The sequence below is a fragment of the Sagittula salina genome (assembly GCF_017813235.1).
Lineage (GTDB): Bacteria > Pseudomonadota > Alphaproteobacteria > Rhodobacterales > Rhodobacteraceae > Sagittula > Sagittula salina.
On the sequence record NZ_JAGISH010000003.1, the window covers coordinates 167,242 to 392,324 of the forward strand.

A 225,083-nucleotide genomic window follows, 5' to 3' on the forward strand; every position below is an offset into this window, starting at 1 on the left:
GGTCTGGTTCTGGCCCCACCGGTTCGGCCCCCGCAGCCTCAATCAGCCATCGCCCGAGCCGCTTGAGCTTCTTCTTCACAACGTCATGGTAATCGCGGCCCTGCGCGTAGACGCTGACCGCGCCGCGCTCCCGTTCGGACAGAACCGCCAGCGGATCGGCCTCCGGGCCGTAGTTCTCCGCCAGCATCACCACCGACCGTGCTTCAGGCCAGAGCGCCTGCGGATCGCCGCGCCACCCCATGCGCTCCGCCATCCACGCCATCTGCCCGTGACGCCCAGCCTCGACAAAGGCCGCGAGCCGCGCCGCCACCTGCGGCACATCGGAGGGGCGGCACACCCGCGCCTCCGAGAACCCCGTGACCTCCGCCTGGCGTTTCAACGCTGTGGTCAAATCCGTCAAACCGCGCCCCTGCTTCTGCCTGGGTCAAATATCTCCGGGGGTGAATTGGCCGCAGCCACGGAGGGGGCAGCGCCCCCATCGATTTTTCGCAGGAAAATCATCCGCGCGCCACCAGGCGGGCGCCCCGGCTCAGAAGTCGAGATCCGCATAATGCGCTGGCGGCGGGAAACCCGGCACCTGATCAGCCAGGATCGACCGGAATGCCGGGCGCGACTTGATCTTCGCGTACCAGTCCTTGACCGTTTCGGAGCGGTTCCAGTCCACATCCGAGATATAATCCAGCGCCGACAGATGCGCGGCGGCGGCGAAATCCGCCAGTGTCATGGCGTCACCTGCCAGCCAGCGGCGGTGCTCCAGCAGCCAGGCCAGGTAATCGAGGTGATACTTGATCGCCTTCGCGCCCGCCTTCACGTTGCCGGAATCCGGGAACCCGGCCTTCATGACCTTCTTGTTGACCCGCTCGTACAGCAGCTTTGAGGTCACCTCATGATGGAACTTGTCGTCGAACCAGCTGACCAGTCGGCGCACCTCGTAGCGCCCGTCGGCTGACCGCGGCAGCAGGGCGGGTTCGGGATACTTCTCCTCGATCCACTCGCAGATGGCCGCTGATTCTGCCATGGTCTTGCCGTCCATGCGCAGCACCGGCACCTTGGCCGCGGGGTTGCGGCGCAGGAAGTCCGGATCCTGCTCCCAGTACCGCTCCTCCACCAATTCGCATTCGATCCGCTTCTCCCCGAGGCTCAGACGCACCTTGCGGCAGAACGGAGAGAGCGGCACGTGATACAGCTTTGCCATGAAAATCCCGATGCGTGACGATGCCCCGTCCTACCTCCGATCACACACCGGGTTCAAGCCACCGCACCATGCCCGCGTGTCCCGATTGCGCCCTGATAGCACTGTGAACACAAGCGGTCCCCGGCCGAAGGGGGGCTCAGCCGGCCTTCCCGGTCTCGAAACAGGCGGCGCGCCCGTCCGCGGCGATGGTAGCCGCGCCGTCCTGAATCGCCCTTGCACGGCGGTTCAGGGCCTTGTCCGGATGCGCGGCGTCCCGCGTCTTGGGGGAGGGCAGCACGGCAGCCAGAAGCGCCGCCTGCCGTGCGCTCAGATCGCCCGGCGCCACGCCGAAGTAGTGCCAGCTGGCCGCGTCGATGCCGAACACACCCTCGTCGAATTCCGCAACGTTGAGATAGACTTCGAGGATCCGGCGCTTCGACCACATGGCCTCCACCAGCGGGGTCAGCCCCGCCTCCAGCGCCTTCCTGACCCAGGACCGATCCTGCCAGAGGTAGACGTTTTTCACCACCTGCTGGCTGATCGTCGACCCGCCGCGTTCCGAACCATCGGCAATCGCCGCGCGGATCGCATCCATGTCGAACCCCCAGTGTTCGCAGAAATTGGCGTCCTCCGCCGCGACGACGGACCGTGCCATGGCCGGGGCCACGGCCTCGATATCGACCCATGTCCGGGCGAGATGCCCCAGCCGCTGTTTCTCGGACCATATCGTGTGGGTGCTGGGCGGGTTCACCACCGAAAAAAGCGCCACTGCCAGAACGACGAAGCCCGCCACCCCCAAAACTCCCTTCAGGGCCAGCCGCCGCAACCGCTTGCGCGGAGACGGTCCTGCATTGCCCTTGCCTGCCTTGCGCGCGGTCTTGCGCGCCGGTTTCGCCCTAGATCCAGCCATGGCCCCTCTCTCACATGATGTGCGCCGGGACGCGAGTACAAATCGAGGCGGCACGGTCCGTCATCGAACAGAGCCGCCTCGTCACGTGAGACTGAGAGATCATTGTCAAGTTCTTCGTGGCCCTTGGTATACCGTCCGAATTGCGAACAATCTCTTTATGACCGGGCAATCGGATGCTGGGCGGATGCAATCGGAGCGGAATTGCGGTGCACGGTGCAAAGGCAGGCACAGCCGACAAGTCACGCCTGAATCGCGCCCCGTTCACATGGCCGGGTCAGGTGGCGGTTCGTGGACATGCTCGGGCATCGGCTGCTCCTCCGGCGGTGGCTCCACTTCACGCACATCGTATCGTCGCAGAATGCCCGCCGTCGCCTGCCCCCAAGGGCTGGCTTGCGTCCGTGCCTGATGCGCCTCGAAGGTGGCCCTGTCCTCGAACTGTTCGTGCACCGTCCAGATGCCGCCCCCCACGGGCTGCACGTCGAACAGGATGCAGCCCGACTCTGCCCGCGTCAGGGCCACATGATCGGGCAGGTATTGCCGAACCGTGTCCGCCTCCGGGCCGTAACAGATCAATTCCCCGGTCAATTCGATCATCTCAAATCCTCCAAAAGAAAAATGCGCGCCCCAAGCATCCCCGGAGCGCGCAACCATTTCAAGCCTTGAGGTCCTTACCTCGCATCAGACACCGCGCGGCGCCGGAACGGTGGCCTTACTCTGCCGGAACTGCCAGCGCGTCCTCGATGCCCAGCGGATGCGGGATCTTGTTCAGCATCTCCTTCGGGCAGATCTGCAGGAAGTTGGCCTTTTCCAGATCCCAGTGCTGCAGAAGCTCCGCGCCCTTGACGGAACGGGTCTCCTCCACGTGACGTTCGATCAGCGCCTTCAGCTGGTCTTCCCAGGCCGAGACGGTGACCGGGCAGGTCACGATGCTTTCGAGGTTCATCAACTCGGTCGCCACGCCCTTCGGATCGTAAAGGTAGGCCATGCCACCGGTCATGCCCGCGCCGAAGTTCGCGCCGATTCCACCAAGAATCACCGCTACGCCGCCGGTCATGTATTCACAGCCGTTCGACCCGCAGCCCTCGACCACGACGCTCGCGCCGGAGTTCCGGACCGCGAAACGCTCGCCCGCGCGACCCGCGGCAAAGAGATAGCCGCCGGTCGCCCCGTAAAGCACGGTGTTGCCGATGATCGTGTTCTCCGATGCAACCAGCGGCGAGACCAGCGGCGGACGCACCACGATGGTCCCCCCCGACAGACCCTTGCCTACGTAGTCGTTGGCGTCGCCCGAGACCTCAAGCTTCAGCCCCGGCGCGGCGAAGGCACCGAGCGACTGGCCGGCGGAACCGGTCAGCTTCACATGGAGGTGGTCGGGCTGCAGCGCGTTGCGCATCCCGAACTTCGAAACGATATGCGAGGAAACCCGCGTACCCACAGACCGGTGCGTGTTCATCACCGAATATGACAGCTGCATCTTCTCACCGTCCTGGAGGAAGCGCGCGGCATCCCGGACAATCTCCGAATCCAGCGTTTCCGGTACGGCGTTGCGCGCCTTGTCACGGTTGTACTCGATCTTGTCCGAGCCATCGACGCGGATCAGCAGCGGGTTCAGGTCGAGATCGTCGAGGTGCTCCGCACCGCGGCTCACCTGCGTCAGCAGGTCGGCGCGGCCGATCACCTCGTCGAGGCTGCGCGCACCGATCTCTGCAAGGATTTCCCGCACTTCCGTCGCGTAGAAGGAAATCAGGTTCACCACCTTGTCGGCCGTGCCGGTGAACTTTGCCCGCAGGCTTTCGTCCTGTGTGCAGACGCCCACCGGGCAGGTGTTCGACTGGCACTGGCGCACCATGATGCAACCCATGGCGATCAGCGCGGCAGTGCCGATGCCGTATTCCTCGGCCCCCATCATCGCCGCCATGACGATGTCACGACCCGTGCGCAACCCGCCATCCGTGCGCAACGTCACGCGGCTGCGCAGGTTGTTCATCGCCAGAACCTGATGCGCTTCCGACAGGCCCATCTCCCACGGCAGGCCCGCGAACTTGATCGAGGTGCCCGGAGATGCGCCCGTGCCGCCGTTGTGACCCGAAATCAGGATCACGTCGGCCTTCGCCTTTGCCACGCCCGCCGCGATGGTGCCAACGCCGGAGGAGGCCACCAGCTTCACCGTCACCTTGCAGCGCGGGTTGATCTGCTTGAGATCGTAGATCAGCTGGGCGAGGTCTTCGATGGAATAGATATCGTGGTGCGGCGGCGGAGAGATCAGTGTGACCCCTTCCGTCGAGTGCCGCAGCCGTGCGATCAGCTTCGTCACCTTCATGCCGGGCAGCTGGCCGCCCTCGCCGGGCTTCGCGCCCTGCGCGACCTTGATCTCCAGTTCCTCGCAGTGGTTCAGGTACTCCGCGGTGACGCCGAAGCGGCCCGATGCCACCTGCTTGATCTTCGCCGACGGGTTGTCGCCGTTCGGTTCGGGGACAAAGTGCGCCGGATCCTCGCCGCCTTCGCCGCTGTCGGACTTTGCGCCGATGCGGTTCATCGCCACGTTCAGCGTCTTGTGCGCCTCGGGCGACAGCGCGCCCAGCGACATACCCGGCGTGACAAAGCGCTTGCGGATCGAAGTGATGGATTCCACTTCCTCGATCGGGAGCGCCTTGCCCAGCGGCTTGATCGCCAGCAGATCGCGCAGGTGTATCGGCGGGTTAGACTGCATCGCATTGGAATACTGCTTCCACAGCTCATACGATGCCCGGTCGCAGGCTGCCTGCATCAGGTGCATGTTCTGCGCGCCCCATGCGTGGGTTTCACCGGACTTGCGCGCCTTGAAGAAACCGCCGATGGGCAGCACGTCGCGGCCGGACTTGAAGCCCAGGGCGTGCACTTCCTCCGCCTTCTTCTGGATGCCGTTCACCCCGATCCCCGAAATCCGGGAGATCATGCCAGGGAAGAACTCCGCGCACATGGCGCGGCTCAGGCCGACCGCCTCGAAGTTCAGGCCGCCCCGATAGGAGGAGATGACGGAAATGCCCATCTTCGACATGATCTTCAGCATGCCCTGGTCGATGGCCTCGCGGTATTGCGCCATGGCCTCTGTCAGGTTCATCTCCAAGAGACCGCGCTTGATGCGGTCTGCCAGGCTGTCCTCGGCGAGGTAGGGGTTCACGATGGTCGCGCCCGCGCCGATCAGCACGGCAAAGTAATGCGGATCGACGCATTCCGCCGAGCGCACGTTGATCGAGCAGAAGGTCCGCAGGCCCTTGCGCGTCAGGTGGCTGTGCACCGCGCTGGTGGCCAGAATCATCGGCATGGCGACGCGCGCCTCGGTAACGTTTTCGTCGGTCAGGACGATGTGGCCCGCGCCGGAGGACACGGCCTCTTCCGCCTCGATCCGGATGCGCGCAAGCCCCTCGGACAGCGCGCTCTTGCCGGGGGCAAAGGTGCAGTCGATGGTCACGCTGGGGGCGTTGAAGTGCTTCTTCACCTCATCGAACTGAGCATTGCCCACGAAGGGCGTGTCCAGCACGAGGATCTCCGTCTGCGCCGAGCTTTCATCCAGCACGTTCTTGAGATTGCCGAAACGCGTCTTCAGGCTCATCACGCGGAATTCGCGCAGGGAGTCGATGGGCGGGTTCGTCACCTGGGAGAAGTTCTGCCGGAAGTAATGCGACAGCGGGCGGTACTGCTTCGACAGCACGGCCGACGGCGTGTCGTCCCCCATGGAGGCCAGCGGTTCCTTGCCGTCCTCTGCCATGGGCGCCAACACCTCCTCGAGCTGCTCGATGGTAAAGCCCGCGGCGATCTGCCGGCGGCGCAGTTCCGCACCCTCGAACATCGGCGTTTCGGTGATCTTGGCCAGTTCGTCGTCCAGTTCGTTGATCTTGCCGACCCACTCGCCGAACGGCTGCGCGGCGGCCAGCCGGTCCTTGATCTCCACGTCGTGGTACAGCTTGCCCTCCGCCATATCGACGGCAATCATCTGGCCCGGTCCAAGCGCGCCCTTTTCGCGCACCGTGCCCTCCTCGACCGGCACCATGCCCGCCTCGGATCCTGCGATCAGCATCCCGTCGCCGGTGACCACGTAGCGCATGGGGCGCAACCCGTTGCGGTCCAGCCCCCCGCAGACCCAGCGCCCGTCGGTCATCGCCAGCGCCGCCGGCCCGTCCCACGGCTCCATCACGGAGTTGCAGTACGAATACATGTCGCGCCAGGTCTCGGGCAGTTCCACCGCCTGCTTCGACCACGATTCCGGGATCAGCATTGTCTTCGCCATCGGGGCCGACCGCCCCGCGCGCACCAGCACCTCGAACACGCCATCCAGTGCAGCCGAATCCGACGATCCGGTGGCGATGATCGGTTTGATATCCTCCGCCAGCTCGCCAAAGGTCGAAGAGGCCATGCGGATCTCGTGGCTCTTCATCCAGTTGGTGTTGCCCTTGATCGTGTTGATCTCGCCGTTGTGCGCCAGCATCCGGAAGGGCTGCGCCAGCCACCACTGCGGGAAGGTGTTGGTCGAATAGCGCTGGTGGTAAATCGCAAAGGCCGATTCAAACCGCTCGTCCTGCAGGTCCGGGTAGAATTCGGACACCTGCTCCGCCAGCATCATCCCCTTGTAGATGATCGACCGGCAAGACAGCGACGCGATGTACAGCTGGCCAACGCCCGCCGCCGCCGCCGCTTTCTCGATGCGGCGCCGGATGACGTAAAGCTCGCGCTCGAATTGCTCCTCGTCGACGCCCTTGGCGTTGGAAATCAGGATCTGCTCGATCTCGGGGCGCGTGGCGTTGGCCTTTTCGCCGAGGCAATCGACGTTCACCGGAACGTGGCGCCAGCCGTAGATATAGTAGCCCATGCGCAGGACTTCGGTTTCCACGATGGTCCGGCAGGCTTCCTGTGCGCCGAAATCCGTGCGCGGCAGGAACACCTGCCCCACCGCCAGCAGTTCGTCGCGGCGCGGCGCGTGACCGGTCCGCTCCACCTGATCATAGAAGAAAGCCACTGGAATCTGTACGTGGATTCCCGCGCCGTCGCCGGTCTTGCCGTCGGCATCCACCGCGCCCCGGTGCCAGATCGCCTTGAGCGCGGTGATCCCCGCCTCCACGACCTTGCGCGACGGCTTGCCGTCAAGGCTCACCGCAAGACCGACGCCGCAGGAAGAATGCTCCTCGCTCTCGTGGTAGAGGCCGTTCTCGGCCATCCATTTGCGCTTCGCTTCCTCGGCCCGGACCCATTCTGCATCGTACTTGGTCATGGCTTCCGCCCTCCGTTCATGGCCACGCATGGCCGTCTCAGTCGTTCAAGGGTCTTGCGACCCGATTCACCGGACCCGATCCGAAGCCCCTGCCTCTTCTCGGTCCAAATACTCCGGGGGTCCGGGGGCTTGCCCCCGGCGCAGCCCCGTCAGCGCATCGCGCTCATCAGCACGCCGCAGCCGTACTTCGGCGTCACCGTCAGGAACCCCTCCTCGCCCGGCTCCACGAACTCGCGCGGGGTCCTGTCGAAGGAGGTCGAAACGCCCTCCACCACCGAGGTCCCCTTGCCGGAGAAGAACCGGTGCCACCGCTCCGAGACGTATTCCGCTCCGGTGTAAGTTTCGATCAGAGTCCCGTCCACCTCGTCGGTGAAGGCCACCTCGAAGACGGTGCGGTGCAGGACCTCGCCCGCCACCAGCACGCCGCGCTGCACGATCCGGTCCCAGCCCGTCGCGCGCACCAGCCGCCCGTTCGGCCAGCGCTCGACGAAATCGAACGGATGCTCGCCCCTGGCCAGCAGCGCCGAAACGTCAAGCGGCGCATCCGCCGGCCTCACCGTCTCCGTTACCGCGCCATCGGGCAGGCTGACAGAGGACAGCCACTGCGCCTCCGCGTCGATCCGGCTCAGAAAGTTCGGCCCGCCCTCGGTATAGACAATACGGAAACGATCACCGCCGGTGTCGGCACAGGTATAGTGATGCTCCACCCGGCATTCGTTCAGCTGCGCGGTCAGATGCGCCTCGCAGCCCTCGGGCGGGACGAATGTCCGCTCTCCGGCCACCACGGGCATCGCGAAGCAGAGCGCGCAAAGCCCCCCTGCACCGATCCCCTGTCGCAGCCGTTCTGACATTCTTCACCTCTCCCGATCACAAGTCAGCACTGCTGACTTTCACTGCTGTCTGCAGGGTCACCCCGCGCACATCGTGTATGCATGGGTCGTGCATCCCCCCGATTCCGCCGCTGGATCGGGGGCTGCGCTCACTCCGCCGCCACGGCGGCCTTCGCGTTCAGGTCACCCAGCAGGGCCTCCGCACAGTCGCGCCCATCACGGATTGCCCAGACCACGAGGCTCGCGCCCCGCACGATGTCGCCGATGGCATAGACTCCCGGCAGCGCGGTCCGGCCGGAGGTGAACTCCGCCTTTACAGTACCCCAGCGCGTCACTTCCAGATCCTCGGCCCCCCAGAGCGTCGGCAGTGCCTCCGGCTCGAAGCCGAGGGCTTTCACCACCAGATCGGCGGGCTCGTCGTAATCCGACCCCTCGATGATCTCGGGACGCTGGCGCCCGGAGGCATCCGGCGCGCCAAGCCGCATCTTCTGGACTGTGACACCCGTCACGACATCGCCGCCCTTGAACCCCACCGGCGCGGTCAGCCATTCAAAGACCACGCCCTCCTCCTCGGCGTTCTGCACCTCGCGCTGCGATCCGGGCATGTTGGCCCGGTCGCGGCGGTAAAGGCACTTCACCGATTCAGCGCCCTGCCGGATCGCCGTACGCACGCAGTCCATCGCGGTATCGCCGCCGCCGATGACGACGACCTTTTTGCCCGCCGCGTTCAGCGTGCCGTCCTCGAAAGCTTCGACCGTGTCGCCGAAGTTCGCTGCCTTGTTGGAGGCGGTCAGGTAGTCCAGCGCCTTCACGATGCCCTTGGCGCCCGCGCCCGGACCGGCCAGGTCACGTGACTTGTAGACCCCGGTGGCGATGATGACCGCGTCATGTTGCGCCCGGATCTCGTCGAACGACAGATCCTTGCCCACGTTGCAGTTCATCACAAAACGCACGCCGCCCTGCTCCAGCTGCTCGACCCGGCGCATCACCACGTCCTTCTCCAGCTTGAAGCCGGGAATACCATAGGTCAGCAGCCCGCCGGCACGGTCGTAGCGGTCGTATACCGTCACCTGCAGGCCCGCGCGGCGCAGCATGTCCGCCGCCGCGAGACCGCCGGGACCCGCACCGATTATGCCCACCGTTTCCTGGCGCTCAAGCGCCGGGGTCGGCGGCTTCACCCAGCCTTTTTCCCACGCGGTGTCGGTAATGTACTTCTCGACCGACCCGATGGTCACCGTGCCATGGCCCGACTGTTCGATGACGCAGTTGCCTTCGCACAGCCGGTCCTGCGGGCAGATGCGGCCGCAGATCTCAGGGAAGGTATTGGTGGCCTGGCTGATCTGGTAGGCCTCTTCCAGCCGCCCGGTTGCGGTCAGGCGCAGCCAGTCAGGGATGTTGTTGTGCAGTGGGCAATGGCTCTGGCAGTAAGGTACGCCGCATTGCGAACACCGCGCCGACTGCTCCCGCGCCTTGGCGTCGGCGAACTCGGCGTAAATTTCATCGAAATCCTTGTTGCGGACAGTGGCCTCACGCTTCTCGGGCATCTCTCGCGCGGTGGTGACGAATTTCAACATCGGCTGCTTTGCCATGTGACGCGGACCTTCTTCAAAATGGGACTTCAGGTGTTTCGCGCCTCTTTATCCGAGCTCGCAGTCGAAGAAAAGTCAGAAGAGCTGACCTAAATACAGGATTTTCAGGAGCCTTCTACAGAATTCGGCACGAGCGGTGCATTTTTAGGTCCGACCCGGACCTATCATCACTCTTTTCATCACAAAACAGGTCTTTATACCTGCGCGCAAAGACCCTCCCAGGATACCCTCATGCCGCTCCTCCAGCTAATGATTCTCGCCCTGATCCAGGGAATCACGGAATTCCTCCCCGTTTCCTCTTCGGGCCACCTGATCCTTCTGCCCCAGCTGACCGGGATGCAGGACCAAGGCCAGGCCATCGACATCGCGGTGCACGTGGGCACGCTCGGCGCGGTCATGCTCTATTTCTGGGGCGACGTGCGCGTCGCAGCCATGGGTGTGCCGCGCATGATCACGGGACGCATCGATACGCCCGGATCGCGGCTTGCCTTTCTGCTGCTGATCGCCACCATTCCGGTAATCCTCCTTGGTCTGGTGCTGAAAGTGACGGGAATCGCGGACATGATGCGCTCTACCGCCGTGATCGGCTGGACAATGCTGATCTTCGGCATTGTCCTCTGGTGGGCCGACAAGACCGGCCCCGAGGAAAAGGTCGATACTGACTGGACCCGGCTCGATGCGCTGAAGATGGGCCTCTGGCAGGCCGTGGCCCTGATCCCCGGCACCTCGCGCTCGGGCATCACCATCACGGCGGGCCGCTTCATGGGGTACACCCGCCACGACGCGGCCAAGCTTTCGATGCTGATGTCGATCCCGACGATCCTCGCCTCCGGCGGCCTTCTGATGATTGACGTGATCGGCAACACGACCCCCGGTCTCTGGCGTGACGCGGCGATCGGCGCCACCTTCGCCTTTGTCGCGGCGCTTGCGGCCCTGACCCTGATGATGCGCCTTTTGCGCTCGGTCAGCTTCACGCCCTACGTGATCTATCGCGTGATCCTCGGCGTCATCCTGCTGGCCGTGGCCTACGGCTGACCCGCAGGGGACGTGCTTTTTGCCATGCAAATACTTTCGGGCGCGCGAGCGCGGGACACTCGCAGGCCGCGACGCGGCCCTCACTCCCGGTGATATGGCGCCCCACCAAGGATAGAGGCCGCGCGATAAAGCTGCTCTGCCAGCATCACCCGAACCAGCATGTGGGGCCAGACCATCTTGCCGAAACTCAGTGCGAAATCCGCCTCCCCACGCAGGACCGGGTCGATCCCGTCCGCCCCGCCGATGACAAAGGCCACATCGGAACAGCCCGTGTCGCGCCAGCGCGCCAGCTCCCCGGCAAACTCGGGCGAGGTCATCACCCGCCCCCGCTCATCAAGTGTGCAAAGCTTTGCGCCAGAGGGCAGCGCCTTGCGCAAAAGCGCTGCCTCCGCTGCCATGCCGCCACCCTTGCGGTCCTCGACTTCAATGACCGAGACCGGACCCAGCCCCATGCCGCGCCCGGTCTTGCCGAAACGATCGATATAGTCGGACACAAGGTCGCGCTCCGGGCCGGCCCGAAGCCGGCCCACGACGCATAAATGGACCCTCACCCTGCGATCAGGCCGTGGCCTGCGCGGGCATCCACATCTTCTCGAGCTGGTAGAACTCGCGGACTTCGGGACGGAACAGATGCACGACGACATCGCCTGCGTCGAGCAATACCCAGTCACCGGTGTCCTTGCCTTCCATCTTGGCAAAGATGGAAAAGCGCGCCTTCAGCTCCTCGGAAAGCTTTTCCGACATGGCCGCCACCTGCCGCGAGGAGCGACCGGAAGCGATCACCATGAAATCGCAAACAGAGGTCTTGCCGCGCAGATCGACCTGCACGACGTCATCGGCCTTGTTGTCATCGAGAATCGAGAGGACCGCATCGCGAAGCTCTTCGCTGGTGTAGTCCGTATGGGCAGCGACCGTCATCGGCTGGCCCGGTGCAGCGGCTGCGGCCGCAGAGTGCGTGGCAGACAGGACATCGTCCTCCTTGTGCATGGCGCGCCTGTGACACGCCCCGGCGCCGGGCTGTCTTTATATAGCACGCGAATCGTGAATTTCCAATGTCACCGTCAATCGGGACTGGGCCGAAACGCCCCCTATGCCGATTCCTGCCGCAGATGCAAGGGAGCCGTACCGGAACCGGCGCGATGCCCCGCCCCCCGATTACACGCCCTGCAGACCGCCGTCAGACACGCCCGTCCTCACGCGACGCCCGCCACCAGCCAGAGAACGTACCCCATCCACACAAGACCCAGGGCCCAGACGCCCTTGACGATCCAGCCTGTCCGGCGGTGAAGCCCGGCGTAAACAGCCAGCTCGTCGGTTTGCGGGTCCTTCGGCGGCGCATAGTCCGGTGCCTCGCCCAGGGCGCGCTGCGAAACCGTCGACAGATTGCGAACCGCGCGCCGGATCTTTGACCGCCGCCATCCGCTGGCCAGTGTTATCGCAAAGACAAAGACCATGGCCAGCGACCATTCCGCACTCATGCCCATTGCTTCATACCCCCTGTTTGCCTGGTTCGGCGTATTGCAGCCGCTTGCCACTGTCCCGCTCTGGCAGGATCGCGACCGCCTGCTGAAGCGCCCCATCCGGCACGGTCGCCTCCCGTACCCGGGTGCGCTTCAGCAACTTCCAGCCGTTGGTAATGTTGCGGCAATGCCAGAACCCCGCCTCGCCCCGGAACCACGAAGGGAAAGGCAGCCGTTCCAGCCGGTGCTGGCGCCACTCGAAATGCCGCAGGGGGCCGTTTGGCACCATGCACCACTTGTCCGGGCAGGCGATCTTCGGCGCATCCCGGAAACCATGCGCGCGATGCGATGGATAGCCCTCGAAGCCGGGTTCCGGATGCACCCAGTAGCCGGGAAAGGCCAGGTAGCCAAAACGACTGTCGACCGCTGTATCAAAAATGGAGCCCTCGGTCGTGACCAGTTCGTCGATATCGCAGTTCAGCACGGCGCGGGCATTCCAGAGGAAACGATGCCGCACGGCGTTCAGTACACAGAACTGCAGGAACAATTCTGCGTTCGCATAGGGTTTCTTGCCGCGTGGCCCATAGGGCGCATCGGTCACCAGCACCCGCGACATCGCTACCCCGCCGCGCTGGATGGCCGCGCGCACGACCTCCGGCCCATAGGCCGACCCGTTATCGACGAACAGCACGGCATCGGCCCCATGATGGACGACGTGATACCGCACCCAATCCTCGATCCACGCGGGATCATTGTCCTTCGACAGGGTCACCAGCACGTTGCACCCGGCAAAAGTATCCTCGGCGGCATGCACCCGTGTCTCTCCGCGCCAGCCGCCGATCTCGATCGAGACCCGCAGTGGCACCTCCCGGCTGCGCAGCGTCACCACGGAATGCCGGTCGAAATACTGCACCCGCGCCCGCACGGTCCGGCCATCTAGCGCGAACCGCGCCCCGCGCATCGCCCCCCTCAGAGAGGTCAGCCTGGGGCAGATCAGCCGTACCACCCCATCGCGCCAGACCGCGTCAAGCCAGAGCGTCTGCGCGTCGAAACGCTCAAGGTAGTCCGCCTCGTGAAACGCCTCGCGCACGCGCGACCGGCGGGCGAGCCCGCTGCCCTCCAGCGTCAATGTCGCGAAATCTCCCAAGCGGCTCTCCCTGGCAACCTGCCGCTGCCCTTCGCATGGATCGCCCGCCAGCTTCAAGCACCGCCCGCCTCCGGCTCCGTGGAGCAGGATACCGGGGCACCATGTTTCTCCGTGGTGCAAATACTCCGGGGGAGACCGCAGGCCGGGGGCTGCGCCCCCAATCAACGACTCCAAAAAGAACAAATCATGAACTATAATGCGACTCATGTTCGCCGAGCTTTGCATCACCTCCAACTTCACCTTCCTCACCGGGGCCTCGCACCCGGAGGAGTACATGGAGCGTGCGGCCTTTCTCGGGATCAAGGCCATTGCCATCGCCGACTGGAATTCCGTGGCCGGGATCGTGCGGGCGCATACACAGGCAAAGGAGATCGCCTATCAGCTGAAAGAACGCGCCGAGGTGGAGGCGCGTGACGGCCCCATCGGTCCGCCCGCCCCGCCGGACTTGCCGGCGCCACCTCCGGGCACGGTGCACAGCGCGCCGATCCACACTGTGCCCCGACTGATTCCCGCAGCGCGGCTGACCTTTGCCGAAGGGCTCGAAATGACCACGCTGGCCACCAGCCGCGTGGGTTGGGCCACGCTTTGCCGTCTCATCACCCTCGGCCGCCGCCGGGCGGAGAAGGGGGGCTGCCACCTCTCGCTCGACGACCTGCCCGAGGATATGCGGGGGCTCGTTCTCCTGCTGCACCCGCCACACAAAGCGCCCTCTCCGCGCGACGCGGATGCATGGGAGTCACGGGCGCAACGACTGGCGTGCCGCCTCCCCGGGCATGTGCACCTCGCCCTCGCCCCCCGCTACGACGGGCAGGACCTGCACCACTTCGCCCGGCTCTCCGCAGTGGCGGAACGGCTGGGCCTGCCCACCGTCGCCACCGCGCAGCCCCTGATGCACCACGGCCGCCGCCGCCGGCTGGCGGACGTGCTGACCGCCATCCGTCTGGGCCAGCGGGTGGAGGACCTCGGGGCGGGCACGCTCGCCAACGCGGAACAGCGTCTGCGTTCGGAGGCGGAGATGCGCCGGATCTTCGGCCCCTTCAGCGATGCAGTGACCCGCGCAGGTGAACTGGCGGCGCGTTGCCAGTTCGACATTGCGTCCCTGCGTTACGAATACCCCACCGAAATCACCGGCATGGAGACCGCCACCCAGCGCCTGTCGCGCCTCGCCCACGAGGGCCTGCGCTGGCGCTACCCGCAGGGCGCCCCCGAGAAGGCCCGCGCGCAACTCGGCCACGAACTCGCCCTCATCGGGAAACTGAAATACGAGCCATACTTCCTCACGGTCCGCGATATCGTCGCCTTTGCCCGCAGCCGTGGCATCCTCTGCCAGGGTCGTGGATCAGCGGCCAATTCCATCACTTGCTACTGTCTCGGCGTCACCTCCGTCTCGCCCGAGGTGGGCACCATGGTCTTCGAACGCTTCGTTTCAGAGGCGCGCGACGAGCCGCCCGATATCGACGTCGATTTCGAGCACGAGCGCCGCGAGGAGGTCATCCAGCACATCTACGAACGCTACGGTCGCCACCGCGCGGGGCTCTGTGCCACCGTGATCCATTATCGCGGCAAACGCGCCATCCGCGAGGTCGGCCGGGCCATGGGACTGTCCAGCGACACCCTCGGCGCGCTCAGTTCGCAACTCTGGGGATTCTTCTCCACTAATGGGCTGGAGGAACACCGCATGCGCGAGATCGGCCTCGATCCCTCTGACCGGCGCCTGCGCCTGACTATGGATCTGATCGAGGAAATCATCGGCTTCCCGCGTCACCTCAGCCAGCATGTTGGCGGCTTCATCGTCACCGAAGGGCGGCTGGACGAACTGGTGCCGATCGAGAACGCCGCCATGGACGGGCGCACGGTGATCTGCTGGGACAAGGACGACATCGACGCGCTGGGGATCCTGAAGATCGACGTGCTCAGCCTCGGGATGCTGACCTGCATCCGCAAGGCATTCGACCTGCTACGCCTGCATCACGGGCTGGACTACACGCTGGCCACTCTGCCGAAGGAATGCCCCGAGACTTACGACATGCTGTGCCGCGCCGACAGTCTCGGCGTCTTCCAGGTGGAATCCCGGGCGCAGATGAACTTCCTGCCCCGGATGAAGCCGCGCTGCTTCTACGATCTGGTAATCGAGGTAGCCATCATCCGCCCCGGCCCGATCCAGGGCGACATGGTCCACCCCTACATCCGCCGCCGCAACGGCGAGGAGGCGGTCACCTTCCCGTCGGACGAACTGGGCCGCGTACTGGGCAAGACGCTGGGCGTGCCGCTGTTTCAGGAACAGGCCATGCAGATCGCCATCACGGGGGCGAACTTCACCCCGACGGAGGCGGATCGCCTCCGGCGCTCCCTTGCCACCTTCAAGAGACACGGCAACGTCAGCGAATTCCGCAACCGCTTTCTGAAAGGAATGGAGGCGAACGGCTACGACGCCGATTTCGCCGACCGCTGTTTCTCCCAGATCGAAGGCTTCGGCTCCTACGGCTTCCCCGAAAGCCACGCGGCAAGCTTTGCCTTGCTGGTCTATGCCTCCGCATGGATCAAGCGGCATCACCCCGGCCTCTTCGCCTGCGCGCTGCTGAACGCGCAGCCCATGGGATTTTATGCGCCGGCGCAGATCATCCGTGACGCGCGCGAGCACGGCGTGACCGTCCTGCCCGTCGCTATCAACCGCAGCTTCTGGGACAATGTCATGGAACCGGACGAGAACGGGCGGCTCGCACTGCGGCTGGGCTTCCGTCAGATCAAGGGCCTGACGGAGGAAGAGGCGCAGTGGGTATCCGGCGCGCGGGGCAACGGCTACCACTCGGTGCGCGACGTCTGGCGGCGGGCAGGGCTGGCACCCGCGCTGCTGGCGCGGCTCGCCGAGGCGGATGCCTTCCGCGCGCTGGGGATGAACCGTCGCGATGCGCTCTGGGAGGCAAAGGCGCTGGTTAAGGGGCCGGAACTACCGCTTTTCGCGGGCGACATGGACGGCGAGGCGATCACGGAACCCGCTGCCCACCTGCCCCGGATGACGCTGGGCGAGGAAGTCGTGGAGGATTACGTCGCGCTGCGCCTTTCGCTCCGCGCACACCCGGTGGCGCTCCTGCGGCACCTGCTGACGCCGCCGACGGGGAAGGCCGCAGCGATCCCATGGGGTGCGCAGGGGGGCTCCGCCCCCGTCCCTGCGGGACTCCCCCGGAGGTATTTGGAAAGCAAAGAAGCAGGAAACCCGCGCGCCCCGGCCCCCGGCCGCGATCCCCGCGACATGCCGGGCCCGGTCACCCGCACCTGGGACGGCCGCCCCGGCAGTCAGACGCGCTCCTGATCCGCACGCCCCGCTTGCGCCCGACGCGCCGGGCGCGGAAACTGCCTCGACACGCAAGGAGACCACCCGTGATCGCCATCATCTTTGAAGTCATTCCCGCCGAGGGCAAGACCGACGCCTACCTCGACGTTGCCGCCACCATGCGCCCGCTCGTCGAACAGGTCGAAGGTTTCATCTCCGTTGAACGCTTCCAGTCCCTGACCACCCCGGGGAAGCTCCTCTCCCTCTCCTTCTTCGAGGACGAAGCGGCGGTCGAGCGCTGGCGTCAGCTGGAAAAGCATCGCGCTGCCCAATCCGCAGGCCGCAACGCACTCTTCGAGGACTACCGCCTGCGCGTGGCCCACGTTCTGCGCGACTACGGCAAACATGACCGCACAGAGGCCCCCGCCGACAGCCGCACCGCACATGAGGGATGATCCCGACTTGGGTAAGCGCTGATCTGACTCAGGTCAAATCTGGGCAGGCCTAAATCCAAGGCACAGGCCGCCCAGCTGGAACCACGACAAAAAAGCACGGGGGGGGGGGCGTGGCGCCAGCCCCCCTCCCGTTCATTCGAAACACGTCCGGGCTACGCAAGCCTGGTCTTGCGCGGACTCACGCCCCTGCGTCGACCAGAGCCTTCGCCAGCACCGGCACCGTCCTGGCATTCAGGCCCGCCACATTGATGCGCGAATCGCCTACCATGTAGATACCGTTGTCGACGCGCATCTTTTCCACCTGCTCCGGCGTCGCGCCCAGACGCGAGAACATCCCGCGATGCTGCTTCACGAAGTCGAAGCGATCGGAGTTCGTCAAACGCCGCAGTTCGTCGGCCAGCTGGACCCGCAGCGCCAGGACGCCTTCCCGGATCTCGCGAACTTCCTCTTCCCAGTCCGCGCGCAGGGCGGCGTCGTTCAGCACCATGGTCACCAGCCGTGCGCCATGGTCAGGCGGAAAGGAAAAATTCTGCCGGTTCAGGTGGTTCAGCATTCCCTGATTAACCTTCAGCCGCGCGGGGTCCTGCGCCACGGCCATCAGGAGCCCGGTACGCTCCCGATACACCCCGAAATTCTTCGAACACGAGGCCGCGACCAGGGCCTCCGGCATCTGGGAAACCACCATGCGCAGCCCTGCCGCGTCCTCCTCCAGCCCGTCGCCAAAGCCCTGATAGGCGATGTCGACCATCGGCACGAGGCCGTTCCGCGTCATCAGGTCGATCACGGCCTGCCACTGGTCCAGCGTCAGGTTGGCGCCCGTGGGGTTGTGGCAACAGCCGTGCAGCAGCACCACGTCGCCAGGCTTCGCGGTGCCGAGGTCCGCCATCATGCCCTCGAAATCGACCGAGCGGGTCTCGGAATCGAAGTAGCGGTAGGGCACCATCTCGATCCCGAGGTGCTTCAGCATGGTGATGTGGTTCGGCCAGCTCGGATCCGACACGAAAACCCGCGCCTCGCGGTTCGCCATGCGGATCATGTCAAAGCCCTGCCGCACCGCGCCGGTGCCGCCCGGCGTCGCCGCTGCGGCAACCGTTTCACGCTTTATCGTGTCGCCGTAGAGCAGCCCGAACATCGCGTCGGCAAAGCCCACGTCACCGGCCAGTCCAGTGTAGCTCTTGGTTTCCTCGATCTCCCACAGTTGCTTTTCCGCAGTCTTGATCGCACGCATGATCGGTGTCTTGCCGTCGGCGTTCTTGTAGACGCCGACACCAAGGTCGACTTTCTGCTCGCGGGGATCCTCGCGGTACGCCTGCATCAGCATCAGGATCTTGTCCGCAGGCTGTTCCTTCAGGAGTTCAAACATCACTTCTCTCCGGTAGCGCCATGTCCAGTTGAAACGGGGAGCGTGGGGAAGGCGCCCCATTCCGCCCAGGACCCGTCATAAAGTGCGTGGTCGGCCTTTCCCAAGACCGCCAACGCAAGGTTGATGATCGCGGCTGTCACGCCCGAGCCGCAGCTGGTGATGACCGGTTTCGAAAGGTCGACCTCTGCGCCCTCAAAAACCGCCCTCAGCGCGTCTGGCCCCTTGAGGCAGCCGTCGGCTGTCAGCAGGCTCCGGTAGGGCACGTTCTTCGAGCCGGGGATATGGCCCGAACGCAGTCCGGCGCGCGGTTCCGGTTCCGCCCCGCTGAACCGCCCGGCGGATCGCGCGTCGAGAATCTCGTGGTCCTTCAGCTTCGCGGCAGCCGAAACCTGTGTGACGTCCCGCACAAGGTGCGCCTGGCGGCGCACGGTCATGTGGCGGTCGCGGATCACCGGCGGCATGTCCTCCACCGGGTGGCCTTCGGCCCGCCACTTGGGGAAGCCGCCGTCGAGCACGGCGATGTCGTCCTTGCCCATGAGCTTGAACAGCCACCACACACGCGCCGCCGAAAACAGGCCGGCGCCGTCGTAGACCACCACCTGATGCCCGTCGCCCACGCCCATCGCCCGCAGGCGGGACATGAACTTCTCGGGCTCCGGCGCCATATGAGGCAGGTCCGACCGCGCATCCGAGATTTCGTCGATGTCGAAAAACCGCGCGCCGGGGATGTGCCCGGCAAGGTACTCGGCCTTCGGGTCGCGCCCCATGTCCGGCAGGTACCAGCTTGCGTCCAGAATCCGCAGATCCGGGTCGTTCAGGTGTTTCGACAGCCAGGCCGTCGAAACCAGTATCCTGGGGTCGTCTGTGACCATGTCGCACCTCCCGCATGCCTTCCGCACACGCTTAGGCAAGCGCGCGACGTCATGCAAGGTCGCCCTCTGCCGAAACGGCGCAAAAGCGCGCCCCGAACCGCGATCTATCTCGACTGCTTGAGAAGGCGCTGCTTCTGGCGCCCCCAGTCCCGCTTGGCTTCGGTCTCGCGCTTGTCATGGATCTTCTTGCCCTTGGCGATGCCGATCTTCACCTTCGCGATGCCCTTGTTGTTAAAGTACATCACCAGGGGCACCAGCGTCATGCCCTGCCGCTGGGTGGCGTTCCACAGGCGCGAAAGTTCCTTTTTCGAAACCAGAAGCTTGCGGCGGGCGCGTTCCTCATGCGGGAACATCGCACGCTCGTAGGGGGCGATGTAGCTGTTGACCAGCCACAGTTCGCCATTCTCCACCGCCGCGTAGCTTTCGGCGATCATGCCGGATTTCTCGCGCAGGGATTTCACCTCGGACCCGGTCAGAATTATGCCGCACTCGAGATCGTCCTCGATCGCGTAATCGAAGCGCGCCCGCCGGTTCTCGGCGATGATCTTGTAGTTCGGGTCGGTCTTGGGTTTCTTGGCCATGGCAGGTGTAGATAGGGGCGGGGCCCGCACTTGTCCATATCCCCAGCGGGCAAGTGGCGACCGGAGTTGCCAAATTCCACAGACGAGGGGCCAAGGCCGCACCATTGGGCCGGCGCCTGTCCAGGACCCTCCCCAGCCTGCCGACAAATGCATGTCATTCCGCGGGGGGTCACGGATTCAAATGGTTTGCCGCCGAGCGCGTCACCCCCGGTCGGCTCGAATCCGAAAACGGACAATTCGATGCATCCACGGGGCTGTATACCGATCTGAAACGCTTTCACTCCATCATCGCCCAAATGCCAACGCGCAGGCGGAAATTCTCTAGGCGTCCCCGATGCCGCCTTGGAAGGGAATGCTGAAACTGAATGTACTGACGCCCGCAGGTGGGGCCAATGTCGCGCCTGTGTGCGGGTGGAGTCTCCAATGTGACCGAAACAGAACCGACCAATCGGCCCGCCACGGCCAAGCACGACGAAAACGAGGCGCCACATGTCTTCGGCAGCATGGTCCACCGGCCCCCCTTTCACAAGGCGCGGCATCGCTCACGAACACCTCCGCCCTTTTGGGTAAATTCGCCCGGCTGGGCCACGCCCCTGCTCGAACACCCGACCTACCTTGCCGTTCACCGATCTGGACCGTGATCTCCGAATCTGTGGGGGCTATTCTACAACGCCTGTCCCGCTCACAACCGACCGGCCCAGCTATGAGAAAGCGTGACCGACGCGCCGTCCTGACACCCCGAAACCCGAGGACCCCCATGGAACACATTCGGATCAAGCCCCTGACGTCCGAGACCTTCGCCCCATTCGGCGATGTGCTGCAGGCCTCTGGCGCGCCGGACCGGCTCCTAAACTTTGGCACCTGCGGGCGGTTTCACGACCGCGCCAGGCTTGACTTCGGCGCCGGTGGACGCGCGGGGATCTCGATCTTCGACGCGGAGGCACGCGACCTGCCCTATCGGCTCGAACTCGTTGAACGCCATCCGGACGGCAGCCAGGCCTTCATGCCGATGCATTCCCACGACTGGCTGGTCATCGTGGCCGAAGCTGGAGAAACCCCCGGCCAGATACACGCGTTCCGCGCCGGGCCCGGTCGGGGCGTGAACTTCTTGCGCGGCACGTGGCACGCCGTGCTGACGCCACTGCACAACCCGGGCCTCTTCGCGGTGGTGGACCGAATCGGGGATACCAGGAATCACGAGGAATTCCCCCTGCCCCAGCCGGTCATGATCGTCGAATGAGGAAAGGGCCCCGAAGGGCCCTTCCCGAAGAGGCCCTGAGGCCCCGCGCCCCCGGGACAGGTTGGGGACGGCTCGGTGACGGGGCGCAGCGGTCGAGAGGGGGATCACCCGCGCCGCGCTCCGACCGAAATGGCTTGGCCCTTTTCAGTCAGCGACGCCCGGCCAACTGGTAGCCGCGACCGCGCAGGCACTGGTATCCATAGCCGTCACGCTCCTGCCCACGGAACCAGAACTGCGTGCGGCAGGCGCCCGGCAGCGAAGCGCCGTAGGTGCGCGACAGGCAGCGCTCACCCATCACAAGTCCCCGGCGGGTGTCGATCAGGCAGGCACGCGGCAGGGGCGCCGGGCGGCGAACCTCATCGCGGCGGTTCTTGCGCCAGTCGCGGCGACCAAGGTCGCGGTCGTGTTCGCGCCGGAAAGAGCTCTGGTCATGCACCGGCTCGACTTGCGGCTGCGGCTTGGCCTTCTGCTTCTTCTTCTGATGCTTCGACAATTCGTTGAGCAGAAGTATCGTGGCGGCGGCGCCAAGGATCACCTTTGCCTTGTCGTTTCCCCCGGCCTGCGCCGGTGCCGGTGCGACTGCAGAGAAGGCCGCAACAAAGGCCCCCATCGTCAGGATGGAGGTGATGAATTTCAGGTGCTTCAGGGCCATTGGGGCGCTCCTTTCGGATGTGGGTTGCTGAACCCGGCAAGCGCCAGTGTCCTGAACCCGTGAGACCGGCCCCCCGGTCGTCGGGAAACCTCGTGCCCCGACCCTCTCCCCACCCTCGGGATTATCGCAATATCACCCCGCCGCTATCGGATATCCGCAGCCGCAGAGCCCTGTTGTTATTGTATTTCCACGCTGCAGGAGGCACCTTCAAAGTCATGATGACCACACGCACCCTCCTCATGTCTTTGCCCCTGCTGGCGCTGCCTGCGCTCGCCTCGGCTGACTGTCTCGTCGAGTACAAGGCGAAGCAGGACGACCCGCTGCGGCTCGACCATGGCACCATCCAACTGCCGGCATGCAATTCCCCGGAACAGGTCGAGGCCGACACGCGCGCGGAACTCGCCACGCGCGGCTGGATCCTGCTGAAGGTGGTCAGCACCACCGACGCGAACTGAAGGGGCAGCAACCGCATGGCGCCCAACGACGTTTCGGTCAGCGAAAGCCGCCGCTCCGGCACCCGCATCGTGGTGGGCGGGATTGCCGCCATTGTGGCGATCCTGATCGCCGTTGGCGGGGTGCTCATGTTTACCCTGCCCGACGCCAATGCCTTCAACGCCCGGGTCGAACGCATCTTTGTCGAAAACGACCAGCTGACTGCCGACGCGGAACTGAAGCTTCTCGAAGTGCTGGCGCAATCCGGCACCGCCTTTGCGGACGTTCTGACCAGCTACCGCATCATCATCTTGATTTTGCTGCTGTTCGCCGCAGCGCTCATGGTGGCTGCACTTGTCTTTCTCGTGATGCTGGTGATGCTGAACCGCCGCATGGCGCAGATCGAGCGGTCCGGGATCGAGGTCTCCTCGCTCATCATCTCGCGCGAGGAAAACACCGTTTATCTGAACACCATGGGCTTCAAGCTGACCGACGCGATGATCGAAACGTTGTCCGTGCTTGCCGAGGCGCGGCTGGACGACGAGATGCTGACAGGCGCGCAGATCGAGGCGATGATCTCAGGCAAATCGGAGGCCGACTGCGACGAGGCCTCCGGCGCGACCCGGATCAAGCGGCTGCGCGATGGGCTGGGCAACCAGATCGTCTCGGAATTGCTGGTGAAGAACATCGCCCGCCGGGGCTATGTCCTGGCCATCGACAAGGGCGTGATCGAAATGCTCTGATCCCGCGCCCCGATCACTTGGGGCGCGGGCATCTCAACCTATCCGTGTGCGACGCTGGCTCTGGAAAAGGCCGCCTGTAGCGCGGACTGCGAAAACGGCTTCTGCACGATGACGACGCCCTCGGGATACTCGGCCACCAGATCCTCCGCAGCGCCGTAGCCCGTCGCAACCACCATGGGGACACCCGCCGCAGCCAGCCGCTCCGCCACCGGCAACGATTGTTCGTCGCCGAGGTTCACGTCCAACAGCGCGAAATCCACCGGATTTTTGTCCAGCCAAGCCATGGCGGCAGCCACCGAAGAGACGATCTTGACCTCCTGAGCGCCAAGATCCTGCAGGATGTCGGCCGCGTCCATGGCGATGATCAGCGTATCCTCAAGCACCATGCCCTTTCCCGTCAGCCCCGGGCCGGCGGTCCCCACCGGCAGCGGCATCTCTCCCGGCGGAACGGTTTCGTGATCGTCGACGATCTTGGACAGCGTCCTTGGCGGCAGCCGGAAATGCGCCTCCACCCCGGTGATCTTGTACGAGATTTCGGCATCGCCGCGCAGTTCGTGCGGAATGGAGTTCTCGATGATTGTCGAACCGAAGCCGCGCCGTTTCGGCGGCGTCACCGGCGGGCCACCTCTTTCCTTCCAGGTGATCAGCAGGCCGCCGCTGTCATCCACCCCGAGATCGACGTGGATCGCACCGCTCCCGTCACAGAGCGCGCCGTACTTGATGGAGTTGGTGGTCATCTCGTGAATAACCAGCGCCATGGTGGTAAACGCCTGTGCCGAGATCAGCGCATCGGGCCCATTCATGATCAGGCGGTTCGACTTGCGATCAGCAAAAGCCTCGAGTTCCGTCCGGATCAGGGCCCGAAGCGAGGCGGGCTCCCATTGCTCGGACGTCAGTTGGTCGTGCGCCCGCGCCAGCGCCTGAATGCGGCCGTCGAGGTTCCCGGTCAGTTCCTCCAGAGTGCGCGCGCCCGAAGACGACTGCGCCAGAAGGCCGCGCATCAGATTCAGGATGTTGCGCACACGGTGGTTCAGTTCGGAAATCAGCAGTTGCTGCTGCTCCTGCGCCCGCTTGCGTTCAAGATTCTGCGAATCCGTGACCTTCAGAAAGATTTCCAGCAGCACCGTGCGCAGAAGTTCGGCCGCGTGGACTTCCTCGCGGGACCACGGCGCGGAACGCCCGCGCACGGTCTCTCTCCAGACGTCAAAGGATTTGCGCGGCGTCAGCCGGGTCCCGTTCGGCCCGACGGTAACGGGCTTTGTCGGGTCTCCAGCCCATTCGATCGATTCCGCCACGGGTTTGCGTACCAGAACAAGGTAATCGCGCGGGCGTTTCGAAATCGGAATCGCCATCAGCCCTGCGATCCGGTCCTCGTACTCGCGCGCCGGTGCAAGATGTTGCGCCAGCCGATCAGTGGAAAAGACCTGCATCCCCATGCCCCGGTCGAGCATCCGGCAGATCTCGCGGAATTCGTCTTCGGTGGGGACGGTCCCCGCAGTGCGCAGTTCTTCGTTTTCATACAACAACAGCCCGTCGTGGGGGATGATATGGCGGATTTCTTCCGAAACGGCGAGCAGGCTTTTGTCCAGCGACGCGCCGTTTGCCATATGCGCCATCAACTGCGTCTGCAGGCGCCGGGTCGAATCCTCCACCTCCTTACGGTTGCGCTGCTCGAAGTTTGTCAGCTCGTAGCTGAACATATGCGCAAACATCTCCACTGCCGTGCGACGTTCGTAATCGATGTAGCGTGGCGTATCGTGGTGGCAGGCGAACAACCCCCAGAGGTTGCCGTCCTTCATGATCGAAACCGACATCGACGCCCCCACGCCCATGTTCCGCAGGTATTCTATGTGGATGGGCGACACGGCGCGTGTCACCGCCAGCGAAAGATCGACCGGCTGTCCGTCCAGCGTCCGGCCCGGAACGATGGTGCTGCCGGGATCGTCCACATCAGCGATCAGGCGCAGCAGGGACCGGGTATAAAGCGCCCGCGCCTGTACCGGAATATCCGAAGCCGGAAACATCATCCCGTCATAACGCGCCTTTCCATCCAGGCGCACCTCCGCGATGACTTTGCCCGCGTTGTCTGGCTGAAACTGGTAGACCATGACGCTGTCGAAGCCCGCGATCGATTGCAGGCCCCGTGCGGCGTCGCGTGCGAGCATCCTCAGATTGCCGGTCTTTCGCAGGCCCGCGATCTGTGGATAGACCTCCGTCAGGACGTCACGCTGGTGGCACGTGCCCTTGGACTCGAACTCGATGATCAGCATATGGCCGGACTGGTGGACGCAAATATCATAGCTGCGCCCCGAGGCCCGCAGCGTCACGCCGAAAAGGCGCGTCACTGCATTCGGCGCCTCCACGAGCCGCAAGCTGTCGCGGATGCGTTCGAAACCGTCCGAGACAACGATCTCATAGAGCGGGCGGCCCAGCGCCTCCTCCGCCGCGATGCCCAGGATGGCTTCGAGGTTCTCGGAGGCGTGCTGAACCAACCAGTCAGAGGAAACGGCGATGAGGGCGCCGTAGGATTGCACGCGGCCAAGTTGGTGAATGGGTTCGCGGTCGCAGTTTGTCAGGTCGACGGTGGGCGTCGCATCTGTCACGTCGGGTAGATCCTTATACTCTCATGGCCTCTCCGGCCTTCTCGAACAACCCGAACCCATGGATCGAATCATCTGTTATGCGTCTCGCCATGGAACCGTCTGGCGCGATCTCATTCAACTGCTGACAGTGACGACGCCACAGATCCTGCGCCGATGGGGCCAGAAAATAGGTAGGCATCTCGTAGTGATCGAGGAGTTTGGCCAACCGGCGGCGCACCACCTTGGTCCCGAGCCGGGAACCCAGCACTAGATAGTCCACTGCAAGCCCGGCCAGCGGTCGATCTGCCGTCACGCTCACCGCAGGCACATGTGCATGGGCCAGGTCGAAATCCAAACGCTCTATGAGGTCTTCCAGAACCACTTCGCAGATGCGGTTTTCTTCGGGTATGCGGGCTTCGGCCAATCCGATCAGAGCGGCGCGCTGCACAGAAAGAAACCACGTCATCTCCTGCAGAGGGTTATCGTGGAAGCGGGCAAACACTGCCTCTGCGCGATCGTGCGCCTCCCTGGTCTCCAGCCTCAGGGCATGGCGATATCCGCCGCCAAGCTGCGGCGCGGTCTGTATAGCTGTCATCACCCCTGTCGTCCCGAGTCTCTTTCCCTGCTGGCACAACGCGACCCGTGGCGGATTGGTTCCGCTGGGAGGGAAATAATCGACGCGGTGTCAAAGGGAGTGTTTTGCCGGATGACGTGCCTCAATCCCCGAACCCGAGGCGCAGGACATGCGCCCGCACCGCCTCCGGCCAGCCGTGTGCCTGCTGCTCGACGCCATCGCGGTCGCCCGCAAAAAGCGCCCGCATCACCTCGTCGTATCCCGGCAGGCCGCCGGGGAGAACTTCTGCCATGGTGCGCGCAAACCCATGCGCGGCCTCCCGTGCGGCAGCCGCCCGCGTGGCCGGGCTCTCGGCCTTCATCGCGTCCCCAACGAGCCGCCGCAGGGTTGCGGAGGCACCGCCCTTCTGTGTCGCCAGCCATTCCCAGTGTTTCGGCAATAGGGTGACCTCGCGCGCCACCACGCCCAACTTCGGGCGCCCGCGCGCGGGTGGTTTGTCTTCGGCCGGGGCGCGATACCGCCCCCTCGGCGCGGCCGGTGGTGCCGCGAGGCGCGCAGCAATGTCTTCGTCGGCGCCGCGAAGGTCGAGATCCACCACCCGCCCACTGGCATCATCGAAAACGAAAACCTGCCCGGTGGCCTGCCGAACCGCCAGGGCGACCTCCAGCAACGATCCCCGGCAAAGAAGCGCATCGCCCGCAAAGGCAGTCGCGGGCGCCGCGCGCCGGTCAGACAGGGAATCGCTCATGGGTCTCTCCTCGATCAGGACAGACCCCTTTTACACCCGGGTAAAATAATTTCAATAACACCCGGGTAAAACTATCACCCGAAGAGCCGCCCCCGCGCCCGTACAAGTGCGCCGAGGATCACCGCAAGGTATCCGACATCGACCAGCACCAGAAGCCACCACGGACGGGTGAAGATCAGACCGATGGCCACCACCAGCGCAAAGAACAGCACCGCCACCATCCGTCGCGGCACTTTCACCCCCTTGGGCGATGGCGTCTTCAGCTTGGAGATCATCAGCGCGGCGACGAAGGCCAGCCAAAGGCAGACCAGTAGCGGCGCCTGACCGCCGGGCAGCACGTCGATGTTCATCAGAAAAACCGGAAAGAGACCCAGAAGCGCCCCCGCCGGGGCCGGCACACCGACAAAAAAGCGGTGCGGCTCGTCATTGGGGTCCGCTTGTCCGCTCATGACGTTGAATCGCGCCAGCCGCAGGCAGGCAGAGACCGCAAAGATCAGCGCGAAGATCCAGCCGAGCCCGCCAAAGTCGTGCAGATGAACCTCGTAGACCAGAATAGCCGGGGCAACGCCGAAGCAGAGGAAATCCGACAGCGAATCAAGCTGCGCGCCCATCTCCGACTGCGCATTCAGCCGCCGCGCCAGCAGCCCGTCAAAGCCGTCCGCCAGCGCGGAGAGCATGATCAGGAAAACCGCCCAGGAGAAATGCCCCTCCATGGCAAAGCGAATCGCAGTCAGGCCGAAGCACAGGCCCATCAGCGTGACCATGTTCGGGATCAGCAGGATCAGGCTGACTTCGCGCCGGTCAACGCTCTCGGTTTCCTCGGGCAGATCGTCGGACATGGGCGGGGTCACTCCCGATCCTGGCCAGCGAGATCCGCGATGACGGTCTCGCCCGCGACCATGGTCTGGCCAATGCGAACCAGCGGGGTCACGCCCTGGGGCAGATAGATGTCCAGCCGCGAGCCGAAGCGGATCAGTCCGAAACGCTCACCGCGCCCCAGCTCGTCGCCTTCTTTTGTCCAGCACAGGATGCGCCGCGCCACGAGGCCCGCGATCTGCACCACGCCATAGCGGCGCCCGTCGTCCAGCCGCACGGTCAGGCCGTTGCGCTCGTTGTCCTCGGACGCCTTGTCCAACGACGCGTTCAGAAACTTGCCGGGGCGGTAAGCGACCTTCTCCACCACGCCAGCGGCAGGCAGGCGATTCACATGGCAGTTGAAGACCGACATGAAGACCGAAATCCGCACCATCGGCGCATCGCCCAGCCCCAGTTCCGCCGGCGGCACGGCGGGCTCGAGCAACGACACCAGGCCGTCAGCAGGCGAGACCATCACACCCTCGCGCCGCGGCACCGCCCGTTCGGGATCACGGAAGAAATAGTAGACCCAGACCGTCAGCCCGGTGCCGATCCAGCCGAGCGGCTCCCAGATCAGAAACAGGACAAGCGTGATCGCGGCGGCGATTGCCACGAACTTGCGCCCTTCGGGGTGCATCGGCTTGACGAAGGTGGACAGCATGGAAACGGACATAGGACCCCACGGAATTGATTGTCTGTGTACCTAGCCAAGCTGGCGGCAGAAGCAAATCAAACCTTCGGTCCCGCCCCCGAGGGGGAGAACGTTCGCGATCGATCCGTCCGGGGAAGCAGTGGTGAGCCGTGCAGGATTCGAACCTGCGACCCACTGATTAAAAGTCAGTTGCTCTACCAACTGAGCTAACGGCCCACTGTGTGTGGAGGGGTGTCTAAGTGGAACGGCTCAGACCGTCAACCCCGATTTCCGTTTTTTGCCGCAGGTTTTTGATTTTCACGCAAGGCGCTGACATGGTTAGCAAATTTCAATACGTCCGCCGGGATCATGAGTGATGACGCCAAACTCCTGTCGTCTTTTCCGCGCGTTCCGGGATCACGCAACGGGCCGATCCTCCGCAGCGGCCCCGGGGCGCCATCTGCGGCAAGGCGTTGTCGTTCAGGACGGTATCCTTCGCCAGAACAGGCAAAAGAACGGACGGGGCGTCATCCGGCACCATGGCATCCCCGAGGGTACCGTGTACCGCATTCCAGAACTGCACGGGCGGACCGACGCAGCGCCGCCTCTGGCGCTGGCGCTGTCGCAGGCGTATATGCGCGCCATGACCAGGATGCCTGAACAGTCCCCCGCCGCCGGTTTGCCCTTCATGAAGATGCACGGGCTGGGCAACGATTTCGTCGTGATCGACGCCCGCGCGGGCGCCGTAACGGTGACGCCTGCGCTGGCGATGCGGCTGGCGGACCGGCACAAGGGCGTAGGTTTCGACCAGCTGGCGCTGATCGAGGCGGGCGGAAATGCCGACGCGCATCTGGTGTTCCTGAACTCGGACGGCTCCAGCTCGGCCGCCTGCGGCAATGCCACCCGCTGCATTGCGCGCTATCTGATGCAGGAAACCGGCCGTGACCACCTGACCCTCACCACCAAACACGGTGCGCTTCAGGCGGTGGACGCGGGGGCGGGGCTGACCTCCGTCAACATGGGGCAGCCGGAACTGGACTGGGTGCAGATCCCGCTGGCACGCGCGGTCGACACGCTACACCTGCCGATCGCCGGCGACCCGGTGGCGACGTCCATGGGCAACCCCCATTGCACCTTCTTCGTCGATGACGCGGAGGCCGTGGATATCGGGCGCTTTGGCCCCTCGATTGAACATCACCCCCTCTACCCCCAGCGTACCAATGTGCAGGTCGCCTCCCTGCTTGGTGAAAACCATCTGCGAATGCGCGTCTGGGAACGCGGTGCGGGCCTGACGCTGGCTTCCGGCTCCTCCTCCTGCGCGACAGCCGTGGCTGCGGCGCGGCGGGGCATCACCGGCCGATCCGTGCGGATCGACCTCGACGGCGGCACGCTGCAGGTAGACTGGCGCGAGGACGGCGTCTGGATGACTGGCCCCACGGCACATGTATTCACCGGAAACCTGACCCGTGAGTGGCTTGATGACTGACGTGCCCAAGCTTTCCGCCCCAAAGTTCACCACCCTCGGGTGCCGTCTCAACGCCTATGAAACCGAGGCGATGAAGCGTCTCGCGCAAGAGGCGGGGCTGACCGACGCGATGATCGTAAACACCTGCGCCGTCACCTCCGAGGCCGTGGCAAAGGCCCGCAAGGAGATCCGCCGCCTGCGCCGGGAAAACCCCGACGCGCCGCTGATCGTCACCGGCTGCGCCGCGCAGATCGACCCGGAATCCTTCAGTGCCATGGGTGAGGTCTCTCACGTCATCGGCAACACCGAGAAACTCGACCCGCAGACCTGGCAGAAGCTCGCTCCGAATTTCATCGGCGACACCGAACGCGTCATGGTCAATGACATCATGTCAGTGCAGGAAACCGCCGCCCACCTGATCGACGGCTTCGGCACCCGCTCGCGCGCCTATGTGCAGGTGCAGAACGGCTGCGACCACCGCTGCACCTTCTGCATCATCCCCTACGGTCGCGGCAATTCGCGGTCCGTTCCGGCCGGCGTGGTGATCGACCAGATCAAGCGGCTGGTTCAGGAAGGTTTCAACGAGGTCGTTCTGACCGGGGTCGACCTCACATCCTGGGGCGCCGACCTGCCGGGGGAACCGCGGCTGGGCGACCTCGTGATGCGAATCCTGCGGCTGACGGACGTGCCACGTCTGCGCATCTCGTCGATCGATTCGATCGAGGCCGACGAAAATCTGATGCAGGCCATCGCGACGGAGCCACGCCTGATGCCGCATCTGCACCTTTCGCTGCAGCACGGCTCTGACCTGATCCTCAAGCGGATGAAGCGCCGCCACCTGCGCGACGACGCCATCCGCTTTTGCGAGGACGCGCGGCGGCTGCGCCCGGAGATGACCTTTGGCGCGGACATCATCGCGGGTTTCCCGACGGAGACGGACGCGCATTTCGCGGACAGCCTCTCGCTGGTCGACGCCTGCGACCTGACGTGGCTGCACGTCTTCCCCTATTCAGCGCGCCCCGGCACCCCCGCCGCAAAGATCCCCAACCGCGTGCCCGGCCCGCTGATCAAGGAGCGCGCCGCGCAACTGCGCGCCGCCGGGGATGCCGCCGTCGAACGACACCTGGCGGCCCAGCACGGCGCGACCCATCGCATCCTGATGGAGGCACCGGATATGGGCCGGACGGAACAGTTCACAGAAGTCGCCTTGTCCGCGCCGCAGGCCGTGGGGGAGCTGATCACCGCGCGAATCACTGGCCGGGATGGCGCACGGCTCACCGCCACGCCCTGCTGAAACCTGTTGGCCGCGGGCCATGGTTGGTTCGCAAACCGGCCCGCGCGGCTTTACGCATTGCCCGCGGCGTGCCACGCAGGAGCGGAACCTGAGGGGGACCGCCGATGCATCCGAATCCCGGCTTTCGCAAGACCGCCCGCGCCGAGGCGCTCGCCTTTGCCCGCACCCGCAGCTTTGGCATCCTCGCCAGCAGCGGTGCCGACGCGCCCGACCTCGCGCATATTCCGTTCCTGCTGAACGAGAACGGCACGGAGGCGCAGTTGCACCTTGCCCGATCCAATCCCATCGCGCGCGCCTGTACCGGCCCCCTGCCGGTCAAGCTCGCCGTATCCGGGCCCGACGGCTACATCTCGCCCGACTGGTACGCCATGGAGGATCAGGTTCCGACCTGGAACTACGTGGCCGTGCACCTGACCGGAACCCTGCACCCGCTCCCGCTCGAGGCGCTGCCCGAGATGCTCGCCGCGCAATCAGCCGGGTTCGAAACCTTTCTCCCCAAGCCGCCCTGGACGATGGACAAGTTGTCGGAGGAGACGCTCGCCCGCCTGATGCGCATGATCCAGCCTTTCCGTCTTGATGTCACGGCCGTCGACAGCACCTACAAGCTGAGCCAGAACAAGCCCGACAGCGCCCGGCTCTCTGCCGCGCGCCATGTTCCCGATGGCTTCGGCACCGAGTTGCGACAACTATCCGACCTGATGCGCACGCCGCCGCCCGAAGGGCCGGAAAAAGGATAGGGGCCGATGCTCCCATCGGCCCCCGTAGGCCGGGGTTTGCCCCGGCTCTGCCCCTCGTGATTTCGTTTCAGCTTGGACCGATCATGAAGCAGGTCACCTGACGTGCCTGCAACCGTTTGCAGGCCAGTTCCGCCGTATCCCGCGTCATGCCCATGAAATTCGCGTCGAACCCTCTGTTGCCCTGCACCACTTTGCGCAGGGTGCCGTCCAGCGTGGCGGTCTCTGCCAGAGCGGTTTTCAGCAGGATCTTCTCGGCGGCATAGCGGCTGGGATAGCGGCCGACGTTGATGCCCCAGTGGCGGCTGTCGTTGGTCGAAAGCCGCGTGACCAGTTCCGCGTCGCGGCCCGGCGTCGGTTTTTCCAACGCGGCCGCGCGGACTTCGATCACGCCCGCCGGACGGCGCATCGGCTTTACCGAGGCTTCGGGAGCCGCGGCCATCGCGACCGCCGCCGCCGACGCGACCACCACCTGCGCAGGCGCGACCGGAGCCGGGGCAGCCACTGCGGGGGCAGCCACCGCCGGCGCGGCGGCTGCAACCACGGCTGCCGCCGAAGACGTGTCCTGAACCTCTTTGAGCATGTCCTTGATCTCGTCGCCCAGACCCGCAACCAGCGGTGCTTCCGGCTCCGGCGCGGCACTGTTTCGCGACACGGGGCGCAAGCTGCGGGTTACCGCCGCGCTCGCCACGCGAATCGATTTCGCCCGCGTGCCCGGTGTCGGCTCCGAGGTCTGCGCCACGATGACCGGCGCGCCACCGACCTTCACGTGGCCCAGGTAGGGCGGCCGCCGGGGCGGGTTCAGTGCCACGCGCGACGGCGCCTGCTTGAAGCCAAGATCCAGAAGTTCCGCCACCTTGGCGTTCCGCGATGCCGTCGACCGCCCGCCAAAGACCGTCGCGATGATCCGCTCGCCGCCGCGCTCCGCCGAAGCCGTCAGGTTGAAGCCCGCAGCGGAGGTATAGCCCGTCTTGATCCCGTCCGCGCCGCGATAGCTTTGCAGCAGGCGGCGGTTGGTATGATGCACGGTTCGCACCCCGGCGTCCGCCGTCGTGCGCGAGAACAGGTTGTAGTATTGCGGGAAGTCATAGATCAGGTGACGCCCCAGTTCCGACATGTCCCGCGCCGTGGACAAGTGTCCGGACTGCGTCAGCCCGTTGGCGTTCTTGAATGTGGTCCGGGTCATGCCCATCGCCTGTGCCGTCCGGTTCATCCGCGCGGCAAAGGCCTCTTCGGACCCTTCGATCGCTTCACCGATCGCCGTCGCAGCGTCATTGGCGGATTTCACCGCCGCCGCCCGCACCAGATAGCGCAACGCGATCTTCTGCCCGGGCCGCAGTCCAAGCTTCGACGGCGGTTCGCTCGCCGCGTTGCGGGAAACCGTCACCATCGTATCCATCGAAAGCTCGCCGTTCTGCACCGCCTCGAAGGCGATGTAGAGCGTCATCATCTTGGTCAGCGACGCGGGGTGAAGCCGCGTGTCCGCGTTGCTCGCATGGAGGACCTTTCCGGTACGCGCGTCCATCACCATCGCGGCATAGGGTGCCGCATAGGCGCTCAGTGGCAAAAGCACTGCCAACCAGACAAAGGTGAAGATCCAGAGGGCCAACTGCCCTCGCTGCCTGCGACATCCAGTCACGATTTCCGCCTTTCTGCCTCGTCCCCCCGATATTTCGGTGGGGTTCTTCTTGCCCGGTGCCATTCTGGGGGCACCGTGGTTAAAGAATTCCTAACCCAACCCCTAGCATGAAAACCGAGTCGCGGGAACCCCGCAGGTTGTTGAAATTGCACGCGTTTTAAAAACACCGCACTGCTATATCTTGCGGGTTGCCAAAGCAACCAACGCTATGGAGGCGATTGCGGCAACGGCGTGGCAGATTGTGTCGAATCTGTGGCGCACCGATGGCGGCACGGTGGCGACGCCCCGGCGCCGACCCGTTGACGACCGGCCGGGACGCGCCACCGCTCTCGCCCCGCAGATCAGCCAATCTCCGCAACCAGCCCCGGCAGATTGCCCAGATGGGGAACCTCCCGGAACCTGTTCGCGCCCTCCGGGGCCTCCGCGTGCTCCAGCGCCCAAGCAAGATCATGCGGCACATGCACCCCCCAGCTGCCCGCCTCCAGCGCCGGCAGCACGTCGGATTTCATGGAGTTTCCCACCATCATCGCCGCTGCCGCGCCCCCGGGCATCGCGCCGAAGATTCGCGCGTATGTGACAGGCTGCTTGTCGGAAACGATTTCTACCGCGTCGAACAGCTCGCCCATCCCCGACCGTGCGAGCTTGCTCTCCTGATGCATCAGGTCGCCCTTTGTAATGAGTACCAGCCGGTGCGAACCCGCCACGGCCTCCACCGCGTCGCGGGCGTGCGGCAAAAGCTCCACCGGGTGCGCCAGCATGTCGCGACCGGCTTCCATCAATGCGCCGATCACCTCACCGGGCACGCGGTTCTCGGTGACCTCCAGCGCCGTCTCGATCATCGACAGAACGAATCCCTTCACGCCAAAGCCATAATGCCGGATGTTGCGACGCTCCGCCTCGACCAGACGCTCCTCAAGGTGCTCGCGTTCTGCATGATCTTTGAGCAGATCGGCGAATCTGTCCTGCGTCAGCTTGAAGAACCGCTCGTTATGCCACAGCGTATCATCCGCATCGAAACCAATTGTTAAGAGATTCTGCTTCATTCCTACCTCATGTTCCCCGGCCCTCTTTTCCCCCGGACCTGTCCAGCTATATAAAGAGGCCGTATCCGGAAACGCAAAGCACGAAGGCCCGATGACCGACGCCCCGCAGAAGTGGACCATGGCCCAGAAGAACCGCCAGACGACGCTCCGCAAGATGGCCGGAATGATGTCCGGAAACACCCCCGACGATGGCGAGGGCGATGCCGGTGTTGTCGTGGACACAAAACCGCGAACCAAGCGTCCGCCGCTTTACAAGGTATTGCTGCTGAACGACGACTACACGCCGATGGAATTCGTCGTGCACGTTCTGGAACGATTCTTCGGGATGACCCATGCCCAGGCGTTCGAGGTCATGCTGACCGTCCACAAGAAAGGCGTCGCTGTGGTCGGCGTCTTCTCCCACGAGATCGCCGAAACCAAGGTCGGGCAGGTCATGGATTTTGCCCGCCGCCACCAGCACCCCTTGCAGTGCACTATGGAAAAGGAATAGGCCCCGGGTTTTCGACCGGAGGGCCCCCTGCATGAGTTCCGAACGCCTCAGCCACGCCATCGCCCAGGGCGGCCTCGTGCTGCCTGACGGTCCGATCGCATGGGTCGGCGCCCCCGCCGACGCGGGACTGGACGGGCTCGACCCCGCGCAGTTGACCGTGATCCAGCGCGACGCCATGGCGCACGCCGCCTGGTCCGCGCGCGGTGTGAACGTGGCGACGGTGCTGGAAGGCGAGTATGCTGCCGTGATCGTCTCTCTCGCCCGGGCGCGCGATCTGTCGGAGGACCGCATCGCCCGCGCCGCGACCCACGCGCCTCTGGTCATTGTGGAGGGCGCGAAGACCGACGGTATCGAGGCCGTTCTCAAGGCTTTGAAACCCCGCGTGCAGATCGACGGCCAGGTATCGAAGGCGCACGGGAAATGCCTGTGGTTCTCCCCCGCCGGCGCTCTGACCGACTGGCTTCGCGAGACCCCCGTGCAGAACGCGCACGGTGATTGGGTTGCGCCCGGCGTGTTCTCGGCGGATGCGCCGGACGAGGCTTCTGTACAGCTGGCGCGCGCCCTGCCGCCGCTGAAGGGCCGTGTGGCCGACCTTGGCGCTGGCTGGGGCTGGCTGTCGCGCGAGATACTGACCCACGAGGGCGTGAAGTCCCTGCACATGGTCGAAAGCGACAAGACCGCGCTTGACTGTGCGCGCCTGAACGTGACCGACCCGCGCGCTCAGTTTTACTGGGCCGACGCCACGGACTGGACCCCGCCGCGCGAACCCGGTCACGCCACGGTGGCAAAGATGGACGCCGTGGTGATGAACCCGCCCTTTCATACCGGACGCAACGCCGATCCCGCGCTTGGCCGGGCTTTCATCGCCAATGCACAGGCGATCCTCGCCCCACATGGGCACCTCTGGCTGGTGGCGAACCGCCACCTGCCCTATGAAACCGCGCTGTCGGACCTCTTTCGGGAGGTCTCGGAGATTGCGGGAGACAACCGCTTCAAGGTGTTGCACGCTACGCGTCCGACGCGCCCGCGCCGCTGAGGCGGCCCGGCTCCGGTATTCGAACCAGGGACAAGACCATGAGTTTCAGCATCGAAGGCAAGACCGCCATCGTCACCGGCGCCGCCAACGGGGTCGGGCAGGCCATCGCGCGCCACTTTGCCAATCAGGGCGCAAACGTGATGCTCGCCGACATGGACGAGGCCAGCCTGACCAAGGAATGCGAACGCGTGGAGGAGGACGGCAACATCAAGTATTTCGCCGGCGATCTGCGTGAGCGACTGACCATGGCGAACCTGCTCTCGGCGACGCTGGACGCCTACGACCGGGTGGATATTCTGGTGAACGGCTCGCGGCAGGTGCTGTCGTCGGACCCGCTTGACCCAGAGGACGAGACGCTCGAAGTCATGTTGCAGCAGAACCTGACGAACGCCTTCCGTCTGTCGCAGATGGTGGCGAAGCGCATGATCAAACAGTCCGAAGGCCAGACCGAGGGGCAGGTCGGCGCGATCGTGAACCTGTCGTCGATTGCCGCGCGGCGGACGCATCCCAACCTGCTGGCCTACTCTGTCAGCTGCGCCGCGCTGGACCAGATGACCCGGTCCATGGCGGTGGCGCTGGCTCCGAACCGAATCCGTGTGAACGCGCTGGCCTTCGGGTCCGTGATGTCCGCCAGCCTGAAGGACGTGCTGAAGGATAACCGCGATTACCGTGGACTGATCGAGGCGCATACGCCGCTGGGCCGCATCGCCGCCCCGCGCGAACTGACGGAAACGGTGCAGTTTCTAGCGTCGGACGCGGCCGGGTTCATCACCGGACAGGTGATGACCGTCGATGGTGGCCGCACCCTGCTGGACCCGGTGGCAGCGCCGGTTCATTGAGGCCGCTGATTTCGCCAAGGCGCGGCGGTCCTCGTGGCCTGCGGCCGCGCGTGGAACCCTGCCCCGGACCCCGGAGTTTTTCTGCCAAAAAGAAGCGGGGCGTCGGCGCCGAGCCTCTACGCGTGCCTGACCGGGATGCCCGGTCGAGGTTCCGGTAACCAAGAGCCCCCTGAGCGGCTGCCCGCGTGCTGCGCCCCCAGCATCCGATCCCGTTGCCCCCCGCCCGCGCGCCCGCTAGGGTCCGCGCCGAAACCGACAGAGGACCGCCCCATGATGGACACCGAAAAGGCCCGCGCCAGCGCGTGGTTCCGCGAGCTTCGCGACCAGATCGTCTCTGCCTTCGAGGCGCTGGAGGACAGCCACGACACCGGGCCTTTCGCCGAAATGGCTCCGGGCCGTTTCGAGGTGACCGAAACGCGGCGGCATTCAGACGACGGGACCGACGCGGGCGGCGGGCTGATGAGCGTCATGCGCGGCGGACGTGTTTTTGAGAAGGTCGGCGTCAACGTTTCCACCGTCTACGGAACTCTGGGTGTTCCGGCACAACAGGCGATGGCGGCCCGCGGTGTACCGGGGATCGCTGAGGACCCGCGTTTCTGGGCCTCCGGCATCTCGCTTGTCGCCCATATGCAGAACCCGCATTGTCCCGCCGTACACATGAACACGCGCATGTTCTGGACGCCCGGCGCGTGGTGGTTTGGCGGCGGCTCCGACCTCAACCCCTGCATCGAGTATGAGGATGACACCACGCATTTCCACGCGACGCAGAAGGCGTACCTAGACCCGCACGGAGAGGCGCTTTACCCCGAGTTGAAGGCTTGGGCCGACGAGTACTTCTACATTCCTCACCGCAAGCGGGCGCGCGGCGTGGGCGGTATTTTCATGGACGACCGTAACACCGGCGACTGGGAGGCGGATTTTGCCCTGACGCAGGATATCGGACGTGCTTTCCTGCCCGCTTACCTGCCCTTGGTCGAAAAGCGCCGCGTCCAGCCCTGCGATGCCGCAGACAAGGACACGCAGCTGATTCACCGCGGCCTTTATGCCGAGTACAACCTGGTCTACGACCGTGGCACGAAATTCGGTCTGGCCACCGGCCACGATGCCAACGCCGTGCTCATGAGCCTGCCACCTCTGGCAAAGTGGGTCTGACGCGCCCCCACAGAGCACCGACCCCTGCTTCACCTTGGTGTAAGTACTCATTCCGGCCCAACCCGAGCGGTATGCCGGGATGGGGACACCGGCTGCCCTGCCCCCGCGGGAGTGAGTCCGCTCAGGCCTCGCGCCACTCTCCCGGCGCCAGTCCTTCCACTGTCCAGTCGCCCACCGACCATCGCACCAGCCGCAGGCAGGGCAATCCGACATGCGCTGTCATCCGCCGTACCTGCCGATTCTTGCCTTCGCGGATCGTCAGCCGCAGCCATGAGTCCGCTACGCTCTTGCGGTAGCGCACCGGCGGGTTCCGATCCCAAAGCTCCGGCGGCTCGATCGGCTCGCAGCCCGCGGGCAACGTCCTCCCGTCCTTCAGCACCACGCCCGCCCGCAGAGCCGCAAGTTGGGACTCGCCCGGCACGCCCTCGACCTGCACAAGGTAGGTTTTTTGCTGCTTGAATTTGGGCGAGGCGATCCGCGCCTGCAGCCGTCCGTTGTCCGTCAGAACCAGCAACCCCTCCGAATCCCGGTCGAGCCGCCCCGCCGGGTAAACGCCCGGCACCTTGACGTATGACGACAGCGTTTCGCGGGCAGAACCTTCGGTGCCCTTGTCGGTGAACTGCGACAGCACGCCCATGGGCTTGTTCAGAAGGATCACCCGCGTCACGTCCGCCTCTCCCTGAAAAATTCCTGCAAGAGCGCAGCCGACTCCTTTGCCGCGATGCCATCGTAGAGCTCCGGGACGTGGTGGCACTGCGGGTGACTGAAGACACGCGGGCCTTGCTCCACGCCGCCGGATTTCGGGTCCGAAGCGCCATAGTAGACCCGCGCCAGCCGCGCGAAGCTGATCGCCGCCGCGCACATCGGGCAGGGTTCAAGCGTCACGTACAGGTCATGCCCGGGCAGCCGGTCCGACCCGGCCTCCGCGCAGGCCGCGCGCAGGGCCAGGACCTCCGCGTGCGCCGTGGGATCCGATAGTTCCCGCGTGCGGTTGCCCGCGCGCGCCACGACCGCGCCCGAGGGCGACACGATCACCGCGCCCACCGGCACCTCCCCGCGTGCGCCCGCCGCCCGCGCCTCTGCCAACGCCTCGTCCATGTATGACCGGAACCTCATGCCTCCCCTTACCGCGCGACACGGCGACGGGAAAGCCGCTTCCCCCGCCCCCCTGCCCCGCGTTATGGAGACCCATGGACAAGACACCCCCTCCCGGCGACCGAATCGCCAAGGTCATCGCCCGCGCCGGCCACGCCAGCCGCCGCGAAGCCGAACGCATGATCGAGGAGGGGCGCGTCACAGTGAACGGCAAGCTCGTCACCTCGCCCGCGCTCAACGTCACCGCGCGCGACCGCATCGCCATCGACGAGGCACCAATCGCCGCGGCGGAAGAGGCACGCCTCTGGCTCTATCACAAGCCGCCAGGCCTCGTGACCACCACGAAGGACGAGAAGGGCCGCGCCACGATCTTCGACGAATTGCCGGAGGATCTGCCACGGGTGATGTCGGTCGGGCGGCTCGACCTGAACTCCGAGGGGCTGCTGCTGCTCACCAACGACGGCGAACTGAAGCGGCGGCTTGAACTGCCCTCCACCGGCTGGCTGCGCCGCTACCGCGTACGCGTCAACGGTCGCCCCACCGAGCCGCAATTGCAGCCGCTGCGCGATGGCATCACCATCGACGGCGAGCGTTTTCAGCCGATGATCGTTACGCTCGACCGCCAACAGGGCGCGAACGCGTGGCTGACCGTGGGCCTGCGCGAGGGCAAGAACCGCGAGATTCGCCGCGCCATGACCGACATCGGATTGACCGTGAACCGGCTGATCCGCATCTCCTACGGCCCGTTCCAACTGGGACAGATCGAATCCGGCGCGGTGGAGGAAGTCCGCCGCAAGGTTCTGCGCGACCAGTTGGGAATGGAAAACCCCACGGAAGACGAGGCGCCGAAGCCCCGCGTCAGTCACAGCCGCAAGCCGCGCCCCGGCGCAGCCGTGCCAGAGCGTGGTCCGCGCGGCACAGAACGTGGTTCGGAGCGTGGCAAGACTCCTGCCGCCGGTCCCGAACGCAAGGGCCGCAAGACGCGGCTGAAGCCCGGACAGGTCCGCGACATGGCCGCGCCCGAAGCCCCGAAAGGCCGCAGTACACGGTCGAAAACGGGTAGCAATCCGGCCACGAACCCTTCCGCCCGGCTGGGCGGAAAACCGATGGGCAAGACCGCCGGGAAGCCATCAGGCAAACCCTCGGGCAAGCCGATCGGCAAGGGCCCGGCCAAGCCCGCAGGCAAGGCGGGACCACAACCCGGCCGCCCCGGTTCGAGTCGCCCCACCCCGAACAATCGCACCGCCACGAACCGTAACGCACCGCGCGGCGGGCCGAAGCGCGGGCCAAAGTGATCGCCACGCCCCGGCGCCATGAACGACCCAACGTCCCGGCAACCATCCGTTAGGAAAATCAAGGTTTTTCCCGCTGCCCGCCCCGTTTTCGCCCGTTTTGGCCAACAGGGTGGGCACATGATGACAACGACACTGGCCCTTCTCATCCTCTTCGGATCGGCGCTGCTGGTTCTCGGAAACCTGCGCGTGGTCGTGCAGGATACCCTTGCAACGATCTCTTCCTGCGCTGTCCGGGCGCGGGTGAGCGGACAGATGATCCCGCGCATGGCCTTCGCGCTGCTGTGGCTCCTGATCTTCACACTCAGCTTTCTTTGAGACACCCGCACCGATGCCCCGCGCCCTGATCCACAATCGCGCCAGCGAACCGCCGCCAGACCAGGCGGCGACGGATTCCGGCCTGAACATCCTGTTCCTCGCCGCTTTCCCGCTGTTCGCATGGCTGTTTCAGGGCTCCTTCAGCGCCATTGCCACGGCAATGGTGGAACTGTGGATTCTCTCGCTCGCGCTGCGCCTGATCAACGCGGGCCAGCGCTGTCATCGTCTCTACGACGCGACGCCGGGTGCCCGCGCTCCGCGCCTGCCGCGCAAACTGCTGGGCTCGCTGCTTCTGGGAGTCATGGTAACGGTGCTGGCCGGGCACCACTTCCACAGCCTGTTCCTGCCATTGCTCATTGGCTTTCTGGGCTTCGGACTTGGCCTCGCGGCCTTCGGCATGGACCCCATTCGGGACAAGCCCGGCGTGGCCCAGCCGATCGCTGCGGAGGACGATGTCGCCGAAGAAACACTGTCCCGCGCCGACCACGCGCTGGCACAGATCGCCGACCGTGTCGCCATGCTGGAGGACCTTGAGATCACACGCCGGACAGAGGCCGCGCGCAGTCTCGTCATGCGGATGCTGCGCAGCCTTGCCCGCGACCCTCACGCGCTGTCCCGGATCGAACGCCCGGTGGCGAAGTTCATCGGCTTGCTTGATGCGGAGGCCAATCGCCTCTGCGGCGAAGACCCGGAGAAGAGCTCTGTCTTCGTCCGCCGCCGCTACCTGGCAAAGCTCGAGGTCATGACCGAGAGCTTTGAAACCTCCGCCCGCAAGACCCGCGTACGCGGCGACAAGGACGCCTTCGAGCTGGAGGCCGACCTGCTGCTGGACCGGATGCCGCGCCATAACCTCGCCTGACCCGCCCTGCGGGACACGAGCCTCTTTTTCGACCTGCGGTCTTGGTACCATGATGCTGCCATTGCACGGTTCCCCCTAGCAACCCCAGCAATAACTTCCTAAGTTTTGGACGTACGAAGAGTGCCGGAGGCCCCCTACGATGTCCGGAAACGCCCTGCAGAAGGTCAGTTATGTCTTGTTGATCGTGCTCCTGTTCGGAGCCGTCACCGGCTGGTTGGGTGGCGTCTGATGGCCAAGCGTTTTGGCGGAAAGTTCAGCCCCGACGGCAGCGCGCCCGACGCCATGCCCCATGCCGATCGGCCCACCGCGCGCAGCGACGCAGCGCCCGCCTATCGCGGGGCAAAGGTGGCGCCTGCCGGTGCGCGCTCCAATGTGATGTTCATCCCTGGCGTGATGCTGGCGTTTTTCGCATTGGGCAGTCCGCCCGTCGCCATGCTCGCCGGGCTTGCCGGTGCCGCGGCGTTGGTGCTGGGGGCTTGGCTCCTGCGCGACGGGCTGAAGGCGGAGGCGGCCTACCACGATCGCAAGGTCGCCCGCCGCCCCGCCATACCGCGCAAGATCTTTGCCGCACTGTTGTGCGGCGCGGGCGTTGGCCTCGCCGTTTGGCGCGCCCATCAGGGTATCGTGGCGCCCGTCCTCTTCGGGTTCGCCGCGACGGCGCTGCATTTCGCCGCCTTCGGCATCGACCCGATGTCGGATAAGGGCATGGAGGGCATCGACAGCTTCCAGCAGGATCGCGTCGCCCGCGTGGTCGACGAGGCGGAGGCCCATCTGACCGCCATGGCCGACGCGGTGAAGCGCGCCGACGACGCGCAGGTCGAGGCCCGCGTGGAGCGCCTTGCCGCCAAGGTCCGCGAGATGATCCGCACGGTCGAGGAAGACCCCCGTGACCTCACCGCCGCGCGCAAATTTCTGGGCGTCTACCTGATGGGTGCCCGCGACGCCGCCGCGAAGTTCGCCGATGTCTACGCCCGCAGCCGCGACCGCAGCGCAAAGTCGGACTTCATGATGCTGCTCACCGACCTTGAGGCAAGCTTTGACCAGAAGCACCGCGCGCTGTTGCTCGACGACAATGCCGATTTGAACGTCGAGATCGAAGTGCTTCGGGATCGTCTGCAGCGCGAAGGTGTGCATCTCTCACGCGAGATGCGTTAGAACGTCAGAACAACAGGAAACGGGGGATCCCATCCATGTCCGAGAACGTGCGTCAGGAAGCGGAAAAGACGCTTCAGATGGTCGATGAAGTCAATTCCGTCGTACTGCCCGAACCGGCCGACGCCAACGCAATCGTGCCGCTGAAGGAAGCCCCGGCCGAAACCTCGGAGGAAATCCGCGCCCGGATGGACGAGATCGACATGTCGGACACGAATTCCATCGTGTCCTTTGGCTCCGCCGCGCAGGCCGAATTGCAGACGATTTCGCAGGCCATGCTGACCGATGTCCGCAACAAGGACGTGGGCCCGGCCGGCGACTCGCTGCGCTCCATCGTAACCTCGATCCGCGGCTTTTCCGTCTCCGAGCTTGACGTCCGCCGCGACCGGTCGTGGTGGGAAAAGCTGATCGGCCGTGCCGCCCCCTTCGCCAAGTTCACCGCGCGTTATGAAACCGTGCAGGCGCAGATCGACAAGGTAACCGACGACCTCCTGAAGCACGAGCACGGCCTTCTGAAGGACATCAAGTCGCTCGACCTGCTCTATGAAAAGACCCTGCAGTTCTATGACGAACTCGCGCTCTATATCGCGGCGGGCGAAGAAAAGCTTGCGGAACTCGACGGCATCGTGATCCCCGCAAAGGAAAACGCTGTCCAGATCGCCGAGGAAGGCGATCAGGTGATGAAAGCGCAGGAGTTGCGCGACCTGCGCGGCGCCCGCGACGACCTCGAACGCCGGGTGCACGATCTGAAGCTGACGCGGCAGGTCACCATGCAGTCCCTGCCCTCGATCCGCCTCGTTCAGGAGAACGACAAGAGCCTCGTGACCAAGATCAATTCGACGCTGGTCAACACCGTGCCGCTTTGGGAGACCCAGCTGGCGCAGGCGGTTACCATCCAGCGTTCGAAGCAGGCCGCCGCCGCCGTGCGCGACGCCAACGACCTGACCAACGAGCTTCTGACCTCCAATGCCAGCAACCTGCGCGACAGCAACAGGGTGATCCGCGAGGAAATGGAGCGCGGCGTTTTCGACATCGAGGCGGTGAAGCAGGCCAACGCCGACCTGATCGGTACCATCGAGGATTCCCTGCGCATCGCGGACGAGGGCAAGGCGCGCCGCGCCAAGGCCGAGGAGGAACTGAAGAAGATGGAACACGAGTTGCGCGACACGCTGGCCGCGGCCAAGGCGCGCAAGACCGGCACAGGCGACGTCGCCGCCACTTCGGTGCCGTCCTGACCATGACCCGACGTTCGAAGGCTCTGGCCTTCCTCTGTTGCGTGGCCCTCACGGGCTGCGCGACCTCCCCTATCGCGCCGCGCCAAACCACGATTACGCCAGAGGCGCGCCCCGCTGGCGTCGTAGCACCCCGCCCCGCCGCGCCGGCTGGCCCTGAACAATCCGCCGCCAGCCGCGAAATGGCGGCGTACTATTCCCGCGTCCAGACCGACCTGCTGGCGCAGGGCTTGCTGCGGACCGACGGCGGCGGCCCGGACGCGCCCTTTACCGACACCATGCTGGTGCGCAACTTCATGGCCGTCGCCCTGCAGGAGGAATACGTCCGCGGGCAGGGCCTGCGCCCCTCCGGTGGCGCCGCCTCTGCGGTGAAGAAATGGACGCAGCCGGTGCGCCTGCACACCGAATTCACGCCCAACGTGCCGGTCGACCAGCGCGGCTGGGACACGGCCGAGGTCACGAAATTCGCCAATCGCCTGCGCGGGATCACCGGCCATGACATCGCAGTGACGCCGAAATCGGCCAACTTCCATGTGATATTTGCCGCGCAGGACGACCACGGCTATGTCGCCGACCGCATCCGCCAGATCGTGCCGGACGTGAACCCCTCGGCGCTGCGGCTGCTGCGCAACCTGCCGCGCGGCATCCACTGTCTCGTGGTCGCCTTTGCGACGGAGAACGGCGGCTACGATTACGGCTCCGCCGTTGCGGTGATCCGCTCCGAACACCCGGAGCTGATGCGCCGCTCCTGCATCCACGAGGAACTGAGCCAGGGCTTTGGCCTGACCAACGACAGCCCCACCGCCCGGCCCTCGATCTTCAACGACGATGACGAATTCGCCTACCTGACGACGCAGGATGCAATGATGCTGCAGATCCTCTACGATCCCCGCCTGCGCCCCGGAATGCGGGCGGAACAGGCCCTTCCCATCGTGCAGGAACGCGCCACCGCCCTCACCGGCGGCGACACGCCCACCTGACATTCCAAGACGGAGGACTACCCATGGCCATTTTCGACTTCCTCAAGGGCCAGTTCATCGACGTCATCCACTGGACAGACGACACGCGCGACACGCTGGTGTGGCGCTTTGAACGCGAAGGCCACGAAATAAAGTACGGCGCAAAGCTGACCGTGCGCGAAGGCCAGACCGCCGTCTTCATCCACGAAGGCCAGATGGCCGATATCTTCCCGCCGGGCATGTACATGCTCGAAACCAACAACATGCCGATCATGACCTCGCTGCAGCACTGGCACCACGGCTTCCAGTCGCCCTTCAAGTCCGAGATCTACTTCGTCAACACGAACCGCTTCACCAACCTGAAGTGGGGCACGAAGAACCCCATCATGCTGCGCGATCCCGAATTCGGTCCGGTGCGTATCCGCGCCTTCGGCACCTACGCCATCAAGGTCTCCGACCCCGGTGTCTTCATGCGGGAAATCGTCGGCACCGATGGCGAGTTCACCACCGACGAAGTCGCCTTCCAGATCCGCAACGTCATCGTGCAGCAGTTCAGTCAGGCGATCGCCCGATCCGGCATCCCGGTACTCGACATGGCCGCGAACACCGGCGAGGTGGGTGCGCTGATCGCCCAGGCCATCGAGCCCACGATCAAGGCTTACGGCCTGTCGCTGCCGGAGATGTATATCGAGAATATCTCCCTCCCGCCGGAGGTCGAGAAGGCGCTCGACGCGCGCACGTCGCGCGGACTGGCGGGCAACCTCGACGACCACATGAAGTGGAAGGCCGCAGAGGCCATGGGTCAGGGCGGCGCCATGGATCAGTCCATGGGCATGGGCTTCGGCGCGGGCATGGGGATGAACATGGCCCAGAACATGGCCCAGAACATGGCTCAGGGCATGGCCGGCCAGCAGCCGCCACAGACGGTCGCCTCCGCCGCGCCGCCGCCCCCTCCGCCGGTGGAACACGTCTGGCACATTGCCAGGGCAGGCCAGACCTCCGGCCCCTTCTCGAAGGCGGATCTCGGCAAGATGGTCTCCACCGGCGAATTCGACCGTGACACCCACGTCTGGACACAGGGCCAGGACGGCTGGAAGAAAGCCAGCGAGATCAACGAACTCGCCCAGCTCTTCACCGTCATGCCCCCGCCCCCGCCGCCGATGTAACCCAACACCATTCCGCGTCCGGCTCCTCGCCGGGCGGTTGTGCCACGACCGCCGCCCACGCGCCTCCCCCGGCTTCTTCGGTTCCGAAATACCGCGGGGGAGTCGCGCCTGCGCGACGGGGGCAGAGCCCCTTCTGGGCTTGACTGCCCGGGCCGCGCGGCGCGGGCAAAGTCCCCGTCAGGCCCGCCCGCTGAGCCAGACGCAAAGCACTCCCCTACTCCAGCGCGCTCATCAGGTCCGGTCCGACACAGGCGTAGGGTGGAAACCGCAGACCCGGCGCGCGCTCGGCCGGAAACGACCGGAACGGATCGATCTGGCTTTCGACGATCAGCGTTCCATCGATGCAGATATCCTGCGCCGCGTTCCCGATGTTGAAACCAAAGCCCCCCGCCCCGCAGCTCGTCCCGAAACCGTCCATGTTCCACGCCTGCGGCATGTCCACGCCCATGCCTTCCACCAGGAACGCCCCCGGCACCGGCGCGAAGTTCAGCCGCCACCATGTCTTCTCGTTCAGCATGGCGAGGCCCCAGCGGCCCACCGGACCGCCATCCTTCAGCCCCTCGATGAAAAAGCACGTCAGATCGTCGCCCCGCACGACCGCCCCGGTCACGAGCGAAGCATCGTAGGACAGGCCGCCGCGCACCGTGTAGCCGCCCCCGCCCTGCCAGAGGAATTGCCAGACGGCCTCTTCCGCCCGCACGGCACCCGCCGCCAATGCCACCATCAGACCAAGGCCAATGCACCGCATGAGATCTCCCCCGTCGTATGCTCCGACCCTAACGCCGCCCATTGCCACGACAAGGGACCTTGCGGTCCATTCGGCCCGTTTCTCGCCCCGCGAAAGCCGCCCTCCACGCGCGAATCCCTGTCGCGGACACATGATGTGGAAGCAGCGGCACCCCACCTCGGACGGCATACCCGCGTTTCCCCCTTTTCCCTGCCGTCCCAACGCATAGGATGGGGGCAAACCCACCGCAGGGACGCCTTTGATGACCGACACACCACCCGCCGCGCCCCCCAGGGGCAACGAGGAACACCGCTTCCCCTGCGACCAATGTGGCGCCGACTACCGCTTTGACCCCGAAAGGATGATGCTGATCTGCGACTTCTGCGGGTCCACCCGCGATGTCGTCGAACAGACCGGTCCCTGGGAAGGCGGCATCAAGGAACTCGACTTCGACGCGGCGATCCGCAACCTCCTGCCCTTGCAGGAGATGGAGGAAACCCGCGTCACCACCTGCCCGAACTGCGCCGCCCAGATCGAGTTGGCCGCTGATGTGCACGCCACGGAATGCCCCTTCTGCGCCACGCCGGTGGTCACCGACACCGGCATCCACCGGCATATCAAACCCCGCGGCCTCCTGCCCTTCTCGCTGGACGAAGAGGCCGCGCGGAACGCCATGACCAAATGGCTCGGCCGCCTCTGGTTCGCGCCCAACGGCCTGCAGGACTACGCCCGCAAGGGCCGCAGGATGCAGGGCATCTACGTGCCATACTGGACTTATGACGCGCGGACTGCGTCGCGCTACTCGGGTGCGCGCGGCACCGTCTACTACGAAACCCGGACCGTGATGCGTGATGGCAAGCGGACGCAGGTGCAGGTCCAAAAGGTCCGCTGGACGCCCGCCTCGGGCCGCGTCTCGCGCTTCTTCGATGACGTGCTGGTGCTGGCTTCGAAGTCGCTGCCAAAACGCTTCACCGACGCGCTCGAACCATGGGATCTGACCGCCATGGAACCCTACCGCCCTGAATTTCTCGCCGGGTTCCGCGCCGAGGGCTATCAGGTAGACCTCGACGAGGGCTTTGCCGAGGCGCGGGAAAAGATCGACCGCCAGATCGAGCGCGACGTGAAATTCGACATCGGCGGCGATCGCCAGCGCATCCACCGGATCGACACCGACGTGTCCGATGTCACCTTCAAGCACGTCCTGCTGCCGGTCTGGCTCGCCGCCTACAAATACCAAGGCAAGACCTTCCGCTTCGTGGTGAACGGCCGCACCGGCCGGGTGCAGGGCGAACGCCCGTGGTCGGCCTGGAAGATCGCCGCGGCGGTGATCCTCGGCCTTATCGTTGCTGCCGGAGTCGGTTACCTTCTTGCCCAGAACGGCCAGGCTTCTTGACGCGCGTCAAGTTTGCCCTTCCGCCAACCACCCACACCCTGCTAGATAGCGTAAAACTCCTTTACAGGACGGCTGACCATGATCCTCTGCTGCGGCGAATCCCTGATCGACATGCTCCCCCGCGAAACCACCGGGGGTGAACCCGCTTTCGCCCCCTACGCGGGCGGCGCGGTCATGAACACCGCCATCGCGCTGGGTCGACTCGGCGCGCCGGCGGGCTACTTCGGCGGGGTCTCCGATGACCTCTTCGGCAAGATCCTGACCGATACGCTGGCTGCCTCCAAGGTCGACAGCAGCTCCTGCGCCTTCTCCTCCCGGCCCACGACCCTGGCCTTCGTCACCTTGCAGGACGGCCACGCCACCTATGCCTTCTACGATGAAAACACCGCCGGGCGGATGCTGTCCGAAGAAGACATCCCCTCCCTCGACGAGGGCACGAAGGCGCTGTTCTTCGGTGGCATCTCCCTCGTGGGCGAACCCGCCGCCGATACATACGCCGCCTTCTGCGCCCGCGCGGGGGACCGCGTCGTGATGATCGACCCGAACATCCGTCCCGGCTTCATCACCGACGAGGCGCGTTACCGCGCCCGCCTGGCCGCCATGCTCGCACGCGCCGACATCGTGAAGATCTCGGACGAGGACATGGCCTGGCTCGACACCACCCCTGCCGCGCTGCTGCAGGACGGGGCGGCCCTGGTACTGGTGACCAGGGGCGCCGAGGGCGTGGATATGCACAGCCGGGAGGGCGTAAAGACCGTCCAGGCGCAAAAGGTCGATGTGGTCGACACCGTTGGCGCGGGCGACACCTTCAACGCGGGCTTCCTCGCCGGGTTGGAACGCGACGGTCTCATGTCGCGCGAGAAACTCGCCGCCGCGTGGCTCGACGACCTCGCCCCCGCCGCCGAACTGGGCGCGCAGGCGGCCGCCATCACCGTTTCCCGCGCCGGGGCCAACCCGCCGTGGGAACACGAACTGTGAGGGTTCTGATCCAGCGCGTCAGCCATGCTCGGGTGGACGTGGGCGCGGAAACCGTGGGCCAGATCGGGCCGGGCCTGCTGATCCTTGTCTGCGCCATGCAGGGCGACACGGACGCGCAGGCCGACAAGCTCGCCGCCAAGATCGCCAAACTGCGCATCTTCCAGGACGCCGAGGGGCGCATGAACCGCTCGCTTCGGGACATCGCGGGCAGAGCCCTCGTGGTCAGCCAGTTCACGCTGGCCGCCGACACCGCGCGGGGCAACCGCCCCGGCTTCTCCGCCGCAGCCCCTCCGGCAGACGGCGAACGCCTTTATGAACATTTCGCCGGGCAGTTGGCGGCGCAGGGCATCCCCGTGGCCACGGGCCGCTTTGGCGCCGATATGGCGGTGAGCCTTGTCAACGACGGCCCCGTGACGATCTGGATGGACTCCGACGGCTGACGCCGGCCGCCGCGCTCCGCGCCCCACCCAGCACCACCGATGTCCTGCCGAACCCGGGCAAACATGCCCCCCTCTTCTTCGGTTCCGCAAATACCGCCGCCGGGGGCCCCCCGAGGAGACCGCCGCAGGCGGGCGAACGAGACAACAGGCGCGCGCGTCAGCGCGCACCGCTTCACGGCTCCCGGAAGGCCTCGCGCGTCTTGTATAGCGGCTTCAGCAGGTATTGCAGGACGGTCTTCTCGCCGGTGTGCAATTCCACCTGCGCCTGCATCCCCGGGCGCACCTGGAGCACCGCCTGCCGGTCCGTCAGCGTCGCCATGTCGACCCGCACCGTCACTCTGTAATGCGGCGGTAGTTCCGGACGGCGGTCGTCCTTGTACGTATCGGCCGAGATCACGTCCACCCGTCCCTTCAGCGTGCCATAGATCGTGTAGTCATAGGCAGAAAGCTTGATCGTCGCCTCCTGGCCGGGCCGGATATTGGCGATGTCCTCCGGGCGGACCTTTGATTCGACGAACAGTTCCTCGTCGACCGGGATGATCTGCATGATCTCCTCGCCCGGCCGCACCACCCCGCCGATCGTCGTCACCGACAGCTTGTTCACCACCCCGTGCATGGGCGATGCCAGCACCGTCCGGGTCAACTGATCCATCGCCCCCTTCAGGTTCTGTTTCAGCGTCGCCAGCTCTTTCAGCGTCTCGGAATATTCCTCCGCCCGGATCAGCTCGGTCTGGGTGACGATCTCGTCGCGGGTCTTCTTCGCGTCGGCATGAGCCTTGCGCGCGCGGGTGACCTCGATCAGAGCGACGACCTTCTTTTCCAGCAGGCCCTCCAGCAGCGTCAGTTCCCTGGCCGCCTGGTCCAGCACCTTCTGCGCCCCGGCGCGGCGGGTCTGGAAATCCGACTGCCGCGCCGCCAGCAACGCCTGTTCGCTGGCCACCATGGCGGGCGACGCCTGCGCCAGCGCCGGCGGAATCGCCACCACGGCCCCTCCCGCCAGCTCTGCCTCCAGCCGCAACCGGCGGATTTCCAGCGCGGTGATCTGATCGTTCAGGTCATCCACCGAGGACCGGAACATCGTGCCATGCAGGCGCGCCAACACATCGCCCCGCAAGACCTCGTCCCCCTCCTTTACCAGCAGTTCGGCCAAAATGCCGCCTTCGAGGTTCTGGATGATCTGCGGGCGCGAGCCCGAGATGATCTCACCGTCCGCCCGCACGATTTCGTCCAGCCACGCCATCGATGCCCAGATAATGCAGACCCAAACCGAAATCGCGCACAGCCAGATCGTAAGCGACGGCCCGCGCAGCTTTGCCCCCAGCTGCGCCTGCAAATTCGTCGAGGATATCGTCATCAGGCCGCCCCCTTGCGCAGATGCGCCAGCACCTGATCGCGCGGCCCGTCCACGGCAAGCCGCCCCTGCGCGAGGATCATCGTCCGCGACGCCAGTTGCAGGATCGGCACGCGATGCGTGGCGATCACCGCCGTGCGTCCGGCCAGCCATTCGTCCAGCCGCGCGATCAGCGCCTTCTCCAAAGTCTGATCCAGCGCCGCCGTCGGTTCGTCCAGCAAACAGACCCGCGGGTCCTGCAGCCAGAGCCGCGCCCAGCCGATCGATTGCCGCTGCCCGACGGACAGGCCCTCGCCGCCGTCATGGATATCCAGATCCAGCCCCTTCGGATGCGATCGGACGTAGGGCGCCAGCCCCGCGAACTCCAGCGCCGCCATCAGGCGTTCGTCGTCGCGTTCCAGCAGGGACAGGTTCAGGTTGTCGCGCAGCGATCCCTGAAACAGCCGCACGTCCTGCCCCAGATACCCGATGCCGCGCCGCAGATCCTTCGGTTCGATCTGCGCCATTTCCGTGCCGTCGATCAGGACCTTGCCGGTCGCGGGCGTATAAAGCCCGGTCAGCAGCTTCAGCAGCGTCGACTTCCCCGAGCCATTCGCCCCCAGAACTGCCAGCACCTGCCCCGGCAGGATCTTCAGCCCCTTGAGGTCCAGCACCATGGCGCCCTCGGGGTCGTAGCGATAGCTCGCCCCGTCCAGCTCATAGCCACCCTCAAACCGTTCGCGCCGCAGGTAGGTCCGCGCCTCCGCCCGGTCCTGTGCCGCCTCCGCGATACCATCCAGCCCGTCGAGCGCGGATTTCACGTTGCTCCAGCGGGCAAGGATGCCCGAAAGCTGGGTGAGCGGCGCCAGCGCGCGCGAACACAGGATGCCGGTGGCGATGATCGACCCCACCGTGAACTCCCCCGCGAAAACGAGGTAGGTGCCGGTGATGACCGCAACGACGTAGGTCGCCTGTTGCAACCCCTGCGCCCAGAATCCCAGCGTGGCCGCCAACTTGCGCTGCTCCGAGGACTTCAGCGCCTGGACCGCCGTCAGCTCTTCCCAGAGCCTTACGAAACGGTCTTCCGCGCGCTGCGTCTTGATCGTGTCGAGCTCGACCACCGCCTCCTGAAGCAGCCGCGACATGCGGGTGGAGGCACCCTGCATTTCCTGCGTCAGACGGATCATCTTCTTTTGCAACAGCAATCCCGGCACGACCATCAGTACGCCGCCGGCGATCAGTACCCAGACAACCGACCCGGCGATGGACCAGACCATCAACAGGAAGATGAAGACAAAGGGAATGTCGGCCAGCGCCCCCGCCGTCGAGGCGGTAAAGAATTCCCGGACGGACCCGAATTCCCGCATGGCCGCGAAAAGCTGCGCGGGCGAACGGCCCGGCAGGTCCGACCGCATCCCCAGCAGTCGTTTCATCAACATGGCCTGCACGCCCAGTTCGATCTGCCGCCCCGCGCCGTCCAACAGTTGCGAGCGCGCGACCTTCAGGAACCCTTCGAGCAGCAGCGCCAACCCGGCACCCGCCGCCAGCACCCAAAGCGTGGCCTCGGATTGGTGCGGGATCACCCGATCATAGACCTGAAGGGAGAACAGCGCCACGGCCACCGCCAGCATGTTGGCCACCAGAGATCCCAGCGCGACTTCGCCGAACTGCTTGGAAAAGCGCCCGAATTCGCCCCAGAACCAGTGCCTCTTGTGCTCCACGCGCGCGTGTTTTTCCGACAGAAGCGCGACAGGCGCCTCGCCCCGGATCAATTCGCCCGAGAAGAAGCGCACGAATTCCGCCAGCGCGACCTCCGACTGGCGGGAAACGGTGGTGTCGTCGTAGAGCGTCAGCCCGTCGGCATCCTGCGACAGCACCAGAACGGCCTGCCCGTTGCGCATCAGCGCGATGGCAGGCCAGAGGCCGGGCACCAGCCTGTCGGGTTCGTCGGTGAGGGCCAGCAGGCCGGCGGCCTCCACCCCCATGCGCAGCGCGTAGGCGTCAAAGGAATCGTCGCAACCCGCGTTTTGCGACAGCGCTTCGAGGATGTCGGTCGCCTTTGCCTCGACGCCGAGGCGTCCGGCAAAGACCCGGATCAGATCGGTGCGCGCGCGGGCCTTTTCGGAAAAGCGCGGTGCGGTCTCTCGCGCGATCTCTGGCACGCGGCGCAGCACGGCCTGACGGGCACGGCCCGCAAGGTGCAGGACCTGACTCACAGGGCGCCCCCTTCGGCGAGGCCGCCACGCAGGCGCGCCAGTTCCAGCTCGGCGCGCGCCGCCTTGTATTTCAGCGCGATCTCCGTCTCCAGCGCGCGGGCGTAGGTCTCGTAGGTACCGACCACGTCCATTACCTGCCGCTGGCCGCCTTCAAACTGGCGCTGGAACAGGGTCCAGTTGTCTCGCGCCGCAGTGGTCAGGCCGCGCGCCTCCTGCGCCTGCCGTGTATAGGCCGCCAGCCGCGATTGCTGGCTGGCTACCTGCCGTCCGGCGTTCTCGCGCGCCTCGATCACCTTCCGGTCGGCGGTCTCCTTGGTGGCCTCGATGGCCTTGAACTCCGCCAGCGTACCGAGGCCAAAGAGGTTGTCCGTCGTGACCTCCAGCGCGCCGCCCACGGTCCCGGTCCGGTCGACAGAGGCGTTGGCCCCCAGCCCCGGCAGATTCGACGCCCGCGCGATCCGCGCCTCTGCCAGCGCCTGTTCGCGTTCGGCTCGCGCGCGCAGCACGCCCAGCGGCTCACCCGCGCTGGTATCGCGCAGCGCTCCGATGCCGCGCAGTTCTGTCAGCGGCCGCACCGCCATGGCGTTCAGCTCCGCCATGGCGGAGGCCGTGGCCTCCTGCGCCTCGCCCGCGCGCGCCCGGATGGTGGCCAGCTTCTGCTGCAGGATGTTGAGGTCCGACATATCCGAAACGCCGCCGTTCACGCGCTGCTGCATGACCCATTCGAACCGCGCCATATCCTCGTAGGCGCGTCCGAGGTGGTTGGCGAGGTCGCGGTTCTCTTCTGCCGTGATATAAAGCGATAGCGCGTCGTGGACCCGGCGGTTGCCGTCCTCCACCAGCTGCACGGCGGCGCGTTCGACGTCAGCCTTTGCCAGATCGCGCTCTGCCTGCCTGCGCCCGTTGTCGAACAGCACCTGATTGACGACCAGTTCCGCCACGAAATCGCCCAGTGAATTCAGCGAGATGCGCGGCCCGATCCTGGGCAGCCAGTTCTTTGCCGCCGCCTGAGCGCGCAATTCAGCCACGCGCAGCTCCGCCTCTGCCACCCGCGCATCCGAGGCGATCACCGCGTCGCTCACCTGAGCGTAAGGCGTGCCGGTGATCACGACCGACGGCCGCAATTGCAAAGCGTTGATGATCTTGGAGGCATCGGAGGGTTTGACCACGGCCTTCTGTGCGCCGCCCCTCATCGGGGCAACCGATTCCGATCCGCGGAATCGCGACACCTGCTCCCCCAGATCACTCATGCAGCCCGACAGCATGACAAAAAACGTCAATGCCCCCAGACTGCGCCTGCTCATACCCATAACCGTGCCCCCGTTTCGGCGCTTTGTTTTACAATCGGGACCCGGGGCCGGTTGTCCCGGCCTCCGGATGATGCGCCGCCCTCCCCCGCGAGGAAGGCGGATAACTTACACCACGCCGAGAACGTTGGTGATGTCGTCGTCGATCAACAGGGTCGCGTCGCCCAGCGAGAAGACGTTGTAGACCTGCGAGCCTTCCGTATGCGTGCCCTGCGCGTGCGCGCCGGTGATCGTCACGGAATCGTCCGCATTGCCGAGGATCGCCACCGTGTCGGAGGCCTCCGACAGCGCCTTTATCTGCGCCTCGGTGATGGTCAGGCTGGCGTTGTCGGCGTAGTTCAGGTCGATCAGGTCGACGTTGTACTGGCGCAGCGCGTTGGCGATGCTGTCGGACATGGGCACCTGATTGGTGGTGTCCTCGTCCGTCACCAGATACGCGCCGGAGGTGTTCCCCGCCGCGTCCGTCGTCGCCATGACCAGATGCGTGCCATCCGAAACCGGCGTTGTCAGTTCGTTGACCAGAACGGTGCCCCCCCGGATGCTGTAGCTGTCGGATACCGTCGCCTCTGTCACCACCGGGTTCGCCGCATGCCCGTCGAAGCGCCCGATAAATAGGTCGTCCGCCGTCTGCGTGATCCGCACCGTGTCCACGTCGCCATTGGCGTCGCGCCCGTCCCCGATCCACGTCAGCGTGTCGGGGGCCTGCGTGTCAAAGGCCAGCGCCTCGTGCACCGTGGCCGAATTCCCCGCCGCATCCGTCGCCGTGATCGTCACCGGCGCGGTGCCGGTGCCGCTGGGCAGATCCGCCGCAGGGATGTCGACGCTCCAGTGGCCGGATGCATCGACCACCGCCACATGCGTCGCGCCGTTCAGGACCAGTTGCACGGTCGATCCCGGCTCCACGTCGCCGGTCAGGGTCAGCCCCGCCGCGCGTTCGGCAAAGTTCACCACGTTGTCCGTGGTGACCGGCTGAGACAGATCCAGCGTGTTCACCAGCGTGTCGACGCGGAAATCCACCACGGTTTGCGCGCTGTTGCCCGCCGCGTCGGTGGTTTCCACCACAGCCTGCGCCAGGTGCTCGCCTTCCGGGATCTCTCCGGCGGCGAAATCGACCGACCAGTTGCCGGTCGCATCGACCGTGGCCGTATGCGCGTGGCCGTTGTAGCTGACGACAACCGTCGCCCCCGGTTCGGTCGTGCCGGTCAGGGTCAGCCCATCGACGCGCTCGCCGGCGTTGATGATATCATCGACCTCGACCATGCCCGCCTGCCGGGCAAAGTTCTGCACCTCCGTGTCAAAGCGCAGGCTGTCGGTCCGCGTCAGCGTGTTGCCCGCCGGATCGGTGATCGTCGCGGTGATCGCCGCATCATAGGTGCCCTGCGTCAGCTCGCTCGCCGCGAAACTCGCGGACCAGCGTCCGTTCGCCCCGGTCAGCACCTGATGCGTCACACCGTGCAGCGTGACATCCACCCACCGCCCCGGGTCGGAAGTGCCGGTGATCACCACCCCGTCAGACGCCTCGGCAAAGTTCACCACGTCGTCGCCCTCGATGGGGGTCGGGTCGATGGTCAGGTTGCCCGGATCGGTGTCCACCGCGATGCTGCGGGACAGCGTTTCGGCATTCCCGGCAAGGTCGGTGGCCGTGGCGGTGAGCGTCGCCGTCGTCTCGCCCGAGGGCAGCTGGCTCGCGGCATAGGTTGCCGTCCAGTTGCCGCTGGCGTCCACCGTGGCGTTCACCAACTGCCCGTTCAGCGACAGCACCACCGTGCTGCCCGGTTCGGTCGTGCCGGTCAGGGTCAGCCCCGTCGCGCGCTCGGTGGCGTTCAGCACGCCATCCGCCCCGCCCGGCGTCGAGGTGATGCCGTAGTCGCGGACAAGCGTGTCCACCGCCACCGTCCCCGAGGCCGTTTCCACGTTGCCCGCCGCGTCGGTCGCCCGCGCGGTGACGGTCAGCGTGCGCTCCCCCGTGGGGATCTCGGCGGCAGAGAAATTGGCGCTCCAGTTGCCGGCCGCGTCCACCGTGGCGGCGTGGCTCACGCTGCCCAGCGTGACCATGACGCTGGCCCCCGGCTCCGCCGTGCCGCGCAGGGTCACGCCATCGGCATGTTCCGCCGCGTTGATGATACCGTCACCTTCGACGCCCGCCGTGTTCACCGCCACGCGGGTCACGGTGTCGACGTCTATCACCCCGTTCACCGTGGCGCTGTTGCCGACCACGTCCGTGGAGGTGGCTGCCACCGCAAGCGTCGTTTCGCCCTGCGGAATCGCGGCGGCGGGCAAGGTCACCGACCAGCCTGTGCCGGTCACGCTGGCTGTGTAATCGGTGCCGTTCACCGTCACGATGACGCTGGCGCCGGCCTCGGTTGTGCCGGTCAGAACCACACCATCGGCGCGTTCGACGGCGTTGATGGTGCCGTCGCCCTCCACCGTTGCGGTGGTCATCGTGACGCTCGTCACCGTATCCACCGGCATGCTCAGCGTCTGCGCCGCGGTATTGCCCGCCAGATCCGTGGCGGTGAAAATGCCGGTGAGGGTGGACACCCCCTCCGGGATCAGCGCCGCCGGAACCGTCATGGTCCAGTCACCGTTTGCGGCCGCCGTGGTGGTCAGAACCGTGCCGTTGATGGTCAGTTCGATCACCGCGCCCGCCTCGGCGCTGCCGATCACCGGCAGGCCCGCCGCGCGCTCGGCCGCGTTGATGGTGCCGTCGGCATCGGCGATCAGCGGGTTGAGGCTGACGCGGGTATCCACCTGCACCGTCCCCGAGACCGACGTCGTGTTCCCGGCCGCGTCGGTGGAGGTCACCGTCAGCGTGCTGGCATAACCCAGCTCCGAATGCCCCGGAGCGCCGTCGAAAAGGCCCGGGTTCACCAGCAACGACCAGGTCCCGTCCGCCGCGACGGTGGTGGTGCCCAGCGCGCTCAAGCCCGACTCGAGCAGGATCGTCGCACCCGGTTCGCCCGTGCCGTTGACGGTTACCTGCCCGGCGAACTCCGCCGCGTTGACGGTCCCGTCGCCCGCGACCGATCCGGTGTCGATGCTGACGGCCGCCTCCGTATCCACGTCAATGACATGGCTCAGCGTCACCGCGTTGCCCGCCGCATCGGTGGAGGTGATCTCTGCCGTCGTCGCATAGGTGCCGGACGGCAGGTCCGTCGCCGCGAAGGTGGCGCTCCACGCGCCGCTGGCATCCGTCACCGCGCTTTGCGACTGCCCCTCGATCGTGACGACGACGGTCGATCCCGCCTGGCTGGTGCCAGTCAGGGTCACGCCCGCCGCGTGTTCGGCGGCGGAAATCAGGTCGTCCCCGGTCAACGGGCCGTTTGTCAGGGTCAAAGCGTTCACCGTGTCGATCTGCACGCTGTCGGTGACCACTGTGGCATTGCCGAAGGCGTCCACCGCCTCCAGGGTGAAATCGCGCGTGTACTCGCCCGCCTCGAACACCGTGTCGTCAAAGGTGAACGACCATTGGCCGCCCGCATCCACCACGCCGGTTTCCGTTACCGTGCCGATGGTGATGGTCAGCGTGGCGCCCGGTTCGCCGGTGCCACCGATGGTAACCCCGCCCGCGTGCTCTGCCGCGTTGACGATCTCGGAAACCGAAACCGTACCGTCGGTGATGTCGATGGCCGGCGGCGTCGTGTCGATGACAAAGCTCGGCCCGTCCAGCACCGTCACGGTGCCATCGGGATCGGTCACCGTCACGTCGACATCCGGGTAGCTGCCGTCCGCCGGGAAATCCGCCCCGGCAAAGATCACCTCCCACGTCCGGTCCGGCTGCGCCGTGGCCGTGACGGTCGCGCCGTCCAGCGTGATCTCCACCACCGAACCGGGGTTCGCCGTGCCGGTGACGACCACCTGCGCGGGGTCACTGCTGCTGATGTCAGATGAGGTCGCCGCCGCGTTCACCGTCGGCGCGACCCAGCCCGGGGTATTGTCGTCGCTGCCACTTCCGCCACCCACGCCCGCCAGCAGCGGCAGACCCAGCAGCGCGCCCAGCCCGCCACCGCCCACGCCGCCCAGCAGCGGCAGCGCCGCCAGCATGGTCGCGTTTTCCTCTTCGCCGTCCCAGGCGCCCGCCACCTGCGGCATCACCTTCGGTTCGTCGATAAAGATCAGCTGGTCCGAGGGACTCCACTTGCCCCAGCTTTCGGTCGGCCCGTACTGCGCAAAGAGCGCCCCGCCCTCCGCCTGCACAAAGCTTACCTCGTTCAGTTCGCCGTTGGCCGACAGGAACAGGCGGCTGTTGGCAGCGTTCGGCCCGTCGTTCGGCCCGTCGTTCGGCCCGTCGCCGCTGAAGTAGTTCTCCAGCACGATCACCCGGCCATCGGCGAGTGTGATCAGCAGGTCATTGGCCGCGCGATCATAGCCGCGCAAATCCGACTGGCTGATATTGAGGGAAATGTCGTTGCCGTAGCCCGCGTCGAGAAGGAAGCCCTGCCCATCGCCGCCCACGGATCCGCGCTCCACCGCACCCGCACTGGTCCGGATCACGAAATCAATCGCGTTCATGCCTATACCGCTCTACCACTGTGTCCGCCGGTTTTTTTGTATTTGGCAGACTTATTGCTCTGTGGATTGCTTACCGCATTGTCGCCACATTCGCTAGGATGAAATTGGATACGACAGCGCGTGACGGGGCTTTCAGCCGCGTCAACACGAGATCGGTGGCGGATTGTGGCAAAAATGTGGCGATTTTGTTAACCTTGGTTAACGCTCCGGGGGTTACCGGAAATTCACCGCTTGCCCACAGACTGCCGAAGCCTGCGCCGCAAGCCCCATCTGCACCGCTTTCATGCCGTCCGCAAGGGTTACGTCGCAGTCACCCATACCGCGCACCATGCGCAGGAACCTCTGGTGCTGGTAGAACGTCGCGCCGTTGTGGTCCCCCGCCTCAAGCAGAAGCGGGTCCACCGGGATCTCCAGCACCCGCGGCCCCCGCGGCGTGCGCGGGCTGACGATCACCTGCGGCACCGGCGGCGCGCCCAGCGCTTGCGGCCAGAACCGCCCCGGCCCCGGCACCCGCGCCTCGATCTTGCCATCCGGCCCAACGGCGGACAGCTCCTCCTGATACTCCGATCCTTCGGCGTACATGCACAGCTCCAGCATCGCCCGCGCGCCGTTCTCGAAATCGACGATCACGTAGCCACTGTCCCAGATGTCCGGCGCCTCCCCGTCGTAGCATTCGTCCAGATGGTTCACCACCTGCCCCGCACTGGCCATGAACCGCACCGGTTCCGACTTCAGGCACAGGCGCATGAGATCGAAGAAGTGGCAGCACTTCTCAACCAGCGTGCCCCCGGTGTTGCGGTTGAAACGGTTCCAGTTGCCGACCTTCGGCAGAAAGGGAAAGCGGTGTTCGCGGATCGTCAGCATCTTCACCCCGCCGGTGGCGCGCTCCAGTTCGGACAGGAACACCGCGATGGGTGGCATGTAGCGGTACTCCATCGCCACCCAGATCGGCGCCGGATACGTGTCGGCGATGCGCGCCACGCGGTCGGCGTCGGCGGGATCGGTGAACAGCGGCTTTTCCAGCAACAGCGGCAGAGGGCGCGTTCGCGCGATGCGCTCAAGCTGATCGACATGCAGGTGATTGGGGCTGGCAACCAGCAGCGCATCCAGATCCTGCCGCGCCAGCAGCGCATCCAGATCCGTCACCAGCGACGCCCCCGGCACCATCAGCCGGGCCGCGCCTGCCATCAACTCCGACGGGTCATGGATCGCCGCCACCCGCGCGCCCTCCAGCAGGGCGATGTTTCGCAGGTGCTCCTGCCCCATCATGCCGCAGCCGATCACGCCGTAACGGATCACATCGGTGCCAAGATCCTTCATGCCGGATCACTCATTTCAGGCGCGCCACGTAGGTCGCCACACTGGTATCGATCCATCCGCGCGACACCTCCGCCCGCCGCCCCTCGTGATCGAAACTGATCCGCGTCGCGCACAGCGTCGGCGTGCCGGGCGCCAGCCCGTAGACCTGTGGCGCCCAGTCGGGAACCGGGGCCACGCCCATACGGTCCTCCACCCGGTGGATCGTCAGCCCCAGCTTCTCGCGGTAATAGAGGTACAGGGACTCCGACAGGTCCTCCCGCGACAGCCGCCTGACGTAAGAGGCATCGAGCCACACCTCTTCGAGGATCGCGGGCACCTTGTTCAGCCGCCGCAGCCGACGGATGCGATGCGCCCGGTCGGAGGTCCCGAACGGAGGCAGGTCGGCGGGTTTTTCCAGCGTCGCCACGTCCAGCACCTGCGCCGTGGGCAGCCCGCCGCCCTCCAGCAGTTCCACCCGGAAGAAAGCATAGACCGCCTGCACGTCCGCCTGCGCCCGGATGTAGTTGCCCGACCCCTGCACCCGCTCCAGCAGGCCCTTCTCCACCAGCTGTTCCAGCGCCTTCCGCAACGTGCCGACAGAGATCCCCAGCCGCGCGGCGTAGTCCCGTTCGGGCGGCAGCCGCTCGCCGTCCGCCAGCCGCCCGGCGTTGATTTCCCGGATCAGCATTTCGCTGATCTGCAGGTACAGCGGCAGGGCATGGCGGTCGGTCATCGGCGCAGGTGTCCCGAAAATGCACATTGATACACCATTGATCTACCCGGTTTCCGCAGCTAAGCAATATGGAAAATGCAGTGCGAGGACCTGACATGACCGTGGTTCCCATCACCTCCCCCGATCTGGATGCCGCAGAGGTGTCATGGTTCGCGGCGCTCTGCTCGGACGATTACGAATACCTCGGAGTCCCTGAGGGCCGGTTAAGATCGTCCTGGGCGCATTGCTCCTCTCTCGTGCGGGAGGCAGAGGCGCAGGGCTTCCGCAATATCCTGTGCCCGTCCTCCTATCAGGTCGGGCAGGACACGCTGTCCTTTGTCGCGGGCTGCGCGCCGATCACCGATCGGATCAACATGCTGGCCGCCGTGCGCTGCGGCGAGATGCAGCCGATCATGCTGGCGCGCACCATCGCCACGCTGGACCACATGCTGCAGGGGCGGCTGACGGTGAATGTCATTTCCTCGGATTTTCCGGGGGAAAAGGCCGACAGCGCCTTCCGCTATCAGCGCTCGCGCGAGGTGGTGGAGATCCTGAAACAGGCCTGGACCCGCGATCAGATCGACTTCGAGGGCGAGGTCTACCAGTTCCACGGGCTGACCACCGATCCGGTCAGGCCGTATCAGACGGGTGGGCCGCTGCTCTACTTCGGTGGCTACTCTCCCGCCGCGCTGGAGCTGTGCGGCCAGCACTGCGACGTCTACCTCATGTGGCCCGAACCGAAGAACCAGATCGCGGAACGCATGAAGGCGGTGAATTCCGTGGCGGACCGTTACGGGCGCACCCTCGACTACGGGTTGCGCGTGCACGTCATCGTGCGCGACACAGAGGCCGAGGCCCGCGAGTGGGCGGAGCACATCACCTCGAAGCTCGACGACGAGATGGGCCGCCTGATCCGCGACCGTGCGCTGGATTCGGGATCGCTGGGCGTGGCGCATCAGGCCCGCGCGCGGGATCTGGCTGATCAATACGGCTACGTCGAACCCCACCTCTGGACCGGCATCGGCCGCGCACGGTCGGGCTGCGGCGCGGCCATCGTGGGATCGACCGACCAGGTGCTTTCGGAACTTCGGGCCTATCAGCGCATGGGCATCCGCGCCTTCATCCTCTCGGGCTACCCGCATCACGACGAATGCCGCCATTTCGGCCGCCGCGTCCTGCCGGAGATGAAAACCTGTTCCCTTCCGCAGGCCTATGGCAGGGTGCCGCAGGAACCACCCGCCACGCCGCTTGCCGAAGGACCCCGCCGATGACCATGGACATGGACCGCGTCCAACTGACCGATGACGTCACCCTCTCCCGCCTCGTCTACGGCATGTGGCGGCTGGGCGACGACCGGGACACCTCGCCGGAGCACGTCAGGGCAAAGATCGAAAGCTGCCTCGATCAGGGCATCACCACGCTGGACCAGGCCGACATCTACGGCGGCTACATGGCGGAGGAGATCCTCGGCAACGCCCTGACACCCGCGCTGCGGAACCAGGTCGAAATCGTCACAAAATGCGACATCGTCGCCCCCGCCGGCCGCCACGCCGCCGCCCGCGTCAAACACTACGACACCACGCGCAAGCACATCCGCCAGTCGGTCGACGCCTCGCTCAGACTGATGAAGACCGACCGCATCGACCTGCTGCTCATCCACCGCCCCGACCCGCTGATGGACCATCACGAGACCGGGCAGACGCTTGACGACCTCGTGAACGCGGGCAAGGTCCGCGCCGTGGGCGTGTCGAACTTCCGCCCCTGGGATTGGGACCTGCTGCAATCCGCCATGGACAGCGACCTCGCCACCAACCAGATCGAAATCTCGCTCTCCCACCACCAGCCGATGACCAACGGCGACCTCGCCTTTCACCAGCGCCTGAACCATGCCGTCATGGCATGGTCGCCGCTGGGCGGCGGCAGCCTCTTTGCCGAATCCTCCGCCCCGCTGCGCGATCGCCTGAACCGCATCGCACAGGAGCAGGACACCGACGCCGCCGCCGTGGCCGTCGCCTGGCTGCTGCGCCACCCGGCGACGATCCTGCCCGTGCTTGGCACCAACACCCTGTCGCGCATCGCCACCATATCGGACGCCGCCCGCGTGCAGATCGACCGCCAGACGTGGTTCGAGCTATATACCCTCGCCCTTGGGCATGAGGTGCCCTAAGTCAGGCGCATGACAGAGGCACATGTCTTCAACCCCGCCGACGCCGATCCCCGCGCCTTCCGCGACGCGCTGGGGCGCTTCGCGACGGGCGTCTGCGTGGTTACCTGCGCCACGCCGGACGGGCCGCTCGGGATCACCGCGAACAGTTTTGCCAGCGTCTCGCTCGATCCGCCGCTGGTGCTGTGGTCGCCCGCCCGGCGCTCCTACCGCTACCCGCATTTCCGCGCCGCGAAACGTTTTGCCATCCACGTCATGGGGCACGAACAATCCGCCATCTGCCAGGGCTTCGCCCGCGACGGCGCCGCCTTTGCGGGGCTGGACCTGACCCACGACGACCACGGCACCCCCCTGATCGAGGGCTGCCTGTCGCGCTTCGAATGCACGCAGGAGGCCGCGCACGAGGCCGGGGACCACACCATCCTCGTGGGCCACGTCCACCGCGTCACCACCCGCGACGGCGCCCCGCTGCTGTTCCACGCCGGTTTCTACGGACGCCTTGCGGACCCGGACTGAGACCAACCCTGACGCCACGGCATCCCGCGGCGCGACTCCTGCCGAATCGCCGGACACCCCGTTCAGATCCCGCCTTCGGAATTCCTTCCCGGAATCCGCAGGCAATTGGGCCCATTCTGTGGAGAACCTCCAAAAACGGGTAGGAAATCTAATACTTGCCAAGACCCTCCCACAGGATCACATTTCAGTCAGAAGCATTTCTCTTTACTTGATCAAAGGTCTGCCATGCCCTTGATGCGCATTTTAAAGAGCCGCTTCGCCTCGCTGCCGCCATTTGTCTGCGCGGTGGCCGTGATCTTCGGATCCGGGGCGAGTGCGGACACCATGACCGCCGGGGATTTTCTGCCGGTCGAGGCCGCACAGACCCGTCTGGGACAATTGCTGTTCTATGACAAGATCCTGTCGGGCAACCTCAACATCAGCTGCGCCACCTGCCACCATCACAGCCTGAACGGCACCGACGGCGTCAGCCTTGGCCTGGGCGAGGGTGGCTACGGGCTCGGTCCCGACCGCCTTTCCGGGCTGGTTGGCACCACCCGCGTGCAGGAACGCGTGCCTCGCAACGCGCCCGCGCTGTGGAACGTCGGGCACAAGACCCGCTCAGTCATGTTCCACGATGGCCGGGTGGAGGCCGATCCCGCGCAACCCTCCGGCTTCCGCACCCCGGCAAGGGACCAGACGCCTCTGGGGCTCAACTCCATCGTCGCGGCGCAGGCGCTGTTTCCGCCCACCTCCGCCACAGAAATGCGCGGCAGCGCGAACGACAACGAGGTGGCGCAGGCCTTCACCCGCAGCTTCACCGAAGGCTGGGAGGCACTCGCCGCCCGCGTCCGTGCCAAGCCCGCCTACGAAACCGCCTTCCGCATCGCCTTTCCGCATGTGCGCCGCGCCGAAGACATCACCATAGTCGAGATCGTCAATGCCATCGCGGCGTTCGAAATGTCGGAATGGCAAAGCTTTGACAGCCCCTACGACGACTACGTGACGGCAGGCGTGCCGCTGGACCCGCTGGCCGAACGGGGCCGTCAGCTGTTTTTCGGCGACGCGGGCTGCGCCTCCTGCCACAGCGGACCGCTGTTCACCGATCAGAACTATTACGCGGCGGGTGTGCCGCAATTCGGCCCCGGCCGCAGGTTTCCGGGCAATGATCTGCCGGTGGACATGGGCCGGATGGAAACGACGCGCAATCCCGCCGACGCCTACAAGTTCCGCGTGCCCTCGCTGCGCAACGTGGCGCTGACGGGTCCATGGGGGCACAACGGGGCCTACAGCAACCTGCGCGACATGATCCGCCATATGTGCGATCCGGTGACGACGCGGGCGAACTGGACGCCGGGCATGGCGCGACTGCCCGACGTGCCATGGCTGTCAAAGGACGATTTTACCGTGGTCTCGCTGGCGGACGAACAGGCCCGGCAGGCCGCCGTTCTGGACATCACCCCGGTGGAGATGGTGGAGGCGGACATCGACGCACTGGAGGCGTTCCTGAACAGCCTCACCGGCAAGACCGCCCTCACCCGCCCGCTGGGCCGCCCGGATCACGTCCCCTCCGGCCTGCCGGTGGACTGAGGCGCGGAACGAAAGAACGGCGCCTCGCGGGGCGCCTCTTATCGGTTCCGATTGGCCGCATCGATCCGGGGGTCCGGTTCCCCGCCGGGAGGTCGCCCCGGAAACCGGAACCGCTTCCGCCGCACCCCGCGATGGCGGCCCATGCCGCTGAAGCGCGGCCGGTACCGCACGCCCCTCCGATCTCAGTCTCCGGCCTCAGTTTCCGGCTTCAGTCTCCGGCTTCAGTCTCCGGCTTCAGTCGATGTGGTCCATCAACATCCGCACAGAGGCGTGCTTCCTCGGCTTCTTGTGCAGCATCATCAGCAGTTCCGACAGCTCCGGCTCCACGACCCGCTTGGCCGCCGCTTTGGGAGCAAACCACTTGCGGGTGCGCTGCTTGCGCTCCTTCCAGTCGCGCAGCAGCTTTGAGACGATCATCGGGTAGACACGCACCACGCAGGGCACGATACGCCCGTCCTTGAGGATCTTGGGGTAGCGATAGGTGCCCAGCACCTCCTCCGAGATGTAGCCCTTGGCCCCGGCCTCCTCCAGCGCCTCGATCTCGGCGGCGTGCCAGGGCTTCCTGCCGTCCATCTCCCATCCTTTGGGCATGACCCAGCGCCCGGTGTCCCGCGAGGTCACCATCAGGACCCTGACCTGGCCCTTGTCGTCCCACCGTAACGGCAGGGCGGCGATCTGTTCACCGACGTCCGGCACCCGTCCCCTCCCGAGGTTGCAGTAGACCATGGCCTTGGCTGAATCGCGTTCAGCCCGGTCCGATCCTCCCCGATCCGACCGTGGGCCTCCATTATGCCCTGTCCAGAAAGCCTGGACATGCGCCAAAAGCAAAACCGCGCCAGGGTGAACCTGACGCGGCCTTGAATTCTGGCGGACCGAGGAGGATTCGAACCCCCGACCCCTTGATTCGTAGTCAAGTACTCTATCCAGCTGAGCTATCGGTCCGTGAGGGCGGAAATACATATGCCGCCGGGGATGCGCAAGGGCCGAATGCAAACTTTTTACGACGCTGCCGTTACGACATGCCACCCATGGGCAGACGGATGACGAAACAGCTGCCACGCTCGTCGCTGCGCGCCAGTGTCAACGTGCCGCCATGGCCACGGATCAACTCCGCCACGATGGCCAGCCCCAGCCCGGAGCCACCCTTGCGCACGCCGCCCTGAAATGGCTGGAACAGGTGCTCCTGCGCCTTGGGCGGCAGCCCCGGTCCGGTATCCGCCACCTCGATGATCCACGCGTCGTCCTCCGCCCGCGCCGCCACGAGGATCTCCCCCGCCCGCCCGGTTGCCGCGATGGCCTGCCGCGCGTTGCGCACGAGGTTGGACAGCGCGCGGTAAATCTGCTCCGGGTCGCCGCGCACCATGAGGCTGGCGGGGATGTCCTCCGACAAGGAGATGTCGTCCTCCCCGATCGCCAGCCGCTCCGCCTCCAGCACCTCCCCGGCGAGGTTCGACAGGTTGAACAGTGTCAGCACCGGCGCAGGCTCCTCCGCCCGGCCAAAGGCCAGTGTGTTCTCGCACAGCGACACCGCCCGGCTGATCGAGTTCACAAGCTTCGGTGCCATACGCTTCACCGCCGGGTCTTCGGACATCTCGATCCGATCCGTGAACAGCTGCGCCGAGGTCAGGATGTTGCGCAGATCGTGCGACACCCGCGCCACCGCGCCGCCCAGCTGCGCCAGCCGCTCCTTCTGGCGCAGCGATTGCGTCAACTGCGTCTCCAGCGCCTGCAGGGCCACCTCCGCCTCGCGCAATTCGCGCACCCGCGCCGTGGGCGTGATGATCCGCCGCGCGTCCTCCGGCGCCTCCGCGTAGCGCCGCATGTGGCCGATCACGCCCTTGATCGGGTGCACCATCAGCGACCGCACCGCGACGAACAGCATCGCCGCCGTGATCACCGAGATCACCGCCGAGAGCACCAGCACCCGCAGCCCGTAATCCACCATCGCCATCCGCAGGTCGGCGGTGTCCATCGTCACCTCGATCTCCTGCCCGGCATCGCGCGACGGCGCGCCGATCACCCGGATGATCACCGCATCGTCCGTCAGCAGCCGCATCATCGCGTCCCGCATCAGTTCCCACGCCCCCGCGTCCCGCAGGTCAAAGGAATGATCCACCTCGCCGGGGATGGGCGAACTCAGCACCAGCTGCCGCATCGAATCGCGCCGCAGCACCACGTTGTAGACCCCCGCGTTGTCCAGAAGCTCGCGCTCCAGACCCTCCGACAGCATGTCGTCCGCCAGCAGCGCCAGTGACGCGATCTGCGCCCGCTCCAGCCGGTCCAGCAGGTAGTCCTCGCGGAACCGCGCCACCGAGGGCACAAAGATCAGAACCTCGGCCAGCATCACGAAGATGACGGTCAGGATCAGGAAACGGCCAGAGAGCGAATTCAGCATGAGGGGGTCAGCATGAGGGGGTCAGCAAAATCAGGTCAGGGCATCCAGCGCTGGATCAGGCGCACGACTGCCTTCAGGGTATCGTTTTCGAACAACTTGGGTGTGAAATAGGCACCGGCAACCCGTTTGTTAATCTCCGAAACCGTCGGATAGGGCGAAACCATCGCCGAAACCGCGCTCATCTTCAGCCCGTTCGCCATCACCAGCGACCACAGCGCCACCAGTTCCCCGGCCTGCGCGCCCACGATCGTCACCCCCACCGGGCGCCCCCGGACGACCATCGCCTTGATAAAGCCTGCGCCGTGCCGCTCTGTCAGCAGCCGGTCGTTGTGGTGGAAATCGAACCGCGCCACCGCCAGACGCGCGCCATGCGCCGCACGCGCCTCCGCCTCCGTCAGGCCGATCTGCGCCAACTCGGGGTGCGTATAGGTTGCGCGCGGAATGTGTTCCGTGCGCGCCTTCGCGGGCAGGCCCAGCACGGCGGACCGCACCACGATCCCGGCGTGATAGCCCGCCAGATGGGTGAACTGCATGCCGCCCGCCACGTCCCCGATGGCGTAGACCCGGCGGTTGCTGGTCTTCAGGCGCGCGTCCACCTTTATACCCGCTTTCGTCACGGCGATTCCCGCCGCGTCCGGGTTCAGCCAGTCCACGCTCGCCCGCCGCCCAACGGCCACCAGCAGGTGCGACCCGTCGAACACGCGCCCGTCCGCGACCGTTATCCGTGGCCCCGCGCCGACCGAAACGACCTGCGCGCCCTCGACCACCTCCACGCCCTCGGCCTTCAGCCGCGCCAGCACCAGCGCCGCCGCCTCCGGGTCGTCGCGCCCCAGCGCCCTTGCGCCTTCGATCACCGTCACACGGCAGCCCAGCCGCGCGTGCGCCTGCGCCATCTCCATTCCGATCGGTCCGCCGCCGATAATCAGCAGATGCGAAGGCCGCACCTTCAGTGACCACAGCGTTTCGTTGGTCAGGTAGGGCACCGCGTCCAGACCGGGAATCGGCGGCACAAGGGGCGAGGACCCCGTCGCCACCACCACCCGCCGCGCGGTGATGCGGTAGTCGCCCGCCTCCACCTCCGTCTCCGAAACGAACCGCCCCCAGGCGCGGATCACCCGCACGCCAAAGCTCTCGAATCGCTCCTGGCTGTCCACCGGCGCGATCTGCGCGATGACCTCCGCCACGTGATCCTTGGCCGCCGCGTAGTCGACCTGCGGCTCCACCGGCGCGATGCCGTAGGGGGCCGCGCCGCGCATCGCCTGCGCCCGCGTGGCGGCAGCGATCAGCGCCTTCGACGGCACGCAGCCGTAATTCAGGCAATCGCCGCCCATTTCGTGGCCTTCCAGCAGGATCACGTCGGCGCCCATCTGCGCCGCCCCCGCCGCCACCGACAGCCCGCCGGACCCCGCTCCGATCACCAGAATGTCGCAAGTCAACGCTTGCATCACACCATCTCCTTCTTGCCGCGCCACAGCTTTATCACGATGGGTAGCGCCGACAGCGCCGCCAGCCCCAGGATCGGCCCGATCACATGCGGCGCCCAGAGGATCGACAGATCGGGGCGCTCTCCCCGGTCAAAGACTTCGCCCAGCCCCACCCCCACGGAGGTAAAGACCAGCGCCCCCGGCACGATTCCCAGCGCCGTGGTCAGCACGAAGTTGCGCAGCTTCACCCCCACCAGCGCGGGCAGCAGGTTCGCGACAAAGAACGGCACCGCCGGCACCAGCCGCATCATGAACAGCACCGGGATCTCGTGTTCCGCCAGCCCCGCCTTGATCCGGCCCAGCGTGCCCTCCGATGCCTCCATCCGTGCCGCCATCGTCTGCCCCAGTCCGGCGCGCGCCGCGAGAAAGATCGCCACCGCGCCCACCGTCGCCGCAATGACGTTGAACAGCGTCCCGGCCCAGAGCCCGAACAGGAAGCCCCCGGTAACGGACGCCACCGCCGCGCCGGGCAGCGAAAAGGCGACGATGGTCACGTAAGTGGCGACGAACCCCAGCGCGAGCAGGATATAATGATCGTTGCGCAGTCCCAGCAGCGTCTCGCGGTGTTCCTCCAGTGCCTCGAAACTGATGTGCTCGCGCAGCGTGACGGCGCCCAGCACGGCCACGAGCCCGATCACGACCAGCGGCAGGTGGCGCAGCAGGCCCTTGCGGCCCTTGGGGGCGGTTGTCTTCGTCGCGGTCATGATCTGTCGCCCCATCTTCGCAGCGCGTCTTTGTATCGCGCCGTATCGCGCCGTTGTGCGCTGTGTTCGCGCCGCCATCATCGGACAGCGCGTCCTGACCGGCAACATGCCCCGCACGGGCGCCAAAGGCTCCCCCGGCCCGCGCCATATCACGGCGGCTTGATGACGGGGACGACTTTCGTGACCTCCGGGCGGGACATAGCCCCTGCCCTGCAACAATAGCCCCCGTGGAGGCGGCGCTCTGAAACACGCCCCCCCCCCCTTAGCGCACGTTCCGGCGGCGTCGCTATCGGCATGAATCAGAGCCTTCATCCGGGGCCCCACGCAGAAAACCGCGCGCCAAAGCCCGGCGTGGAGGGGTCGAAAACCCTTAATATCCGGTAAACGCCCCCGGTTAAGCCCTTGAAATACCTTGAGTGGCGAAACGTCCCATGCTGGGACAGCCCGACGGGTCGGCAGGTGGGGAGGGTGAAATTTCTCTCGGGCGAGACTTTTCACTTTCCTTCGAAAGGGATATTTGACATCCCATCCCGGCCCCCCTATAGGACGGGCTTCGAATATTCCTGGCGGCGACTCGCGTCGCCGGCCAATGAAACCGGAGTAGCCGCGATGAAACGCACCTTTCAACCGTCGAACCTCGTCCGCAAGCGCCGCCACGGCTTCCGTGCCCGCATGGCGACCAAGGGCGGCCGCAAGATCCTGAACGCACGCCGCGCCCGCGGCCGCAAGGTTCTCTGCGCCTGATCCCTGACGCGGCCGACATGGCAGTGACAGAGGCCGTCCCGGCAAGGTCGGAGGCGGCCTCGTTGCCGTTGCAGGTCCTTTCCAAGCGCGCCGACTTCCTTCGCGCCGCCAAGGCCCGCCGCGTCCCCTGCGAGGGTTTCCTCCTGCAGGCCCGCAAGCGCGCGCCCGGCGAGGCAGAAGGAATCCGTGTGGGTTTCACCTGCTCGAAGAAGGTCGGCAACGCCGTCGCCCGCAACCGGGCAAAGCGTCGCCTGCGCGAGATCGCCCGCCTCAATCTGCCCCAGCTCGGCCTGCCCGATCACGACTACGTCCTGATCGGCCGCGCGGAGAAGACCGCCAGCCGCGACTTCGCCGCGCTTCAGGACGATCTCCGACGCGCGATGGCCAAGCTCCACGGGAACCGCGCGTGACCCCCTCCGCTTGGCTCGTCTCGCTGCCGGTGCGGGCCTACCGCCTGATCGGCTCGCCCTGGGTCGGCCACGGCTGCCGCTACCAGCCCACCTGCTCTGCCTACGCCATGGAAGCGCTGGAGAAGCACGGCGCGCTCAAGGGCAGCTGGCTCGCTGCCCGCCGCATCGCCCGCTGCCACCCATGGGGCGGCTTTGGCATCGACAACGTACCGGATTGACGCCCATGCCCGACGAGACCGAATACGACGATATCCACCCCCTTTTCCACGGCGCGCCCAAGACCACAGAGTTCAAGAAGCTGCGCAAGCGGCTCGTGCAGACCGTCCGCGAGGCGGTGGAACACTACGGCATGGTCGAACCGGGCGACAAGCCGCAGAAATGGCTCGTCTGTCTCTCCGGCGGCAAGGACAGCTACACGCTGCTCGCGATCCTCTACGAACTGAAATGGCGTGGCCTGTTGCCGGTCGATCTGCTGGCGTGCAACCTCGACCAGGGGCAACCGGGCTTCCCCGCGACCGTGCTGCCAGAATTTCTCGAGAAAATGCAGGTCCCGCACCGGATCGAATATCAGGACACCTACTCCATCGTCATGGACAAGGTCCCCGAGGGCCGCACCTTCTGTGCGCTTTGCTCGCGCCTGCGCCGCGGCAACCTCTACCGGATTGCCCGCGAGGAGGACTGTTCGGCGGTGGTGCTTGGCCACCACCGGGATGACATCCTCGAGACCTTCTTCATGAATCTCTTCCATGGCGGCCGCCTCGCGACCATGCCGCCGAAACTGGTCAACGAAGAAGGCGACCTTTTTGTCATGCGCCCCCTGGCACATGTCGCCGAAGCCGACTGCGAGAAATTCGCGCGGGCGATGGATTATCCGATCATCCCCTGCGACCTCTGCGGCAGTCAGGACGGGCTGCAAAGGCAGCAGGTGAAGCAAATCCTAGACGGTTGGGAGAAGAACAGCCCCGGACGGCGGCAGGTCATGTTCCGATCCCTGATGAACATCCGGCCGTCGCATATGCTCGACCCGAAATTGTTCGATTTTTCCGGACTTGCCCGCACGTTTGACGAACACAATTCGAACAAAAACTGATCGCGTCGTTAAGGACCGAGTTACCCGCTCCGTCTAGTCTGGTTTCCACGTGATGGAAGGGACGGACGGATGAAAATGTCCATGGAGGCGGGTCTCGGCAGAATTCGCGCGGTGCTGAGACGGGGCATTCAAGGGCCGCAAGCGCTTGCGTTCCTCCCTGCCGTGGTGCTCGCTGCATTCTGGATGGGCGGCGAACCGCTGCTTATCCTGACCGCACTCAGCACGCCCTTCATCTATCTGTATTTCAGCGGGACGCCATCATTTGATTCCGATACCGGCGCGCAAGCTCGCCAGCAAGACTTGGCGGATATCGGGACAGCCCGGGAACTGGCGCAGCAGGCACTCGACCGCGCGCGCGTGGCCAACCTGACCACCGCCTGTATCATGGTGGAGGTGGACGGACTCGACGAGGGAGCCCAACCCACAGGGGAGGAACTGGCAGACGGGCTGCGCGACCTCTCCCTGTCCCGGCTCCGAAATACCCTGCGCCGCGATGACATCGCGCTACGGCTGGGGGACCGACGCTTCCTGATCCTGCTCGGCCCTTCGCTGCGACTCGACCTCGAATCGCTGCTGCAACTGTGCACCCGCCTGCAAAATGTCCTTGAGGAACCCGCTCCCATCGAGAACAGCACGAAATATCTTTCCGCTTGCCTCGGTTTCTGTGGCAGCAAACGGCTGTCGGAGAGCGCATCGGGATACCAGCTGATCGAGGCGGCGCAGGTCGCCTTGGCCGAGGCGGTCATAAACGGTCCCTCTGCCATTCGGGCGTGGTCGGAACACATGCGCATGGCTCACAGCGAACAGCGCAACCTTCGGGGGGAAATAGATCGCGCCCTCGCCAGCGGGCAGATCCAGCCGTGGTTCCAGCCGCAGGTCTGCACCTCGACCGGGCGCATCAGCGGCGTGGAGGCGCTGGCGCGCTGGATTCACCCCTCCCGCGGCATCGTTCCCCCCGCGCAATTTCTCCGCGTTCTGGAGGAGTCGGGCCGAATGGAGCGCCTGTCGGAGGTCATCCTGCAGCACTCCCTGACCGCGTTGCGCAGTTGGGACGCCGCTGGGCTCGACATACCCCGTGTCAGCGTGAATTTCTCCGACCCGGAGTTGCGCGACCCCCGCCTGGTCGAACGCATTCAATGGGAACTGGACCGCTTTGGCCTGACGCCGCAACGGCTTGGCATCGAGGTGCTGGAGACGGTCATCGCCGAGTCGCCCGAAGGGGTCGTCGCGCGCAATATCGTCGATCTGGGCAAGATTGGCTGCCACATCGACCTTGATGATTTCGGCACGGGACATGCCTCCATCACCTCCCTGCGCCGGTTCAAGGTGCACCGGCTGAAGATCGACCGCAGCTTTGTCACCCGCATCGACCGTGACGAAGAACAGCATCGCATGCTGGCCGCGGTCCTCGGCATGGCGGATAGGCTGGGCCTGGAGACGTTGGCCGAAGGGGTGGAAAGCGTCGGGGAACATGCTCTTCTGGCGCAACTTGGCTGCGACCACGTGCAGGGATTCGGGATCGCACGTCCCATGCCCCCCGACCAGTTGGTGGACTGGGCGAGGCAGCACTCCGACCGTATCGCCGAGGCGCAGCGCCTCGGGCGAGGCTCTGCCTGACCGGCCTGCGCCTCGGCCATTGAGACCGCCGACAAACAGGTTTTCACCGGCGATTTTCCGCATTTCCCTGCCTGAGACACCAGGAATACCGGGACACTGCGTCGCCTCAGCCATATGTGACGGAAATGTGCTTGACCTTTGAGGCCGGGAACGTTTGAACCCACCGGGACTTTCAAACGGAAAGGCAGGCTCCCCAAATGGATGAACAGAACAAGAACCTCTTCTTGGCGACAGCGCTCAGCTTTGTCGTCATTCTCGTATGGTTCATCCTGTTTCCACCACCCGAGACGGTGGAGGACCCGAACGCCCCGGCGCAGGTGACCGAAACGGTTGGCGCCACGCCCGGCGGCGAAACCGTCGCCACGGCACCCAGCGTGGCCCCGGGCACCACACCCGCCGCGGCACCGGAAACGGTCGAGGCCGTCGCGGACACACCGCGTCTGCCTCTGGATACCCCGCGTCTCGAGGGCTCCATCTCCCTCACCGGGGGGCGCATCGACGACCTGCGGCTGAAGGACTACACCGTCTCGCTCGACAGCGAGGAGATCGTGCAGATGCTCGATCCGGTGGGGCAGGACAGTGCCTATTACGTGCTTTACGGCTGGGCTCCCGGCAATGGCCTGAACAGCGCCGACGTGCCCGGCGCCAACACCGAGTGGACCGTGGAGCAGGGCGAGACCCTGACCACCCAGACGCCAGTGACCCTGCGTTGGGACAGTCCGGCGGGCCTGACTTTCCGCCGCACAGTTTCCATCGACGAGAACTACATGTTCTCTGTCAAGCAGAGCGTGGAGAACACTTCCGGCGCCACCGTCAGCCTTGCCCCTTACGGCATCGTCGCCCGCCACGGCGAACCCGACGGCAAGAAGTTCTTCGTCCTGCACGAAGGCGCCATGCAGATGTCCGACGGCATCCTCGAATTGACCACCTACGCCAACATGCCGGACCTCGACGTGAACGCCGCAGAGGGTACGCATGCTCTGGTGGAGCGCGTCAACCAGACCGGCTGGGTCGGCTTCACCGATCACTACTGGCAATCGGTGCTGATCCCCGGCAACGATCAACCGTTCAAGTCTGTCATCAAGTACGATCAGGCCGCCGATATCTATCAGTCGGAGGCCGTTCTTGCGACGCGCGAGGTAGCCGCCGGCCAGACTGTGGATGTCACCACGCAGCTCTTTGCCGGCGCAAAGGAATGGGAGGCGATCAAGGAATATCAGGCGCAGGGAGTGGACCGCTTTGTCGATTCGATCGACTGGGGCTGGTTCTTCTTCCTGACGAAGCCGATTTTTGCCGTGCTGCACTGGCTGCACGCCGTAATCGGGAACATGGGCCTTGCCATTATCGCCCTGACCGTTCTTCTGAAGGCACTGCTTTTCCCGCTGGCCTACAAATCCTACGCTTCGATGGCGAAGATGAAGGAACTCCAGCCGGAGATGGAGCAGCTGAAAGAGCGCGCGGGCGACGACCGCGAGAAGCTCCAGAAGGAGATGATGGCGCTCTACAAGGAGAAGAAGGTGAATCCCGCTGCGGGTTGCCTGCCGATCCTGCTGCAGATCCCGATCTTCTTCTCTCTCTACAAGGTGATCTTCGTCACGCTGGAACTGCGGCACGCCGACTTCTTCGGCCCGTTCCGCGACCTGTCGGCACCGGACCCGACCTCGATCTTCAACTTCTTCGGCCTGCTGCCCTGGGCATCGCCGGAACCCGGTTCGATCCTGGCGCTGATCTTCATCGGCATCCTGCCCCTGCTGCTGGGCGTGTCCATGTGGCTGCAACAAAAGCTTAACCCGGCCCCCGCCGATCCGGCGCAGCAGATGATCTTTGCGTGGATGCCATGGGTCTTCATGTTCATGCTGGGCGGCTTTGCGAGCGGTCTGGTGGTGTACTGGATCACCAATAACGTGATCACTTTCACCCAGCAGTTCCTGATCATGCGAAGCCACGGGTACAAGCCGGACATCCTTGGCAACATCAAGGGCAAGAAACCCGAGACCGCGAAGAAGTAACCCCATCCTCGCAGAACACCATGAACCGCGGTCGTGATGGTCTCACGGCCGCGGTTGCTTTATAAAGACACGGAATTCAGGAGACATCCCATGCAGATGCAATTCCCCCTGGCCGAAGAGCCCGACGACGCGGCCCGCGAGGCGGCGCGCAAACTGTTCATGGGCGAGGTCGACTTTCTCAAGGGCGTCGTGGCCATGGACGGACTGCCGCCCGACGACCGGGCGGAGGTCTGCTTTGCCGGGCGTTCGAATGTGGGCAAGTCGAGCCTCATCAATGCGCTGACGGGACGCAAGGCTTTGGCGCGCGCCTCCAACACGCCGGGCCGCACGCAGGAAATCAACTTCTTCACTCTGGGCGAGGAACGCTACCTCGTCGACTTGCCCGGCTATGGTTTCGCAAACGCCCCGGTAGCCGTGGTCGACAAATGGCAGCGCCTGTTGAAGCAGTACCTTTCCGGGCGGGCCACGCTGCGCCGCGCCTTTGTGCTTGTCGACTTCCGCCACGGGATAAAGAAAGTCGATGAGGAGATCCTGACGCTGCTCGACAAGTCCGCCGTGCCTTTTCAGGTGGTCATGACGAAGCAGGACAAGGTGAAGGCCGTGGATCAGGAGAAGGTACTGGAGCAGGTCCGCACCGCGCTCTCCCGGCATCCCGCCGCCTACCCGGAAATCGTTACCACGTCCTCGGAAAAGGGCGACGGCATCGCGACGTTGCGGGCGATCATCGCCGGGCTGACCTGAGGCAAACGGGGCCCTCTGGAACTCCGCCCCGCGACAGGGCATTGTCCATCGCATACGCCGAAGGATGATCAGATGAGACCGCGCAACATGAACAAAGACTGGAAAGCCACCGCCCGAACCCTCTCGGAAGCCCTGCCTTTCCTGCAGCGCTATTCCGGGGCCATCGTCGTGGTCAAATTCGGCGGCAACGCCATGGGTGACGCCGATGCCATGGCGGAATTCGCCCGCGATATCGTGCTGATGCGTCAGGTCGGCGTGAACCCGGTGGTGGTTCATGGCGGCGGACCGATGATCAACGAGATGCTAAAGCGGCTCGACATCAAGTCGGAGTTCGTGCGCGGCAAGCGTGTCACCGACCAGGCCACCGTCGAGGTGGTGGAAATGGTGCTGACCGGCCTCGTGAACAAGCGAATCGTTCAGGCCATCATGGACGAGGGTGGCCGCGCCGTGGGCCTTTCCGGCAAGGACGACGACCTGATGGTCTGCGAGGCGGACGATCCCGAACTGGGCTTCGTCGGTCGCCCGATCGAGATGAACGTGCAGGTGCTGCGCGATCTGTTCAGCGCCGGGATCATCCCCGTGGTGGCGCCGGTGGCCACGGGCATGGACCCGCTGGAGACCTTCAACGTCAACGGCGACACCGCCGCCGGTGCCATCGCGGGCGCGCTGAAGGCGGATCGCCTGCTGCTGCTGACCGATGTCGCTGGGGTCAAGGACCAGACCGGCGAAGTGGTGACCGAACTGGTGCCCGACGACATTCGCCGCCTGACCGCAGAAGGCGTGATCGCAGGCGGCATGATCCCCAAGACGGAGACCGCGTTGAAAGCCCTGCAGGACGGGGTGCGCGCGGTGGTCATCGTCGATGGACGCGTCTCCAACGCCTGCCTGCTGGAACTCTTTACCGAGCACGGCTCCGGTTCGATGATCCGTCAGCCGGACCTGCCTTCGTTGACGCAGCGCTCTGTGTGACGCTCTCGGCACTGGAGGCCGCCGCGCAGGGGCATGGGCTGACGATTCGCGGCGGCCTGTACCCGCAGGCCGATCCGAGCCTGCCGGACGGCACCGGCACTCTGCTGCTGATCGGCCCGGACGAACCGCGTTTCTGGCCGCTCTTCGCGGCCGCGCCGGAATATACGGACGGCGCCCCAGACCCGATGGACCGCTGGTCAAAACGCATTCTGCCCGCACTGGCGGCGCCATACGGCGGCACGGCGCTTTTCCCGTCCGACGGTCCGCCCTACCCGCCATTCCTTGACTGGGCACGCGCCTCCGGTCACGCATGGGCATCGCCGCTAGGCCTGTTGGTTCACGACCGCGCGGGGCTTTTCCTGAGCTACCGGGGCGCGCTCGCGTTGCCACAGCGCCTCCCCCTTGACCAAGGGGTTCGCCCCTGCGTCGCCTGCGCTGCGCCCTGCCTAGGCGCATGCCCGGTGGATGCCTTTGCGGGCGGGCAGTATGATATGGCGCGCTGTCAGGCGCATGTTCACCGCTCCCCGGAATGCCAGTCCGGCTGCCTCGTCCGCCGCGCCTGCCCCGTCTCGTCTCCTGCCTCGCAGGGCTTTGAGCGGCTAGCCGTTCAGTCAGCTTTCCACATGACTGCCTTCATGAGAAATTACCGGCCATGAAACGTCTCATACTCATGCGTCACGCCAAATCCGACTGGAATGCCGGGCACCCCGACAGCGAACGCCCGCTGAACGGACGCGGACGCCGTTCCGCCAAGGCAATGGGCCTCTGGCTCAAAGATATGGAGTACCTCCCGCAGGAGATACTCTGTTCAAGTGCGGTTCGCACGCGAGAGACGCTTGACGGCCTGAACGTCAGCGGACGGACGAGCTACCTGAAGGCGCTCTACCTCGCGGATGAGGCGACGCTGTTGAAACACCTGCGCAAGGCGACAGAGGACTGCGTGCTGATGCTGGGCCACAATCCGGGCATCGGCGATTTCGCCCATGCGCTGGTGACCGGCGCGCCGGATCATGCCCGCTGGGACGATTACCCGACCTGTTCCACCATGGTGGCAGATTTCGACATTCCCGACTGGGAGAGCCTCTTGCCCGGCACCGGGCACGTTGTGGATTTCGTCGTGGGGCGAGACCTGACCGACTAGGGTCTCAGGGATCAGCGAAAGGGCGGGCTGTAAAGCAGCCCTCCTTCAGTCCACTGCAAGTTCAGCCCGCGCGACAGCCCGATGGGGGTCGTTTCCCCGATGTTGCGCGCAAAGAGTTCACCGTAATTGCCGCCCGCCTTGAGCGCGCGCACAGCCCAGTCGGGGTCAAGGCCCAGTATCTCGCCCATGTGACCTTCGAGGCCCAGCAGTCGGTTGACCTCCGGCGTGTTGGTGCCCTGTGCCTTCAGCTCGTCCACGTTGGCGGAATTGACGCCCAGTTCCTCGGCGATGATCAGCGCGTTCAGCACCCAGCGCACCAGATCGGCCCAGTCATTATCGCCGTGCCGCACCACCGGACCGAGCGGCTCCTTGGAGATGATGTCCTCCAGAAGAACGTGTTCGGAGGGGGTGCCAAAGGTTGCCCGAATCGCCGCCAGTTGCGACGCGTCGGAACTGAGCACCTCGCAGGACCCTTCGAGGTAGAAGGCCTGCGCCTCCTCCGTGCCGTCGACGGGAATCGCCTCGTAGGTCATTTCGTAGCGTTTGAAGTATTCCGCCACGTTCTGCGCGCTGGTGGTGTCGGCCTGCACGCAGATGCGGCGGCCGTTCAATTCGCGCGCGGAGGACAGGCCGAGCGCCTTCGGCACCATGAAGCCCTGCCCATCGTAGTAGTTGATCCCGGCGAAATCGACCTTCAGGTCGACGTCGGTGAGAAAGCTCCAGGTGGTGTTGCGCACGAGAAGATCAGCCTCGCCCGCGTTCAGGACGCGGTATCGCGTGGCGGCACTGGTTTCGATAAAGTCGACGGCCATCGGGTCATTCAGAACGGCCGCCGCCACCGCGCGGCAGATACCGACGTCGAAGCCCTGCCAGACCTCGTTCACATCCTTGTAGGCAAAGCCGATCAGCCCGCTGTTGACGCCGCAGTTCAGCTTGCCCCGTGTCTTCACCTCGTCCAGCGTCCCGCTGCTCGCCGCCGTGGCGGCCAGCAGCATCAGACCAGTCATTACGCTGGCGCACAGAGTTTTCGACATGCCGTCCTCACCTTCGCGTCTTCGCCGCAGCGCCCACCCACGGATACAGGTCACCCGCAAAAAACCAATGTTTTCACGCTCGCGGAACGCCGCCACAATGGGCGGAATCCCGCTTAGAGGTCAAGGCGGATGACCCGCCTCGATGTCTTCGCTTCGGGGAAGCGATCAGGCGCTCGCCAGAGCGTGATAGCGCGCCGCGTGCAGGAATTCGCCCCGCTTGCGTTGTGCAATTGCGGTGGCCTCCTCATCGGCGCCCCACTGTTCTTCCTGCCATACCTCGTCGATGCGCGAAAGCTGCCATGCGGCCTCCGGTTCGACGTGGCCCCGCGTCACGGCCAGCGCGATCACGAGAGAGCCCGACATTGCCACGAGATCGTGGAAAGCCGCCAGTTGAAAGGCTGTCTGTGCGTGGACGTCCCGCGCCAGGCGCGCGACGGCTTCCGGGGCCTGCGGGACATGCACCACACCCGTCTGATGGGTCAGACGGACGCCGTAGGTGGCTTCTGTCCAGTCCAGCAGAGGGTCCCAGCCGGCCACCTGGCGGACGATCAATTCCTCGGGGTGATCGGCACGGTAGCACAGGAGGTCGCTGTCGCCGTATGCGGCCAGCATATCGGCCACCTCTGCATGCTGCGTCGCAACCTTGTCCAGCGCGGAATTCGACGTGCGGGTAAAGGGCATCAGGGCGGGATTCACCTTTTCGCCCTGCGCCTGCCATTCGTAGGCCACCGCCTCCGCCAGCGCCATGGTCGGAACGACGAGGGCGGTCTTGGCCGGTGTCTTCACTCCGCGCCCGTCAAGCTTCACGGCATAGCCGCCTTCACAGGGTTCCGCGGTCGCATCTTTCCAGAACCGCTTCAGGGCCCATTCGCTCATGTCCGGTCCTCCAGCAGATCGAAGATCGCCGTCTCCAGCGTCTTCGTGTCATCCACGACCCGGGTTGCCGCCGCCAGCGCCTCCGCCGGGTGGTAGCCCCAGGTCACGCCGATGCCGCGGATGCCCGCCGCCTCGGCCATGTCCATGTCATAACTTGTGTCACCGATCATCACGGCCTGTTCGGCCTCCACTCCAACCTCGTCGAGGCAGGCAAAGAGCATGGCGGGATGCGGTTTCGACGGGTGGTCGTCGGCCACTTGTGTCGTGACAAAACGGCGCTGCAATCCATGCGCATCCAGCAGGCGGGTCAGCCCGCGCCGCGACTTTCCGGTGGCGACGCCCAGCATGACCTCGTCCTTGCCGGCGAGTTGCATCAGCAGTTCGGGGATGCCGGGATAAAGCGGCGAGGCCGCAGCGCCGCCCGCCGCGACCAGCGACGCGTAGGCGCCCTTGTAGGCCTCGACCAGCCGCGTGCGCTGGACCGCGCCGATACCCGTGACCAACCGCTCCATCGCCTGCGGCAGCGACAGCCCGACGATGCCCAGCACCGCCTCGCGGTCAGGCGTCTCCAGTCCCTCCGCGCGAAACGCCACGCCCATGGCGCCGAGGATATCGCCCTGGCTGTCCACCAGCGTTCCGTCGACGTCGAATATGACCAGCTTCAGGCCCGTCAATGCAGCGTCTCGAAAGGGTCGTCGTCGGCAAAGCTTTCTTCCCAGCCGAGCGTATCCCACGACTGTTTCATGTGCTCCGGCAGGGGCGCCGTAACGGTCAGCATCTTTTTGGTGATCGGGTGCTGCAGCGACATGGAACGCGCGTGCAGATGCAGTTTTTTCGAGATGACGCCACCCAGCTGCGCCCCCCAGCCGTCGCCAAGGTTCTCCTGTCCCGATCCGCCGTACTTTCCGTCGCCGATGATCGGATGGCCAATCTCTGCCATATGGGCGCGCAGCTGGTGGGTACGCCCGGTCAGCGGCTCCAGCGCCACCCAGGACGCGCGGCTGGCTACGCGGTAGAGCGTGGCATAATAGCTGTGCGCGCGCTTGGCGCCCTCTGTGGCGGCCATATCGCGCGGGTGGACGCAAAGCATCTTTTCGCCCTCGCCGCCCTTGCCGTGGCCGGGTGCCTTCACGAGACCGTACTTGATCTCTCCGAGGTAGGGGACGGGCACGCCCGCAACCAGCGCCCAGTAGATCTTGCGTGTTTCGCGATGGCGCAGGGCCTCTGTCAGTCCTTTGGCCGCCTCGCGCGTGCGGGCCAGCAGCAGCACGCCCGACGTGTCCTTGTCGAGCCGGTGCACGAGACGGGGCTTTTCCTCGAGGCCGAATTTCAACGCCTCCGCCAGCCCGTCAACGTGTTTCACCTGCTTGCTGCCGCCCTGCGTGGGCAGGCCCGGCGGCTTGTTCAGGGCGATGATATGGTCGTCCTTGTAGATCACGCAGGCGCGGATCATCTCAGCGTCCTTGTCGCTGATCTTCAGCTTCGGCGCGCTCTCGACCTGCCCCGGTTCCGGCAGCGGCGGAATGCGCACCTCCTGCCCGACTTCGACGCGGGTCGATGCCTTCGCACGCCCGCCGTCGACGCGGATCTCGCCCTTGCGGCACATCTTTTCGATCCGGCCTTGCGCCACATGCGGAAAGATTCGCTTCAACCAGCGATCCAGCCGCTGGTCGCCGTCACCCGGCCCCACGGTTATTGTCTGAACCCGGCTCATGATACGAAACTCCGCGCAAGCAGCAGCCCGGCAAAGAGCGCCGCAATGGAAACGACCACCGAGACCGCGACGTATCCCGCAGCCAGTCCCACCTGCCCGCGCTCGTAGATCGTGACTGCATCCAACGAGAAGGTCGAGAAGGTGGTAAAGCCGCCGAGGATCCCCGTCGTCAGCAGCGGTGCGAAACGGTTGCCCGAAACCTGCCCCAGCACGACGACCAAGACACCCATCAGGAACGACCCCAGAATGTTCACGGTCAGCGTCCCCCAGGGGAAGCCGCGACCCATCAGGCGCACCATCGCGAGGCCGGTAAGATACCGGCCCGAGGCGCCGATGGCGCCGCCAAGAGCGACTTGCAGTAGTGGTGTCATTGCGGTGCTGTCGCGCGTGCGGCTCTGGTTGTCAAGGACGCGGCGCTCACCCGTGGTCGCAATGCCTGCTGATCCCCAAAAATTTTGAACCGTAAGGGGCACGGCACCCGCCCCGGGCCTATTCAGGCATCAGACCCGGAACTGTAGAAAGAGGCGGCGCATTCCGCGCAGGACCTCGAACCGCTGGCGCCGCCCGCCGCGTTTCAGAAGGTCGCGCACGTCGGCGGGGCGCTCGACGCTGGCTCCGTTCACACCCAACACCACGTCCCCCGTTGCCAGCCCCGCACGGGCACCCCAGCGTCCAGGGTCCAGCACCACCACGCCGTCGTCGACAGCGAGGTCGGTGCCCAGCTCGACCACCACCGCCGGGTTGATCCGCGAAAGCCTGAGACCCGGCAGCACGGCATCTTCTCCAAGGCTGACTGCCTCGCGTGCGGGTTCGTCCGGTGGAGGCATCATCGCGACGCGGGCCCGGGCAACTTCGCCTTGGCGAGCGTAAAGCACGTCCGCCACCGAACCGAGTCCCGCCACAGACATACGGAACAGCATCTCCGGCGGGGTGTTCACGGGCTGGCCGTCGACCTCCAGAACCACGTCGCCCACGCTCAGCCCGGCCTCGGCAAAGGGGCTGGCCTTATGTATCTCCGAAATCACGATCCCTCCCGGCACATCGAGGCCGAGACTGTCGGACAGATCCGCATCCACCGGCTGCCCGGTGATTCCGGCCCAGGGTCGCTGAAACCGCTCCATCCCCTGCTGCGCCTGCTTCACGAACTGCGCCACCAGTCCGGCCGGAATGGCAAAGCCGATGCCGTTCGATCCGCCGGAGCGTGTCAGGATCGAGGTATTGATTCCGATCAGGCGACCGCCCGTGTCGATCAGCGCGCCACCGGAGTTGCCCGGATTGATCGGCGCATCTGTCTGGATGAAGTAGCCCCGCGCGTTGCCCGTCGCGGTACCCGACCGCGCGAGGCCGGAAACGATGCCCGATGACACCGTCTGCCCGACGCCGAAGGGGTTGCCGATGGCCAGCACCAGTTCACCCACTTCGACGGTATCGCTGTCGCGGAGTTCGAGATGCGGCATCGCCTCCGCACCCTCGAGCTGGAGGATCGCCAGATCCGACTCCTCGTCCCCCAGAAGCACCGTCGCCGCGTATTCCTTGCGATTGTTCAGCACCACGCGGATGTCCGTCGCCTGCCCCACTACATGGTAATTCGATACCACGATCCCATCCGCCGAAAGGATCACGCCCGAACCCAGCGAATTCTGCACCCTTGACCGCCCCTGCCCCATCCGAAAGAAGTCGCGGAAGAACGGATCGGCGGCGAAGGGGCTGCGCTCCTGCACCACGCGGCGGGCGTAGATATTGACCACCGCCGGGGTGGCCTGCTTCACCAGAGGCGCGAAGCTGAGGCTGATCTCCGCCGGGCTCTCGGGAACGCGGGTTTCCGCCACGGCGACGCCGCCCCAGCCAAACCCCACCAATAGCATCAGACATACAGCCAGGTTACGCATTCCGGTCCTCCCTTGCGACGTCGTTTGGATATGCCGCCTGCGCGCCGCCGATGCAAATCGCACGGCCGTGAGCGCGCTTCGGAGGCCAGGACACGGAACGCGGGGCAGCGGTCTGGCGTTGGGCCTGCGAACAACGAAACGATGGAGGACCCGATGGTCGAGCGACACAGATCCCAGGATGGCACCAGTGAAACGCAAGAGTACGTCGACGACGTCGAGACGCCGTCTCAGCAGGGGCGCGCGCAGGGCAACCTCGAGCGCGCCGTGGGTACCCGCGACGAAGAAAAACGCGCCGAGAAGGACCGCGCCGGCGCCACTCGCGTGACGAAATCGGACGAATCGGGGCAGGGTAACCTTGGCGGCCACCATGGCACCGGCGAGGAGAAATAAAATGACTGAACTGAAACAGGGTACCTGGATCGTGGTAGCGGACAGCGAAAAGGCGCTGTTTCTGCGAAACCTGACCGACCACGAGAACCCCAACCTCGATGTCTTTGACGAGGAAGAGCAGGATAATCCTTCGGATCGGGCACAATCCGCGAACCGGCCGGGTCGCATGAGCGATGGCGGTCCCGGCCAGCGGTCAGCGTTGGACGACACGGATTGGCACGAACTGGCAAAGGACCGTTTCGCCGCGGATCTGGCCGAAAAACTCTATGACGAAGCGCATAAGGGCCATTTCGACAAGCTCGTTATCGTCGCTTCCCCGCAGGTGCTGGGTGTATTGCGGGAGGAAATGCACAAGGAAGTGGCTGACAAAGTCATTGCCGAAGTGCCGAAAACACTTACCAACCATCCAGTTCGCGAGATCGAGAAACTTGTGAAAAAGGAACTGGACGCGACTTGACCGGTCGGCCGGTATGCGGGCACTCCCGCCCCAGGCAGGAGAGCCCGCCTGGTCCGTTAGCGTGGCGCCGTGATTGTCGCGATCGGCTTCTTCGGGTCGGCAAAACCATGCAGAAGCCAGATTTTCACCACGCTGCATTCGCCGCGTGGTGATTTCTCGTCTTATCGTTGGCTTCGCCGTCGTGTCGGCGCCAAGGCCAGCAGAGCAAGGAGCGAGGCAATGCGCCCCTTGAGTCGGGAGCCCTTGAGCGAGCGATCATCGACAAGCCAAGCACAGCCCAAGGCCGCAGCGGGAACCGAAGCTTTTTCGGACCGGATATGCTATGGCCCAAAGACACAAAGGCCCCCGCCAGAATGGCAGGGGCCTATACGTCTCCGCGAGGGAGAGAATTATTCCTCGACTTCGAGCGCTTCGAGGCGTGCGCGGTCTGCAGCGCCCTTGGCGTCCACATCGCGGTCGACCAGTTCGATGATTGCCATCGGAGCCATGTCACCGTAACGGAAGCCAGCCTTGAGAACGCGGGTGTAGCCACCGCTACGCTCTGCGTAGCGCGGGCCAAGGACGTCGAACAGCTTGGCGACGTGCATGTCCTGCTTCAGCTGTGCGCGTGCCTGACGGCGGGCGTGAATGTCGCCGCGCTTGCCGAGGGTGATCAGCTTGTCAGCGATCCGCTTCAGTTCCTTGGCCTTCGGCAGGGTGGTCTTGATCTGCTCGTGTTCGATCAGCGAGCCCGCCATGTTTGCCCACAGGGCTTTGCGGTGCTCGTGGGTGCGGTTCAGGCGGCGATAGCCTTTTGCGTGACGCATTGTCTTACTCCTAATGTGCCCTCTACGGGCGGTTTTGCTTTGTCAGGCCAGCGATGCGTGTCACCGGCTCTCCTTGGGGCCCAGGTTTCGAACCCGTGCCCGGGTGGTCATGGCGAGGCGTCTCCGCCCCGCCGAAGGGTGAGGTTTCCCCCACCGATACTCAGAACGAGTCTTCCAGCTTCTTGGCCAGATCCTCGATGTTGTCCGGCGGCCAGTCCTCGACGTCCATGCCGAGGTGCAGGCCCATTCCGGACAGCACTTCCTTGATCTCGTTCAAGGACTTGCGGCCGAAGTTCGGGGTGCGAAGCATCTCCGCTTCGGTCTTCTGGATCAGGTCGCCGATGTAGACGATGTTATCGTTCTTCAGGCAGTTTGCCGAACGGACCGAGAGCTCCAGCTCGTCGACCTTCTTCAGCAGCAGCGGGTTGAACTCCAGACCGTCCTCGTCGTCCTGACGCGTGGCCGATTCCGGTTCGTCGAAGTTGACGAAGATCGACAGCTGGTCCTGCAGGATGCGCGCAGCGAAGGCAATCGCATCCTCGGGCGTCACCGAGCCGTCGGTTTCGATCTTCAGTGTCAGCTTGTCGTAATCGAGAACCTGGCCTTCGCGGGTGGGCTGAACGTCGTAGGCGACCTTCTTCACCGGCGAGTAGATGGCGTCGATCGGGATCAGACCGATGGGCGCATCTTCGGGCTTGTTCTTGTCGGCCGACACGTAACCCTTGCCGGTGTTCACGGTGAATTCCATGTACACTTCGGCACCCTCGTCAACGTGGCAAAGCACGTGATCGCGGTTCAGGATTTCGATGCCGTTGCTTTCCTGAATGTCCCCAGCGCGCACAACGCCCGGACCCTTGGCGGAAACGGACAGGCGCTTGGGCCCTTCCACTTCCATCTTCAGCGAAACCTGCTTGAGGTTCAGGATGATGTCGGTGACGTCTTCACGCACACCGGCCACCGAAGAGAACTCGTGCAGGACGTTGTCGATCTGCACCGAGGTGATGGCCGCGCCTTGAAGCGAGGACAGCAGAACACGACGCAGAGCGTTGCCCAGCGTCAGGCCGAAGCCACGCTCCAGCGGTTCGGCCACGACGGTGGCCTGCCGCGACGGATCGGCGCCCGGCTTGATCTCAAGCTGGGTCGGCTTGATCAATTCTGCCCAATTCTTGTGGATCATGCAGTTCCCTCCATACCTGCCTGTTCCCCATGTCCAGTAGGAACAGACGCCCGAGGTTGTGAAAACGACAGAACGAGGCAGGGGAATGCCCCCCGCCCCGTCCGGAATTCAGGATCGATCAGACGCGGCGGCGCTTCGGCGGGCGGCAACCGTTGTGTGCGATCGGGGTGACGTCGCGGATCGACGTGATGTTGAAGCCGACTGCAGCCAGCGCACGAAGCGCCGATTCACGACCCGAGCCCGGGCCCTGCACTTCGACTTCCAGCGTCTTCACGCCGTGTTCCTGCGCCTTCTTGCCTGCATCTTCTGCGGCGAGCTGGGCTGCGTAGGGCGTCGACTTGCGCGAGCCCTTGAAGCCCATGGTGCCAGCGGAGGACCATGCAATTGCGTTCCCCTGAACGTCGGAGATCAGGATCTTGGTGTTGTTGAAGGTCGAATTAACATGCGCAACGCCAGTTGCGATGTTCTTGGAAACCTTCTTTTTGCCAGCGCGGCGGGTATCACGTGCCATTGGTCGTATCCTCCCTTACTTCTTCTTGCCGGCGATGGCCTTTGCGGGGCCTTTGCGCGTGCGAGCGTTCGTGTGTGTCCGCTGACCGCGGACGGGGAGGTTGCGGCGATGGCGCAGGCCGCGGTAGCAACCGAGGTCCATCAGACGCTTGATGTTCATCGTGGTTTCGCGGCGCAGGTCGCCTTCGACGGTGAAGTTCGCGTCGATGTGCTCGCGGATCGCCAGCACTTCTGCGTCGGAGAGTTCGTTCACGCGGCGGGTCTGGTCGACGCCAACGGCATCGCAGATGGCCTTGGCCGAAGTGTGGCCGATTCCGGTGATATAGGTCAGCGCGATGGGAACGCGCTTTGCGGTCGGGATATTGACGCCGGCAATACGTGCCAAGTCTCTGTTCCTTTTCGTTGCGAGCCCGTAGCACCGGGCCCTTTTTTCACAACATGAGGCCCGAGGCATCTGCCATCGGGCCCAGCTGATCAGGTGATCGTCGGGACGGGAGCGACCCATCACGACCAAGCGGCTCTTTTCAGAGATGGGGGTGGGTAGAAGGATTCGCCGGGGGTGTCAAGCGGAGACCTGCCCAACCCTCGCAATTCAGGTGGCGGGCCAGTTGCCGGCCTCGATCGGTCCAGGGTCGAGCCCGGTGATCCCGGGCAAGACGGCGGTCAAACGACATTCCACGCTGACGCCCGTATACCCCCCCCGTTCAGACAATGTGACCGTTTGATCGTCGCGGCCCCGGGGCGGGGTGTCGCTGTCTACCCAGATGCGGAGCGCGTCCCGGCCAGTTTCGAAATTCTCCACCGTCACCATATCGGCTGGCCGTTGGCAAAGATTTTGTCCGTCCCTGGCGTCCCGATCACCGGGAAGGTATCGTCGCCGGTGTATTGGCCCGGAACGGTTTTGAAGTCCTCACGGGTCTCAACGCCGACAGTGACGCCGGACAGGGATTCCATCCATCCCGACGCATGTGGCGCACTACCGCAGCCGCCACGAAAAAGGCCGACCCGGAGAGGTCGGCCTTCATTCAGTGCAAGAGATCCACCTTAGCCGTCGAGTTGCTCAGCAATGGCCGCCTTGATGGCATCCATCTCGCCCAAGCCATCGACGCGGCAGTGGTTACCCGCATGGTAATAGTAGCCGATCAGGGGCGCGGTCTGTTTGTAGTAGGCCATAAGCCGTGTCCGCAGACTGTCCTCGTTGTCGTCGGAACGGCGCTTGAATTCGGTCCCGCCGCACTTCACGCATTTGCCGTCCTCAGGGATCGGCTTCGTGATGTCGTTGTAGACCTCGCCGCATTTGCCGCAGGTGGAGCGCGCCGTGATGCGCTTTACCAGCGCCTCGTCCTCGACGCGCAACTCCACGACCTTGTCCAGCGACTGGCCGACTTCCTCGAGCAGTTCACCCAGCGCGTCCGCCTGCTTCAGCGTGCGCGGGAAGCCGTCGAAGATGAAGCCCGCCGCGCCACCGGCGGTCAGCTTTTCGCGGATCAGACCGATGACGATCTCATCGGTAACCAGCTCGCCGCGCGCCATGACCTCGGCGACGCGATTGCCCATTTCCGTACCACTGTCCTTGGCTTCGCGCAGCATGTCCCCGGTGGAGAGCTGCACCATGCCGCGTTCTTCTACCAGGAAGCGTGCCTGAGTGCCTTTGCCCGCCCCCGGCGGTCCTAAAAGAATTATGTTCATCGCCGCGCCGGTCCTCCCCTTTTCTTGCGGGCCTTCCCTTTACCACGCAACTGAGATTTCTGGATGAGACCTTCGTACTGATGCGCCAGCAGGTGGCTCTGGACCTGCTGGATGGTATCCATGACAACGGAGACCACGATCAGCACCGAGGTGCCACCGAAGTAGAACGGAATCGACAACTGCGTACGCAGGATTTCCGGCAGCAGGGCGACGGCGGCAAGGTAGACCGAGCCGACGACCAGTACGCGGTTTACCACGTACTCAAGGTAGTCGGCGGTCTTCTTGCCGGGCCGGATGCCGGGAACGAAGCCGTTCTGGTTCTTGAGATTGTCCGCCACGTCGTCCGGCTTGAACGACACGTTGAACGTGTAGAAATAGGCGAAGAAGATGATCATCCCACCGAAGAACGCGAGGTACAGCGGCTGTCCGGGACCGAAGTAGGCAAGGATCGTCGACATCACCGGACCGGCCGAGTCGGAGCCCGAGAAGGTCGAAATCGTCACCGGAAGCAGCAGCAGCGAGGAGGCGAAGATCGCCGGGATCACACCAGCCGGGTTCACCTTGATGGGCAGGTGCGACTGCTGCGCCTCGGTCATCTTCATACCGACCTGACGGCGCGGGTACTGAATGGTGATCTTGCGCAGCGCGCGTTCCATGAAGACCACGAAGGCCACCAGCCCGACGAGGCCGATCACCACGCCGACCACCACGGCCGGGCTCAGCGCGCCCGACTGCCCGGAGGCGAGGAATTGCGCCAGCGCGGCGGGAAGCTCGGCCACGATGCCCACGAAAATGATGAGCGAGATACCGTTGCCGATACCACGTGCGGTGATCTGTTCGCCCAGCCACATCAGGAACATGGTGCCTCCGACCAGCGTGATCACGCAGGCGGCGCGGAAGTACCAGCCCGGATCGGTCACCATGTCGCCAGCCTCGAGCGAGGCGGCAAGCCCATAGGCCTGCAGGGTCGCCAGCAGAACGGTGCCGTAGCGGGTGTACTGGTTGATCTTCTTGCGGCCCTGCTCGCCTTCTTTCTTCAGCTGCTCCAGCGAGGGCACCATGGCCGTCAGAAGCTGCACCATGATCGAGGCCGAGATATAGGGCATGATACCGAGGGCGAAGATGCCCATCCGCCCCAGTGCGCCGCCGGTGAACATCGACACGATGCCCGCGACGCCGGTGCTTGCCTGCTCCACGAACTGTCGCAGCGCAGCGCCGTCGATGCCCGGAACCGGGATATAGGTGCCGAGGCGATAGACGATCAGCAGCCCGATGGTGAAGAAGATGCGGTTGCGCAGGTCGGTGGCTTTGCCCAGGGCCGCCCAGCTGGTGTTGGCGGCCATCTGTTCTGCTGCGGATACCATGCGGATCTCTCTTTCAGACAAACGCCGCCCGGAGCGTTTTCCAGCTCGGGCGGCGTATAGGGAAAACTTAAGGCCTACTTATGCGGAGCGGCGTCCGCTCACAAGGCGCTTTCACGGTGCCTACGGCACGCGCGCGTTTATTCCGCTGCTGCCTCGGCCGGTGCGGCGACGGTCAGGGAACCGCCCGCCTTTGCCACGGCATCGACTGCGGATGCAGATGCGCCGGTCACGGTGATGGTCAGCGCGCGGGTCACGTCACCCTTGTTGAGAACGCGGATACCGTCCAGCTTGCGGCGCACCAGGCCCGAAGCGACCAGCGTCTCTTCGGTGATGTTGGCGGCGTCCAGCTTACCGGCGTCGACGAACTTCTCGATCAGGCCGAGGTTCGTGACGGCGTAGTGCAGCTTGTTGGGCTTGTTGAAGCCGCGCTTCGGCAGGCGCTGGTACAGCGGCATCTGGCCGCCTTCGTAGCCATTGATGGCCACACCCGAACGTGATTTCTGACCCTTGATACCACGGCCAGCGGTCTTGCCCTTGCCCGAACCCGGGCCGCGCGCGACGCGCTTCTTGGTTTTGGTTGCGCCAGGATTGTCGCGCAGTTCATGCAGTTTCATGTCGCTTCTCCTTGCCGGATGTGACCCCCGAAGCGGGATTGGGCCAACCGCGGCTTTCGATGATAAAGGAATCGGACCGGGATCCTCGGACCCGAGCCACCGGGGGCGTATAGCGGCGAACCAAACGCGGTGCAAGCATCGCGTCCCGGACAGGGTTTACCGACGTTCCGGCACCAGTTGCTGCACGATCCCGACAAGGATCAGATAGACGGACGTCACGATCAGCCCCCAGTGCGCCCAGCTTTGCGGGTGGAACTCAACCCAGGCCGCCCAGCCCGCAAAGAACGTCCATGCCAGCGCCACCGGCAACGACAGGGCGCGCCACCGTTCCGTCCGCACGGGGTGGATGAATTTCAGCGGCAGGAACATGGCCACGGCCAGCACGGTGACGAGCAGAATGATCACCCAGAACCCCGGCTTTATGGCGAAGAGCACAAGCACCAGCATGTTCCAGCAACCCGGAAAGCCGTGAAAGGAGTTGTCCGAGGTCTTCATCCGGCTGTCGGCGAAATACATCGCGCTGGCGAAGGTGATAACGATAATCGCGAACCAGCCGGTCCATCCGGGCAGCAGATCGCTCTGGAACAGGGCGAAGGCCGGGATGAACACGTAGGTGAGATAGTCGATGATGAGATCCAGCAGCACCCCGTCAAAGCGCGGGGCGTTGGTTTTCACGTCGTATTTGCGCGCCAGCGGGCCATCAACGCCGTCCACGGCAAAGGCGACCACCAGCCAAAGGAACATCACCGGCCAGTTTTCCTGCACCGCCGCCAGCAGGGCGAGCATGGCAAACACCGCCCCGGTGGCGGTCAGAAGATGCACGAAAAGAGCACGGGTGCGCGGGGAACTGATGTCGGTCATCGCTCCGTCATGAAGGATTTCGGAACCAATGGCAATTGATCCATCCGGCGGGTATCAGCCGTCGCCATTGCCCAGCGTGGGCGCCGGTTTGTCCAGCGTCAGAGCCGCGTCGGAGAAGCGGAACGGCGCCCGAACGCCGGGGATGCCACCGGGCGCGATCTGCATCCCGCGCGCCGCTACCTGCGGGTCGGCAAAGACCTCGGCCATGTCGTTGATCGGTCCGGCGGGGATGCCTTCGGCCTCGCAGGCCGCCAGCAGCGCGTCCTTTGTCAATTGGCGCGTGCCGCCGGTCAAACGCTCGGTCATGTCCTCGCGGTGGCCGATGCGGGCGGCGTTGGTCAGGAACTCGGGCCGGGTTGGCAAATCTTCCATCCCCAGCACGCGGCACAGGCGCTGAAACTGCGCGTCGTTTCCGGTGGCGATGATGATGTGCCCGTCGGCGCATTCGAAGACCTGATAGGGCGTCAGGTTCGGATGGTAGTTGCCGGTCCGCGCTGGCGGAGTCCCGGTCGACAGGTAGTTCTGCGCCTGATTGGCCATGGCCGAAACCGCGCAATCGAGCAGCGCCATGTCGATATGTTGCCCCCGCCCCGTCTGATGCCGCTGGTGCAGCGCCGCGAGGATCCCTGTCACGGAGTAGAGCCCGGTAAAGAGGTCGGTAATCGCGACCCCTGCCCGCTGAGGCGCACCGTCAGGATCGCCGGTGATCGACATGAAGCCCGACATGCCCTGAATGATGTAGTCATAGCCCGCACGGTGCGCATAAGGCCCGTCCTGCCCAAAGCCGGTGATGGAACAGTAGATCAGCCGCGGATTGACCTCGGACAGGGCGGCATAATCCAGCCCGTATTTCGCCAGCCCGCCGACCTTGAAGTTCTCGATCAGGATGTCTGCGTCTTCGACCAGTTCGCGCACACGTGCCTGGCCTTCGGGCGTGGTGAAATCCACAGTGACGGAAGTCTTGCCCCGGTTGCAGCTGTGGAAATAGGCCGCCGTCTCTTCTGTGCCGCGGTCGATGAACGGGGGCCCCCAGCGGCGCGTGTCGTCGCCAGCGGGGCTTTCGACCTTTATGACCTCGGCGCCGAGGTCGGCAAGCGTCTGACCGGCGAACGGGCCCGCAAGAATGCGGGCCAGTTCGATCACTTTCAGGCCCGAAAGCGGGCCGCGTGGCGCTGCGGTCATTCCGCCAGCTTGTCGTCGAGGACCTTCGAGAAATCCGCGTAGCTCATGTTGGAATACTTCTCGCCGTCAATGATGAAAGACGGCGTGGATTCGATGTTGTCCTCGGTGGCGTTCTTCTGGAACCATGTGAGCAGCGCGCGCAGCTTCGGCTCGTCGTTCAGGCAGCTATCGAGTTCCTCGTTGGAGATTCCCGCGAGGCGGCCGATCTTGCGCAATTCCTCGATGGCGCCCTGATCGTTGCCGTCACGCGCGGGCGCGAGGATGTCGTCCTGCGCCTTGTAGATCATGTCTGTGATGCCAAAGAACTTCTCCGGACCGCCGCAACGCGCCAGCATCGATCCCCACATGCCGTACTTGTCAAAGTAGACTTCGCGGTAGATCAACTTCACCTTGCCGGTGTCGATATAGTTCTTCTTCAGCTGCGGAATCAGATTGGCCTGCGCGCTGGCACAATGCGGGCAGGTGTAGGAGGCGTATTCGATCACGGTGATCGGCGCGTCCTCCGACCCTTCGACCATCTCGATGATCTCGACCGGTTTCACGGCCTCCGCCTCGTTCGAGGGAAGCGTCTTCGACGGCTCGGATTCCTGCGCCATGGCGGCTCCGGGCAGCGTGATCGCCCCGTTGGAGGCAGTGGATGCGCCCTGCGTTATGTAAAGCGCGCCGCCCGCGATAAGGGCCAGTGCGACTGCACCGGAGGTCAGGAGCTTGTTCATGAATACATGCCTCTTGTCTGCTTGTCGGATCAGTCCGCCGAACGGGTCCGGGTCTGTCCGGTCTTGGATATGACGTTTGCACCCAGTCGTTCAAGCGCCGCGCGAAGGCCCTCGTCCGCCACCCCTTCGGACAGGGTACGGGCTTCGGTCACGGCCTCCTGCTTCGGCGCGCGCTCGTGCTGCTTTGCGGGACGGTGGTCAAAGGACACCTGCCCCTCGGAGAACCCTGTGGGGGCGGTCTGGGTCACGATGACGTGACGCACCGCGCAATAGCCGTATACCGCGTTGATCTTCTCGACGATCTCGGCCTTGCGCATCTCGAGGATGGGGGCAAAGCTGCCCTTCGTCAGCACGACCAGCTTGCCGCCGTATTCGTTGTGCACCTTGCCGTCCATGCGGACGCGGCCATATTTCACCTCGACCGGGCGGGTCACGGCGGCGAGATCCGCGCCGACGATTTCAGCCCAATGGGTCAACACGCGGCTTTCCGCGAAGCCGCGCGATTCGGATGCCTTGCGGATCTGGCCGGAGAGCAGTTTCTCCGCCCGGGCAAAGCCGTAAGTGGTGGTCTTGCGGGGGGCCATGAGGGTGCCGTTGACTCCTGTGTTCCGAGGCTATTGTAAAGGCGCGGTCGGAGGGCGCCAGCCCTCATTGCATAACAGGATGCTCACCCTTGCGTGACCTTTCTTTGTCACAGGATCTGCTGGACTGGTACGACCGCCACGCACGCGACCTGCCGTGGCGCGTGTCACCGTCCGACCGCGCGCGCGGCGTGGCACCGGATCCCTACCGGGTCTGGCTCTCGGAGGTCATGCTGCAACAGACGACCGTGGCGGCGGTGCGCGACTATTTCCGCGCTTTCACAGAACGCTGGCCCACGGTTGCGGCGTTGGCTGCGGCAGAGGATGCCGATGTCATGGCCGCCTGGGCGGGTCTTGGCTACTACGCGCGGGCGCGCAACCTGCTGAAATGCGCCCGGGCGGTAGTGTCGGAGCACGGCGGCACCTTCCCCGCCTCGCACGAGGCGCTGCTGAAGCTGCCGGGCATCGGACGCTACACCGCGGCGGCGGTCTCGGCCATCGCCTTCGACGATCCGCAGGTGGTCGTGGACGGCAACGTGGAGCGCGTCATGGCCCGACTGCACGACGAACACACGCCCCTGCCCGCGGCAAAGGGCGTACTGACGGACTATGCGGCCGTCCTGACCCCATCGGAACGGCCCGGCGACTATGCGCAGGCGGTGATGGACCTCGGTGCGACGATCTGCACGCCGAAACGACCGGCCTGCGGGTTGTGTCCGTGGCGGCGTGCCTGCCGTGGCTGGTCGGAGGGCACCGCGGCGGAGCTGCCAAAGAAGTCCCCGAAACCGAAGAAACCTGTGCGGCGCGGGACGGCCTACCTTGCCCGCCGTGTAGATGGTGCCTGGCTATTGGAAACCCGGCCGGAAACGGGGCTTCTGGGCGGAATGCTGGGCTGGCCGGGGACGGAATGGCGCGACGTGACGCAGGACGCGCCCGCCGAGGACCCGCCGATCCGCGCCGAATGGAAAACGCAGGGCGCCGAGGCGCGCCACACCTTCACCCATTTTCACCTCATCCTGACGGTTAAGACCGCGCTGGTACCGATGGAACGGGCGCCGTTACGCGGAGATTTCATCGAATTGGCAGATTTCAGCCCCGGTGATCTGCCAACCGTGATGCGAAAGGCCTATGATCTCGCAAAAGGCGGCTGACCGCTTTGCCGACAGGACGGGGCGGAGGTATAACCGCGCAAAGCCGGAGCAGACGTCATGACCCAAACCAGCCCGCCCGAAGCACAGGCCTCCATCCCCGCCGAGCGAATCGCGCGTCTGACCGCAGCACTGCCGTTCTTCCTGTCCTTCCTCCTGATACCGCTCGTCTGGACCGGCGCCCTGCTGGGCGGGGCGTGGGTCCTGCTGGCACCGCTGATCACCTGGTACCTGTTCTCTGCCATCGACGTGGCCTTCGGGCTGAACACCGACAACGCCGACCTCGAAACGACAGAGGACCAGCTCTTCTGGTATCGTTTGCTGACGCAGATCTGGGTGCCGGTGCAGTTCGTCACCCTCTTCGGCGTGATCTGGTCCGTCTCCCGCTCCGACCTGGGCGGATGGGAGACCTTCGGCGTCATGTTCGGGACAGGGGTGATGAGCGGCACGGTAGGCATTGTCTACGCCCACGAGTTGCTGCACCAGCGCAACGCGCGCGAGCGTTGGCTGGGGGACATCCTGCTGGCCATGGTGCTCTACTCGCATTTCCGTTCCGAACACCTGCTGGTGCACCACCGCTACGTCGGCACGCCGCGCGACCCGGTAACTGCGCGCTACAACGAGGGGTTTCACCGCTTCTTCGCGCGCGTTCTGTGGCAATCCCTCGTCTCCTCCTTCAAGGCGGAGAAGGCGATGCTGGCGCGCAAGGGCCTGCGCTGGACGCACCCCTCCAATCCCTTCTGGCGCTACTGGGTGCTGCAGGCGGCGATGCTGGGGATTGCCTGGCTGGTCGGCGGCTGGGCAGGCGTAGGGTTCTTCCTCGTGCAGGCGGCGGTGGCGATCTGGCAGCTGGAACTGGTGAACTACGTCGAACACTACGGGCTGACGCGCAAGCATCTGGGCGATGGCCGCTACGAGCACGTTCTGCCCCGGCATTCATGGAACGCCGCGCACCGGGCGACCAACTGGCTGATGATCAACCTCCAGCGCCACTCCGACCACCACTACAAGCCCGACCGGCGTTTCCCGCTGCTGCAGACCTACCCGGCGGAGGACGCACCCCAGTTGCCCTACGGCTACCCGCTGATGTCCTTGGCGGCACTGGTGCCACCGATCTGGCGCCGGGTGATGAACCCGAAGGTGCGTGCCTGGCGGGCAAGGCACTACCCCGAAATCAAGGACTGGACCCCGTACAACAAGGTGCGCCACCCTTTGCCACGGTGAGGAGCAGACCTTTCGGACGGAAGGTCTGCCTGCGTGATGGCTTTTCCTCCCAAAAGCCTTCCTCCCCGCCGCCATGGTCGCACCCGCCTCAGCCGGGGTGACAAGTCGGCGGCGCGGCGGTATAGCGCGCGCAAACCCATCCCACGCTTGAGGACACCCCATGACGACGCTCGTTTTCGGCCACAAGTCGCCAGACACCGATTCCACCGGCTCCCCGATCTTCTGGTCGTGGTACCTGAACACCGTGAAGGGCACCGAGGCAAAGCCCGTGCTGCTGGGCGAGCCCAACACCGAGGCCGCTTTCATGCTTCAGCACTGGGGTCTTGATAAGCCGGAGATCATTTCCGATGTGGCCGAAGGCCAGAAAGTCGTCATCGTCGACACCAACAACCCCGCCGAGCTGCCCGCCGGCATCAACGCCGCCGACATCACCGCGATCATCGACCACCACAAGCTGGTCGGCGGGCTGGAAACGAAGGGCCCGATCGACATCACCGTGCGCCCGCTGGCCTGCACCGCGACGATCATGGTCGACCTGATCGGCGCACAGGACATGGCGAAGGCCCCGACCGCCGTGAAGGGCGCCGCGCTGACCTGCATCCTGTCCGATACGCTGGAATTCCGCTCTCCCACCACGACCGACCATGACCGCGCCGTGGCGCAGGGGCTGGCAGATGACCTCGGCGTGAACATCACCGAGTTCGCGGCGCAGATGTTCGCGGCGAAATCCGATGTCTCCGCCTTCTCCGACGCGGAACTGATCCGCATGGATTCGAAGGAATATGAGGTCGATGGCACCTCCTTCCGGGTCTCCGTGCTGGAAACGACCGCGCCGGAGATCCCGCTGGGCCGCAAGGACAGCCTGATGGAGACCTTCAAGGCGGTTCAGACCGAGGACGGCGTTGATCAGGTGCTGCTCTTCGTGGTGGACATCCTGAAGGAAGAGGCGACCCTGCTGGTCCCGAACGACCTCGTGAAGCGCGTCGCGGAGAAATCCTTTGGCGCGACCGTGACCGGCGACACCGTGGTGCTGCCCGGCGTCATGTCACGCAAGAAGCAGATCATTCCGGTTCTGAAGGTCTGATCCCGCCCATCGTCATCAGAAACGCAGAACGCCGCCCCTCGGGGCGGCGTTCTTGTTTGGCAACGGCTGCACTCACATTACGAGGTCAAGCGGCGTAGGACCAAGGTTCAGACCGATGATCAGCGGATCGTGGTCCGAGGACCGGTAGGGATCAGCGTTGTAGAGATCATCCACCTGATCCGCTGGCAGGAAGTTGGTGTTGTAATCGATCACCGAAGCCTCGGTTGCATTGATTCGCCATTCGGACACGCCGGTGATCTGCGCCGCCAGGGACGCACTGGCCAGCGCATAGTCGAGCGCGCCGAAGGTCTGCGCCTGCGGCGTGGAATCGAGATCCGCCGGGAAGCCGAAGGACAGCTCGAATTCGTCCGCGCCGAGGAACTCCTCGATCATGTTGACGAAACCCTCGTCCTCCAACAGCTGGATCGGGTCTTCCATCGCGTAGGCGTTCAGGTCCCCGATGATCAGCACGTCGCTGTCGGCCGAGCCGGTCGGATCGCTGGCCAGCCAAGTGGCGATTGCCTCCGCCGCCTGCGTGCGCGCCTCGTTGTTGTTGCCGGTGCCGTCGCCGGTGCCCGCGTTGTCGCCAAACGGGCTGACGGAACCTTTCGACTTGAGGTGGTTCACCGCGACGGTGAAGGTCTCTCCGCTCGCGATCTCCTCGAAGGTGGCGGCCAGCGGTACGCGTGAGGTGCCCGGGCCTTCGAACACCGGATTGCCCGGATCGGCGCCCAGTCCCGCCAGCATGTCGTCGGTCAGGAATTCCACCGTCGTGCCAGAGGCCAGTTGCACCGTGTCGGCGTCGTAGATCATCCCCACCATGATCGCGTCGGAACCAAGGTAGTTCACCCCCGGATCAACGTACTGGTAATTCGAGCCCGTCGCGAGGTTCAGATGCTCGACGATGTAACCGATGGCATACTCGCCGTCGCCATTCTGATCGCCGATCTCGTTCTCCACCTCCAGCAATCCGATCACGTCGCTGTCGAGTGCCGACAGGGCGGCGATCAGCTTCTCGGCCTGTCGTTCGAACTCCGCGAGGTTGTCAGCACCGCGCACCGAAGCCCCGTCAGGTCCGGCGCTCAGCCCCTCGTCTCCCAGAGAGGTGAAGAAGTTCAGCACGTTGAACGAAGATACCTTGATCGACCCGCCGACGTCCGGTGGCGCGGTGTCGCGCGGCTGGGTGTCCACGAACTGCGCCGTCTCGGTCAGGTTCAGGCGGTAAATCTCGTCCCCCGAACCTCCCGACCCGCGTGAATAGCGCAACACGCCCGTCAGGTCGTTCACCGTGTCGCCAGCACTCAGCGCGTCTTCCGCGTCGAACTCGCCCGCGATACGGCCCGACTCGCCAGCGATTTCGAACGGAATAACGGACGGGTTCTGCACCGAGTTGCCGTCGTCGACGATCAGCGTGTTGGCGGCCGCCTCATCGAGGAAGGCGGCAAAGCCCGCCGCGTCGGGTTCGTTGTTCTGGGTGTAGGTCTCCACCAGCCCCTGCGCGCTCAGCCCCATTTCGCCATAGCGGCCGAGGTCATAGAGGTCCGAGACGGTCATCGTCTGCGGCACGGTGACCAGCATCCCCTCGTAGGCTTCGAGATCCGCCATGATGACACCATCGGCGTTCGTCACCAGCGAGGCTGTCGGGAAGGCGATCGTGGCCGCGGTGGGCAAGGTGACCCCGTTTTCCAGCACCTCGACGGAAGAGACGGATTGCAGCTGTGTTTCTCCGAAATACTCCGCCACCGTGGCCGTCACCCGCACCCGGTCGCCCGCCTTGACATCGACACCCGGCAGCGCACCGTCAAAGACAAAGATACCTTCGGAGGTCAGCGCCACTCCGTCGCTGTCCAGATCCTCTTCCTGCAAGTAAAAGCCGTTCAGGTCGCCATCGACGCCAAAGGACCCGTCCTGAAAATCGCCAACCACCACGGCCTCGACCGTGACCAGCTGGCCCACCATGGCAGAAGCCGCGCCAGCGCCCTGAATGGTCGAGATCAACGTGACCTCGGAGGGCGGCGGTGGGACGACGGTAGCTTCCCCGACAAAGAAATCGTCGATCTGCCAGACCGAGGACGACCCGGAGCCGGTTCCGGAGGACTGGTAACGGAAGGCGAAGGAAACCGGGCCGGAGGGCAGACCCGACAGGTCGATTTCGCCCGACGGTGTTTCAGTGTAGCCCCCGGTCGAGGGATCGAAGGGCAGCTCGGTCCATGTCGCGGCGGCGGGATCGCCGCCGGTGTAATCGGCGGACCAGAGGAAGGTCACCTCCGTGCCGATGCCGGTATCATCAAAGTTCTTCGTGTTGTCGAAGCGGGCCACCGGCGTCGCGAGACCCGAGATGTCGATCTGCGGCGAGATCAGCCAGTCGTCCGCGGCCTCCGAATCGCCATAGGCATTCACGGCGGCGAAATTATCGCCGCTGAAGCTGCTGCCGTACCATGTGTTCACCGCGTCGCCGTCGACGGAAACCGCCTGCCAGCCCACCGTGTCAAAGGGCGTCTCGAAGTCGAAGGCATAGGGCGCACTCTCCCCCGTGGGGCCGCCCGCACCGTTCGCCGCGCCGCGCGTGTCGGTTGCGACCTCGGACCAGCTGTCGCCGCCCTCGTCGCGCGCCAGCGCGCCCCCGACCGGGCCGGAGCCGTTTTCGAAGATGCCGATATCGAACGAGGTGAGGCCCAGCGCGGGGCCGCTGGTTGCCTCGATCGTACCCTCGTAGGAGAGGAATTCGACCACCGTACCGGCGTTCACCAGCGCAAAGCCGTCCGGAGAACCGTTCTGGAGGCCGTTCACCGGCAGCTCGATCAGGTAGTAGTCAAAACCGTTCGACGCGCTGGAGAGCGCGCCGGTCAGCGCCAGCGGGCTGCCATAGGTGCCGCCCCCGTTGCCGTTGTACAGCACGACCGAAGCCGCAGAGACATCCGTGCCTTCGACCACGCGGACCTCGACGAACTCCCCCACGTCGGTGCTGGCATTGTCATAGTGGAACTCGTTGATGCGGCCCGGGAAGGGCGGGACATAATCGTTCGTTGCGCCTCGCGTGTCTGCATCCGTCACCGACCACGTGTCGCCGTCCTCGGCCCGCTCCAGCGCGGACCCGATCGATGTCGAAGTTGTCTCGGCCACCCCCACGTCGGAGGAGTCCATCCCCTGCGCTGTGCCATCGGCGGCGGTGAACGTGCCCTCGTAGGACAGGAATTCCACCACTGTGCCATTGTTGACCAGCGCCAGCCCGTCAGGGGACCCGTTCTGCAATCCGTTCACTGGCAACTCGATCAGGTAATAATCGTACCCGCCCGAAGTGCTGGCAGGCGCGGCGGGCAGCGCCAGCGTGTTGTAAAGGCCGCCCCCGTTACCGTTGTAAAGCTCGATGGACGCGCCCGACACATCCGTGCCCTGCGCGACGCGGACCTCGACGAACTCCCCCACATCGGTGCTGGCATTGTCATAGTGGAACTCGTTGATGCGGCCCGGAAAGGGCGGCTCGTAATCGTTGTTCAGGCCGCGCGTGTCGCTTTCGGTCACGGACCAGCTATCGCCATCCTCGGCACGCTCCAGCGCGGCGCCGACTGGCGTCGAGGAGGTCTCGGCCTGACCGATATCGGTGGAGGTCATCCCCGCCGCAGGCCCGTCGGCGGCGGTCATCGTACCCTCGTAGGACAGGAACTCCAGAACGTCGGTTCCGCCCGAAAGGTTACTGCCTACCAGCGCGACCCCGTCCGGAGCGCCATTCTGCAGTCCGTTCGCCGGAAGCTCGATCAGGTAATAGTCATAGCCACCCGTGGTGCTGGTGGGTGCCGCAGGCAGGGACAGCGTGTTGTAGACCGCCCCGTTCGACCCGTTGTACAGCAGAACGTTCAGCACCGAGGCATCCGCCCCCGCCGCTACTCGGACCTCGACGAACTCGCCCACGTCGGTGCTGGCGTTGTCGTAGTGTATCTCGTTGATACGGGCGTCGATCTCAAGCCTGTCTGTGACCGTGACCGTCAGATCCTGCGTATCGGTGGCGCCAAGGTCGTCGGTTGCGATCACCGTGACCTCATAGTCGTTGTCACCATTCGCATCCGCCGGGGCCTCGAAATCGGGCGCCGCCACAAAGGAGAGCGCCCCAGTCGTGGCGTCGATGGCAAACAGTGCCGCGTCAGCGCCCGCCAGCGAGAAGCGCGCGATGCCGTCCACGTCCGAAGCGCTCGCTGTGGTCACGGCGGTGCCGTTCTCGGCCACGCTGACCGAGTTCGCAACACTCAGAACGGGCGCGTCGTTGGTGCCGGTGATGGTCACGGTGACGGTGCCCTCCACCGTGCTGCCCTGCCCGTCCGTGACCAGATAGGTGAAGCTGTCGGTGGCGGTCTCGCCCTCCGCCAGCGCATCGAAGAGCGCGCCCGGCGTGTAGGTCACGGCCGTTCCGTCATAGGCAACCGCCGCGCCTGCGGCCGAGGCCCCATCGACCGAGACGACGCTCAGCGCGTCGCCGTCGAAATCCCGGTCATTGGCCAGCAGATCGGCGGAGGCCACGCTCACCGGATCGTTTTCTGCGGTGGCAAGCTCGTCCGCTTCTGCCGCCACCGCGTTGTTCCGACCGTCACGATAGAACGTGTAGTCATCAAAGCGGATTTCTTCGACGCCACGAAGCACGTCACGGCCCTCGGAGGAGGTCAGCACAACCGTTTGACGCCCACGCGTCCAAACGTCGTAATCTGCGATGGAGCCGGTCACGATGGCGGAGTCGAAACCGCGCCCGCCATCGACCCGATCATTGCCGAGGCCCAGCGCGATGGTGTCGTCGCCGTGTCCGCCGTTCAGGCTGTCATTCGCCTGGCCGCCGGTGATCAGGTCGTCGCCAAACTCACCGAAGGCTGTCAGGCCGCCGTCACCCGCCGTTATGACGTCATCGCCAAAACCACCGTGTACCGTGGCCTCTCCGCCCGCCGTCACCGTGTCGTCGCCGAAAGAGGCAAAGACCCGCGCCCGCCCCGGTCCGGTCTGGATGTCATCATCCCCGAAACCGCCGAAGATCGTTTCGACCCGGTGTCCCTTTCCGAAGAGATGAGAGAGAAATTGGCTGATAAAAGGCGGCTTGTGCATTGTCGTTCCCCCGAGGTTCGCCTTAACGCTTCGCAAAGGTTTGTCACAAAGCAATGAAAAACCGTTTGGTTGACGCAACGATCCCCGGTCGCGCGGACGTCAATCGCTGTGAAAACGGACACTTCGGAAACATCCCGAAAATCGGGAAAATCGCGACCATTTTCTTCGCCAGGTGGATTGTCCGAAGTCCACGAACCGAATCACGCACGAAAAAGGGCGCACCGGGTGCGCCCTTCACGGCAACCGATGGCGCAGGGTTCAGACGAAGCGGTTGACGTAGTTTTCCAGCCGCTCCTGCCGGCCGGAGCGCGGCTGCGGCTCGATGCCCTCGTCCAGAACACGAGTTTGCAGGGATGCGAGGTCGGAGGCCAGCATCCCCTGCGCCTCTGGACGCTGCCACCCGGCGTAACGCTCCTCCAGTGCGCGCTCCAGCCCACCGTCCTCCAGCATGGCCGCCGCTGCTTTCAGCCCACGGGCGCAGACGTCCATCGCGCCCGCGTGCCCCGCCAGCAGGTCGATGGGGTCGAGGCTCTGCCGTCGCAGCTTGGCGTCGAAATTGGTCCCGCCGGTCGTGAAGCCGCCGCCCTTCAGGATATGGTAATAGGCCAGCGCCACCTCCGGCGCGGAATTGGGGAACTGGTCGGTGTCCCAGCCCGACTGGTAGTCGTTGCGGTTCATGTCGATGCTGCCCAGCATCCCCTCGGCCACCGCCACGGCGATCTCGTGCTCGAAACTATGCCCGGCGAGGATCGCGTGCCCCTGTTCGAGGTTCAGCTTCACTTCACCCTCCAGCCCGTACTTGCGCAGGAAGCCGATGCAGGTGGCGGCGTCGTAATCGTACTGATGCTTGGACGGTTCCTGCGGCTTCGGTTCCACGAGGATGGTGCCTTCGAAGCCGATCTTGTGCTTGTAATCCACGACCATGTTCAGGAAGCGGCCCATGTGGTCCAGTTCCTGCCCGAGGTCGGTGTTCAGCAGCGTCTCGTAGCCTTCGCGGCCCCCCCAGAGCACGTAGTTCGCGCCGCCAAGCTTGTGCGTCGCGTCCATGCAGCCCTTCACCGTCGCGGCGGCATAGGCAAAAACGTCGGGATCGGGGTTCGTCGAGGCGCCGGACATCCAGCGCCGATGCGAGAACATGTTGGCCGTGCCCCAGAGGCAGCGCACGCCGCTGCCCTCGGATTTTTCGCCCATGTAGTCGGTGATCTCCTCCAACGTGCGCAGGTTATCCCGGTAGGAGCCCTGCTCGGGCCGGATGTCGGCGTCGTGCCAGCAGTAGAAGGGCACACCCAGCTTCTCGAACATCTCAAAGGCGACGTCGGCCTTCAGCTTTGCCCGGCCCATGTCGTCCTGCGGGTGCCAGGGACGCTCGAAAGTCTGCCCGCCGAAGGGATCGCCACCCTCCCACGCGAGCGAATGCCACCATGCCACGGCAAAGCGCAGGTGGTCCTCCATGCGCTTGCCCATCACCACCTCGTCGGGGTTGTAATGGCGGTAACAGAGTTCGCTGTCGCTGTCGGGTCCTTCGTAGCGTAGCGCGTCGATGCCGTCGAAAAATCCGGTCATGTCAATCTCCTCCCCGGTAATGTCAGCTCAGATCGCGGATCGCGGGATAGGTCGCGCGGTAGGCCGCGAACGCCTCCGCGTAGGTCCCTGCGAGGGCGATCACCGGCTCCACCGTGGCGCGCACGCCGGGGCGGACCATGATCTCCTCGACCGTACCCGCGCCGCAACCCACCATAGCCAGTCGCGCAGCCCCCAGCGCCGCGCCGAAGTCGCCCGCCTCCGGCAGGTCCAGCGGTACACCGAGCACGGTGGCGATGGTCTCCACCCAGAAATGCGAGGCCGCGCCACCGCCGATCGCCAGCATCGAATGAAGATCTGCGCCGGTCTGGCCCAGCGCGCGGGCGCAATCGCCAAGCGCAAAGGCCACGCCCTCCATCACCGCCTGCGTCATGGCGCGGCGGTCGGTGGCCTGCTCGATGTTCAGGAATCCCCCCCGGATGCGTGCGTCGTTATGCGGCGTGCGCTCGCCGGACAGGTAGGGCAGGAACCGCAGACGCGCCGGTCCGCTGATGGTCTCACCCAACTCCTTCGACAGTTCCGCCGGCGGCGCCCCGGTGACGCGCGACAGCCAGTTCAGCGAATCGGTCGCAGCGAGGATCACCCCCATCTGGTACCATTGCCCCGGCACCGCGTGGCAAAAGGTATGCACGGCGCTCTCGGGCTTCGGCGCATAGCCGTCGCGCCCGGTCAGCAGCACGCCCGAGGTCCCGAGAGAAACGAACCCCTCCCCCTCGCGCATCGCCCCCACGCCACAGGCGGAGGCGGCATTGTCCCCGGCGCCGCCGACCACCGCCACATCGCCGCGCATCCCCCAGCGCTCCGCCAGGTTGCGTCGCAGGGTGCCACCGACTTCCGATCCTTCGATCAGGCGTGGCATCTGCTCCCGACGCATCCCCCCCGCCGACAGCAGCGGCCCCGACCAGTCGCGCGCGCCCGTGTCGAGCCATGAGGTGCCCGCCGAATCCGACATATCGGCAAAGGTCTCTCCGGTAAGATGGAAATTCATGTAGCCTGCGGGCAGGACCACCGTGGCCACGCGGGCAAAGGTCTCCGGCTCGTGCGCAGCCATCCAGACCAGTTTCGGCGCGGTGAAACCCGGGAAGACGATATTGCCCGACAACGCCCGAACCTGCGGCGCGTCGTCCAGCCGAGCGGCCTCCGCGTGGCTGCGGGTATCGTTCCACAGGATGCAGGGCCGCACCACGGTGCCCACGTCGTCCAGGCAGACCGCCCCGTGCATGTGCCCGGAAACGCCGATCCCCTTGATCTGCGCCATGTCGCCGGGTCGCTCCGCCGCCATGCGCGACAGCACCCTGTCCACGGCCGCCACCCAGACCGCCGGATCCTGCTCCGACCACCCGGGGTGCGGGTGTGTGGTGGCGTAGCTTTCGGACAGACTGGCCACAGGCGCGCCGCCGCCGTCGACCAGCAAAGCCCGCAGGCCCGAAGTGCCCAGATCCAGCCCGAGATACATGCCACGCCTCCCCGTTTGCGCTCACACAAACACCAAAGCGCGGACTCAAGTCAAATGGTATACCAGACGGGCAGCTGTTCCATCTTCTTCTTGGCAGAAATACTCCGGGGAGTTCGAGGGGCCGGCCCCTCGTCTGTCCGCCTGGGCCGCCTGTGCCGCCGGCGCAGGGCCGGTGATACGGGAAAGGCGGGCGCAACTCGTCAGAGCCGCGCCCGCCTCACATCACAGGGCCTTGCCACGCAAGGCGCAAACCTGTTCCGCTTACTTGATCTTGTCTTCCAGCGCGGCAATGCGCGCCTTCAGCGCCTCGTTCTCTTCGCGGGCCTTCTGCGCCATGCCACGCACGGCGTCGAATTCCTCGCGGGTCACGAAGTCGCGCTCCGCCAGCCAGCGGTCAATCATCCCCTTGAAGGCAGTCTCTGCCTCCTCTCGTGCTCCCTGCGCGACGCCCATGGCATTGGTCATCAGCTGCGAGAGATCGTCAAAAACCTTGTTGCGCGTTTGCATTGGTCACTCCGGCGTTGCATTCCCCCTCTATATGGGCTGCATGGCCTCAGGCCTCAAGTCGGGGCCTCAAGGTTGACCTCCCCAAGACGCAGAGGCATCAAGCCGCATGATCGCCGCTATCCCCTTCCCGAACCTCTCGCCCGAACTGTTTTCCTTCAGCCTGTTTGGCATGGAATTCGCGCTGCGCTGGTACGCGCTGGCCTATATCGGTGGCATCCTGATCGGCTGGCGCATCGCCATCATGGCGCTGAACCGCCCGAGGCTCTGGCCTGGAAATACCGCGCCCGCCAGCGCCGCGCAGATCGAAGACCTGCTGACCTGGATCATCCTCGGCGTGATCCTTGGCGGGCGGCTGGGCTACGTATTCTTCTACAATGCCAGCTACTACCTGCAGCACCCCGCCGAGATCGCGATGATCTGGCAGGGTGGCATGTCCTTCCACGGCGGGCTTCTTGGCGTGGTTGTCGCCACGTGGATCTGGTGCCTTGGAAACAAGGCCCCAGTCCTCTCCGTCGCGGACCTTCTGGCGCTGGCGACCCCGCCGGGACTTCTGCTGGGACGACTGGCGAACTTCGTCAACGCGGAACTCTGGGGCCGCCCGACAGATTTGCCCTGGGGCGTGACTTTCCCCGGTGAGGCGGCGCAGGCCTGTGGCCAGCCGCTTGGCGAACTCTGCGCGCGCCACCCCAGCCAGCTTTACGAAGCGGGTCTCGAAGGGCTGCTGCTCGGGCTTGTCCTGCTGGTTCTCGCGGCGCGCGGCGCGCTGAAAAGGCCGGGAGTGATCGCCGCGACCTTCTTTATCGGCTATGCCTGCGCGCGCATCCTCGTCGAATTCGTTCGCCAACCCGACGAACAGTTCACCTCCGCCAACGATGCGGTGGGCTATGCGATCCAGCTTGGCGGGGCGGGCATCACCCAGGGCCAGCTTCTGAGCCTTGCCATGATCCTCGCCGGGGTGATCTTCCTCTTGCGGGCGCGGCGGACATGAGCCTCAAGGACCTGATCGAACGGCAGGTATCCCGCACCGGGCCGCTGACGCTGGCGGAATACATGGGGCTTTGCCTGTCACATCCCACGCTTGGCTATTACACCACCCGCGACCCGCTGGGGGCCGAAGGCGACTTCACCACCGCGCCGGAGATCAGCCAGATGTTCGGCGAACTCGTCGGACTGGCACTGGCGCAGGCATGGCTGGATCAGGGCGCGCCCGTTCCCTTCGTTCTCGCGGAACTCGGTCCCGGTCGCGGCACGCTGATGGCCGATATCCTGCGCGCCACCGCGCGCGTTCCCGCCTTTGCCCCCGCTATCCACCTTGTCGAGACGTCCCCGGCCCTGCGCGCCGAACAGGCAAAGCGTGTTCCCGGCGCGACCTTCCACGACAGCCTCGCCACGCTGCCGGAGGCGCCGCTGTTCCTGATCGCCAACGAATTCTTCGACGCGCTGCCGGTCCGCCAGTTCCAGCGTCACGCAAATGGCTGGCAAGAGCGCGTCGTCGGCCTCCACGATGGTCGGCTCACGCGCGGCCTCACCGACCCGACCCCGGTCGAGGCGCTGGAGCACCGTCTGAGCGACACGACCCCCGGCCAGATCGTGGAAACCTGCGCTCCCGGTCAGGCCGTCGCACAGGAGATCGGTCGCCGCATCGCCGCCCACGGCGGCGTCGCGCTGGTCATCGACTATGGCGACAGGCAGAGCATCGGGGACACCTTTCAGGCCCTGCGAAGGCACGCACCGGTCGATCCCTTCGCCACGCCCGGCGAGGCCGACCTGACTGCACACGTCGACTTTGGCGCGCTGGCCTGCGCCGCCGCACCCGCGCGTCATGCCCCGATCACCCCCCAGGGCGTCTTTCTCGAACGGCTCGGCATCACGGCTCGGGCGCAGGCGCTAGCGACACAACTCGGCGGCGATGCGCTGCAAAGCCACATCGCCGCACATCGCCGGTTGACGCACCCCGGCGAAATGGGATCACTGTTCAAGGTGCTGGCGCTCTTCCCCGAAGGCGCCCCCCTGCCCCCCGGACTGGACGAGGTCACCTGCCAATGACGCTCGAAATCATCACCGCAGACAGCCTTACGCCCTTCCGCCACGGCTTCTTCACCCGGCGTGGCGGCGCGTCCTCCGGTGTTTTTGCCGGGCTGAACTGCGGACCGGGCTCATCCGACCAGTCGGAAATCGTGCGCATCAACCGCGCCCGCGTGGCGGAGGCCATGGAGGTCGACCCCGACGCACTGGCCACCGCGAATCAGGTTCATTCGCCGGCAGTCGTCACTCTTGACGCGCCTTTATCGGACCCGAAGCCCCGTGCCGACGCACTGGTTACCGCCACGCCAGGCATCGCGCTCGCCGTGCTGACGGCGGATTGCCAGCCGGTGCTTTTCGCGGACCCGGAGAACGGCGTGATCGGCGCCGCCCACGCGGGCTGGCGCGGCGCGCGCGACGGCGTTCTGGAGGCGACAGTAGAAGCAATGCTTTCGCTCGGAGCGGACCGCGAGACGATCACCGCCGTTATCGGTCCCACGATCAGCCAGCGCGCCTACGAGGTCGGGCCGGAATTCCTCGATGACTTTCTTGCCGACGACCCTGGCAATGCGCGTTTCTTCGCCGGGGGCGAGGGTGACCGCATGATGTTCGATCTGCCCGCCTACGGGCTGCACCGCCTGCGCAGCGCCGGGGTGGAGGCCGAATGGACGCGCCATTGCACATACTTTGACCCGGAGCGCTTCTATTCCTATCGCCGCGCCACCCACGCGCAGGAGGCAGACTACGGACGCCTGATTTCGGCCATCCGCCTGTGACACCGGTCCGGAACCGCACGCACCGGAAACAATCGCGACAATTTCGCATGATTGGCCGCATGGCGCCATGAGTCCGCCTCAATTGGCTGCCAGTTTCGGGGTCTGTGACGCGCGCCAGAAGGATTGCGGCGGACAGCATGCCCGGAAAGGACAAGGCGATGAAAAAGCAGACCCGCTTCCTCAAGTCGATCGTTGACACCGCCAGGGCCAATCAGACCACGCCCATGCCCTGGAGCCGCGGCACCGCCCGCGCCGGCATGATCGACCGCCGCCGCCCAGCCCCGGTACTCCGGCGCGCCTGATCCTCCGAATTCCCTCGGCCTGCCGCCTCGCGGCGGGACGTACCTTTGATGGGCGAAGCGCTGGCTTCGCCTTTTTTCTATGCCGGGCCGACCGCCCCCCCGCTCTGGCAAGGGGCGCCCGGCGATTCGGGGGATTGCGGCGAAAACGTTCACGCAGAGAGAACAATTTCGCAAAAACACCGAGATTGAACCCAGACGGACCCGCGGATCACGCATAATTTTGACCTCAGAGCAAAATTGGGGCCTTATCGTCACCAACGAAGAACGCAAACCGTCCTTCTGTCGTTGTTGGTGGGGGCCAACACGGATGTGACCCTGTTTCGAGGGCCAGTACCATGTCGACGCTCCACCGCGGCTTTTCTGCCGCCGCCTACGCCGGGAATCCGCCGGCTTCCCCCGAAGCACCCGTCCAGGATCGCCCGTGCCGCAGCACGCCGCTGATGCGCAAGTTCGAGATCGCGGTACTGAAGCCGGATCTCACCGTGGACTTCAACCAGATGGTTGCCCCGGCCTCCCCCCTGTTCGAAGAAGCGGCCTCTGCCTTTGCCCGGGGCACGCTGATCGAAACGGTGCGCGGCCCCGTCGCGGTCGAGGACCTTATCCCCGGCGACTACATCCAGACCGCCATGGGGCCGGAACCGATCACCTGGATCGGATCCACCACGTATATCCCGCACAGCTCCGACGACACCACGCTGCTCACGCATCTGACCCGCGTCACCGCCGACGCCATGAGCATGGGCCACCCGCCGATGGACCTGCTGCTTGGCCCAGCCGCGCGCATGGTCGTCCGCCACGCAAAGCTGAAGACGCTGCTGGGGCAGGACGCGGTGCTGGCGCATGTGAACCAATACATCGACGGCGACCGCTTTCTCGCGGTGACACCCGCCGGGACGGTGCAGCTTTATCATGTGATGGTGCGGCGGCACACGACGCTGAACGTCGGCGGCGTCGAGGTCGAGACCTTCCATCCCGGCAACGCAGCCAGCCAGCAACTGGGCGCCAAGACACGCGAGCTGTTCATGGCAATGTTCCCGCATCTCGACGGGCTTGGCGATTTCGGAGAGACCTGCTGCACCCGAACCACCCGCGAAGTGGTGGAGAACCTCCTGGATACGTAGGTCAGTGGCGGTCAGTGGCGCGGGGGCCTCCCCGCGCGTCACCAGTTCCTGAAACTGGCCCCGTTTCCGGCTCCGTTCAAAGCCCGGCGTCAAGCCATCCGGCTCAGCCGTTCCTCCAGCACGTCGAACGGCACGCCGGGATCGTCCTTTGCGCCACGGATCACGAGCGATGTCTTCACGCTGGCAACGTTCGGCGCCGTCAGCAAGTCGCCGGTCAGGAAGCTTTGGAACGTGGACAGGTCCGGTGCCACGCACTTGAGGATGAAATCCACTTCGCCGTTCAGCATGTGGCACTCGCGCACCAGAGGCCACGCCCTGCACCGCCCCTCGAAGGCGGACAGATCGGATTCGGCCTGGCTTTGCAGACCGACCATGACAAAGACCTGCACCTCGAACCCCAGCGCGCGGGCGTCCACGTCGGCGTGGTAGCCCTGGATGTAGCCCTGCTCCTCGAGTACGCGCACTCGGCGCAGGCAGGGCGGCGCGGAAATGCCGACACGCTTGGCCAGCTCCACGTTGGTCATGCGCCCATCGGCCTGCAGTTCGGCCAGTATCTTGCGGTCAATCGGATCGAGCCGGTGCGACGGCATGCGTGTCTCCAAATCTCATCTGCGACCCGGCGCCGCGCAGGCCGCCGTGCGGGATTGACCTTACCCACCGAAAGGGGGAAAAAGCGCCTCCCTGCGGGGCAGCGCCCGCCGTCGCGTTTTCGCGTTTGTTATACCAGCCGCACGGCTGCACGCAATATTATTTCGCGAATGTGAAATTTTCTTATCTCTCCGATAAATTCCACGCACAGTAGACGGGCACCGCACGGGCACCGCACGGGGCAAAGGCCCGACGCGCCGCATTGCACCGCGACCCGCAGCGGTTATATGCGTATCCAAATCCCCATTCCCCGAACGCGGAGGCTCCCATGTCCGACACCCGCCACACCAAGGTTCTCATCATCGGCTCCGGCCCGGCTGGCTACACCGCCGGGGTCTATGCCTCGCGCGCCATGCTGAATCCGCTGCTGGTGCAGGGGCTGGAACCCGGCGGCCAGCTGACCACCACCACCGAGGTGGAGAACTGGCCCGGCCACACGGAAATCCAGGGCCCCGAGCTGATGGTCAACATGGAGGCGCACGCGCGCGCCATGGGGACAGAGATCGTGTCGGACATCATCACGAAAATCGACTTCGACCAGCGGCCTTTCGTGGCGCATGGCGACAGCGGCACCACCTACACAGCGGACGCGATCATCCTCGCCACCGGCGCGCGGGCAAAGTGGCTGGGGCTCGAGTCGGAAGAGGCTTTCAAGGGCTTCGGGGTCTCCGCCTGCGCCACCTGTGACGGTTTCTTCTACCGTGGCAAGGAGATCGTCGTGATCGGCGGCGGCAACACAGCCGTCGAAGAGGCGCTGTTCCTGACCAACTTCGCGTCCAAGGTTACGCTGATCCACCGACGCGACGAGTTGCGCGCGGAGAAGATCCTTCAGGACCGCCTCTTCAAGCATCCGAAGATCGAAACGCTCTGGCATCACCAGCTGGAAGAAGTCGTCGGCACCGACATGCCGAAAGGCGTCACCGGCGTGAAGGCGAAGAACGTCAACACCGGCGAAATCAGGGAAATCCCCTGCGAGGGCGTCTTTGTCGCCATCGGTCACGCCCCCGCCAACGAACTGGTGAAGGACGTGCTGGAAACCCACATGGGCGGCTACGTGGTGACGAAACCCGATTCGACAGAGACCTCGATCCCCGGCATCTTTGCCGCTGGCGACCTGACCGACCACAAGTACCGGCAGGCGGTGACCTCCGCCGGGATGGGCTGCATGGCCGCACTCGAGGCCGAACGCTGGCTGGCCGAGCACGGGCTGGAGGACGACGCTACGCCCGCGAAGGACGAGTCGGAGCCGCTGGGCTACGGCGCGCCGGTCGACGCCGGTCACTGACACAGACCGCCCCGGCCCAGGCGCCGGGGCCATTCTTTCGGAAGCAGCCGGAGACATCATGTCCGACCAAGACTTTGCCGCCCACGACTTCAATGCCCAGCGCGCCGAAACCCGCGAAACCTACACCGAGTTGCGCGACGGCCCTGGCCTGCCGGAATTTGCCGACGTGGACTATTTTCTCGTGCCTGCATCGGAGGGCTCCGACTGGCTCAGTCTGGCCGACGCGCTGTCGAAGGAAGGCTACGATTGCGAGTGGATCGAGCCCGCCGCGGAGGATGGCGAGGAAGAGGACGGCAACTACCTCATCGCCACGCTGGCCGACCAGATGATTTCCGCCGACTCGATCTGGGTCGGCGAGGAACTGGCCACGCGTATCGGGCTGGAACACGGCTTCACCCCCGACGGCTGGGGCCTTCTGGGCGACAGCGAGGACTGACCTTTCCACGGACGCGCCCGGCAGTCGCGCTGCGGTGATCGCCGGGCGCGTCCTTTAATCGCCACCAGCTCATTTCATGACCCCGACCCTGCAGCTACGGGCGCAGCGCCTCATGCCGCCCCTCGCAGATCCGCGCGCCGGTACTTTCGCTCTTGCCGTTGCCGAAAGTCGTCGAAGCCCCGGACATTTGCGCCGATCACCTCCGGTAATACCCGTTTGGCGTCGGCCTCTTGGGTAAGCGCCCCCGCAGCCGATCCCGAAATCTCGCCCCGGGATTTTCGTTGGAGGTGTGGACCCGCCCCACGATCACACAGCAATCTCTGCCGCCCCGAAGCCGGTATGCATAAAAGGCATGACAGGAAATTGCCCGCTTTCGGTGATTTCTTCTTTTCCGCCTTCGCGAAAGGTGACATGTGTTCACGCATGAACACACATTGAGTCCCTTGCATGCAATACCCCGACACCCCTACGGCCACCAAGGCAGAGCAGGCTGAAGATCTTCAGCTGTTCCCGCTGCTGCGACAGCTGGAGCGTACGCCCGCCGCCAGCCAGCGCGCCACGGCCGAGGCGCTGGGGATTTCGCTCGGGCGGCTGAACGCGCTTCTGCGCGCCGCGACCGATGCCGGACTCATCACCGTCACCGAACGCCGGGGAGAGGACCGCCGCCAGCGGTTCGCCTATGCCCTGACGCCCGAAGGCACCGCCACCAAGGACCGCCTCGTGCAGTCCTTCCTCTCCCGCAAGTTCGCCGAATATGCGGCGCTTCATGCCGAACTGACGGGGTCGGTCGACGACCTCGTGCCTCTGAAATACAGGAGCAAGCTGATGCAATCCAACCTAGCCCCAATCCCGGAGCTGTTCGTCTCCTACGACAGCGCGCAGAAGCTGAAGGTCGAAGCAGGCGATCTGACTTCGCACGACCTGACGCCGCGCCAGATCTGCGATCTGGAACTGCTGATGAACGGGGGCTTCAACCCGCTGAAGGGGTTCCTGACGGAAGAGGACTACAATGGCGTGGTGGAGAACATGCGCCTTTCGAACGGCACGCTCTGGCCGATGCCGATCACGCTGGATGTGTCGGAAGAATTCGCCGACAGCATCGAGATCGGGCAGGACATCGCGCTGCGCGATCAGGAGGGCGTGATCCTCGGCACCATGACAGTCACCGACCGGTGGGTGCCCAACAAGGCGCGCGAGGCCGAGAAGGTATTCGGCGCCGACGACAGCGCGCATCCGGCGGTGAACTACCTGCACAATCAGGCGGGCAAGGTCTATCTCGGCGGCCCCGTCACCGGCATCCAGCAGCCGGTGCATTACGATTTTCGCGGCCGCCGCGACACGCCCAACGAACTGCGTGCCTACTTCCGCAAGCTCGGCTGGCGCAAGGTCGTGGCCTTCCAGACGCGCAACCCGCTGCACCGCGCGCACCAGGAACTGACCTTCCGCGCCGCCAAGGAAGCGCAGGCCAACCTCCTGCTCCACCCCGTCGTCGGCATGACGAAGCCCGGCGACGTCGATCACTTCACCCGCGTGCGCTGCTACGAAGCCGTGCTGGACAAGTACCCGCAGTCGACAACCACCATGTCGCTGCTGAACCTCGCCATGCGTATGGCCGGTCCGCGCGAGGCGGTCTGGCACGGGCTGATCCGCGCCAACCACGGCTGCTCCCACTTCATCGTCGGCCGCGACCACGCCGGCCCCGGTAAGAATTCGGCAGGTGAGGATTTCTACGGGCCGTACGACGCGCAGGATCTGTACCGACAGTACCAGTCCGAGATCGGCGCCGAAATGGTGGACTTCAAGCACATGGTCTACGTGCAGGAGCGCGCCCAGTACGAACCCGCCGACGAGATCGAGGACCGCGACAACGTCACGATCCTGAACATCTCCGGCACTGAACTGCGCCGCCGTCTGGCAGAGGGCCTTGAGATCCCGGAATGGTTCTCCTTCCCCGAGGTCGTGAAGGAACTGCGCCGCACAAAGCCGCCGCGCTCGCAGCAGGGCTTTACCGTGTTCTTCACCGGTTTCTCCGGCTCCGGCAAGTCGACCATCGCCAACGCCTTGATGGTGAAGCTGATGGAGATGGGCGGCCGCCCCGTGACGCTCCTGGACGGTGACATCGTCCGCAAGAACCTCAGCTCGGAACTGGGTTTCTCGAAGGAGCACCGCGACCTCAATATCAAGCGCATCGGATACGTCGCCTCCGAGATAACGAAGAACGGCGGCATCGCCATCTGCGCCCCAATCGCCCCCTATGGCGCCACGCGCCGCCATGTGCGTGAGGAGATCGAGCAGTACGGCGCGTTCGTCGAGGTCCACGTGGCGACGTCGCTTGAGGAATGCGAACGCCGCGACCGCAAGGGACTGTACAAGCTGGCGCGCGAGGGCAAGATCAAGGAATTCACCGGCATCTCCGACCCCTACGACGTGCCGGTCGATCCCGAACTGCGCGTCGAGACGGAAAACGTCGAAGTCGACAACTGCGCGCATCAGGTGATCCTGAAGCTGGAAAGTCTCGGTCTGATCGCCGCGCAGTAAACGCCGCGACATGCATCATCTGAAAGCCGGGCCAAGTGCCCGGCTTTTGCCGTTTTGGCCGGGACGGACAGCGCCTCCCGCGTGTCCCATCGCGGCACCGGGTCCCGCACACCCCGGGCGCGGCGGCGATCCTGACCGACTGGACCGCGCATTTCGTCACAGCACACGGCCTGCCGCGCATGATGCGACCCACAGGCGCGTAAACGCGTCTTGGCCTGTGCAAAACGTGTCCCAAGGACAACAACACTCCCAAACAAGGCGGCACCAGTCGAGTCCTGCCAAGTGAAAACTTTGATATGAGGGTCACGACATTTATTGTTGTGCGCATTCAAACGCCTCGCAACGGCGCACCTATCGGGGACAGACAGGATGACTTTTCGAAGCCTTTCACTCTTATCGACTATCGTTTTTTCCGTATCCTTAATTTCCACGCCAGCACTTGCTGCCCCGCGCAACTGCGCCCAGATCGATGGGCAGACGATCTACATGAATTCCAAGGGATCGAATGAACCTGTCGAAATGCTCGCAGGCGAAACGCTGATCCTGAACACATCCACACCCTCGACCGTTTCGATTTCCATCGAATACAACGGAAGCGGTGGCACGGATGACAGCATTTGCCTCGCCGCCCCAAGCGGCGGCTGTGACGGCCACATCCACACGGCGCAGCTAAACGGGACATATATGATCCAGGGGTTCACCGGCAATTCCGGCACAGTCAGGGTCCAGTGTGGCGCGAACCTCACTCCGCCAGCCATAGAGGCCGGCGGCACATCGGCGGGGGTTGTGACGGCACAGGGCACCGGCGCGCTGACCTCTGGCGCGGCGTCCAGCATGGCGGTCGGATCGGCCATCAGCAACGCCATCAACGGGTCCGGCCCCGCAGTGTCGACGCAGGGCATCTTTTTGACCACCGGGGGCAGCGCAGGCATGTCCAAGGGCTGGGTTTCGCTGCAAGGGCGCAGCTTTGACGGCGACGTGGACGGCCGGGCGTATGAATTCACCCTGGGCACCGATTTCCAGGTGGCTGAGGGCACCCGGCTGGGTCTGTTCGTGTCCACCGGCAAGGCCGATCTGGACGTAAGCGGAACCAGCGTCGACAGCACGGCGCTGACCTACGGCCCCTATTTCAAGACGCAGATCTCGGGCATGTACGAGATCACCGGCTACGCCGCCTTTGCCAAGCCCGAGTACACGGTGGGCGGGACGTCATACGATGCAGAACGTCGCAGCGGCGGCCTGACCGTCAACGCCAACTACGTCTGGGGCAACACGCAGGTGCAAAGCTTTCTGGGTGTGTCCGGCTTCAAGGAGGACCACCCGGCAGCGGGCGCATTGGCCGCGCGCGAGGTCAACATGGTGACAGGGTCCATCGGGACAAAGGCGACTTTCGCAAGCGGCAGCGCCTTGCAACCCTACCTGTCCATCAGCGCGGATTTCTCGCGCTTTGACGATGGCGTGAACGGTCGAAAAACGCATTCGACACCGCGTCTGGGCACCGGTTTCGACTATGCGACCGGCGCAGGCAACCTGTCGATGGACGTGAACGGCGGTCGCATCCTGGAAGGGACGCGCGATGTCGAGGTGCGGTTGAAGTACGATTTCAGCTTCTGACCTGAACGACGCGCGGCGGGTCCTCAGCCGGACCTCGCCCCCCGCAGCGCATCGACGGCCACGGGCAGATTCTGGACAGCCTGTTGCAGCAGGGGACGGCCGCGGTTGACCAGTGCCTGCCCCGCAGCTAGCGCCGCTTTGATCGACGCCTTTTCAGGCCTGTTCCGCCTCCTGCCTTGCCGGGGGCGGTACGCTCTTGTGGTCCCGGCACGACCTTGGCCCGGCAACGAAACTGCAGCCCGCACTGGACGCCTGCCCCATGCGCGCGTCACGGCTTGGGATGATGAATGCTGTACAGACCGGGCTAACTGGATGCGCTGACCCGCGCGACACCTGAACAGGCCGCCACCATCCCGGAAAGCTTCGGCTCCGGCCGGTCGTTCTGGTGTCCGTAGTCCACCGGCAGGTCGATCCCGCCGCCGTCGAAGGCGGCAGGCAGCGCCTGCGGCTTGTCCAGGACAAAGCGCCGCCCGTCGCGCGCATCGTTCCGCCCGATGTGCAGGAGCGTCACCCATTCGGGCGCGCAGGCCAGCGCGTGGTCACACGGGACGATGACAGTTTGCGTCATGGTCAGACGGCCCGTGCCGGGGCGCCGTCGACGCGCACCCAGACGCCTTCTGCCGCCAGCGCATCCACGATCCTGGCGGGGGAGCGCGCGCCGGTGCCGTCACTCGCGGCAACGGTCTGGTCCTCGACCAGCTGGCAGAGGCCGTCACCGTCCGCCGCGTCCACCGCGTCGGCCCCGTGGGTGCGTGCCAGGAACACGCCGGGACGCCAGTTGGCCGTCACCGCGCCCGCCGCGCCGCCGGTGTTGTCCACCGCCGGTTCGGCGCGGCCCACACCGGTGCAGCCGGTCGCGGTCGCACCGGGACGGAGGTTGCCCGCTGCACCGCGCATCAGGAGCGCGCCCGCGTAGATGTTGACGCCAGCCGGGACCGGCTTTGCTGGTTGTCTCCAGCGCGGGACGGGGTGTTGCGGTCGGAAGTCAGAGCCGCCGTGGATCCGGTCCTTACCGTGACGCTGCCAGGTAGGGCATGACGATCAGGTCAGCCGTGCCCGTCCACTCGTTGGTTTCGCCATCCGGGCACGGCCCGCTGCCCAGCAGCTTGAGCGCGGCGCTTTCCATCGACGGCCGCACGATGAGCCTCGTCGGCTTCGCGCACAAAACACGTCCCCCCGGAGCTGCGGAAGTTCATCATGGTGGCAGGCGCGGCGGCAGGCTGAACGGCTCCGTCGCGACGAAGCCGAGTTTCGCCGCCGGTCTGCGCTGCAGCCCCATGTCTCCATCGGGGCGGATTTCTCGCGCTCCGACGACGCCACAAACAGGCATGAAACGCACGGCGCACAGCATTTTGGGAACCGGTTTCGCCTATCGGATCGGCGCGGCGGCTTGTCCTTCGGCATATTCGGCATGAATGGCGGGCGCGCCCTGAAGGACACCCACGATGTCGAGATGACAGTGTGATGCAATTTCAGTTTCAGCACCGCCAGTGGATTTGCGGATCAGTCCGCGCGCAATCGAAGCTGTTCCACAATTTGGGAGAGCGTGCCGATGTCGCGCTCTGGCTTGCCCCCCGCCTCGGGACCTTCTCACCCCCGGCATGGAAGGACACCGTGCCGCATATCGAGTCTGCGCCCCGCCGCGCAACCGGGATCCGGCTGGCGCCGCGTCAGACCCTCGGCCCGGCGGAGAGGAACAAATATTCGGTTATCCCGCCAGCATGAAGCCAAACGAAAAACGGGTCCACCAGACGCTCTCTCGGCAGTGACCTGCTTGAGGAGAGCGCACGGCGGCCCGGCTTGAAACACGAGACCCAGGCTGCGCTTTCCCGCGAACTGCGTCCTCAATGCACCGTAACGGGCGCAAGGTCGTTCTGCCGTGCCAGCACGAAGGCCAGCTTTCGGTCCTTCACCAGAGCCAGACGCTCGCCATCGGCGCGGTGCACGGCATAAAGCGTTTCACTCCCGCCCACCTGTTCACGCACGTCGTCAGGCAGATCGGAGGCCTTCACCGACCGTACATAGACCGTGCGGCCCTCATCCATAAGTTTGGAAAAGTCGTACTTCGCATGCATCGTCTTACCCCTTTCTGATCCTGATCGTCTGCACCACGGTTTCCGGTGGCGCCTGCGTGAGGTCGACGTGCAAAAGGCCGTTCTCCATCACAGCTTCGCCCACTTCGACGTTATCCGCCAAAACAAATGTGCGTTGGAATTGACGCGCGGCAATGCCGCGATGCAGAAATACGCGTTCCGCCCCGTCGTCGCGCGACCGTCCGCGGATCACAAGCTGTCGATCCTCCACGGTGATCGACAGGTCTTCCTCGCGGAACCCGGCCACGGCGAGCGTGATTCTGTAGGATCGCTCCGAGGTCTGTTCGATGTTGAAGGGCGGATATCCCTCCGAGGATTTCGCGGTACGTTCAAGCAACCGCTCCAGCTGTTCGAACCCCAGCATATGGGGATACGACCCCAAAGTGAGTTTGGTCATGTCTTGCCTCTCAGTCCTTGCATCAAGCGACCGTGCTGCCCGCGTCCCGAAAGGCGACGTGAGCAATTCAAATATGGGAAACGGCTTTTGCAGGTGCAAGGGGCTTTGCGCGAAGCCTTCGATTCGCTATGTTGACAACTCTGTAGAGCAGCGGGAGCACTTGCATGAACGCGCCGTCTGACCTGTCGATGAAGAGCGAGGACGTCCTTCGGGTGGAACTCGAGGTCTTCCGCCGCGAACACCGCGACCTCGATGAGTCGATCCGTGCCCTCCAGGCTACCGGAACCGCCGACCAGATCACCCTTCAGCGGCTGAAGAAGAAGAAACTGTCGCTGAAGGACCGCATCGCCCAGATCGAGGACCGGCTGCTGCCCGACATCATCGCCTGATCCCCCGACCGGGGGCGGGGGCCGCTTCGCCTTGCCGCGCGCCGCCGCCGCTGTATAGTCGGGATTCCCGCGACCCGCCCGCTACCCGGAGGACGAGAATGAGCATTCAGATCGGCATCATCATGGGCAGCCAGTCCGACTGGCCGACGATGCGGGAGGCCGCCGACGTCCTTGATGAACTGGACATCCCTTACGAGTGCAGAATCGTCTCCGCCCACCGCACGCCGGACCGGCTCTGGGACTACGGCAAGACCGCCGTGACACGCGGATTGAAGGTCATCATCGCGGGCGCGGGTGGCGCGGCTCACCTCCCCGGCATGATGGCGTCGAAGACCCGTGTGCCGGTGATCGGCGTGCCGGTGCAGACCAAGGCGCTGTCCGGCGTCGATTCGCTCTACTCGATCCTGCAGATGCCGCGCGGTTTCCCCGTTGCCACCATGGCCATCGGCGCCGCCGGGGCAAAGAACGCAGGACTGATGGCCGCCGCCATTCTGGCCAACGAGGACACGTCCCTGGCCGCGCGCCTCGATGCCTGGCGCGCCGCCCTCTCCGCCTCCATACCCGACGAACCCGTCCGAGACTGACCGCGCGCTCCTCCCCCGCTTCTTCGGTTTCCAAATACCGCGGGGGTGAGGCCGCAGGCCGAGGGGGCAGCGCCCCCTTTCACCGCTGCCAACCGGCGCCAAGGCGGCTCTCGCGTTTCGGAGCATCCACGGGTCCAGATCCCACCTTGGGGATGGCCACCTTGGAAGGGCACCGCGATCATCGGTGGCTCCGGGACACCTCCAGCCCCGTCACCCACAACGGGGAGAGCCCTTGCAACGCGACTCTTCCCGCGCCAAAAGCCTGTGGACACAGGAGGCCCGACCATGACCACTCCCCTTCCCATCGGATCGACCATCGGCATTCTCGGCGGCGGCCAACTGGGCCGGATGCTTTCGGTCGCCGCCTCCCGACTTGGCTTTCGCACGGTGATCTTCGAACCCGGCGCCGACTGCCCCGCCTCCCATGTCGCGCAGGCCCATATCCAGGCGTCTTACGAGGACGCGGCGGCCTTGCGCCGGTTCGCGGAGCGCGTGGACGTCATCACCTACGAATTCGAAAACATACCGACCTCCGCCCTCGACATCCTCGAAGCTCTGCGGCCGATCCACCCGAACCGTGAGGCGCTGCGCATCAGTCAGGACCGCCTGACGGAGAAGACCTTCCTGAGCAATCTCGGCCTGACGACCGCGCCCTTCGCCGATATTCCCGATGCGGCCGCGCTGGACGGGGCCCTGCAAACCATCGGCACGCCGTCTATTCTGAAGACGCGGCGCTTTGGCTACGACGGCAAGGGACAAGCCCGCCTGTCGTCGCCGCGGGAGGCCGCGCAGGCGTTCTCCGACATGAACGGCGCACCCGCCATCCTTGAGGGATTCGTGGATTTCAGCCTCGAAGTCTCCATCATCGCGGCGCGCAGCCAGGACGGGCAGGTTTCGGCCTACGACCCCGGTGAAAACGTCCACGAGGGCGGCATCCTGCGCACCACCACCGTTCCTGCAAAGATCCCCGCGCGGCTCCAGACCGATGCCGTGCTTCTGGCGGCCAAGATCCTGAACGCGCTCGAATACGTCGGTGTCATGGGGGTGGAGCTTTTCGTCACGCCGACGGCGCTGATCGTCAACGAGATCGCGCCCCGCGTACACAATTCCGGTCACTGGACGCAGAACGGCTGCACCGTCGACCAGTTCGAACAGCACATCCGGGCCGTCGCGGGCTGGCCGCTGGGCAATGGCGAGCGGCATTCGGACGTGACGATGGCAAACCTGATCGGTGACGACATGGACCGCGTGCCCGCGCTGGCACAGGACGGCGCCTGCGCGCTGCACCTTTATGGCAAGGCAGAGGTGAAGCCGGGCCGCAAGATGGGTCACGTCAACCGCGTCACCGACTGACCGCGCCGGCCCGTGGGACGTTAACCCAGTTCCGCGCCGCCGGCAAACGAGGCACAGCCCCGCACAATCCGTGCCCACCCCATGCGCATGGCCCGCGTGGGTCATGCGTTAACCTCTGCCCTCATATCGCTCACCGAATATGTGACGCAGGCAATTAGCTGCGACCCGCATCTATCTCTTGCCTGAACCGGCCGGGTCGCTTACCTAGGCCGACGCGGCCGCACGGGCGGGCGCCCCCGATTTCCACCCGAATCCGTTTCGCCGCAGACCGAAAGCGCGCCCCCATGTCCGCCATCGAAGCCCACGGCACCCTGCCGCCCCCCGAAACCGTAACCGAGACCGACACCCGGGACAGACAAGTGATTCTGTTGCTGCTCGTCTCTGCCTTTACGGTCATTTTGAACGAAACCATCATGGGCGTGGCCCTGCCGCGCCTGATGGCCGATCTCGGCGTTACTGCCAGCGCCGGGCAATGGCTGACCACCGCCTTCCTGCTGACCATGGCCGTGGTGATCCCGATCACCGGCTTCCTGCTGCAGCGACTGGCGACACGGTCCGTCTTTCTGACCGCCATGGGGCTGTTTTCCATCGGCACCCTGATCTGCGCCACCGCGCCGGGACTGGGCCAGTTGATCGCGGGGCGCGTGGTGCAGGCGGGGGGCACGGCGATGATGATGCCGCTCCTGATGACCACCGTCATGACGCTGGTGCCGCCCGCGTCGCGGGGCAAGACGATGGGCAATATCTCCATCGTGATCTCTGTGGCACCGGCCATCGGGCCGACGATTTCCGGCATCATCCTGAACCTGCTCGACTGGCGGTGGATGTTCTGGCTGGTGCTGCCCATCGGGCTTTCCGCACTGGCGCTGGGTTACATGCGGCTGGTGAACGTCAACGAACCCAAGGCGCGCCCGCTCGACCTGCTGTCTATTCCGCTTGCTGCGGTTGGCTTTGGCGCGCTGGTCTACGGGTTGTCCACTATCGGAGAGCCGCAAGGCGACACACCGGTGCAGCCTTGGATGCCGCTCGCCCTCGGCGCCGTGGTTATCGCGCTCTTTGCGTGGCGACAGCTGGCGCTTGGCCCGCAGGGGCGCGCATTGCTGGACCTGCGCACCTTCGGAGTGCGGGTCTTTGCCGTCTCGGTCGTGATGATGGGGTTTGCCATGATGGCGCTCTTCGGGATGATCATTCTGTTGCCGATCTACATGCAGACCGTTCTGGGGATGGAACCGCTGGAAGCCGGGCTTTCCCTTCTGCCCGGCGGGCTTCTGATGGGGCTCATGGCCCCCACCGTCGGGCGGCTTTATGATCGTATAGGCGCGCGGCGGCTTGTGATCCCCGGCGCGCTGATGGTCAGCGCCGGGCTTTGGCTCATGGGTGCGCTGCACGCCGAAACCGCCGTGTGGCATGTGCTCGTCTGCCATGTCATTCTGATGGTCGGGCTGGGGCTGCTGTTCACGCCACTCTTCACCTCTGCGTTGGGGTCGCTGCCAAAGGACCTCTATGCGCATGGCTCCGCCGTCCTCGGCACCGTGCAGCAGGTGGCCGGGGCCGCCGGCATCGCGCTCTTCGTGTCGATCATGTCGCTGCGCATCGCCACCACGAGCGCCGAGGGGCTGGACCTCGTGCACGCCACGGCCGCGGGTACGCGGGCGGGGTTTCTGACCGGTGGCGCGCTCTCGCTCCTGCTGATCGCCGCGGGCTTCTTCGTCCGCCGCCCGCCGGATGCATCGTCCGATTAAGACCGGGCTGGGGCGCTCAGGCGAAGAAGCGTTCCGCCACCGGCCCGGTCATCCAGGCCACCTGCCCGCCCGCCAGCGTCGCCACGATGCGGCGGCTGCCATGCTCCATCACGATGAGGTCGGCGCGCTTGCCGGTCTCCAGCGCGCCCCGGTCCGCCAGCCCCAGCAGACGCGCCGGGCCTTCGGAAACCAGCCGCCAGGCGGCGGGTTCGTCCAGCAGGCCCAGTTCGACACAGCGCCACGCGGCCCGCGCGGGTGACGGGTAGTGGTAGTCCGAGGCCAGCGCATCGCACAGCCCCGCCGCAATCAGCGCCTGCGCCGAGGCATTGCCCGCATGCGACGCGCCACGCACCACGTTGGGCGCACCCAGCACTGTGAAATCGCCCGACGCACGGGCTGCAAGCGCCGCCTCCTCCGTCTCCGGAAATTCGCTGACCCGCGCGCCCCGGCCGCGCCATTCGGCCCGCGTCGCGGCGGTGCGGTCGTCGTGGCTTCCCAGCGTGACACCCTTTGCCGCCAGCCGCCGGCACAGCGCATCCAGTGCGGGCGCGACCTCCGGCCCCCGCGCGTGCAGGTCGAGCAGCAGCCGGAAATAGTCGTCGGGGTTGCGGCGGCTCTTCAGCGCCTGCCCGGTCAGCCGCGGCGGCTTTCGCCCCTCCGCCAGCCGATCGTGCGGCAGGTGATCGTTGAAGACGACGTAGCGGATGCCAAAGCGGTCTATGGCCGCCTCCGCCGCTTCGAACGCCTCCAGGTAATGCGTCTCAAGCCGCAGTTGCAGGCGCATGTCCACGGCGACGGATCCCCGCATGAGGGCAACTGACTCGAAAACCTCCTGCGCAAACGCAGGTCCGCGCAGCCCGCCTTCCCACGACCAGAACTGCGCGATCACGGCGGTGGTGATACCGCAGGCGGCCAGCTCCGACGAAACAGCGAGCATCCCGGCATCGCGTTCCCGCAACGCGCCCCGGCGCGGCGCCATGTGGCGTTCGAACCCGTCGCCATGCGCGTCGACGATCCCCGGCAACACGTCATGACCTGACAGATCGACGCGCCGCGCCACGGCGTCGGTCACCAGACCGCCCGCCAACGACAGCGGCGTGTCCGTCCACCCTTCGGGCCGCAGCACGCGCGCCCCTTCCAATGTGATCTCAAGGCTCATAGCCTTCGCCTTACGCCGATCCGACGCCGTGGAAAAGACATGACGACACCCCGCCTTGCCGCCCGCGCGGTGATCCTGCATGACGACCGGCTTCTGCTGGTGAACGCCTGGCCCGACCGGCGCAACACGCTGTGGTGCGCGCCCGGCGGCGGGGTAGAGAGCGGGTCCTCGATCCCCGACAACCTCGCCCGTGAGGTCCACGAGGAAACCGGCCTGACCGTCGCGGTCGGCCCGCCCTGCCTCGTGAACGAATTCCACGACCCGAAGGGCAGCTTTCATCAGGTAGAGGTGTTCTTCCGCTGCACGATCACGTCCGGGCAGATCAGCGACGACTGGCAGGACCCCGAAGGCATCGTGCACAGTCGGCGCTTCTTCGCCCGCGCGGAAATCGCCGGATTGAGCCTCAAACCAGAAAGCCTGAAACGCCTCGCGTGGGAGGAAGGCTTTGCCTACGATCCGCTGGAACCGATCCTCAGGTAGCGCGGCCCCAGCACCGACAGCGCCACGCCCCCCAGCACCACGCAGGCCGCAAGAACGAAACGCCCGGTCAGGGCCTCCCCGAGGAAAACCACACCGCCCGCCATGGCGATCACCGGCACCGTCAGTTGCGCCACCGCCGCCACCGCGCCGTCCAGCCGGGGCAGCACCGCATACCAAAGCGCGTAGCCCAGCCCGGAGGTCACCGCCCCCGAAACCACGGCCATGGCAAACCCGAAATCCGACCACCCCGACCCGGCAAGGGGCATCGCCAGCAGCATCAACGGTGCGGCCACCGCGAAATTCGCCGCCGTCGCCGCCAAAGGATCGCCCGCCCCGCGGCCAACGAGCGAATAGACGCCCCAGCCCGCGCCCGCCAATGCCATCGCCCCCCCTTGCCAGAGCGACACCGCCGGCCCCGCCCCCGGCCAGAGCAGCCAGATCAAACCGCAAAACGCCACAGCTGTACCCAGCCAGCGCAGGACCCCGGGCCGTTCCCCCGCCAGCATCGCCCCGCCAACCATCGTCACCTGCACGCAACCAAACAGGATCAGCGCCCCAAGCCCGGAATCGAGTCCGGTGTAAGCCAGCGAAAACCCCGCGACGTAGACAAGCAGACCCAGAACACCGCCGATCCTTCCCGAACCACGCCATGGCACCCGCCCGCGCGCCAGCGCAACCAGCACCACCGCCCCGGCCCAAAGCCGCACCAAGCCGAACACAACCGGGTCCAGTCCCGCCACGATCCCGGCGCGGGTCAGCACGGAATTCGCCGCAAACGCCGCCATCACCACGGCGACCCACGCAAAGGTCTTCATGCCGCCCCCTGCTTCTTTGGTTCAGAAATACCGCGATGGGGGGCCGGGGGAAGCAGTGCTTCCCCCGCTAAGCGCGCCGCCGGCGCGCGCGGGTCGCCCGGCGCCAGCCGGGGGAAACTCCTCACGCCACCAGCTTCTCGGCGCGTTTCAGATCGACCGAGACCAGCTGCGACACGCCCTGTTCCTGCATGGTCACGCCGAAAAGCCGGTCCATCCGCGCCATGGTCACGGCGTGGTGCGTGATGACAAGGAACCGCGTTTCGGTCCGGCGGCACATCTCGTCCAGCATATCGCAGAACCGTGTCACGTTGGCGTCGTCCAGCGGGGCGTCGACCTCGTCCAGGACACAGATCGGCGAGGGGTTCGCCATGAAGACGGCAAAGATCAGCGCCAGACAGGTCAGCGTCTGCTCCCCCCCCGACATCAGCGAGAGCACCGACAGCTTCTTGCCCGGCGGCTGGCACATGATTTCCAGCCCCGCTTCCAGCGGGTCGTCGGATTCCACCATCACGAGGTTCGCCTCGCCGCCACCAAAGAGATGCGTGAAGAGCATGGTGAAATTGGCGTTGACCTGTTCGAAAGCGGTCAGCAGCCGCTCCCGCCCCTCCTTGTTCAAGGAGGCAATCCCTGTGCGAAGGGCCTTCACCGCTTCCTCCAGGTCGTTCTTTTCCGCCACCAGCGTATCGTGCTCGGTCTGCACCTCGCGGGCGTCCTCCTCGGCGCGCAGGTTCACCGCGCCAAGCGCGTCCCGCGCGCGTTTCAGGCGCGCCACCTCGACCTCGATCCGCTCCGCATCACCAAGGTCTTCCGGCCCCACATCCAGCGTCTCGATCAGCTTGGCGGGGGTGGTTTCCAGGGCTTCCTCTATGCGGAGAGCGGCGGCCTGAACGGACTCGCGCGCGGCCTCGGCGCGGGCCTCGGCGCGGGCGCGGGCCTCGCGCGAATCGCCCGCCAGCCGCTCGGCCTCGCGCTCTGCGGTCACGGCATCGCGCAGCACCGTTTCCGCCTCGATCAGCTTGTCGTGGGCCCGGTCCTTGCGCTCCTGAGCCGCCTCGATCCCCTCGGTCAGTTCCTCGCGCTGGGTGGCCAGCGTCTCCGGCACCTCATGGGCGTCGGCCAGTTCGTCCTCGGCATCGGCCTTGCGCTCCGCCAGTTCCTCAGCCCGCGCGGTGGCGTTCTCCAACCGCAAGCGCCAGCCCGAAAGCTCCTTTGTCACCTGCTGCGCGCGGCCCTTGCGGGCCTCGCCCTCGCGGCGCAACTCGTCCGCTGCCGAACGCCGCGCCATCATCGTCATGCGCGCGGCCTCGACCGTCATCTTCACATCCTCGAAGCGGGCCCGCACCTCCTCGAGGTCCTCCAGATCCTCCTGCGCGCGTTCCGCCTCGCGCAGTTGCGCCCGCGCAGCACCCGCCTCTTCCTCGAAGCGCTTCACCGCCAGCGCCGCGCTCTCGGCCTTGCCCTCGGCCATATCGCGTTCCGCCTCGGCGCGCGACAACGCCCGCGCCGCGTCGGTTACGCGCTGATCCGCCATGCGGCGCGCCTCGCGGGCATCCTTGTCAGCGCGGGTCAATTCCGCCAGCCGCGCCACCAGCGCGTCATGCGCCGCCTGCGTGCCTTCCAGAACCGCCGAGGCCTCCGCCATCTCCTGCTTCAACGCCTCCAGCCGGTTCAGCTGCTCCAGCCGGAGTGCCGCCGCCGAGGGCTGATCCTCCGACCACGCCCGGAAGCCGTCCCACCGCCACAGGTCGCCTTCGAGCGAAACCAGCCGCTGGCCGGGCTTCAGAAGCCCCTGCAGGCGTGTGCCGTCCTCCGCCCCCACCAGACCGATCTGCGACAGCCGCCGCGACAGCACTTCAGGGACCGACACATGCTGCGCCAGCGAAGTCACCCCCTCCGGCAGAGATTGCGTGACATCATAGGCGGGCAACACGCGCCAGCCCGACGGGCCGTCGTCATCCACTTCCGGCGCGCGCAGGTCGTCTGCCAACGCCGCGCCAAGCGCCTTTTCAAAACCCTGCTCCACCTGCAGACGATCGAGGATCTGCCCGCCCTCGGCGGTGTCGCGATCCAGAAGCCGCGCCAGCGCAGTCACCTCGGCGCGCAGCGCGTTCATCACGCCTTCGGCCTCTGACCGTTCGCCGCGCGCCTCCGCCTCGCGGGTCTGGCACTCGGCGCGGGCGGCTTCGGCGTCGGTCAGCAGGTCTTCTGCGCGCTCGGCCATGTCCTGCGCGTCCATCTGGCGGCCCTGCGCGTCCTGGGCGGCCTCGCGCGTGGCCGACAGACGCCCCTTGGCCTCCGCCACCGCGTGCCGCGCCTTCCCGGCCTCGGCCTCCCCGCGCGCCACCGTCCGCTGGCAATCGGCAAGGTAGCGCTGCGCCGACTGGTGGCGGGCCGCCAGCCGCGCCACGTCCTCGGTCATCTGGCCAAGGTCCGCCTCGCGCGCCTGCAACACGTCCGAGGCCTCGTGCGCCGCGTCCTGCGCTTCTTCCAGCCTATCATCATGGCCCTCGGAGGCCTTCGCCAGCTCGCGCGCCTCCCAGTCCAGCCGTTCGATGGTTTCGCCCGCGTCGCGGTTCAGCACCTCCTCGCGGGCCATGTCCTGGTCCAGTTGGGCGATGCGCTTGCGCAGGGTTTCGATCCGCGCGGCGGCCTGCTTTTCCTTATCCGAAAGCGCATCGCGCTGCACCATCAACCGCTGCAGGATCGCCGCCGCGATGGCGTCCTCCTCGCGCAACGCGGGCAGGGTTTCCTCGCCTCTGGCGCGGGCCGTCGCCGCCTCGCGTGCCGTGCGCTCCGCGGTCGCAGCCGCCGTCACCAGCGCACGCAGCGCGTCCTCTGCCGATGCGCGGGACTGATCCGCCTCCTGCCAGCGGCGGTACAGCAGCATGCCTTCGGCCTGCCGCAACTCCTCGCCGATCTGGCGGTACCGCTGCGCCTGCCGGGCCTGCCGCGCCAATTGGCCGAGTTGCCCGGCCAGCTGTTCCACCACGTCATCGACGCGCAGCAGATTGGCCTCTGTGCTGCGCAGTTTCAACTCCGCCTCGTGGCGGCGCTGATACAGGCCGCCGATCCCGGCGGCGTCTTCCAGAACCTTGCGGCGGTTCTGCGGTTTGGCGTTGATCAGCTCCGCGATCTGCCCCTGTCGCACCAGCGCAGGCGAGGTCGCCCCCGTCGCCGCATCGGCAAAAAGCATCTGCACGTCGCGCGCCCGCGTGTCCTTGCTGTTCACCTTGTAGGCGGAGCCAACGTCGCGTGTGATCCGCCGCGTCACCTCGAGCGTGTCGCTGTCGTTGAAACCCGCAGGGGCCACACGGTCCTGATTGTCGATGACAAGGCTGACCTCGGCGTAGTTCCGCGCCGGCCGGGAGGCGGCGCCGGCAAAGATCACGTCCTCCATGCCCCCGCCGCGCATGGCCTTGGCACGGGTTTCGCCCATCACCCAGCGCAGCGCCTCCAGGAGGTTCGACTTGCCACAGCCATTGGGTCCGACGACGCCCGTCAGACCTGTCGAGATCATCAGGTCGGTCGGGTCGACGAAGCTCTTGAAGCCGGTCAGACGAAGCCTTGAAAACTGCACGCGCGATTCCCTTCTGAGAGGGGAAACATGCCGTGTCCGGGTCGGGGAAGTCAATCAGGCGCAGGGCGCATATGGCGGAACCCCGCGCGTTCTCCACAAGATATGGTCAACGCCTGCTGCATTCCAGGTCAATTGCACCGTGTCCGGCGTCGTACACCTCACAAAACAGCGTATGCGGGCGTTTCGGCATCCCGGGGGCGCTGCGGCCCGCGCAGGCCAGACCAACCCACATCATCGCGGGATCGCCCATGATCCACAACGCACGGCAGCCGGTTTCCTTCTGTGCGGCGATGCCGGCCTTGCGTGCCACCTCTGGAAACCGGGGCAGGACTTCGGAAGAGGTGCGAATGGCCTCCACCACATCGCCCCGACGCCGCAGGGTGAAGCGGGTTCCCTCGACCTCACGCATCACCTTTGGTGCGCCGGAGAAACCCGGCCCCGCCATGTCGCAGGCAGCGAGGACAAGGAACAGGGCAAGGAGCGGAACCAGTCGCATGGCCCCAGTGTCGACCACCGTGGTTAGCGCAAGGTTAACCCTCCAGGCCGAAATGCTATCCGCCAACCCGGTTCGCGAGTGGGTTCGGGAAGCCAGGTCACGGGCCAACCGTCAGAAGGTGACGGTGACGCCCGGCAGCTTCAGCGCCTTGATCAGTTCGCGCAGTTCCTGCCGCGCCGCAACGTTGGAAATGTTGAGCTGTTTCACGCCCACGTCCTTCAGGTCGAGCAATGTCAACCCGCGCGGGAACAGTTCGCGAAAGACCACCCGCTCCGAAAAGCCCGGCGCCACGCGAAAGCCGATCCGCTTGGACAGACGCTCCAGCGCCTTTTCGATCTTCATCTTGTTGACCATCTGCTGCGCGCCCAGCCGGTTGCGCAGAACCACCCAGTCGATCGGCGGCAGCCCGGCCTGGGCCCGCACCTGCCGCGCCGACCAGACCATTTCGGAATAGACCGACGGCCCGGTGATCTTGTCCCCCTCGGCGTCTATGTGCGCCAGCAGGTCGAAGTCGATAAAACTGTCGTTCAGTGGCGTCACCAGCGTGTCGGCCAGAGAATGCGCCACCTGGGCCAGACGCGTATGCGAGCCGGGGCAGTCGATAATGATGAAATCGCTGTCATCCTCCAGGCCGGCGACGGCCTCCTGCAGGCGGCGGTCGCTGGCGTTCTCGCCGGGGCCCAGTGTCCCCGCGCCCAGTTCCGGCAGAACGGTGTGCAGCGGCGACGGCAGGTCGAGCTCCGCCTTCGACAGATAGGCGTAACGGTTATCGAGGTACCGCCCGAGGCTCCGCTGACGCAGGTCGAGGTCAAGCGTCTGGACACGGTGGCCCAGACGGGCCAGCGCGGTGGCCAGATGCATGGAGACGGTGGACTTCCCCGCGCCCCCCTTCTCGTTGCCGATGACGATGATGTGCGCCATGCCCGATGTCCCTCAGATATACCACGTGTTGCCCGTGATGCCTTGGCGCGCACGGTATCTTGTGGCCGGAGCGAAGAAAAGCCGAATGGTCAAACAAGGTTTCCGCTTGTGTCTCCCACGCCTCGGCACGGGCGGCCGGGGCGAACCCGGCCGCAAAGACGGAAAAACCCGACCGATGGGCGGCCGGGTCAATCCTCGTTACCCTCGCAGGGGTCAGTGCAGCTTGGCACCCACTTCCGCAATGGAGGCGTCGATCATCTGGCCGGCCTTCGCCGCGTCCATCTGCTCGGCAACCACCTGCCGCGCGGCGGCGATCGCCACGGTGGCGGCACGGTCGCGCACCTCCTTGACGGCCTTTGCCTCGGCCGAGGCAATCTGGCCCTCGGCACTGGCAAGACGGCGCGCGATGGAAGCCTGTATGTCGGTCTTCGCCGCTTCGGCGGCCAGTTCGGCCTCCTGACGGGCATGGGCGACGATGCGGTCGGCCTGATCCTGCACGTCCCGCTGCTTGCGCTCGTAGGAGGCCAGCAGGGTCTGCGCTTCTTCGCGGATGCGCCGGGCTTCGTCCAGCTCGGCCTGGATGCCTTCGGCCCGCTTGTCCAGCAGATTGCCCAGCATGCCGGGCACCTTGAAGTACACCAACACCGCGAGGAACAGCAGGAAGCCCAGCAACACGATGAAGTTCGTGTTGTGCAGGCTGAAGAACGGACCGGTCGCGGCGTGGGCCGGTGCGGCGGCCAGCATGGCGGCGGGGAGAATGAAGTGTTTCATGATCTTACCCCTTCAGCTGGCTGTCGACGGCCGCGTTGACGCGCGCCTCGTCCGCGGTGACACCGAGTGCGGCCACGATGGCGGCTGCCGTATCTTTGGCCACGACCTCGACATTCGCGAGAGCGCTGTCACGGATTCCCGCGATTGCCTGCTCGGATTCGGCGGCCTTGGCGGCGATCTGAGCGTCGGCCTTGGCCATTTCCACGTCGAGATCGGCCTTGATCACGTCGCGGGTCTTCTGCGCGATGGTCTGCGCCTCGGCACGGGCATCCGCGAGCGCCTTTTCATAGGCGGCCTCGGCATCCTGCGCCTTCGCCTTCAGCTCTTCGGCTGCGGCGATGTCATTCGTGATGGTGCCCTGGCGTTCGGCCAGGACGGACGCGATCCGCGGCAGGGCGACACGCGCCAGGATAAAATAGATCACCACCAGTGTGATGATGAGCCAGAAGACCTGGTTGCCGATCCAGTCGCCGCACAGCTGCGGCATACCCACGGCACTGCCATGCGAATCGACGCAGACGCCCGCGAGCTCTTCCGTGATGGGTTCTGTCGCCATGTCGTTCTCCGTCGGAACTTGTCTCTACATCGGGCGGTCCGGGTCTGGCCCGAACCGCCCGCGCGTAAGGATCGTTACGTTCCGTGGTTCAGACGGCGAACATCAGCAGCAGGGAGACCAGGAACGAGAAGATGCCCAGTGCTTCCGCGAATGCGATGCCGATGAAGAGGGTCGCGGTCTGCGATGCGGCAGCCGACGGGTTGCGCAGTGCGCCTGCCAGGAAGTTGCCGGCCACGTTGCCCACGCCGATTGCGGCTGCGCCGGAACCGATTGCTGCCAGACCTGCGCCGATGAAGTTGAGACCTTCCATGGTGTATCTCCTTACGATTGGAAGTTTCGTATCAGTATGAAGCGGGGTTCGGCGGGCTTTCGGCCCACCGGACTTAGTGGTGCGGATGCAGCGCGTCCTTCAGGTACACGCAGGTCAGGATCGTGAACACGTAGGCCTGGATGAAGGCGACGAGCACTTCGAGACCGTACATGGCCGTGATCGCGATAACCGAGATCGGGCTGATGGCGGCGATGGCGGCGAAGCCTGCAAAGACCTTGATCACCGCGTGGCCCGCCATGACGTTACCGGCAAGACGGATGGAGTGGCTGACCGGGCGCACGAAGTACGAGATCAGTTCGATCACGGCCAGCACGGGGCGCAGCGCCAGCGGCGCGGATGCGACCCAGAACAGCCCCAGGAACGACGCGCCGTTCTTCACGAAACCCAGGATGGTAACGGTGAGGAAGACCGCCAGCGCCAGCACCACGGTCACGGCAAAATGCGACGTGGTGGTAAAGGACATCGGGATCAGCCCGAGAAAGTTGGCGAAGACGATGAACAGGAACAGCGTCATGATGTAGGGGAAATACTTCAGACCGTCCTTGCCCGCCACGTCCTCGACCATCTTGTGCACAAAGCCGTAGGCCAGTTCCGCGATCGACTGCGACCGCGACGGCACGATGGCCCGGCGCGAGGTGCCCAGCACCATCAGCAGCACGACCGACACGATGGCGAGGAACAGCCACAGCGTGACGTTGGTGATCGTGAACATGCCCACGTCGCCATTGCCGAACAGCGGCTTGACGATGAACTGGTCCATCGGGTGGAAAACCAGGGCGCTGCCCTCTGCTGCAGCCTCGGCACCATGCGTTTCAGTGGCCATCTCTGTTCCCCTCATCTGCGCCGCGCGCGGCACTCTTGTCATCCACGGGCGCGTCCGCCCCGTTCATTTCATGCCTCGCCTGCACGTCTTTCGCCGTGCGCAGCATCACGTTGATGCCGGCGGCGATGCCGAGCAGCGCGAAGACGACCATGAGCCACGGCGTGGTGCCCAGCACCATGTCCAGCCCGTAGCCGATGCCGAACCCGATGCCCAGGCCCGCCACCATCTCCGTCACCATGCGCCAGGCGATATTGGCCTGACTGTAGTGTTCTTCCTGGTGCGCCTTCACCTTTCCCGTCGCCTTCTTGTAGGCGGCAAGGCGCTCTTCGAGCTGCTGCATCTGCTGCTTTTCGTCGGGCGCGCTCATGGGCGTTTCGGCTCCACCAGAGTTCGCGGAGGGAATAGGCGGTACGCCCCCCCGAGTCAACGCCCGGTTAACCCCCGCATTTACGCCGTCAGATTATTGATTTATATGGAAAATTTTTAACGCCCGATCGCGCGCACCGGCGTACCGCCCCCCCCGCGCAGGGCAAAGCCCGCCTGAAATGCACATTCAACTGTTGAGTTGAATCTGCTTTCACGCCCCCGCCCCGGTCCCCCCCAAGACCCTGTGCAAGTCCCGCGTTTGCCGCTATCGGGGTTGGCATGACAGACCGCCTCGACGCCACCTTTGCCGCCCTTGCGGACCCCACGCGCCGCCGCATCCTCGCCATGCTGCTGGAGGACGACATGGCCGTGACCGACGTGGCCGACCCCTTCGAGATGTCGCTGGCCGCGATTTCAAAGCATCTCATGGTGCTGACCGCCGCCGGGCTTATCTCTCAGGAAAAACGCGGCCGGGTGAAGTGGTGCAAGCTCGAACCCGACGCGTTGCGCGAGGCCACGGTCTGGATGCAGGGCTTCGGTCTTTTCGAGCCGGTGAACCTCGACGATTTCGAACGGTTTCTGGAAAGCGAGTTCGTCTTCGGTCGCGAGGGCGGAGAGGACTGAAGGAGTATTTCAGAAGCAGAGAAACAGGGGGCGCGCTCGCTGCTTCTTTGCTTTGCAAATACTCCCGCCGGAGGCATCCGCCCTCACCACCGGCGCGCCCGTCAGTGGCCCTCGTCCTTCAACAGCATCAGCAGCGATAGCCCCGTCAGCGCCACGCCGGGCAGCACCATGGCGGCTGGCACGCCCTGCCCCAGTGCCAACTGCCAAAGGATGACAAAACTCGGGACGATGTAAGTATAGGCCATGACCTTGGCCGAGGGCAGGCGCAGGGTCGCGTAGCGGAGAATGAGGAACGTAACCCCCGTCGCTACCAGCGCCGTGTAGACGATCACCCACCAGACGATCGACGGCATCGCCGCCCAGTCCGTCGCCACGATGTCGCCAAAGGCGTAGACCCCGAGGATCACCGCCCCCGCCGTCAGGATCGCCGCGGTAAAGGACAGCGCCGGTTCGCCGCGGTTGAGCTTGCGCAGGAGCGGGGAGTAGAGCGCGTGGGCGATGCATCCCCAGAAATAGATGCGCTCTCCCTCGCCGACCTCGAATTTCATGGCCAGCGCCGGGTCGCCCCGGAAGATCACCCAAAGCGCACCCAACCCGCCGACCACGATGGCCAGCGCCATCCGCGCTGTCGTCACCTGCCGCACCACGAACCAGCCAAAGAGCGCCGTCAGCGCCGGGTTCAGGGTGAAAACCGCCGCCATGCTTACCGGCTCCGCCGTCTTCAGGCCCTCGAACATCGTGACGAAGTAGATCGCGAACAGCCCCGCCAACGCAAAGTAGCGCCATGGCGCGCGCCCCACGCCCACCGCCCCCTGACCGGTTATCAGGACCGCCGCCCACAAAGCGCCCGCCGCCACGGCAAAGCGCACCGCGTTCAAGACCTCCGGTTCGATATGCGGGCCCACCATGGCGCCCAGCGGAAACGACCCCGCCACGATGGAGGCGAAGCCCAGCATGGCAAGATGGCCCTTGCCGGCCTCCGAGAGACTCATCGCGCAGAACCCGTGCCCGCCAGTTCCTTCAGGTGGCTGAGGAAAGCCTGGACCTTTGCCGTGCGGTGCAGGTCCACATGCGTCACCAGCCAGAGCGGCGCGGTCCAGTCGTCGCGCGGCGCCATGACCTGCACGAGGTCCGGGTGCGACGCCGCCTCCCGCGTACCCATGAAGCCCAGACCGGCCCCAGCCATCACCGCCGTTTCCAGCACCCGGCTGTCGGCCGAGCGGAACACCACCCGTTCGAACGGCACATGCGCCCGCAGCCAGCGGTAGTAGGGCGCACGGTTGTCGGGGTCGTCGTGGCCGACGAAATCATGCTCTGTCAGGGCGGCCACATCCTCCGGCATCCCCCGGCGGGCCACATATTCGCGGTGCCCGTAAAGCGCCACGTCCTGCTGCGCGAAGGACTGCACCACATTATCCGGCTCCTGCGGGGCATTGCCCGCGCGCAGGGCCACATGCGCTTCGCCGTATTCCAGCCGGAACACGCGGTCGTCTGTCAGATACCGCACGATCACATCGGGGTATTTCTCGCGGAAGGACTTGAGCGCGGGCACCATCATCGGCGCAAAGGCCAGTAGCGAGGTCACCAGCAGTTCGCCGGACACGTCCGATCCGCGCCCGCGAATCCGCCCCTCCAGCTGTTGCAGCTGCTCGTCTGTGGTCTGCGCCACGCGCAGCAGATCCTGCCCCGCCTCCGTCGCGGTGTAGCCGCGCGCGTGGCGCTGAAACAGCTTCACGCCCAGCCGCCCCTCCAGCGCGTCGATATGGCGGATCACCGTCGCGTGGTGGACGCCCAGCACTTCCGCCGCGCCGCTCACCGTTCCCATGCGCGCCACCTGAAAGGCGGTGCGCACCTCATCCCAATTGTCCATCTCAGGGCCTGTGCATTTACAAACAGTTGCCGTCAATCTGTTCAGATTGCGTTCGCCTCCGCAAGGTCCATGTATCCGGCAGACATTCAGGGTCTCGCCCTGACCACCGGCACATCACTTGACAGACGAAGGACAGACAACATGACCCAGACCCTCTTGCGCATCGACGCCTCCGCGCGGCACGAGAACTCCACCACCCGAGCGCTCGCCGACCGCGTCGCGGCCAAACTTCAGCCGTCGAAGACCCTGACCCGCGACCTGTCAAAGGAAACGATACCGCAGCTTGACGCCGGTTGGCTTCACGCCGCCTTCACCGCCGACGAAAGCCGCACCGAGGAACAGCGCGCCCGCCTGGCCCTGTCGGAAGAACTGATCGACGAAGTGCGTGCCGCCGACACGCTGCTGATCTCCACGCCGATCTACAACTTTGCCGCCCCCGCCAGCCTGAAGGCATGGATGGACATGGTCGCGCGCGCCGGGATCACCTTCCGCTACACCGAAACCGGCCCCGAAGGCCTGCTGACCGGCAAGCGCGCCATTCTCGTGATCGCCTCCGGCGGCACGGAAGTGGACAGCGCTATCGATTTTGCCACGCCGTGGCTGCGGCACATGCTGGGCTTCATCGGGATCACCGACGTGCAGGTGGTCCGCTCCGATTTGCAAAGCCTCGATGCCGATGCCTCGCAGGCGCGGGCCGAGCAGGATCTGGCCAGGGTGGCCTGATCTGCAAACCGGCGCGGCCCTTCGAGGCCGTGCCGCTCAGAAGGCGGTGCGCCCGATCGCGGGCACATGCAGAAGCGCGCGCATGCCGGCGTCCTTCGGGTCCAGGTCCACGTAGGCCAGCGCCTCTTCGGCGTCCCGCGTGACGATCAGCGGATACGGCATCCGCGCCTTTACCGCCCGCTCATACAGCTTGCAGATCCCGAAATTGACTTTCGTCGGCGCATAGATCGCCGTCCGCGCGCGCGGGTCGCGCCCGGTGTGGTAGGGCCGCAACCGTTCCACGATGCGCTGTGTTTCTTCAAAGAACCTGTCCGGGAAACGACACTCCTCCACATCCAGAAGCATGTGGTGACCGCTGTCCGACAGCGGGTCCGCGTGATACGCCAGCAGGCACTCCATGTTCTGATCGACGGTGATGTTGCCTTCGAACCGCACGACAAAGAGGTTGCGATCGGGAAGAATGTCATAGCTGGCAGGCATGTTGGATCGGGCCGCAGTGATTTCCGGAACACGGCCCTTATGCCGCCGCGACACCTGTCTGCGCAACGTTTTTGGCTTCGCACCGGGCCTGATCTCCGGTCAGGCGGGTCTTGCCTCAGGACTGCGCAACCACATCAGTAGGGACCGCCTGCCTTCGCGCCATTCTCGCGTTCAAAGCATGCCTGTCCGCCGCGCTCGCAGCGGTGGCGGCCGCAAAAGCCCCTGCACCCGGTGGTCGGACGGATCGAGATCGACGAACCGCAGAGCATCCTCAGCGTTGCGGAAGTATTTCACCGGATTGGGCGAATTCGGGTTCACCGAGGATTTGAACATGCGCGCCGTTCCGTAGGCCACATCGCCCGGCGCGTAGATCGAGGTATGCGACCGCGGATCGCGGGATTTGAAATGAAACCCCAGCCGGGATTGCAGCATTTTCATGTCGGTAAAGAACGTCTCCGGGAAACGGCAATCCGCGAGGTCCATCAGGATGTGCAGCATCGAATCGTAGTCCGGGCGCGATCGGTACTCGAGGACCGCTTCGATGTTCTCTTCGGCACGCGCCAGGCCGGAAAAAACGCACAGCGCGATGTTCAGGTCCGGGAATGTTGTGAAGTTGACGGGCATGGGACGTGACGGGCCTCGAAAGGATACTCTGCAAAATACCTCGCTTGCTTCAACGCACGACCCGGGCAGATGTTTCACGGGTCGCCAAGAGTCGCACCGCACCTGCGGCCAGCGCAACCCTGCGTAAACCCGTATATCTGGACCACGCTCCACACGACAAGGGGGGCGCTTTCATTCCTTGGGATAGGGTGACATCCGGCACCATGAGGGCCGTAATGGCCGGGGACCTGCCCCCGGCGGCACGGGGTACGTGCCGGGCGTGACCCGGATTGACCCGGATTGACTCTGCCGGGTTGACTCGGGTTGACTTCGGGGCCGGTTTGGGGCATTCCCGGCCCATCTCCGGAAGCAGACTTGTGTCTTCCGGTCCCTTGGGCATGGCCCGGGATCGCCCCCCGTCAGCGCGTTGCGCCCACGGGGGCGTCGCCGCATTTGTCCGCCGGGAACACCGATGAATTGCGATGCCGGTCCGCCCTGCCTACGTATGGTGCGACCAACAGAGACGAAAAAGAAAGGCGTAAAGCCCATGTTCGAAAATCTCTCCGAGCGCCTGGGCGGCGTTTTCGACCGGCTGACCAAGGCGGGCGCCCTGTCCGAGGACGATGTGAAAACCGCGCTGCGCGAGGTCCGCACCGCGCTGCTGGAGGCCGACGTCTCCCTGCCGGTGGCGCGCCAATTCGTGAAGGCGGTAGAGAAAAAGGCCACCGGCGCGGCGGTGACGAAATCGGTGACGCCTGGCCAGCAGGTCGTGAAAATCGTCCACGACGAGCTGATCGCCGTTCTGGCGGGCGACGATCAGGACCCCGGCAAGCTGAAGATCGACAACCCGCCCGCGCCGATCCTGATGGTCGGCCTTCAGGGCGGCGGCAAGACGACAACCACCGCGAAGCTGGCGAAACGCCTGAAGGAGCGCGAGGGCAAGAAGGTCCTGATGGCCTCGCTCGACGTGAACCGGCCGGCGGCGATGGAACAGCTCGCTATCCTCGGCCAGCAGATCGGCGTCGATACCCTCCCCATCGTAAAGGGCGAGGACCCCGTCACCATTGCGAAACGCGCGAAGACCCAGGCCGGCCTTGGCGGCTACGACGTCTACCTGTTGGACACCGCCGGCCGCCTGTCGATCGACGAAGAGCTTATGGCCCAGGTCGAAGCTGTCCGCGACGTTGCCAACCCGCGCGAAACCCTGCTGGTGGTCGACGGCCTGACCGGTCAGGACGCGGTGCACACGGCGGAGAACTTCGACAATCGCGTCGGTATCACCGGCGTCGTGCTGACCCGGATGGACGGCGATGGCCGTGGCGGTGCCGCGCTGTCGATGCGCGCCGTCACCGGCAAGCCGATCAAGTTCGTCGGCCTCGGCGAAAAGATGGAAGCGCTCGAGACCTTCGAACCCGACCGCGTTGCTGGCCGCATCCTCGGCATGGGCGACATCGTGGCGCTGGTCGAAAAGGCGCAGGCCACGCTGGAGGTCGAACAGGCCGAACGCATGATGAAGCGCTTCCAGAAGGGTCAGTTCAACATGAACGACCTTCGGACGCAGCTCGAACAGATGATCAGGATGGGCGGCATGGCGGGCATGATGGACATGCTGCCGGGCATGGGCAAGATGGCCAAGCAGGTCGACAGCGCCGAGCTTGACGACAAGGTTCTGAAACGTCAGATCGCTCTGATCAACTCCATGACCAAGCAGGAGCGCGCCAACCCCGCCGTCCTGCAGGCCTCGCGCAAGAAACGCATCGCGGCGGGCGCGGGCATGGAGGTTTCCGACCTCAACAAGCTGCTGAAGATGCAGCGCCAGATGTCCGACATGATGAAGAAGATGGGCAAGGGCGGCATGCTGAAACAGGCCATGAAGGGCATGTTCGGCAAGGGCGGGATGCCCCCGGCCGGTATGGACCCCTCCCAGATGGACCCGAAGGCGCTGGAAGCGGCGGCCAAACAGATGGGCGGCAAGCTTCCCGGCGGACTGCCCGGCATGGGCGGCGGCATGGGCCTGCCCCCCGGCCTCTCGGGCTTCGGCAAGAAGAAGAAGTAACCCGCCAGAGCGCGCAAACGCCCCGGACCAAGACACCCGCCCCCAGACAAGGACCCCCACCGCGCCACCGGCTCCTGCGCCTTCCGAATACACCCGCCGGAGACCCGATTTTTCACAGAAAAATCACCCGCTGAAAAAACCTATGACCGATCCCGTCCTCCATACCCCCCGCCTGACGCTCAGGCCGCCGCAGGCCTCCGACTGGCCGGTGGTCTCCGGCTTCATGGCGACGTCGGAGCGGCTGGGCTTCATCGGGGGCAGGCAGGAGGACGAGTTCGTCCGCTGGCGCGGCTTCCTCGCCACCGCCGGACACTGGACCTTCAAGGGCTTTGGCTTCTTCACCGTACTCCGTGACGAAACGCCCGTCGGCCGCGTTGGGGTGATCGAACATCCTGCGTGGGAGGAGCCGGAGCTGGGCTGGCACCTTTTCGACGGCCACGAGGGTCAGGGCTACGCCACCGAGGCCGCGCTTGCCGTGCGCGACTGGGCACATACCGCGCTGGGCCTCGGGCCGCTGATCTCCTACATCGACGCGAAAAACGCGCCCTCCCTGCGCGTGGCCGAACGGCTCGGCGCCCGCTTCGAGCGCGAGACCACGCTGCTCGGACATCCCGTCCAGGCATGGCGCCACCCGGTGCCCGACGCCGATGGCAGCCCGGAGGCCTACGCATGACGCCCCTCGTCCCCTTCGCCCCCACGCTCGAAACCGACCGCCTGATCCTGCGCGGCCCGCGCCGCGAGGACGCGCCCGCCGTCATGGCCTTCCTGATGGACGAGGACCGCGCCGCTGGCTTCGGTCATATCGCCGAGCGCGGCGATGCGTGGCGCTGGTTCGCCATGAACGTCGGCCACTGGCACTGGCACGGCTACGGCTATTTCGTCATAGAGGACCGGGAAAGCGGCAAACCCGCCGGCATCTGCGGCGTCTGGAATCCCGAAACCTGGCCCGAACCGGAACTGGGCTGGGTGGTCTTCGACGGCTTCGAAGGCCGTGGCATCGCCTACGAGGCCGCCCTGCGCGCCCGCCGCTGGGCCTACGAGGACTTCGGCCTGACCACGCTGACCTCCAACATCGTGCCCGACAACGCCCGGTCAAAGGCGCTGGCCACCCGCCTCGGCGCGAAATTCGAACGCATGTACCACAACACCAACATGGGCGTGGACGAACTCTGGCGCCATCCCGGCCCGCACGCCGGGCTGAAGGCAGACCAAGCGGGCGAGGCCGCCGAATGAAGGCGCATATCTCCATCGCCACCGACCGCCTCGTGCTGCGCACCCCGGAGGAAGAAGACTTCGAACCCGTCGCCGCCTTCATGGCCTCCGAACGCGCACGCTTTGTCGGCGGGCCGCGCAGCGACCGGTTCGACACGTGGCGGGGTTTCCTGTCGCAGTTCGGGCATTGGGGCCTGCGCGGCTACGGGCTGTTCACCATCACGCTGAAAGGCCAGGCAATCGGCCGCACCGGCCTGCTGAACCACGTCATGTGGGAAGAGCCGGAGCTGACCTGCCACATCTATGACGCAAGGCTCGAAGGTGTGGGCTACGGCACGGAGGCCATGCGCGCCGCCCGTCTCTGGGCGTGGGAAGCGCATGGGCTGAACCGGCTCGCCTCCTTTGTGCACCCCGACAACGGCGCTGCCGAAGGCATGCTGCTGAAACTCGGCGCGCAGCCGGAGCGCGAAACGCAATTGCTCGACCGCCCGGTCAAGCTCTGGCGCCACCCGGAGGCCCGGCCATGACCGATCCCCGATCCGACGCCGCGCCCGCCCCGACGCCCGCCTCCATGACCGGCCCCGCTTCCGCGGCCCGCCCCCAGTTCGCGCCCTGTGAAAAGCACCGCCCCGGCCCCGCCGCCCGCACCGCCGCGCGCATCGGCGGCAAGGTGCCCGTCATCGACACCAGGCGCCTGCAACTGCGCGGTCCGCGCGTCTACGATTTCAAGGCTTACGCCGAGATCTTGACCTCCGACCGGGCGATCTTTGTCGACGGGCCGTTCACCCGCGAAGAGGCCTGGAACGGCTTTGCCCGCGCGGTGGCTTGCTGGATGCTGCACGGCCACGGGCTCTGGACCATCGACGCCGCGACCACGCCGACCGCCGGTTTCGTGGCGCTCGACTTCGACTGGAACGCGGCGGAGCCGGAGCTGAGCATCATCCTGACCGCCGGTGCCGAAGGTCAGGGCATCGCGCTGGAGGCACTGGAGGCCGCGCGCGACCACGCCTTTTCCACATTGAAGTGGGACAGTGTCGTGTCGCATGTCGCCTCTGACAACGACCGCGCCAACCGGCTGATGAAACGGTCGGGCGCACGCCGCGATGCCGCCGCCGAAGCCGCGCGCGGCGACGACCACCTGCACGTCTGGCGCCATTCGCAGGGGGACGCATGACCATCACGCAGATCCCCGTCCTGGAAACGAAGCGGCTCGTGCTGAAGGCGCCCCAGTCGCAGGATTACCCCGATTTCAAGGCGACTTTCGCCTCCTACCGCTCACGCTTCATGGGCGGGCCGCTCAACGCCTATGAAACGTGGATGCTGTATGCCGCCGAGATCGGGCATTGGGAAATCCGAGGCTTCGGCATGTGGATGGTCCACCTGAAGGATACCGGCGAGACCGTCGGCATGGCGGGCGGCTGGTTCCCGGCCAAATGGCCGGAAAAGGAAATCGCCTGGATCATCTGGCCCGACAAGGCCGGCAAGGGTTTCGCGCTGGAGGCCACCGACCGCGTGCGCCGCCACTTCCTGCACGACATGGGCTGGGACACGGCCGTTTCCTATATCGACCCGAAGAACCTCGATTCCATCCGCCTGGCCGAACGCCTGGGCTGCACGAAGGACCACGCCGCCGCCTCCGTCGACGGCTCTGACGCCGTCTACCGCCACCCGACGCTGGACCAGTTGCGCGGCCAGACCGGGCACGGCGTGGCCATGGAGATCGCGCATTACCAGGACCCTCTGTTCAAACCGAAAGGCTTTGCCATTGACTGACGCACCCGATGACGTTACCCGCGCGGCGCAAATCCTGAAGGGTCACCGCGAGTCGATCGACCGGCTCGACGCGATCCTCGTCTATACGCTGGCGGAGCGGTTCAAGCACACGCAGGCCGTGGGCGCCCTGAAGGCGCAGCACGACCTCCCGCCCTCCGACCCCGCGCGAGAGGAGAAACAGATCGCGCGGCTCGAAGCTCTTGCGCTGGAGGCCGACCTCGACCCGGTCTTCGCGCGGAAATTCCTGAATTTCGTCATTCAGGAGGTGATCCGTCACCACAAGCAACACCAGGCCGAAGCGTAACGCCGCCGCCTGTCGTCAACGCCATTCCAAAGGAGATCAAACAATGGCTGTCAAAATTCGTCTCGCCCGCGGCGGTTCCAAGAAGCGCCCGTTCTACCGCATCGTCGCCGCCGATGCGCGCATGCCGCGCGATGGCCGCTTCATCGAGAAGCTGGGCACCTACAACCCGCTGCTGGCCAAGGACAGCGAAGAGCGCGTGAAAATGGACCTCGAGCGCATCCAGTACTGGCTGGGCCAGGGCGCGCAGCCGACCGACCGCGTGTCGCGCTTCCTCGAAGCCGCCGGCGTGATCGAGAAGAAAGAGCGTTCCAACCCCAAGAAGGGCACCCCGGGCAAGAAGGCCCAGGACCGCGCCGAGGAAAAGGCCGCCAAGGCCGCAGCGGCCGCCGAAGCGACCGAGTAATCCTTCGGGACCGGGAGGGGGCAGCCCACCTGCCCCCTGCCTCGAGGCCTCGGGGCCGCACCTGTGCCGTGCGGTCCCGGGGTCTTTTTGTATCCGGGCGCTTTTCCGTCCGGTCTCTCGCCCGCCACCGCGCCTTTCCGCCGAAGCCAAGGGTCCGGTCTGCGGCGCTCTGGCGTCCCGCCACGGGGCGTGGCACAGGCGCACCCATGTTCAGCCTGTTCCGCCTCCCCATCCTTCTGCTGATCGCCTTCGTCATGGGGGTGGCCTATGAGCGTGGACAACAGCAGGTGCTTTGTGAACAATCCGGCGGGCAATGGGTGCGCGCGGGCTACTGCGTGGAGTGAAAGGGATGACCATGGAGGATCAGATCTGCGTCGGCACCATCGGGGGCGCCTTTGGCGTCCACGGCGAGGTGCGGCTGAAAAGCTTTACCGCCGATCCCGAGGCAATCGCAGACTATGCGCCGCTGACTGGCGACAACGGCCAGACCTACGAGGTGCAACTGACCCGAGAGGTCAAGCAGGGCTTCGCCGCGCGGCTGTCAGGCGTGCGCTCGAAGGAGGATGCCGACGCGCTGCGGGGCGTGCGCCTTTATGCGCCGCGCGACCGCCTGCCCTCGCTGCCCGATGACGAATACTATCACAGCGACCTGATCGGAGTTGCCGTTTATGACACCGGCGGGGTCGAGCTGGGCCGCGTGAAGGCAGTGCTGAACCACGGCGCCACCGACCTGCTTGAAATCGTCCGATCGGGCGCGTCGCAGACCGTGCTGCTGCCCTTTACCTTGACCTGCGTGCCTACCGTGGATCTGACCGCGGGGCGCATCGTGGCCGACCCGCCGGAGGGCCTGCTGGACTGAGTCGCCGTCGGACAGCCTGCGCCTCACCAGGTCGTTAATGGCGTCATTGTTCTGGCAACAATGGACAGTTGACAGATCACTATAGCGGGCAGGGGGAAAAATTAACGCCAAATCCGGTTCGAATCCATCCATATCCTGCCATAATTTCCATCCACTTTAGCCGCAATCGAGTCACATTTGATGGACGGTCGCGGTGGACAGGATCACACACAGATTACTCTTTATCAGCCTTGCGCTGATCCCGGCCTCTGCCATGTTGATGATCGTTTGGCGCGGCGGGTTTCAACTGCCCGCGATGCTGCTGACGGTAGCCTGCAGCCTGATGGCGCTCGGCGGGTCGATGACCGAACCGCGCCGCCCGTCTGCCCCTGTCTCGCGCGGTTACGCAGCGCTGCGCCGCGTCCCGCGCGACCTGCCTGACACGGCCTCCCAGCACGCCGCCATCGCCCGCGCACTGGTACCGGAGGACCGCCAGGTGACGATGCACACCCCGCTGTCGCGGGAGCAGGCTACCGCATGGGTGCTGCGCCGCGCGCTGATGGGCTGGGGCCTCACCGATCTGGACCGGATGACCGAAGAACAACGCGCGACGCTTTTCCTGCTGGCGCGGCTGATGACCACCGCCCCCGGAGAAGCCGGGCGGCTGGCGCAATATTTCCGTCGGCCCGATGCCGTTCTTGGCCTACGAGACGAAATCGACACCCTCGCCCGCGCCCGCGCCACATGGGACCGCGACCACCGCCTGTTTCTGGCGACGCAATGGCTCTGGACCCGCCAGCGTCACCATCACGAACCCGGCTCCCTGCTCGAAGCGCTTCAGGCGCTGGGGCCCTCCGACATCGACCTGTGGCACCGCGTGGTTCTGGAACATGACGGCAACCAGCCCGCCCAGCGCGACGCCGCGCTCTGGTGCCTGCGGCAGGCGGGGTGCGACCGTGCCACCGTGGCCACCTACCTCGCGCAGGTCGCGCTGGACGGGCGGCTGCTGGGGGCGGCGCACAGCGGCAACGCGGCCTACCTTGCGGCGGTCCGGGCCACCGTGGCGAACTGGAACGCCGGCCACTACCGCACGGCCGAACTGGCGCTCGACCCGCCCGACGCGCTGGTGGGCGCGGAGCTGCGCGTGGCGCAGACCTTCCACCGCCTGTCCCACCTGACCGGACAGGCCTGGCCGATGCCGATCGGCGCATTTGGCCGGCACGACGGCCGGCCCCCCCGGTTGCGCCAGTCGTGGGACCTGGCCTCCGGGCATCTGACCCGGGACCCGGAGCGCGGCGACTACCTCGACGCACCCGTGACCCTGCCGCTCCAGCCCCACATCGCATAGGCCCGCGCCTGGTCTGCCTGCGCTCGACGCTTGCCTGCGACCTGCCCCTCGGGCTAAGGCAGCGCCCATGTCCGACACGCCCCCCCTTTCGCACGGTCGCAAGACCATCCGCCCCACCCTGAAGCCACGCGAGCTGATGACCGACCGCCCGACGCTGGCGCGGGCGTGGAACGCGCAGGTCATCACGCTCTTTCCGGAGGCCTTCCCCGGCGTTCTCGGCCTGTCCCTGACCGGCAAGGCGCTGAAGGAGGAACGCTGGCAGTTGCAAGCCATCCCCCTGCGCGACTTCGGCGAGGGCAAGCACCGCAATGTCGACGACACACCCGCGGGTGGCGGCGCGGGCATGGTGCTGCGTCCCGATGTCATGGGTGCCGCCATCGAACACGCCCGCGCCGATCAGGACCCCGCCGCTCCGCTGGTCTACCTCTCGCCGCGCGGGCGCCCCTTTACGCAGGCCACAGCCCGCGCGCTGGCGGACCGCCCCGGCGTGACGCTGATCTGCGGCCGTTTCGAAGGACTCGACCAGCGGGTGATCGACCACTACGGCATCACGGAGGTCAGCCTAGGCGACTATGTGCTGACCGGCGGTGAGATCGCCGCGCAGGCGCTGCTGGATGCCACCGTGCGCCTGCTGCCCGGCGTGCTGGGCAATGCCGCCTCCACGGAGGAGGAAAGCTTTTCCGACGGTCTGCTGGAGCATCCGCAATACACCCGCCCCACCGAATGGCAGGGTCTTGGCATCCCCGACGTGTTGATGTCCGGCCACCATGGCGAAATCGCCAAATGGCGCCGCGCCCAGGCCGAAGCGCTGACCAAGGAGCGCCGCCCCGATCTCTGGGCTCTCTGGAAGGCGCGGCAGGGCTAGGCTTTACGCAGCGGAAATCGCGCGGCACACTGGGTCCACCTGTACAGGAGTCAACCCATGCGCCGCGCCCTCAGCCTGCTTTGCCTCGCCATCCCCTCCTTCGCCTCGCCCGTTCTCGGCTTTGAACACAGCGTGGAATACCGCTTTTCCGGGGTGGAACTGACCGGCTTTGCCATCACCGAAGGACCGGACGAAGACCCCGCGCTGCTGTCGCTCTCGCTGCTGACCGACAGCATGGGACCGATCACGCTCGAGATCGAATCCGACCTCGGCTTCGGCGACTGCGCGGCGGTGCTCGGGATGGCGCAGGGCGATCCGGGGACCAGTATCGTTCTGCAGGCGGACCTGAACGCGCGCACCCTGAACGGCGTCACGCTGCTGCGCTGCTCCGCGCATTGACCCGAGCACGGCATCGTTAAGCTCAGCTAACGAACCCGTGCGTTTTTCGAACAAGTCACGCCAGCCTCCCCCGTGCTACGCAATCCCCGGAACCGAGGGAGGCGGGAGATGACACAGACATTGTCCAACGTGTCGCTGGCACAGCGCGCGTGGAACATAAGGCGCAAGGCGCTCTTGATGGGCGAGGTGCAGGGGCAGGGCTACATCGGCCAGGCGCTTGGCGTCGCGGACGTGCTGGCGACGGCCTATTTCCACGCCATGGACTACCGCGCCGAGGATCCAGAATGGGAGGGGCGCGACCGTTTCTACCTGTCGATCGGGCACTATGCCATCGCACTCTATGCCGCGCTGATGGAGGCGGGCATCCTGCCCGACGACGAGCTGGCGACCTACGGCATGGACGACAGCCGGATGCCCATGTCGGGCATGGCCTCCTACACGCCGGGGATGGAGATCACCGGCGGCTCCCTCGGGCAGGGTCTGGGCATCGCCGTGGGTGCGGCACTGGGCCTGAAGCGCAAGAAGAACCCCGCCTTCATCTTCAACCTCATGTCGGACGGCGAACTGGGCGAAGGATCCACCTGGGAGGCGGTCATGTCCGCCACCCAATGGCAGCTCGACAACCTGATCTGCGTGGTCGACTTCAACAACCAGCAGGCCGACGGGCCGTCCCGGAATGCGCTGGCGGTGGGGGCCGAGGCGCCCAAATGGCAGGCCTTTGGCTGGCACGCGCAGGAGGTCGACGGCAACGACATGGACGCGCTGGTCGCCGCCTTCGATGCCGCCCGCGCGCTGAAGGACCCGAAGCCCCGCGTCATCATCTGCAACACCACCATGTGCAAAGGCGTCGATTTCCTCGAAGCGCGCGAGATCACCCATTTCGTCCGCGTCGAGGCCGACGAATGGGCCAAGGCACTGGAAAAGCTGGACGAAGGAAAACCGCAATGACCCTCGCCTCGATGAAGCGCAAATACGAACCACGCCGCGTGCCCGACCAGACGGTGGCGACCTCCGCCATGATCGCCTCGCTCTCGGCCGAAGGCTACGACACCGTCGACGCCCCGTTCGGCCACGCGCTGACCCGCGCCGCCGAAGGCGATGACCGGGTCGTCGGCCTCTCCGCCGACCTGTCGAAATACACCGACCTGCATGTCTTTGCCAAAGCCATGCCGGACCGCTTCTACCAGATGGGCATGGCCGAACAGCTTCTCATGTCGGCGGCGGCGGGCATGGCGCGCGAGGGCTTCATCCCCTTCGCCACCACCTACGCCGTCTTCGCCTCGCGCCGGGCCTACGATTTCATCGCCATGGCCATCGCAGAGGAAAACCTGCCGGTGAAGATCGCCTGCGCCCTGCCCGGCCTGACCACGGGCTACGGCCCCTCGCACCAGGCGACCGAGGACCTCGCGATCTTCCGGGGCCTGCCGAACATGGTGGTGATCGACCCCTGCGACGCCACCGACATCGCCGGCATGGTGCCGGAGATGATCGCCCACGACGGTCCGGTCTACGCCCGCCTTCTGCGCGGCAAGGTCGCCAAGGTGCTGACCCGGCACAAGCCCGACTACCGCTTCCGGCTGGGAAAGGCGCAGATGATCCGCGAGGGCCGCGACGTGCTGGTGATCGCATCGGGCATCATGACCATGCGCGCGCTCGACGCCGCCGAACGCCTCGCGCAGGACAATGTCGACGTCGCCGTGCTGCACGTCCCCACGATCAAGCCGCTCGATACGGAGACGATCCTCGCCGAGGTCGGACGCGGCGGGCGGCTGGTGGTCACGGCGGAAAATCATACAGAAAATGGCGGGCTGGGCGAGGCCGTGGCGCGCCAGATCCTGACAGCGGGGCATACCCCGTCCTTCCGCATGATCGCCCTGCCCGACGAATTTCTGGAGGCGGGGGCGCTGCCCACGCTGCACGACATGTACGGCCTCTCCGTCGACCGGGTCGCGGAGAGCATCAAGGGCTGGCTGTAGCGCCAATCGAACGCCCACAGGGAGAACACCATGGGACTACTGGACGGAAAGACCGCCATCATCACCGGCGCGGCATCCCCGCGCGGGCTGGGCAAGGCCGCGGCCATGCTCTTTGCCGAGCACGGCTGCCGCGTCGCCATCACCGACCTTGACGAAGCCGCGGCGCAGGCCGCCGCCGCCGACCTTCCGGGCACGGGGCACATCGGTCTCGCGGGCAATGTCACCGACCGGGGCGACTGCGACGCGGCGGCCCGCGCCGTGCTCGACGCCTTCGGCCGCATCGACATTCTGGTGAACAACGCAGGCATCACCCAGCCGCTGAAGCTGATGGAGATCGCGCCCGAGAACTACGAGGCCGTCACAGACGTCTCCCTGCGCGGCACGCTCTACATGAGCCAGGCCGTCATCCCGGCGATGCGGGCGCAGGGCGCGGGCTCCATCGTCAACCTGTCGTCGGTTTCCGCCCAGCGCGGCGGCGGCATCTTCGGCGGTCCGCATTACTCGGCGGCCAAGGCGGGCGTGCTGGGCCTGACAAAGGCGATGGCCCGCGAACTCGCCCCCGACGGCGTGCGCGCCAACGCGATCTGCCCCGGCTTCATCGCCACCGACATCACCGCCGGGAAACTGACGCCCGAGATGCGCGCCCAGGCGCTGGCCAGCATCCCCATGGGCCGCGCCGGGGAAGCCTCGGACGTGGCGGGCTGCGCGCTTTTTCTCGCCTCCGACCTGTCGGCCTATTGCACCGGAACGGAGGTCGATGTGAACGGCGGGTCGCTTATCCACTGAACGGGTTTTTGGCGGCTCGCGGCGACGTCCCGGCGGCTCACCGGAGCCACTCACCGGGACGAGTCGTCGCGGGGCGGACGCACGGCGTTGCGCCTGTCGGAACGATATGCGACACGCGCCCCCGGCAGATCATTGATTGATCTTTCGCCTCCCGACGCCGCGCCCCCTCTCCCATTTGGGGCGCGGCGTTTTCCGTCCCCCGATTCCGCGCCGATCCTCCAGCCGTTCAGGTCGCTTGCGCCATCTGCTCCGGGCTGGCCGCAACCAGACGACACTGCCGTTCCAGCACCGCCTGCACCCGTGCCTCGTGCGCCTGCGCCTCTGACCCGATCCAGTCGCGAAACCGCCGCACGATGCGGCGTGTCAGGTGGCGCTCCGGGGCAACGAACCAATAGGCCGGAAAGACCATCACCGGCAGCGCGGGCGCAAAGGGCACCAGTTCGCCGCGTTCCAGTTCGCCCAGGCACAGCGCCGCGCTGTCCAGCGCCACACCGCCGCCCTGCCTGGCCATCTCGATGGCCATGGAGGACCGGTCAAAGCGGAACGGATAGCCCACCTCCGGCAGTGACAGCCGCTGCGCCGCCAGCCAGACATCCCAACGATACAGCGCCTTGGCGCTGTCGATCAGCCGCGCCTGCGCCAGCTGCGCCACCGGGTCGTCGAACCGCGCGAGGTAGGCGGGGCTGCACAGCGGCAGCACATAATCCTGCATGACCGGCTCCACCACCAGCCCCTCCCAGCGGCCAAGGCCATAGCGCAGGTCGAAATCCACTGTCTCCGTCTCGAAGGCGGAGAATTCCGGCGTGGCGTCGACCCGGATGTTCCAATCCTCGTTCTGCGCCGAAAACCCCGCGATGCGCGACCCCAGCCAGCGCACCCCGAAGGACGGCGAGACCCGCAACACCAGCGACCGCATGTCCCGCTGGCGGCTGATCGCGTCGCGCGCGTTCCTCAGCGCGGCGAAGGCCTGCGTGGTGGTCTGGAACAGACGCTCGCCGTCCTGTGTCAGCACCAGCCGCCGCTTTTCGCGCCGGAACAGGCGGACGCCGAATTGCGCCTCCAGCGTCTTCAACTGCTGGCTGACGGCCGAGGGCGAAACGCCCAGCTCCGCCGCCGCCCGCGTCACGCTGCCAAGGCGGGCAACCGCCTCGAAATGTTCGGTTGCCTTCAGGTTGATGTCGCGCATGTCGTCCCCCAGCGGCGACGGTATCCCGTCCGCATCCCCGCGCGCAATGGCCTGTCCGGCCTCGAACAGGCGCGGATGGACCTGTGCGGAGCCCCCCGGAGCCGTGTCGCCCCAGCGTGTTCCTACCCGACTTTGGCCTGCCGCCTGCCCATACCCGCCCCATCGCCTGCCCGCCCGCGGAACCCCTTGCGAAACCCCTTGCGACATGGGCCTTGCGACATGGGCCTTGCGCGCGTATAGGGGCGCATCCAGTGGGCACCGGGGCGACTCGGTGCCTGTTGGTTTCGTGAGACCGGTCCCCCGACACCGCGTCGGCAAGCCGCCCCACGACAGCAAAGCAAAAGCTGACGCGCGCATATCCCCACGCCCCGGCCCCATGGGCCGCGCAGGGGATCACTGCGCCGGCAGACATTTCCGCGGGCAAACCGCGTGGTAGCAAAGGAGAGATCAGATGGACCTGATCGCACAGCTCGAAGCGGAGCAGATCGCGACGCTGGGGAAGACCATCCCCGACTTCAAGGCCGGCGACACCATTCGCGTCGGCTTCAAGGTGACCGAAGGCACCCGTACCCGTGTGCAGAACTACGAAGGCGTCTGCATCAGCCGCAAGAACGGCAAGGGCATCGCGGGTTCGTTCACCGTCCGCAAGATTTCCTTCGGTGAAGGCGTGGAACGTGTGTTCCCGCTGCACTCCACCAACATCGACTACATCGAAGTCGTGCGCCGTGGCCGCGTCCGCCGCGCGAAGATGTATTACCTGCGTTCGCGCCGTGGCAAATCGGCCCGTATCGCGGAAGTCTCCAACTACAAGGCCCCGAAGGCCGAAGCGTAAGGATCAGACGAGATGAAAAAGGATCTGCACCCCGACTACCACCTCGTCACCGTCCGCATGACCGACGGGACCGAGTTCCAGACCCGCACCACCTGGGGCAAGGAAGGCGACACGCTCGTGCTCGACATCGACCCCACCGTGCACCCGGCATGGACCGGCGGCACGGGCCGTATGCTCGACCAGGGCGGCCGCGTGTCCAAGTTCAAGAAGAAGTACGAAGGCCTCGGCTTCTGATCTCTTCCGGTCTTCGGATCGAAACGCAGCGCCGCCCCTCGGGGCGGCGTCTTGCGTTCGGGGCCATGGTTTTCCGATGCGGTCAGCGGTCCCTTCTGCACTGTCCGTCACAGGGCAAGGCAACGTCCCGCCCTTTCGCACCGCCCGCCGTGCATCAGGCGTAACACTTGTCGCGCAACCGGCGACACACCTGGCGCGTCAGGTTTCCGGGACCATCCGCACGGGCATCGGCCCGTCCGGCGACGCCGCGCTCACACTCTTCGACTGAGGGCCCCCAGAGTTGTGAGGCGCGCGCGCTGCAGGCAACAGCAGGGTCACATCGGTCCCCTGCGCAGAGCTGCGGATGCGCAGCCCGCCCCCCGCGCCCTGCACGAAGCCCGCCACCATCGACAGCCCCAGCCCGGTGCCCTTGCCCTCCGGCTTGGTGGTAAAGAACGGCTCCATCACGTGATCCAGATGCTCCGCGACGATGCCCGCACCGGTATCTGACACGGTGATCGTCACGTAGGCCCCCGGCTCCAGCCGCGCGCCGTGATGTTCCGGCGTGCCCTCCAGCACCTCGTGCCCCGTGGCTATGGTCATCGTGCCCTGGCCCTCCATGGCATCGACCGCGTTCTTCACGAGGTTCAACAGCGCCGTCGTCAGCTGCCCCTCGTCGACCTCGATATGCAGCCGCCGCTCCAGCGGAACGAAATTCCGCCTGATCCGGGATGGCACCATCGACCGCACCAGCATCATCATCTGGTCCATCGCCAGATTGGCATCCAGCACCCGCAGCCGCACCGGCGCCTTGCGCGCGTAGATCATCAGCTGCTGCACGACCTCCTCCGCCCGCAGCACCGCGATCTGCGCCTCCCGCACGGCGGCCTCCCTGTCCTCTTCGGCGTCGGACAGGTGGTACAGGTCGAGATTGCCCTTCATCACGGTCAGCATGTTGTTGAAATCATGCGCCATGCCCCCGGCGAGCCGCCCGATGGCCGACATCTTCTGGTCCTGAGCCATCTGCTCCGCCGCGTCCTCCATCGTCAGCCGCGATTTCCGGGTGTAAAGCATCGCCAAAGCCACGTAGGCAAAGGCCGCCGCCGTCACCAGCACCGCGCCAAGCTGCCCTACCAGCCCCTCGAAACGATGCACATGGCTGGCCATGACCACCGCCGACAGGGCGCCAAAGATGCTGATCTGCGCCCAGATCAGCCAGAGCATCCGGTCAGCGCGGCGGATCTGATAGGTGATCGCGGAAATCATCAGCACAGACCCGACCCAGATCAGGGTTGGATCGCTCTGCATCCCCAGCCACGCGGGCAACCACATGAAGGACAGCACCACCACGAGGTACAGCAGCCCCGCGATGGTCAGATCTTCGGTGTCGGCGCGGTCCAGATGCGCGACGATGAACAGGAAGTGGGCCATATGGCACAACAGATAGCCCAGGCACCAGACAAAGGGCATGTACATGCCGTTGTAGAGATGCATCAGAAAAGCGCTGAGGCAGACGCCGACCAGCCGCAGGACCAGCTCGCGCCGGACGCCGTATTCGACCTCGTAGAGGTGTCGCATATCGCGGCGCGCAACGCTCATCGCGGCTGTGGCCTCCCTCCCCGGCTTCCTCGCGTGGCAAACGCATTTGCCCCGGTCGGACCGACCAGTGGAAACCCCTCCCGATCACGGTAAGACAGCCCTCTCGCAGGCAGCAATGGCCCATGCGGATAGTTGCGTGGCCAAACGGAAGCACAACCAATCAGCGACATGACAGGCCTCGCGCGCCCGGCACGTCGCCCAGCGGCGGCTCCGCCCCGGCAAGGCCCGCGTGGTGAAAGGTGGTTTGCGTGACCCGCCCCGGCGCGCGCCCCGGCATCAAGGCGCCGGGGGTGTCGGGGGACGGCGGGCGCCACTTTGGCCACGACATGCAAGACGGAGGGCCCCGCCCGCAACGACCCACCCGTGCCCATCGTCATCAGTCCAAACACTACCAACTGGACCCGCACCATCTGTAACAATCCCTCACCACTCCCCCCAATCTGCGCCTTTTGGCCGAGTCTGGCCAGCAAGGAATACGCCCGCACTGGACAGGGCCCGCCCGCGCTGTCAAATTTGATCAAATCCTCTCCCTCATATCGAAGAGTCGCGCCATGAAAGACGAGAACTTTCTCAAGGAAAACAACGCCCGCCAGATGTGGCACCCGATGGCGCATCCGGGCGATCAGGCCGCGCATCCTCCAAAGATCATTACGCGCGCAGCCGGTGTGCGGATCACAGATATTGACGATCACGCCGTGATCGACGCCGTCGGCGGACTGTGGTGCGTGAACCTCGGCTATTCCAACGATGTGGTGAAGCAATCCATCGCCGACCAGCTTTTCGAACTGCCCTATTACTCCGCCTTTGCAGGATCGTCGAACCCGCCCGCGATCGAGGCGGCGCACGCCGTGCAGGCGTTCTTTGCCGAGGACGGGATCGAGCGGGTGTTCTTCACCTCCGGCGGGTCGGACAGCGTGGAAACCTGCCTGCGGCTGGCGCGCCAATATCACCGTCTGCGCGGTGAACCGACCCGGACCAAATTCATCTCCCTCAAAAAGGGCTACCACGGCACCCATTTCGGCGGGGCCAGCGTGAACGGCAACAACCGTTTCCGCATCAACTACGAACCGCTGCTGCCGGGCTGCTACCACCTGCCCGCGCCCTATCCCTACCGCAACCCGTTCAACGAAACCGATCCGGCCCGTCTGGCGCAGCTCATCGCGCAGGCCTTCGAGGACGAAATCGCCTTTCAGGGCGCCGAAACCATCGCCGCGCTGATCGTTGAACCGATCCTCGGCGCGGGCGGGGTGATCGTGCCGGATGCCAGCTTCATGCCGCTGATGCGCGAGATCTGCGACCGGCACGGCATCCTGATGATCTCCGACGAGGTCATCACCGGCTTCGGCCGCACCGGCGACTGGTCCGGCGCGCGCCACTGGGGCGTGAAGCCCGACATGATGAGCACGGCAAAGGGCATCACCTCGGGCTATTTCCCGGTGGGCGCGGCGCTCATCTCCGGCAAGGTGGCAGAGGTCTTCGAGACGTCGAAACCGGCCGAGGGCACCATCTCCCACGGCTACACCTACTCCGCTCACCCGGTGGGCGCGGCCGCGGTGGTCGCCTGCCTGTCGGAAACCCTGCGGCTGGACACAAAGGCCAACGCCGCCGCGCGGGGCACGCAGCTTTTTGACGGCGTCCGCAAGCTGGCGGAGAAGCACGGGCTGATCGGCGATGTGCGCGGCGGTCATGGCCTGATGACCGGGATCGAGCTGGTCTCCGACCGCGCGCAGAAGACCCCGCTTGACGGCACCACGGTGAAACGCATCCACGAAGCGGTCTACGAGGCGGGCGCCATGGTGCGCATGTCGGGCCACAACTTCCTGATGTCGCCGCCGCTGACCATCACCGAGGACGAGGTGAACAGCGTTCTCGGGGCACTCGACACGGGCTTCGCCTCGGTCTGATACACGGAACGAAGGGCGGGCATGGGTCCGCCCCCCTGCAATCCTCCACCTCCCGAAGCATGACCGCAAGACGCCCGCCAAAGGCTCCGGCCGGAAACAGCACCCCCGGGAAAACCTGCATTCCATCCTTTTCAAATTCTGCTTTTAGAATATATAGAGGTCCAAACGGCGAGTCGTCGCCCCTCCAATCTGCAGGACACCCAAATGAAGCTTCCACGATTGTCCGCGAAGACCTTCACCCAGTACATGCCGATTCTCCAGTGGGGCCGGCAGTACGACAGGGACCAGGCCACCTCCGACCTCGTTGCCGCCGTGATCGTCACGATCATGCTGATCCCGCAATCGCTGGCCTATGCGCTGCTCGCCGGCCTGCCCGCCGAAATGGGCCTTTATGCCTCCATCCTGCCGCTGGTGGCCTACGCCATCTTCGGCACCTCCCGCGCGCTGGCCGTCGGCCCCGTCGCCGTCGTGTCGCTGATGACCGCCGCCGCCATCGGCAACCTCGGGCTGACCGATCCGGTGGAAATCGCCATGGCCGCAGGCACGCTCGCATTCATCTCCGGCGCCTTCCTCATGGTCATGGGCGTGTTCAAGCTCGGCTTTGTGGCGAATTTCCTGTCGCACCCGGTTATCGCGGGATTCATCACCGCCTCCGGCATCCTGATCGCCACCTCGCAGCTGAAGCATATCTTCGGCATCTCCGCAGGCGGTCACAACCTCGTCGAGACGGTCGAATCCCTGCTCGCCCATCAGGATCAGGCCAACATCATCACCATGGGCATCGGCCTGACCGTGACCGGCTTCCTGTTCTGGGTCCGCAAGGGCCTGAAACCCCTGCTGATCTCCACCGGCATGAAACCGCGCCTTGCCGACATCGCGGCCAAGGCCGGGCCCGTCGCCGCCGTTGCGGCGACCATCCTCGCCACATGGGCCTTTGGCCTGCACGACAAGGGCGTGAAGATCGTCGGCGACGTGCCCATGGGCCTGCCGCCGCTGACGTTGCCGTCGCTTGACGGCACGCTCTGGGGGCAACTGGCGCTGCCCGCCATCCTGATCTCCATCATCGGCTTCGTCGAATCCGTCTCCGTGGCGCAGACGCTGGCCGCCAAGCGCCGCCAGCGCATTGTCCCGGATCAGGAACTGATCGGCCTCGGCGCGTCCAACATCGCCTCCGCCGTGACGGGGGGCTACCCGGTGACGGGCGGCTTTGCCCGCTCCGTGGTGAACTTCGACGCCGGTGCGGAAACCCCCGCCGCAGGTGCCTATACCGCCGTGGGCATCGGCCTTGCCGCGCTGCTGCTGACGCCGCTGCTGTACTTCCTCCCCATTGCCACGCTGGCCGCGACGATCATCGTCGCCGTGCTGTCGCTGGTCGACCTGTCGATCCTGACAAAGGCCTGGGGCTATTCAAAGGTCGACTTCGCCGCCGTCGCCGCGACGATCTTCCTGACCCTCGGGCTGGGCGTCGAAGTCGGCGTCTCCGCCGGTGTGCTGATCTCCATCGGTCTGCACCTCTACAAGACCTCGCGTCCGCACGTCGCCGAAATCGGCCTCGTCCCCGGCACGCAGCACTTCCGGAACATCCTGCGGCACACGGTCGAAACCCGGCCGCACCTCGTCACCCTGCGCGTCGACGAAAGCCTGTATTTCGCCAATGCGCGGTTCCTTGAGGATTACGTGCTGAACCGCGTCGCCTGCGAAGAACCGATCACCGACGTGGTTCTGAACTGCCCCGCCGTGAACGAAATCGACATGTCTGCGCTGGAAACGCTGGAGGAACTGAACCGCCGCCTGTCGGAAATGGACATCCGCCTGCACCTGTCCGAAGTCAAAGGCCCCGTGACGGACCGCCTCAAACGCTCGCACTTCCTCGATGACCTCACCGGGCAGGTCTTCCTGTCACAGTTTCAGGCATGGGAGGCGCTCAGCCCGACCCCCGCACCCGTTACGCGGCCGGAAACCGACACCGGCCCCTCAGCGGAGTCGAACGCGGCCTGACTCCCGGAGGGCGTGGATCGTCTCGCCCTCGAACACGGCCACCGTGAGAGGCTTGCCATAGCCCGCCCCGGTATCGAGGTTCAGCCGGTTGACGCGCAGATCGGGCGTCTCGACCGGCGTGTGCCCATGCACCACAAGCGCGCCGTGATCGGTTTCGTCGTGCAGGAACGCTTCGCGGATCCATACAAGGTCGTCCTCGTGCTGATCCGACAGCGCCACGCCCGGCCGCACGCCCGCATGGGCAAAGAACAGCCCCGTCTCGCGGTGGCAGATCTTCAGGCTGGCCAGAAACTCCAGATGTGCGTCGGGCACCCGCTCGCGCAGCGTTTGGGCCAGATCCTCGGAACGGATGCGCTCCGGCACGTCCACACCATAGCTTTGCATGGTTTCGCGCCCGCCGATGTTGGGATGCGTCCAGTCGTAGCCGATCAGAAGGTGCGGATCGTTGCGCGGCTTCGGCGGCAGCACGAACCATTCGAACAGGCGGTCGTGGTTGCCCTTGACGCAGGTCCAGTTGCGCCCCTTGGCAAGCCCCTCGGTCAGCGTGTCGATCACGCCCTTCGAATCCGGTCCCCGGTCGACGTAATCGCCCAGAAAGACGATGCGCGCTTCCGTGCCGCCGTCGTTTTCGATACGGGCCAGCGCCGTGTCGAGCATGGCGCTCTGGCCGTGAATGTCGCCAATGGCGTAGATCCTGTCTGTCATGCGGCAGACGTAGCACGGTCGCAGGGGGCCGACCACTGCGTGCAGCGCCGCGCGACATGGCTACGCAGATCGCCGGGGCATTCCCGGTTCCCTTCAGACCTTGTCGTTTCGCGCGGGATCATTTCACGCGGGCGATTCCTCCGTCAGGACAGATCACGAGAGGTATTTCACCCATATTCACGCTGCTTGCCTCGGTGTCCGGCAGTCTGGGAACAGGCCGGGGAATCCCGAAGTCAGCGCCGCGCGTCCATGGCGTGTCTCTCGCGCAGACACACCTGCCCCTGCCGGGATGAAGCGGCTTTTCCATCGTCGCCGCCTGCCTGATAGCGGCCCGATACTGGCCCGATACTGGCTTGGCCCATGGCGCGGGACCGGCCCGCGCTGCCGCACTTGGGGACAATATGAGCCGCACTCGCCGCCATGGTGGCCGCCATCGTACCGAGGCTCCTCACGCCGCACATCAAACAGGGCGCCTACCACCCCGTACCGGGCTACTGCCCCCCCCCGCGCGGGAACAGCAAGACACGGGGCCTGTGAAACGGGGCCTGTGAAACGCGGGACCTGTGAAACCGGCGGCGCTGGCCGCCCTGCGCCGCTTTCCACAGCTCAGGTCACGCGCTCCGCAACCCGCCCAAAATCCTCATCCGGGGCCCCAAGAGGTTCACACCCGGTAAACGCGGCCCCGTAACCTCCTGATTTCGCTTGTCCGACAAGACGTCCCAGCATGGGACATCAGGCCAGCCTTACCGGCATGTTGAGCGGCCCCCGAAATCCGAACCCGGACCAGACCACGCTCTCGGGTTCCTCCAGGCTCATGTCCGGGAATCGGTCGAACAGGAGGGGCAGCATGATCTGGGCCAGCATCATCCGCGCCACATGGGTGCCCTGGCAGAAATGCGGGCCATTACCGAAACTCTGGTGGGTCTTTCTGGGCCGGAAGAGGTCGTAGACATGGCCGTTTTCATGGACCTCCTCGTCATGCCCGGCGCTGGCCTGGCTGGTCATGACCACCTTGCCCTTCGGGATGAAATGGCCGCGAATCTCGGTATCCTCGGTGACGAGCCGCGAAGAGGTCTGGATCGGCGCCACCCATCGCACGCCCTCCTCGAAGGCCTCGGTGAACCACTTGTCATCCTCCTTCATCGCGGCCTTGAAATCCGGGTTGCCAAGCACCCCGTAAAGGATCGTACAAAGCGCGTCGCGCGGCTCGTTGATGCCGCCGCCGATGGCGATCTTGATGTTGGCCTCGATCTGGGTCAGTGGGATCGGGTCCTCGGCATTGACCATGGCCGACAGGGCGGACGGCCCCTTCTCCACCCGGTGCTGCTCCGCCTCGCGGGCAAAGAGCGCGTTCATCGCGCCATGGGCCGCGTCGGTGATCTCGAACGGCTCCGGCGCCCAGCCAAAGTTCCCCGCCCCGTCGATCAGTGCCTGCGACCAGTGAATCATCTCGGCGTCGGTGGCGGATTCGATGCCGAGCAGGTGCGTCAGGCAGCGCGCCGCGAAGGGTGCCGCCAAAGCCGGGAAGATATCGACCACCTCGCCGCGCGGCAGGCGCGCGACGTAGTCCTCGGCGACCCTCTGGTAGATCCCGCGCCAGTGGCCACGCAGGTTCTTCGGCGCAAAAGCCGGCGCCATGGCCCCCCGCTCGCGGGCGTGCTCCTCGCCATCCTTCCGCATCAGGGTATGCGCCATGAAGGCCCGCTGCATCGGCGTTTGCGGGTCATCCGAAGAGAACAGGACCGGATTATCCTTCACCGCCTTGGTGTCGGCGGCCTTGGTCAGAAGAATGCGGTTGATGGCCGGAACTTCGACCACCGGAGCCTCCGCCCGCAGGCGGCGATAGATGGTGTAGGGGTCGCGGACAAGATCCGGGATCACGATGGACGTATCCACCGGAATGGCAAGGGTCGTCATGATGTGCTCTCCTCCCAGAGATTTCGTCCACTCTTGAACAAAATCGGGAGTCGCACAAGCGAAACGGGTGGCCACGGATTCCGTGCAATGGAAAAAGTATCCCCCGGCCCTTCCAGACGGGACTCCGACTCGCGAAGCCCGCTTTCGCGGCCGGGGGAACGACTTGTCTCCGGGCGACCTGTGGGGCCGCCCATATCAGATTTCAGATGACGCGTTCAGGCCACGTCGAACGACAGCGGCTTTACCTGCTGGAACAGGCCGGTGGCCTTCAGGTCCGCGATTGCCTTCTCCGGGATCGGCTCGTCGATGTAGAGCAGCGCGATGGCCTCGCCCTTCGCCACTGCGCGGCCGAGGGTGAAGTTCGCGATGTTCACGCCGTTGGCGCCGCAGGTCTGGCCCAGTGTACCGATGATGCCCGGGACATCCTCGTTGGTGGTGTAGACCATGTGGCGGCCCACCTCCGCGTCGATGTTGATCCCCTTGATCTGGATGAAGCGCGGCTTGCCATCGGAGAACACCGTGCCCGCGATGGAACGCTCCTTGGACTCGGTCACCACGGTCACCTTGACGTAGCCCTCAAAAGCCCCGGTCTGGGCCTGGTTCGTGGTCGAGATCTTGATGCCCCGCTCGGCGGCGATCAGCGGCGCGGAGACCATGTTCACGTCCGGGTTCACCGACTTCATGATCCCGGCAATCAAAGAGCAGTTCAGCGCCTTGAGGTTCATGGTCGCGGCGTGGCCGTCGTAGAGGATGTTGATCGCCTTGATCGGCTCATCGGTCATCTGACCGATAAAGTTGCCGAGGTGCCCGGCCAGGTCGATCCACGGGCCCATGACCTTTGCCTCTTCGGCGGTGACATTGGGCATGTTCAACGCGTTGGTCACGGCGCCGGTCAGCAGGTAGTCGGACATCTGCTCCGCCACCTGAAGGGCGACGTTCTCCTGCGCCTCGGTGGTCGACGCGCCAAGGTGCGGTGTGCAGACAACGTTGGGCAGGTTGAACAGCGGGTTCTCCTTCGCGGGTTCCTCCGCAAAGACGTCAAAGGCGGCGCCTGCCACATGGCCCGACGTGACGAGTTCGGCCAGCGCGGCCTCGTCCACCAGACCACCACGGGCGCAGTTGATGATGCGCACGCCTTTCTTCGTCTTTTCGAGGTTTTCCTTCGAGAGGATGTTGCGGGTGCCGTCGGTCAGCGGAACGTGCAGGGTGATGAAGTCGGCGCGCTTGAGCAATTCCTCCAGTTCCACCTTCTCGACCTGCATCTCCTCGGCCTTCTCTTCCGACAGGAAGGGGTCGTAGGCGATGACCTTCATCTTCAGGCCGCGCGCGCGGTCGCAGACGATGCCGCCGATGTTACCCGCGCCGATCACGCCCAGCGTCTTGCCGGTCAGCTCGACGCCCATGAACTTCGACTTCTCCCACTTGCCCGCATGGGTGGAGGCGGAGGCCTCAGGGATCTGGCGGGCGACGGCAAACATCATGGCGATGGCGTGCTCGGCAGTGGTGATCATGTTGCCGAAGGGCGTGTTCATGACGATCACGCCTTTCTTCGACGCCGCTTCCTTGTCGACGTTATCGGTGCCGATGCCGGCGCGGCCGACGACCTTGAGGTTGGTGGCGTGCTCCAGCAGGGAGGGGGTCACCTTGGTCGCGGAGCGGATCGCGAGGCCATCGTATTGGCCGATGATCTCGGCCAGCTTTTCCTTGTCCTTGCCGACGTCGGGCAGATAGTCGACCTCGATTCCGCGATCGCGGAAGATCTGGACGGCGGTTTCGGAGAGCTTGTCGGAGACGAGAACTTTGGGAGCCATGTCAGGGGTCCTTCAGGATGCAATGGGGGTGTGGGGCCCCGCCGGGGGCCCCGATTTATCCGTGAAAAGGCGTGTGCGGATCAGGCCGCTTCGAGTTCGGCGACGGTTTCCTCGAAGGCCCACTTGAGCCAGAGGGTCAGTGCCTCGACATCCGCGGCCTCGACGGTGGCACCGCACCAGACACGCAGACCCGCCGGAGCATCGCGGTAGGCACCGATGTCATAGGCGACGTTCGCCGTCTCCAGCTTCTTCGCCACGGACTTGGCAAAACCCGCGCCGTCGGTGATCCGGTCGTCGGTGAACTTCAAGCAGACGGAGGTGTTTGACCGCGTCGCCGGGTCCACGGCGAGGTTCTCGATCCAGTCGTGCCGGTCGCAGAAGTCCCACAGCACCTTGGCGTTGGTGGTGGCGCGCTCGATCAGCTTCGGCAAGCCGCCGACCTTGCGGGCCCAGTCCAGCGCCACGCGGTAGTCCTCGACCGCCAGCATCGACGGCGTGTTGATCGTCTCGCCCTTGAAGATGCCGTCGATCAGCTTGCCGCCCTTGGTCAGGCGGAAGATCTTCGGCATCGGCCATGCGGGGGAGTAGCTTTCAAGCCGCTCGACAGCGCGGGGGCTCAGGATCAGCATCCCGTGCGCTGCTTCGCCGCCCATCACCTTCTGCCAGGAGAAGGTCGTCACGTCGAGCTTTTCCCAAGGCAGGTCCATGGCGAAGGCGGCAGAGGTCGCGTCGCAGATCGTCAGGCCCGCGCGATCAGCGGGGATCGCATCGCCGTTCGGCAGGCGCACGCCGGAGGTGGTGCCGTTCCAGGTGAAGACCACGTCGGTATCAAAGTCGATCTCGGCAAAGTCCACGATCTCGCCATAGCCGGCGGTCTTGACCGCCGCGTCGATCTTCAGCTGCTTGACCACATCGGTCACCCAGCCGGAGCCGAAGCTTTCCCAGGCCACCATGGTCGCCTTGCGGGCGCCCAGCAGCGACCACATGGCCATTTCCATGGCGCCGGTGTCGGAGGCGGGCACGATGCCGATCCTGTAATCGGCGGGTATATCGAGGATCTCGCGGGTTTCCTCGATCGCGGCCTTCAGCTTTTCCTTGCCGATGGCAGCGCGGTGCGAGCGGCCGAGGGCGGCATCGCTGAGCTTGTCGAGGGAGAAATCGGGGATTTTGGCGCAGGGGCCGGACGAAAAACGCGGATTCGCCGGGCGCGCGGTGGGTGCATTGCTAGCCATGATAGCCTAACCTTCCAGATAGATGCCTCTCGTTGGGGAGAGGTGTCCCACCGCCGCATCTAGATGAATCGCGTTCGCGCAGCAAGCCGCATTTCCACTCTGGAAGGTCGCATCAGAGCATTGCACGAGGCGCGTGGAGCGGATCGGAAACTTCGCGCCTGCGGCGGGCACAGTGGGGCTCTGCCCAGCCCTTCGGGCTCCCCGAAAAATTTGCACCAAGGTGAAACAAAGAACGTCCCAACAAGCGGCGGGAAGCCCCCTTCTTCCTGGGCGAAATACTCCGGAGGGGGTTCGGGGGAGGCAGAGCCTCCCCCGGTCGGCCGCCCGCACACCGGCGCGGGCGAAACCCGCAGGACCGTTCAGAGCCGCTCCAGTCCGCCCTCCGCGAAATCCGCCGCGAGTTCGGCGAACTCGGCCCGCGACAGGCCCTTTCCCGGGCGGTGCCACTGGTAGACCCAGTTTATGATGCCGAACACCGTCATGGTGGCCGCGCGCAACCGGTCCCCGCTCAGGTCGGGGCGCTGCATTTGCAGGGCGCCGGACATCAGCCGCACCAGCGTGCGCTGGTGGGCCAGCACGGGCTGCTGCAACTCCGGCGGCAGCATGTGCAAGGATTCAAGCTGCAGTTTGTGTTCCGCGTCGGCGTGCTCGAATGCCGCGAGCAGCGCGCCCATCAGCGCGCGCAGCCCGTTTGGCGCGGCCTCCTCCGCGCGGGCCGTCACGTGGTCGTAATGCGTGCTCAGGATGTCCGACAGCAGCGCCTCCTTGCTGTCGTAATAGTGGTAGATCAGCGCCTTGGAGACGCCGCAGGCCTTCGCCGCCCCGGCCATGGACGCGCGGTCAAACCCGTTTTGCGCAAAATACTGCGCCGCGCCCCGGCGCAGGGCACAGCGTTTTTCCTCATGGTCATGGGCCAAGCCGCGCGGCATCGGACATCCTTTCTTGCGACCGCTCCGTTTCAAGAACGCGTCTTGCTACCGCTCCGCCACCTGAGCGCGGTCAAACCTTTGGACGGCTGTCGACAATGCGCACCGCCTTGCCCTGGCTGCGGGCCACGCCGCCCGGTTCGGCGAGGTCCACCTTTACCGTCACGCCGACCACCTGCTTGATCTTCGCTGCCAACTCCCGGCACGCCTCCGCTCCCTGTCCGGAGGCATGGGGGAAGCACTCGACCTTCACCCGCATCTCGTCGCGGTGTTCCACCCGGCTCAGCTCAAGCTGGAAGTGCGGCGCCAGCGCCTTCACCGTCATCAGCTGTTCCTCGATCTGCGTGGGAAAGACGTTCACGCCGCGAAGGATGATCATGTCGTCCGAGCGGCCCGTGACCTTTTCCATCCGCCGCATGGTCCGCGCAGTGCCGGGCATCAGGCGCGTCAGATCGCGGGTGCGGTAGCGGACGATGGGAAAGGCCTCTTTGGTCAGCGAGGTGAACACCAGCTCGCCCAGCTCGCCATCGGGCAGGACTTCGCCGGTCTCCGGGTCGATGATCTCCGGGTAGAAGTGATCCTCCCAGATGTGCAGACCGTCCTTCGTCTCCACGCATTCGTTGGCGACGCCCGGCCCCATGACCTCCGACAAGCCGTAGATATCGACCGCGTGCATATCGAAGGCCTCCTCGATCTCGCGCCGCATGGCGTTGGTCCATGGCTCCGCGCCAAAGATGCCGACCTTCAGCGGAGACTGGCGCGGATCGCGGCCCTGTTCGGCGTATTCGTCGATGATCGAGAGCGCATAGGAAGGCGTCACGGTGATCCCTGTCGCGCCGAAGTCTTCGATCAGGCGCACCTGCCGCTGTGTCATCCCGCCGGAGATCGGCACCGTGGTCAGCCCCAGCTTGTCCGCGCCAAGGTGGATGCCGAGACCGCCGGTGAACAGCCCGTAGCCATAGGCATTGTGCAGGATGTCACCGGCACGCAGGCCGGAGGCCCGGAGCGACCGCGCCACCACCGTCGCCCAGGTATCAAGATCGCGTTCGGTGTAGCCCACCACGGTCGGCTGCCCGGTGGTGCCCGACGACGCATGGATGCGCTTCACCCGTTCGCGCGGCACGGCGAACATGCCAAAGGGGTAGTTGTCGCGCAGATCGCCCTTCACGGTGAAGGGGAACTTCGCCAGATCCTCCAGCGTGGCCAGGTCGTCGGGGTGGACGCCCGCCGCGTCGAAGCTGGTGCGATAGTGCGGCACGTTCTCGTAAGCGTGGCGCAGCGACCACTTCATGCGCTCCAGTTGCAGCGCCGCCAGTTCATCGCGCGAGGCGGTCTCGATCGGCTCGAGATCGCCGGGCTTCGGGGAAAGGTCTTCCATCGCGTCTCCTCCCTCAGGGACCGTATCTGTGCGTCAGAGCGCCTCGAGCGCCAGCGCGATCCCCTGGCCCACGCCGATGCACATGGTGCAGAGCGCGTGGCGCTCCGCCCGGTCCTGCAGCGACTGCGCCGCCGTCAGCGCCAGCCGTGCGCCGGACATGCCCAGCGGGTGCCCCAGCGCGATGGCCCCACCATGCGGGTTCACGTGCGGCGCGTCGTCGGGCAGGCCGAGGTGCCGCGTCACCGCCAGCGCCTGCGCCGCGAAGGCCTCGTTCAGCTCGATCACGTCGAAGGCGTTGATGGACATGTTCAGGAAGCCCATCAGCTTCTCTGTCGCGGGCGCGGGACCAAAGCCCATTATGCGCGGCGCGACGCCCGCCGTGGCGGCGCCAAGGATGCGGGCGACCGGCTTCAGCCCATGCTTTTCCGCCGCTTCGGGAGAGGCGACGATCAGCGCGCAGGCGCCGTCATTGACCCCCGATGCATTGCCCGCCGTGACCGATCCGCCCTGCCGGAAGGGCGTCTTCAGCGCGGCAAGCTTTTCCATCGAGGTCTGGCGCGGGTGTTCATCGGTGTCGACCACGACGGCATCGCCCCGGCGCTGCGGGATGGTGACGGGGGTGATTTCCGTCGCCATGCGCCCCGACGCGATGGCGGCGGCGGCGCGCTCCTGCGAGCGGTAGGCAAATGCGTCCTGGTCTTCGCGGCTGACGTTGAAATCCTCGGCCACGTTCTCGGCGGTCTCGGGCATCGACTCCGTACCGAATTTCGCCTGCATCCCAGGATTGACGAAGCGCCAGCCGATGGTGGTGTCATGGACCGCGTTTTCGCGGGTGAAGGCAGCGCCGGCCTTTGGCATGACAAACGGCGCCCGGGACATGCTCTCGACACCGCCCGCGACGATGATCTCCGCCTCGCCGCACTTGATCTGCCGCGCCGCCATGGCCACGGCATCCAGCCCGGAACCGCACAGGCGGTTGATCGTGGTGCCCGGCACCTGCGTGCCCAGACCCGCCAGCAGGGCGGACATGCGGGCGACGTTGCGGTTGTCCTCGCCCGCCTGATTGGCGCAGCCCGCGATGACTTCGTCCACCGGCAGGCCCTCCGGCACGATGGCGCGGATCACATGCGCCAGCAGATCGTCCGGGCGGACCGATGACAATGCGCCGCCGTAGCGGCCGATTGGGGTGCGGGTGCCCTGGCAAAGCCACGCTTCACGCATTCGAATTCTCCGTTGGATCGGCGGCCTCGTCAAAAAGGCTGCCCTTGATGGTGCGCGAAAGCCCGCGCATGAGGGCGATCTTGCGCCCGTCCTGCCCCGTCACGGTGACGTCGTAGACGCCGGAGCGCCCGGGACGTGCCTGTTCCTGTGCGGTAGCGGTCAGGCGTTCGCCGGGCTGGCCGGGCATCAGAAAGGTGATCTGGTTTTCCTGCGCCACCGTCACCTGATTGTAGCTGTTGCAGGCAAAGGCAAAGGCGCTGTCGGCGAGGGTAAAGATGAAACCGCCGTGGCAGATGCGATGCCCGTTCAGGTGATGCGGCTGAACCGCCATCGACAACACCGCGCGCCCCGGACCGATCTCGTCGAGGCTGATCCCGAGGGTCTGACTGGCAATGTCGCCCGCCCACATGGCTGCGGCGGACCGCTCGGCGCGTTCCTGTGGTGTCATCGAAACTGTCCTCCCTGGGCGTGACGATGCACAAAGCCGACCACACGGTCAAGTATGTTGCCACGGCCCGCCAATTGGGGCAGCCTGAGCCGAAGCCGGGGCCCCGCCCCGACCGATGGGAGGAACGTCGATGGCTATTCTGGAACCGGCAAGCTACGTCGCAGGCGATTGGATCGCGCCGGGGGCGGCGGCACGCGATGTCTTTGGCCCGGTGGACGGTGCACGCATCGCCCGCGTCGGCGGCGCGCCCGACACGGGGCGGATGCTGTCCCACGCCATCGACCGCGGCGGCCCCGCCCTGCGGGCCATGACCTTCCACGACCGCGCCAGGATGCTGAAGGCGCTGGCGGGCTACATCGACAGCCGCAAGGAAGAGCTCTACGCACTCAATCCGCTGACCGGGGCCACCCGGCGCGACGGCTCGGTGGACATCGAGGGCGGCATCATCACCATGACCGTCATCGCTGGCAAGGGGCGGCGCGAGATGCCCGACGGGCACGTCTACCTCGATGGCGCGGTCGAGCGGATCTCCCGCTCCGGCAGTTTCCTCGCCCAGCACATCGCGGTGCCGCGCCGGGGCGTCGCGGTGCATATCAACGCCTTCAACTTCCCGGTCTGGGGTATGCTGGAGAAGCTGGCGCCGACGCTTCTGGCGGGAATGCCCGCCATCGTCAAACCCGCGACCCAGACGTGTTTCCTGACGGAGGCGTGCTTTCGCATGATCGTCGAGTCGGAGTTGCTGCCGGAGGGCGCGGTGCAGCTGATCTGCGGCCCCACGGGGGACCTTCTGGACCGGTTGGGGCCGCAGGACGTGGTCAGTTTCACCGGCTCCGCCGACACCGCCCTGACGCTGCGCGGCAATCGCACCCTTCTGGCACAGTCGGTCCGCTTCATGGCCGAAGCCGACAGCCTGAACGCCACCATACTTGGCCCGGACGTGACGCCCGGCAGCACGGAATTCGACCATTTCGTGAAACAGGTGGTGACGGAGATGACCGTGAAGGCGGGGCAGAAATGTACCGCGATCCGCCGCATCCTAGTTCCCGACACGCAACTTGACGCGGTGACGGATGCCGTGGCCGACCGCCTGCGAGACCTGACCATCGGCGACCCCTCGGGCGACGCGCGCATGGGGGCGCTGGCCTCCGCAGAGCAGCGCGCCGACGTGCTGGGGAAGGCCGCCCGCATCGGCTGCGAGGCGGTCAACGTGCTGGACGGGCTGACCGCGCCCGACGGCCCCGGCTTCGTCGCGCCGATGCTGTTCCGCTGCGACGACCCGTCGGGCGACGCCGTGCACGACACCGAAGCCTTCGGCCCGGTTGCCACAGTCATGCCCTATGCAAACGTGACGCAGGCAGCTGCTCTCGCCAACCGGGGCAGGGGATCGCTGGTGGCCTCTCTCGTGACGGCCGATCCCGACATAGCCCGCGCCATAACGCTTGAAACCGCCGCGTGGCACGGGCGGCTCCACATCACCGATGCCACCTGCGTGAAAGAGGCCACCGGCCACGGCGCCCCCCTGCCCCACCTCGTGCATGGCGGACCCGGCCGCGCTGGCGGCGGCGAGGAACTGGGCGGCGTGCGCGGCGTCCTGCACTACATGCAGCGCACCGCCGTGCAGGGATCGCCGGATACGCTGACCGCCATCACCGGCCAGTGGATGCCCGGCGCCGGGCAGGTGAAGGGTTCGGCGCACCCCTTCCAGCGCACCTTTGACGAGATCGCCATCGGTGGGACGATCCTGACCGAAGGCCGCGAGGTGACGCTGGAGGATATCGAGCATTTCGCCAATTTCACCGGCGACACCTTCTACGCCCACATGGACGACGCGGCGGCAAAGGCGAACCCCTTCTTCCCCGGCCGCGTGGCGCATGGCTACCTGCTGCTGAGCTTTGCCGCAGGGCTTTTCGTGCAGCCCGATCCCGGCCCGGTGCTGGCCAATACCGGGCTGAACGCGCTGTCTTTTCAGAAGCCGGTTTCCCCCGGCGACCGGGTGCATGTCCGGCTGACCGCAAAGCGCAAGACCCGGCGCACCGACAGCTACGGCGAGGTGGCGTGGAACGTGACACTCTACAATCAGGACAACGATCAGGTGGCGGAATACGAATTGCTGACCATGGTCTCCTACACGCGCTGAGCTTGTGCACCGAGGCCGCCGCGTCTAATCCCGTAACATGGACCCGCTACGCCCGCTGATAGAGACCCTGAACGCCGACGGGCGCCCGCGCATCTGGTCGCTGGTGATCACTGTCTTCGGCGATTGCGTGGTGCCGCGCGGGGGGCGGATCGCCACCGCGCGGCTAAGCCGCCTGCTGGCCCGCGTGGGCGTGGAAACCGGGGCCGTGCGCACCGCGCTCTCCCGCCTGTCGCAGGACGGCTGGGTCGAAGGGCGGCGCAGCGGCCGCACCAGCAGCTACGCCCTGACCGCGCGCGGATTGCAGGAATTCGCCCCCGCGACACAGCGCATCTACGCCCCCCCGCGCGAGAGGTCGGTGGGGACGTGGGTCTTTGACAGCCCCGCCGTGGGGGGCCTGAAGGTCGCAGGCGGCGGGTTGCGCCCGGCCCCCGTCAGCGACGCACCGCAGGGAATGCGCATCACCGGGGCGCTGGCCCCCGAAAGCGCCGCCGCCGTGGCCGAGGGACTGGACCCCGCGCACCGGCTGGCGCTGCAGCGCATGGCGGTTGACCTCGTGGCGCAGGAATTGGTGGGGGATACCCCTCTGGATCACGCGGCCGCGCGACTGCTTCTGGTGCACCGCTGGCGGCGGCTGATCCTGCGCTGGCCGGAGGTGCCGACGGACCTGATGCCCGCCGATATCGCCCCGCGCGACCTGCACCGGGCGATGGCCCGTGCCTACGCGCGCCTCACCCCGGGCACCGAGGCATGGCTGGACACCGCCGAGGGCGAGATGCCCGCCATGCCCGCCGCCTCGGAAGATGTGGCGCGCCGGTTCTCCTTTACGCAAAGCTCTTGATTTGCCCCGGAGAAGGCGCAAATCTGAGTCATGAACAGCCTCACCCCCTTTCCCGGTCATGGCCAGCCGCAGGATGTCGTGGCCTTTCACCGGACAGAGCTGAACGTCATCCTGTCGCTCTATGGCCGCATGGTCGCCGCCGGGGAATGGCGTGACTACGGGATATCCAGCCTGCGCGACGTGGCGGTTTTCTCCGTCTTCCGCCGCACCGCCGAGACCCCTTTGTACCGCATAGAAAAACGTCCCAAGCTGCGCGCCCGGCAGGGCGAATATGCCCTCATCGGCACGGAGGGGCAGGTCCTGAAGCGCGGACACGATCTGAAGGCCGTGCTCCGCCTGCTGGATCGAAAGCTGATCCGCCCCGTCGACTGATCCGCGGGACGGTTCACGATTGTCCGTGGAGGACTCGGGCGCGGCTCAGGCTCAGGCTCAGGCGGCCAGCATCGCGCAGAGCAATTCGAACATGATCGACACGCCAAGGAAGGCCGTCCCGCCCGAGGCGTCGAACGGCGGCGAAACCTCGACCAGATCCGCGCCCGCGATATCCACCCCGTAGAGTTCGCGGCAGACCTGCAGCGCCTGAAAACTGTTCGGGCCGCCGACCTCCGGCGTGCCCGTGCCGGGGGCGAAAGTCGGGTCGACGAAATCGATGTCGTAGCTGACATAGGTCGGCCCGGCCCCCACGATCTCGCGCGCTTCGGCCATCACGTCCGGGATGCCGCGGGCAAACAATTCCTCGATCTCGACGATGCGGATGCCTTCGGCTTTCGCAAAGTCGCGATCCTCGCTGTCATACATCGTGCCCCGGATACCGATCTGGATGACGCGCCTTGGATCGAGCAGCCCTTCCTCCACCGCGCGGCGGAAAGGCGTGCCGTGGGTGTACATCGTGCCACCGAAATAACTGTGGAAGAGGTCCGTGTGGCTGTCGAAATGGATCATGCCCAGCGCTTCGTCCCTGGCCAGTGCGCGCAGCACCGGGAGCGAGGTCAGGTGGTCGCCGCCCGCCGTCAGGGGCCGGATGCGCTGCGCCACCAGCCGGTCGTAAAAGGCCGTGATCCGCGCCATGCTGTCCTGAATGTCAGCCGGGTTCGGCCCCACGTCGCCAAGGTCGGCGCAGTTCGCCGCCTCGAAGGGACGCAGGCCGGTGACGCTGTGCTGCGCCCGGATCATGGTGGAGGCATCGCGCAACTGGCGTGGCCCGTGGCGCGGGCCGGGCCGGTTGGTGGTCCCGCTGTCCCACGGCACCCCGACGAGGCCGATCGCCACATCCGCGAAACGCGGATGGTCGGGCGTCACGACCGGCAGGCGCATGAAACTGGGGACGCCCGCAAAGCGCGGCAGGTCAAAGCCGGAGACTGGGTGAAAGAACGGGTCGGACATCATCGTATACCTTTCTGGTGTGCCAGGTCATGTGTCGCGATCTGGTATGGCGGTAGGGGCGCTGCCCCTCGGCCTGCGGCCTCACCCCGGAGTATTTTAACCACGGAGAAACAGCAGACCCGCTTATCGGATGCGGGCGTGACGGGTGACGGGGCCTTCGCCCTGCTCCTCAATGCGGGCGATGGCTCTGCGGATCGGTTCGAAAGCCACCGACATCGTGTGCGCATTGGCGTGCAGCAATGTCTCCGGGTCGGCAACCCAGGCCACATGCCCGCGCCAGAACATCAGGTCGCCGCGTTGCGGGCGCGTGCCGGGGGGCAGCGTTTCGCCCAGATCCCGCGCCTGCATGTCGCTGTCGCCGGGGCAGTCTATCCCGAGCGCCCGGCAGCCGACCTGCGCAAGGCCCGAACAGTCGATGCCCCAGATCGAGTTGCCGCCCCAGAGGTAGGGCACCCCAAGGTAAAGCTCGGCCATGGCGACCGGGTCGGCCGGAACGGCCTGCGACAGATGGGCTGCCGGTATCCAGCCCAGTTCGGTGCGGGCGAAGCGGCCTTCGGTGCCGGAAACGGCCAGCGCGGCGCCATGCGGGAGGGCATGGGTTTCGTGCTGTTTGAAGTCCGGCGCGGGGTAGACGTGGGTCTGCCGAACCCCCACCCGGTGGGTCGGGTCGGGTCGCGGACGCACGGGAAGCAGGGCCGCTTCGCGCAGCCAGCCGGCGTACCCCCCCAGTTCCGGCGCGATGCCGAATACCCAGCCATCGCGGCGCTCCAGCACATCGAAACGCTGGCCATAGACCAGCTGCCGGTCACGTTGCCCGTCCGGCCTGCGGCAGAGGTCGGAGACGGATTCCGCGAGCCATGCGGGCCTGGGATCGACCGGGATGAGGGCGGGGTGCTCCGCCGCCCGCCAACGGGCCACGACGCGGTCGTTGGCGGGGGTGCTGCGCGGGTCTGTCACAGCCCCAGCACCTGCGGCAGCGCGGCGAGGATCGCGCGCGGCCCCTGACCGAGACCTCCCTTGGACCGGCCCGGCGCGGCGGCGGGCTGCCAGCTGTAGATGTCGAAATGCGCGTAGATGCCGGCACCTGCGGTGAAACGGCGCAGGAACAACGCCGCCGTTATGGAGCCCGCGAAGCCGCCCGAGGGTGCATTGTCCAGATCCGCGATGTCGGGTTCGATCATCGCCTCGTAGGGTTCGTGGAAGGGCATCCTCCAGACCGGATCAGCCTCGTCGCGCGCCGCCTTGGTCAGCGCCTCGATGAAACCCTCGTCGTCGCAGTAGAAGGGCGCGAGGTCGGGGCCGACCGCCACCCGCGCGGCCCCCGTCAGCGTCGCCATCGACAGCATCAGATCGGGGCTTTCCTCCGCGCCGAAGGCCAGCGCATCGGCCAGCACCAGCCGCCCCTCCGCGTCGGTGTTGTTGATCTCCACCGTTTTTCCCAGCCGCGAGGCCAGCACGTCGCCGGGGCGGAAGCTGTTGCCGGTAACGGAGTTTTCCACCGCCGGGATCAGCAGGCGCAGCCGCACCTTCAGCCCGGAGGCCATGATCATCTGCGCCAGCCCCAGCGTATTGGCCGCGCCTCCCATGTCCTTCTTCATGATCCCCATGGAAGTGCCCGGCTTCAGGTTCAGCCCCCCGGTGTCAAAGCACACGCCCTTGCCGACCAGCGTCACGCGCGGCCCTTCCGACCCCCAACGCAGGTCGATCAGGCGCGGCGCCTGCGGCCCGGCACGGCCGACGGTGTGGATCAGGGGGAAGTTCTTTTCCAGCAGTACTTCGCCGGTGGTCACCTCCATCCGGGCGTTGAACCGCTCCGCAAGTGTGCGCGCGGCCTGTTCCAGCGCCTCGGGTCCCATGTCTTCGGCAGGGATGTTGACGAGGTCGCGGGTCAGGAACTCCGCCTCTGCCAGCCGTTCGATCCGGGCGGTATCCAACCCGCCGGGTGCTGCCAGAAGGCGGTCGGCGGCGCTTGCATCCTTGTAGCGGGTGAACCGGTAGGTGGTGAGTAACCAGCCCAGCGCCTCCGTCGCCGGATTATCCAGCTGACCGGAGGCAAGCCGGTACGCCCCCGGCGCCAGCGCGGGCACCGCCCCTGCCAGCGGGAAACGCTGACGCGCCCGCTGCTCCGGCGTGCCGTAACCCGCCAGCGCCGCCACGGGGCCACCGTCATCGCCCGGGATCATCAACGCGCTGCCCAGCGCGCCGGAAAATCCGCTGCCCCGCACCCAGGCCGCCACGCGGGGCGGCTGATCCGCGATCCAGTTCTCCAGCGTCTCCGGGGTCAGGACGTGCAGGGGAATGGCCTCTGCGGCGGGGGCAAAACGGGGGGACATGCGGGCTCCTGTGCCTGGTTCGGAGCCAAGCCTAGCCCGCCCGCAGGGCGCTGCAAGCGGATTTCTCGGGTGCAGGCGCCGTGGGGCGGCGCCCGCTGCCGTACCGCGGATCAAGCCGCGGAATCAGATGGAGAATTCATTGATATCCCACAATTGCGTCAGCGACCGCTCCCCGGTGCGGGCCAGCCGCGCCAATGTCGCGGACTCCGCCACGAGGTCGCCGAATTCGAGACAGGTCATCACGTCGTGCGACACGCGGCTCAGCGACCGCATACCGATCTGTTCCGCGATCGCGGAAAGCGACCGCAGAGTCTTGTGCATGTCTTCGCGGGGGCCGGTCAGGGCCATTTCCTGCACCTGGCACAAACGTTGTGCCAACTGCTCCATGGCGCGGCAGATCACGTCCTCGGCCGTATGCGGACCAAGGTCCTGGTACAGAGTCCGGATCTGGGCCGTGTCCATATCGGGACACTCCACCGGCGACAGGTACGTCACCTCGTTCACATCTCACCCCATTCCTTGGCCCCCACAGCCATGTGCAAACTGCAACGCGGGGCCTTCCCAAATGGTTATTCCCCAACTCTGTTTTCCCTCGCATTTCGCTTGAATCCCGCCTAATCGGGGGAGCAAGAATATTTCACGTTCCCGAACGGAGGCACGAATGGAGTTTACGAAACCCCTGCCCGCCTATCTGGTCACGCGATACCACGGCTGGAAGGCGACCACCTACGCAGAGAACCGCGCATGGTACAAACGACTGGCGACAGAAGGCCAGCGCCCGCGGGCCATGGTGATCTCATGCTGCGATTCGCGGGTGCATGTGACGTCGATCTTCGGGGCGGATCAGGGCGAATTCTTCATTCACCGCAATATCGCAAACCTCGTGCCGGTCTACGAACCGGACGGCAATCACCACGGCACCTCGGCCGCGGTGGAATACGCCGTGACGGCGCTGAAGGTGGCGCATGTGATCGTGCTCGGGCATTCCAGCTGCGGCGGCGTTCAGGGATGTCTGGACATGTGTCAGGGCCGCGCGCCGGAACTGGAGGAGACGTCCTCCTTCGTCGGGCGCTGGATGGACATCCTGAAGCCCGGATACGAGGCGGTGAAGGATGACCCCGACATGCCCCGCGCGCTGGAGCACGAGGCGGTGCGGGTGTCCCTGCGCAACCTGATGACCTTCCCCTTCGTGCAAGGTGCCGTCGAGGCCGGCGAACTGTCGCTGCACGGCTTGTGGACCGACATCGGCGAGGGCGGGCTGCAGAACCTGGAGCCCGGAACCGGGCGTTTCGTGCCGGTCTGATCGCGTCCTGCCCCGTCAGACGGGGCGCAGGTCGCCCGCATGGCCATCGGCGCGGGCGACAACGCAGGGCCGGCCGATGCGCGCGGAGATCGCGGCCATCGGCACGCCGAGGTCGCTGCCGGTGCACAGCGCGCGATCGCGATCATCGAGCACCACGAGGTGGCCTTCCCGAAAGCTCAGGGCGTAGCCTTTTGCCCGTAGCGTTCCGGCGATCTGCTGCCAGCTCTCGCCGGTCTCGAAAATCGGCGCTAGAAAAATGCGCAGCATGGTGCGCGACTCGCAGTCAAGCGGAGCCGGGAGACCCGCATCGCGGACCCCGCCCCACCCGGCCTGGGCGGTGGGTTGATATCTCATAGGAATTGTCCTTGCCTGAGCAACAACCGTGGCAAGAGAATACGGCGCAAATATGGCATTCCACCCCGGTTATCCACAGGCTCGCGCAGATTGTAAAACCGTGTGTTAACTCTGCGCCATTCCGGTGACCCGGACGCACTGGGCGTCACACGTTCCCTCTTGAAGCCGGTCCATTCCGCTGTGGCCTACCAGAAGAAAAAGAGCAGAGAGAGCGCGTCTCGGTGCCCCTTCTCACGCGGGGCACATTTGGCCGCAGGAGCTCCCCCGGAGCAGTCCCGGCAGCAGTCCCGACAGCAGTCATTGACACGAGATGGTCTGGCCCGACACCCCTCCGCGGAGAGAGTGGAGAGAGGCAAAGGGGGGCTGTCGGGCCGTCCTGTTCGCCATTCTGGCGGCGCGCGGTCGCGCGTTCATGAAGGATTCTTAACACTTTCGAGACGACTTTTCCAGTTTGGCGCGCGACAGCGCGCGGCGCGGAAGCCTAGCTCCCCCATCCCTTCGAACAGGGTCTGACAGTGCGCCGCCCGTTTGCGTTGCGATCCCCAGCGCGCTGTTAAGATTGACAACCAAGCAAGGGGCAGCGCCCCCTGCAAACGCGAAACGCGCCACCCCATCGGGGCAGCGCGCGAATCGTTCAGGCAAAGGCGACTTGACCGGTCTTCAGCCTTTCTTCAGGCACTTCTGCCCCAGCACCTCGGCGATCTGAACCGCGTTCAGTGCCGCGCCCTTTCGCAGGTTGTCCGAGACGCACCACAGGTTCAGGCCATTGTCGATGGTGCTGTCCTGCCGGATGCGGCTGATGAAGGTGGCGAAATCGCCGACGCATTCCTTCGGCGTCACGTAGCCGCCGTCCTCACGCTTGTCGATCACCATGATGCCGGGCGCCTCGCGCAGGATGTCGCGCGCCTCGTCCTCGTCGAGGAAGTCCTCGAACTCGATGTTGATCGCTTCCGAGTGGCCGACAAAGACCGGCACCCGCACGCAGGTCGCGGTCAGCTTGATCGAAGGGTCGATGATCTTCTTCGTTTCCGCGACCATCTTCCACTCTTCCTTGGTGGAACCGTCCTCCATGAAGACGTCGATATGCGGGATCACGTTAAAGGCGATTTCCTTCGGGTACTTCTTCGGTGGCACGTCCTTCACCGGATTGTAAACCGCCTTGGTCTGTTCCCACAGTTCGTCCATGCCTTCCTTGCCGGAGCCGGAAACCGACTGGTAGGTCGACACCACGACGCGCTTGATCTTCGCGCGGTCGTGCAGCGGCTTCAGCGCGACGACCATCTGGGCGGTCGAACAGTTCGGGTTCGCGATGATGTTCTTCTTGGTGTAGCCGTACACCGCATCGGCGTTCACCTCCGGCACCACCAGCGGCACGTCCGGGTCATAGCGATACAGCGACGAGTTATCGATCACCACGCAGCCCGCCGCGGCGGCCTTCGGCGCGAACTCCTTTGTCGGGCCGGATCCCACGGCAAAGAGCGCGATGTCCCAGCCGGTGAAGTCGAAGGTTGCCAGGTCCCGGGTCTTCAGGGTCTTGTCGCCGAAGGAAACTTCTGTGCCGAGAGATTTGCGCGAGGCAAGCACGGCGATCTCGTCGACGGGGAATTCCCGCTCGGCGAGGATGTTCAGCATTTCGCGGCCCACGTTTCCCGTGGCGCCTACGACGACGATCCGGTAGCCCATTCGGCCCTCCTGACTTGGGTTTGCGCCAGACGCGGCTTTGCCCGCCCGACTGGCGCGCGTCATACCGCAGGACGTCCGCAGGGGAAAGGCCGGAAAAGCAGGGTGGCCATCGCGCTTAAATCCGCCTTAACCCCCGGCGTGCCAGAACTCCCGGCAGTACCGACGGGGGCCGCACATGGCTTCACGACGGGTTTCGTGACGATCATGTGGCGCCCGTGGCGCATCACCGGGGGCGATGGGCGTCCCCGAACGAGGGGGTCTGGCACATGCTCTTCCAGATGGTGACGCGGCTGACGCGCGGGCAGAAACAGGTAGCCTTTGTCCTGCTGGACGCGGTGACGGTGCTGGCTGCGGTCATGCTCGTCCGCCTTCTGGATGGCGCGCAGACCCTGCCGGACACTCCGGCGCCCTGGCTGCTCGGGACGGTCCTGGCGATCTGGGCGGCGGTTCTGGGCTGGGTCATGGGGCTGACACGAAGCAGGCTCAACGCCTATGAGGCGCGCGGCGTGACGCATACGGTGATCTACGCACTGGCGCTGGGGACCGCACACCTTGGCCTGTCACCGGTGCTGGGCGGCGCGGTTCCGCCTGTCGCCCATGTGACCTTTGTCCTGCTGGTCATGGTGCTTTCGGCGGGGTGGCGCGTGACTCTGCGCCAGCTCACCCATCATATTTACCTCAGCGGTCCCGATACGCTGCGCGTGCTGATCTACGGCGCCGGCACCGCCGGACAACAGTTGCAGGCGGCTCTGCGCCATGCGCGGGGCATCAGGATCGTGGGCTTCATCGACGACAACCCCACACTGCAATCGCAGGTTGTCGCCGGGCTCAGGGTCTTTGGCCCCTCCCGTCTGCCGCAACTGGTGGCCGACCGGCGCGTGGACCGGATCGTTCTGGCGATGCCGGACGCCTCGGCGGCGGACGTGGCGCGGCTGCGCCAACGGTTGCGCCACCTGGACGCCGAAGTGCACGCGCTGCCCTGCTTTGCCGCGCTGGTGCGCGAAGGGCTACGCCCCGCGCAGGGCGCGCCGGTGCCGGTCGCCGACCTGCTCGGCCGCAGCGGGCTGGAACGCGAACTGCCCGGTGTCAGCCACAGCTACCTTGGCCAGCGCATCCTCGTGACCGGGGCGGGCGGCTCCATCGGGTCGGAACTCTGCCGGCAGCTGCTGTCCTGCGAGCCGGAGCGGATCGTGCTGGTGGATCACTCGGAACTGGCGCTCTACACCATCGAAAAGGAACTGCGCAGCCTGATCGATGAAGGCGAGGGACCCGGACCGGAGATCGAGGCCGTGCTGGGCAGCGTGCTCGACGCCGACCTGATGACCCGGAGCCTGCGCCGCCACGAGATCGACGTCGTCCTGCACGCCGCCGCCTACAAACACGTCCCCATGGTCGAGGCGAATCCGCTGGCGGGCCTTCAGAACAACGTGCTGGGCACCCGCGTGATGGCAGAGGCGGCGCGCGCCTGTTCGGTGGCGCGCTTCATCCTGATTTCCAGCGACAAGGCCGTGCGCCCGACCAATGTCATGGGCGCCTCGAAGCGGTTGGCCGAACTGGTGGTGCAGGACCTTGCCGCACGCTCCGAATGGACGGTCTTCTCCATGGTGCGCTTCGGCAACGTGCTGGGGTCGAGCGGATCGGTCGTGCCGCTCTTCGAGGAACAGATCGCCCGCGGCGGACCGGTGACGCTCACGCACCCTGAGGTCACTCGCTACTTCATGACGATCCCGGAAGCGGTGCGTCTGGTGCTGCTGACCGGCAGTTTCGCGCGCGGTGGCGATGTCTTCGTGCTGGATATGGGCGACCCGGTGCCCATCGCCCGCATCGCGGCCCAGATGATCGAAGGCGCGGGTTACACCGTACGCGACGCCGCCAACCCCGATGGCGATATCGAGATCGCCGTGACCGGTCTGCGCCCGGGCGAAAAACTGCACGAGGAACTGCTGATATCCTGTGACATGCTGACCACCCCGCATCCAAAGATCCGCCGCGCGCAGGAGGATCGCCTGTCGGAATTCGAGGTGGCAACCGCATTGAAGGAACTGCGCCTCGCGCTGGAGACCCGCGACGAGGCCGCCGCCCGCGCCATGATCGCCCGCTGGGTGGAGCCGGCACCGGCAGACGGCGCCCGCACCGGGCTGGCCTGACCGACCTGACCTAACCGATCTGGCCCGACAGACGTGGCCCGGCTGACTTGGTCCGGCTGACTTGGCCTGATGACCGACGTGGCGTGACGGAGTAGGCTGGACGGACCCCGAGGCCCGGTCAGGATACGGCCAGGACCCCTAACTCAGCGGCCGGGAAGCGCGCCCCGGCGCGGCTGCTCCACCCAGGCCTCGATGATGTCGATCGCCTCCTGTGCCGAATCGACCAGGGAGAAAAGATCCAGATCGGTGGCGCTGATGGTGCCCGCGTCCGCGAGAGCCTCCCAGTTGATGATCTTCTGCCAGAAGTCCTTGCCGAACAGCAGGAAGGGGACCGGCCGCATCCGCCCCGTCTGGATCAGGGTCAGCGATTCGAACAGCTCGTCCAGCGTGCCGAACCCGCCGGGAAAGACGCAAACCGCCCGCGCGCGCATCAGGAAATGCATCTTGCGAATGGCGAAGTAGTGGAAGTTGAAGGCAAGGTCCGGCGTCACGAAGAGGTTCGGCGCCTGCTCGTGCGGCAGCACGATATTGAGCCCGATGGAAACGCCCCCCTCTTCCGCCGCGCCGCGGTTGCCCGCCTCCATAACGCCGGGGCCGCCGCCCGTCGCCACCACCCATTCGCGGTTACCACTTTCCAGCGACTTGCGCGTTATCAGCCGGGCGAACTGGCGCGCCTCCTCGTAGAAATGGGACAGCTCGGCCAGCGTCTGCGTCCGCGCGGTGTGCTTCTCCTCTGGTGCGGGAATGCGTGCGCCACCGAACAGCACGACCGTTGAATCGATCTGATGTTCGTCCATCAGCATTTCGTACTTCAACAGTTCCAGCTGCAGGCGCACCGGGCGCAGCTCGTCCTTGGCAAGGAATTCCTCGTCGGCAAAGGCCAGCCGGTAGCTGGGCGACCTTGACTGCAGCGTCTCGGGGACGTGGCGCGCGGTCTTGATATCGCTGCCTGCATCGCGAAGCGGATTGCTGCGGGCGTCGGTCATTCTGGGTCTCCTGCGGGTGTTCTTCCGGTCGGGCCGGTGCGCCCCTGCGGCGCGGACACCTTGTCCTCGCATCAGAAGTATAGCGTCGCGTGAAGAAGGGCCAGCGGCGCGCAAAAAATGAACGCGGGCCGCGCCCCGCGCCTGAGGCCAAAGCGCGCGGCGCGGCCACCGCGTGCGCGAACGCATGGACGCGCAGGACACGCGTCGTTATAGCGACCCGGAACAATCTTGCGCGAAGGGGAGAGGATCCATGTCCAACGCACAGCTGGAAGCCGCCATCGAAGCCGCCTGGGAGGCGCGCGACACCATCACCCCGTCGACGACGGGCGAAACCCGCGAGGCCATCGAGGACACGCTGAACGCGCTGGACTCCGGCGCGCTGCGCGTCGCGGAAAAGCAGGCCGACGGGTCCTGGCACGTCAACCAGTGGGCCAAGAAGGCCGTGCTGCTCGGCTTCCGCTTCAAGGACATGGAACAGCACGACGGCGGCCCGCAGGGTGCCGGCTGGTGGGACAAGGTCGATTCGAAGTTCAAGGGCTGGGGCGACAACCAGTGGAAGGCCGCGGGCTTCCGCGCGGTGCCGAACTGCGTCGTGCGCAAGTCCGCATACATCGCGCCGGGCGTGGTGCTGATGCCGTCCTTCGTCAACCTCGGGGCGCATGTGGGCGAGGGTACGATGGTCGACACCTGGGCCACCGTCGGGTCCTGCGCGCAGATCGGCAGGAACGTGCACCTTTCGGGCGGCGTCGGCATCGGCGGCGTGCTGGAACCGATGCAGGCCGGCCCGACCATCATCGAGGACAACTGCTTTATCGGGGCGCGCTCCGAGGTGGTCGAGGGCTGCATCGTCCGCGAGGGTTCCGTGCTGGGCATGGGCGTCTTCATCGGCCAGTCGACCAAGATCGTCGACCGCGAGACCGGCGACGTCATGTACGGCGAAGTGCCCCCCTACTCGGTGGTCGTGGCGGGCTCCATGCCGTCGAAGAACGGCGTCAACCTCTACTGCGCCGTGATCGTGAAGCGCGTCGACGAGAAGACCCGCTCCAAGACCGGCATCAACGAACTGCTGCGCGACTGATCGGCGCCGAACGGCACCATGGGGGGGCGGTCCGAACTGGCCGCCCCTTTGCGTTGGCGCGCTTGACAAGCGGGGCGCGGCGGATGAAGAGCGGCGCATGGAAAAGAAGCCCCGCATACAACAGGTCTACACCCTTCTGGTCGAAGTCGGCCGCAAGGCCGGGGACGGCCTGCCCAAGGACGCCACCGGGGCGGCGCTGATGTGCTACGCCTCCGGCGTGGACGAGGCCGAGGCCGTCCGCGAGACCGTCGCCATCCTCAAGCAGGCCGATATGGCGCCGCTGGATGTCACCGGCTACGGCACCCGTGAGGAGCGCGTGGCCCAGGGCCACGAGATCGAGGACGACGAGGCGGAGCTGATGGACCGCGCGCTGGCGGAGAACGCCGTGATCGTGGCGCAGGTCTCGCCCTTCTTCGACTGACGCACCCCGCCGCGCCCGTTTTTCCAGAAAATTCGCCCCCGCCCTGACAGGCGCGCAATGCCGACCCCATCCTTGGGGCCAGCCATTTGCCAACCGTCGCGGGGCGCGCTAGCCATGGGCCGACATTCCCGGAGGACCCATGACCGATCCCGTAGACCTCACCGCCCGCCTCGTCCGCTGCCCCTCCGTCACGCCCGAAGACGGCGGCGCGCTGGTGCTGCTGCAGGACCTGCTCTCCGCCGCGGGTTTCGACTGCACGCGGGTGGACCGCAACGGCACGCCGAACCTCTTTGCCCGCTGGGGACAGAAGGGCCACGTGAGGACCTTCGGCTTTAACGGCCACACCGACGTGGTGCCGATCGGCAATCGTGACGACTGGAAGCATGACCCCTTCGGCGCCGAGATCGAGGGCGGCATGATGTACGGGCGCGGCACCACCGACATGAAATCCGGCGTCGCCGCCTTTGCCGCCGCCGCCATCGATTTCGTCACCCATACGCCGCCCGACGGCGCGGTGATCCTGACCATCACCGGCGACGAAGAGGGGGAATCGACCGACGGCACCACCGCCCTGCTCGACTGGATGTCGACGGAGCAGGAGCGCATGTCGGCCTGTATCGTGGGCGAACCCACCTGCCCCGACCACATGGGCCAGATGATGAAGATCGGGCGGCGCGGGTCGCTGTCTGCATGGTTCACCGTGACCGGCAAGCAGGGCCATTCCGCCTATCCGCATCGCGCGCTGAACCCGTTGCCCGCCATGGCGCGGCTCATGGACCGGCTTGCCTCGCACGAGCTGGACAAGGGCACCGACCACTTCGACGCCTCGACGCTGGCGGTGGTGACCATCGACACCGGCAACCCGGCGACGAACGTGATCCCGGCGCAGACCCGCGCCTGCGTCAACATCCGCTTCAACGACCTGCACACGGGCGCGGCGCTGTCGGACTGGCTGCGCTCGGAGGCGCGGAAGGTCGACGCGGAATACGGCACCGCGACGGAGGTCCGGGTGAAGATCTCGGGCGAGAGCTTCCTGACACCGCCCGGCGACCTTTCCAACCTCGTGGCAAAGGCTGTGGAGGCGGAGACCGGCCAGCGCCCGGAGCTGTCCACAACCGGCGGCACCTCGGATGCGCGGTTCGTCAAGGACCATTGCCCGGTGGTCGAATTCGGCCTCGTCGGTCAGACCATGCATGCGGTGGACGAACGCGTCTCCGTCGAACAGATTAGCCAGCTAAAGGCGATCTACACCCGGATGCTGCGCGACTATTTCGCATGATGGTCGAGATCACGCAGAACCTGCGCGACCCGCACCACGTGCGCCGTGTGGTCTTCATCGAGGAACAGGGCTTCACCGAGGCGGAGGAATGGGACGACCGCGACGGCGATGCCGTGCAACTGGTGGTTCGCGACGCGGGCGCGCCGGTGGCCTCCGCCCGACTGCTGCGCGATGGCACAACAGGCAAGATCGGCCGCATCTGCGTGCTGAAGCCCTACCGAGGCCGGGGTCTTGGCGCGGCCATGGTCGACTTCGGCATCGCGCATTTCCGCGCCACGCCGGGCGTCACCCGCGTCTACCTCAGCGCGCAGACCCACGCCCTGCCCTTCTACGAAGGCCTCGGATTCCGCGCCTATGGCGATGAATACCTCGACGGCACGGTGCCGCACCGGGACATGGACCTGCCCCTGTGACACCGACCCTGATCGTCATGCTGAAGGAACCGCGCCCCGGACGGGTCAAGACGCGGCTTGGCCGCGACATCGGGCAGGTGGCCGCCTGCTGGTGGTTCCGCCATCAGGTCGCACGGCTCCTGCGGCGGGTGGCGGACCCGCGCTGGCACCTGGTGCTGGCCGTCGCCCCCGACGCCGCCGTGGTATCCCGCGCGTGGCCCTCCCATCTGCCGCGCATTCCGCAGGGCGGCGGCGACCTAGGTGCCCGCATGGCCCGCGCGCTGCGCCGCTTTCCCGGCCCGGTCTGCGTGATCGGCGCGGACATTCCCGGCATAGGCCGGGCGCAGGTCGCGCGGGCTTTCCGGGCACTGGGGTCGTCCCGGGCGGTCTTTGGCCCCGCGCCGGACGGCGGATACTGGTTGGTTGGCGCACGGCACCCCGCCCGACTACCGCCGGGCTTCATGCGCGGGGTGCGCTGGTCGACCGAGCACGCGCTCCGCGACACGCGCGACACACTGCCGGGCTGGCGGGTGGCGGAGGTCGATGTGCTGGCGGACGTGGATCGGGTGACGGACCTCTAAGGCTGCCAAGCCGGCCCTGCCACCTTCGCGTGGGGAGGTGTTTTCAAGGCGAGGACGCAGGGGCGCGGCGCGGGATTTAGCTTCTGGTCACGGGTGTCTTACCGTACGTTAAATGTTGTCAGCTGACAATTTGTCCCGCATCCAGATCGACCCGCATGGGATTTGCCGCAGGCAAATCGAACCGCATGTGACTTCCTCCGCAAAAAATTCGACGCACATGAGGATTTTTTCCAAATGCAATTCCACCCGCATGGGGATTGTTCCGCATGCAATTCGACCCGCATGGGGACTGTTCCGCATGCAATTCGACATGACGAGGCCGGGGTGCCGTGCTACCTGAGAGCCATGAGCACACTGCCGACAAAACAGGAGATCCTCGACTGGATTTCCGGGAACCCGACCCTCACCGCGAAACGCGACATCGCCAAGGCCTTCGGCATCAAGGGCGCCGCGCGGATCGACCTCAAGCGAATCCTGCGAGAGCTGGAGGACGAGGGGCACCTCGAGAAGCGCAAGAAGACCTACCGCGACCCGGATCGCCTGCCCCCGGTCAGCGTGCTGCAGGTGAAGGCGCCGGACGAGAATGGCGATCTCTTTGCGGTGCCGCTGGAGTGGCATGGCGAGGGCGTGGAGCCGACGGTTCTGATCGTCACCAAACCCTCCGACCCGGCGCTGGGTGAAGGCGACCGCATTCTCGCGCGGTTGCAGGTGGTGCACGAGGCAGATCACAACTACGAGGCACGGCTGATCCGCAAGATCGGCACCTCGCCGCAGCGCGTGGTGGGGATCTTCCGCAAGGGGGCGGAGGGCGGTCGCATCCTGCCCATCGACAAGGGGTCGGACCGCGAATGGATGGTGGGTCCCGACGCCACCGGCGGCGCGAAGGACGGCGAGCTGGTCGAGGCGGAGCAGGCCGGACCCAAGGGCCGCATGGGCCTGCCCAAGGCGCGCATCGTGTTGCGGCTGGGCGACCCGACAGAGCCGCGCGCAGTCTCGCTCATCGCCATTCACCAGCACGGCATCCCCGACGACTTCCCGGCGGATGTGCTGGCAGAGGCCGACGCGGTGAAGCCCGCCGGGCTGAATGGCCGCGAAGACCTGCGCGACCTGCCTTTGATCACCATCGACCCGGCGGATGCGCGCGACCGCGACGACGCGGTGCATGCCCACGCCGACGACGATCCGAAGAACCCCGGCGGCTACGTCATCTGGGTCGCCATCGCCGACGTGGCGCATTACGTCACGCCCGGTTCCGCGCTCGATCACGAAGCGCGCAAGCGCGGGAACTCGTCGTACTTCCCCGACCGCGTGGTGCCGATGCTGCCCGACCGGCTGTCGGGCGACCTGTGTTCGCTGCACGAGGACGTGCCGCGGGCCTGCATCGCGGTGCGCATGGTCATCGACGCGCAGGGCGAGAAGCTGGGTCAGCGCTTCGTGCGCGGGCTGATGCGGTCGCAGGCCTCGCTGCCCTACCGAGACGTTCAGGCCGCCGTCGATGGCGCCCCCAACGATAAGACCGCACCGCTGGTCGAGGACGTGCTGAAGCCGCTATACGCCGCCTACGAATTGCTCAAGGGCGCGAGCGCACGCCGACAGCCGCTCGACCTCGATCTGCCGGAGCGCAAGATCGTGCTGTCGGACGAGGGCAAGGTTCTATCGGTTGATTTCGCGGAGCGGATGGACGCGCACCGGCTGATCGAGGAATTCATGGTGCTGGCCAATGTTGCCGCCGCCGAAACCCTGATCGCCAAGAAGACGCCGCTGCTGTTCCGCGTGCACGAGGAACCGCCGCCGGACAAGCTGGAAAGCCTGCGGGAAACGGCGGGCGCGGCCGGTCTGACCCTTGCCAAGGGGCAGGTGCTGCAGACCCGCCACCTGAACGCGCTGCTGCGGCAGGCGGAGGGCACGCCGGAGGACGAGCTGATCAACATGGCCACGCTGCGGTCGATGACGCAGGCCTATTACAGCCCGAAAAACTTTGGGCATTTCGGCCTCGCGCTTCGGAACTACGCGCATTTCACCTCGCCCATCCGACGCTATTCCGACCTGATCGTGCACCGCGCGCTGATCTCGGCGCATGGCTGGGGGCCGGACCGGGGCAAGGACGGCCTAAGCGCAGAGGACATCGATCGGCTGGAACTGACCGGGCAGCAGATCTCCGACACGGAGCGGCGGTCGATGATGGCGGAGCGGGACACCACGGACCGATACCTTGCCGCATTCCTGTCCGACCGGATCGGGGCGGAGTTCCCGGGCCGCGTGTCGGGCATCGCCAAGTTCGGCCTGTTCGTGAAACTTGATGAGACCGGCGCCGACGGGCTGGTGCCGATCTCCACGCTGGGCAACGAGTATTTCAACTTCGACCGCGACAATGGCACGCTGGTGGGGTCCGAAAGCGGGCGGGTGATCGCCCTGGGCATGAAGGCCAAGGTGAAGCTGAAGGAGGCCGCGCCGGTCACCGGCGGCATTGCCTTTGAACTTCTGGAGCTGGAGGGCGAGCCCTACGAAAGCAGCGGCGGCGGCCGGGGGCGTGGCGGATACCGGCGCGGCGGCAAGCGCGGGCCCTCACCCCAGCGCAAGGCAGCAAAGGCGCGGGCCAAGGACGCGAAGGTGAAGCGCAAGGTCTCGCGGCAGCGGCGCCAGAAGACGTGACCGGCTGACAACTGCCGGCGACAAACAGGATTGCCGCTGACAATCGCTGACTGCAGGGTGCGGGACATGGTGTAGCATTGCGCCACCATGTCCCGCACTCACCGCCTGTTCCAGTTGATGACGGCGCTGCGCCGCCTGCCCTCGCCCGTTACCGCACAGCGGCTGGCGGAGGAGACCGGCGTTTCCACCCGCACGCTGTATCGCGATATCGACACCCTGCGCGAACTGGGTGCGGTGATCGACGGCGAGGCGGGCTATGGCTACACCCTGGTCGAGGACGCGCACCTGCCGCCGCTGGGGTTCGAGGACGACGAGCTGGAGGCGCTGATCCTCGGGCTGAAGGAGGTGGCCTTTGTCGGCGACCCCGCGCTGGCGGAGGCGGCCACGACCGCGCTGACGAAATTGCGCGCGCGGCTGCCCGAACGACAGGCGCACCGGCTGCGGCACGCGGTTCTGACGGCACACCGCTTTGCCCCGCCGCCGGCCCCCACCATCGACGCGGGCGCGTTGCGCCGCGCATGCTGGGACGAGGAGCAGGTCGCCTTTGACTACGCCGACCGGCACGGGGCAGAGACCCGCCGCGAGGTGAAACCGCTGGCGATCATGCTGTTCGACAAATCGCACTGCCTGCTGGCGTGGTGTCTGCTGCGGCGGGATTTCCGCGCTTTCCGGCTGGATCGCATGACAGGGCTGGCGCGCACGGGCCAGTCCTTCCGGCCCGACCGGGTGCCAATGCTGCGCACCTACCGCGACGCCATGGACGCCCGTTTTCGCCAATGGGGGTGATCCCCCTATCTCGGGAAACGGAATCGCGGTAGACTTGCTTCAAAATATAATGAGCAGCAGAGATTGACCATGATCAGGCAGATCGCCTTTGGGCTGGGGGGCTTCCTCCTTGGCTGTGCCCCGCTGTACGCGGAGCCGCTGGACGTGTCGTTGCGCCCGCAGGCGCGCGTGCGGGTCGTCGTGACGGATATCGAAGAGGTGGTGAGCCGGGCGCTTGCCATGGATGCGCGGCTGGCGGCGCTGTCGGCGCCGGGCACGTCGCTGCGGCCAACGGTGCGCCCCGCCGCGCTGCATCGCGTCGCGGCAGTCGCGCTAGTCGCCGCCCCCACGGCCGGGCCGCATGGCGGGACAGAGGCCGGGTTTCATCGCTGGATCAATGACTTCCGCCCCCGTGCACTGGCGCAGGGGATCAGCGCGCGCACGTTTGACCGGGCCTTTGCCGGGGTGCGGTTCGATCCGGCCATCGTGGCAAAGGACGAAAAGCAGGCCGAGTTCGTCAAGGGCATCTGGAGCTATCTCGACAGCGCGACTTCTGACAGCCGGGTAGAGAACGGTCGTGCCATGCTGCGCCAGCACGGCGCGCTTCTGGACCGGATCGAACGGACCTACGGCGTCGACAAGGAGATCGTGCTGGCGGTCTGGGGCATGGAATCGGCCTATGGATCCTATCGCGGATCGGAGAACGTGGTGGAGGCCATGGCAAGCCTTGCCTACGACGGACGACGGGCGAAGTTCTTTGAAACCCAGCTGGTTGCGGCGCTGCAGATCCTCGAGGCGGGCGATACCACGCCCGCGAACATGAAGGGATCATGGGCCGGCGCCATGGGGCACACGCAGTTCATGCCGACCTCCTTCCAGTCGCTGGCGGTCGATTTTACCGGCGACGGACGGCGCGACATCTGGGGCGACGATCCGGCGGATGCGCTGGCCTCTACCGCGCATTACCTGGCCAAGAACGGCTGGGTGACGGGGATGCCCTGGGGCATGGAGGTGCGGCTGCCCGCGCAGTTCGACTATACCGCGATGGACACGGACCGGATGCCATCGGACTGGGCACGGCTGGGCGTCGTCGGCATGGACGGGCGGCCGGTGCGGGACTTCGGCGCGGCGCGCGTGCTGTTGCCCGCAGGTCATCGCGGCGCGGCCTTCCTCGTGTCGAAGAACTTCCGCGTCATCAAGCGTTACAACGCCGCCGATGCCTATGCGCTTGGCGTGGCGCATCTGGCGGATCGCATCGCGGGCGGGGCACCGTTTCGCGGCGCCTGGCCGCGCGAGGACAGCCCGCTGACCTCCGACCAGCGCAAGGAACTGCAGGCGCGGCTGACGGCGGTGGGGTTCTCCACCGGGGGCGTCGACGGGCGGCTGGGGCCGAATTCCATCGCCGCGATCCGGGGCTATCAGGCGCGCCGGGGGCTGGTGCCGGACGGCTACGCCTCGATGGAGCTGCTGAAGAAGCTGCGCTGAGGGTAGCAGGTCCGGGGGCGTTATTCCGCCGCCAGACCTTCGACTTCGGCGATCGAGGACGGTTCCGCCCCCGTCGCCAGAGCGAAACCTTCGTCGAGCCATCCGGTGATACCGCCGATCATCAGCTTTACAGGGCGGCCCAGCCGCGACAGGCGCAGCGCGGCCTTGTCCGCGCCGTTGCAATGCGGGCCAGCGCAGTAGACCACCGTCAGGAGGTCGGCGGGCCAGTCGGACATGCGGTGCGCCGTCATCTTGCCGTGCGGAATGTTGATCGCGCCGGGTACGTGACCATCGGCATAAAGCGCGGGGCTGCGTACGTCGAAGACCACGAAATCCGTCGCGCCTTTGGACAGGCTGAAATGCACGTCCCAGCAGTCGGTTTCAAAGGCCAGTTTGGCCGCAAAGTGCGCCTCTGCCTCGGGCGCGGCGGCGGCGGGGGTTTCGGCAACGGCGGACGGCATGAGGCTTCCTTTCGAGGGGCCGGAGTATCGCCGCAGGATGGGCACGCGCGCGGGCGTTCGGCAACTGCAAAGACCGCGCCAGGGGCTGCGCGCGCGCCGGAATCGCCGCTTTGACGGGCGTTTCTCAGGGTTGGCGGGGTTCGCAGGGCCCGCCGGCGAAGCACTGAAAGACGCGGTCCAGATCCTCCCGCGAGGGGTTGGCAAAGATGTATGCGCCGCAGGGGTCGGCGGTGGCCACGTGGCGGTGCGGTTCGCGTTGCAGGAACAGGAGGTAGGTGCGGCCGCTTTTTGGCTGGGCGCACCACGGCCCGTAACAGAGCACCTTCAGCGCGACGCTGCCCTGAAAGGGTTTCGTCCAGCCGTCCGTGTCCAGCGTATGCCCCACCAACTGCCCGCGCAGCCATGTTTCGGGCGGGGTGTCGGCGCTGTCCTTGTGCGATTGCGGCAGGCGGCTCGCGTCAAAGTCGAGGCGGCCCACGGCGGCGCCCCAGCGCTCTGGCGCGGCGTCGACCTTCAGAAAGGTGCGGACGGGATCGGGTGGCAGGCAGGACAACGCACTGGCCTCCGTGGCGGCGAGCGCCGCAAGGAAGGCCAGCCAGCGCATTAGAAATGGTCCGAGAAGATGTCGAGCACGCGGGCATAGACGGCGCGCTTGAAGGGCACGATGTCGCGCAGCACTTCGTCCGGCGCGGACCAGCGCCATTCGGAGAATTCCTGGTGGTCGTCGGCGTCGATGCGCACGTCGGCGTCGGTGCCGTGGAAGCGTAGCAGGAACCATTTCTGCTCCTGCCCCTTGTAGCGGCCCTTCCAGATGCGCGGCACGATGTCATGCGGCAGGTCGTAGGCTATCCAGCCGTCGGTCTCTGCCTCCACCGTCACCAGATGCGGCGGCACGCCGGTTTCCTCCTGCAGTTCGCGCAGGGCGGCGGCGCGCGGGGTTTCCCCCTTGTCGATGCCCCCCTGCGGCATCTGCCAGGCGGGCGGCTCCGAGGGCTGCTGGTCCATGCGCCGACCGACAAAAGCATGGCCTTCGGCGTTCAGCAGCAGCACGCCCACGTTGCGGCGGTATGGCAGGGCGGCGATTTCGTCGGCGGTCAGGGTCTGGGTCATGGCAGGGTCCTGCAAAGGCAAGGGGCGGGGTTTCCCCCGCCCTACCCGTTTCAGTCCTTCGGCGCCAGCTTCGACAGCCCCTTCAGGATGTCGATGGCATAGGCCAGCTGGTAATCCTCGTCCCGCAGCTTGGCGGCCTGCTCGGCCTTCTCGCGGTCGGCCTTGATCTGTTCGATCTCTTCCGGCGTAAGCGAGTCGTTTTCGAGGCTGCCGCGCAGGTCGGCCTCCGAACGGGAGAAGACGTTGGTTTCCTCCTCTTCCTTCGGCTCCGCGTTGGGATCCCGGCGCGGCTGTTCAACAACGATGTCGGGCGACACGCCGAGGTTCTGGATCGAGCGGCCCGAGGGCGTATAATAGCGCGCCGTGGTCAGGCGCATGGCGCCGTCACCCTGCAGTGGCATCACCGTCTGGACCGACCCTTTGCCAAAGGATTTGGTGCCGACGACGATGGCGCGGTGGTGATCCTGCAGCGCGCCCGAGACGATCTCGGATGCCGAGGCGGAGCCGCCGTTGATCAGCACGACCAGAGGCTTGCCCGAGATCAGGTCGCCCGGCGTCGCATTGTAGCGGTCGCCGTCCACCGGGTCGCGCCCGCGGGTCGAGACGATTTCACCGGCGTCGAGGAAGGCGTCGGAAACCTTGATCGCCTGGGTCAGCAGGCCGCCGGGGTTGTTGCGCAGATCGAGCACGACGCCGTTGACCTTGTCCATCCCGCCGGCTTCCTCGACCTGCTTGGCAAGACCCTCCGCGAGGTTCGGGTAGGTCTGATCGTTGAAGGTGGTCACGCGCAGCACGACGGTATCGCCCTCCGTGCGGGCGCGCACGGCGGTCAGCTTGATCGTGTCGCGGATGATCGACACGTCGAAGGGCTCTTCCTCGCCCTCGCGCACGACGGAAATAAGGATTTCCGACCCGACCGGGCCGCGCATCAGGTCGACCGCCTCGTCCAGCGTCAGGCCCAGAACGGATTCACCATCGACGTGGGTGATGAAGTCGCCCGCCTCGATCCCGGCCTCCATCGCCGGGGTGCCGTCGATGGGAGAGACGACCTTGACGAACCCATCCTCTTGCGTGACCTCGATCCCCAGACCGCCGAATTCGCCACGCGTCTGCACGCGCATGTCGGCGGCATCGTCGGGCGGCAGGTAGGAGGAGTGCGGATCGAGCGATGTCAGCATCCCGTTGATCGCTGCCTCGATCAGCTTCTTCTCGTCCACGTCCTCGACGTACTGCGAGCGGATGCGCTCGAAGATGTCACCGAAGAGGTCGAGCTGCTGGTAGACGGAGGGGTCGTTTTCCTGCTGTTGCGCCAGCAGGGGACCAACGAATTGCGTGGTTGCCACCACGGAGGCCAGACTTCCCGCGAGGGCGGCCATCACGAATTTCTGCATTTCTCATCCCTTGTCGGTTGCGAACCACAGCAGTGGATCGTCGGGCGCGTCGCCCTCTCTGACCTCTATGTAAAGCGTTTCCGAACGGCCAGCGCCACCCCCTTCACTTTCAGTTGACGCATTTGTGGGAGCCGGCATCAGCCCCACCGGAGAGCCCGCAGGCAGGACCTCTCCGATCTGGCCGTAGACCACGTCGAGTCCGGCCAGCACAAAGAGCACATCAGGCGAAGGTTCAAGAATGGTTACCAGACCATAATCCAACAGCGGGCCGTTGTAGCGGATCGTCGCGGCGGTGGGGGTGGTCACCAGCGCCCCGGGGCGCGCCGCCAGCACGATGCCGGGCCGCGCGACGCCCGCCGCATCCGGATCGCCCGCGCGGCGCAGCACGACGCCGCGGACCGGCAGGGACAGCGTGCCCTTCAACGCGTGGATGTCGGGCATGGGCGGACCGCCCTGATCCTCCTCGGCCGGGATCTGGCTGAGTCCGTCGGCAAAGCCCTGCAGGGTTTCGGTGGCCGAGATCAGGATGGCGGTGCGGATGGGGTCCTCGGTAAAGCGCTGTGGCAGGTCGGTGCGGTCGGCGATGGCCTGCGACAGTTCCGTACGGGCCTGCTGAACGCCCTGCAGCCCCTCCGCCAGCCGCTGCGCCGCGTTCTGCTGCAGCTTGCGCAGGGCCTGCACCTCTTCGAGGTCCGCGCGCAGGTCGGCGGCGCGCTGCGCAAGGCCGGGCGTCACGGCAGCCACCAACATGCCCGACCGCGCCGCGCCCAGAGGCCCCTGCGGATGCACAAGCGCGCCGGGCGAGGCGCGTCCGCTCATGGCGGTCAGCACGCCCAGCAGCTGGGAAATCTCCTGCTCCTGCGCCTGAAGTTTCCGGGTAAGCTCCGTCTCGCGGATGGCGGCGGCGCGCAGGCCCTCGCGCATGGCTGCAAGCCCGTCCTCATAGGCGCGGATCGTGTCCGTCAACGCAGCGACGCGGTCGGCGGCGTCCTCCGCGCTGTCCAGCAGGACGGAGGCCGCTTCCAGATCCTCGGCGGCACGGCGCGCGTCGGCGCCCGCGTCCTGCGCCAGCGCAGGCGGTACCCCGAGGGTTCCCGTCAGCAGGATCAGAAGGAGGGCGAGGCGCTTCACCGGATCAGGCTCTTTCCAGTCATTTCCTCGGGCTGCGGCAGGTCCATCAGTTGCAGCAGCGTCGGCGCCACGTCGGCAAGGCGGCCATCGGTCACCCGCGTACCCTCGGGTGCGCCAAACAGGATGACGGGGACGAGGTTCGTGGTGTGCGCGGTGTGGGGCCCGCCGGTTTCCGGGTCGACCATGGTTTCGCAATTGCCGTGGTCGGCGATGACCAGGAGCGCGCCGCCGGTCTGTTCCAGCTTCGCCACCACCCGGCCCAGGCCCGCGTCCACCGCCTCGCAGGCCTTGATCGCGGCATCCAGATCGCCGGTATGGCCCACCATGTCGGGGTTGGCATAGTTCACCACGATCAGGTCATAGCCATGGTCGATCGCCTCGAGGAACTTCTCCGTCACCTCGCCCGACGACATCTCGGGCTGAAGATCATAGGTGGCGACCTTTGGCGATTTCGGCATGAAGCGGTCTTCGTTCTCTTCGGGCGTTTCCTTGCCGCCGTTCAGGAAGAAAGTGACATGCGGATATTTCTCGGTTTCCGCCAGCCGGTACTGGGTCTTGCCGTGCTTCGCCGTCCATTCGCCCAGCGTGTTGACGATCTTCTGCTTGGGGTATGCGGTGGTCATGTAGGCTTTGTGCGCGTCAGAGTAGTCCACCATCCCAAGGCGGGCAGAAAGGTCCTTTCTCTGCCGTTCGAAGCCGTCAAAGGCGGGGTCGCCAATGGCGGCAAGGATCTCTCGCGCGCGGTCGGCGCGGAAGTTGACAAAGAAGAGCCCGTCGTTCGCCTGCATCCCCCGATACCCGTCGATGACGAAGGGCAGGATGAATTCGTCCGCCTTGTCAGCCGCATAGGAGGCCCTGATACCCGTGAGGGCGTCGGGCTGCGCCGGGGCGTCGCCCTCTACGGCGGCGCGGTAGGCCTTTTCCACCCGGTCCCAGCGATTGTCGCGGTCCATGGCGTAGTAGCGCCCGGAAACGGTGGCGATCCGAGCGCCCTCCGGCAGGGCCGCGGCGAAACGCGCCACCTGGTCCACGGCAGAGGTGGGCGCGACGTCGCGCCCGTCGGTGATGACGTGGATGTGCACGCAAAGGCCCTTGTCGGTCAGCACTTTCGCCGCTGCCAGAAGGTGGTCGGTATGGGCATGCACGCCGCCGTCCGAGGTCAGGCCCATGACATGCGCCTCTCCCTCCGCATCCCGGACGGTCGCGGCGAAATCGAGGATCGCCTTGTTCTCGAAAAAGGACCCGTCTTCGATGGCGAGGTCGATCTGGCCGAGGTCCATGGCCACCACGCGGCCCGCGCCGATGTTGGTGTGGCCGACCTCGGAGTTGCCCATCTGTCCGGTGGGCAGGCCCACGTCGGGTCCGTGGGTGATCAGCGTGGCATGTGGACAGGTCGCCATGAGCCGGTCGACGGTCGGGGTGTCGGCCAGCGCGGGGGCGTTGTTCGCGGTCTCTTCGCGCAGGCCCCAGCCGTCGAGAATGGTGAGGATGACGGGTTTCATGGGTTCTCCCTTTGGCGGCCTTCAGGGGCGGTTTACCAGAGCATGGAAAGGATGTGGAGTGGGCAGGTAAGCAACTCGTGGCGGCGGGGCGGATCCGTGCTAGATAGCGCAGAAGCCGAATACGCGCTTGTTTCCCGATTGGAGCCTCCGCCATGTCCCTGACCGCCCGTTTTGTCGTTTTTTCCCTGACACTTGGCTGTGCCGCGCCCGCTGTCGCGCAGGACCGCGCGCTGGCCTTTGAGCTGGGATTCGGGGTGCAGTCGGCGCCCGCCTACGAGGGATCGGACGAGTATGTCGCGGCGCCCGCCCTGTCGGGATCGGTGTCGACCTTCCGGATGCTGGGACTGAACGTGGATCGCGGCGACGGCATGGGGTTCGGCTTTGGCCCGTCGTTCCGGGTGCTGCCGGAGCGCACGGCGAAGGATCACCCGCGCCTGACCGGCATCGCGAACGTGGACGCGGCGTTCGAACTGGGCGCGCGGGTGTCGTGGCGCTGGGAGGGCGTGGAAGCCTGGACTGCGGTGCGCAAGGGCGTGACCGGCCACGACGGCGTGGTGGCGGATGTGGGTTCGGACATCGTGCATGACTACGGCCAGGGCACCGAGGTCCGCTTTGGCCCGCGGCTGTCGATGGCGAACAACGAATATGCCTCGACCTATTTCTCGGTGCCCGCGGGCGCGGCGCTGCCCGCCTACTCGGCGGGGGCGGGACTCTACAAGGTCGGGCTGGAACTGGGCGTCCGCCACGATTTCAACGATGCATGGGCCGTGAAGGGCACGGTGGGATGGGACCGCCTTGTCGGAGACGTCGGGGACTCGCCGGTAGTGCAGTCGCGGGACAGCGGCTCCGTGGGCGTGCAGGTGATCCGGTCGTTTGATTTCAGGTTTTAAAGGGGTGGTCGAATTTATTCTTGCGTAGGTGTCTCAGTCGTGGCCAGATGACTATCCATTTTTACATCTGGAATTGTTCATGCCCGACACGCCCCAATCTTTACCTGAGCTACGTCCAGTCCCCGTAAGATTCTTGGAACGGCGCCAAACCAAGACTGCGAAACTTCTTGGAAACACTCAGCCAGATACATACCTCAAAGCCCGCAACCAAGAATACAATTACGACTTCAAACGGCAATTTTTCGTTTCAACTGTATCCGTAGAAACGTCCGGGTACAGCACATACAACCGAATGACGATTACTGCCACAACAACCTCGGGGCGGTCCATAAAAATCACCTCGAAACTTCGAGATGATCGCTTTAACTTTATAATCAATGCGTTTTGCACAAGCTTCACCATACAACCCGAATAGAAATGGGCTTCAACAGCCTACCTTAAGAGTGTTGAAATTCTTGCGTACACAGTAGATTCCTTCGCCAAGCTGGAACGCGCTGTCGGAGAAATCGAAGATGCGAAAGAAAGGCTGACAAAGCGTGAAGATAAAATCGCCGCTCTAGAAAAATCAAGTGCCGCTCTACAACTCGAGGCCAAAGAGCTGTCTGAGAAAATTGGAAGCCATAGGGCAGAAATAAGCACTCAAACAGAGAAGCTTGCCGCCGGTCAAAAAGAGCTGACCGACGCCGAAGAGGCGACGACAAGATTGATTGGGGAGAGACGCCGCTTATCCGATGAAATTCAAAGACTTACTGACACAAGAGACAACACTTCCTCCGATTTGGAAAAGGTGAAGACAGAACTCAAAATGTTCCCAAGCGATCTCGCTGGATATATCGAGGAAGGGGCGAGAAATATTAAGATTTACGCAGCCCTCTCCACACCATTCGTAATCGTAATCTTGTTTGTGACTTGGAGTCTATTTTTCAGTGCAATCGACTTAACGGTGATCTGGAGAGACACCGGAGAAGAAATAGACGTCTGGAGCATCTTCCTGACAAGACTTCCGTTTGTGATTGTCGCGGTCACGCTTTTAGAAGTATGCGGCTATACAGTTGGTCGCTTCATATACGAGATCATCAAGATCAACAGGCAGAGAATTGCGATGCAAAAGCTGAGCATAATCGCGAAGGACATATCAACGCTCTCGGCGAAAAACACAGAGCTTACAGATGATGAGATTTTCGAAAGAGAAACGGCCCTTAAAATGGAACTTCTTCGCGACCATCTTAAGGACGATTTGACTCAGGATTTCAGCTATTCAGGGACAGCGTTCCAGTCTGTTGCGAAAGCAATCTCCGGAAAGCTGTCCTCGAAACAGCTAAGCGCTGAGTAGCCCTCGTCACCCCTGCAGCGACTTCACCACCAGCTCCCCCTCTTCCCGCGCCTTGATGGCCAGGGCTGCGGCGTGGGCGCCTGCGGCCGTGGTGAAGTAGGGGATCTTGTCGTAGAGCGCGACGGAGCGGATCTCGCGGCTGTCCTCCACCGCGGCGGAGCCTTCGGTGGTGTTCAGAACCAGCTGGATGCCGCCGTCCTTCATCAGGTCGACGATGTTCGGGCGGCCCTCGTAGACCTTCTTCACGAGGTCGCAGGCGATGCCCTGGCCCTTCAGGAAGGCGGCGGTGCCGCTGGTGGCGACCAGCCTGAAGCCCATGTCCGACAGAACCTGCGCGGCCTCGACCATCTGCACGGTCTTGTCCTCGTCCTTCACGGAGATGAAGACCGCGCCCTCGGTCGGCAGGTGGTTGCCCGCGCCCATCTGCGCCTTCAGGAAGGCGCGCGGGAAGGAGCGGTCCCAGCCCATGACCTCGCCGGTCGAGCGCATTTCCGGGCCGAGGATCGTGTCCACACCGGGGAAGCGGGCGAAGGGCAGCACGGCTTCCTTCACCGAGAACCACGGCATGTTCGGGTCGGCCAGCGTCATCTGGTCGGCGATAGGCATGTCGGTGTCGTAGTCGGCATTCTCCGGGTAGCCTTCGCGCATGGGGAAGGCCGACAGCTTTTCCCCCGCCATGATGCGCGCGGCGATGGAGGCGATGGCGCTGTCCGTCGCCTTTGCCACGAAGGGCACGGTGCGGGAGGCGCGCGGGTTGACCTCGATCAGGTAGATCTCGTCGTTCTTGATGGCGAACTGCACGTTCATCAGGCCGACGACGTTCAGCGCGCGGGCGAGCGCGTGGGTCTGTTCCTTCACCTGCTCGATGATGTCGGCGGACAGCGAGTAGGGCGGCAGCGAGCAGGCGGAGTCGCCGGAGTGCACGCCGGCCTCCTCGATGTGCTGCATGATGCCCGCGACGTGGACGTTTTCGCCGTCGCACAGCGCGTCGACATCCAGTTCGGTCGCGCCGGAGAGGTAGCTGTCCAGCAGCACGGGGCTGTCGCCGGAAACCACCACGGCGTCGCGGATGTAGCGTTTCAGCTGATCCATGTCGCGCACGATCTCCATGGCGCGGCCGCCCAGCACGTAGGAGGGGCGGATCACCAGCGGGAAGCCGATCTTCCCGGCGATCTTGAAGGCCTCTTCGTCGGTGGAGGCAATGCCGTTGACGGGCTGCTTCAGGCCGAGGTCGTTGACGAGGTTGAGGAAGCGGTCGCGGTCTTCGGCAAGGTCGATGCTGTCAGGCGTGGTGCCGAGGATCGGGATCCCCGACTCCTCCAGCGCGTTGGCCAGTTTCAGCGGGGTCTGACCACCGAACTGCACGATGACGCCGTGCAGGGTGCCGCGCTTCTGCTCCACCCGCAGGATTTCCATGACGTGTTCAAAGGTGAGCGGTTCGAAATACAACCGATCGGAGGTATCGTAGTCGGTCGACACGGTCTCCGGGTTGCAATTGATCATGATGGTTTCATAACCCTGATCCGAGAGGGCAAAGCAGGCGTGGCAACAGCAGTAGTCGAACTCGATCCCCTGGCCGATGCGGTTCGGACCACCGCCGAGGACAACGACCTTCTTGCGCTCGCTGGGGCGCGCCTCGCATTCCACCTCGCCCATCATCGGCTCTTCGTAGGTGGAGTACATGTAGGGGGTCTGCGCCTCGAATTCGGCGGCGCAGGTGTCGATGCGCTTGAACACGGCGTTGACGCCGAGGTTCTGGCGGGCGCGGCGCACCTGACCTTCGTCACGGCCGGTGAGTTCGGCAAGGCGGGCATCGGTAAAGCCCATCATCTTTAGCTGGCGCAGACCGTATTCGGTGACCGGCAGGCCGTTGCGGCGGACCTCGGCCTCGGCCTCGACGATCTCGCGGATGCGGGCCAGGAACCACGGGTCATAGGACGTAACGCCCTGGATCTCGTCGTTCGACAGGCCGTGGCGCATGGCCTGGGCGATGGTGCGCAGACGGTCGGGGGTGGCCTCCGAAAGTGCCTTGACCACGGCGGCGCGACCTTCGGAGCCGACGGCCTCCCACTGGCCTTCCTTCAGACCGGGGATGACGACCTCGTTGAAGCCGGTCAGGCCGGATTCCATCGAGGCCAGTGCCTTTTGCATGGATTCGTGGATGGTGCGACCGATGGCCATGGCCTCGCCCACGGATTTCATCGCCGTGGTGAGGTATGGCTGCGAGCCGGGGAATTTTTCAAACGCGAACTTCGGGATCTTTGTCACGACGTAGTCGATGGTCGGCTCGAAAGAGGCCGGCGTGACCTTGGTGATGTCGTTGTCCAGCTCGTCCAGCGTGTACCCCACGGCGAGTTTGGCTGCGATCTTCGCGATGGGGAAGCCGGTCGCCTTCGACGCCAGCGCGGAGGAGCGGGAAACGCGGGGGTTCATCTCGATCACGACCATGCGACCGTTTTCCGGGTTCACTGCCCATTGCACGTTCGAGCCGCCGGTTTCCACGCCGATTTCGCGCAGCACGGCAATCGAGGCCGTGCGCATCATCTGGTATTCCTTGTCGGTCAGCGTCAGCGCGGGGGCCACCGTGATGGAATCCCCGGTGTGCACGCCCATGGGATCGACGTTCTCGATGGAACAGACGATGATCGCGTTGTCCGCGCGGTCGCGGACGACCTCCATTTCATATTCTTTCCAGCCCAGCAGCGATTCATCGACGAGGATCTGGCCAACCGGCGAGGCATCCATGCCGGAGCGGCAGTAGTGGATGTAATCCTCGCGGTTGTAGGCCACGCCGCCGCCGGTGCCGCCCAGGGTGAAGGCGGGGCGGATGATGGCGGGCAGGCCGATGTCCTGCAGCGCATCCAGCGCCATTTCCACGCCCTTGTTCAGGTCGCGTTTGCCGTTGTCCTTCTTCGGCGCGGTGATGATGGTGGCCTTCGGGTTTTCCAGCCCGATGCGGTCCATCGCCTCGCGGAAAAGCTTGCGGTCCTCGGCCATCTCGATGGCTTCGCGCTTGGCACCGATCATTTCGACATTGTATTTTGCCAGCACGCCCATTTCCTCGAGCGCGAGCGAGGTGTTCAGGCCGGTCTGACCACCCATGGTGGGCAGCAGCGCGTCGGGGCGCTCCTTTTCGATGATCTTGGCGACCACTTCGGGCGTGATGGGTTCGATATAGGTGGCGTCCGCCAGTCCCGGATCGGTCATGATCGTCGCCGGGTTGGAGTTCACGAGGATGACGCGGTAACCTTCTTCGCGCAGGGCCTTGCAGGCCTGTGCGCCGGAGTAGTCGAACTCGCAGGCCTGCCCGATGACGATGGGCCCGGCGCCGATGATCATGATGGATTTGATATCGGTACGTTTGGGCATGGGGGACACCTCGTCTGGACGGCATGAGTGATGGGGGCCCTGACTCGGCTCAGGTCCCCAAATTGTCGTGCGTTATAGACGGGCGCGGCGCGGGTTCAACCCCCGATGCGGCCCCTGGCCAGGCCCTTGTGCCCCTTGCGGCAGGGCGTTTGCCAGGCCCCTGCCCCCGGGGCAGCAAACCGGGAGCCCACAAACGCCTTCGGCCAGCGCGTGCGGCGCTGGCCGAAGGTCGAAAGGGCATGTGTCGGGACGGATCGGCGCAAGATGTCTCAGATGCCGAAGAGACGTCCCGCGAGGCTGCGCGACTCGCGCGGATCGCCAACGGGACGCAGCGCCGCCTTCAGCTTCGCGGTGCTCGGCTCGGGCTTTGCCGGACGCCTTGGCTGGACGCCGGGTTCGGATTTTACCGGGCGGCGCGGCTGGACATTCGGGACCTGCAATCCCGGAGGCGCCGGACGCTGGGCCGCCTCCAGTTTTTCCTGGTGCGCGGAAGGCGTGGCCGCAGTGGCGGGCTCAGCGGGTTGTTTCAGGGTGGCGGGGGCCAGCAGGTCTTCGGCTCCGGCTTCTGCCAGAACGTCCCGGATGGACTTCAGCAGAATACCGGTTTTCTCACCCACAGGCTTGCCATTCAAAGTGACACGCTTGTTTTCCCACATGATATTGTCCCCTTTGAGGTGTGCGACAGGATCAGGGTTGTTAGGGAATTGGCAACGTCGGCGGCAAAACCGTGGCAATTCTGTGTACTACCCTTTTGATACTATCCAGTGTTGCGAATTCGGCGCAAACGGATGCATCTTATACCCGCTCAGGTGGGTTCGCGCCGGAATTGACCGACCACAACCCCCGCGGGCGCCGAGCGGCGACTCGGCGAAAGACCGACGTTAAGGGGTGATTCTGCACCGTTTGCTTGACTTCCGGCCGCGCGCGCGGTGTATCCGCGCCTGACCCGAGACATTCCCCCAGAGGTGAGAAACCATGCACGCCTATCGCAGCCATACCTGTGCCGACCTGACCAAGGACAACGTGGGCGAGACCGTGCGGCTCTCTGGCTGGGTGCACCGCATCCGCGACCACGGCGGCATCCTGTTCATCGACCTGCGCGACCACTACGGCACGACGCAGGTCCTGTGCGACCCCGACAGCCCGGTTTTCGCGCAGGTGGAAAAGGTGCGCGCGGAATGGTGTATCCGCATCGACGGCACGGTAAAGGCGCGCGCCCCGGAACTGGTGAACGCAAAGCTGCCCACCGGCGAGGTGGAGGTCTTTGTTCGTGACCTCGAAGTGCTGGGCCAGGCGCAGGAACTGCCCCTGATGGTCTTTGGCGAGCAGGAATACCCGGAAGAGACGCGCCTGAAGTACCGCTACCTCGACCTGCGCCGCGAGACGATGCAGCGCAACATGGTGCTGCGCTCGGACGTGGTGGCATCGGTGCGGCAGCGCATGTGGGGCAAAGGGTTCAAGGAATTCCAGACGCCGATCATCACGGCCTCCTCGCCGGAGGGCGCGCGCGACTTCCTCGTGCCGTCGCGCCTGCATCCGGGCAAGTTCTACGCCCTGCCGCAAGCCCCGCAGCAGTTCAAGCAGCTGATCATGGTGTCGGGCTACGACAAGTATTTCCAGATCGCGCCCTGTTTCCGCGACGAGGACCCGCGCGCCGACCGCTCGCCCACCGATTTCTACCAGCTGGACATGGAGATGTCCTTTGTCACGCAGCAGGATGTCTTCGATACGATCTCCCCGGTGATTGCGGGCGTGTTCGAGGAGTTCGGCGGCGGCAAGGCGGTGGATGACCCGGCGTCGTGGCCGCAGATTCCCTACAAGGATGCGGCGCTGAAGTACGGCACCGACAAGCCCGACCTGCGCAACCCGATCGAGATGCAGGACGTGTCGGAGCATTTCCGCGGCTCGGGCTTCGCCATCTTCGCCAAGCTGCTGGAGCAGGACGGCACGGAGATCCGCGCCATTCCCGCCCCCACGGGCGGGTCGCGCAAGTTCTGCGACCGGATGAATTCCTGGGCACAGAAGGAAGGCCTGCCGGGGATGGGCTACATATTCTGGCGGGATCAGGGTGAGGGCATGGAGGCAGCCGGTCCGCTGGCCAAGAACATCGGCCCCGAGCGCACCGAGGCGATCCGCCAGCAGCTGGGCCTTGGCGTGGGCGACGCGGCGTTCTTCCTGGGTGGCAAGCCCGCGTCGTTCCAGAAGGTCGCCGGCCGCGCGCGGGACGTGCTGGGGCATGAACTGGGCCTGATCGACGAGAACCGTTTCGCCTTTGCCTGGATCGTGGATTTCCCGATCTACGAGAAGGACGAGGAAACCGGCGAGATCGATTTCGAGCACAACCCCTTCTCCATGCCGCAGGGTGGCATGGACGCGCTGCAGGGCGACCCGCTGGCGGTGAAGGGCTTCCAGTACGATCTGGCCTGCAACGGCTACGAACTGGTCTCCGGTGCTATCCGGAACCACAAGCCGGAGGTGATGCTGAAGGCCTTCGAGATCGCGGGCTACGGCGAGGACGAGGTGAAGAACCGCTTTGGCGCGCTCTACAACGCCTTCCATTACGGCGCGCCGCCGCACGGGGGCTGCGCCGCGGGCATCGACCGGATCGTGATGCTGTTGGCGGGAACGTCGAACATCCGCGAGGTGATCATGTTCCCGATGAATCAGCGGGCCGAAGATCTCATGATGAACGCGCCCTCCGACCCTTCTACCGATCAGCTGATGGAGCTGTCGCTGCGGGTCATCCCGCAGGAGTGACGCCTTGGCGCGGGGGCTGCATATCGTCCTGATGGCGGCGCTTTGCGTCGGCATCGGGGGGCACGCGTCCCTTGCCCAACCCTACCCCGCCGGTTTCAACGAAGACGCGATTCAGTGGCGCAGCGTCGCGGCCGGGTTGGCAGAGGCGAAGGACACGGGCAAGCCGGTTGTTCTGGTGGTTCACGCCACATGGTGCCCGGTTTGCCAGACCTACCGGGACGTCTTCTCCGACCCGGAGGTTGTGACGCTGATGCGTCGCGTGGTGCCGGTTCTGGTGGACCAGGACAGGGAACCTGAGGATGCCGCTCATTTTGCGCCGGATGGCGATTACATGCCGCGGACGCTGGTGCTGTCGCCATCGGGAGAGTTGCTGAGCGATTACAACTCTGGCTGGGCCGACTACCTGTATTTCTACGCGCCGGACCGGGCGGAACCGCTGGCGGCCATGCTACAAAGGCTGACCGGCGAATGATCTCGCGTGGGCGCTTGGGGATTCTGGGGTATTCTTCGGTATTCTTGGTCTATCTGGGGGCGAGGCGCCGGTGATCAGTGCATCGCCATGATGACGGTCGGGCCGACAGTGTGGGGTCCGAGGATGAGAACCGCGCCGCATACGCCAGCGGCGACGAAGCCGGAAACCGCGATGCGTGCCCGGTCAAAGCCGCGTTCGGCATTGTGATCTGCCATGCGCGCGGTGATGAAGCGGCCCACGATGCGCTTCAGCGGCTGCATGGCGAAGAGCAACAGAGTGATCATGAGTGCCAGGGTGATTGCTGCGTCGGTGGCCATGTCCTCGGTCCTTATTGTCAGGCTGTTCCTGAACTCAGGTTTGCGCCGAACTGTGGCGGCAAACGGGCAGGACCATGGGAAATTAGCGGTATATTAACCCTTTTGCCCCACCGAACACTCCTTTCGCCCACCCGAAAGCCCATTGACCCTATGCAAAGGTATACTCCCATGTATCGCTTTGCCGTTTTTCCATATGCGGCCGCAGGAGCTCGCACCAAACAAAAAGACGCCGCGCCGGGGGAGGGTCGGCGCGGCGTCTGAACGGGTGGGGAGGGACGGCCCCGACCCGTGAGGAGTACGTGCGGGAGGCGTGAGGGAATCAGTCCTCCAGCGCGTCTTCCTTCTTTTCTTCGATAAGGCCGGCCTCTTCTTCCTTGCGCTTGAGGAAACGCTCGCCGTAGCCCTTGATTTCGGAGTCGGGGATGACTTCCTTCGCCCGGGAGAAGACCTCGTCCTCTTCTTCGTCGATGTGGTGTTCGTAGTCGTGGCGCAGGGTCTTGAACTTCGTGAGCCAGCCGGGGGAGGACATGTCCATCTCGTTGAGCTCTTCCATCAGATCGTCGAGCTGCTGGTGTTCGTGCACCGAATGGCGGGCGGAATCCTGGCCCCAGGTCTTGGAGATGAGTTTCGAGTAGAAGGTCTCTTCCTCGGCGGCGGCGTGGGTTTTGACGTCGCGGTAGAATTCTTCCCAAGCCGTCTTGCGGTCTTCGGAGGCACCGGATGTGTCCGAGATCGCCTCGAGCAATTCGCGGTGACGATCGTGGTCGGATTTGATCGCGGAATAGATATCGGTCATGTCGGGCCCCTCCGGTGTCGCGCCTCGGTGCGCGGTTTCGAGGAGGCAACGCCGGTCCGCAGGCATGGTTCCACTGCGCTCCCGAATTTCAGGTAAATTGTTGTCTGGCCTGTGGCGCGTCGCGGCGTCCCCGCACGGACATGCGGGGGCAATGCCCCCCACCGAAGTATTGCACCGAAAAGAAGCGGGAGGCCGGAACCGGAGCACGGTGGCGCCGAGGGTGACAGAGTGCGGGCGCACCGCGCGGGTGAGCGGTGACAGAGGCGCCGACCACTGCCCCGGAGAGGCGGGCATCCTCGCGGACGGAGCGCTCACGGCGGTATGGGTCAGGCGCGTGGCGCCGGACTGGCTGCGGATGGGCCACTGCGATCGCGATCCCGGACGCGGATTGGTGCAGACGCGAGACCTGCGGTCGCGCCCTCACCGGCGGGTCGAAGGCTTGCCGCCACGGCTGCGGCGGCGATGGCACGCCGGATCCTCCCCGGTGTCAGTCTCCGGGCGGGCCGGAGGGCCCTTCAACCTTCCTGCCCCGCGCGACGGGCCACGCGGGACGGAACCGGAGAGCGCGGCGCTCAGATGGCAAGGCGGTCGGTCAGGCGATCCTGCACCAGCGCCGCGACCCGGGCGAGGTTCGGCTGCACGGGGCCGCCAGCGCGGCGCGCCTCTTCCAGTTCCTCCGCCGCGGCCTGCAAGACGCGGTCCCCGGCGCTGCGCGCAACCCCGGTCAGGAACTGCGTGACGTAGCGCATGGCGCGCTCGTCGGCGTTGTCGTCCAGCACGTCCGCCGCGTGGGCCATGTCGTCACGGTAGGCCAACGGATCGGGAAGGATCGGATCATCCATCACGCTGCGCGGGCCATTGGGGCGGCGTTCCGGCGGCAGGGCCTGCAGGATGATGCTCTGGAAGGCGGACAGGGAAGACACCGGTTTGGCAAGGAACCCATCGGCCCCGGCGGCCAGCGCGATCTCCTCCGCAAAGCTGTCGCCGGAGGTGCCGATGAGCACGTCCACCCGCGGGCAAGCGATGGCGAGTTCGGAGATCAGTTCCGCCCCGGACCCGTCGGGCAGGCCGAGATCGACGATGACCACCGAGGGCCGGTAGACCTGCAAGTGGCGGCGCGCGGATTTCAGGCAGTCCGCGCGGCGGATGCGCGCGCCGGAGCGCAGGCAGAGCAGACGCATGGCGTCACAGCAATAACGGCTGTCCTCCACCACGAGAATGGTAAGGCCAAGCAGCGGCCTGCTGGCTGTGGGCCGCAGATGAGCGGAAAGCGGGTTGTCCATGGTATCCCTCCGGGTGAAGTGAACCGGTGCGGCAGCGAGCCGGTCCGAGACGAGTCGGCGTCATGATGACGCGCGCCCGGTGAACAACCCGTTAAGGATGATATTTCGCAGACTTAACCCGTTTTTAAGCGAATCGCGCAGGGCGGGGTTCAGTCCGGTCCCCGCCTGCATGGCCGGTTTTGTCGCGGGGCGGTGGGCTTGTCTGGACCGGGGGCGGCGGTCCATATGGGACCCAGAGGACATGAGGAGACAACCATGATCGGACGCCTGAACCACGTCGCCATCGCCGTGCCGGATCTCGAGGCCGCGAGCGCCCAGTATCGCAACGCGCTTGGCGCCACGGTCGGCGCGCCGCAGGACGAACCCGATCACGGCGTCACGGTGGTTTTCATCGAACTGCCGAACACCAAGATCGAACTGCTCTACCCCCTGGGCGACGACAGCCCGATCAAGGGCTTTCTGGAAAAGAACCCATCGGGCGGCATTCACCACGTATGCTACGAGGTGGAGGACATCCTCGCCGCGCGGGACCACCTGAAGGCCACCGGCGCGCGGGTGCTGGGATCGGGCGAGCCGAAGATCGGCGCGCATGGCAAGCCGGTGCTGTTCCTGCACCCGAAGGACTTCAACGGCTGCCTCGTGGAACTGGAGCAGGTCTGATGGGGCTGACCTCGGGCATCGTTCTGTACGCCGTGATCTGGTTCATGACGTTCCTCGTCGTGATCCCGATCCGCATCCAGACGCAGGGCGACAAGGGCGATGTGGTGCCGGGCACCCACGCGGGCAGCCCTGAGAAACACAACCTGAAGCGCAAGGCGCTGATCACCACGGGCATCGCCGCGGTACTCTGGGCGATCTGCGCGACCATCATTCTGGGCGAGCTGATCTCCGTACGGGACCTCGACAACTGGATGTTCCGCCGGATGCCGCCAGTCACGGCGGACTGAAGGCCAAGGGCGCGATGGTCAGTGGCCGCGCGCCACGATCTACGCGCGCCCCGCGCCGTTGCGGGCGTTCAGCCGGTGAAACAGATGCGTGAAAGCCGCTGCGCCAAGGACCGGCACCAGCAGGTTCACCACCGGAATCGTCAGCGGGAAAGCCATCAGCACGCCCGCGATCCAGAGTGTCCCGATGTGCCGCCGCCAGAGCCGCCGCGAGTCGGTCCGCCCGATCCGGCGCGCGGCGGCCATGATGAAATACTCCCGCCCGAGCAAGAACCCGTTCACCCCCCAGAAGATGAAGGGCGCGAGCGGCGCGAACAGCAGGTAGAGCACCAGCGCCACCAGGTTTGCCAGCGCCATCACACCAAGAAAGCCGAGTCCGTCGACCACCGCTTCGGGCACGGAAAGCTTCGTTGCCGGACCCAGCCCCGGGTAGTGGCGATCCTCCACCGCCTGCGCCACATCTTCCAGGAACAGGCCCGTGACGGCGGAGGCCACAGGCACCATGAGAAAGACCGATAGCACCGCTGTCACCGGCACCATGGCCCAACTCAGAACGTTGTCGACCCAAGTGATCTGTCCGATCCAGGGCAGCGTCAGGCTGTCGCCCACCAGCCAGCCGGTCCCCCAGACAAGAAAGGCGGAGAGGATGAACAGCACGGCAATGGTGATGCCGATGCCCTTGGCCAGAACGGTGCGAAAACGCGGATCGTCGAGCTGACCTGTCGCCTTCAGCACGGCGTCGGGGATCATGCCTCGACCCAGGTGGTGATCTTCGACAGGTCCGGGCGCGGGCGATCCGGCGGCGTGGATGTTTCCGTTCCGATATGGATGAAGCCCGCGAGGGATTCCGTGTCGCTCAGCGAAAGCGCATCTGTCAGGAACTGCCGGTCATGGCTGGCCCAGCCCGACAGCCAGTTCGCGCCCCAGCCAGAGGCCAGCGCCGCGTTGAGCAGCGCGAGGCAGACGGCCCCGGCCGAGTAGGTCTGTTCGATGGCGGGGATCTTTTCCGACGGTTTCTGCACTTCGATCACGGCGACACAGAGCGGGCTGTCGCGGAATGCGGCGGCGGCCTTGGCCACGGCATCCTCGTCCTTGCCCAGCCGCTGGCCGGCCACTTCGACCGCTGCCGCCATGCGCTCCAGCGCGGCGCCCTGCAGAACGACAAAGCGCCACGGTTCCAGCTTGCCATGATCGGGCGACCGCGCGGCGGCGGTCAGCAGGGTCTCCAGCGTCTCGCGGTCGGGTGCCGGGCCGGTCAGCGTCTTCGACGGGCGCGAGCGCCGGGTAAGCAGGAAATCCATCGCGGCGGGGTTCGGGCTGGGCATCTCGGCCTCCTGTCGTGTCTTTGCCCTCGTATGAAAGGGTTAAGCGCCCGGGTTTCAACCGTGAATGACGCGCCAGGGGCGCGCAGGGGAGCATTGGCCAGGGATTCACCGGAGTTTCATCGGGCGCGCGGCGCAGCAATTGCGCGCCCGCCGCCCGGGGTGGTAGCACGGAAGACATGTCCAAAGCCGCCCTCTCAGACCTCGCGGTGCCCGGCACCGTGCTCTCCTGCCGCATCACGCCAAAGGCCTCGCGCAACGCGGTCGAACGCGACGGCGACGGCCTGCGCGTCTACGTGACCACGGTGCCCGAAGACGGCAAGGCCACCGCCGCGGTGATAAAGTTGCTGGCAAAGGCGCTCGGCGTGGCGAAATCCCGGCTGGTGCTGATCCGGGGCGCGACCGCCCGCGACAAGGTCTTTCGCCTGGACTGAAACCGAGTCGGCGGCACGCCAGGCCGGGAATGTCCGGCTCGCTCGGATGTGCTGCACCACGGAAAAGACACCAGCGCCCTTGCTTCTCCGTGGCCGAAATACTCCGGGGTCCGGGGCAGAGCCCCGGTCGCGGGCGTAGCCCGCGCGGGTCGTCCCGCCGCAGGTGGGGCGAAACCGCCCCTTCAGTCTTTCCGGCGGTAGATGCCCTCCGGCAGGTTCACCGCCGCGACGAGGTCGCGCATCTGCGTCAGGCTCAGAGTGATGGTGATCTCCGTATCCCTACGCGGGTCGAACTGGGTGACGGTGATGCAATCCTCGAAGGAGGTGATGATCACGTCCTCCTGGAGGTGGCGACTGCCTTCGTCGACGAGGGTGACGACGGTGGCGTCGAATTCGTGCTCGATGCTGAACATGGGCCGAGCGTAGCGCGACGCGCGAGCAGAGGGAACAGGCAAACGGCGGGCGCACGCCGCTGTCACCCGACCGGCGGCCCGCAAGGCTGGCGCAGCGTGAGAGCGCCGCCTATGGTAGGCACAACACTCCTGTCGCGGACATCCTCCCCATGAACCGAATCGCCCCGCTGGCCCTTCTGGCTCTCCTGTCGCTTTCCGCCTGCGCCACGGCACCGATGCCCGTGCCCTCGCCGATATCGGGCTCCGCATCACCGGCACAGCTGCGCGCCAATCAGGCGGCGCGGCAGTTCGTGCAGGTTGTCGGAACGGTGGAACCCGTGGCCGAACGCGTCTGCCGCGAAAAGACGCGTGGTCTGAATTGCGACTTTCAGGTCGTGGTCGACGACCGCGTGGATCAGCCGCCGAACGCTTTCCAGACAGTCGACAGCTTCGGCCGCCCGGTGCTGGCCTTCAACCTCGGGCTCATCAACTCGGTGCACAACGCGGACGAGCTGGCCTTTGTCATGGGACACGAGGCGGCACACCACATCCGCGACCACCTGACCAAGACCCGCGAAAGCGCCACCGTCGGCGCGGTGGTCTTTGCCGGGATCGCGGCGATCAGCGGCGCCGCCGCCGAGGACATCAAGAGCGCAGAGGAACTGGGTGCCGCCGTGGGTGCCCGCACCTACTCGAAGGATTTCGAACTGCAGGCCGATCAGCTGGGCACGGTCATCGCCTTCGACGCCGGTTTCGATCCGGTGCGCGGGGCGGCGTTCTTTGCGCGCATACCCGATCCGGGCAACCGCTTTCTTGGCAGCCACCCGCCAAACGCCGCGCGGCTCGATGTGGTGCGGCGGACGGCGGCGGACCTGCGGCGCTGAGCCCGTCCAGGCAGCGTTGACCTGAATCAAGGCGGCCCGGATGGTTCAGCGCCATGGTAGGAGCACTTCCCGAACCGAACGAGCCCGCCCATGCACAGCGTCCGTACCCTGAAAAAACACGCCGACCTGGTGGACCGCATGGCCACGGCACAAGGGCTGGACCTCGAAGAGGACATGATGCGTGGGCGGCTCGGGTTCGCCGCGCTGGAGGATGCCGTGCTGCGGTGCACGGGCTGCGCGCGGCCCGACGACTGTACGCGCTGGCTCGACGGGCGCGATGCCAAAGCGGCGGCGCCTGTCGGCGCGCCGCCACTCTTTTGCCGCAACGAAGCGTTCTTTGCGGCGCTGAAACCGGAGCAATCCCATGGCTGACGAACGCGTACGCCCGCCCGTTTTGCCCCGCGTCCACGGTGCGCCCGCTCCGATGGGTGATGAGATGGAACATTACTGGCTGGTGCAGCGCGTGGCAAAGGCCACCGGCATCGACCTCGTGCAGGCCATGGAAAGGGGCGTGCTGGAACAGGCACGCTGGGCCGAAATCGTCACCAGTTGCCGCAGTTGCCACTGGACGGACGGCTGCGCCCGCTGGCTGGAAGCACATACCGAAGCAAAGGACGCGGAGGACCGCCCCCTGCCCGGCCCCTGCCTGAATCGCAGGCGACTGGCACAGGTTAAGGCCGACCTCGGGGAGATCAGTCAGCGCGAGGAGTGAGAACGATGCAAAGGATGCTGGGCGACCCGGCCCGTCATTTTTTCATGACGCGGGGTGTGGCGCGGGTGATGGGACTGAACCTCGGCGCCGCCATGGCCTGCGGCACGCTTGATCCGCACCACTACGAGGAGATGGTGACGCGGTGCCGGGGCTGCGCACTGGTGGAAGCCTGCGAGGAATGGCTTTCTGCCCGGGTGGAGGTGAGCGCCGCGCCGCCGCCGGGCTGCTGCAACGCCGCCACGCTGTCGCGCCTCAAGGCCGGTCGTTGAGGCATCCCGCCCCGACTGTGTCCCGGCCCGCCCCCCGCGACGAAATCGCCCCGCAGTCGCCTGCGGGGCCGGTGTCGGTTCATAAGGGGCGCCATCAGTGGGCGCGCAGGTTCCGGGCCGATTCCTTGATCGCGTCGTACTGACCCGAGGGGCGGAAGCGCCACAGGTAGTCGGGCAGCACCGCTTCGGGCGCAGTCGGGTGAATGCCCAGATCGGGAAAACCCTTTTGCGTTCCGGTCATCACGTTGTCATGCCGCAACTGGGCAACCTGATCGCGGGTGATCTGTTGCGGCACGAGGCCCAGCGTCAGCGTATCCACCAACCCCATGACGGAGGCCATGGGCCGCGCGAGGAAGAAGGGGATGTTCACCATCAGCTTGCGACGCCGGATCACGCCCAGCATCTGCTGCATCAGTTCGCGGAAAGTCGCCGTTTCCGGCCCGCCCAGTTCATAGATCCCGGTGGCCTCGCCCTTTGCCCCCATGCAGGCGGCCCGGGCGACGTCGTCGACATAGACCGGCTGGAACTTCGTCCCCGCGCCAACCAGCGGCAGCACGGGACCAAAGCGGGTCATGGTTGCGAAGCGGTTGAAGAAGTCGTCCTCCGGCCCGAAAATGACAGAGGGGCGCAGGATCATGGCGTTCGGCATATGCTCCAGAACGCCCTGTTCGCCTGCCCCCTTGGAGGCGGCGTAGCCCGAGTCTGCCTCCGGGTCGGCGCCCATGGCGGAGAGGTGGACCATGGTCGGCACGCCCTGTTCCGCAGCGATACGGGCTATGCGGGTCGCACCCTCGGCCTGCACGGCCTCGAAATTGTTCTTTCCGCCCGCGTCAAACGTGCCGACGCAGTTCACCACGGCATCGGCGCCCGCCAGGGCGGCGCGCACCGACGCGTCGTCGCGGATGTTGCAGAACACCGGCTCCACCTGGCCGACGGCGCCGTAGGGTTTGACAAAGAGCGCCTCGTTGGGGCGACGCACGGCGACGCGCACGCGCCAGCCGTCCTTTGCCATGCGGCGGGCAATGTAACGGCCGACAAAGCCGGATCCGCCATAGATGGTGACGAGCTTGGACATGCGCCTCTCCTTTGCACCGGTTGCGAGTGGTTTAAGGCCATGTTGCAAGCGGGGCAAGATGGCCGTTTGACGCGATTTTCAAGGTGGATGGACGGTCGCACGGGCGGCGCGCGAAGGCTGCGATTATTTTCGAAGGGGGTGCGATTTTTCTCGAAAAATCGCGTTGACAGTCCCGCCGGCTGACCGTAGACAGCGCTCCACCAACTCCAGTGCCCAGATGGCGGAATTGGTAGACGCGCTGGTTTCAGGTACCAGTGGCCTAACGGTCGTGGAGGTTCGAGTCCTCTTCTGGGCACCATAATAAGCCCCTAAGGTTTTGAAACCTTGGGGGCTTTTTTGCATCTGGATTTTCATGCGCACCTTTTGCGGCCGACACTTCGTCGACAACACGCTTGATCGTCGGTTCGACATGGCCAAGCCGGACACGGAATGGGTGACCGATCCTACACCCCCACACAGCAGGGCTTCGCCTATCTTGCCGTGGTCGTTGATCTCTTCTTGAGCCGTGTCGCCGGCTGATCGATGCAGAGCCGCCAGACGACCGACGTCGTCCTGCAAGCTCTGCTGATGGCCACCTGGCAAAGAAAGCCTCGTGACGAAGCTCTGAGCCACTCCAAGGCAGCCAGTTCACCAGCATGGACTGGGCCGCTTTCCTGAATCCCACGACCTCGAGCACTGAGGCGCCGGCACAATTGCCATGACAATCCGGTCGCAGAGAGCGTCTTCGACTTTCTCAAGCGCGAACGGACCAGGCGCCGGCCCTTACCGCGCGCGCCACGGCTCAACCACGACTCCGTCCGATACGTGGACCCTCATGCTTTCTGCCACCTCGTGTGAGGCCTGCGTGGCCTCGCCAGCCAGTCGCGCGGGGACGAACGAAAACCGTACGGCGAGCCTCAAGCCCCATGCGCGTCATGTACTGTGAAAGGGTCATGTCGCTGAGAACAGTCGCCCGCGCATTAGCAAAGAGATGGCTATCACGCGCAAAGGGACGGGCCATGTCGATCACGGCCAGCGCCTCGGAGGACAGCGGGACGCGAAAATCAGTTGTCGCGCTTGTGGCCCTTCATTGCCGCGCTCGGCACGGGCCACACTTCGCCGTCGATCTGGGCAAGGCGCCAGTGCGGCAATGGGCCAGAGGGCACGCCCGTCAGGATCGGCAGACGCAACGCCAGATGCGTAAAGGTCTGTTCCTTCAAGGTCGCATGGAACGCGGGCGCCTCGGCCCACGGCATTGCGGATCTGTCTTTTCCTCGTGCCGGGATTTTCCCAGCAGAGCCTTGGCCTTTCCTGTCGCTGGCAAGTCCACGTCCAGACACAGCGCCGCCTGTGATCGGCGCGCGCGGTATTCCGCGCGGCGCTTTCGCGCTCCTTTTGCAGTTCACGGCCCTGTTTGGCGGAGCCGCGCCAGTCGTCGGCAATCTTGCGTGCTTGCGCCAGCGTTACACCAGGATACCCGCCCGGCGCCTTTCCCGCCGTCTGCCGTGAACCGTCATGCGCGGGAAACATTTTCCGCTGCCCTCTTGGCATTTGATCAGCCATAGGCCCGCGCCGTGACAATTATTGCCCGCCGGGGCGGTTTTCACGAATGCAGCAAATGTCTGTCGCGTTCTGGCAATATGGTGCCCATTCAAGGATGGGAAATCTGTCCGCCTTTCTGTCCGCCCCTAGATATGGATTTGCCCCGCCCCCCAAGTTTCTGACCTTGGGGGCTTATCTGCTTTCGCTCCCATCGCGGGCGCCGCTACCGCTGGGCCATGCGTCAGGTCAGACGGAGCCGTACGGTCTGGCCCTGCCCCGCGCTGTCCTCCAGTACCATGCGCCCGCCAAGCCGTTCCATCGCGCCGGCCGTGATCGACAGACCGAGGCCACTGCCCTGCGGCCCCGTCGCCGGTCCGCGGACAAAACGCTCCATTGCCCGCTCGCGCAGGTCGCCAGTCAGACCGTGGCCTTCGTCGCTGATGACAAAGGCGATCTGTCCCTCCGCGCACTCCAGCCGGACCCGCACGTGCCCGGCGCGGGGCGAAGCGTGGATCGCATTCTCCACCACGTTGCGCAGCGCGGCGCGCAGCAGAAAAGGATTGGTTTCCACCGGCGTCAGGTCGTCCGGCGTTTCGGTGTCCAGCGACACCTCACGCGTCCGCGCCAGCGTGTCGAGGTCCTCCAACGTCTCGCCCAGCAACTGGGTCAGGTCGGTCAACTCCGTGCCGAATTCGGCGCGCTCGACGCGGGCAAGTTCCAGCAACTGACGCACCATCCGATCTGTGCGATCCACCGACTTCTCGATCGCCGCAATGGCTTTTTCACGGATTGCCGGGTCGCCGGTTATACGAAGGAGCTGCGCCTGCGTCCGCAGCCCGGCCAGCGGGGTCTTTAGTTCGTGCGCGGCATAGGTGGTAAAGTCGCGCTCGGTCTCGCGGGCGGCGGCGAGGCGGGCAAAGAGGCTGTCGAGCGCGCGCCGTACAGGGCGGATCTCGCGCGGGGCCGCGCCGGGCGGCAGCGGCGACAGGTCCTGTGGCGGGCGGGCACGCAGGGTTTCCGCCAGCCGGTCAAGCGGCGCAAGACCGCGCGCCACGCTCACCCAGATCAGCAGCGCGAGAATAGGCAGGATCAGCGCGGCGGGCAGCAGGAGTCCTTCGATCAGGTCAAAGATCAGCCTTTCGCGTACCGCCATGCTATCCCCCACCATGACGCGGACACCGAGCGCCTCGTTGGTCAGCGTGAAGACCCGCCATGGCTCCCCGTCGACGATGGAGCGCGAATAGCCGTCTTCCGCGGCGCTGGTCAGCCGCGATGCCGGCGCCCCGTCGGAGCGGCCCGCCATGGTGCCATCCAGCGCCCATATCTGGCAGGACAACTGTTTGGTGTAACCCGCCGCCTGTGCCATCGGCACCATCAGCGGCACCTGCGCGGCGCGGGCCACGGCGATTCGCTCGTCCGAGATCAGCGAGGATACCATGCGCGCGGCTTCGGCAAGGCGGGCGTCCAGCACCCGTTCGACTTCCGCCCGCGTCGAGGTCTGTATCCAGAAAGCCGCCGACAGCCAGACGGCCCCGGTTGCCAGAACGAGGATCAGGAACAGTCTCAGCCGGATCGAGATGGCGTGCCCTCCTCTTCTGCGAGACGGTAGCCCAGCCCGCGCAGGGTTTCGATAAAACCCCGCCCGAGCTTGGCGCGGAGCTTGTGGACATGGACCTCGACGGTGTTGCTTTCGATTCCCTCCTGCCAACCGTAAAGCCGTTCTTCGAGCATCTGGCGGGACAACACCCGGCGCGGGTGTTCCATAAGCGCGTGCAGGATGGTGAATTCCCGGTGGGAAAAGGTGAGGTCCTTTTCCCCGAATCGTCCTCTCAGGGTGGCGGGATCGATGCGCAGGCCGTTGTGGCTGAGCGCGCCGCTGGCGCGCCCCTCGCGCCGCCGCAGCATCGCGCGCAGCCGGGCGGCCAGTTCGGTCAGGTCGAAGGGTTTGCCAAGGTAGTCGTCCGCTCCGGAATCCAGTCCGCGCACCCTGTCCTCTACCCGGTCCCGCGCAGTCAAAAGCAGGACCGGCAGGCGCTGCCCCTTGCGGCGCATCTCGGTCAGCAGATCGGTCCCCAACCCGTCGGGCAGCATGATATCCAGCACCATGCCGTCGAACTCCGAGGTTTCCAGCGCCAGCCGCGCATCTGCGAGCGTATAGACATGGTCGGGGGTGAAGCCGGACAGGCGCAGCCCGACGGTCAGCCCGTCGGCCAGCACCTCGTCATCCTCCACGATCAATATCCGCATCCTGCCTCCTTCGGCGCCTGTTTGCGCCCGCGTGCCGTCGCCCGCCAACCTTAAGTCAGCCTTAAGCCTCGCTTAAGGTTGGCTGTCCATCCAGCCTCCGTGAAAACAGTACACGTCCTGCGGGTCGCGCTTGCCGCCTTGTCGAATCCATATCCCACCCGGTCCGGCTGGGGGCAGGCTGATCGCGCGGAACAATTTCCGGGCTACGGCGCTTGGCTTCAACGGCACCCCGGCCTTTGCCACCGGACCCACGCTTTATGCCGATGCGCCGGACAAGGCGACCCTGTCGCAGGCCATCGCCACAGCCCGCGCCGAGAGTTGAGCAGTCGCATCCCGAATCCGGGCGGCACCCCGCCCCGACGCGGTTCGCAACCGGACCCGGCCAACAACGGGCCGGGCCACAATACAGGAGACCGAGCATGACAAGACAGTTTACCCGCCGCCACGCGCTGACGCTTTCCGCCGCCGCCGGCGTCAGCCTGTTCACCCCAGCCCACGCCCGCGCCGAAGGGAGGCCGTTGGCCGATGCACCGCGCCACAACGTCTCGAGCTTTTCGATGCAGGACTGGCGCGACCATTTCGACGACCTGGGCAAGGCCTCGATCGTCGCCGACACGGAATCGCGCGCGCTGCATTTCTGGAACCACGACGGAACGGATTACCGCGTGTTTCCGACCTCCGTGCCGATCTCTGACGAACTGACAAAGCGCGGCTATACCTCCATCGTACGAAAGAAGACGGGGCCATCATGGACGCCGACGCCGTCGCAGCTGAGGCGCTATCCCGACTGGAAGCCAATCGGACCCGGCCCGGACAACCCTCTGGGCACGCATGCCATGTACCTCGGCTGGCCCGCCTATATCATCCACGGCACGCACGACACGCGGAAGATCGGGCGGCGATCCTCGGACGGGTGCATCGGGCTGTACAACGAAATGATCGCCGAGTTGTTCGAACTTTGCCCGGTGGGCACGCAGGTGCGGGTGATCTGAGATGAGACGCAGGGATATGATTTTCGGGGCCGCCGCGCTGGTTGCCGGTCCGGGTCTTTACCCGCAGGTTAGCGCGCAGACGACGCCCGCTGCCGCCAGTTCTGACACTGCCACGGTGCCCGCACCGCGTGTGGTGCAACTGGCGCGGCCCTACCCGGCGCCCGGAGAGGTGCATGTGGTACCGGGGCCCTTCACGCTTTACTGGACGCTGGAGGACGGCAAGGCGATCGCCTACCCGATCCGCATCGGGCGCGGCGACCTCTACGAGCCGGGGATCTACGACGTGGGGGCAAAGAAGGAATGGCCGTCATGGACGCCCACCCCCGGCATGATCGCACGCGAGCCGGAGAAATACGCAAGGTTCGCGGAGACCGGCATTCCCGGCGGCCCCGGCAACCCGCTGGGGGCGCGGGCGCTTTACCTCTTCACGGATGAGCGCGGTGACACCTTCCTGCGCATTCACGGCACCGACGATCCCTCGACCATCGGGCGGGCGGTGTCGAACGGCTGCGCGGGGCTGATCAACGAGCACGTGATCGACCTTTACGACCGCGTGCCGGTGGGGGCACGGGTGGTGCTCTACCCCAAGGGTGACAGTGTCACGCGCGAGGGATGAACACCCTCGTCCAGCGGCGCATCAGCTGCGCCGCTGGAACAGGATCACGACCAGCGCCAGCAGCGATGACCCCAGCATCAGCAGCAGCGAGACGGCGTTCAGCAACGGGGTCGACCCTTCCTTCAGCCGGTCGAACATGGCGATGGTCAGCGGCGCGTCCGACCCTACCAACATCAGCGTGGTGTTGAAGTTCTCGAAGCTCATCAGGAAGGCCACCACCACCGCGCCGATCATGGCGGGCGCGAGGAACGGCAGGGTGATCGTACGCACCGCCGTCAAACGCGTCGCGCCGAGGTTCAGGGCGGCCTCTTCCAGCGTGCGGTCGAATTTCTGCAGACGCGCCGAGATGACCAGCGTGGCGATCGTGGTGATGAAACTGAACTGCCCCAGCACCACCAGCAGAAGCCCCGGCCTGAATGCCTGCACATCGATCTCGGCCATGTCCCAGATGCCGTTGGCCAGCGTCGAGGAAAAGAGCAGGATCGAGATGCCCAGCACGATCCCCGGGATCACCAGCGGCAACAGCATCAGGACATACAGCAGCCCCTTGCCACGGAACTCGTAGCGGTTGAAGAGGAAGGCGTTGGTGGTGCCGACGCAGACCGAGAGCACCGCCACGCAGCCCGCGACGAGGACGGAGGTTCCCACGGCGCGCAGGATGCCGCGTTCGTGGAAGACACCGATCTGCGGGCGTTCGTTACCGAAGAACCAGTTCCAGGTGAAGCCCTCCCACGGCAGCGATGGGAACTGGCTGTCGTTGAAGGCGAAGACCGCGACCACCGTCAGCGGCAGCGCGAGGTAGAGAAAGAACAGCGCAACGTAGCCGCCGTAGGCCAGACGGAAGGCGCGGGATTGCGGGATCGTCGGGATCATGGCGTCACCCCATCGTCTCTTGCAGGGTGCGGCCGGTCAGGCGCAGCATCCCCCAGACGATCGCCGAGGACAGCACCAGCAGCATGAAGCCGAAGGCCGCGCCCAGTTCCCAGTTCGACCGCACGATGAACTGGTTGTAGATCATCTCGGTGAACCACAGGCTGTCCTTGCCGCCGAGCATGGTGGGCGTCAGGTAATTTCCCAGCGACAGCATGAAGACCACGATGCAGCCCGAGACGACGCCCGGCATGGCATGCGGGATGATGATCTCGCGCAGCACGGACCAGCCGTTGCCGCCGAGGTCGTAGCCCGCCTCGATCACGCTGTCGTCGAGGCTTTCGAGCGTGGTGACCAGCGGCACCACCATGAACAGCATGGAGGTATAGACGAGGCCGACCATCATGGCGGCGTCGTTATAAAGCATCTCAACCGGCTGGTCGGCCAGCCCGACCCATTGCATCAGGCTGGAGATGAGGCCGGTTTCCCGCAGCAGGATCATCCAACCGAAGGTGCGCACCAGTTCGGAGACGTAAAAGGGGATGAGGCACAGCAGAAACAGCACCTGTTGCAGGCGTCCCTTTGCCATCTTGGCTATGTAATAGGCCACCGGGAAGGCGACCAGCAGAGTGATGGCCGTGGCCAGCACCGACATCACCGCCGTGCGCCCGAAGGTGCGCAGGTACAGCGGTTCTGTCAGCGCCTTTTCGTACTGCGCAAGGCTGGGTTCGTAGACGCCGAAACTGATGCGCTCGCGCAGGGAAATCAGCGCCATGTCGATATGCGGGATGACAATCAGCAGGCCGAGCCACAGTACCAGAGGCGTCAGCAGAAGGATGAAGCCGATCCGGGTCTCGGCGCGCATCAGGCGATCCTCCCGAAGCAGGTGCCCTGCACCGACCCCCAGCCGATGTGCACCGCATCGCCGCGCTTGAGGGCGGCGAATTCGCCGGACTGTGGCAGGGTGACTTCGAGCGTTTCGCCCACGCCGTCCTCCACCAGAATCCGGGAAGCCGCGCCGTTGAACAGGATGCTGGTGACGGTGCCCTGCAGGCGGTTGTCGAAGACGGAAAGCGCCTCGGCGCTGGAGGCGAGCCGGATCGATTCGGGGCGCACGAAGATCTCTGCCCGGTCGCCGGCCTTCAGTCCCGCACCGCTGGCTCGCATGACAAGGCCACTGTCGGTGCGCATCTCGATAGCCTCGCCCTCCGTGCGTTCCACCCGGCCCGTCCAGCGGTTCGAGTCCCCGATGAAACCGGCGACAAAGGGCGTGTCGGGACGGTAATACAGATCCTGCCCGGTGCCGACCTGTTCAAAGCGGCCGTGGTTCATCACGGCGATCTGGTCAGACATCACCAGCGCCTCGGACTGGTCATGCGTGATGTAGACGAAGGTGGTGTCAAAGGCCGCCTGAAGCGCTTTCAGCTCCACCTTCATGTGTTCCCGCAGCTTCAGGTCGAGCGCGCCGAGCGGTTCGTCCAGTAGCAGAACGTCGGGTTCCAGAACCATGCAGCGGGCGATGGCCACGCGCTGCTTCTGCCCGCCGGACAGTTCATCCACCTTGCGCCCCCCGATACCCGGCAGGCCGATACGCTCCAGCGCCTCCCCGACCTTGCGCGTGATCTGGTCCTTGGGCAGACCGCGCCGCCGCAGCCCGTAGCCGATGTTTTCGGCAATCGTCATCATCGGGAACAGCGCGAGGTGCTGGAACACCATGTTCACCGGGCGCTTGTTCGGGGCCACGTCCAGCACCGAACCGCCCTTGATGCGGATGTCCCCGGAGGTGGGTTCGAGGAAGCCCGCGATCATGCGCATGATCGTCGTCTTGCCGCAGCCCGACGGCCCGAGGATGGAGAAGAAGCTGCCCGGCGGGACGGTGAAGGACACGTTGTCGACAGCCGTCGTGTCGCCGAAGCGCTTCACGAGGTCGACGCATTCGAGATCGGGGGCCAGATCAGGGGCCAGATCAGGGGTCATGGAAAATCCGTAAAAGGAGGCGGCACCCGACCAAAGCCGGATGCCGCCCGTGTCTAGATCAGTTCGCGGCCTGGACGCGGTCCAGTACCTCACCCTCGATGGATTCCAGCCCGGCGGGGACCGGCGGATACCACTTGATGTTGTCGATGGCCTCCTGCGGGAAGCTCGCCTGGTACTTGGCCTTCAGCCCTTCCTCTGCGTATTCGTCCGCCCCGGCGGAGGCGGTGAAGTTACCCGCCGACGCGGTGATCTTCGCCGCGATCTCCGGCTGCATGACGAAGTTGATCCAGGCGTAGGCCGCGTCGTCCGCCTGCCCCTTCGCGGGCAGCACGAAGGTGTCGATCCAGCCCAGCGCGCCGGAGGTCGGCGCGACAAAGGTTATGTCGGCATTGTCGCCGTTCAGCTTCCAGCCGCCGGTGTCCCACGCCATCGACGCGGTGACCTCGCCGGAGCGCAGCAGGTTCATCAGTTCGTCGCCGCCACCCCAATAGGTCTTCACGTTGGCCTTGCACTCGACCAGCTTGGCCTCGACCTTTTCCATGATCTCCTTGTACTTTGCTTCGTCGCCGTAGGCGGCAAAGGGGTCCTCGCCCATGGCGAAGGCGAACCCGATCAGCGTCGGACGCTTCAGCCGGTAGGAGACCTTGCCCGCCACCGCCGGATCGCAGAGATCGGTGTAGTCCTTCACCGTGTCGCCTGCCTCCGCCGTGTTCAGCACGAGGCCGGAGGTGCCCCAGACGTGCGGCACACCGTAGACGTCCCCGTTCACGGTCGTGTTCTTCATCGTCGCCTCCAGCATGGAGGGAATGAACAAGTCCTGGTTCAGCTTGCTCACGTCGATCGGCTTGTAGATGCCAAACTCCATCTGCGGCCCCATGACCCGGTCCTGGCTGGGCTGCGCCAGATCAAAGCCGCCGCCGCCGGTGGCGCGCAGCTTGGCGATCATTTCCTCGTTGTTGGATTTGGTAACCTCAACGGTGTGGCCGGTCTGTTCCTCGAACATCTCCACCACGTCGTCGGGGGCGTAGCCACCCCATGTCAGCAGGCGCAGCGTGTCGGCCTGCGCCGCCCCGGCCAGACCGGCAAGCAGCGTGCTGGTCAGAAGAATGGTTCTGGTCATGGAATGTCCTCTCTGTCGTTTGCCGTATTGATTCCGCTCAGGATGCCCGCCGTTTACCATACGGTCAAATTTTCCCGTGCCGATCGCGGCGCTTTATGCGCTCGTTATTCGACAACTATGTGAAGGCGCGGCAAGGGAACAACGAAAAACGCGCCCCGATCGGGGGCGCGTCATCCGTGGAACCGCCAATGGGTTTCGCGGCTCAGTCAGAAATCGACCCTTCCTCGTCGCGGCGGGCGTGCATCTTTGCCTTCACCCGCGCCCCGACCAGCAGCGGAAGGACGAAACCGAGGATCGCGATGGCCCAGAGCGCGATGGCCAGCGGGCTGTCGATCAAGGTGAACCAGTCGCCGTTGTCGATGGTGATCGCGCGGCGCAGGTTGTTTTCCATCGTGTTGCCCAGCAGCGTGCCGAGGATGATCGGCACCAGCGGCACGTCGAACTTGCGCAGGACCCAGCCCATGACGCCGAAGCCGATCATCACCATCAGGTCGAAGGACGAGCCCGAGATGCCGTAGATCCCGACAAAGGATACCATCGCCACGATCGGCATGAGGATCCGCGAGGGGATCATCAGCACGCGGGTGAACAGCCCCACCATGGGAATGTTCATCGCCAGCAGCATGAAGTTTGCGATGAACAACGCCGCGATCAGGCCCCAGACCACGTCCGGGTTCTGCGCGAACAGCAGCGGTCCCGGTGTGATGTTGAGGCTGAGCAGCACGGCCAGCAGAACGGCGGTCGTCCCGGACCCCGGCACGCCCAGCGCCAGCATCGGCACCAGCGCGCCCCCGGCGGCGGCATTGTTCCCGGCCTCCGGGGCCGCGACGCCGCGCGGATCGCCGGTGCCGAAAGTGCCATCCTTGTCCTTCAGCCGCTTCTCCATCGAGTAGGAGATGAACGACCCCAGAGAGGCCCCCGCCCCCGGCAGCACCCCGGCCAGAAATCCGAGGAAAGAGGTACGCAGCATGGTCGGAGTGCACGCCTTGACCATCGACATCGGCGGCGTCAGGCGGCCAATGGTCAGCTTGGTGCCGTCGGCGCTGCCTCCGTGGCGGTTTTCAAGGAAGATGAAGACCTCCGACAGGGCGAACAGCCCGACGATGGCGACGAGGAAATCGAGCCCGTCATACAGGTGCACTTCTCCGAAGGTGAAGCGCGGCACGCCGGTCTGGGTATCGACGCCGATCATGGCGAGCCCGAGCCCCAGCATGGCGGCGAATGCGGATTTCGCCTGATTGGTCGACGACACGCCGCCCAGCGTCATGAAGGCCAGCGCAAACAGCGCGAAGTATTCCGCCGGGCCGAACAGCAGCGCGATCTTCACCAGCTGCGGTGCCAGCAGGATCAGGCCCCAGGTGGCAAAGAAGGACCCGACAAAGGACGCGATGCCGGAAATCGCCAGCGCCTCGCCCGCCATGCCCTTTTTCGCCATTGGGTGCCCGTCGAGCACGGTCATCATGGCCGGTTCGTCACCGGGAATACCCAGCAGGATAGAGGAGATCCGCCCACCGTACATGGCGCCGTAATAGACCGAGGTCAGCAGGATCAGCGAGGGCGTCGCACCAAGTCCGAGGGTAAAGGCGAGCGGAATCAGGATGGCAACGCCGTTCGACGGCCCCAGCCCCGGAAGCGCCCCCATGATGGTTCCGAGGAAACAGCCCAGCAGCGCCAGCGCGAGGTTCTGCCAGGTCAGCGCGATGGCAAAACCATCGGCGAGGTTTGCAAACGTTTCCATGGCTCAGAACCCCCACGGCCCGCGTGCGAGGCTGAGCCCCAGCACGAGGTGAAAGATGACGTAAATGCCGACAGAGGTGCCGACGCCGATCAGCAGCGCTTCGACTGGGGCTGAACCCAGACGCCACCCGAGGTAGGCGGCCGCCACCGCCGTTGCGGCGACAAAGCCCGCGACCGGCAGGAACTGCGCGTAAAGCATCATCACCACGACGGCGGCGGCGATTTCGGCCAGTTGCCCCAGCGGGGGCCATGCGGGTTCGGGATCGGGGCGCAGGGCGATGACGGCGGACGACAGTCCCAGGATGGCGGCGATGATGAGGGGAAAGGCCTTGGGACCGACGGCATCGGAAAGAAAGCTTTCCTCGATCTGCAACGCGGCAAGGGCGAAGCCGATGGAAAGGAGAATGCCGAAGATCCCGAAAATGCGATCACTCATGGGGATCTCCAGTTCGGGAAAGGGACCCGGGCGCATCCGGGTATAGCGGGGGCGCCGCCACGAGGGCGACGCCCGTGGGTGGCGGTGACCGCCACCCGGGCCATGCGGCCAAGGCTTACTTGATGATGCCGATTTCCTTGGAAATCCCTTCGATCTGCGCGACCGAGTCCGCCACGAAGGACTGGAACGCATCCCCCTGCAGGTCGAGCGGGGCCAGACCGTTGGCTTCCATCACGGCCTTCCACTCGTCGGAGGCATAGAGCGCGCCGATCTTCTCGACCCAGGCGGTGTAGGCCTCGTCCGACATGCCGCCCGGTGCGTAGAAACCGCGCCAGTTGGCGCCGATGGCGTCGACGCCCTGCTCCTTGGCGGTGGGGAAGTCGGCAAAGGCGCCGCCCAGACGTTCGGGGGCAAGAACCGCGATCACCTTGATGTCGCCGGAGTCGACAAAGCCCTTGGCCTCGGACAGATCGCCGGTGAAGGCCTGCACGGAACCCGCCAGCAGCTGGGTCACCGCCTCGCCGCCACCGTCGAAGGCGATGTATTTCACCGCGCGCACGTCGTCGATGCCATAGGCATTGGCGGCGATCAGCACCTTCAGGTGGTCCCAGCCGCCCACGGCGGAGCCGCCCGCGATGGAAACCGAGGTCGGGTCGGCCTTGATCTGGTCGAGCAGCTCGGGGAGCGTGTTCACTTCGCTGTCGGCGGCCACGGCGATCACGCCGTAGTCGGCACCGACGGAGGCCAGCCAGCGCACCTGGTCCATGGTGTTGCCCGGGTAGGCGCCCTGCGCGAGGCGGGTCGCGGTGGCCGACGAGGCAGCGACGATCAGGTCGTTGCTGTCGTTACGTTTGTTCACCACTTCGGCATAGGCCACACCACCGCCGCCACCGGCCAGGTTGACGACCTGCATGGTCTTGTCGATCAGGCCGAGGTCCTGCATCGTCTTGCCCGCCTGGCGGCAGGTGAAGTCCCAGCCGCCGCCGGGGTTGGCGGGCGCGATGCACTCGGGGTTTTCCTGTGCCTGCGCGGCCACGGCGGTCATGCCGAGGACCGCAGCCGCGATCAGGGTGCGGGTGGTCTTGAAGATCATTGTCTTCCTCCTCTTTGTCTTGCCC

At 65.6% G+C, this 225,083-nt stretch carries 223 protein-coding genes, 3 tRNA genes and 2 pseudogenes (1 of these 228 running past the window's edge); 107 read left to right on the top strand and 121 right to left on the bottom strand.

The window, feature by feature from the left end; genetic code table 11:
- From queG to J5474_RS07045, 7 genes are all read right to left on the bottom strand, one after another.
- On the bottom strand, window positions 1-400 hold the 5' portion of the coding sequence (gene queG / locus J5474_RS07015) for a tRNA epoxyqueuosine(34) reductase QueG (protein ID WP_209360099.1). It extends 677 nt beyond the left edge of the window; 400 of the gene's 1,077 nt are visible here — the first part of the coding sequence; its start codon is at window positions 398-400; the stop codon falls past the left edge of the window.
- Window positions 401-529: 129 nt separating this feature from the next.
- Complete coding sequence (gene fzlA / locus J5474_RS07020) at window positions 530-1,195, bottom strand: FtsZ-binding protein FzlA (protein WP_209360100.1); 666 nt, start codon at window positions 1,193-1,195, stop codon at window positions 530-532.
- Window positions 1,196-1,331: 136 nt separating this feature from the next.
- The gene (gene mtgA / locus J5474_RS07025) at window positions 1,332-2,084 is read right to left on the bottom strand and encodes a monofunctional biosynthetic peptidoglycan transglycosylase (protein WP_209360101.1); all 753 of its coding nucleotides are present in this window, start codon (window positions 2,082-2,084) and stop codon (window positions 1,332-1,334) included.
- Window positions 2,085-2,345: 261 nt separating this feature from the next.
- Complete coding sequence (locus J5474_RS07030; RefSeq protein ID WP_209360102.1) at window positions 2,346-2,678, bottom strand: putative quinol monooxygenase; 333 nt, start codon at window positions 2,676-2,678, stop codon at window positions 2,346-2,348.
- Between the two features lie 115 nt (window positions 2,679-2,793).
- Window positions 2,794-7,329 carry a glutamate synthase large subunit gene (gene gltB / locus J5474_RS07035; RefSeq protein WP_209360103.1) on the bottom strand — a complete coding sequence of 1,512 codons (4,536 nt, stop codon included), beginning with the start codon at window positions 7,327-7,329 and terminating at the stop codon, window positions 2,794-2,796.
- Between the two features lie 149 nt (window positions 7,330-7,478).
- Window positions 7,479-8,180 carry a hypothetical protein gene (locus J5474_RS07040; RefSeq protein ID WP_209360104.1) on the bottom strand — a complete coding sequence of 234 codons (702 nt, stop codon included), beginning with the start codon at window positions 8,178-8,180 and terminating at the stop codon, window positions 7,479-7,481.
- Window positions 8,181-8,308: 128 nt separating this feature from the next.
- Window positions 8,309-9,748 (bottom strand): NAD(P)-dependent oxidoreductase, encoded by a 1,440-nt coding sequence (locus tag J5474_RS07045; RefSeq protein ID WP_209360105.1) that lies wholly within the window; start codon window positions 9,746-9,748, stop codon window positions 8,309-8,311.
- A 231-nt stretch (window positions 9,749-9,979) separates the two neighbouring features.
- On the opposite strand from J5474_RS07045, the gene J5474_RS07050 reads away from it, so the two are divergent.
- Window positions 9,980-10,783, top strand: a complete 804-nt coding sequence (locus J5474_RS07050; RefSeq protein ID WP_209360106.1) for an undecaprenyl-diphosphate phosphatase — start codon at window positions 9,980-9,982, stop codon at window positions 10,781-10,783.
- 80 nt (window positions 10,784-10,863) lie between these two features.
- Here J5474_RS07050 and rlmH read toward each other — a convergent pair whose 3' ends face one another.
- From rlmH to J5474_RS07070, 4 genes are all read right to left on the bottom strand, one after another.
- A complete protein-coding gene (gene rlmH, locus J5474_RS07055; protein WP_209360107.1) occupies window positions 10,864-11,334 on the bottom strand; it encodes a 23S rRNA (pseudouridine(1915)-N(3))-methyltransferase RlmH in 471 nt (156 codons plus the stop codon).
- 7 nt (window positions 11,335-11,341) lie between these two features.
- A complete protein-coding gene (gene rsfS / locus J5474_RS07060; RefSeq protein ID WP_209360108.1) occupies window positions 11,342-11,770 on the bottom strand; it encodes a ribosome silencing factor in 429 nt (142 codons plus the stop codon).
- A 206-nt stretch (window positions 11,771-11,976) separates the two neighbouring features.
- On the bottom strand, window positions 11,977-12,261 hold the full coding sequence (locus J5474_RS07065) for a hypothetical protein (RefSeq protein WP_209360109.1): 285 nt from the start codon (window positions 12,259-12,261) through the stop codon (window positions 11,977-11,979).
- Between the two features lie 10 nt (window positions 12,262-12,271).
- Window positions 12,272-13,390, bottom strand: a complete 1,119-nt coding sequence (locus tag J5474_RS07070) for a hypothetical protein (protein ID WP_209360110.1) — start codon at window positions 13,388-13,390, stop codon at window positions 12,272-12,274.
- A 205-nt stretch (window positions 13,391-13,595) separates the two neighbouring features.
- On the opposite strand from J5474_RS07070, the gene J5474_RS07075 reads away from it, so the two are divergent.
- Both J5474_RS07075 and J5474_RS07080 read left to right on the top strand, forming a co-directional pair.
- A complete protein-coding gene (locus J5474_RS07075) occupies window positions 13,596-16,700 on the top strand; it encodes an error-prone DNA polymerase (RefSeq protein ID WP_209360351.1) in 3,105 nt (1,034 codons plus the stop codon).
- 68 nt (window positions 16,701-16,768) lie between these two features.
- Entirely contained in the window at window positions 16,769-17,116 is a 348-nt protein-coding gene (locus J5474_RS07080) for an antibiotic biosynthesis monooxygenase family protein (RefSeq protein ID WP_209360111.1), read from the top strand.
- A gap of 178 nt (window positions 17,117-17,294) precedes the next feature.
- Here the strand turns inward: J5474_RS07080 and J5474_RS07085 are convergent, their stop codons facing one another.
- The 3 genes from J5474_RS07085 to smpB form a co-directional block, all read right to left on the bottom strand.
- Window positions 17,295-18,479 (bottom strand): amino acid aminotransferase, encoded by a 1,185-nt coding sequence (locus tag J5474_RS07085; protein ID WP_209360112.1) that lies wholly within the window; start codon window positions 18,477-18,479, stop codon window positions 17,295-17,297.
- The gene (sseA, locus tag J5474_RS07090; RefSeq protein ID WP_209360113.1) at window positions 18,479-19,351 is read right to left on the bottom strand and encodes a 3-mercaptopyruvate sulfurtransferase; all 873 of its coding nucleotides are present in this window, start codon (window positions 19,349-19,351) and stop codon (window positions 18,479-18,481) included. Before sseA ends, J5474_RS07085 begins: the two co-directional genes overlap by 1 nt.
- A gap of 104 nt (window positions 19,352-19,455) precedes the next feature.
- The gene (gene smpB, locus J5474_RS07095) at window positions 19,456-19,932 is read right to left on the bottom strand and encodes an SsrA-binding protein SmpB (RefSeq protein WP_209360114.1); all 477 of its coding nucleotides are present in this window, start codon (window positions 19,930-19,932) and stop codon (window positions 19,456-19,458) included.
- A 757-nt stretch (window positions 19,933-20,689) separates the two neighbouring features.
- On the opposite strand from smpB, the gene J5474_RS07100 reads away from it, so the two are divergent.
- Window positions 20,690-21,172: an ureidoglycolate lyase gene (locus tag J5474_RS07100; RefSeq protein WP_209360115.1), complete on the top strand. Its 483-nt coding sequence runs from the start codon at window positions 20,690-20,692 to the stop codon at window positions 21,170-21,172.
- Between the two features lie 148 nt (window positions 21,173-21,320).
- Here the strand turns inward: J5474_RS07100 and J5474_RS07105 are convergent, their stop codons facing one another.
- Window positions 21,321-21,824, bottom strand: a complete 504-nt coding sequence (locus J5474_RS07105; RefSeq protein WP_209360116.1) for a hypothetical protein — start codon at window positions 21,822-21,824, stop codon at window positions 21,321-21,323.
- Window positions 21,825-22,039: 215 nt separating this feature from the next.
- Between J5474_RS07105 and J5474_RS07110 the strand changes: the two genes are divergently transcribed.
- Window positions 22,040-22,279 carry a hypothetical protein gene (locus J5474_RS07110; protein WP_245216311.1) on the top strand — a complete coding sequence of 80 codons (240 nt, stop codon included), beginning with the start codon at window positions 22,040-22,042 and terminating at the stop codon, window positions 22,277-22,279.
- A 15-nt stretch (window positions 22,280-22,294) separates the two neighbouring features.
- Window positions 22,295-22,999 (top strand): hypothetical protein, encoded by a 705-nt coding sequence (locus tag J5474_RS07115; RefSeq protein ID WP_209360117.1) that lies wholly within the window; start codon window positions 22,295-22,297, stop codon window positions 22,997-22,999.
- Window positions 23,000-23,037: 38 nt separating this feature from the next.
- Here J5474_RS07115 and J5474_RS07120 read toward each other — a convergent pair whose 3' ends face one another.
- From J5474_RS07120 to J5474_RS07145, 6 genes are all read right to left on the bottom strand, one after another.
- Window positions 23,038-25,602 carry an HWE histidine kinase domain-containing protein gene (locus tag J5474_RS07120; protein WP_209360118.1) on the bottom strand — a complete coding sequence of 855 codons (2,565 nt, stop codon included), beginning with the start codon at window positions 25,600-25,602 and terminating at the stop codon, window positions 23,038-23,040.
- Window positions 25,603-25,615: 13 nt separating this feature from the next.
- Complete coding sequence (locus J5474_RS07125) at window positions 25,616-26,176, bottom strand: heme oxygenase-like domain-containing protein (RefSeq protein WP_209360119.1); 561 nt, start codon at window positions 26,174-26,176, stop codon at window positions 25,616-25,618.
- A gap of 121 nt (window positions 26,177-26,297) precedes the next feature.
- Window positions 26,298-26,903, bottom strand: a complete 606-nt coding sequence (locus tag J5474_RS07130) for a DUF2239 family protein (RefSeq protein ID WP_209360120.1) — start codon at window positions 26,901-26,903, stop codon at window positions 26,298-26,300.
- A 74-nt stretch (window positions 26,904-26,977) separates the two neighbouring features.
- Window positions 26,978-27,742, bottom strand: coding sequence for a CDP-diacylglycerol--serine O-phosphatidyltransferase (pssA, locus tag J5474_RS07135; RefSeq protein ID WP_209360121.1), 765 nt, complete (start codon window positions 27,740-27,742; stop codon window positions 26,978-26,980).
- Between the two features lie 8 nt (window positions 27,743-27,750).
- On the bottom strand, window positions 27,751-28,431 hold the full coding sequence (locus J5474_RS07140) for a phosphatidylserine decarboxylase (RefSeq protein ID WP_209360122.1): 681 nt from the start codon (window positions 28,429-28,431) through the stop codon (window positions 27,751-27,753).
- 119 nt (window positions 28,432-28,550) lie between these two features.
- Window positions 28,551-28,626 (bottom strand) — tRNA-Lys (locus J5474_RS07145).
- Window positions 28,627-29,023: 397 nt separating this feature from the next.
- Here J5474_RS07145 and dapF point away from each other — a divergent pair.
- From dapF to J5474_RS07160, 3 genes are all read left to right on the top strand, one after another.
- Complete coding sequence (gene dapF, locus J5474_RS07150) at window positions 29,024-29,875, top strand: diaminopimelate epimerase (protein ID WP_209360355.1); 852 nt, start codon at window positions 29,024-29,026, stop codon at window positions 29,873-29,875.
- Entirely contained in the window at window positions 29,868-31,148 is a 1,281-nt protein-coding gene (mtaB, locus tag J5474_RS07155; protein ID WP_209360123.1) for a tRNA (N(6)-L-threonylcarbamoyladenosine(37)-C(2))-methylthiotransferase MtaB, read from the top strand. The genes dapF and mtaB overlap by 8 nt, the downstream gene beginning before the upstream one ends.
- Before the next feature lie 104 nt (window positions 31,149-31,252).
- Window positions 31,253-31,885, top strand: coding sequence for an FMN-binding negative transcriptional regulator (locus J5474_RS07160; RefSeq protein WP_209360124.1), 633 nt, complete (start codon window positions 31,253-31,255; stop codon window positions 31,883-31,885).
- Window positions 31,886-31,952: 67 nt separating this feature from the next.
- Here the strand turns inward: J5474_RS07160 and J5474_RS07165 are convergent, their stop codons facing one another.
- Together J5474_RS07165 and J5474_RS07170 are read right to left on the bottom strand one after the other, a co-directional pair.
- Window positions 31,953-33,413, bottom strand: a complete 1,461-nt coding sequence (locus tag J5474_RS07165) for a D-alanyl-D-alanine carboxypeptidase family protein (protein WP_245216333.1) — start codon at window positions 33,411-33,413, stop codon at window positions 31,953-31,955.
- Between the two features lie 449 nt (window positions 33,414-33,862).
- Window positions 33,863-34,564, bottom strand: a complete 702-nt coding sequence (locus tag J5474_RS07170) for an HAD family hydrolase (protein ID WP_209360126.1) — start codon at window positions 34,562-34,564, stop codon at window positions 33,863-33,865.
- Between the two features lie 163 nt (window positions 34,565-34,727).
- On the opposite strand from J5474_RS07170, the gene clpS reads away from it, so the two are divergent.
- From clpS to hemF, 4 genes are all read left to right on the top strand, one after another.
- A complete protein-coding gene (gene clpS / locus J5474_RS07175; protein WP_342454015.1) occupies window positions 34,728-35,054 on the top strand; it encodes an ATP-dependent Clp protease adapter ClpS in 327 nt (108 codons plus the stop codon).
- A 31-nt stretch (window positions 35,055-35,085) separates the two neighbouring features.
- Complete coding sequence (locus tag J5474_RS07180; protein ID WP_209360127.1) at window positions 35,086-36,090, top strand: class I SAM-dependent methyltransferase; 1,005 nt, start codon at window positions 35,086-35,088, stop codon at window positions 36,088-36,090.
- A gap of 38 nt (window positions 36,091-36,128) precedes the next feature.
- Entirely contained in the window at window positions 36,129-36,929 is an 801-nt protein-coding gene (locus tag J5474_RS07185) for an SDR family NAD(P)-dependent oxidoreductase (RefSeq protein ID WP_209360128.1), read from the top strand.
- A 270-nt stretch (window positions 36,930-37,199) separates the two neighbouring features.
- Window positions 37,200-38,081: an oxygen-dependent coproporphyrinogen oxidase gene (gene hemF / locus J5474_RS07190; protein WP_209360129.1), complete on the top strand. Its 882-nt coding sequence runs from the start codon at window positions 37,200-37,202 to the stop codon at window positions 38,079-38,081.
- A gap of 121 nt (window positions 38,082-38,202) precedes the next feature.
- On the opposite strand, the gene J5474_RS07195 is transcribed toward hemF, so the two are convergent.
- Window positions 38,203-38,748, bottom strand: coding sequence for a pseudouridine synthase (locus J5474_RS07195; RefSeq protein ID WP_209360130.1), 546 nt, complete (start codon window positions 38,746-38,748; stop codon window positions 38,203-38,205).
- Window positions 38,745-39,197 carry a nucleoside deaminase gene (locus J5474_RS07200; RefSeq protein ID WP_209360131.1) on the bottom strand — a complete coding sequence of 151 codons (453 nt, stop codon included), beginning with the start codon at window positions 39,195-39,197 and terminating at the stop codon, window positions 38,745-38,747. Before J5474_RS07200 ends, J5474_RS07195 begins: the two co-directional genes overlap by 4 nt.
- A 74-nt stretch (window positions 39,198-39,271) precedes the next feature.
- Here J5474_RS07200 and J5474_RS07205 point away from each other — a divergent pair, with 74 nt between their 5' ends.
- The 7 genes from J5474_RS07205 to J5474_RS07235 all read left to right on the top strand — a co-directional run bounded on the left by J5474_RS07205 (window position 39,272) and on the right by J5474_RS07235 (window position 46,154).
- A complete protein-coding gene (locus J5474_RS07205) occupies window positions 39,272-40,471 on the top strand; it encodes a pseudouridine synthase (protein WP_209360132.1) in 1,200 nt (399 codons plus the stop codon).
- A 117-nt stretch (window positions 40,472-40,588) separates the two neighbouring features.
- On the top strand, window positions 40,589-40,786 hold the full coding sequence (locus J5474_RS07210) for a hypothetical protein (protein WP_209360133.1): 198 nt from the start codon (window positions 40,589-40,591) through the stop codon (window positions 40,784-40,786).
- 13 nt (window positions 40,787-40,799) lie between these two features.
- Window positions 40,800-41,645: a hypothetical protein gene (locus tag J5474_RS07215; RefSeq protein WP_209360134.1), complete on the top strand. Its 846-nt coding sequence runs from the start codon at window positions 40,800-40,802 to the stop codon at window positions 41,643-41,645.
- A 228-nt stretch (window positions 41,646-41,873) separates the two neighbouring features.
- Window positions 41,874-42,800, top strand: a complete 927-nt coding sequence (locus tag J5474_RS07220) for a 5-bromo-4-chloroindolyl phosphate hydrolysis family protein (RefSeq protein WP_209360135.1) — start codon at window positions 41,874-41,876, stop codon at window positions 42,798-42,800.
- Between the two features lie 35 nt (window positions 42,801-42,835).
- Complete coding sequence (locus J5474_RS07225; protein ID WP_209360136.1) at window positions 42,836-44,032, top strand: toxic anion resistance protein; 1,197 nt, start codon at window positions 42,836-42,838, stop codon at window positions 44,030-44,032.
- Window positions 44,033-44,034: 2 nt separating this feature from the next.
- Window positions 44,035-45,009, top strand: a complete 975-nt coding sequence (locus J5474_RS07230) for a DUF2927 domain-containing protein (RefSeq protein WP_209360137.1) — start codon at window positions 44,035-44,037, stop codon at window positions 45,007-45,009.
- 23 nt (window positions 45,010-45,032) lie between these two features.
- Entirely contained in the window at window positions 45,033-46,154 is a 1,122-nt protein-coding gene (locus tag J5474_RS07235) for an SPFH domain-containing protein (protein WP_209360138.1), read from the top strand.
- 214 nt (window positions 46,155-46,368) lie between these two features.
- Here J5474_RS07235 and J5474_RS07240 read toward each other — a convergent pair whose 3' ends face one another.
- Entirely contained in the window at window positions 46,369-46,902 is a 534-nt protein-coding gene (locus J5474_RS07240; RefSeq protein WP_209360139.1) for a hypothetical protein, read from the bottom strand.
- 241 nt (window positions 46,903-47,143) lie between these two features.
- On the opposite strand from J5474_RS07240, the gene J5474_RS07245 reads away from it, so the two are divergent.
- The 3 genes from J5474_RS07245 (at window position 47,144) to dtd (ending at window position 49,692) form a co-directional block, all read left to right on the top strand.
- On the top strand, window positions 47,144-48,274 hold the full coding sequence (locus J5474_RS07245) for a TFIIB-type zinc ribbon-containing protein (protein ID WP_209360140.1): 1,131 nt from the start codon (window positions 47,144-47,146) through the stop codon (window positions 48,272-48,274).
- 78 nt (window positions 48,275-48,352) lie between these two features.
- Window positions 48,353-49,252 (top strand): carbohydrate kinase family protein, encoded by a 900-nt coding sequence (locus tag J5474_RS07250; RefSeq protein WP_209360141.1) that lies wholly within the window; start codon window positions 48,353-48,355, stop codon window positions 49,250-49,252.
- A complete protein-coding gene (dtd, locus tag J5474_RS07255) occupies window positions 49,249-49,692 on the top strand; it encodes a D-aminoacyl-tRNA deacylase (RefSeq protein ID WP_209360142.1) in 444 nt (147 codons plus the stop codon). Before J5474_RS07250 ends, dtd begins: the two co-directional genes overlap by 4 nt.
- A gap of 172 nt (window positions 49,693-49,864) precedes the next feature.
- On the opposite strand, the gene J5474_RS07260 is transcribed toward dtd, so the two are convergent.
- The 6 genes from J5474_RS07260 to J5474_RS07285 form a co-directional block, all read right to left on the bottom strand.
- On the bottom strand, window positions 49,865-51,046 hold the full coding sequence (locus J5474_RS07260) for a beta-barrel domain-containing protein (protein ID WP_209360143.1): 1,182 nt from the start codon (window positions 51,044-51,046) through the stop codon (window positions 49,865-49,867).
- Entirely contained in the window at window positions 51,046-53,184 is a 2,139-nt protein-coding gene (locus J5474_RS07265; protein ID WP_483414421.1) for an ATP-binding cassette domain-containing protein, read from the bottom strand. The genes J5474_RS07260 and J5474_RS07265 overlap by 1 nt, the downstream gene beginning before the upstream one ends.
- A 50-nt stretch (window positions 53,185-53,234) precedes the next feature.
- Window positions 53,235-54,542: a TolC family protein gene (locus tag J5474_RS07270; RefSeq protein WP_209360144.1), complete on the bottom strand. Its 1,308-nt coding sequence runs from the start codon at window positions 54,540-54,542 to the stop codon at window positions 53,235-53,237.
- A gap of 111 nt (window positions 54,543-54,653) precedes the next feature.
- On the bottom strand, window positions 54,654-59,057 hold the full coding sequence (locus J5474_RS07275; RefSeq protein ID WP_209360145.1) for an Ig-like domain-containing protein: 4,404 nt from the start codon (window positions 59,055-59,057) through the stop codon (window positions 54,654-54,656).
- A 213-nt stretch (window positions 59,058-59,270) separates the two neighbouring features.
- Window positions 59,271-60,377, bottom strand: coding sequence for a Gfo/Idh/MocA family protein (locus tag J5474_RS07280; protein WP_209360146.1), 1,107 nt, complete (start codon window positions 60,375-60,377; stop codon window positions 59,271-59,273).
- A 10-nt stretch (window positions 60,378-60,387) separates the two neighbouring features.
- Window positions 60,388-61,089: a GntR family transcriptional regulator gene (locus J5474_RS07285; RefSeq protein ID WP_209360147.1), complete on the bottom strand. Its 702-nt coding sequence runs from the start codon at window positions 61,087-61,089 to the stop codon at window positions 60,388-60,390.
- A 95-nt stretch (window positions 61,090-61,184) separates the two neighbouring features.
- Here J5474_RS07285 and J5474_RS07290 point away from each other — a divergent pair, with 95 nt between their 5' ends.
- From J5474_RS07290 to J5474_RS07305, 4 genes are all read left to right on the top strand, one after another.
- Window positions 61,185-62,339: an LLM class flavin-dependent oxidoreductase gene (locus tag J5474_RS07290; RefSeq protein WP_209360148.1), complete on the top strand. Its 1,155-nt coding sequence runs from the start codon at window positions 61,185-61,187 to the stop codon at window positions 62,337-62,339.
- 8 nt (window positions 62,340-62,347) lie between these two features.
- A complete protein-coding gene (locus J5474_RS07295; protein ID WP_209360359.1) occupies window positions 62,348-63,235 on the top strand; it encodes an aldo/keto reductase in 888 nt (295 codons plus the stop codon).
- A 9-nt stretch (window positions 63,236-63,244) separates the two neighbouring features.
- Entirely contained in the window at window positions 63,245-63,748 is a 504-nt protein-coding gene (locus J5474_RS07300; protein ID WP_209360149.1) for a flavin reductase family protein, read from the top strand.
- Window positions 63,749-63,982: 234 nt separating this feature from the next.
- Entirely contained in the window at window positions 63,983-65,317 is a 1,335-nt protein-coding gene (locus J5474_RS07305) for a cytochrome-c peroxidase (RefSeq protein ID WP_209360150.1), read from the top strand.
- 234 nt (window positions 65,318-65,551) lie between these two features.
- Here the strand turns inward: J5474_RS07305 and J5474_RS07310 are convergent, their stop codons facing one another.
- From J5474_RS07310 to J5474_RS07330, 5 genes are all read right to left on the bottom strand, one after another.
- Window positions 65,552-66,013: an NUDIX hydrolase gene (locus J5474_RS07310; protein ID WP_209360151.1), complete on the bottom strand. Its 462-nt coding sequence runs from the start codon at window positions 66,011-66,013 to the stop codon at window positions 65,552-65,554.
- A gap of 169 nt (window positions 66,014-66,182) precedes the next feature.
- Window positions 66,183-66,259 (bottom strand) — tRNA-Arg (locus tag J5474_RS07315).
- 70 nt (window positions 66,260-66,329) lie between these two features.
- Window positions 66,330-67,712, bottom strand: a complete 1,383-nt coding sequence (locus J5474_RS07320) for a sensor histidine kinase (RefSeq protein ID WP_209360152.1) — start codon at window positions 67,710-67,712, stop codon at window positions 66,330-66,332.
- 35 nt (window positions 67,713-67,747) lie between these two features.
- Window positions 67,748-69,157 (bottom strand): dihydrolipoyl dehydrogenase family protein, encoded by a 1,410-nt coding sequence (locus J5474_RS07325; RefSeq protein WP_209360153.1) that lies wholly within the window; start codon window positions 69,155-69,157, stop codon window positions 67,748-67,750.
- The gene (locus tag J5474_RS07330) at window positions 69,157-69,900 is read right to left on the bottom strand and encodes a TVP38/TMEM64 family protein (RefSeq protein WP_245216313.1); all 744 of its coding nucleotides are present in this window, start codon (window positions 69,898-69,900) and stop codon (window positions 69,157-69,159) included. The genes J5474_RS07325 and J5474_RS07330 overlap by 1 nt, the downstream gene beginning before the upstream one ends.
- Before the next feature lie 609 nt (window positions 69,901-70,509).
- On the opposite strand from J5474_RS07330, the gene rpmH reads away from it, so the two are divergent.
- From rpmH to J5474_RS07380, 10 genes are all read left to right on the top strand, one after another.
- Entirely contained in the window at window positions 70,510-70,644 is a 135-nt protein-coding gene (rpmH, locus tag J5474_RS07335; protein WP_209360155.1) for a 50S ribosomal protein L34, read from the top strand.
- 17 nt (window positions 70,645-70,661) lie between these two features.
- Window positions 70,662-71,054 carry a ribonuclease P protein component gene (gene rnpA, locus J5474_RS07340; protein ID WP_209360156.1) on the top strand — a complete coding sequence of 131 codons (393 nt, stop codon included), beginning with the start codon at window positions 70,662-70,664 and terminating at the stop codon, window positions 71,052-71,054.
- A complete protein-coding gene (yidD, locus tag J5474_RS07345) occupies window positions 71,051-71,272 on the top strand; it encodes a membrane protein insertion efficiency factor YidD (RefSeq protein ID WP_209360157.1) in 222 nt (73 codons plus the stop codon). Before rnpA ends, yidD begins: the two co-directional genes overlap by 4 nt.
- Before the next feature lie 5 nt (window positions 71,273-71,277).
- Complete coding sequence (ttcA, locus tag J5474_RS07350) at window positions 71,278-72,144, top strand: tRNA 2-thiocytidine(32) synthetase TtcA (RefSeq protein WP_209360158.1); 867 nt, start codon at window positions 71,278-71,280, stop codon at window positions 72,142-72,144.
- Between the two features lie 69 nt (window positions 72,145-72,213).
- Window positions 72,214-73,761: a putative bifunctional diguanylate cyclase/phosphodiesterase gene (locus J5474_RS07355; RefSeq protein WP_209360159.1), complete on the top strand. Its 1,548-nt coding sequence runs from the start codon at window positions 72,214-72,216 to the stop codon at window positions 73,759-73,761.
- A gap of 197 nt (window positions 73,762-73,958) precedes the next feature.
- The gene (gene yidC / locus J5474_RS07360) at window positions 73,959-75,770 is read left to right on the top strand and encodes a membrane protein insertase YidC (protein WP_209360160.1); all 1,812 of its coding nucleotides are present in this window, start codon (window positions 73,959-73,961) and stop codon (window positions 75,768-75,770) included.
- Between the two features lie 90 nt (window positions 75,771-75,860).
- Window positions 75,861-76,511, top strand: coding sequence for a ribosome biogenesis GTP-binding protein YihA/YsxC (gene yihA, locus J5474_RS07365; protein ID WP_209360161.1), 651 nt, complete (start codon window positions 75,861-75,863; stop codon window positions 76,509-76,511).
- Window positions 76,512-76,583: 72 nt separating this feature from the next.
- Window positions 76,584-77,480 (top strand): acetylglutamate kinase, encoded by an 897-nt coding sequence (gene argB / locus J5474_RS07370; protein ID WP_209360162.1) that lies wholly within the window; start codon window positions 76,584-76,586, stop codon window positions 77,478-77,480.
- On the top strand, window positions 77,477-78,136 hold the full coding sequence (locus J5474_RS07375) for a ferredoxin (protein WP_209360163.1): 660 nt from the start codon (window positions 77,477-77,479) through the stop codon (window positions 78,134-78,136). Before argB ends, J5474_RS07375 begins: the two co-directional genes overlap by 4 nt.
- Entirely contained in the window at window positions 78,133-78,621 is a 489-nt protein-coding gene (locus J5474_RS07380; protein ID WP_209360164.1) for a SixA phosphatase family protein, read from the top strand. Before J5474_RS07375 ends, J5474_RS07380 begins: the two co-directional genes overlap by 4 nt.
- Window positions 78,622-78,632: 11 nt before the next feature.
- Here J5474_RS07380 and J5474_RS07385 read toward each other — a convergent pair whose 3' ends face one another.
- From J5474_RS07385 to J5474_RS07410, 6 genes are all read right to left on the bottom strand, one after another.
- Complete coding sequence (locus tag J5474_RS07385) at window positions 78,633-79,655, bottom strand: amino acid ABC transporter substrate-binding protein (RefSeq protein WP_209360165.1); 1,023 nt, start codon at window positions 79,653-79,655, stop codon at window positions 78,633-78,635.
- 165 nt (window positions 79,656-79,820) lie between these two features.
- Window positions 79,821-80,531 carry an ATP12 family chaperone protein gene (locus tag J5474_RS07390; protein ID WP_209360166.1) on the bottom strand — a complete coding sequence of 237 codons (711 nt, stop codon included), beginning with the start codon at window positions 80,529-80,531 and terminating at the stop codon, window positions 79,821-79,823.
- Window positions 80,528-81,205: an HAD-IA family hydrolase gene (locus J5474_RS07395; protein ID WP_209360167.1), complete on the bottom strand. Its 678-nt coding sequence runs from the start codon at window positions 81,203-81,205 to the stop codon at window positions 80,528-80,530. The genes J5474_RS07390 and J5474_RS07395 overlap by 4 nt, the downstream gene beginning before the upstream one ends.
- A complete protein-coding gene (locus J5474_RS07400) occupies window positions 81,202-82,245 on the bottom strand; it encodes an RluA family pseudouridine synthase (RefSeq protein ID WP_209360168.1) in 1,044 nt (347 codons plus the stop codon). Before J5474_RS07400 ends, J5474_RS07395 begins: the two co-directional genes overlap by 4 nt.
- The gene (crcB, locus tag J5474_RS07405) at window positions 82,242-82,616 is read right to left on the bottom strand and encodes a fluoride efflux transporter CrcB (protein WP_209360169.1); all 375 of its coding nucleotides are present in this window, start codon (window positions 82,614-82,616) and stop codon (window positions 82,242-82,244) included. The genes J5474_RS07400 and crcB overlap by 4 nt, the downstream gene beginning before the upstream one ends.
- Before the next feature lie 129 nt (window positions 82,617-82,745).
- Window positions 82,746-84,134: a trypsin-like peptidase domain-containing protein gene (locus J5474_RS07410; RefSeq protein ID WP_209360170.1), complete on the bottom strand. Its 1,389-nt coding sequence runs from the start codon at window positions 84,132-84,134 to the stop codon at window positions 82,746-82,748.
- A 153-nt stretch (window positions 84,135-84,287) separates the two neighbouring features.
- On the opposite strand from J5474_RS07410, the gene J5474_RS07415 reads away from it, so the two are divergent.
- On the top strand, window positions 84,288-84,524 hold the full coding sequence (locus J5474_RS07415) for a hypothetical protein (RefSeq protein ID WP_209360171.1): 237 nt from the start codon (window positions 84,288-84,290) through the stop codon (window positions 84,522-84,524).
- A 1-nt stretch (window position 84,525) separates the two neighbouring features.
- The gene (locus tag J5474_RS07420) at window positions 84,526-84,981 is read left to right on the top strand and encodes a host attachment family protein (protein WP_209360172.1); all 456 of its coding nucleotides are present in this window, start codon (window positions 84,526-84,528) and stop codon (window positions 84,979-84,981) included.
- A gap of 389 nt (window positions 84,982-85,370) precedes the next feature.
- On the opposite strand, the gene rplQ is transcribed toward J5474_RS07420, so the two are convergent.
- The 11 genes from rplQ to J5474_RS07475 form a co-directional block, all read right to left on the bottom strand.
- Complete coding sequence (rplQ, locus tag J5474_RS07425) at window positions 85,371-85,787, bottom strand: 50S ribosomal protein L17 (protein WP_209360173.1); 417 nt, start codon at window positions 85,785-85,787, stop codon at window positions 85,371-85,373.
- A gap of 160 nt (window positions 85,788-85,947) precedes the next feature.
- A complete protein-coding gene (locus tag J5474_RS07430) occupies window positions 85,948-86,964 on the bottom strand; it encodes a DNA-directed RNA polymerase subunit alpha (RefSeq protein WP_209360174.1) in 1,017 nt (338 codons plus the stop codon).
- Window positions 86,965-87,082: 118 nt separating this feature from the next.
- Complete coding sequence (gene rpsK, locus J5474_RS07435; protein ID WP_209360175.1) at window positions 87,083-87,475, bottom strand: 30S ribosomal protein S11; 393 nt, start codon at window positions 87,473-87,475, stop codon at window positions 87,083-87,085.
- A gap of 15 nt (window positions 87,476-87,490) precedes the next feature.
- Window positions 87,491-87,859 (bottom strand): 30S ribosomal protein S13, encoded by a 369-nt coding sequence (gene rpsM / locus J5474_RS07440; RefSeq protein ID WP_209360176.1) that lies wholly within the window; start codon window positions 87,857-87,859, stop codon window positions 87,491-87,493.
- Between the two features lie 659 nt (window positions 87,860-88,518).
- The gene (locus tag J5474_RS07445; RefSeq protein ID WP_209360177.1) at window positions 88,519-89,163 is read right to left on the bottom strand and encodes an adenylate kinase; all 645 of its coding nucleotides are present in this window, start codon (window positions 89,161-89,163) and stop codon (window positions 88,519-88,521) included.
- Window positions 89,160-90,527, bottom strand: coding sequence for a preprotein translocase subunit SecY (gene secY / locus J5474_RS07450; RefSeq protein WP_209360178.1), 1,368 nt, complete (start codon window positions 90,525-90,527; stop codon window positions 89,160-89,162). Before secY ends, J5474_RS07445 begins: the two co-directional genes overlap by 4 nt.
- Window positions 90,528-90,664: 137 nt before the next feature.
- A complete protein-coding gene (gene rplO / locus J5474_RS07455; protein ID WP_209360179.1) occupies window positions 90,665-91,141 on the bottom strand; it encodes a 50S ribosomal protein L15 in 477 nt (158 codons plus the stop codon).
- A 156-nt stretch (window positions 91,142-91,297) separates the two neighbouring features.
- The gene (locus J5474_RS07460; protein ID WP_209360180.1) at window positions 91,298-92,002 is read right to left on the bottom strand and encodes a CDP-alcohol phosphatidyltransferase family protein; all 705 of its coding nucleotides are present in this window, start codon (window positions 92,000-92,002) and stop codon (window positions 91,298-91,300) included.
- 54 nt (window positions 92,003-92,056) lie between these two features.
- Window positions 92,057-93,184, bottom strand: coding sequence for a CaiB/BaiF CoA transferase family protein (locus tag J5474_RS07465; RefSeq protein WP_209360181.1), 1,128 nt, complete (start codon window positions 93,182-93,184; stop codon window positions 92,057-92,059).
- Window positions 93,181-93,900 carry a DsbA family protein gene (locus tag J5474_RS07470; RefSeq protein WP_209360182.1) on the bottom strand — a complete coding sequence of 240 codons (720 nt, stop codon included), beginning with the start codon at window positions 93,898-93,900 and terminating at the stop codon, window positions 93,181-93,183. The genes J5474_RS07465 and J5474_RS07470 overlap by 4 nt, the downstream gene beginning before the upstream one ends.
- Window positions 93,901-93,929: 29 nt before the next feature.
- Window positions 93,930-94,484, bottom strand: coding sequence for a DUF721 domain-containing protein (locus J5474_RS07475; protein ID WP_209360183.1), 555 nt, complete (start codon window positions 94,482-94,484; stop codon window positions 93,930-93,932).
- Window positions 94,485-94,573: 89 nt separating this feature from the next.
- Between J5474_RS07475 and mutY the strand changes: the two genes are divergently transcribed.
- The 3 genes from mutY (at window position 94,574) to J5474_RS07490 (ending at window position 97,937) form a co-directional block, all read left to right on the top strand.
- Window positions 94,574-95,632 carry an A/G-specific adenine glycosylase gene (mutY, locus tag J5474_RS07480; protein WP_209360184.1) on the top strand — a complete coding sequence of 353 codons (1,059 nt, stop codon included), beginning with the start codon at window positions 94,574-94,576 and terminating at the stop codon, window positions 95,630-95,632.
- 57 nt (window positions 95,633-95,689) lie between these two features.
- Complete coding sequence (locus J5474_RS07485; protein WP_209360185.1) at window positions 95,690-96,853, top strand: alkane 1-monooxygenase; 1,164 nt, start codon at window positions 95,690-95,692, stop codon at window positions 96,851-96,853.
- A gap of 160 nt (window positions 96,854-97,013) precedes the next feature.
- Entirely contained in the window at window positions 97,014-97,937 is a 924-nt protein-coding gene (locus J5474_RS07490) for a manganese-dependent inorganic pyrophosphatase (protein WP_209360186.1), read from the top strand.
- A gap of 72 nt (window positions 97,938-98,009) precedes the next feature.
- Here J5474_RS07490 and J5474_RS07495 read toward each other — a convergent pair whose 3' ends face one another.
- The 4 genes from J5474_RS07495 to J5474_RS07510 all read right to left on the bottom strand — a co-directional run bounded on the left by J5474_RS07495 (window position 98,010) and on the right by J5474_RS07510 (window position 106,563).
- A complete protein-coding gene (locus tag J5474_RS07495) occupies window positions 98,010-103,019 on the bottom strand; it encodes an ExeM/NucH family extracellular endonuclease (protein ID WP_209360187.1) in 5,010 nt (1,669 codons plus the stop codon).
- Window positions 103,020-103,277: 258 nt separating this feature from the next.
- The gene (gene xylA, locus J5474_RS07500; protein ID WP_209360188.1) at window positions 103,278-104,582 is read right to left on the bottom strand and encodes a xylose isomerase; all 1,305 of its coding nucleotides are present in this window, start codon (window positions 104,580-104,582) and stop codon (window positions 103,278-103,280) included.
- A 22-nt stretch (window positions 104,583-104,604) separates the two neighbouring features.
- Complete coding sequence (gene xylB / locus J5474_RS07505) at window positions 104,605-106,056, bottom strand: xylulokinase (RefSeq protein WP_209360189.1); 1,452 nt, start codon at window positions 106,054-106,056, stop codon at window positions 104,605-104,607.
- Window positions 106,057-106,317: 261 nt separating this feature from the next.
- Window positions 106,318-106,563 (bottom strand): accessory factor UbiK family protein, encoded by a 246-nt coding sequence (locus tag J5474_RS07510; RefSeq protein ID WP_209360190.1) that lies wholly within the window; start codon window positions 106,561-106,563, stop codon window positions 106,318-106,320.
- A 106-nt stretch (window positions 106,564-106,669) separates the two neighbouring features.
- Here J5474_RS07510 and lgt point away from each other — a divergent pair, with 106 nt between their 5' ends.
- From lgt to J5474_RS07535, 5 genes are all read left to right on the top strand, one after another.
- Window positions 106,670-107,551, top strand: coding sequence for a prolipoprotein diacylglyceryl transferase (gene lgt / locus J5474_RS07515; RefSeq protein ID WP_209360191.1), 882 nt, complete (start codon window positions 106,670-106,672; stop codon window positions 107,549-107,551).
- A complete protein-coding gene (locus tag J5474_RS07520; RefSeq protein ID WP_209360192.1) occupies window positions 107,548-108,609 on the top strand; it encodes a class I SAM-dependent methyltransferase in 1,062 nt (353 codons plus the stop codon). The genes lgt and J5474_RS07520 overlap by 4 nt, the downstream gene beginning before the upstream one ends.
- Complete coding sequence (gene pgeF, locus J5474_RS07525) at window positions 108,606-109,361, top strand: peptidoglycan editing factor PgeF (protein ID WP_209360193.1); 756 nt, start codon at window positions 108,606-108,608, stop codon at window positions 109,359-109,361. The genes J5474_RS07520 and pgeF overlap by 4 nt, the downstream gene beginning before the upstream one ends.
- Before the next feature lie 158 nt (window positions 109,362-109,519).
- Window positions 109,520-109,663: a hypothetical protein gene (locus J5474_RS07530; RefSeq protein ID WP_209360194.1), complete on the top strand. Its 144-nt coding sequence runs from the start codon at window positions 109,520-109,522 to the stop codon at window positions 109,661-109,663.
- 335 nt (window positions 109,664-109,998) lie between these two features.
- Entirely contained in the window at window positions 109,999-110,784 is a 786-nt protein-coding gene (locus J5474_RS07535) for a Hint domain-containing protein (RefSeq protein ID WP_209360195.1), read from the top strand.
- 89 nt (window positions 110,785-110,873) lie between these two features.
- On the opposite strand, the gene J5474_RS07540 is transcribed toward J5474_RS07535, so the two are convergent.
- Window positions 110,874-111,374, bottom strand: a complete 501-nt coding sequence (locus J5474_RS07540; RefSeq protein ID WP_209360196.1) for an Lrp/AsnC family transcriptional regulator — start codon at window positions 111,372-111,374, stop codon at window positions 110,874-110,876.
- Between the two features lie 326 nt (window positions 111,375-111,700).
- Here J5474_RS07540 and trxB point away from each other — a divergent pair, with 326 nt between their 5' ends.
- The 4 genes from trxB to J5474_RS07560 all read left to right on the top strand — a co-directional run bounded on the left by trxB (window position 111,701) and on the right by J5474_RS07560 (window position 117,305).
- On the top strand, window positions 111,701-112,717 hold the full coding sequence (trxB, locus tag J5474_RS07545) for a thioredoxin-disulfide reductase (protein ID WP_209360197.1): 1,017 nt from the start codon (window positions 111,701-111,703) through the stop codon (window positions 112,715-112,717).
- Between the two features lie 58 nt (window positions 112,718-112,775).
- Complete coding sequence (locus tag J5474_RS07550) at window positions 112,776-113,153, top strand: ribonuclease E inhibitor RraB (RefSeq protein ID WP_209360198.1); 378 nt, start codon at window positions 112,776-112,778, stop codon at window positions 113,151-113,153.
- Between the two features lie 447 nt (window positions 113,154-113,600).
- Entirely contained in the window at window positions 113,601-115,691 is a 2,091-nt protein-coding gene (locus J5474_RS07555; protein ID WP_209360199.1) for a bifunctional sulfate adenylyltransferase/adenylylsulfate kinase, read from the top strand.
- A 486-nt stretch (window positions 115,692-116,177) separates the two neighbouring features.
- A complete protein-coding gene (locus tag J5474_RS07560) occupies window positions 116,178-117,305 on the top strand; it encodes an autotransporter domain-containing protein (protein WP_209360200.1) in 1,128 nt (375 codons plus the stop codon).
- Window positions 117,306-117,609: 304 nt separating this feature from the next.
- On the opposite strand, the gene J5474_RS07565 is transcribed toward J5474_RS07560, so the two are convergent.
- The 5 genes from J5474_RS07565 to J5474_RS07585 all read right to left on the bottom strand — a co-directional run bounded on the left by J5474_RS07565 (window position 117,610) and on the right by J5474_RS07585 (window position 119,795).
- Complete coding sequence (locus tag J5474_RS07565) at window positions 117,610-117,873, bottom strand: hypothetical protein (RefSeq protein WP_209360201.1); 264 nt, start codon at window positions 117,871-117,873, stop codon at window positions 117,610-117,612.
- Between the two features lie 2 nt (window positions 117,874-117,875).
- Window positions 117,876-118,202, bottom strand: a complete 327-nt coding sequence (locus J5474_RS07570; RefSeq protein ID WP_245216315.1) for a hypothetical protein — start codon at window positions 118,200-118,202, stop codon at window positions 117,876-117,878.
- Window positions 118,203-118,314: 112 nt separating this feature from the next.
- A complete protein-coding gene (locus tag J5474_RS07575; RefSeq protein WP_209360202.1) occupies window positions 118,315-118,470 on the bottom strand; it encodes a Mu-like prophage major head subunit gpT family protein in 156 nt (51 codons plus the stop codon).
- 679 nt (window positions 118,471-119,149) lie between these two features.
- A complete protein-coding gene (locus tag J5474_RS07580) occupies window positions 119,150-119,380 on the bottom strand; it encodes a DUF1150 family protein (protein ID WP_209360203.1) in 231 nt (76 codons plus the stop codon).
- Between the two features lie 4 nt (window positions 119,381-119,384).
- Complete coding sequence (locus tag J5474_RS07585; RefSeq protein ID WP_209360204.1) at window positions 119,385-119,795, bottom strand: Hsp20 family protein; 411 nt, start codon at window positions 119,793-119,795, stop codon at window positions 119,385-119,387.
- A 164-nt stretch (window positions 119,796-119,959) separates the two neighbouring features.
- Here J5474_RS07585 and J5474_RS07590 point away from each other — a divergent pair, with 164 nt between their 5' ends.
- The 4 genes from J5474_RS07590 (at window position 119,960) to J5474_RS07605 (ending at window position 123,863) form a co-directional block, all read left to right on the top strand.
- Window positions 119,960-120,184: a YdcH family protein gene (locus tag J5474_RS07590; RefSeq protein WP_209360205.1), complete on the top strand. Its 225-nt coding sequence runs from the start codon at window positions 119,960-119,962 to the stop codon at window positions 120,182-120,184.
- A gap of 98 nt (window positions 120,185-120,282) precedes the next feature.
- Window positions 120,283-120,768, top strand: a complete 486-nt coding sequence (gene purE / locus J5474_RS07595; protein WP_209360206.1) for a 5-(carboxyamino)imidazole ribonucleotide mutase — start codon at window positions 120,283-120,285, stop codon at window positions 120,766-120,768.
- 285 nt (window positions 120,769-121,053) lie between these two features.
- On the top strand, window positions 121,054-122,121 hold the full coding sequence (locus J5474_RS07600; RefSeq protein WP_209360207.1) for a 5-(carboxyamino)imidazole ribonucleotide synthase: 1,068 nt from the start codon (window positions 121,054-121,056) through the stop codon (window positions 122,119-122,121).
- Window positions 122,122-122,405: 284 nt separating this feature from the next.
- Window positions 122,406-123,863 (top strand): MDR family MFS transporter, encoded by a 1,458-nt coding sequence (locus tag J5474_RS07605; protein ID WP_209360208.1) that lies wholly within the window; start codon window positions 122,406-122,408, stop codon window positions 123,861-123,863.
- Window positions 123,864-123,879: 16 nt separating this feature from the next.
- Here J5474_RS07605 and J5474_RS07610 read toward each other — a convergent pair whose 3' ends face one another.
- Entirely contained in the window at window positions 123,880-125,022 is a 1,143-nt protein-coding gene (locus tag J5474_RS07610; protein WP_209360209.1) for an alpha-D-ribose 1-methylphosphonate 5-triphosphate diphosphatase, read from the bottom strand.
- A 39-nt stretch (window positions 125,023-125,061) separates the two neighbouring features.
- On the opposite strand from J5474_RS07610, the gene J5474_RS07615 reads away from it, so the two are divergent.
- Window positions 125,062-125,502: an NUDIX domain-containing protein gene (locus J5474_RS07615; RefSeq protein ID WP_209360210.1), complete on the top strand. Its 441-nt coding sequence runs from the start codon at window positions 125,062-125,064 to the stop codon at window positions 125,500-125,502.
- Here J5474_RS07615 and J5474_RS07620 read toward each other — a convergent pair.
- From J5474_RS07620 to J5474_RS07660, 9 genes are all read right to left on the bottom strand, one after another.
- Complete coding sequence (locus J5474_RS07620) at window positions 125,472-126,317, bottom strand: DMT family transporter (protein WP_209360211.1); 846 nt, start codon at window positions 126,315-126,317, stop codon at window positions 125,472-125,474. The genes J5474_RS07615 and J5474_RS07620 overlap by 31 nt on opposite strands.
- A 121-nt stretch (window positions 126,318-126,438) precedes the next feature.
- Window positions 126,439-129,894 carry a chromosome segregation protein SMC gene (smc, locus tag J5474_RS07625; protein ID WP_209360212.1) on the bottom strand — a complete coding sequence of 1,152 codons (3,456 nt, stop codon included), beginning with the start codon at window positions 129,892-129,894 and terminating at the stop codon, window positions 126,439-126,441.
- A 106-nt stretch (window positions 129,895-130,000) separates the two neighbouring features.
- Complete coding sequence (locus J5474_RS07630) at window positions 130,001-130,390, bottom strand: hypothetical protein (protein ID WP_209360213.1); 390 nt, start codon at window positions 130,388-130,390, stop codon at window positions 130,001-130,003.
- Between the two features lie 111 nt (window positions 130,391-130,501).
- Window positions 130,502-131,311: a division plane positioning ATPase MipZ gene (locus J5474_RS07635; RefSeq protein WP_209360214.1), complete on the bottom strand. Its 810-nt coding sequence runs from the start codon at window positions 131,309-131,311 to the stop codon at window positions 130,502-130,504.
- Between the two features lie 213 nt (window positions 131,312-131,524).
- The gene (locus tag J5474_RS07640; RefSeq protein WP_209360215.1) at window positions 131,525-132,082 is read right to left on the bottom strand and encodes a F0F1 ATP synthase subunit B; all 558 of its coding nucleotides are present in this window, start codon (window positions 132,080-132,082) and stop codon (window positions 131,525-131,527) included.
- 4 nt (window positions 132,083-132,086) lie between these two features.
- Entirely contained in the window at window positions 132,087-132,638 is a 552-nt protein-coding gene (locus J5474_RS07645) for a F0F1 ATP synthase subunit B' (protein ID WP_209360216.1), read from the bottom strand.
- 88 nt (window positions 132,639-132,726) lie between these two features.
- The gene (locus tag J5474_RS07650) at window positions 132,727-132,948 is read right to left on the bottom strand and encodes a F0F1 ATP synthase subunit C (RefSeq protein WP_043140840.1); all 222 of its coding nucleotides are present in this window, start codon (window positions 132,946-132,948) and stop codon (window positions 132,727-132,729) included.
- 73 nt (window positions 132,949-133,021) lie between these two features.
- Window positions 133,022-133,792 carry a F0F1 ATP synthase subunit A gene (locus tag J5474_RS07655; RefSeq protein WP_209360217.1) on the bottom strand — a complete coding sequence of 257 codons (771 nt, stop codon included), beginning with the start codon at window positions 133,790-133,792 and terminating at the stop codon, window positions 133,022-133,024.
- A complete protein-coding gene (locus tag J5474_RS07660; RefSeq protein WP_209360218.1) occupies window positions 133,782-134,159 on the bottom strand; it encodes an AtpZ/AtpI family protein in 378 nt (125 codons plus the stop codon). Before J5474_RS07660 ends, J5474_RS07655 begins: the two co-directional genes overlap by 11 nt.
- A 278-nt stretch (window positions 134,160-134,437) precedes the next feature.
- Here J5474_RS07660 and J5474_RS07665 point away from each other — a divergent pair, with 278 nt between their 5' ends.
- Window positions 134,438-134,782 (top strand): ArsR/SmtB family transcription factor, encoded by a 345-nt coding sequence (locus J5474_RS07665; RefSeq protein WP_209360219.1) that lies wholly within the window; start codon window positions 134,438-134,440, stop codon window positions 134,780-134,782.
- A 101-nt stretch (window positions 134,783-134,883) separates the two neighbouring features.
- Here J5474_RS07665 and J5474_RS07670 read toward each other — a convergent pair whose 3' ends face one another.
- Window positions 134,884-135,774: a DMT family transporter gene (locus tag J5474_RS07670; RefSeq protein WP_209360220.1), complete on the bottom strand. Its 891-nt coding sequence runs from the start codon at window positions 135,772-135,774 to the stop codon at window positions 134,884-134,886.
- Window positions 135,771-136,652, bottom strand: coding sequence for a LysR family transcriptional regulator (locus J5474_RS07675; protein ID WP_209360221.1), 882 nt, complete (start codon window positions 136,650-136,652; stop codon window positions 135,771-135,773). The genes J5474_RS07670 and J5474_RS07675 overlap by 4 nt, the downstream gene beginning before the upstream one ends.
- Before the next feature lie 141 nt (window positions 136,653-136,793).
- On the opposite strand from J5474_RS07675, the gene J5474_RS07680 reads away from it, so the two are divergent.
- Window positions 136,794-137,375, top strand: coding sequence for an FMN-dependent NADH-azoreductase (locus J5474_RS07680; protein ID WP_209360222.1), 582 nt, complete (start codon window positions 136,794-136,796; stop codon window positions 137,373-137,375).
- A gap of 36 nt (window positions 137,376-137,411) precedes the next feature.
- On the opposite strand, the gene J5474_RS07685 is transcribed toward J5474_RS07680, so the two are convergent.
- On the bottom strand, window positions 137,412-137,855 hold the full coding sequence (locus tag J5474_RS07685) for a hypothetical protein (RefSeq protein ID WP_209360223.1): 444 nt from the start codon (window positions 137,853-137,855) through the stop codon (window positions 137,412-137,414).
- A gap of 171 nt (window positions 137,856-138,026) precedes the next feature.
- Complete coding sequence (locus tag J5474_RS07690) at window positions 138,027-138,479, bottom strand: hypothetical protein (RefSeq protein WP_209360224.1); 453 nt, start codon at window positions 138,477-138,479, stop codon at window positions 138,027-138,029.
- A gap of 526 nt (window positions 138,480-139,005) precedes the next feature.
- Between J5474_RS07690 and ffh the strand changes: the two genes are divergently transcribed.
- The 16 genes from ffh to J5474_RS07770 all read left to right on the top strand — a co-directional run bounded on the left by ffh (window position 139,006) and on the right by J5474_RS07770 (window position 150,418).
- Window positions 139,006-140,514 (top strand): signal recognition particle protein, encoded by a 1,509-nt coding sequence (ffh, locus tag J5474_RS07695; protein ID WP_209360225.1) that lies wholly within the window; start codon window positions 139,006-139,008, stop codon window positions 140,512-140,514.
- 142 nt (window positions 140,515-140,656) lie between these two features.
- A complete protein-coding gene (locus J5474_RS07700) occupies window positions 140,657-141,187 on the top strand; it encodes a GNAT family N-acetyltransferase (RefSeq protein ID WP_209360226.1) in 531 nt (176 codons plus the stop codon).
- The gene (locus J5474_RS07705) at window positions 141,184-141,747 is read left to right on the top strand and encodes a GNAT family N-acetyltransferase (protein WP_209360227.1); all 564 of its coding nucleotides are present in this window, start codon (window positions 141,184-141,186) and stop codon (window positions 141,745-141,747) included. The genes J5474_RS07700 and J5474_RS07705 overlap by 4 nt, the downstream gene beginning before the upstream one ends.
- Window positions 141,744-142,253, top strand: coding sequence for a GNAT family N-acetyltransferase (locus J5474_RS07710; RefSeq protein ID WP_209360228.1), 510 nt, complete (start codon window positions 141,744-141,746; stop codon window positions 142,251-142,253). The genes J5474_RS07705 and J5474_RS07710 overlap by 4 nt, the downstream gene beginning before the upstream one ends.
- Window positions 142,250-142,900, top strand: a complete 651-nt coding sequence (locus tag J5474_RS07715; protein WP_245216317.1) for a GNAT family N-acetyltransferase — start codon at window positions 142,250-142,252, stop codon at window positions 142,898-142,900. Before J5474_RS07710 ends, J5474_RS07715 begins: the two co-directional genes overlap by 4 nt.
- Window positions 142,897-143,499, top strand: a complete 603-nt coding sequence (locus tag J5474_RS07720) for a GNAT family N-acetyltransferase (protein ID WP_209360229.1) — start codon at window positions 142,897-142,899, stop codon at window positions 143,497-143,499. The genes J5474_RS07715 and J5474_RS07720 overlap by 4 nt, the downstream gene beginning before the upstream one ends.
- Window positions 143,492-143,803, top strand: coding sequence for a chorismate mutase (locus J5474_RS07725; RefSeq protein ID WP_209360230.1), 312 nt, complete (start codon window positions 143,492-143,494; stop codon window positions 143,801-143,803). The genes J5474_RS07720 and J5474_RS07725 overlap by 8 nt, the downstream gene beginning before the upstream one ends.
- 43 nt (window positions 143,804-143,846) lie before the next feature.
- Window positions 143,847-144,206, top strand: a complete 360-nt coding sequence (rpsP, locus tag J5474_RS07730; protein ID WP_209360231.1) for a 30S ribosomal protein S16 — start codon at window positions 143,847-143,849, stop codon at window positions 144,204-144,206.
- A 206-nt stretch (window positions 144,207-144,412) separates the two neighbouring features.
- On the top strand, window positions 144,413-144,550 hold the full coding sequence (locus J5474_RS07735; RefSeq protein WP_209360232.1) for a hypothetical protein: 138 nt from the start codon (window positions 144,413-144,415) through the stop codon (window positions 144,548-144,550).
- 11 nt (window positions 144,551-144,561) lie between these two features.
- Window positions 144,562-145,065 (top strand): ribosome maturation factor RimM, encoded by a 504-nt coding sequence (gene rimM / locus J5474_RS07740; RefSeq protein ID WP_209360363.1) that lies wholly within the window; start codon window positions 144,562-144,564, stop codon window positions 145,063-145,065.
- A gap of 193 nt (window positions 145,066-145,258) precedes the next feature.
- Complete coding sequence (locus J5474_RS07745) at window positions 145,259-146,392, top strand: hypothetical protein (protein WP_209360233.1); 1,134 nt, start codon at window positions 145,259-145,261, stop codon at window positions 146,390-146,392.
- Window positions 146,393-146,459: 67 nt separating this feature from the next.
- On the top strand, window positions 146,460-147,257 hold the full coding sequence (gene trmD / locus J5474_RS07750; protein WP_209360234.1) for a tRNA (guanosine(37)-N1)-methyltransferase TrmD: 798 nt from the start codon (window positions 146,460-146,462) through the stop codon (window positions 147,255-147,257).
- Window positions 147,258-147,314: 57 nt separating this feature from the next.
- A complete protein-coding gene (locus J5474_RS07755; RefSeq protein WP_209360235.1) occupies window positions 147,315-147,656 on the top strand; it encodes a hypothetical protein in 342 nt (113 codons plus the stop codon).
- Between the two features lie 108 nt (window positions 147,657-147,764).
- Complete coding sequence (locus J5474_RS07760; protein ID WP_209360236.1) at window positions 147,765-148,604, top strand: transketolase; 840 nt, start codon at window positions 147,765-147,767, stop codon at window positions 148,602-148,604.
- Window positions 148,601-149,632 carry a transketolase family protein gene (locus J5474_RS07765; protein ID WP_209360237.1) on the top strand — a complete coding sequence of 344 codons (1,032 nt, stop codon included), beginning with the start codon at window positions 148,601-148,603 and terminating at the stop codon, window positions 149,630-149,632. The genes J5474_RS07760 and J5474_RS07765 overlap by 4 nt, the downstream gene beginning before the upstream one ends.
- A gap of 30 nt (window positions 149,633-149,662) precedes the next feature.
- Window positions 149,663-150,418, top strand: coding sequence for an SDR family NAD(P)-dependent oxidoreductase (locus tag J5474_RS07770; RefSeq protein WP_209360238.1), 756 nt, complete (start codon window positions 149,663-149,665; stop codon window positions 150,416-150,418).
- A gap of 226 nt (window positions 150,419-150,644) precedes the next feature.
- Here J5474_RS07770 and J5474_RS07775 read toward each other — a convergent pair whose 3' ends face one another.
- On the bottom strand, window positions 150,645-151,604 hold the full coding sequence (locus tag J5474_RS07775) for a LysR substrate-binding domain-containing protein (protein WP_209360239.1): 960 nt from the start codon (window positions 151,602-151,604) through the stop codon (window positions 150,645-150,647).
- Between the two features lie 451 nt (window positions 151,605-152,055).
- Between J5474_RS07775 and rplS the strand changes: the two genes are divergently transcribed.
- Together rplS and rpmE are read left to right on the top strand one after the other, a co-directional pair.
- Window positions 152,056-152,436 (top strand): 50S ribosomal protein L19, encoded by a 381-nt coding sequence (gene rplS / locus J5474_RS07780; RefSeq protein ID WP_209360240.1) that lies wholly within the window; start codon window positions 152,056-152,058, stop codon window positions 152,434-152,436.
- 12 nt (window positions 152,437-152,448) lie between these two features.
- Complete coding sequence (gene rpmE / locus J5474_RS07785; RefSeq protein ID WP_209360241.1) at window positions 152,449-152,670, top strand: 50S ribosomal protein L31; 222 nt, start codon at window positions 152,449-152,451, stop codon at window positions 152,668-152,670.
- Between the two features lie 198 nt (window positions 152,671-152,868).
- On the opposite strand, the gene J5474_RS07790 is transcribed toward rpmE, so the two are convergent.
- Window positions 152,869-154,248: a sensor histidine kinase gene (locus J5474_RS07790; RefSeq protein ID WP_209360242.1), complete on the bottom strand. Its 1,380-nt coding sequence runs from the start codon at window positions 154,246-154,248 to the stop codon at window positions 152,869-152,871.
- A gap of 551 nt (window positions 154,249-154,799) precedes the next feature.
- Between J5474_RS07790 and J5474_RS07795 the strand changes: the two genes are divergently transcribed.
- Window positions 154,800-156,152 carry an aminotransferase class III-fold pyridoxal phosphate-dependent enzyme gene (locus tag J5474_RS07795; RefSeq protein WP_209360243.1) on the top strand — a complete coding sequence of 451 codons (1,353 nt, stop codon included), beginning with the start codon at window positions 154,800-154,802 and terminating at the stop codon, window positions 156,150-156,152.
- Window positions 156,153-156,356: 204 nt separating this feature from the next.
- Window positions 156,357-158,150 (top strand): SulP family inorganic anion transporter, encoded by a 1,794-nt coding sequence (locus tag J5474_RS07800; protein ID WP_209360244.1) that lies wholly within the window; start codon window positions 156,357-156,359, stop codon window positions 158,148-158,150.
- On the opposite strand, the gene J5474_RS07805 is transcribed toward J5474_RS07800, so the two are convergent.
- The 8 genes from J5474_RS07805 to paaI form a co-directional block, all read right to left on the bottom strand.
- Window positions 158,127-158,855, bottom strand: coding sequence for a metallophosphoesterase family protein (locus J5474_RS07805; RefSeq protein WP_209360245.1), 729 nt, complete (start codon window positions 158,853-158,855; stop codon window positions 158,127-158,129). The two genes, J5474_RS07800 and J5474_RS07805, sit on opposite strands and share 24 nt — an antisense overlap.
- A gap of 732 nt (window positions 158,856-159,587) precedes the next feature.
- Window positions 159,588-160,772: a cytochrome P450 gene (locus J5474_RS07810; RefSeq protein WP_209360246.1), complete on the bottom strand. Its 1,185-nt coding sequence runs from the start codon at window positions 160,770-160,772 to the stop codon at window positions 159,588-159,590.
- Window positions 160,773-160,987: 215 nt separating this feature from the next.
- On the bottom strand, window positions 160,988-162,583 hold the full coding sequence (gene serA, locus J5474_RS07815; RefSeq protein ID WP_209360247.1) for a phosphoglycerate dehydrogenase: 1,596 nt from the start codon (window positions 162,581-162,583) through the stop codon (window positions 160,988-160,990).
- Window positions 162,584-162,663: 80 nt separating this feature from the next.
- Window positions 162,664-163,815 (bottom strand): phosphoserine transaminase, encoded by a 1,152-nt coding sequence (locus J5474_RS07820; protein ID WP_209360248.1) that lies wholly within the window; start codon window positions 163,813-163,815, stop codon window positions 162,664-162,666.
- 359 nt (window positions 163,816-164,174) lie between these two features.
- A complete protein-coding gene (locus J5474_RS07825) occupies window positions 164,175-164,744 on the bottom strand; it encodes a TetR/AcrR family transcriptional regulator (RefSeq protein ID WP_209360249.1) in 570 nt (189 codons plus the stop codon).
- A gap of 70 nt (window positions 164,745-164,814) precedes the next feature.
- Entirely contained in the window at window positions 164,815-166,119 is a 1,305-nt protein-coding gene (gene paaK, locus J5474_RS07830; protein ID WP_209360250.1) for a phenylacetate--CoA ligase PaaK, read from the bottom strand.
- Window positions 166,120-166,152: 33 nt separating this feature from the next.
- Complete coding sequence (pcaF, locus tag J5474_RS07835; RefSeq protein WP_209360251.1) at window positions 166,153-167,340, bottom strand: 3-oxoadipyl-CoA thiolase; 1,188 nt, start codon at window positions 167,338-167,340, stop codon at window positions 166,153-166,155.
- Entirely contained in the window at window positions 167,333-167,788 is a 456-nt protein-coding gene (gene paaI / locus J5474_RS07840) for a hydroxyphenylacetyl-CoA thioesterase PaaI (RefSeq protein WP_209360252.1), read from the bottom strand. Before paaI ends, pcaF begins: the two co-directional genes overlap by 8 nt.
- A 130-nt stretch (window positions 167,789-167,918) precedes the next feature.
- On the opposite strand from paaI, the gene paaZ reads away from it, so the two are divergent.
- Genes paaZ through J5474_RS07855 form a run of 3 tightly spaced genes read left to right on the top strand, consistent with a single transcriptional unit; the run spans window position 167,919 to window position 171,135 of the window.
- Window positions 167,919-169,925, top strand: coding sequence for a phenylacetic acid degradation bifunctional protein PaaZ (gene paaZ, locus J5474_RS07845; protein ID WP_209360253.1), 2,007 nt, complete (start codon window positions 167,919-167,921; stop codon window positions 169,923-169,925).
- A 37-nt stretch (window positions 169,926-169,962) separates the two neighbouring features.
- Window positions 169,963-170,763 carry a PaaX family transcriptional regulator C-terminal domain-containing protein gene (locus J5474_RS07850; protein WP_209360254.1) on the top strand — a complete coding sequence of 267 codons (801 nt, stop codon included), beginning with the start codon at window positions 169,963-169,965 and terminating at the stop codon, window positions 170,761-170,763.
- Between the two features lie 30 nt (window positions 170,764-170,793).
- Window positions 170,794-171,135 carry a DUF2794 domain-containing protein gene (locus J5474_RS07855; RefSeq protein WP_209360255.1) on the top strand — a complete coding sequence of 114 codons (342 nt, stop codon included), beginning with the start codon at window positions 170,794-170,796 and terminating at the stop codon, window positions 171,133-171,135.
- A 57-nt stretch (window positions 171,136-171,192) separates the two neighbouring features.
- Here the strand turns inward: J5474_RS07855 and speB are convergent, their stop codons facing one another.
- The 4 genes from speB to J5474_RS07875 form a co-directional block, all read right to left on the bottom strand.
- Window positions 171,193-172,149, bottom strand: coding sequence for an agmatinase (speB, locus tag J5474_RS07860; RefSeq protein WP_209360256.1), 957 nt, complete (start codon window positions 172,147-172,149; stop codon window positions 171,193-171,195).
- Between the two features lie 120 nt (window positions 172,150-172,269).
- The gene (locus J5474_RS07865; protein ID WP_209360257.1) at window positions 172,270-173,103 is read right to left on the bottom strand and encodes a C40 family peptidase; all 834 of its coding nucleotides are present in this window, start codon (window positions 173,101-173,103) and stop codon (window positions 172,270-172,272) included.
- Window positions 173,100-174,479 carry a leucyl aminopeptidase family protein gene (locus J5474_RS07870; RefSeq protein WP_209360258.1) on the bottom strand — a complete coding sequence of 460 codons (1,380 nt, stop codon included), beginning with the start codon at window positions 174,477-174,479 and terminating at the stop codon, window positions 173,100-173,102. Before J5474_RS07870 ends, J5474_RS07865 begins: the two co-directional genes overlap by 4 nt.
- A gap of 123 nt (window positions 174,480-174,602) precedes the next feature.
- Complete coding sequence (locus tag J5474_RS07875) at window positions 174,603-174,983, bottom strand: hypothetical protein (protein WP_209360259.1); 381 nt, start codon at window positions 174,981-174,983, stop codon at window positions 174,603-174,605.
- A gap of 157 nt (window positions 174,984-175,140) precedes the next feature.
- Here J5474_RS07875 and J5474_RS07880 point away from each other — a divergent pair, with 157 nt between their 5' ends.
- Window positions 175,141-175,782 carry a carbonic anhydrase gene (locus tag J5474_RS07880; protein WP_209360260.1) on the top strand — a complete coding sequence of 214 codons (642 nt, stop codon included), beginning with the start codon at window positions 175,141-175,143 and terminating at the stop codon, window positions 175,780-175,782.
- A gap of 15 nt (window positions 175,783-175,797) precedes the next feature.
- On the opposite strand, the gene J5474_RS07885 is transcribed toward J5474_RS07880, so the two are convergent.
- A complete protein-coding gene (locus J5474_RS07885) occupies window positions 175,798-176,049 on the bottom strand; it encodes a hypothetical protein (RefSeq protein WP_209360261.1) in 252 nt (83 codons plus the stop codon).
- Between the two features lie 747 nt (window positions 176,050-176,796).
- The gene (locus tag J5474_RS07890; RefSeq protein WP_209360262.1) at window positions 176,797-177,819 is read right to left on the bottom strand and encodes an aspartate-semialdehyde dehydrogenase; all 1,023 of its coding nucleotides are present in this window, start codon (window positions 177,817-177,819) and stop codon (window positions 176,797-176,799) included.
- Window positions 177,820-178,085: 266 nt separating this feature from the next.
- On the opposite strand from J5474_RS07890, the gene J5474_RS07895 reads away from it, so the two are divergent.
- The gene (locus tag J5474_RS07895) at window positions 178,086-179,966 is read left to right on the top strand and encodes a polysaccharide biosynthesis protein (protein WP_209360263.1); all 1,881 of its coding nucleotides are present in this window, start codon (window positions 178,086-178,088) and stop codon (window positions 179,964-179,966) included.
- A 143-nt stretch (window positions 179,967-180,109) separates the two neighbouring features.
- Here the strand turns inward: J5474_RS07895 and J5474_RS07900 are convergent, their stop codons facing one another.
- Entirely contained in the window at window positions 180,110-180,952 is an 843-nt protein-coding gene (locus tag J5474_RS07900; protein WP_209360264.1) for an LOG family protein, read from the bottom strand.
- 250 nt (window positions 180,953-181,202) lie between these two features.
- On the opposite strand from J5474_RS07900, the gene dapD reads away from it, so the two are divergent.
- The 8 genes from dapD (at window position 181,203) to J5474_RS07940 (ending at window position 189,605) form a co-directional block, all read left to right on the top strand.
- Entirely contained in the window at window positions 181,203-182,030 is an 828-nt protein-coding gene (gene dapD, locus J5474_RS07905; protein ID WP_209360265.1) for a 2,3,4,5-tetrahydropyridine-2,6-dicarboxylate N-succinyltransferase, read from the top strand.
- Window positions 182,031-182,127: 97 nt separating this feature from the next.
- On the top strand, window positions 182,128-182,451 hold the full coding sequence (locus J5474_RS07910; protein WP_209360266.1) for a hypothetical protein: 324 nt from the start codon (window positions 182,128-182,130) through the stop codon (window positions 182,449-182,451).
- 139 nt (window positions 182,452-182,590) lie between these two features.
- Window positions 182,591-183,730, top strand: a complete 1,140-nt coding sequence (gene dapE, locus J5474_RS07915; protein ID WP_209360267.1) for a succinyl-diaminopimelate desuccinylase — start codon at window positions 182,591-182,593, stop codon at window positions 183,728-183,730.
- Entirely contained in the window at window positions 183,727-184,143 is a 417-nt protein-coding gene (locus J5474_RS07920; RefSeq protein WP_209360268.1) for a GNAT family N-acetyltransferase, read from the top strand. The genes dapE and J5474_RS07920 overlap by 4 nt, the downstream gene beginning before the upstream one ends.
- Window positions 184,140-184,703: a TIGR04282 family arsenosugar biosynthesis glycosyltransferase gene (locus J5474_RS07925; RefSeq protein ID WP_209360269.1), complete on the top strand. Its 564-nt coding sequence runs from the start codon at window positions 184,140-184,142 to the stop codon at window positions 184,701-184,703. Before J5474_RS07920 ends, J5474_RS07925 begins: the two co-directional genes overlap by 4 nt.
- Window positions 184,704-185,048: 345 nt before the next feature.
- The gene (rnr, locus tag J5474_RS07930; protein ID WP_209360270.1) at window positions 185,049-187,355 is read left to right on the top strand and encodes a ribonuclease R; all 2,307 of its coding nucleotides are present in this window, start codon (window positions 185,049-185,051) and stop codon (window positions 187,353-187,355) included.
- Window positions 187,356-187,442: 87 nt separating this feature from the next.
- A complete protein-coding gene (locus J5474_RS07935; RefSeq protein ID WP_209360271.1) occupies window positions 187,443-188,141 on the top strand; it encodes a helix-turn-helix transcriptional regulator in 699 nt (232 codons plus the stop codon).
- Window positions 188,142-188,210: 69 nt separating this feature from the next.
- On the top strand, window positions 188,211-189,605 hold the full coding sequence (locus J5474_RS07940) for a lytic murein transglycosylase (RefSeq protein ID WP_209360272.1): 1,395 nt from the start codon (window positions 188,211-188,213) through the stop codon (window positions 189,603-189,605).
- Between the two features lie 20 nt (window positions 189,606-189,625).
- Here J5474_RS07940 and J5474_RS07945 read toward each other — a convergent pair whose 3' ends face one another.
- The 6 genes from J5474_RS07945 to gpmI form a co-directional block, all read right to left on the bottom strand.
- Window positions 189,626-190,066 carry a rhodanese-like domain-containing protein gene (locus tag J5474_RS07945; RefSeq protein WP_209360273.1) on the bottom strand — a complete coding sequence of 147 codons (441 nt, stop codon included), beginning with the start codon at window positions 190,064-190,066 and terminating at the stop codon, window positions 189,626-189,628.
- Window positions 190,067-190,190: 124 nt separating this feature from the next.
- Entirely contained in the window at window positions 190,191-190,670 is a 480-nt protein-coding gene (locus J5474_RS07950) for a hypothetical protein (RefSeq protein ID WP_209360274.1), read from the bottom strand.
- Window positions 190,670-191,164: an RNA pyrophosphohydrolase gene (locus J5474_RS07955; protein WP_209360364.1), complete on the bottom strand. Its 495-nt coding sequence runs from the start codon at window positions 191,162-191,164 to the stop codon at window positions 190,670-190,672. The genes J5474_RS07950 and J5474_RS07955 overlap by 1 nt, the downstream gene beginning before the upstream one ends.
- Window positions 191,165-191,226: 62 nt before the next feature.
- Complete coding sequence (locus tag J5474_RS07960; protein ID WP_209360275.1) at window positions 191,227-192,567, bottom strand: S41 family peptidase; 1,341 nt, start codon at window positions 192,565-192,567, stop codon at window positions 191,227-191,229.
- Window positions 192,568-192,570: 3 nt separating this feature from the next.
- Window positions 192,571-193,698: a murein hydrolase activator EnvC family protein gene (locus tag J5474_RS07965; protein ID WP_209360276.1), complete on the bottom strand. Its 1,128-nt coding sequence runs from the start codon at window positions 193,696-193,698 to the stop codon at window positions 192,571-192,573.
- Window positions 193,695-195,200, bottom strand: a complete 1,506-nt coding sequence (gpmI, locus tag J5474_RS07970; protein ID WP_209360277.1) for a 2,3-bisphosphoglycerate-independent phosphoglycerate mutase — start codon at window positions 195,198-195,200, stop codon at window positions 193,695-193,697. The genes J5474_RS07965 and gpmI overlap by 4 nt, the downstream gene beginning before the upstream one ends.
- Window positions 195,201-195,352: 152 nt before the next feature.
- Between gpmI and J5474_RS07975 the strand changes: the two genes are divergently transcribed.
- Both J5474_RS07975 and J5474_RS07980 read left to right on the top strand, forming a co-directional pair.
- Window positions 195,353-196,090: a MipA/OmpV family protein gene (locus tag J5474_RS07975; protein ID WP_209360278.1), complete on the top strand. Its 738-nt coding sequence runs from the start codon at window positions 195,353-195,355 to the stop codon at window positions 196,088-196,090.
- Window positions 196,091-196,793: 703 nt separating this feature from the next.
- Window positions 196,794-197,423 (top strand): hypothetical protein, encoded by a 630-nt coding sequence (locus J5474_RS07980; RefSeq protein ID WP_209360279.1) that lies wholly within the window; start codon window positions 196,794-196,796, stop codon window positions 197,421-197,423.
- Between the two features lie 6 nt (window positions 197,424-197,429).
- On the opposite strand, the gene carB is transcribed toward J5474_RS07980, so the two are convergent.
- Both carB and J5474_RS07990 read right to left on the bottom strand, forming a co-directional pair.
- Window positions 197,430-200,792, bottom strand: coding sequence for a carbamoyl-phosphate synthase large subunit (gene carB / locus J5474_RS07985; protein WP_209360280.1), 3,363 nt, complete (start codon window positions 200,790-200,792; stop codon window positions 197,430-197,432).
- 269 nt (window positions 200,793-201,061) lie between these two features.
- Window positions 201,062-201,448, bottom strand: coding sequence for a hypothetical protein (locus J5474_RS07990; protein ID WP_209360281.1), 387 nt, complete (start codon window positions 201,446-201,448; stop codon window positions 201,062-201,064).
- 319 nt (window positions 201,449-201,767) lie between these two features.
- Between J5474_RS07990 and aspS the strand changes: the two genes are divergently transcribed.
- Both aspS and J5474_RS08000 read left to right on the top strand, forming a co-directional pair.
- On the top strand, window positions 201,768-203,549 hold the full coding sequence (gene aspS, locus J5474_RS07995) for an aspartate--tRNA ligase (RefSeq protein ID WP_209360282.1): 1,782 nt from the start codon (window positions 201,768-201,770) through the stop codon (window positions 203,547-203,549).
- A 4-nt stretch (window positions 203,550-203,553) separates the two neighbouring features.
- A complete protein-coding gene (locus tag J5474_RS08000; RefSeq protein ID WP_209360283.1) occupies window positions 203,554-204,021 on the top strand; it encodes a thioredoxin family protein in 468 nt (155 codons plus the stop codon).
- A 74-nt stretch (window positions 204,022-204,095) separates the two neighbouring features.
- On the opposite strand, the gene J5474_RS08005 is transcribed toward J5474_RS08000, so the two are convergent.
- The 3 genes from J5474_RS08005 to J5474_RS08015 all read right to left on the bottom strand — a co-directional run bounded on the left by J5474_RS08005 (window position 204,096) and on the right by J5474_RS08015 (window position 206,417).
- Window positions 204,096-204,338: a hypothetical protein gene (locus J5474_RS08005; RefSeq protein ID WP_209360284.1), complete on the bottom strand. Its 243-nt coding sequence runs from the start codon at window positions 204,336-204,338 to the stop codon at window positions 204,096-204,098.
- Window positions 204,339-204,657: 319 nt separating this feature from the next.
- Window positions 204,658-205,134, bottom strand: a complete 477-nt coding sequence (locus tag J5474_RS08010; protein WP_209360285.1) for a hemerythrin domain-containing protein — start codon at window positions 205,132-205,134, stop codon at window positions 204,658-204,660.
- 572 nt (window positions 205,135-205,706) lie between these two features.
- A complete protein-coding gene (locus J5474_RS08015) occupies window positions 205,707-206,417 on the bottom strand; it encodes a response regulator (protein WP_209360286.1) in 711 nt (236 codons plus the stop codon).
- Between the two features lie 255 nt (window positions 206,418-206,672).
- On the opposite strand from J5474_RS08015, the gene mce reads away from it, so the two are divergent.
- Both mce and J5474_RS08025 read left to right on the top strand, forming a co-directional pair.
- Window positions 206,673-207,077 (top strand): methylmalonyl-CoA epimerase, encoded by a 405-nt coding sequence (gene mce / locus J5474_RS08020; protein ID WP_209360287.1) that lies wholly within the window; start codon window positions 206,673-206,675, stop codon window positions 207,075-207,077.
- Window positions 207,077-207,364, top strand: a complete 288-nt coding sequence (locus J5474_RS08025; protein WP_209360288.1) for a DUF1467 family protein — start codon at window positions 207,077-207,079, stop codon at window positions 207,362-207,364. The genes mce and J5474_RS08025 overlap by 1 nt, the downstream gene beginning before the upstream one ends.
- Before the next feature lie 39 nt (window positions 207,365-207,403).
- Here the strand turns inward: J5474_RS08025 and J5474_RS08030 are convergent, their stop codons facing one another.
- Window positions 207,404-208,111 carry an EI24 domain-containing protein gene (locus tag J5474_RS08030; RefSeq protein ID WP_209360289.1) on the bottom strand — a complete coding sequence of 236 codons (708 nt, stop codon included), beginning with the start codon at window positions 208,109-208,111 and terminating at the stop codon, window positions 207,404-207,406.
- Window positions 208,108-208,686 (bottom strand): nitroreductase family protein, encoded by a 579-nt coding sequence (locus J5474_RS08035; protein WP_209360290.1) that lies wholly within the window; start codon window positions 208,684-208,686, stop codon window positions 208,108-208,110. The genes J5474_RS08030 and J5474_RS08035 overlap by 4 nt, the downstream gene beginning before the upstream one ends.
- Before the next feature lie 176 nt (window positions 208,687-208,862).
- Between J5474_RS08035 and J5474_RS08040 the strand changes: the two genes are divergently transcribed.
- Window positions 208,863-209,117, top strand: a complete 255-nt coding sequence (locus J5474_RS08040) for a DUF167 domain-containing protein (protein WP_209360291.1) — start codon at window positions 208,863-208,865, stop codon at window positions 209,115-209,117.
- Window positions 209,118-209,299: 182 nt separating this feature from the next.
- Here J5474_RS08040 and J5474_RS08045 read toward each other — a convergent pair whose 3' ends face one another.
- Window positions 209,300-209,530 (bottom strand): hypothetical protein, encoded by a 231-nt coding sequence (locus tag J5474_RS08045; protein WP_209360292.1) that lies wholly within the window; start codon window positions 209,528-209,530, stop codon window positions 209,300-209,302.
- Window positions 209,531-209,679: 149 nt separating this feature from the next.
- Here J5474_RS08045 and J5474_RS08050 point away from each other — a divergent pair, with 149 nt between their 5' ends.
- The 4 genes from J5474_RS08050 (at window position 209,680) to J5474_RS08065 (ending at window position 211,374) form a co-directional block, all read left to right on the top strand.
- Complete coding sequence (locus tag J5474_RS08050; RefSeq protein ID WP_209360293.1) at window positions 209,680-210,393, top strand: M48 family metallopeptidase; 714 nt, start codon at window positions 209,680-209,682, stop codon at window positions 210,391-210,393.
- Window positions 210,394-210,483: 90 nt separating this feature from the next.
- A complete protein-coding gene (locus tag J5474_RS08055) occupies window positions 210,484-210,765 on the top strand; it encodes a DUF6455 family protein (protein ID WP_245216319.1) in 282 nt (93 codons plus the stop codon).
- Complete coding sequence (locus J5474_RS08060; RefSeq protein ID WP_209360294.1) at window positions 210,758-211,105, top strand: DUF6455 family protein; 348 nt, start codon at window positions 210,758-210,760, stop codon at window positions 211,103-211,105. Before J5474_RS08055 ends, J5474_RS08060 begins: the two co-directional genes overlap by 8 nt.
- Before the next feature lie 5 nt (window positions 211,106-211,110).
- Window positions 211,111-211,374: a DUF6455 family protein gene (locus J5474_RS08065; RefSeq protein WP_209360295.1), complete on the top strand. Its 264-nt coding sequence runs from the start codon at window positions 211,111-211,113 to the stop codon at window positions 211,372-211,374.
- A gap of 94 nt (window positions 211,375-211,468) precedes the next feature.
- Here the strand turns inward: J5474_RS08065 and J5474_RS08070 are convergent, their stop codons facing one another.
- Window positions 211,469-212,449 carry a complex I NDUFA9 subunit family protein gene (locus J5474_RS08070; RefSeq protein WP_209360296.1) on the bottom strand — a complete coding sequence of 327 codons (981 nt, stop codon included), beginning with the start codon at window positions 212,447-212,449 and terminating at the stop codon, window positions 211,469-211,471.
- A gap of 211 nt (window positions 212,450-212,660) precedes the next feature.
- Between J5474_RS08070 and J5474_RS08075 the strand changes: the two genes are divergently transcribed.
- Window positions 212,661-212,747: transfer RNA gene (locus J5474_RS08075), tRNA-Leu, on the top strand.
- 81 nt (window positions 212,748-212,828) lie between these two features.
- Window positions 212,829-213,259, top strand: a pseudogene (locus J5474_RS08080) (DDE-type integrase/transposase/recombinase); the annotation flags it as partial.
- Between the two features lie 233 nt (window positions 213,260-213,492).
- Here the strand turns inward: J5474_RS08080 and J5474_RS08085 are convergent.
- The 4 genes and pseudogenes from J5474_RS08085 to J5474_RS08095 form a co-directional block, all read right to left on the bottom strand.
- Window positions 213,493-213,684: a hypothetical protein gene (locus J5474_RS08085; protein WP_209360297.1), complete on the bottom strand. Its 192-nt coding sequence runs from the start codon at window positions 213,682-213,684 to the stop codon at window positions 213,493-213,495.
- A 184-nt stretch (window positions 213,685-213,868) separates the two neighbouring features.
- Window positions 213,869-213,991 (bottom strand): annotated as a pseudogene (locus J5474_RS23245) (hypothetical protein); the annotation flags it as partial.
- A 220-nt stretch (window positions 213,992-214,211) separates the two neighbouring features.
- Window positions 214,212-215,549: an ATP-binding protein gene (locus tag J5474_RS08090; RefSeq protein ID WP_209360368.1), complete on the bottom strand. Its 1,338-nt coding sequence runs from the start codon at window positions 215,547-215,549 to the stop codon at window positions 214,212-214,214.
- Window positions 215,534-216,217 carry a response regulator gene (locus J5474_RS08095; RefSeq protein WP_209360298.1) on the bottom strand — a complete coding sequence of 228 codons (684 nt, stop codon included), beginning with the start codon at window positions 216,215-216,217 and terminating at the stop codon, window positions 215,534-215,536. The genes J5474_RS08090 and J5474_RS08095 overlap by 16 nt, the downstream gene beginning before the upstream one ends.
- 130 nt (window positions 216,218-216,347) lie before the next feature.
- Between J5474_RS08095 and J5474_RS08100 the strand changes: the two genes are divergently transcribed.
- From J5474_RS08100 to J5474_RS08110, 3 genes are all read left to right on the top strand, one after another.
- Window positions 216,348-216,539 carry a thioredoxin domain-containing protein gene (locus tag J5474_RS08100; protein WP_209360299.1) on the top strand — a complete coding sequence of 64 codons (192 nt, stop codon included), beginning with the start codon at window positions 216,348-216,350 and terminating at the stop codon, window positions 216,537-216,539.
- A 97-nt stretch (window positions 216,540-216,636) separates the two neighbouring features.
- On the top strand, window positions 216,637-217,209 hold the full coding sequence (locus tag J5474_RS08105) for a L,D-transpeptidase (protein ID WP_209360300.1): 573 nt from the start codon (window positions 216,637-216,639) through the stop codon (window positions 217,207-217,209).
- A 1-nt stretch (window position 217,210) separates the two neighbouring features.
- On the top strand, window positions 217,211-217,825 hold the full coding sequence (locus J5474_RS08110; RefSeq protein WP_209360301.1) for a L,D-transpeptidase: 615 nt from the start codon (window positions 217,211-217,213) through the stop codon (window positions 217,823-217,825).
- A 21-nt stretch (window positions 217,826-217,846) separates the two neighbouring features.
- Here the strand turns inward: J5474_RS08110 and J5474_RS08115 are convergent, their stop codons facing one another.
- The 7 genes from J5474_RS08115 to J5474_RS08145 form a co-directional block, all read right to left on the bottom strand.
- Window positions 217,847-218,698, bottom strand: a complete 852-nt coding sequence (locus J5474_RS08115) for an ABC transporter permease (RefSeq protein WP_209360302.1) — start codon at window positions 218,696-218,698, stop codon at window positions 217,847-217,849.
- Window positions 218,699-218,702: 4 nt separating this feature from the next.
- Window positions 218,703-219,560 (bottom strand): ABC transporter permease, encoded by an 858-nt coding sequence (locus J5474_RS08120; protein ID WP_209360303.1) that lies wholly within the window; start codon window positions 219,558-219,560, stop codon window positions 218,703-218,705.
- Window positions 219,560-220,672, bottom strand: a complete 1,113-nt coding sequence (locus J5474_RS08125) for an ABC transporter ATP-binding protein (RefSeq protein WP_209360304.1) — start codon at window positions 220,670-220,672, stop codon at window positions 219,560-219,562. Before J5474_RS08125 ends, J5474_RS08120 begins: the two co-directional genes overlap by 1 nt.
- A gap of 58 nt (window positions 220,673-220,730) precedes the next feature.
- Entirely contained in the window at window positions 220,731-221,792 is a 1,062-nt protein-coding gene (locus tag J5474_RS08130; RefSeq protein WP_209360305.1) for an extracellular solute-binding protein, read from the bottom strand.
- Between the two features lie 202 nt (window positions 221,793-221,994).
- Window positions 221,995-223,530, bottom strand: a complete 1,536-nt coding sequence (locus J5474_RS08135) for a tripartite tricarboxylate transporter permease (RefSeq protein ID WP_209360306.1) — start codon at window positions 223,528-223,530, stop codon at window positions 221,995-221,997.
- A gap of 3 nt (window positions 223,531-223,533) precedes the next feature.
- Window positions 223,534-223,965, bottom strand: coding sequence for a tripartite tricarboxylate transporter TctB family protein (locus tag J5474_RS08140; protein WP_209360307.1), 432 nt, complete (start codon window positions 223,963-223,965; stop codon window positions 223,534-223,536).
- Between the two features lie 115 nt (window positions 223,966-224,080).
- Complete coding sequence (locus J5474_RS08145; protein ID WP_209360308.1) at window positions 224,081-225,058, bottom strand: Bug family tripartite tricarboxylate transporter substrate binding protein; 978 nt, start codon at window positions 225,056-225,058, stop codon at window positions 224,081-224,083.
- Between the last annotated feature and the right edge of the window lie 25 nt (window positions 225,059-225,083).

Bases quoted from the DNA above. Each gene is read 5' to 3' on its own strand.
- J5474_RS07180 (WP_209360127.1), top strand. From the start codon at position 35,086: ATGAGTTCCGAACGCCTCAGCCACGCCATCGCCCAGGGCGGCCTCGTG.
- J5474_RS08120 (WP_209360303.1), bottom strand. From the start codon at position 219,560: ATGCGCGCCGAGACCCGGATCGGCTTCATCCTTCTGCTGACGCCTCTG.
- J5474_RS07615 (WP_209360210.1), top strand. From the start codon at position 125,062: ATGACGACACCCCGCCTTGCCGCCCGCGCGGTGATCCTGCATGACGAC.
- J5474_RS07890 (WP_209360262.1), bottom strand. From the start codon at position 177,819: ATGGGCTACCGGATCGTCGTCGTAGGCGCCACGGGAAACGTGGGCCGC.
- crcB (WP_209360169.1), bottom strand. From the start codon at position 82,616: ATGACACCACTACTGCAAGTCGCTCTTGGCGGCGCCATCGGCGCCTCG.
- J5474_RS07795 (WP_209360243.1), top strand. From the start codon at position 154,800: ATGAAAGACGAGAACTTTCTCAAGGAAAACAACGCCCGCCAGATGTGG.
- gltB (WP_209360103.1), bottom strand. From the start codon at position 7,329: ATGACCAAGTACGATGCAGAATGGGTCCGGGCCGAGGAAGCGAAGCGC.
- J5474_RS07305 (WP_209360150.1), top strand. From the start codon at position 63,983: ATGCGCATTTTAAAGAGCCGCTTCGCCTCGCTGCCGCCATTTGTCTGC.
- J5474_RS07765 (WP_209360237.1), top strand. From the start codon at position 148,601: ATGACCCTCGCCTCGATGAAGCGCAAATACGAACCACGCCGCGTGCCC.
- yihA (WP_209360161.1), top strand. From the start codon at position 75,861: ATGCAGATGCAATTCCCCCTGGCCGAAGAGCCCGACGACGCGGCCCGC.
- J5474_RS08065 (WP_209360295.1), top strand. From the start codon at position 211,111: ATGCAAAGGATGCTGGGCGACCCGGCCCGTCATTTTTTCATGACGCGG.
- J5474_RS07600 (WP_209360207.1), top strand. From the start codon at position 121,054: ATGACCACTCCCCTTCCCATCGGATCGACCATCGGCATTCTCGGCGGC.
- J5474_RS08110 (WP_209360301.1), top strand. From the start codon at position 217,211: ATGAGACGCAGGGATATGATTTTCGGGGCCGCCGCGCTGGTTGCCGGT.
- J5474_RS08025 (WP_209360288.1), top strand. From the start codon at position 207,077: ATGGGGCTGACCTCGGGCATCGTTCTGTACGCCGTGATCTGGTTCATG.
- serA (WP_209360247.1), bottom strand. From the start codon at position 162,583: ATGGCTCCCAAAGTTCTCGTCTCCGACAAGCTCTCCGAAACCGCCGTC.
- J5474_RS07580 (WP_209360203.1), bottom strand. From the start codon at position 119,380: ATGCATGCGAAGTACGACTTTTCCAAACTTATGGATGAGGGCCGCACG.
- J5474_RS07660 (WP_209360218.1), bottom strand. From the start codon at position 134,159: ATGAGCGCGCCCGACGAAAAGCAGCAGATGCAGCAGCTCGAAGAGCGC.
- J5474_RS07065 (WP_209360109.1), bottom strand. From the start codon at position 12,261: ATGAGTGCGGAATGGTCGCTGGCCATGGTCTTTGTCTTTGCGATAACA.
- J5474_RS07620 (WP_209360211.1), bottom strand. From the start codon at position 126,317: ATGAAGACCTTTGCGTGGGTCGCCGTGGTGATGGCGGCGTTTGCGGCG.
- J5474_RS07330 (WP_245216313.1), bottom strand. From the start codon at position 69,900: ATGACCGCGACGAAGACAACCGCCCCCAAGGGCCGCAAGGGCCTGCTG.
- J5474_RS07805 (WP_209360245.1), bottom strand. From the start codon at position 158,855: ATGACAGACAGGATCTACGCCATTGGCGACATTCACGGCCAGAGCGCC.
- J5474_RS07880 (WP_209360260.1), top strand. From the start codon at position 175,141: ATGGAGTTTACGAAACCCCTGCCCGCCTATCTGGTCACGCGATACCAC.
- J5474_RS07420 (WP_209360172.1), top strand. From the start codon at position 84,526: ATGACTGAACTGAAACAGGGTACCTGGATCGTGGTAGCGGACAGCGAA.
- rimM (WP_209360363.1), top strand. From the start codon at position 144,562: ATGGAGGATCAGATCTGCGTCGGCACCATCGGGGGCGCCTTTGGCGTC.
- J5474_RS07810 (WP_209360246.1), bottom strand. From the start codon at position 160,772: ATGACGACCCTTGCCATTCCGGTGGATACGTCCATCGTGATCCCGGAT.
- J5474_RS07400 (WP_209360168.1), bottom strand. From the start codon at position 82,245: ATGAGCCGGGTTCAGACAATAACCGTGGGGCCGGGTGACGGCGACCAG.
- J5474_RS08045 (WP_209360292.1), bottom strand. From the start codon at position 209,530: ATGTTCAGCATCGAGCACGAATTCGACGCCACCGTCGTCACCCTCGTC.
- J5474_RS07630 (WP_209360213.1), bottom strand. From the start codon at position 130,390: ATGCGACTGGTTCCGCTCCTTGCCCTGTTCCTTGTCCTCGCTGCCTGC.
- J5474_RS07590 (WP_209360205.1), top strand. From the start codon at position 119,960: ATGAACGCGCCGTCTGACCTGTCGATGAAGAGCGAGGACGTCCTTCGG.
- J5474_RS07105 (WP_209360116.1), bottom strand. From the start codon at position 21,824: ATGGCCCTGAAGCACCTGAAATTCATCACCTCCATCCTGACGATGGGG.
- J5474_RS07250 (WP_209360141.1), top strand. From the start codon at position 48,353: ATGATCCTCTGCTGCGGCGAATCCCTGATCGACATGCTCCCCCGCGAA.
- rplQ (WP_209360173.1), bottom strand. From the start codon at position 85,787: ATGCGTCACGCAAAAGGCTATCGCCGCCTGAACCGCACCCACGAGCAC.
- J5474_RS07705 (WP_209360227.1), top strand. From the start codon at position 141,184: ATGACGCCCCTCGTCCCCTTCGCCCCCACGCTCGAAACCGACCGCCTG.
- J5474_RS07900 (WP_209360264.1), bottom strand. From the start codon at position 180,952: ATGACCGACGCCCGCAGCAATCCGCTTCGCGATGCAGGCAGCGATATC.
- J5474_RS07680 (WP_209360222.1), top strand. From the start codon at position 136,794: ATGACCCAGACCCTCTTGCGCATCGACGCCTCCGCGCGGCACGAGAAC.
- J5474_RS07205 (WP_209360132.1), top strand. From the start codon at position 39,272: ATGGACAAGACACCCCCTCCCGGCGACCGAATCGCCAAGGTCATCGCC.
- J5474_RS07045 (WP_209360105.1), bottom strand. From the start codon at position 9,748: ATGGCAAAGCAGCCGATGTTGAAATTCGTCACCACCGCGCGAGAGATG.
- argB (WP_209360162.1), top strand. From the start codon at position 76,584: ATGAGACCGCGCAACATGAACAAAGACTGGAAAGCCACCGCCCGAACC.
- J5474_RS08015 (WP_209360286.1), bottom strand. From the start codon at position 206,417: ATGGACAACCCGCTTTCCGCTCATCTGCGGCCCACAGCCAGCAGGCCG.
- rplS (WP_209360240.1), top strand. From the start codon at position 152,056: ATGGACCTGATCGCACAGCTCGAAGCGGAGCAGATCGCGACGCTGGGG.
- J5474_RS07690 (WP_209360224.1), bottom strand. From the start codon at position 138,479: ATGCCCGTCAACTTCACAACATTCCCGGACCTGAACATCGCGCTGTGC.
- J5474_RS07475 (WP_209360183.1), bottom strand. From the start codon at position 94,484: ATGGCCCCCCGCAAGACCACCACTTACGGCTTTGCCCGGGCGGAGAAA.
- J5474_RS07550 (WP_209360198.1), top strand. From the start codon at position 112,776: ATGTCCGACCAAGACTTTGCCGCCCACGACTTCAATGCCCAGCGCGCC.
- J5474_RS07215 (WP_209360134.1), top strand. From the start codon at position 40,800: ATGCCCCGCGCCCTGATCCACAATCGCGCCAGCGAACCGCCGCCAGAC.
- ffh (WP_209360225.1), top strand. From the start codon at position 139,006: ATGTTCGAAAATCTCTCCGAGCGCCTGGGCGGCGTTTTCGACCGGCTG.
- J5474_RS07910 (WP_209360266.1), top strand. From the start codon at position 182,128: ATGGAAAAGAAGCCCCGCATACAACAGGTCTACACCCTTCTGGTCGAA.
- sseA (WP_209360113.1), bottom strand. From the start codon at position 19,351: ATGGTCACAGACGACCCCAGGATACTGGTTTCGACGGCCTGGCTGTCG.
- J5474_RS08005 (WP_209360284.1), bottom strand. From the start codon at position 204,338: ATGGCCACCGACGCAGCAATCACCCTGGCACTCATGATCACTCTGTTG.
- J5474_RS07775 (WP_209360239.1), bottom strand. From the start codon at position 151,604: ATGCGCGACATCAACCTGAAGGCAACCGAACATTTCGAGGCGGTTGCC.
- J5474_RS08040 (WP_209360291.1), top strand. From the start codon at position 208,863: ATGTCCAAAGCCGCCCTCTCAGACCTCGCGGTGCCCGGCACCGTGCTC.
- J5474_RS08115 (WP_209360302.1), bottom strand. From the start codon at position 218,698: ATGATCCCGACGATCCCGCAATCCCGCGCCTTCCGTCTGGCCTACGGC.
- J5474_RS07530 (WP_209360194.1), top strand. From the start codon at position 109,520: ATGAAAAAGCAGACCCGCTTCCTCAAGTCGATCGTTGACACCGCCAGG.
- J5474_RS07040 (WP_209360104.1), bottom strand. From the start codon at position 8,180: ATGTCAGAACGGCTGCGACAGGGGATCGGTGCAGGGGGGCTTTGCGCG.
- hemF (WP_209360129.1), top strand. From the start codon at position 37,200: ATGATGGACACCGAAAAGGCCCGCGCCAGCGCGTGGTTCCGCGAGCTT.
- J5474_RS07920 (WP_209360268.1), top strand. From the start codon at position 183,727: ATGATGGTCGAGATCACGCAGAACCTGCGCGACCCGCACCACGTGCGC.
- J5474_RS07885 (WP_209360261.1), bottom strand. From the start codon at position 176,049: ATGCTGCGCATTTTTCTAGCGCCGATTTTCGAGACCGGCGAGAGCTGG.
- J5474_RS07470 (WP_209360182.1), bottom strand. From the start codon at position 93,900: ATGAACAAGCTCCTGACCTCCGGTGCAGTCGCACTGGCCCTTATCGCG.
- J5474_RS07270 (WP_209360144.1), bottom strand. From the start codon at position 54,542: ATGAGCAGGCGCAGTCTGGGGGCATTGACGTTTTTTGTCATGCTGTCG.
- J5474_RS07990 (WP_209360281.1), bottom strand. From the start codon at position 201,448: ATGTGGGAAAACAAGCGTGTCACTTTGAATGGCAAGCCTGTGGGTGAG.
- J5474_RS07225 (WP_209360136.1), top strand. From the start codon at position 42,836: ATGTCCGAGAACGTGCGTCAGGAAGCGGAAAAGACGCTTCAGATGGTC.
- J5474_RS07165 (WP_245216333.1), bottom strand. From the start codon at position 33,413: ATGGTGATGGACGCGCGTACCGGAAAGGTCCTCCATGCGAGCAACGCG.
- J5474_RS08130 (WP_209360305.1), bottom strand. From the start codon at position 221,792: ATGACCAGAACCATTCTTCTGACCAGCACGCTGCTTGCCGGTCTGGCC.
- J5474_RS07185 (WP_209360128.1), top strand. From the start codon at position 36,129: ATGAGTTTCAGCATCGAAGGCAAGACCGCCATCGTCACCGGCGCCGCC.
- J5474_RS07640 (WP_209360215.1), bottom strand. From the start codon at position 132,082: ATGAAACACTTCATTCTCCCCGCCGCCATGCTGGCCGCCGCACCGGCC.
- J5474_RS08135 (WP_209360306.1), bottom strand. From the start codon at position 223,530: ATGGAAACGTTTGCAAACCTCGCCGATGGTTTTGCCATCGCGCTGACC.
- J5474_RS07465 (WP_209360181.1), bottom strand. From the start codon at position 93,184: ATGACCGCAGCGCCACGCGGCCCGCTTTCGGGCCTGAAAGTGATCGAA.
- J5474_RS07300 (WP_209360149.1), top strand. From the start codon at position 63,245: ATGACAGAGGCACATGTCTTCAACCCCGCCGACGCCGATCCCCGCGCC.
- J5474_RS07510 (WP_209360190.1), bottom strand. From the start codon at position 106,563: ATGCAAACGCGCAACAAGGTTTTTGACGATCTCTCGCAGCTGATGACC.
- J5474_RS07520 (WP_209360192.1), top strand. From the start codon at position 107,548: ATGAGCCTCAAGGACCTGATCGAACGGCAGGTATCCCGCACCGGGCCG.
- rpmE (WP_209360241.1), top strand. From the start codon at position 152,449: ATGAAAAAGGATCTGCACCCCGACTACCACCTCGTCACCGTCCGCATG.
- J5474_RS07555 (WP_209360199.1), top strand. From the start codon at position 113,601: ATGCAATACCCCGACACCCCTACGGCCACCAAGGCAGAGCAGGCTGAA.
- J5474_RS07675 (WP_209360221.1), bottom strand. From the start codon at position 136,652: ATGGACAATTGGGATGAGGTGCGCACCGCCTTTCAGGTGGCGCGCATG.
- J5474_RS08085 (WP_209360297.1), bottom strand. From the start codon at position 213,684: ATGCCGTGGGCCGAGGCGCCCGCGTTCCATGCGACCTTGAAGGAACAG.
- clpS (WP_342454015.1), top strand. From the start codon at position 34,728: ATGATGTCCGGAAACACCCCCGACGATGGCGAGGGCGATGCCGGTGTT.
- J5474_RS07670 (WP_209360220.1), bottom strand. From the start codon at position 135,774: ATGAGTCTCTCGGAGGCCGGCAAGGGCCATCTTGCCATGCTGGGCTTC.
- J5474_RS07605 (WP_209360208.1), top strand. From the start codon at position 122,406: ATGTCCGCCATCGAAGCCCACGGCACCCTGCCGCCCCCCGAAACCGTA.
- pcaF (WP_209360251.1), bottom strand. From the start codon at position 167,340: ATGCGTGAAGCGTGGCTTTGCCAGGGCACCCGCACCCCAATCGGCCGC.
- J5474_RS07235 (WP_209360138.1), top strand. From the start codon at position 45,033: ATGGCCATTTTCGACTTCCTCAAGGGCCAGTTCATCGACGTCATCCAC.
- J5474_RS07100 (WP_209360115.1), top strand. From the start codon at position 20,690: ATGGAACACATTCGGATCAAGCCCCTGACGTCCGAGACCTTCGCCCCA.
- J5474_RS07650 (WP_043140840.1), bottom strand. From the start codon at position 132,948: ATGGAAGGTCTCAACTTCATCGGCGCAGGTCTGGCAGCAATCGGTTCC.
- J5474_RS08055 (WP_245216319.1), top strand. From the start codon at position 210,484: ATGCACAGCGTCCGTACCCTGAAAAAACACGCCGACCTGGTGGACCGC.
- J5474_RS08105 (WP_209360300.1), top strand. From the start codon at position 216,637: ATGACAAGACAGTTTACCCGCCGCCACGCGCTGACGCTTTCCGCCGCC.
- J5474_RS08145 (WP_209360308.1), bottom strand. From the start codon at position 225,058: ATGATCTTCAAGACCACCCGCACCCTGATCGCGGCTGCGGTCCTCGGC.
- xylA (WP_209360188.1), bottom strand. From the start codon at position 104,582: ATGACCGGATTTTTCGACGGCATCGACGCGCTACGCTACGAAGGACCC.
- rnpA (WP_209360156.1), top strand. From the start codon at position 70,662: ATGGCAGTGACAGAGGCCGTCCCGGCAAGGTCGGAGGCGGCCTCGTTG.
- J5474_RS07410 (WP_209360170.1), bottom strand. From the start codon at position 84,134: ATGCGTAACCTGGCTGTATGTCTGATGCTATTGGTGGGGTTTGGCTGG.
- dapD (WP_209360265.1), top strand. From the start codon at position 181,203: ATGTCCAACGCACAGCTGGAAGCCGCCATCGAAGCCGCCTGGGAGGCG.
- J5474_RS08125 (WP_209360304.1), bottom strand. From the start codon at position 220,672: ATGACCCCTGATCTGGCCCCTGATCTGGCCCCCGATCTCGAATGCGTC.
- J5474_RS07820 (WP_209360248.1), bottom strand. From the start codon at position 163,815: ATGGCTAGCAATGCACCCACCGCGCGCCCGGCGAATCCGCGTTTTTCG.
- J5474_RS07320 (WP_209360152.1), bottom strand. From the start codon at position 67,712: ATGCTGAATTCGCTCTCTGGCCGTTTCCTGATCCTGACCGTCATCTTC.
- J5474_RS07790 (WP_209360242.1), bottom strand. From the start codon at position 154,248: ATGAGCGTTGCGCGCCGCGATATGCGACACCTCTACGAGGTCGAATAC.
- paaI (WP_209360252.1), bottom strand. From the start codon at position 167,788: ATGACACCACAGGAACGCGCCGAGCGGTCCGCCGCAGCCATGTGGGCG.
- J5474_RS07715 (WP_245216317.1), top strand. From the start codon at position 142,250: ATGACCGATCCCCGATCCGACGCCGCGCCCGCCCCGACGCCCGCCTCC.
- yidC (WP_209360160.1), top strand. From the start codon at position 73,959: ATGGATGAACAGAACAAGAACCTCTTCTTGGCGACAGCGCTCAGCTTT.
- J5474_RS07485 (WP_209360185.1), top strand. From the start codon at position 95,690: ATGACCCAAACCAGCCCGCCCGAAGCACAGGCCTCCATCCCCGCCGAG.
- J5474_RS07710 (WP_209360228.1), top strand. From the start codon at position 141,744: ATGAAGGCGCATATCTCCATCGCCACCGACCGCCTCGTGCTGCGCACC.
- pssA (WP_209360121.1), bottom strand. From the start codon at position 27,742: ATGTCCGACGATCTGCCCGAGGAAACCGAGAGCGTTGACCGGCGCGAA.
- J5474_RS07245 (WP_209360140.1), top strand. From the start codon at position 47,144: ATGACCGACACACCACCCGCCGCGCCCCCCAGGGGCAACGAGGAACAC.
- J5474_RS07390 (WP_209360166.1), bottom strand. From the start codon at position 80,531: ATGAGCGAATGGGCCCTGAAGCGGTTCTGGAAAGATGCGACCGCGGAA.
- J5474_RS07700 (WP_209360226.1), top strand. From the start codon at position 140,657: ATGACCGATCCCGTCCTCCATACCCCCCGCCTGACGCTCAGGCCGCCG.
- J5474_RS07800 (WP_209360244.1), top strand. From the start codon at position 156,357: ATGAAGCTTCCACGATTGTCCGCGAAGACCTTCACCCAGTACATGCCG.
- J5474_RS07720 (WP_209360229.1), top strand. From the start codon at position 142,897: ATGACCATCACGCAGATCCCCGTCCTGGAAACGAAGCGGCTCGTGCTG.
- J5474_RS07645 (WP_209360216.1), bottom strand. From the start codon at position 132,638: ATGGCGACAGAACCCATCACGGAAGAGCTCGCGGGCGTCTGCGTCGAT.
- mtaB (WP_209360123.1), top strand. From the start codon at position 29,868: ATGACTGACGTGCCCAAGCTTTCCGCCCCAAAGTTCACCACCCTCGGG.
- J5474_RS07295 (WP_209360359.1), top strand. From the start codon at position 62,348: ATGGACCGCGTCCAACTGACCGATGACGTCACCCTCTCCCGCCTCGTC.
- J5474_RS07940 (WP_209360272.1), top strand. From the start codon at position 188,211: ATGATCAGGCAGATCGCCTTTGGGCTGGGGGGCTTCCTCCTTGGCTGT.
- aspS (WP_209360282.1), top strand. From the start codon at position 201,768: ATGCACGCCTATCGCAGCCATACCTGTGCCGACCTGACCAAGGACAAC.
- speB (WP_209360256.1), bottom strand. From the start codon at position 172,149: ATGATGTCCGACCCGTTCTTTCACCCAGTCTCCGGCTTTGACCTGCCG.
- J5474_RS07665 (WP_209360219.1), top strand. From the start codon at position 134,438: ATGACAGACCGCCTCGACGCCACCTTTGCCGCCCTTGCGGACCCCACG.
- J5474_RS08140 (WP_209360307.1), bottom strand. From the start codon at position 223,965: ATGAGTGATCGCATTTTCGGGATCTTCGGCATTCTCCTTTCCATCGGC.
- J5474_RS07200 (WP_209360131.1), bottom strand. From the start codon at position 39,197: ATGAGGTTCCGGTCATACATGGACGAGGCGTTGGCAGAGGCGCGGGCG.
- J5474_RS07460 (WP_209360180.1), bottom strand. From the start codon at position 92,002: ATGACCGACATCAGTTCCCCGCGCACCCGTGCTCTTTTCGTGCATCTT.
- J5474_RS07140 (WP_209360122.1), bottom strand. From the start codon at position 28,431: ATGTCCGTTTCCATGCTGTCCACCTTCGTCAAGCCGATGCACCCCGAA.
- J5474_RS07685 (WP_209360223.1), bottom strand. From the start codon at position 137,855: ATGCCTGCCAGCTATGACATTCTTCCCGATCGCAACCTCTTTGTCGTG.
- J5474_RS07770 (WP_209360238.1), top strand. From the start codon at position 149,663: ATGGGACTACTGGACGGAAAGACCGCCATCATCACCGGCGCGGCATCC.
- J5474_RS07050 (WP_209360106.1), top strand. From the start codon at position 9,980: ATGCCGCTCCTCCAGCTAATGATTCTCGCCCTGATCCAGGGAATCACG.
- J5474_RS08060 (WP_209360294.1), top strand. From the start codon at position 210,758: ATGGCTGACGAACGCGTACGCCCGCCCGTTTTGCCCCGCGTCCACGGT.
- paaK (WP_209360250.1), bottom strand. From the start codon at position 166,119: ATGGAAGACCTTTCCCCGAAGCCCGGCGATCTCGAGCCGATCGAGACC.
- pgeF (WP_209360193.1), top strand. From the start codon at position 108,606: ATGACGCTCGAAATCATCACCGCAGACAGCCTTACGCCCTTCCGCCAC.
- J5474_RS07585 (WP_209360204.1), bottom strand. From the start codon at position 119,795: ATGACCAAACTCACTTTGGGGTCGTATCCCCATATGCTGGGGTTCGAA.
- J5474_RS07125 (WP_209360119.1), bottom strand. From the start codon at position 26,176: ATGACAGCTATACAGACCGCGCCGCAGCTTGGCGGCGGATATCGCCAT.
- J5474_RS07075 (WP_209360351.1), top strand. From the start codon at position 13,596: ATGTTCGCCGAGCTTTGCATCACCTCCAACTTCACCTTCCTCACCGGG.
- J5474_RS08050 (WP_209360293.1), top strand. From the start codon at position 209,680: ATGAACCGAATCGCCCCGCTGGCCCTTCTGGCTCTCCTGTCGCTTTCC.
- J5474_RS07230 (WP_209360137.1), top strand. From the start codon at position 44,035: ATGACCCGACGTTCGAAGGCTCTGGCCTTCCTCTGTTGCGTGGCCCTC.
- J5474_RS07870 (WP_209360258.1), bottom strand. From the start codon at position 174,479: ATGTCCCCCCGTTTTGCCCCCGCCGCAGAGGCCATTCCCCTGCACGTC.
- J5474_RS07085 (WP_209360112.1), bottom strand. From the start codon at position 18,479: ATGTTTGAACTCCTGAAGGAACAGCCTGCGGACAAGATCCTGATGCTG.
- J5474_RS07755 (WP_209360235.1), top strand. From the start codon at position 147,315: ATGCGCCGCGCCCTCAGCCTGCTTTGCCTCGCCATCCCCTCCTTCGCC.
- J5474_RS07960 (WP_209360275.1), bottom strand. From the start codon at position 192,567: ATGCAGAAATTCGTGATGGCCGCCCTCGCGGGAAGTCTGGCCTCCGTG.
- J5474_RS08035 (WP_209360290.1), bottom strand. From the start codon at position 208,686: ATGCCCAGCCCGAACCCCGCCGCGATGGATTTCCTGCTTACCCGGCGC.
- J5474_RS07490 (WP_209360186.1), top strand. From the start codon at position 97,014: ATGACGACGCTCGTTTTCGGCCACAAGTCGCCAGACACCGATTCCACC.
- J5474_RS07280 (WP_209360146.1), bottom strand. From the start codon at position 60,377: ATGAAGGATCTTGGCACCGATGTGATCCGTTACGGCGTGATCGGCTGC.
- paaZ (WP_209360253.1), top strand. From the start codon at position 167,919: ATGGCTATTCTGGAACCGGCAAGCTACGTCGCAGGCGATTGGATCGCG.
- J5474_RS07355 (WP_209360159.1), top strand. From the start codon at position 72,214: ATGAAAATGTCCATGGAGGCGGGTCTCGGCAGAATTCGCGCGGTGCTG.
- J5474_RS07760 (WP_209360236.1), top strand. From the start codon at position 147,765: ATGACACAGACATTGTCCAACGTGTCGCTGGCACAGCGCGCGTGGAAC.
- J5474_RS07325 (WP_209360153.1), bottom strand. From the start codon at position 69,157: ATGCAAGCGTTGACTTGCGACATTCTGGTGATCGGAGCGGGGTCCGGC.
- J5474_RS07170 (WP_209360126.1), bottom strand. From the start codon at position 34,564: ATGAAGCAGAATCTCTTAACAATTGGTTTCGATGCGGATGATACGCTG.
- purE (WP_209360206.1), top strand. From the start codon at position 120,283: ATGAGCATTCAGATCGGCATCATCATGGGCAGCCAGTCCGACTGGCCG.
- secY (WP_209360178.1), bottom strand. From the start codon at position 90,527: ATGGTATCCGCAGCAGAACAGATGGCCGCCAACACCAGCTGGGCGGCC.
- J5474_RS07610 (WP_209360209.1), bottom strand. From the start codon at position 125,022: ATGAGCCTTGAGATCACATTGGAAGGGGCGCGCGTGCTGCGGCCCGAA.
- carB (WP_209360280.1), bottom strand. From the start codon at position 200,792: ATGCCCAAACGTACCGATATCAAATCCATCATGATCATCGGCGCCGGG.
- J5474_RS07160 (WP_209360124.1), top strand. From the start codon at position 31,253: ATGCATCCGAATCCCGGCTTTCGCAAGACCGCCCGCGCCGAGGCGCTC.
- rpmH (WP_209360155.1), top strand. From the start codon at position 70,510: ATGAAACGCACCTTTCAACCGTCGAACCTCGTCCGCAAGCGCCGCCAC.
- J5474_RS07210 (WP_209360133.1), top strand. From the start codon at position 40,589: ATGATGACAACGACACTGGCCCTTCTCATCCTCTTCGGATCGGCGCTG.
- trxB (WP_209360197.1), top strand. From the start codon at position 111,701: ATGTCCGACACCCGCCACACCAAGGTTCTCATCATCGGCTCCGGCCCG.
- J5474_RS07285 (WP_209360147.1), bottom strand. From the start codon at position 61,089: ATGACCGACCGCCATGCCCTGCCGCTGTACCTGCAGATCAGCGAAATG.
- J5474_RS07950 (WP_209360274.1), bottom strand. From the start codon at position 190,670: ATGCGCTGGCTGGCCTTCCTTGCGGCGCTCGCCGCCACGGAGGCCAGT.
- J5474_RS07850 (WP_209360254.1), top strand. From the start codon at position 169,963: ATGGACCCGCTACGCCCGCTGATAGAGACCCTGAACGCCGACGGGCGC.
- J5474_RS07635 (WP_209360214.1), bottom strand. From the start codon at position 131,311: ATGGCGCACATCATCGTCATCGGCAACGAGAAGGGGGGCGCGGGGAAG.
- J5474_RS07560 (WP_209360200.1), top strand. From the start codon at position 116,178: ATGAATTCCAAGGGATCGAATGAACCTGTCGAAATGCTCGCAGGCGAA.
- dapF (WP_209360355.1), top strand. From the start codon at position 29,024: ATGCGCGCCATGACCAGGATGCCTGAACAGTCCCCCGCCGCCGGTTTG.
- J5474_RS08030 (WP_209360289.1), bottom strand. From the start codon at position 208,111: ATGATCCCCGACGCCGTGCTGAAGGCGACAGGTCAGCTCGACGATCCG.
- J5474_RS07275 (WP_209360145.1), bottom strand. From the start codon at position 59,057: ATGAACGCGATTGATTTCGTGATCCGGACCAGTGCGGGTGCGGTGGAG.
- rsfS (WP_209360108.1), bottom strand. From the start codon at position 11,770: ATGCACAAGGAGGACGATGTCCTGTCTGCCACGCACTCTGCGGCCGCA.
- J5474_RS07825 (WP_209360249.1), bottom strand. From the start codon at position 164,744: ATGCCGCGCGGCTTGGCCCATGACCATGAGGAAAAACGCTGTGCCCTG.
- dapE (WP_209360267.1), top strand. From the start codon at position 182,591: ATGACCGATCCCGTAGACCTCACCGCCCGCCTCGTCCGCTGCCCCTCC.
- J5474_RS07945 (WP_209360273.1), bottom strand. From the start codon at position 190,066: ATGCCGTCCGCCGTTGCCGAAACCCCCGCCGCCGCCGCGCCCGAGGCA.
- J5474_RS07290 (WP_209360148.1), top strand. From the start codon at position 61,185: ATGACCGTGGTTCCCATCACCTCCCCCGATCTGGATGCCGCAGAGGTG.
- J5474_RS07110 (WP_245216311.1), top strand. From the start codon at position 22,040: ATGATGACCACACGCACCCTCCTCATGTCTTTGCCCCTGCTGGCGCTG.
- J5474_RS07415 (WP_209360171.1), top strand. From the start codon at position 84,288: ATGGTCGAGCGACACAGATCCCAGGATGGCACCAGTGAAACGCAAGAG.
- smpB (WP_209360114.1), bottom strand. From the start codon at position 19,932: ATGGCCAAGAAACCCAAGACCGACCCGAACTACAAGATCATCGCCGAG.
- J5474_RS07445 (WP_209360177.1), bottom strand. From the start codon at position 89,163: ATGAACATAATTCTTTTAGGACCGCCGGGGGCGGGCAAAGGCACTCAG.
- J5474_RS08010 (WP_209360285.1), bottom strand. From the start codon at position 205,134: ATGACCGATATCTATTCCGCGATCAAATCCGACCACGATCGTCACCGC.
- J5474_RS07240 (WP_209360139.1), bottom strand. From the start codon at position 46,902: ATGCGGTGCATTGGCCTTGGTCTGATGGTGGCATTGGCGGCGGGTGCC.
- rpsP (WP_209360231.1), top strand. From the start codon at position 143,847: ATGGCTGTCAAAATTCGTCTCGCCCGCGGCGGTTCCAAGAAGCGCCCG.
- J5474_RS07735 (WP_209360232.1), top strand. From the start codon at position 144,413: ATGTTCAGCCTGTTCCGCCTCCCCATCCTTCTGCTGATCGCCTTCGTC.
- J5474_RS07495 (WP_209360187.1), bottom strand. From the start codon at position 103,019: ATGCACAAGCCGCCTTTTATCAGCCAATTTCTCTCTCATCTCTTCGGA.
- J5474_RS08070 (WP_209360296.1), bottom strand. From the start codon at position 212,449: ATGTCCAAGCTCGTCACCATCTATGGCGGATCCGGCTTTGTCGGCCGT.
- J5474_RS07975 (WP_209360278.1), top strand. From the start codon at position 195,353: ATGTCCCTGACCGCCCGTTTTGTCGTTTTTTCCCTGACACTTGGCTGT.
- J5474_RS07220 (WP_209360135.1), top strand. From the start codon at position 41,874: ATGGCCAAGCGTTTTGGCGGAAAGTTCAGCCCCGACGGCAGCGCGCCC.
- J5474_RS07030 (WP_209360102.1), bottom strand. From the start codon at position 2,678: ATGATCGAATTGACCGGGGAATTGATCTGTTACGGCCCGGAGGCGGAC.
- J5474_RS07570 (WP_245216315.1), bottom strand. From the start codon at position 118,202: ATGCGCGGTGCAGCGGGCAACCTCCGTCCCGGTGCGACCGCGACCGGC.
- trmD (WP_209360234.1), top strand. From the start codon at position 146,460: ATGTCCGACACGCCCCCCCTTTCGCACGGTCGCAAGACCATCCGCCCC.
- rplO (WP_209360179.1), bottom strand. From the start codon at position 91,141: ATGAAACTGCATGAACTGCGCGACAATCCTGGCGCAACCAAAACCAAG.
- xylB (WP_209360189.1), bottom strand. From the start codon at position 106,056: ATGTATCTCGGGCTGGATCTGGGCACTTCGGGCCTGCGGGCTTTGCTG.
- ttcA (WP_209360158.1), top strand. From the start codon at position 71,278: ATGCCCGACGAGACCGAATACGACGATATCCACCCCCTTTTCCACGGC.
- rnr (WP_209360270.1), top strand. From the start codon at position 185,049: ATGAGCACACTGCCGACAAAACAGGAGATCCTCGACTGGATTTCCGGG.
- J5474_RS07935 (WP_209360271.1), top strand. From the start codon at position 187,443: ATGTCCCGCACTCACCGCCTGTTCCAGTTGATGACGGCGCTGCGCCGC.
- rpsK (WP_209360175.1), bottom strand. From the start codon at position 87,475: ATGGCACGTGATACCCGCCGCGCTGGCAAAAAGAAGGTTTCCAAGAAC.
- J5474_RS07565 (WP_209360201.1), bottom strand. From the start codon at position 117,873: ATGACGCAAACTGTCATCGTCCCGTGTGACCACGCGCTGGCCTGCGCG.
- J5474_RS07535 (WP_209360195.1), top strand. From the start codon at position 109,999: ATGTCGACGCTCCACCGCGGCTTTTCTGCCGCCGCCTACGCCGGGAAT.
- mtgA (WP_209360101.1), bottom strand. From the start codon at position 2,084: ATGGCTGGATCTAGGGCGAAACCGGCGCGCAAGACCGCGCGCAAGGCA.
- J5474_RS08095 (WP_209360298.1), bottom strand. From the start codon at position 216,217: ATGCGGATATTGATCGTGGAGGATGACGAGGTGCTGGCCGACGGGCTG.
- J5474_RS07540 (WP_209360196.1), bottom strand. From the start codon at position 111,374: ATGCCGTCGCACCGGCTCGATCCGATTGACCGCAAGATACTGGCCGAA.
- J5474_RS07855 (WP_209360255.1), top strand. From the start codon at position 170,794: ATGAACAGCCTCACCCCCTTTCCCGGTCATGGCCAGCCGCAGGATGTC.
- J5474_RS07895 (WP_209360263.1), top strand. From the start codon at position 178,086: ATGCTCTTCCAGATGGTGACGCGGCTGACGCGCGGGCAGAAACAGGTA.
- gpmI (WP_209360277.1), bottom strand. From the start codon at position 195,200: ATGAAACCCGTCATCCTCACCATTCTCGACGGCTGGGGCCTGCGCGAA.
- J5474_RS07430 (WP_209360174.1), bottom strand. From the start codon at position 86,964: ATGATCCACAAGAATTGGGCAGAATTGATCAAGCCGACCCAGCTTGAG.
- lgt (WP_209360191.1), top strand. From the start codon at position 106,670: ATGATCGCCGCTATCCCCTTCCCGAACCTCTCGCCCGAACTGTTTTCC.
- J5474_RS07260 (WP_209360143.1), bottom strand. From the start codon at position 51,046: ATGACGATATCCTCGACGAATTTGCAGGCGCAGCTGGGGGCAAAGCTG.
- mce (WP_209360287.1), top strand. From the start codon at position 206,673: ATGATCGGACGCCTGAACCACGTCGCCATCGCCGTGCCGGATCTCGAG.
- J5474_RS07385 (WP_209360165.1), bottom strand. From the start codon at position 79,655: ATGTCGAAAACTCTGTGCGCCAGCGTAATGACTGGTCTGATGCTGCTG.
- J5474_RS07655 (WP_209360217.1), bottom strand. From the start codon at position 133,792: ATGGCCACTGAAACGCATGGTGCCGAGGCTGCAGCAGAGGGCAGCGCC.
- J5474_RS07115 (WP_209360117.1), top strand. From the start codon at position 22,295: ATGGCGCCCAACGACGTTTCGGTCAGCGAAAGCCGCCGCTCCGGCACC.
- fzlA (WP_209360100.1), bottom strand. From the start codon at position 1,195: ATGGCAAAGCTGTATCACGTGCCGCTCTCTCCGTTCTGCCGCAAGGTG.
- J5474_RS07130 (WP_209360120.1), bottom strand. From the start codon at position 26,903: ATGAGCGATTCCCTGTCTGACCGGCGCGCGGCGCCCGCGACTGCCTTT.
- J5474_RS07380 (WP_209360164.1), top strand. From the start codon at position 78,133: ATGAAACGTCTCATACTCATGCGTCACGCCAAATCCGACTGGAATGCC.